Raw genomic sequence first — 209,747 nt, 5'->3', positions numbered from 1 at the left:
TCAGCGCGTCGATGGCGTCGAAGCGGCGGCGGTTCACCACGGGTCCGATATCGTTGCCGGCTTCCATCGCGTTGCCCATTGATCTGGCTTCCATGGCGCCGCATGGCGTCGACGAAGGCGTCGTAGACTTCCGCATGGACGAAGAAGCGGGTTGGGGAGACGCACACCTGGCCCGCGTTGTTCAGCTTGCCCTTGATGCAGGCGATTGCCGCCTTCTCCGGATCCGCGTCCTCGCAGATCACGACGGGAGCGTGGCCGCCCAGCTCCAGGATCGCGGGCTTCATATGCTGCGCGGCCAGCCCTGCCAGGTGTTTGCCCACGGGAGTCGACCCCGTGAACGTGATGCCGCGCACCGTGGGGCTTGCGATCAGATGCGCCGAGATCATCGCCGGATCGCCGAACACGACGTTCAAGACGCCGTCCGGCAGCCCCGCGTCCTGGAACGCCTTTGCCAGCAGCACCGCGCCGGCCGGTGTTTCCTCGGCCGCCTTCAGGATGATCGAGCAACCCGCGGCCAGTGCGCCGCCCACCTTGCGGGCAGGAGAACTCATCGGAAAGTTCCAGGGCGTGAAGGCCGCGATAACGCCTATGGGCTCGCGGATCACCGTATGGCGCATGCCGGGCTCGGCAGGGATGACGCGCCCATAGAGCCGCTTCCCTTCGTTTGCGTCCCACGTCATCAGGTCGCAGCCGCGGAGCACCTCGGCCCGGGCCTGGACGAGAGTCTTGCCCTGTTCGAGCGAAATGGCGTGGGCGATTTCCTCCACGCGTTCGCGGATCAGGGCTATGGCACGCAGCATGATTTCGGCGCGCTGGGCGGGCGGGGTCTTTCTCCAGGCGCGGAGCCCTTGGGCGGCCGCTTCGATGGCGTCGTCGAGATCTTGCGCACGGGCCCTGGGCACCGAGCCGATGACCGTGCCGTCTGAGGGATTGGTGACCGGATCGCCGGCGACTTGGCGCCATTGGCCACCGATAAACATCTGGATTTCTGGGTAAGCGTGCATTCTGGTGTCCAAAATTCTGATTTCGTTCTTCGATGCGGCCGCCGCCGGGCAAGCACCGGCCATCGTCAGCCGCTGGCCGAAGGAAAGAGGGGGCTTGCCGTGCGCGCCCGGGGGCGCGGCGGAGGTCAGGCGTGGGCGGGTTGCGGAGCCTGCGGCAGGCGGTGGAAGTCGCGGCCGAAATACACCAGGCCTTCACGGCCGACGGTGCTGCGGATCGCCTTGATTTCGCAATAGAAGACGGTGTGCGTTCCGACTTCGTTCATGGACATCACTTCGCAGTCCAGGGCGGCGACGCCATCCACGAGCGCCGGCGCGCCGGTTTCCAGGCGATCCCAGGTCGCCGCGGCGAAGCGCGATTCCATGGGCACGCTCCTGGAGGCGAACTGCATGGCGATGTGGCTTTGGTCGCCGGCCAGCACATTCACGCACAGATTGCCGTTCTCGCGGATCACGGCGTTGTTCTTGCTTGCCCTGTTGATGCAGACGAGCAAGGTAGGAGGGTCGTCCGTCACGGAGCAGACCGCGGAAACCGTGCAACCGGCAAGCCCCGCCTTGCCTTCGCTGGTAATGACGTTGACCGCCGCGCCCAGGCCGGACATGGCCTCTCGATAGCTCAATTTATCAATCATGATGGCACCTTCTCGTTTCCCGGCCGGGCATGCAGGCGGTTCGGGCGCTGCATGCGCCGGCGCGGCCACGGCTTATTTCCCGTTGCTGCGATAGCTGGCTGCGGGGTGCGACGCGGGCAGGCGGGCCTGGCCGAAAAGCTTTTCGCGATAGCAACCGTCGTTGTAGGAGGTCTTGTAGACGCCGCGTTCCTGCAGTTGCGGAATCAAGTGCTCGATGACGTCGTCGAAGCACTCGGGAACCACGGTGCGCGATAGGTTGAAGCCGTCGACGTCGGCCTCCTCGCTCCAGCTGATCAGCTGCGAGGCAATCTGGTCGACCGACCCGACCCATGGCGTCTGCCGGCTGCCCAGGACCATCTGTTCCAGCAGCTTGCGGCGCGTCCACTGCGGGCCGCTGGCGCGCGTCATGGCTTCCACGTTCGAGACGATCGCCTGGCTCTTGCCGGTATCGATGGGCTCATCGATGTCGTACTTCGCAAAGTCGATGCCCAGCGACGCCGCGGCGTGGGCGAGGGCGCCTTCGGTGCTGACGTACTTGCGGTATTCGGCGAACTTCTCCTGGGCCTCGGCCTCGGTGCGGCCGAGGATCAGCGTGGCGCCCAGGAAGACCTTGACGTCGTCGGCCTTGCGGCCGAGCTGCACGGCCTGCGCGCGGATGTCGCCGACGATTTCCTTGACGCCTTCCTTTTTCTGGCCGTTCACGAAGACGCATTCCGCGTGCGTGGCTGCGAACTTGCGTCCGCGGGTGGAGGATCCCGCCTGGTACAGCACCGGCGTGCGTTGCGGAGAGGGCGCGCAAAGGTGCATGGCGTCCACTTTGTACTGAGGACCCGAATGATGGATCATCCGCACCTTGGCGGGATCGGCATAGATGCCGCGTTCGCGGTCGGCGAGCACGGCATCGTCGTCCCAGCTGCCTTCCCACAGCTTGTAGACCAGCGACATGTATTCGTCCGCCAGGTCGTAGCGGTCATCGTGGGCGATCTGGCCTTCGATGCCGATCGCGCGGGCGGCGCTGTCGAGATAGCCGGTGACGATGTTCCAGCCGACGCGGCCTCCCGTGAGGTGATCCAGGGTCGACATGCGACGCGCGAACAGGAACGGCTGCTCGTAGGTGAGATTCGAGGTGACGCCGAAGCCCAGGTGCTTCGTCACGGCCGCCATGGCAGGGATGAGCAGGGTCGGGTCGTTAACCGGCACTTGCGCCGCGCTGCGCACGGCTGCGTCCGCGTTGCCGCCGAGCACGTCATAGACGCCGACCACGTCGGCGAAAAAGATCCCGTCAAACAGGCCGGCTTCGAGCCGTTTGGCGTAATCTACCCAGTATTGCAGCTCTCCGTGCCGTGTCGATTGATCCCGAGGATGGGTCCACAGGCCCTGCTGGATGTGGCCGACGCAATTCATGTCGAAGGCGTTGAAGCGAATTTCACGTGACATATCAGTTTCCGAAGCAGTACTTGGTGAGTTTCGGGGTGAGGCCCGAATCGCCGGTCTGGCTGTGTCGTCAAGTATAGTGAACGATTGATCACTATCAAAGACTTCTCATCTAGGTACAAACCCGGGAGTCCGATGTGTGCTAAGAGATCGGCATGGCCGGCGGGCTTGGTGCGGGCCGATACAATGACGAACAGAACCAGCCGCTCTCACTGCCCTTATGAACAGCCCACTTCCTGATCCGTCCATTGCCATCGCCACGCGGCTTCGCATAGAGCGCGAGGCGCGGGGCTGGTCCTTGGGCGACCTTGCCGACAAATCCGGCGTGTCCAAGGCGATGATCAGCAAGATCGAGCGCTGCGAAGCCAGCCCCACCGCGACCATCCTGGGCAAACTGTCCGGCGCATTCGGCCTTCAGCTGTCCATGCTCCTGGCCCTGGCCGAGCGGACTGGCGAACGCCTGAGCAAGGCGGATTCGCAGTCGGTGTGGGTGGACCCGGAAACCGGCTACGAGCGCCGGGTGGTGTCGCCCCGCAACGGGACGATGCTTGAGATGGTGCAAGTGACCCTGCCCGCCGGCGTACGGGTCGAATACCCGGCCAGCGCCTTTGTCTTCCAGCACCAGCAGATCTGGGTTCTCGAGGGAACCCTGACGTTCCACGAAGGGGAGGCCACGCATGTCCTGGAACACGGGGACTGCCTGCAGCTTGGCCTGCCGGCCGCATGCGCATTCCATAACGCGACGGACGCGCCCTGCGTCTACGTGGTGGCGCTGATCCGCCGCTAGGGCCGGCGCAGCGTATCGGGCTCAGCCGTCCACGGGCTGGGCCGGGCCTGCGAGGCGGAGCTGATAAAAGCTCGCGTCCAGCCACCGGCCGAACTTGAAGCCGACTTCCGGCATGGTCCCGACGTGTTTGAAACCGAGCTTCTCGTGCAGCGCGATGCTGCCCGCGTTCGTTGCGTCGATGCAGCCGATGAGGGCGTGAACGCTTGATTCGCGCGCCCGGGCGATAAGGGCGGACAGGAGCGACCTGCCAAGCCCGCAGCCGCGGTAGTCTTTGTGGACGTAGACGCTGTGCTCCACGGTGTACTTATAGGCGGGGAAAGCGCGGAATGTGCCCCAGCTGGCAAAGCCGGCAAGCGTGCCGTCGTCCGTGAAGGCCCCGATCACCGGGAAGCCGCCCGCCGCTTTCGCCTGGAACCAGGCCACCATCGCGGCCGGCTCGCGCTGGCGATAGTCATAGAGCGCCGTCGAGTTCAGGATCGCCTCGTTCAAGATATCGAGGATCGCGGTCGAATGCTGTTCAGCGCGGCAATCGGCAAATTTGAACGTGGGCTGAGGCATGTTCTGTCTGTCTACTATAGAAAACAATCGAATCCTATAAGGGATGCGGATTGTGCGCCATCTTTGAAACGTATGGAAACATAGTCTTGTTACCAACCTTCACGACGTGGTATCTATCCCCGATGTCGGACCGCGCCCGCGGTTGTTCCTAAGCGTTGCCATGAAATTCCTGCACCTCCTGCTTGCCGCAGTACCTCTGTTCGGAGCCAGTTTCAGTCCAAATGCCATGGCCGGGGAAGTGCGAGTCGCCGTCGCGACCTTGCTCGCCGAACCGCTGCGCGCCATCGCCCAAAGCTTTGAAAAGGATACCGGCAACAAGGTGATCCTTACCGTGGGCAACACCAGCGAACTGCTGCGGCAAATCATCGATGGCGCCCGGTACGATCTATTGCTGCCCAATAACACGGCGGCCTTGAAGGAGCTGGAGGACCGCAATCTGGTCGTGGCCGGCACGCGTTTTACCTACGCGACGAATTCGTTGGTGCTGTGGTCTCCGGAGGAGGGTTACGTCGACCCCCAGGGCCAGGTGCTGACCCGCAAGAAATTCGATCGGCTGTCAGTCGTGAGCCCGGCGCTTGTGTATGGCCAGCCGGCGAAGCAGGTGCTCGACAACCTCGGCATCGCCCGCGAGATCTCGGCCAAGCTGGTCGAACGCCACGACATCGCCGAGTCTCGACAGTTCGTTGCTTCCGACGCTCCTGGCCTGGGCATCGTGACCTTGTCGCAGGTATACGCCAATGGCAGGCTCTTGCGGGGATCGGCCTGGCTGATCCCGCAATCGCTCTACGATCCCATCAGGCAGCAGACCGTCATTCTCGATGAAGGGCGGAACAACCCGACGGCGCGGTCGTTCCAGTTCTATCTCAAGGGTTCCAAGGCCGGTTCGATCCTGCTTGGCTATGGCTATAAACACGAAGTGATTGCTGGCGCGCTCTGAAATCCCGCGGTGCGCAACGCACCGGCAAGCGCAGCCCGTTCACGGAAAACCAAGGCCCTTCGGGGCCTGCCGCTGCTTGATTCCTCCCCCATCGGCACGCATCCGCGCATAGCCCATCTCCCCACCTCGCATCCCGGCCATTGCAACGCTGGCCGTCCCGGCTCGCCCTTATCGAAGCTGGAAATATATGCTCTCTTTGCTATTGGTGAACCGTTTCATTGTGTGCTAGAGTTGGAAAAAATCATGGAGACGGCCGTTAATTCGTAGGGAATTCAATGGCAATACGGGGAGGCGCGGTGTTTTTTCATTCACATAATGAATCGGTTCAAACGGCGGAGGGCTTATCCGGCGGAGCGGTGCCGGGGCGCCGCGGATTTCTGGCTGCCATGCTGGGCATGGCGGCCATGGGCCTGTCCGGCGCCGGCCGCGCCGCGGCCTACCCTTCGCGGGCGCTGACGCTGTATGTGCCTTTCGCCGCCGGCGGCATTGCCGACAGCAATGCGCGCCTGGTGGCTGAAAAACTGGCGGCCGCGCTTGGGCAGCCTTTTGTCGTGGACAACCGGCCGGGCGCCGGCGGCAACATCGCCCTTGGCGTGGCTACGCGCGCGGCGCCCGATGGATACAGCCTGATGTTCGGCACCAATGGCACGCACGCCGCGAACCGGTATCTGTACAAGGATTTTCCCTATGACCCGCTACGGGACTTCGTGCCCGTGCATGGTCTGTTCGCCGACTTCAACGTGCTGGTTACCGGCGCGGCGACGCCGTTCGCCACGTTCGATGAGTTCCTGGCCCAGGCCCGCAAGCGGCCGGGCCAGTTGACATATGCCTCGGCCGGCGTGGGCACGGCCCAGCACCTGGTGGCGGAGCTGTTGCAACAGGTGGCTGGCATCCGGTTGCTGCACGTTCCGTACAAAGGCGCCGGCCTGGCGATGAACGACCTGATGGCCGGCACGGTGGACGTGATGTTCGATTACCCCATTACCAGCTTGCCGCTGATCGGCGCAGGGAAGCTGCGCGCGCTCGTGACGACGGGGCCACGGCCCCTGCCGAGCCTGCCGGGAGTTCCCACCATCGCCGAGGCAGGATACGCCGGTGCACAGTCGTCGGTGTGGTCCGGATTGTTCGCGCCGCGTGGAGCCCCGGCCGAGGCGGTGGAGATATTGTCCGAAGCCTGCGGGCGCGTGCTGGCGGACCCGGCCGTGCAGGCGCGGGCCGCCCAGAATGGCACCGAGCTGCTGCGCAAGCTCGACGCGCGGTCATTTCCCGAATTCGTCGCGGCCGAGTCCGGACGCTGGCAGGGCATCGTGCAATCCGCGCACGTGCAATTGTGATGTGATGGCAAGGAACGACGGAAAATGAATCCACGCTGGAAAGTACGGCCCTCGGAATCGAACTGGGGCGACTTCGGGCCGGACGATGAGCTGGGCCGGCTGAACCTGATCACGCCCGAGGCGGTCCTGCGGGGAGTGCGCGAGGTGCGGGAGGGGCGCAGCATCTGCCTCAGCCTGCCGCTGAACCTGCCAGGCGGCAACGTGCTGAATCCGCGCCGCCATCCGCCCGTGCTGGCGCCGACGCGGCGGGACGGGCGGCCTGTCTACAACCTGCCGGTGGATCCCGACGGCCATGCGCATACGGACGTCGTCTGCGATGACTCGGTAATCCTGCACACGCAGTACTCCACTCAGTGGGACAGCTTCGCCCACGTAGGGCACCGGTTCGACGTGGAGGGAAATGGCGAACCCGTGGCGGTGTACTACAACGGCTTTCGCGCCGGCGTCGACGTTGTCGGTCCCGAAGACGGGGCGCCGCCGGGCGCGCATCGCCTGGGTATCCAGACCATGGCGGAAAAAGCCATCCAGTCGCGCGGCGTGCTGCTGGACCTGCATGCGCTGTGCGGCGACGCGCGCCAGTATGTGGGCTATGAGCTGCTGATGCGCGCCGTGGATGCCGCCGGCGGCGATATCCAGTCCGGCGACATGCTGTGCCTGTACACGGGGTTCGCCGACAAGATCGTGGCCATGGGCGGCGCGCCCGACGCGGCGGTGCTCGATGGCAGCTGCGCCGTGCTCGATGGGCGCGATGAGCGCCTGCGGCGTTGGATCGTCGATAGCGGGATTGCCGCGCTCTGCGCCGATAACTACGCGGTCGAAGGCATACCGGGCCGGCCTGCCGCGGAGCCCTGCGCGCGCTTGCCCCTGCATCAGTTGTGCCTGTTCCAGTACGGAATCCCCCTGGGCGAGCTTTGGCACCTGTCCGGGCTGGCGCGTGCCCTGGCCGCGCAGGGGCGCTCGAAATTCCTGTTGACCGCGCCGCCGCTGCGCCTGCCCGGCGCCGTGGGATCTCCCGTCACGCCGGTGGCCACGCTTTGAGCCGCGGCGCTCTTTTTATCAAGAATCCATCATGAGCCAAGTACAGAAATCCGAAGCCGCGGCGTCCTGCCTGGAGGGGCGCCGCATCCTGGTGGTGGGGGCGGGGCGTTCGCCCGGCGCGCGCCAGCCTGCGGCGAATGGCAATGCCGCGTGCCTGGCGTTGGCGCGCGCCGGAGCGCGCGTGGCTTGCGCCGACCGCGATCTCGAAGCCGCGGAGCGCACCGTGGGCGATATCTCCGAGGCCGGCGGGCAGGCGATGGCCTTGCAGGCCGATGTCTCGGACGTGGCGCAGATCGAGGGCATGATCGACCGGGCGGCCGAGGCCCTTGGCGGATTGGACGGCCTGGTCCTGAACGTGGGCGTCAGCCACCGCACGCCGCTGTCTGGACTGACCCCCGAGAACTGGGACGCCGTGCTGAACGTCAATACCCGGGCGCATGTGTTCTGCGCCAAATATGCCTTGCCCAGGATGGCGCCGGGGGGCTCCATCGTATTCGTATCGTCCACCGCATCACGCCGTCCGGGGGGGCGCAACCCCGCCTACGAAACGTCGAAGGCGGCGCTGTCGGCCATATGCCGGGCGGTGGCGCTGGAAGGCCAGCCGGCGGGCATACGGGCCAACACCGTGGTGCTGGGCCTGATCGACACGCCCATGGGCCGGGCGGCCACGCAGGCCAGGCCGGACCGGCTGGCGCAGCCCATGCCTTTCGGACGGCAGGGAACCGCGGAAGAAGTGGCGGCCGCGATCCGGTTCCTGTTGTCCGACGAGGCCAGCTATATCAACGCTGTTGAATTGCCGGTGGACGGGGGCATGTCGGCCGGCATCGTCTTGCGCAAATAGGGCGGCGAGCGCCGCACCGACACATAACAACACAGGAGACAACGATGAACCCTCGCATTTCCTTGCGTCTGGCCATGCTGGGCATGAAGCGCGTGCTGGCGCTGTCCATGGCCGCAACTGCCGTGGCCGCGGCGCCCGGACTGGCGGCCGCCGCCTATCCGGAGCGGCCCATCCGCTACGTGATCCCCTTCCCGCCAGGCGGCTCCACGGACACGACGGGCCGGATCCTGGCGGAAGCCATGTCGAAGATCCTCGGCCAGCCCGTCGTCGTTGAGAACCGCGGTGGAGCGGGCGGCAATATCGGCGCCGCGCACGTGGCGGGTTCGCCGCCCGATGGCTACACCCTGCTGCAGGGAACGATCGGAACGCACGGAATCAATCCGACGCTGTACGAGAATCCGGCTTTCGACGCGCGCAAGGATTTCGAGCCCATTGCGCGCATGACGGCAGGCACGAACGTGCTGGTGGTGAACCCTTCGGTGCCCGCGAAAACAGTGCAGGAACTGATCGCGTGGGCGAAGGCGAATCCCGGCAAGCTGATGATGGGGTCATCCGGCGCGGGCAGCAGCATCCACATGTCGGGCGAACTGTTCCAGGTGCTGACGGGCACCCGCTTCACCCACGTGCCGTATCGCGGCGGCGGCCCGGCCATGAACGACCTGCTGGCCGGGCACATCCAGCTCATGTTCGACAACCTGAACGTTTCGCTGCCGCACATCCAGGCCGGCAAGGTGCGCGCCCTGGGCGTGACCAGCCGCAACCGCGCCTCCGTGCTGCCGGACGTGCCCACGCTGATGGAGGCCGGAGTTCCGGGCTACGAGGTCACCAGCTGGAGCGGCATCTTCGCGCCCGCCGGCACACCGCGGCCTGTCGTGGAAAAGCTCAACGCCGTCATCAATCAGGCGCTGGCAAGCGATTCGGTGCGTGAGCGCTTCGATGAGGCCGGCATCCAGATCGACCTGATGGGCGTTGACCAGTTCAAGGCATTCGTCGACAGCGAGATCGACCGCTGGGGCGACATCGTCAGGAAGTCCGGCGCGAAGGCGCAGTAAATGGCCACGATGATGCGTGCGCTCGTCCTTGGGGCGGACGGAGCTGTGCTGGCCCGGGCGCCGGTGCCGCGGCCGGGGCCGGCGGAAGTCCGGCTGCAGGTGCTGGCCTGCGCCCTCAACCGCGCCGACCTCTACATGGCCGAAGGCCGCCGCCACGGGGACGCCGGAGGGCCGGGCGCCATCTTGGGCCTGGAGTGGGCCGGGGTCGTGGACGCGGTGGGAGCCGAGGTGCCGGGCCATGTCCGCGTCGGACAGCGCGTCATGGGGTCGGGGCGCGGGGCCTTCGCGGACTATGCGGTCGCGGACTGGGGGCGCGTGCTGCCCATGCCGGACGGACTGGAACCCGCGCAGGCCGCCACCTTGCCCATCGCGCTGCAGACCATGCACGACGCGCTGGTGACCCACGGAGGCCTGCGGGCGGGCGCGTCGCTGCTGATCCATGGCGCGTCGAGCGCCGTGGGCCTGATGGCGCTGCGGATCGCGCGCTGTCTGAAGGCGAGCTGGGTGGGAGGCAGTTCGACCAGTGCGGAAAAGCGCCAGCGCCTGGTCGGGCTGGGCATGGACCTGGTCGTCGACCCTTCCGTCTCCGGCTGGTCCGGGCAGGTGCTGGATGCCACGGCCGGCAGGGGAGTGGACCTGGTGGTGGATATGCTGTCGGGGCCGACCATCAATGAAACCCTGGCGGCCACCGCCATCGAAGGGCACATCGTGAACGTGGGCCGGCTGGCGGGCCGGGCGGGCAGTTTCGATTTCGATCTGCATGCCTTGCGGCGGGTGCGCTACAGCGGCGTCACGTTCCGCACCCGCACCCGCGAAGAAGTCAGGCGGATCACCGCGAGCATGCTGCGCGACCTGAGCGGCCCCTTGAAGGATGGGAAGCTGAGCCTGCCGGTGGATCGCGAGTTCACGTTGGAGCAAGGCGCGCAGGCCCTGGCCTATATGCGCGCCAACGGCCACTTCGGCAAGATCATCCTGCGCGTCGCTTGACGGGGCCGCAGGATTGGCGCTCGATCAGCGCGTAGGGAAAAACATTGGCGCGGGGCTCGGGCTGCGCTTCGCCGCTGCGGGCCTGGATGCGTTCCAGCAGCATCGCCGAGGCGCAGTCGGCCACCGATTCCACCGGGGTGCGCAGCACGGTCAACGGGGGCGCGTAGTCCTCGGCGAAGTCGGAATCCCCGATGCCGACCACGGAGATGTCTTGGGGCACCCGCTTGCCCATCGTCGCGATGGCCCGCAACGTGCTGCTCAGGGTTTGCGTGCCTTGCGCAATGATGGCCGTGGGCGCATCGGGCCGGCCCAGCAGGTCGGTGATGGCGTCGTAGGCCGAACTGGTGGGAGAGGGCCCCTGGATCAGCAGGTCGGGAACGGGAAGGTGCGCCGCCTTGAACGCCGCCTTGTAGCCTTCGATGCGCCTGCGCACGGGGCGGCTGCGAGCCTGCCACAGCACGAGAGCGATCCGGGTATGGCCAAGGGAAATCAGATGACGGACCGTATCGGCAATGCCTTTGGCGTGGTCGTACAGGACGGCGTCCGCCTTGACGTCCATGTCGCGGTCGTAGATCACCGCGGGCATGGTCAGGTTCTGCACCGCATCCAGCACGTCGGGATCGCGCTCGTTGCCCGGCGCGATGATCACGCCGTCCATGCCGCGCAGCTGGAAAGTGTTCAGGATGCTGACTTCGCGCTTTGGGTCATTGAGCCCGTTTGCCAGCAGCAGCATGTAGCCGGCGTTGAAGAAGCGGGCCTCGAGCGCCCGGAACGCGCGCGCATAGAGAGGGTTGGTGACGTCGGAGAACATGCAGCCGATGGTCTTGCTGCTGCGCGAACGCAAAGCCTGCGCCGCATGATTGGGGCGATAGCGCAGCGCGGCGATGGCGCGTTCGACTTTGGCGCGAACTTCGGGCGTGACGTTGGCGGCGCCGTTGATCACGCGAGACGCGCTGCCCACCGAGGTGCCAGCCAGGGCCGCGACGTCCCGGATGCTGATTTTTTTCTGCCGCATGTAGATCCCTTTTGCAGCGCGAAAGTATAACCCAGGCCCGTCCGCGAGCGCGCCTGGGGAAGGCCCGCCGTCCCGTCATTTCTTGTTCTGTTGATGAAACGATTCATTTGAGAATATACTCCGCATTCGTTGAGTACATAAACATGATGGTGAAACGATGCAAAAGCCTTTTGCCGAGCCGTCGCACCGCCCTCACACAAGGACAGCAATGACTACACACCGGGCCCATGTCGGAGGCACCATCGGCGACCTGATCATCCAGGCGATCGCGCGCTATCCGGACCGCGTGGCGTTCATCGACGAGCAGTCCCAGCTCAGCTATCGCCAGCTTGGACGGCGCATCGGCCAGGCCATGGCGGCGTTCACGGCGTTGGGGCTCAAGCGCGGCGACGGCGTTGCCCAGCTCTCGGGAAACCGCAGCGACGTATTCGTGGTGATGGCGGCCGCCTACCTGATGGGGCTGCGCTCGGTCACGCTGCACGGCATGGGGGGGCTGGATGACCACGCGTACATCGTCCGCGATGCCGAGGCATGCTTCTTCATCGCGGACGGGGGCTATCGTGAGCGGCTGGATGCGCTGCGCGAGCATTGCCCCGCCGTGCGCCATTGGTATTCGCACGACAGCGGCGTGGCGGGCCAGGCATCCTTTTGGGAGTATGCGCAGGAACAGGAGCCGGCGCCCCTGCGCGTCACGGCCGAGGCCGATGACGTCATCCGCCTTGCCTATACCGGCGGCACCACGGGCAAGCCGAAGGGCGTCATGCTGACCAACCGCTCGATGTGGATGCAGGCGGTGCTTCTGCTGGCCGCGCGCCAGCTGCCGGCGGAATTGCGCCTGCTGTGCCCCACGCCCATCTCGCACGGCGCCGGCGCGATGCTGGTGCCCACGCTGTGGCGCGGCGGAACCATCATCCTGCAGCGGGGATTCGATCCCGAGAAATACATCGTGGCGCTGCAGGCGCACCGGGCTTCCTTCAGCTTCCTGGTGCCCACCATGGTGTACGCGATCCTGGACCATCCACTGTGCCAGAGCGCCGATTTTTCGTCGCTGCGGCTGTTGTCGTACGGCGCGTCGCCGATGGCTCCCGCGCGCATCGAGGAAGCGCTGCGTGTGTTCGGGCCCGTGCTGGTCCAGAGCTACGGCCAGACCGAAAGCCCCAGCAACATCCTGTTCCTGTCCCAGGAAGACCATGCGCGCACCGACGTCAATACGCTGGGCTCGGCGGGCATGCCTTATCCGGGCGTGACGGTGGAACTGCTGGACGACCAGGACCAGCCGGTCGAGCCGGGCGAGATTGGCGAGCTGTGCGTGCGCAGCCCCTTGGTGATGGAGGGCTATTGGAAGCAGCCGGACCTGACGGCGGAAGTGCTGCGCAACGGCTGGCTGCACACCGGCGACATGGCCTATCGCGACCCCCACGGCTATTACTTCCTCGTCGACCGCAAGAAGGACATGATCATTTCGGGCGGCTTCAACGTCTATCCGAAGGAAATCGAGAACGTGCTGGCGGCGCATCCCGCGGTGGCCGCGGCAGCCGTGATCGGCGTGCCCGACGAGAAATGGGGCGAGGCGGTCAAGGCCGTGGTGGTGCTGCGGCCCGGAAGCGCCGTCACCGAAGAGGACCTGAAGGCGGCCGTGCGCAGCGCCAAGGGGCCAGTCAACACGCCGAAGTCGATCGATTTCGTGGACGCGCTGCCCCTGACCACGCTGGGCAAGCCCGATAAGAACCAGTTGCGCGCCCGCTATTGGGGCGACCGCAAGCGCAAGATCAATTAATGGAAATACAGGGGAAGACTATGAGTATGGAAATCCAGGCCGCCGGGCGGTCGCTGGAAGGCCGGGTGGCCATCGTGACGGGCGCGGGTTCGCGCGCCGACGGCATCGGCAACGGTCGGGCCGCCGCCATCCTGCTGGCGCGCGACGGCGCGCGCGTGGCGTTGATCGACGCCGTCGAGGAATGGGCGGAGGTGACGCGGCGCATGATCGAGGACGAAGGCGGCGAGGCCCTGGTCCTGCCCTGCGACGTGAGCGTCGATGCGCAATGCGCCCAGGCTGTGCGCGAGGTCCGGCAGCGCTGGGGCCGGCTCGACATCCTGGTCAATAACGTGGGCGTGGGCGGCCCGGCCGGCAACGCAGTCGATCTGGACCTCGAGGAATGGGACCGGGCCTTGCGAATCAACGTCACGTCGATGGTGCTGATGGCGCGCCATTGCATTCCGGCCATGCGCGAGCAGGGGCGCGGCGCCATCGTGAACGTGGCGTCGGTGGCGGGCCTGATGGGCGGCCATCCCAGCCTGCTCTATCCCACGTCGAAGGGCGCGGTGGTCAACATGACCCGCGCCATGGCCGCGCACCACGGGGAAGAGGGAATACGCGTCAACTGCGTGGCTCCGGGCATGGTCCACACGCCCATGGTGTATGCGCGCGGCATGTCGGACGAAAAGCGGGAGATCCGCCGCAAGCGCTCCCTGCTGCGCACCGAGGGCAATGGCTGGGACGTCGGGCACGCCATCCGCTATCTGGCGAGCGACGAGGCGCGTTGGATGACGGGCGTGGTCCTGCCGGTGGATGCGGGCACCACCGCCGGAAGGCATTCCTATCAATAAGCCCGCAATCGCACCGGAGGAAAGCATGAAGAACTGGAACAAGAAACTGATGGCGGCGGCCGCGGCCGCGTGCGCCTTGCTGATGGGGGCGCAAGCCCGCGCGCAAGACTTCCCCAGCCATAGCCTCACGCTGGTGGTGCCGTTCGCGGCGGCCGGCATATCCGACAACCAGTCGCGCCTGCTGGCGCGCAAGCTGGCCGACATCCTGGGGCAGCCGGTCGTGGTCGAGAACCGGCCCGGCGCCAGCGGCATGATCGGCGCCGAGGCGGTGGCGCACGCCAAGCCGGACGGCTATACGCTGCTGTACGGCACCCACGGCACGCAGGCCGCCAATCTGGCGCTGTTCGACAACGTGCGCATCGATCCGCCCAAGGACCTGCGCGCGGTGCACTCGCTGTTCCGCCAATCGACGGTATTGGTGGCCAACGCCGCCACGCCGTACCGCAGCCTGAGCGACCTGGTGCAGGCGGCCAAGCAACGGCCGGGAGCGGTGAACTACGCCTCTGCCGGCTCGGGCACGCAAACTCACCTGGCGGCGGCCAAGCTGCAATCGGCGGCGGGCATATCCATGACGCACGTGCCCTACAAGGGGGCGGGGCCGGCGCTGTCCGACGTGTTGGCGGGCAATGTGGAGATCATGTTCAGCTACCCCGAATCGGTAAGCCAGCATATTCAGGCGGGCAAGCTGCGCGCGCTGGCAGTGGCGGGCACAAACCGGCTGGACGCCATGCCGACGGTACCCACCATGGCCGAGGCAGGCTATCCGGATGCGGCGCTGGAGGGCTGGTCGGGGGTGTTCGTGCCCGCGGGCACGCCGGACGCCGTGGTCGCCAAGCTGGCCGGCGCGATCGGGCAGATCACCCAGGCGCCGGATGTCGTGGCTGCGATGGCGGCCATCAGCAGTTTCCCCATGGGCTTGTCCGACCAGAAGTTCCAGCGCTTCGTGGAGGAAGAGGTGCCGCGTTGGAAAGCCGTGGTGCGCCAATCGGGCGCGCGCCTGGAATAAGCGGCCCGCCCGAATCTGAAAAGGAAAACATATGTTCAAGAGCGATATCGGCGGCGGCGACGCCGACCACATCAGCATCAGAGGTTATGACCTGGTCGAGGACCTGATCGACAAGCGCGACTTCGTCGATGTCCTGTGCCTGACGGTGCTGGGAAGTTTTCCGGACGCGAACCAGCGCCGCATGATCAATATGTTCCTGGTGACCGCGGCGGACCATGGCCTGACGCCCAGCGCGCTGGCGACCCGCCTGACCCTGCACGGGGCGCCGGAGTCCATGCAGGGCGCGGTGGCGGCCGGCCTGCTGGGCGCGGGCAGCCGCTATCTGGGCGTGGTGGAGTACGCCGCGCGCTTCCTGCAGCAGGCTGCGGCGGATTTCGAGGGTTCCGACGAGGACGCGGCCGCGTTGGCCGCGCATGCCGAAGGCGTGGTGGAGCGCGAGCGCGAGGCGCGCCGGCGCATTCCCGGAATCGGACATCCCATCCACGTCGAGGCCGACCCGCGCTCCAACAAGATACTGGCGGTGGCTGCCGACTGCGGCTACTACGGCAGGCATTGCTGCTATGTGCTGGCCCTGGCCGAGGCTGCAAGCCGCATGTTCGGCAAGCCCGTGCCGCTGAACGCCACCGGCGCCAAGGCGGCGGTGTTGCTCGACATGGGCCTCAGCCCCGAATTCGGCAAGGGCATGACGCTCATCGGCCGGGTGGCCGGGCTGATCGCGCACGTTATCGAAGAGCGCGAGCAGCCGATTTCCCAGGCGCTATGGGACGTCGCAAGCGGGAAGCAGGGCGGCCGCTAGCGGCTGCGCGGGCCGGTTCTGGCATCATGACGGCTTCTGAAAACCTGGAGAGCCCGATGACTGAGCTTCGCCGTGCCCGCATGGTGCCTGAACTGCTGGTAAGCGATCTGTCGCGCAGCCTGGCCTTCTGGATGGATCTGTGCGGCTTCGAGATCGCCTATCGGCGAGAGGACGAGGGTTTCGCCTACCTGGATCTGGACGGCGCGCAATTCATGCTGGAAGAGGTGCGTGGCGGCGAGAACTGGATCACGGCGCCACTTGAGGCGCCGCGGGGCCGGGGCATCAACTTCGAGATCAAAGTGCAGGCCATAGAGCCGTTGCTGGAACGCCTGGCGGCTGCCGGATGGCCGTTGTACCGCGAGCCGCAAGAGCGCTGGTATCGCAGCAATGCGGTCGAGGTCGGCGTGCGCCAATTCCTGGTGCAGGACCCGGACGGATACCTGCTGCGCTTTTCGGCCTGGATCGGCGACCGTCCGGCCTGACGGCCAGCGGCGCGCTGGCAAGCGCCCGCCGGCGGAACCCCGGCTCAGGCCGCGATACTGGAGGCGGGCTCGCCTATCGTGCCGAATTCCACACGGCTTTTCGCATAGAAGAGGTGCAGGCCGGGCTCGTTGCGCAGGCGTTCCATCAGCGCCTCGCATTCCTCCGCGGACACAATCATGGTTACCTCGACGGGCTGGTCGGCCAGGTCGAAGAAATGCGCGGAATGCAGGCGGTGATGGCTGCCCAGCCCTTCCTGGGCGCTGACCAGCGTGGCGCCGCGGATCTGCATCGATTGCGCCAGCGTCAGCAGCCATTGGCATAGCTGCTGATGGCCATGCCGGCGCTCTTGCTGGGTAAAGAAGGTGAGCTGATATCCGTCCATGGACGACTCCCGCGGAGCACGGCGTGCGCGCCGCACAGCGGCAGGCCGGCGCAATCCGGCTCGGCACAAGCGATACACTGGCGGCCAGTGGAAAAACGCCATCTCCAGGCAAATCCAGTGTACGCCCCGAAAATTGGCCGCGCAATCGAACGGAACTGCCTGGATATTCGACGAGGCCTTTGAAATTGAAGACCGGAAATTATCTGTTCGGCATCATCGTTTCCTTCGTGCTGGCGGGCCTGGTGGCGGCTCTCGGCGTGTATGCCGTGACCAGCCCCTATCTGGGCTGGGGGGCGGCGGCCCTGCTGAGCTACGGGCTGCTGTTCGGCGGGCCGCTGGCCATCGTGCTGCTGCTGACATGGGTCGTATACATGGTGCGCGACCGCGGAAGCATGCCCGGGCGGGCTCATGCCTTGCTGCTCCTGCCCACGCTGCTGGCGGCGATGATCGTGCCGGTCAGCGAGTCCGTCCAGCAGAGCCGGCGCGACCGTTTCCGCGAGGCGCACCCGGCGATCACCGAGACGCACGTCAATCTGAGCGGCGGCATGATCCGGTTCGATACACGCGGCGGCTATAGATCGTCGGACGCAGAGAGCTATCTGGAGCCCGGATCGGCCGAAAACCCCCGCTTCGCCAGGTTTACTCGGTATCAGCATGAAATCCCGGAGGGAGGAGGGAAATTCCCCTACGCGGGCGCGCGGCTGAAAGAGGACGTCCGGCTTTACCAGTATCCCGGCCAGGATGGGGCGCCGGGCGCGTCCGTGCCGCTGCGGCGCCTGTCCCAACCGGAAATGGGCAAGCTGGCGGCAGCGCATGCGTATGGCGAGGCCTCGTTGCTGGTGTACCAGTATTTCCATTATGCAGACCACGTCGAGGTGGCGCCGAGCATTGCGCGTTTTGCCGCAACGACCGAGGACGCGATGACGCGGGCCCGCATCCCGGGGCTGGCGATCTTCGGCCTGGAGAACTACACGCCCCAGACGATCTTCAGGGTGGAAATCAACGGTCAGACGCTGGATCTGGGTGAGTACGCCGCACGCAGCCTCGGACCTCGGCCATGCGATCCGTCCGGGGGCGGCAGTCCTGCCTTGCTCGATCTGGATCAGCCCGTGCGCCTGCGCTGGCAGGCTCTGGAAGATCCGGAGGCCTGGCATGAGGCGACGGTGGCCGTGCCCGCTTTCAGCCAGGCGAGCAAGGCCGACCCCGATACCGGCCTGGTGCGCGTGCGCCTGTATCTGCTGCCCGATGGCGAGGTGGCAGCCGAACGCTATAAAGAGATCCGTTCCCGGGATGGGAAACTCGCCGTCCGCGCGACCGGGCTGCCCGCGCAGGCGAAGCCTTACGCGCGGTGCAGCAGCGGCGCCTATGCCCAGTACAACCCGCAGACGGTCACGCTGCTGCCCAACTGAGGCTAGTCCGTGAGCGGATACATCTGGTCCTGCAAGGGCACGGTGGCGTGCCAGCCGAGTTCGCGCTGGATGCGCTCGCGCAGGGCCTCGGAGGCCTCCGGCTCGCCATGGACGATGAAGACCCGGCGCGGCGCCTCGCGAAAGCCGGACAGCCAGCGCATGAGTTCATCGCTGTCGGCGTGCGCCGACAGCATGGGCAATTCGGTGACTTCCGCGTCGATGCTTATCCACTGGCCGTAGATGCGGGTTTCGGCGGCGCCCTTCAGCAGCTTGCGCCCGCGCGTGCCGGCGGCCTGGAAGCCGGAGAAGAGCAGGGTGTTGCGGTGGTCGCCGCCGAAGGCCGCGATGTGATGCAGCACCCGGCCGCCAGTCGCCATGCCGCTGGCGGAGATGATCACCTTGGGGTAGCGGTTGGCCGACAGCGCCTTGGATTCCCCGACATCGCGCACGTAGGTGACGGCCGCGCAGGCGGCTTCGTATTCGCGCGCGGGCAGCTTGTGTTCGCTGGCGTGGCGGTACAGCAGTTCGGTGGCGCTCGCCGCCATCGGGCTGTCGAGGTACACCGGGATATTCCGCAGCCGGCCCGCCTGGCGCAGTTTCCACAATGCGTAGATCAGGGTTTGCGCGCGGCCCACGGCGAAGGCGGGGATCACGACCGTGCCGCCGCGCTGCACGGTGCGGTCGATGATGGCGCCCAGGGCTTCGACGGGATCGGCGGTGTCGTGGCGCCGGTTGCCGTAGGTGGATTCAATGACGATGTAATCGGCTTGAGGAACGGTTTCCGGGTCGTGCATGACCGGATCGCCATAGCGTCCGAGGTCGCCGGAGAAGACCACGCGCATTCCGCCCATGTCGATCTGCGCGGTGGTCGCGCCAAGAATGTGCCCGGCGCGGCGCAGGGTCAGTTTCGCGCCGCCGGGCAAGGCGGCCGGCTGGTGCAGGGGGACGTCCGCAAAGCGCCTCATCGCCCGTTCGGCGTCGACGACGCGGTAGAGCGGCAGCGCCGGCGCATGCTTGGAGAAGCCCTTGCGGTTGGCGAATTCGGCATCCTTCTCCTGCAGATTGGCGCTGTCCAGCAGGATCAGTTCCGCGACGTCGCGGGTGGCGGAGGTGGCATGGATGCTGCCCTTGAATCCGTCTGTCACCAGACGCGGCAAGTAGCCGCAGTGATCCAGATGGGCATGGGTCAGCACGACCGCGTCGATGTCGGCGGGCGAGACGGGCAGACGCTGCCAGTTGAGCTCCCGCAGGTTCTTCAGGCCCTGGAACAGCCCGCAGTCGATCAGCAGGCGGGTGTCTCCGTGGCTTAGCAGGTGCTTGGATCCGGTGACGGTGCCGGCGCCGCCAAGGCAGGTCAGTGAGAGCATGGTTTCCTCGTGAGCGTCAGGGCCGGGAATCGAGCAGATCGGCGGGCTTGCCGTGGCCGTCGATTGCGCCTAGCCGGGGCGGGTCCAGTACGTCCTCGCGGCGCCAGCCCGCCACGGCGGCCGCGGCATCGACCGCGTGCGCCCAGGTGCAGCGGTTGGCGAAGAGCATGCCCGGCACATCCAGCGTGCCGCCCCGGCTGATGTAGCCAAGCGCCCGGGTGCGGGCCGGTCCTCCGTCCAGCCGGCGCAGGATGCCCAGCATGGGTTCGGGGCGGGTATGGCACAGCAGCACGCGTGGCAGCCCCGGCGGGAAGAGCGCGCGCACCTCGGCATCCGGAAGGACGAAACCGGATTCAAGCTCGTCGCGTGCAATGCGCAGGCGGCCGGGCTCGACCACCACGGATACGCAGCATTCGTGTCCGCGAGCGGACAGATGGTCGCGCGCCTTCAGGGCCTCTTCGAGCTGGTAGGCGCCTATGGCGACGAATTGCAGCACGCTGGCCGACGGGTCGCCCGCGACATGCGCCGCGCCGCGTTCCACGAGGGACTCGGCGGCCCGCGCGTCGAAGCGATGCGCGCCATCGCGCTTGGACACGACGATGCAGGCCACCTGGGCGCGGCGCGCGTAGACGGCCCGCAACGCCGCCGCGGCGCTATTGCCGTCCACGGGGAAGAGCACGCGGGAGGTATCGGACATCTCGCCCAGCAGGGCTTCGCCTATAGTGGGATCCTGGTGCGATTGCTCATTCTTGGCGTTCTCCCAGGTATGGGAGGTCACCACCAGGGGGACCGATAGCCATCCCGGCGATTGCCCGAGCTCTTTCTGGCGGCGGGCGAAGATGATTTCCTGGCGCAGCAGGCCCAGCATCTTCACGGCGAAGGCTTCATAGCTGACGATGAGGTTCAGGCCGGCCTTGTTCGCAAGCGCAGCGGCGGCCACGGCCTCTTCGTTCAACGCAGTAATGACGGAGCCGTGCAGGCCCTCCGGCACCTCGGCTTCCGGACGATTGACGCGATGCTTGAGCAGGGCCAGCGTGCCGCCCATCTTGTTGCTGGCCAGTTCGTCCGGGTTGCCGACGCGCACGCGCAGGGTGGGGTTTGCCCGCGCCAGTTCCACGAACCAGCGATCCAGCGCGGCCATGGCGCTGCCCTGGCCGCCGACGGTTTCCCAGGCCGGCGTGGGCAGCGCGGGAGCATCGGGATGGCGGTGCGCCATGGGATGCCGGCTTTCGCGAGGGCGCCCCTGGGCCTCGTGGTTGGCGAGGGCGGCGATGGCGGCATCCAGCTCGGGCCCGGAAACGAAAAGACGGCTCGCGCCTTCGTTGAAAGCGTCCCGCGCCGCGCGGTCGACGCGGGGATTTCCGCCCAGCGGCAGGTTGTGCGCGGCATTGGTTCCCGCGCCCGGAAAGCCGAAACCTTTTTCGGTCTCGGCAATGACGTAGGGCAGCCGGGCCGGGTACTGGAAATCCGCTTCCGCCAGGCGGGCGGCCAGCCGCGATTCGGCCTCGAGGATGGCCCAGGCGATGGCGGCGGGGTCGCGGCCGTCGACGATGAGGGGATCGAAACCGTTGTGCCGCAGGTCTTCGGCCAGCCAATGCGCGCCGCCTTCCTGCAGGATCTGCGTGCGCTGCTCGATGCGCCGGCCGTTGAGGATCATGACCGGAACGGCCTGGCCGCAATCCTCCGCCCGCCACCAGCGCGTAGCCCAGTCGGATCCGCGCTGCTCTTCAAAGGCGCCGTCGCTCAGGAAGGCCACCAGGCCCTCGCTGGGCAGGGGCATATGCACGTATTGCAGGCCGGCAAAGCCCAGATAGCCGCCCTCGGAGACGGCGCCCGCCGTATTGGGTCCGGCATGGCTGCCCAGCGGAACGGCGGGCAGCCCCCGGGCGTCGATGGCGTAGGAGTAGAAATCGTTGATGAGGCGGGCCAGGCCGGCTTCGCTGCGATCGTAGCGTCCGCGCTGCGCCGCGGAGACGTCGCCGGTCAGGGCGTTGACGGCTTCGATGGCGGCCACGCAATGGCCCTGGCCCATAAGCCAGCCGCGGGTCATCCCGCTCAGCGCATTGGCCAGCAGGTAGCCCACGAAGGCGGGCGCCATGTTGAGCGACCCGCCCGTATGGCCCTCAGGATTGGGTTTGAAGTCCTCGGCCGCCAGCGGGGCGCCGGCCGGGTCGATGCGCCGGGCGTAGGTCATGTGCGCCACCACGTTCATGGCGGCGCAGCCCAGCCGGTCCGCGGCGGCCAGCATGGCATAGGCATCGTCCGGGCCAGGGATGCGGCGGGCGGCCGCAAGGCTGTCCACCAGCGAGTCCACGCGGGTGACCGTGTCGGCACGGTGCTGGATGGGGCCATGGCCCGATAGCCAACGATCGCGGAATTTCATCGCGGTGTTCCCATGAAAGAGCGATGCGGATGAGGGGCGACGATGGCTTGATTATGGCGCAACGGGGCGGGCCTGGCGGAGCCGTGCCCCGCCAGAACCTTGATGTAACTCAAAGGTTTGGGCGCCTAGCGTGCCGACCCGCAGAGGCGGGCGCGCGTATCCGCCGGGCAGCGCATCAGCCCAGGTGCTCCACGTTGCCGCAGACGGAAATGCTCTGGCCGCTGATCATTGCGCCCGCGTCCGAGCACAGGAACGCCACCTGGTTGGCCACGTCCTCCGGGCTCGTCATGCGGCGCAGCGACACGCCGGACACGAGTTGCGCACGCATCTCATCGTTGGTGACGCCGGCCGCGGCGGCGCGGGCGGCAATGATGCGCTCGACCCGCTCACCCGCCACCACGCCCGGCAGCACGGAATTGACGCGGATATTGGATGGGCCCAGTTCCATGGCCCAGGTCTGCGTCAGGCCGGCAAGCCCGAACTTGCTGGCGCTGTAGGGCGTGCGCAGCGAGAAGCCCAGGCGGCCCGCCACCGAGGAAATATTGACGATGGAGCCGCCGCCGGCCGCCCGCAGCAGGGGCACGGCGCTCCGGGCGCAAAGGAAGGTGCCGGTCAGATTGACGTCCAGCGTATTGCGCCAGGCGTCCAGCGTGGTGTCTTCCAGCCGGCTGGTGGGGCCGGACACGCCGGCGTTGTTGACCAGCGCGTCGAGCCCGCTCCATTTTTCGGACAGTTGGGCGAACAGGGCCAGAACCTGCTCCTCGGACGACACGTCGGCAACGCTTACGCTCAGTCGGGGATGGATGCCTTGGGCGGCGCGGCAGGCTTCCGCGTCCACGTCGCAGGCGTGCACCTCGGCGCCGGATTCCAGGAACCTGCGCGCGATCGCCAGCCCGATGCCGTTTGCGCCCGCAGTGACGAGGACGCGCTTGCCTTTCAGTGATTCGCTCATATCGGTCCCCGTCATGCGGCGAATTCGGGCCTGGGGCCGTCTGTGCGCGGCAGGCCCATGATTTCCCGGGCTTCCGCGGGGGTGGCGGGTTCCATGTCCAGTTCGCGGATGATGCGCACGATGCGTTCGGTCAGCTGCACGTTGGTGGCCAGCTCGCCATGGCGGTAGTACAGGTTGTCTTCCAGGCCGACGCGGGCATGGCCGCCCAGCAGCAGGGCGCTGATGTTCGCTTCCAGCTGCGAAGGGCCGATGCCGCTGACGCAGAAGACGGCGTTCCTGGGCAGCAGGTCCACCATCATCTGCAAGTGGCGGGGCGAGAACGGCATGGCGTTCTGGAAGTTCCGGTGCACGTTCATTACCAGGTTGATGAAGGGAGGACCGTCGTCCAGGCCTTCGTCGATGAGCGTGGTGGCGTCCTGGATGATGTGCGTGGGGCTGAACACCTCCCACTCGGGCTTGATGCCGCGCGCCTTCATGCCGGCGGCCAGCTCGCGGGCCTTGCTGAGCGGCGTGTTCATCAGGTATTCGCGGTCGCCGAAGGCCAGGTTCAGCGTGGTCGCATCCAGCGTGCACATCTCGGCGCCCGCGTCCATGCCCTTCAGCCGTTCCTCCCACAGGATTTCCCAGGTGCCGGGCGAGGTTTCCTTGACCATGTCTCCGTGCACGCCGCCGCCGGTGGAGTTGTTCAGGACGATGTCGCAGCGGTCCCGGATAAGGCGGTTCATCTCGCGGTAGATCGACGCGTCGCAGGTGGCCTGGTCGTCGGGCCGGCGCGCATGCAGCGCCACCACGCTGGCGCCGGCGTTGTAGCAGCGGTAGACGTCTTCGGCGATCTCCGCGGGCTGGGTGGGAAGATTGGGATTCTGGCTCTTGAAGGCCATGCCCCCGGTCGGGGCGATGGTCACGATCACTTTGCGTTTTGCCATGGGATTCTCTCAGGGGATCGGGCGGGCGAGGCGGCGCGTGCGCGGCTTACTTCCACAGCGCGCAACGGCTTTCCGATTTCTTGGTGAAGGCGTCGTTGCCGTCGATGGTCTGCACGACGTTGAAATAGTCCCAGGGCTCCTTGGACTGCTCGGGCGTCTTGACCTGCAGCAGATACATGTTGTGCACGACGCGCCCGTCGGGCCGCACCACGCCGTCCTTGATGTACATGTCGTTGAGCTTGCCGTCGCGCATGTGGGCGAGGACCCGGTCGGCGTCGTCCGTGCCCGTGGCCTTGACCGCGCGCAGGTACTGCAGCGCGGCCGAGTAGTCGGCCGCCTGCAGGGACGAGGGCATGGCCTGCCGCCGCTTGTGGAACTCGCGGCTCCAGGCGCGGGCGTCGTCCGAGCCGTTCCAGTACCAGCTGTCCGTCAGGTACATGCCCTGCGCGGCCGGCAGCCCCATGGCGTGGATGTCGTTGATGAACATGATCATGCCGGCGAGCTTCATCGTCTGGGTCACGCCGAACTCATTGGCCGCCTTGATCGCGTTGGTGGCGTCGGCGCCCGCGTTCGCCAGGGCCAGGATCTCGGCCTTGCTGGCCTGGGCCTGCAGCAGGAACGAAGAGAAGTCGCTGGAGGACAGGGGATGCTTGACCGCTCCGAGGACCTTGCCGCCGGCCGCCTCCACCACGGTGGTGGTGTCGGCCTGCAGCGCCGTGCCGAAGGCATAGTCGGCCGTCAGGAAGTACCAGGTCTTGCCTCCCGTCTTGACCACCGCCCCGCCGGTGCCGCGCGCCTGCGCGACGGTGTCGTAGGCATAGTTAAGGGTGTAGGGGGTGCACTGTTCGTTCGTCAGCGCAGGCGCCCCGGCGCCGACCACGATAATGGGCTTCTTCTTGTCCGAGGCGACCTTGGACATGGCCAGCGCCGTGCTGGAATTGGTGCCCCCGATCAGCATGTCCAGGCCTTTCTGGTCGAACCATTCCCTGGCCTTGGCCGAGGCGATGTCGGCCTTGTTCTGGTGGTCCGCCACCAGCAGCTCGATCTTCTTGCCGTCGATCGCGCCGCCCATTTCCTCTATCGCCATCTTGATGGCTTCCGCGCCGCCGGGGCCGTCGGGGCCCGAGTACACGCCCGACAGGTCGGTGATAAACCCGATCCGGATGACGTCGTCCGAGATCTGCGCATGGGCCGCGCCAGGCCCCGCGAACATGATGGCGCCACTGGCTGCGGCGGCGGACATCGCGCGCGACATTGACAACATTCCTGTCTCCTCTTATGTTTTTTGGCCCGACGGGCTTCCTTATTCTGTGGCCGGGCCTGTCGCGCGGACAGTCACCATGGTGACAAAGAACCTAAGGGTTTACCTGGGCGTGGCCACACAGCCGGCTATGAGGAAGCTATGCGCACAGCGTCTGCGAACACTGGGGATGGTCCGTTGAGCGCGCGGCGAAAGCAGGCGCAAGGCGCGGTGGACCGGATGCTGGGCGTCGTGCCCTGGTACAACGGCCTGCCGGACGCCGAACGCGAGGAGATCCGCGGCAGGCTGCGCATGGTCTCGCTGGGAACGGGCGAATACCTTTTTCGCGCCGGGGAGCGCTCGCCCGGCTGGTACGGCGTGGTCGACGGGCTGGTGAAATGGTCGTCGCGCGGCGCCGACGGCAAGACGCTGTCGCTGGCGGGCTTCAGCACGGGAAGCTGGTTCGGCGAAGCCACCATGATCCGCGGCGCGCGTTTCGAATATGAAGTGGTCGCCCTGCGCCCGAGCCGGGTGGTGATCCTGCCGCGCGATACCTGCGAACGGCTGTGGAACAACAATATCGAGTTCACCAAGGCGCTCATGGAACATCTGGCGCAAAGAGTGGATTGGCTGATGGCGAGCTACACGGGCAACGTGCTGCTCGACGTGGACACGATGGTGGCGCGCGCCGTCGCGGCGCAGCTCGCGGCGGAATCGCATTCGGGCACCGACGGGCGCCTCAAGATATCGCAGGAGGAAATCGCCAGCCTGTGCGGGGTGTCCCGCCAGCGCTGCAATGCGGCATTGACGCGGCTGGCCCGCGCCGGAGTCCTCCAGACGCGCTACGGGGGGCTGACCATCCTGGACCGCGAAGCGCTGCACCAGCACGCGAAGATGAATTGCAATTCCGGGGGTTGAGGCGCCGCCTCGCAGCCGTGAATGGAGGCCCGTCCTTGGGTGGATAATGCCTGCACCAATGGAACGGGATGAACGGGCGATGGAGAGCGAACTGACGGTGCGGGCGGCGCAGCCGGGCGATCATGAATGGATCATTGCCGCGCATGGGGATGTCTATGCCGCGGAATTCGGCTTCGACGAGCGATTCCGGGATGGCATCGCCGGGAAAATGCATGCCTTTCGCGAATTGCCCGGCCCATTCAACCGCGTCTGGGTCGGCCTGATGGGGGAGCAGCGCGCGGCGTCGATTGCCGTTTCCGACCGGCCTGGCGAGGTTGCATTCCTGAATTTCGTCTTGGTCCTGCCGCAATACCGGGGCAGGGGCGTGGGGCGCGCCATGATGAAGACGGCCCTGGATCATGCGCGCGCGCACGCGCTGAAGGAAGTGCAGCTTGAGACATACAGCTGCCTTGTGGACGCCAGGGCGCTCTATGCGCGCCTCGGGTTCCGCATGACCCGGGCGATACCCGGGAAACAGGCGTTCGGGCAGACGTTCGATCAGGAATTCTGGTCCTTGCGTCTCTAGGCGGAAGGCTCCACCGCCAGCGGGAAGACGGTGTACGTCGTTTTGCCGCGCGCATCGACGGCGACCGTGACAGGCATGTCGCGCACCTCGAATTCATAAATGGCCTCCATGCCCAGGTCGGCAAAGGCCACCACGCGGGCGGACTGGATCGTCTGCGCCACCAGGTATGCCGCGCCGCCCACGGCGCTGAGATAGGCGGCGCCATGCGCCTTGATGGCCTTGATGGCCGAGGATCCGCGTTCCGCCTTTCCTATGGTCACCAGCAGGCCGGTCTCCGCGAGCAGCTGCGGCATGAACTTGTCCATGCGGGTGGCGGTGGTCGGCCCCGCAGGGCCCACCGCTTCGCCCGGCACGGGATCCACCGGCCCCACGTAGTAGAGCGCTCGGCCTCGCAGGGGAACCGGCAAGGGCTCGCCCTGGGCTAGCAGGTCCGCCATGCGTTTGTGCGCGGCGTCCCGCCCCGTCAGCAGCTTGCCCGACAGCAGCAGCGTATCCCCCGCAGCCCAGCCGGACACCTCGGCCTGCGTGAGCGTGTCCAGGTCCACGCGCCTGCCTTCCTGCGCCGGCAGCGCGTCCGGTATTCCTTCCCATATGGCAGGGTCGGGTGGCGGGAACCGCGCGGGCCCCGCTGCGGGCATTTCGAAAGACACGAAACGCGTGGCGGCGCAATTGGGAACGAGCGCCACGGGCAGGAGCGCCGCGTGCGAGGGCGCGGTCGCCACTTTCACGTCGAGCACGGTCGTGGCGCCGCCCAGCCCTTGCGGCCCGATGCCCAGTGCATTGATGCGCTGGAACACCTCGGTCCGCAGCCGTTCCTCCGGCGTGCCAGCGCCCCGGCGCAGCAGGGCGGACATGTCGATTTCGCTGAAAAGGGCGCGCTTGGCCATGGCCACGGCTTGCTCGGGCGTGCCGCCGATGCCCAGGCCGAGCACGCCAGGGGGGCACCAGCCGGCGCCCATGCCCGGCAACTGCGACACCACCCAATCGGCGATGGAGTCGCTGGGGTTGAGCATGGCGTAGCGCGTCTTGACGTCGCCGCCGCCCCCCTTGGCGACGACGGTGAAGGCCAGCTCTTCGCCTTCGACCAGCTCCAGCTGCAGAATGGCGGGCGTATTGTCGCGGGTATTGCGGCGCGCACCCAGCGGATCCTGGATCATGGAGGCGCGCAGCGGGTTCGACTCGCAACCGTAGGCGCGGGCGACGGCGCGGTTGGCCAGCGCCTGCAGGCTGGGCGTGGGCCCGGGGCCGTCATGGCGGATGCGCACGTCCATGCCCATCGTGACGTAGACATGCGCCACGCCCGTATCCTGGCATACGGGCCGGCGGGCTCGCGCGCTGAGCTTGCTGTTGATCAGCAGCTGCAGCAGCGCGTTGCGGGCGGGCGCCTGGGTTTCCACGGCATGGGCCGCCTTCAGCGCCCGCACGAAGTCGGCCGGATGCGTGTGGCTGACCGCCTGCAGCGCGTCGGCGATACTGGTTTCGATGTCCGAGGCTTCGACGACACGCATGATCCAACGCTCCTTATTGCAGCGATATGCCGGCTTGCTTGATCACCTGGGCCCAGCGTTTGCCCTCGTCGGCGGTGAACTGCTGGAAGGCGGCGGGAGCGTATTGGGCGGGCGGCAGCAACTGGATACCCTGCTCGGCCATCTTGCCGGTGAACGCGCTGTCCTTCAGCGCCTTCTGCCAGGCTTGGTACATGGTCTGCACGATCTTGTCCGGTGTTCCTTTCGGCGCATACAAACCGTACCACGTAGAGACCTGGAAGCCGGGGATTGCCTTTTCCGCCATGGTGGGCACGTCGGGATATTGCGCCATGCGGTCGGGCGAGGTCAGCCCCAGCGCCCGGACCTTGCCGCCCCTGGTTTGCGGCAGGGCGGTATTGGTCTGGTCGAACATGGCGTCCACCTGGTTGCCCATCAGGTCGTTCAGCGCGGGGCCCGCGCCCTTGTACGCGATGGGGGTGATGGTGATGCCCGCCTGGCTGGCGAACATGGCGGCCACAAGGTGGGAGGTGGATCCAACGCCCGCGTTGCTGAAATTCAGCTTGCCCGGGTGCTGCTTGCCATAGGCGATCAGTTCCGGCAGCGATTTGTGCGGCGATGATTCGCCCACCAGCAGCACCAGCGGCGTGTCGGGGAAGCGGAACACGGCCTGGAAATCCTTGACCGGATCGTAGGGCAGTCGGGCATAGAGCGACGGCGCCGCCGCCATGTAGCCGATATGCCCCACCAGGAAGGTATAGCCGTCGGGCGCGGACTTGGCCGCCTTGGCCGCGCCGATGGTGCCGCCCGCGCCGCCGACGTTCTCGATCAGGATCGTCTGGTTGAGTTCCTGCGCGACGCGGTTCGCCACATTGCGCGCCATTGCATCCGTCGGGCCGCCGGCCGAGAAGGGCACGATCCAGGTGATCGCCCGGCTGGGGTAGTTGTCCTGCGCTTGCGCGCCCATCGGTAAGGCGAACGCGCCCGCCGCGGCCAATGCCGCTATCCAGTTCTTCATGAGTTGTCTCCGTCCTGTTGCTTTTATGGATCAGGGAAGGGCCGCCGCTCAGGCCGGCCCGGTGTAGGGGCGGGCCCGCATGCGGTCCACCATGTCGGGAGCGGCCCCCAGGTAGTTGGCGGGGGCGCAGAGGCGTTCGATGGCCTCGGGGGCCAGCCGTTCGACGACCCGCGCATCGTCTTTCAGCACGTCGGCCAGCCGCCGCCGGGAGGTGGCGGCGTCGCGGCATGCGTCATACACCACGTCGTGCGCGGTCTGGCGACCGATATGCGGGGCCAGCCCCATCATTACCGCCTCGGCCACGATGAGCCCGCCCGACAGGTCCAGGTTGCTTGCCATGCGCGCGGTGTCCACTTCCAGGCCGCCCAGCATGAACCGCGCCTGGTGCAGGGCGCCCGCGGTCAGCACGAAGGCTTCCGGCACGGCCGTCCATTCGACATGCCATGGCCCGGTGGCGCGCTCGAAGTCCTGCAGCATGGCGTCCAGCGCCAGGCCCGCGTGCTGGCGGACGGTCTTGGATGCGCTCCACATCAGCTCGCACGAAATCGGGTTGCGTTTTTGCGGCATGGTGCTGGACGCCCCGCGGCCCTTCACGAACGGTTCGTAGGCTTCGCCCAGTTCGTTGGTCATCATCAGCATGATGTCCACGGCGATCTTGCCCAGCGATCCTGCCACCAGCGCCAGGAATTGCACGGTTTCCGCCAGGCCGTCGCGGGCCACGTGCCAGGTTACCGGCGTGGCGGCCAGATCCAGCTCCTGCATCAAGGCGGCGTGCACCGCCAGGCCCTCGTCTCCCAGGGATGCCAGGGTGCCGGCCGCGCCGCCGAACTGGCCGGCCAGCACGCGCGGACGCAGCTGCGCCAGCCGTTCGCGATGGCGGCGCACCATCAGCAGCCAGACGGCGGCCTTATAGCCGAAGGTGATGGGCAGGGCGTGCTGCAGATGGGTGCGCCCCGCCATGGGCGTGTCGCGATACCGCAGCGCCAGCGCGTCGAGGATGCCGTCCAGGGCGGCCAGGTCTTCGTCGATGATCGCCAGGGCGTCGCGCACCTGCAGCACGGTCGCGGTATCCATGATGTCTTGCGTGGTGGCGCCCCAGTGCAGGTATTCGCCTTCGGCGCCGCACATCCGCGACAGCTGGTGCACCAGCGGCAGGATGGGATAGCCGACGATCTCGGTTTCCCTGCGCAATTCGTCCATATCGATGGCGGCCGCGTCGGCGCGGGCCTCGATTGCGCCGGCAGCCTCGGGCGGGATGATGCCTAGCCTGCCCTGCACGCGGGCCAGCGCCACTTCGGTTTCCACGTAGCGCCGCACGGTGGCGGCATCGTCGAACACCGCGCGCATCGCGGCGGTGCCGAACATGTCTTTGAACAAGGTGGATTCGAGAACCGAGATCGGCATAAAATGTACGCTCATAAAAAGTTGTACGTACATTTAAGCAGGCGCAAAAGGGGACGTCAACGCCGGGGATTACCCGTAGAAGAGGCCGCCCGGGCGGCAACGGATAGAATGCGGGGTATCGCCAACCACCCCCCTGCCATGTCCATTACGCTGTACACCCGCATCTCGGAAGAGTTGGCGCGACGTATCGCCAGCGAGGAATATCCCGTGGGTACGGTATTGCCCGCCGAGAACGCCTTGGCCGAGGAATTCGACGCGAGCCGCCACACCGTCCGCGCGGCCTTGCGCCAACTGCAGGACCTGGGCCTGATCGCGCGCCGCCGGGGCAGCGGCACGGTGGTGACGGCCGCCCGTCCCAAGGCGGGTTTCAGCCAGTCCTTGCGTTCCCTGGAAGATCTGGTCCAGCTGGCGGCGCGCACGCCGCGCAGCATCCGGCAGATCCAGGAGGTGGTGGTGGACGTGGACCTTGCCGCCCGGCTGGGAGTGGGTCCCGGCACCCGATGGCTGAAGTTCTCGTCCACGCGTGGGGCCGACGGCCAGCCGCCGGTCGTGTGGACGGAGCTATACGTCGACGCGCATTACAAGGGCGTGCGCGCGCTGGTGCGCAAGCATCCCGACCGGCTGGTGTCGGAACTGATCGAAGAACATTACGGCCGGCGCATTGCATCGGTCGAGCAGACCATCTCCGCCTGCGCCTTGCCCGCGGCCGCCGCGCGCGCGCTGGAGGTGGCGCCGGAATCGCCCGGCCTGTACATCCTGCGGCACTACAAGGATCAGGCGGGCCACATCGTCGAAGTGTCGTGCTCGCATCATCCGGCCGGCCGCTACGAGTTTTCGACGACGCTGATCCGCGAGCATTAGCCGTCGTCGTTCGTGCCGCCAGGCCGCTCCCGGCCGAATTCGCCGCGGTAAGATGCTGCATGCCCGCCAAGTCCGGCCTGAAGCGAGCGCTTCCTGCCTGCGGGCCGGCCCAATTTTCTGGAACGTGTCTCCATGACTGATTCAGATGCCTCCTCCGCCGCGCCGCCGTCCAATCGCTACGACAAGATGGAGTGGGCGGGCGCGTTCGGCGACCTGGGAACATTGATTCCGTTCATAGCCGCCTATATCGGCGTGCTGGGCATGGATCCCTTTGGCATTCTGTTCGCGTTCGGCCTGTCCATGCTCGTGTGCGGCCTGTATTACCGGACTCCCATCCCGGTGCAGCCCATGAAGGCCATCGGCGCCGCGGCTTCCATCCAGGCCGTGCAGACCGCCGTGGTCACCCCCGGAGCGGTCCACGTCGCCGCGCTGGCCACGGGGCTGGTGTGGCTGTTGCTGGCGCTCAGCGGCTTCATGCGCCACGTCGCGCGCTGGGTGCCGGCTACCGTGGTCTATGCGATCCTGCTGGGCTTGGGCGTGGGCTTCATGCTGCAAGGCGTGAAGATGATGCATGGCGACCTGCTGGTCGCCGTGGCCGCCGGGGCGATGGCGCTGGCGCTGCTGCGCAGCAGGCGTCTTCCTGCCATGTTCTTCCTCCTGTTGTTCGGCGCGACGCTGGGAATCTGGCGCCAGCCTGCGCTTCTGGCCGAGCTGGCGTCGACGCCGCCGGCCCTGCGCCTGCCAAGCTGGGAATTGGGCGAGCTGGACTGGAACCAGGTCTTCGTGGCCATCGTTTTGCTGGTCCTGCCGCAGATCCCGCTGACGCTGGGCAACGCCATTCTCGCCATCAGCCGGGAAAACAACCGGCTCTTTCCCGAGCGTCCCGTTTCCGAAAGCGGAATCGCCTTCTCCACGGGGCTGATGAACCTGTTCGCGGGCGTGAGCGGAGGGGTGCCGATGTGCCATGGCGCGGGCGGCATGGCCGGCCATGTGGCCTTCGGCGCGCGCACGGGCGGCTCGGTAGTGATCCTGGGCGGCCTGCTGCTCGTTCTGGCGCTGTTCTTCAGCGGCACGGTGGTAACGCTGTTCCAGCTGTTTCCGCCGGCCGTGCTGGGCGTGCTGCTGTTCATCACCGGACTGCAGCTGGCGGCGGGAAACGGCCGTCTGCCCGAAGCAAGGGAAGAGCGCGCGGTGGTGCTGGCCAGCGCGGCGGTCTGCATCTGGAACGTGGCCGCCGGCTTCCTCCTGGGCTGTGCGCTGCACTACGCGACGAGACGCGGCTGGCTGCGCCTGTAGAGGCGATATCCGGGGGCAGCAGCCGCTATACTGGCTGCTATGACCGCAGGGCCGCACGCGCGGCCGGAACTCGTGAGCATGATGATAAATAAAAGCCAAATCACCGGGTTGATCCTGGCCGGCGGGCGAGGTAGCCGCATGGGGGGCGTGGACAAGGGCTTGCAGAATTTCCAGGGCATTCCCCTGGCGATGCACGCTTTGCTGCGCCTGGGGCCGCAGGTCGGGGAAATCATGATCAACGCGAACCGCAACCTGTCCGCGTACGAGTCCCTGGGCGCGCCCGTATGGCCCGATGCCTCTACCGATTTCGCGGGGCCGCTGGCGGGTTTCGCCGCGGGGCTGGAGCGCTGCGAAACCGAGTACCTCGTCACCGTGCCTTGCGATTCGCCGCTGTTTCCGCCGGACATGGTGGAGCGCCTGGCAGCGGCCCTGCAAGAGGCCGGTGCCGACATCGCCATGGTGGCCACGCTCGAGGACGGCGTAACGCGAACCCAGCCTGTGTTTTGCCTGCTCAAGACCGCATTGCTGGGCAGCCTGCTGGCGTTCCTGGATAGCGGGCAGAGAAAGATCGACATCTGGACCGCCAGCCACGCCTGCGTCGAGGTCCTGTTCGAGGATGCGCATGCTTTCGCCGGCGCCAACACCCTAACCGAATTGCAGCAGCTTCAATCATGAGCACCGACCGTCCCGAGACCCTCGCGGCCATCGCATCCTGTGTCGACGGCTATGATCCGAATGCCCTGCCCATCGGCCAGGCGCGGGAGTTCATCGACCGCCTGGTCCCGCGCCTGAACGCCGTCGAGGTCCTGCCCCTGCGGGCGGCGCTGGGCCGCACACTGGCCCGGGACATCATCTCCGACATTGACGTTCCCGCCCACGACAATTCGGCCATGGACGGGTATGCCCTCAGGGGCGAGGACTTGCGCGCCGAGGGAGACACCGTCCTGCACGTCGCGGGCAGCGGGCTGGCGGGTGAAAAATTCGAGGGCGTGGCGGGGCCGGGGCAGTGCGTGCGCATCATGACCGGCGCGGTCATGCCGGCCGGCCTGGATACCGTGGTGCCGCAGGAGTTCGTGCGCCAGGAAAACGGCGCCATCATCATCCCGGCGGGCATGCTGCGCCAGGGCGACAATCGCCGCCTGGCGGGCGAAGACCTGGCGCGCGGGGAGCCGGCCCTGTCGGCCGGCCGCGTGCTGCGGCCCGCAGACATCGGCATGCTGGCCTCGCTGGGCCGGGGCGAGGTTCCCGTGCGGCGCCGCGTGCGCGTGGCGTTCTTTTCCACCGGCAATGAACTGCGTTCCATCGGAGAACCGCTGGACGAGGGCTGTGTGTACGACAGCAATCGCTACACGCTGTGGTGCATGTTGCAGCGCCTGGGCGTGGAGATGCTGGACATGGGCGTGGTGCGAGACGACGAGGCCTCCCTGGAACAGGCCTTTGCGGCGGCGGCCGCCAACGCCGACGTCGTCATCACCTCCGGCGGAGTCAGCGTGGGCGAAGCCGACTACACCAAGAAGGTCATGGCGCGCCTGGGCGACGTGCTGTTCTGGAAGATCGCCATGCGGCCAGGGCGGCCCCTGGCCATCGGGCGCATCGGGCAGGCCATTCTTTTCGGCCTGCCGGGCAATCCCGTGGCCGTCATGGTGACCTTCTACGCGCTGGTGCGCGACGCGCTCCTGGCCATGGGAGGCGCCGAACCGCAAGCGCTGCCGCTCCTGCGCTGTGTGACGCCCAGGCCCATACGCAAGAAGCCCGGCCGCACGGAATACCAGCGCGCGATCGTCACGCGCGCCGCGGATGGCGGCTGGCAGGCGGCCATCACGGGCTCGCAGGGCTCCGGCATCCTGCGCAGCATGAGCCAGGCCAACGGCCTGCTGGTATTGGGGCACGACCAAGGCAATATCGCCGCGGGCGAATATGTCGACGTCCTGCCGTTCGATGGCTTGATCTGAGGCGCCGGATGACCCGAGTGATAGGTTTTGCCGGATGGAGCGGCGCGGGCAAGACGCAGCTGCTGACGCGCCTGATACCGGTGCTGAAGTCCCGGGGCCTGAGCGTGTCGACGCTCAAGCATGCCCATCATGCTTTCGATATCGATCATCCGGGCAAGGATTCCTACCTGCACCGAGAGGCCGGCGCCAGCGAAGTGCTGGTGGCTTCCTCGGCGCGCTGGGCGATCATGCATGAATTGCGCGGCGAGCCCGAGCCCGGGCTGGGCGAATTGCTGGGCCGCATGAGCGTGGTCGACCTGGTGCTCATTGAAGGTTTCAAGCGCAATCCGCACATCAAGATCGAGGTGCACCGCGAAGCCAACGCGAAACCCTGGCTCTATCCGGACGACGCCAGCATAGGCGCCATCGTCAGCGATGTGCCGCCGCCTTCCGGCGGCGGCCTGCCCTGGGTCGGCCTGGACGATTACGAAGCCGTGGCGGACCTGGTCCAGGCGCACGCCTGGCCCCTGGAGCAGGTGCTGGCGTCCATGCCCTGACGGCCGCTCATCGCCGCTACGGATTGGCGTTCGGGAAGAACAGCTGCTGGCCGTTGATCTTGTAGCTGGCGATCGTGTCCTGCCCGGGCTTCGAGGTCACCCAGTCGACGAACTTCTGGGCGGCGGCCGATTTGACGTGCGCGTGCTTGGCGGGGTTGACCACCATCACGCCATACTGGTTGAAGAGCTTCTTGTCGCCCTCGACCAGCACTTTCAGGTCGCCCGGGTTCTTGAAGCTGAGCCACGTGCCCCGATCGGACAGCACATAGGCGTTCATCGACGACGCCATGTTCAGCGCCGGACCCATGCCGCAGCCGCACTCCTTGTAGCCCGATCCCTTGTTGTCGAGGCCCGCCTGCTTCCAGTAGCGCAGCTCCGCCGCGTGTGTGCCGCTCTTGTCTCCGCGGGAGATAAAGGGAGCGTTGGCCGCAGCCAGCTTGTTCAGGGCCGCGACGATGTCGTTGCCCTTCGCGCCCGCCGGGTCCGCGGAAGGGCCGATGAGGACGAAATCGTTGTACATGACCGGATACCGCTTGACCGCATAGCCTTCGGACACGAACTTCTCTTCGGCGGCCTGATCGTGCACGAAGACCACGTCGGCGTCGCCGCGGCGGGCGGTGTCCAGGGCCTGGCCGGTGCCCTGGGCGACGACCTTGATGTCGATGCCGCTGGCGGCCTTGAAGGCGGGCAGCAGATGCGCGAACAGCCCCGACTGCTCGGTGGACGTGGTCGAGGCCATCGTGATGGTCTCGGCCTTGACCGGAGCCATGGCGAACGCCGCGGACAGGCCGGTGAATGCGGCGCCGTACTTGAGGGTGGTGAGCAGATTCATAGGATGCGTTCTCCTTTGAGGAACAGACTCGCGGTTTCGGGCAGCGGGCCATTGAAAAAATCGTGCACGGGCAGATCGGCCAGGATCCGGCCGTGGTCCAGGTAGACGACGCGGTCGGCCAGGCGCTGCACCTGGCCGAGGTTGTGGCTGGCGAAAACCATGGTGGCCGACTGGCCGGCGCTGAAGAACTGCATCAGATTCTCGACTTCGCGCTTGGAATGCGGATCCAGGCTGGCGGTCGGTTCGTCCAGCAGCAGGGCTTCCGGGGACTGGGCCCACGCGCGCGCCAGGGCCAGGCGCTGCTTCTGGCCGCCCGACAGGCTGCGCGCATTGCGTCCGGCCAGTTCACCCATCTCGACCTGCTCCAGGGCCTGGGCGGCGCGCGTGCGCGCCTGGCGCCAGGCCGTGCCGCGCAGCCACAGGCCCAGCGCGACGTTGTTCAGGGCCGAGGTCCGCAACATATACGGATGCTGGAACAGCATGGCCTGGCGATTCGTCGGCAGGCAGCGCGCCCGGCCGGAACTGGGGCGGGCCAGCCCATGAAGGACGCGCAGCAGCGTGCTTTTGCCGCTGCCATTGGCGCCGACCAGCGCCACGCGCTCACCGGCGCCGATGGTAAGCCGCAGGTCGCGCAGGGCATGGACTGCGCCATAACGGACGTGGACGCCGTCCAGTTCGAACAGCGCGCTCATAGCGCCTCCCGCGCCAGGATCGACGCGCCTCCTGCGTCGCGCTGCTCCCGCCAGCGCCGCACCATCGCGCCGAGGATGTTGAGCACCAGCACGACGGTCAGCAGCACGAGGCCCAGGGCCATCGCCATGGGCAGGTCTCCCTTGCTGGTTTCCAGGGCGATCGCGGTAGTCATCACGCGGGTGTAGCCGTCGATATTGCCGCCGACCACCATGACCGCTCCGACTTCGGAGATGGCGCGCCCGAAGGCTGCGATCACGATGGTGACGAGGGCGAAACGTTCGTCCCACAGCAGCAGCAGGCCCCGCATCGAGGCCGGCGCGCCCAGGGAGCGCAATTGTTCGCCATGATCGGCCTCGGCGTCGCCCACTGCCTGGCGCACCAGCGCGGTGACGAAGGGCAGGACGAGAATGGTCTGCGCCAGCACCATCGCCTTGAAGGAGAAAAGCCAGCCCAGGAATCCCAGGGGGCCGGAATGCGACAGCAGCAGGTAGACGATCAGGCCGACCACCACCGAAGGCAGGGCCAGCGAGGTATTGAGCAGGGTCAGGACGGCCGGCTTTCCGCGAAAGGCGGCGACGCTCAGCCAGGCGCCGGCCGCCATGCCCAGCGTACAGGCCAGGATACAGGCAGTGATGCTGACCGCCAGCGAGCGGCCCACGATGGCCAGCAGGACCGGGTCGAGCGAAACGATGAGCCGCAGCGCAGTCTGCACGCTCTCGAGAAGTGTGTTCATGCCTGTTTTCCCCTGTACCCCGGGGCAGGGTATCGCATGCGTTGCCCATGAACCATATGAAGAGGATTGCATAGCTGTAAACCCGGCTTTGCGCTACGCTGCGATGTCATTCGCAGATTTTTTGCCTAGGGTCGCCCCAAGACAAAAACGCCCCCCTGGGGGGCAGCAAACCCGCGCAGCGGGTGCAGCGTGGGGGCACTTTTTAAGGCATACTCGCCGCCGTGCATAGCATTGAACTTACCTATCTGCTGGGCGCCAACGGCGCGCAACCGGCCCTGATCCGCAACGCCCTGATGGACTTGCTGTTTGCGGTGCGCGAGCACGGATCGATCTCGGCCGCGGCCAAGGCGCTGGGCCTGTCGTACCGGCACGTATGGGGCGAACTGAAGCGCTGGGAGCAGACGCTGGGCCGCACCCTCATCGTCTGGGACAAGGGCCAGCCCGCCCGCCTGAACGAGTTCGGCGAAAAACTGCTGTGGGCCGAGCGCCAGGCCCAGGCCCGTCTGGCTCCCCAGATCAGCGCGCTGCGCGCCGAACTGGAGCGCACCTTCGCAGTGGCCTTCGACAATGCCGCGCACGTGGTGCCTCTCTACGCCAGCCACGACGACGCCCTGGCTGCCCTGCAGGAGCATGCCGTCGCTTCGGCCAAGCTGCACCTGGACGTGCGCTACGCGGGCAGCCTGGACGCCATCAGCGCGCTCAACGAAGGTCGCTGCGTGATGGCGGGGTTCCATACCCGCCAGCAGCCGAAGCCCGGATCGCGCAGCGAACGGGCCTACAAGCCCCTGCTGCAGCCAGGGCTGCACAAGATCATCGGTTTCGCCCAGCGCGAGCAAGGGCTGATCGTGCCTCGCGGCAATCCCAGGGGCCTGGGCGGAATCCAGGATCTGCTACAGCCGGGCCTGCGCTACGTGAACCGCTCGCTGGGCACGGGCACGCGGGTGCTGTTCGACGAGCTGCTCGAAGAGGCGGGCATCGATCCCCAGGCCATCGATGGCTATCAGCGCACCGAACCTTCGCACAAGGCCGTGGCGCATGCGGTGGCCTCGGGCGGCGCCGATGCCGGCCTGGGCATCGCCTCGGCGGCGCTGCGAGAGCGGCTGGATTTCGTGCCGCTCGTCAGGGAGAATTATTTCCTGGTGTGCCTGAAATCCACGCTGGACCAGCCGTCGACGCTGGCGTTGATGGAAATCCTGCGCAGCGATACATGGCAGGCGCTGCTTGCCCGCATGCCAGGGTATACCCCGACGAACAGCGGCGAGGTGCTGTCGCTGCGGCGCATGCTGCCGTGGTGGGATTTCGGCGGCAAGCCCAAGCGGCGCTCCGCCGGCGCGAAGCCGGGCAAGGCCTCCCGTAGCTGACGCGCGTAGCTGACGCGCGGGATCAGCCGGCTGCGGGCGGGAAGCGTTCCGCGGCCAATTCGGGCTGCAGCAGCAGGCGTTCCGGGGCGGTGTAGCAAATGAAGCGCTTGTTGATGGCGCGCCCGATCGCGCACAGGCCCAGCTGCTCCGCGATTTCATAGCCCATCTGGGTGATCCCGCTGCGTGAGACCACGATGGGCACGCCCATCTGCGCCGACTTCATGACCATTTCGCTCGTCAGCCGCCCGGTCGTGTAGAACACCTTGTCGGCCCCGTCCTGGCCCTGCGCGCCTTGCAGCCACATCCAGCCCGCGATCGTGTCGATGGCGTTGTGGCGGCCGACATCCTCGACGAACATGAGCATTTCGGCGCCGCGGAACAGCGCGCAGCCATGCACCGATCCGGCCGATTTGTAGGTGGTTTCCTGCACGCGTATGGCGTTGAGCAGGCCGTACAGTTCGTCCTGGCCCAGGCGCGCCTGCGGCGCCAGGCGGATGCCGTCGATTTCGTCCATCAGGTCGCCGAACACGCTGCCCTGGCCGCAGCCGGTCGTGACGACGCGTTTTTTCGTGCGGGCTTCGATGTCGGCGATGCCGTGGCGGGTCTCTACCGCGGCTGCGTTGACTTCCCAATCCACGGTTACGGCGACGACCTCGTCCAGCTCACGCACCAGGCGCTGGTTGCGCAGGTACCCCAGCACCAGCAGTTCGGGCATGGCGCCCAGGGTCATCAGGGTGACGATTTCACGGCGGTCCACATAGATGGTGAGCGGACGCTCGGCCGGGATGAACAGGGACTCACGCTGGCCATGCTCGTTGACGACCTCGACTTCGCGGGTCAACGGGGCGCGGGCGGCGGTCATGCGAGGGAGCGGGTGTGTCATGGGCGGACGCAAGTCGGCGGCGCGGAGCCGGGGGCAATGGGCCAAGTCTAAAACAAAGGCCCGGCGCGCAAGGGCCGGGCCCGATGCTCGCAACGGGATTCAAGGCTTGGGCTTGCCCTCGGCGGCCGGGGTGCTGGTGCTGGGCGGCTGCGTGGCCGTGCCCGCGGGAGAATGGGCGCCGGAGGTCTCGCGCGGCTTTTCCTCGGGTCGGGTATAGGCGAAAGGCCCGGGATCGTGGCAGCCTGCCGTGGCCATCGGCGGACGGGTGGTCTTGCCGGCGGCCTTGGTCTGTTCGTAGTACAAGGCGGCGACGCGATCCTGCGCTTGGCAGAGTTTGTAAGCGTCCACCTTGGCCGACCAGGCGGCCTTGGCTGCGGTCTCGGCTGCGCGAGCCTGGGCTTCGGCGCTGGGAGGGGGAAGCTTGGCATGGGCCACCGGCGCGGCGGCCAGCACGAGGAGTATTGCGGCGATCTTTTTCATGCGGACTCCTTGCGCCGGACCGTCAGGCGCCGGCCGGGCGGGTGGGGCGCGATTTGGCGCCTTTGTCTGGCGTGCGCTGGGCCGGGATCTTGCCGGCCTTGATGTCGTCATACCAGAGCTCGTGGTGTTCGCGCGCCCAGGCTTCGTCGACATAGCCGGTCTTCATCGCCTTGAACGCGCCTTGCATGCCGATGGTGCCCAGGTAGATATGGCCCATGATCATGCAGGTCATGAGGATCACCGATACGGCGTGGACCATGTGGGCGATCTGCATATTGCCGCGTGAATAGTCCAGGCCGGGCGCGACCTTGTCCAGGAACAGCCCCGACAGGACCGCGATCAGCCCCAGGAACATCATCCCGCCCCAAAACATGATTTTTTCGCCGGCATTGAAACGGTGCGACGGCACGTGCGCCGTTCTCAGGAGCCCGCCGCCCTTCTTGAGCCAGATCAGATCGTAGCGGCGCGGGATATTGTCCTTGATGAAGGTCAGCAGCACCACGACGAGAGACACCGCGAACACCGGCCCGACGAAGTTGTGCGTGGTTTTCAGGACCCAGGTCATCCAGCCGTACAGGGCGCTGCCCATGACGGGCAGCAGGAAGAACTTGCCAAAGGCCATCACGATCCCCGAGATCGCCAGGATCACGAAGGCCGTTGCATTGACCCAGTGCGCGGCGCGCTCGAAGTAGGTGAAGCGCTCGATGCGGCGGCCGGTCGGGGCCTCCCGCAGCTTGATCGAGCCCTTGCCCAGGAAGAACAGCAAGATGGCGACGAGGACGATGAGCAGCAGGCCGCCGCCGTACGGGATGATCCAGTGGTTGCGGACCTGGCGCCAGGCTTCGCCGGCGGTCGTGAATTTCGAGCCGGGGTACTGCACGAATCGCTGGATCAGGACGCCGGCCTCGGGCGCCTGGCTGTGCGGCAGGCTGGAATAGCCGGGCTCTCCGGAGTTGACCTTGCGCCACATCGGCGCATTGTTGCCCGGCTGGACCTTGGCGCGTTCGGCATTGGTCTGCTCGGCATAGCCCGGCAATTCATTGGCGTCGGGCTTGACCTCGAAGATGTTGGCGCTCTGGATGCCACCCAGCCCGCCGGCCGCAGGCTGCGAGGGGGCGTTCTGGGCGACTGCCGGCGCTAGGGCCGATGCGCAGATCGCCAGTGCCGCGATGAGTGACCGTATCATGGCAAGCTCCCGATCAATACACTCTCGTGTATTCGTTCTGGCCCCGTTGGGTGCGGGTCTTCATCTCTTGCTGCCAACTGCTTTTGTCGCCGGGCTTCCAGCCTGCGGCCGTGAAATTGCTGCCCGTCCCGTCATAGTAGGGTTTGCCGACGTTGCCCGAGTGCAATTCCTGGGAGGGCTCGCTGCAGGCCGACAGCAGGAGAACGGCGGTGGCCATGAGGGCGAGGCGGGCGTTCATGGCTTGGCCTTCGCGGGTTGGGATTGCTGTTGGCCGGCCGGCGGCTGGCCGGCCTGCTGCGAACCATAGGCAGTGCCCCAGCCCCAGACTTCGGCGCCCTTGCCGCGATGCAGGACTCGGGTGCGGAAGATGTCGGCCACTACGTCTCCGTCGCCGGCGAGCAGGGCCTTGGTCGAGCACATCTCAGCACAGGCCGGCAGCTTGCCTTCGGCCAGGCGGTTGCGCCCGTACTTTTCGAACTCCGCCGCGCTGCCGTGTTCCTCCGGCCCGCCCGCGCAGAACGTGCATTTGTCCATCTTGCCGCGCACTCCGAAATTGCCCTCGGAAGGGAATTGCGGCGCGCCGAAAGGACAGGCGTAGGAACAGTAGCCGCATCCGATACAGGTGTCCTTGTTATGCAGGACCACGCCTTCGTCGGTGCGATAGAAGCAGTTCACGGGGCAGACCGCCATGCAGGGCGCGTCGCTGCAATGCATGCAGGCCACCGAGATGGATTTTTCGCCCGGCACGCCATCGTTGAGCGTGACCACGCGGCGGCGGTTGACCCCCCAGGGAACTTCATGTTCGTTCTTGCAGGCGGTGACGCAGCTATTGCACTCGATACACCGTTCCGCATCACAGACAAATTTCATGCGAGCCATTGCGCTCTCCTTAAGCTCTTTCTATGTTGCAGATGGTGGTCTTGGTTTCCTGCATCATCGTCACGGAGTCGTAGCCGTACGTGGTGCCGGTGTTCACGGCCTCGCCGCGCACGATGGGCGCGGCGCCTTCGGGATAGTGGGCGAGCAGGTCCTGGCCTTGCCAGCGGCCCGAAAAGTGGAAAGGCATGAAGGCGGTGTCGGCGCCCACGCGTTCCGTGACCAGGGCCTGCACATTCAGGCGCGCGCCCGTGGGCGTCACGACCCAGCAGCGATCGCCGTTGCGGATGCCGCGGTCGGCGGCCGCCTTGGGGTTGAGCTCGACGAACATTTCCTGCTGCAGTTCGGCCAGCCACGGGTTGGAGCGCGTTTCCTCGCCACCGCCCTCGTACTCGACCAGCCGGCCCGAGGTGAGGATGAGCGGGAATTTCTCGTACAGCTTTTCGGCAACGTTCTTCTGCTGCAGCGAGGTGTACAGCGTGGGCAGGCGCCAGAACGTTTTCAGGTCGGCCTGGGCCGGGTACTTTTCGACCAGGTCCGGACGCGTGCCGTAGATCGGTTCGCGGTGCTGCGGAATCGCGTCGGGGAAGTTCCAGACCACGGCGCGCGCCTTGGCGTTTCCGAATGGGTAGCATCCGTGTATTTTCATGACCACGCGGATGATGCCGCCGGACGGATCGGTCTTCCAGTTCTTGCCTTCGGCCGCCGCCTTTTCCTCCGCCGTGAGATCGTCCCACCAGCCCAGCTTCTTCAGCAGCACGTGGTCGAACTCGGGATAGCCGGTGGTGAGGTCCGCGCCCTTGGAGTGCGAGCCGTCCTCGGCCAGCAGGTTCACGCCATTGCGTTCAACCCCGAAGTTGGCGCGGAAATTTCCGCCGCCGTCCATGACGTTCAAGCTGGTGTCGTACAGGTTGGCCGTGCCCGGGTGTTTCAGGCTCGGCGTGCCCCAACAGGGCCAGGGAAGGCCGAAGTAGTCGCCCGTCAGGTCGTAGCCGGTTTCGGCATCCTTGCCTCCCTTGGCGCGCAGCGTCTTTACATCGAACATCTGCATGTTGCGCATGTGCGCCTTCAGGCGTTCGGGGCTCTGGCCGGTATAGCCGATGGTCCAGCACGTGGCGTTGATCTCGCGCAGGATGTCCTCGACGACCGGCTCGTCCATGTCCTTGACCTTCTGCATCTTGTAGTTCTTGCAGAGTTCTTTGCCGAAGCCCAGTTTCTCGGCAAGCTGGTACATGATCATGTGGTCGGTGCGGCTTTCCCACAGCGGTTCGATGACTTTTTCGCGCCATTGCAGCGAGCGGTTCGACGCGGTGCAACTGCCGTTGGTCTCGAATTGCGTGGCGGCGGGCAGCAGATAGACCGCCCGGTTGGGGTTGAGGTCCTCCGCCTTGCCGGGCATGGCGGCCATCGCGGCGGTGGCGGACGGATAGGGGTCGACCACCACCAGGAGATCCAGCTTGTCCATGGCGCGCTTCATTTCCAGTCCGCGCGTCTGCGAGTTGGGCGCGTGCCCCCAATAGAACACGGCGCGCAGATTGGTTTCCTGGTCGATGAGGTCGGGGTTTTCGAGCACGCCGTCGATCCAGCGCGACACGGTGATGCCCGGCTTGGTCATCATGGCCGGCGACGCATAGCGGCCCTTGATCCATTCGTAATCGACGCCCCAGATGTGGGCGAAGTGCTTCCAGGAACCTTCGGCCAGGCCGTAATAGCCCGGCAGCGAATCCGGGTTGGGGCCCACGTCGGTGGCGCCTTGCACGTTGTCGTGGCCGCGGAAGATGTTGGCGCCGCCGCCCGACTTGCCGACGTTGCCCAGCGCCAGCTGCACGATACAGGAGGCGCGCACCATGGCGTTGCCGATCGAGTGCTGGGTCTGGCCCATGCACCACACGAGCGTGCCGGGGCGGTTTTCGTGCATCAGCTTGGCCACCTTGAACATGGTCGCTTCGTCGACGCCACAGGCGTCCTCGACCTTGTCGGGTGTCCATTTGGCCAGGATGTCGGCCTTGACCTGGTCCATGCCGTAGACGCGCGCGTCGATGTACGCCTTGTCTTCCCAGCCGTTCTTGAAGACGTGGTACAGCAGGCCGAACAGGAAGGGGATGTCGGTGCCCGAGCGGATGCGCACGTAATGGTCGGCCTTGGCCGCGGTGCGGGTGAAGCGCGGGTCGACCACGATCATCTTGCAGCCGGTTTCCTTGGCGTGCAGCATGTGCAGCATCGATACCGGGTGAGCCTCGGCGGCGTTGGAGCCGATGTACAGCGCCACCTTGGAGTTCTGCATGTCGTTGTACGAATTGGTCATGGCGCCGTAGCCCCATGTATTCGCAACGCCGGCCACCGTGGTCGAGTGGCAGATGCGCGCCTGGTGGTCGCAGTTGTTGCTGCCCCAGAAGCTGACGAACTTGCGCAGCAGATACGATTGCTCGTTGTTGTGCTTGGAGGAGCCGATCCAGTAGACCGAGTCGGGCCCGCTTTCCTTGCGCAATTGCATCAGCTTGGCGGTGATCTCCGCGTAGGCGGTGTCCCAGCTGATGCGCTGATATTTGCCGTTGACCAGCTTCATGGGATACCGCAGGCGGTGCTCGCCGTGCCCGTGCTCGCGCACGGATGCGCCCTTGGCGCAATGCGCGCCCAGGTTGATGGGCGAATCGAACACCGGCTCCTGGCGCACCCAGACGCCGTTCTCGACGACGGCGTCCACCGCGCATCCCACGGAACAGTGCGTACAGACGGTGCGGCGCACTTCGATCTTGGTGTTGCCGATGGCCACCCCGTTCTTGCCTTCGGCTGCTTCCGCCCGCTTGAGCAGCGACAGCTGGGTGGCGGCAAGGCCGGCGCCCACGCCCAGCCCCGAGCGGCGCAGGAAAGAGCGGCGGTCCATGGTGGGCAGCGCTTGCGCCATGCCGCGGCGCAGGCTCTGAACGAATCGCGACTCGGAGGCGCCCGCAGCGGCTCCGCTGGTTTTCTTGGTCAGCAACATGCCGGGCTCCGTATCAAACGAGGGTGGTCTTGTAGTAGCGCTTGACGTGTTCGCTCAGTCGATAGCCGCCGCCCTGCTCGGGCGCGGGCTGCGCATCCGCGGCAGCCGGCTTGGCCTGTACACCGGGGAGAACGACGGCCCCTACGGCAGCGGCGCCTACCGTGGCCGTACCCGCGAAGAATTTGCGGCGCGAACGATTGGTCGGGCTTTGCGACATGGTCGTCTCCTGGTATTTAGCTATGAAATTCTTTGCATAATGTACCCCGTGCCCCTGGGCAGGACAACCGCCTAACGGACGAGTCGCAGGTTGCACCGCACAATAGCGGATGCCGAATTGCAGACGGGAATCAGTTCACTTCGGCCGGTCATCCCAGCATATCGAACCCTTGGGCCTCGACGCTCGCGAATGCCTGGATAAAGGCCGCCGACCGCGCGTAGAAGCGCGCGGCGGGGTGGGCGGCAATGGCCGCGGCCATGTCGTGGACCCAGGGCTGGATGTGCGCGCTGAAGAACTCGCGCTGGCGGGCCAGGTTGGACACGCTGGCATCGTCGCCGGCGATCAGGTAGCGCATGACCTCGCACAGGAAGGCGATGTGGTCCTCGGTTTCGGACACGGAGGGGTCGCGCGCTAACCCCAGCGCCTGCAGGTCGTTGCGCAGTCCGACCAGGGGCTTTTCATTCAGGAAGCCGGTCAGGTAGTGTGAGCCGAACAGATAGACCTCCGGTTTTCCCATACCGCCGAACAGGGCGTCGTACTCGGCGGCGATGGCGGCGTCGTCCAGGGCCCGCGCCTCGCGCATCAGGTCCTGCCACGGGGTTTCGAGGAAACTGCCCGCATCCGGCGCGTGCGGCTCGGCCTGGCGCAGGGCCTCCAGCAGTTCGGGCGGCGGCGGAGCGTAGAACAATTGGGCCAGCAGGCCGTAGATGTCGGCGCGGGCGACTTCCTCGTCGAAATCCGAAGGAGGGGGGATGGCGGCGGACGCGGAAACGGTCATAGTTGCGTGATCTTGGTTTCGTTTTCGGACGAGTACAGTTCGATGACGCGGCAGTCGCCGCACATCTTCAGGCGTTCGAGCGCGGCTCCCTGGAACATGGAGTGGCCCGCCAGTCGGCCGAGCATGGCTTCGACGCCCTTGACCGTGCCAAAAGGCTTGTTGCAGCGCACGCAGTGAAAGGGCTGGGTCTCGTTGACGACGACGGCTTCCTTGCGCTGGGGCGTCAGCAACAGGCGGGGCGCCAGCTTGATCGCCTGCTCTGGGCAGGTGGTGACGCACAGGCCGCATTGCACGCAGTTCTTTTCCAGGAAGCGCAGCTGCGGCGCCTGGGGATTGTCCAGGAGCGCGCTGGACGGACAGGCGCCCACGCAGCTCATGCAAAGCGTGCAGCGTTCGCTATCGACTTCCAGCCCGCCCAGCGCGGCTCCCGTCCCCGGGGCCCCGGCAGGCAGCGGGATGGCCTGCGGCAGCGGGGCCGGAGCATGGGCGATCAGGTGGTCCAGCGCCAGTTCAAGCGTGGTCCGCTTTTCCGGCGCCACGGCATGGCGCGCGTGTTCGGCGGGCGCCTGCGGCTTGCCGCCGGCCAGCGCAAGCAGCGTCCGGTCCAACCCCGCCGCGTCGGATTCGCGGATCAGGTGCAGATGTCGCCCGGCATAACCCAGGCCGTTTAGCACGGTTTGGGCCACGTCCATCTGTGCGGCCAGGCCGTCCAGGTATTGCGGCGCTTCTTCGCCGGTGGCCAGTACGGCGATCTGGCTGGCGCCGTAGGCCACGGCCGAAAGCCAAAGATCAGCGCCCAGGCTTGCGGTATGCCAGAGCGATACCGGTATGACGTTGGCTGGAACGCCATGGGCCACGCCCAGCGAGGCAGCGCGGCCGAGCTGGCCGATGAGGTCCTGGCCTTGGTCCTGGCTGTGCAATAGCACGATGGCGTCCCGGCCGCCCGCTCGCGCGTAGGTCGACAGCAGCGTGCGCAGGCGCACGCCCTGATCGGTCGCGCGGGGATAGCTGTAGCTGATGGCCCCGGTTGGACAGACGGTGGTACAGGCGCCGCAGCCGACGCAGAGGTTGGGATTGACCTTTATCTGCTGGTTGCGGACATCGCTGGAAATCGCTTCGGCGGAGCAGATCTGCACGCAGGCGTCGCAGCCCACGGTGCCATTGCGGCTATGGGCGCAGAGCTTCTGCTTGTAGTCGAAGAACTTGGGTTTTTCGAACTCGCCCACCATGTCGCGCAGCCGCAATAGCACGCCCGCATCGGTGCCGTCCCAGGTGAAATAGCCTTGCGGCGGCGCATGGCGGGTGAATACCGGATGCGTGCCAACGTTCAGCACCAGGTCGAAGGTTTCGGCGTAGGTTTCCGGCGGGCGGTTGAAGTCGATCGCGCCCGCCACCTTACAGGAGGCGACGCAGTCCCGGTGTGATCGGCATCGCTCGGCGTCGACCTGGTAGTCCAGCCCGATCGCGCCTTCGGGACAGGCGGCCAGGCAGGCGTTGCAGCGGGTGCAGAGATCCAGGTCGATGGGATTGTCCTGGGTCCATTGCGCTTCGAAGGCGCCCAGCCAGCCGGTCACGGCCCCCAGCCGGCCGGACAGTATGGGAAACCGCCGGTCCTGGGCGCCGCCGAGTCCGCCGAACCCTTGGGCGAATATCGTGACGTTCAGCACGTCGTCGAGCAGGGCGGCAGCCTGTTCGGCGCGGTCCAGCGGGCCGATGATCAACAGGCGGCCCGCGCTTTTGTACGTGACGGTCGCAACGGGATCCGGATCGGGCAGATGGGCCGCCGCAAGCAGCGCCGCCAGCTTCGGCATGGCCTGGCCGGCGTCGCGGCTCCAGCCGCCGGTCTCGCGGATATTGATGAACTTCACCGGAGCGGCCGCGCCTTCGGTGGCCGCTCCCAGTTCCGCGAACAGGCGCTTTTCCTGCGTACAGGCCACCACGACATCGCTTTCACCGCGTATGGCTTGCTGGAAGGCTCCCGCGTCGAGGCGGCACAGCGTGGAATGCAGGGTCAGGGTTTCGCCCAGCGCCTTGCCCAGCGCGTCGGGCGCGAGAGGCATGGTGCGATTGCAGTCGCAGATGAGTGTGGTCATGGCTTGGTTCTCGCAGGCGGCTCCGGCACGGCGGCGGAAGCGGGGCTGGCGGGGGAATCGGCGGGCGCCGGCAAGGCGGAGGCGGCATCGCCGCCCGGGTCCGCCAAGCCGGCATCATTCGTTTCCGGCTCGTTCCCGCATGCGGGCGCCGGGGACGCTTGCTCTCCATTGGTCAGGGCGGTGGCGCAGCGCGCCTCTTCCTCGAAAAAGCCGAGGACCTTGGCTACGGCCATCTTGCGCAGGGCGGATTCCGGCAGCGGCGCCAACTGCGAATAGTCGTCTATATAAGTGTCCAGCCCGTCCATTACGTTGTAATGCGGGTCTGCAAACAGCTTCTTGAGCGCCGCGTTCTTGACCTCGGGCGTCACGCCGCGGATCACGAAGCGGCTGAAATCGGAGTCGGGCGTGAGTTCGAGGACGTCGTCCATCGTCGGAGGCTCGGGTTCGGCCTGGGGGATGTGCGGTTGCTCGGGCGGCGCAAGCGGCGTTGCGTCGGCCTCGGGCATCTCTCCGGCCTCGGATGGGAGCGCCGGCGCTTCTTCCCGGATCCCACCTTCCCGCGCCTCGATTTTCCTGCGCGACCAGCGGTGCAGGAAGCCTGACCGGCGTTCTTCGTTCATGATTGCTCGCCGCCGAATTTCTTGTGGGTGGTGACGGAGGCCGGGTTGCCGAAGCGGTCCTGCAGCGATTGGAAGCTGGCCGGGCGCCGCCGCCGCTTGGGCTCGGGCACGTAGTAGGTGGCCACGAAGGCCTTGATCCACGCCACGATATCGGGCGGCGCGGGTATCTGTTCCACGGTTTCCTGGGCGTCGAGCCAGCGTCCGGCATCGTGATAGCTCAAGGTGACGATTTCCGGGCGCGCCAGGCATTCCTCCGCCACGGAAGGGCTTTCTTCCATGCGCCACAGCACGAACCAACAGGGGGCGGGGGCCGACGCGTTGAGCAGATAACCTTCCGCGTCGTCCTTGAATAGGCGCACGGTGAAGCCCGGATGCAGCCAGCGCTCCTGGGCGTCGTCCCGATAGAGCAGGCGCGGCGCGGCGCCGAAGCCCGGTTCGTTGATCACGACGTCTTCGAGCACCCACCGCCAATCCTGCCAGCGGCTCATGGGGCCGGTGATGCGCTCTTTGCGCATCAGCACGGCGACTTCCAGCGTAAGGGGGAGGGGCGGGAAGGTTTCCATGAGCGTCTTCCGTCACGCCCGCTTGATGGAGATGGCCGAGAATTTCGAGGAGTAGTCCTTGTCCATGTCCGCCACGGCCACGGCCACCTGGCGCGCCAGGGACTTGTACAGGCCGGCGACCTCGCCATCGGGGTCGAAGACCACCGAAGGCCGCCCGCTGTCGGCCTGGAGGCGGATATCGATGTCCAGCGGCAGCGCGCCCAGATAGTCCAGGCCATAGTCCGCCGCCATTTTCTGGCCGCCGCCCGAGCCGAAAATGTGCTCGACGTGCCCGCACTGGCTACAGACGTGCACCGCCATGTTTTCGACCACGCCCAGGATCGGGACACCGACCTTCTCGAACATCTTCACCCCCTTGCGCGCGTCCAACAGGGCGATGTCCTGCGGCGTGGTGACGACCACGGCGCCGGTGACGGGCACCTTCTGGCTGAGCGTGAGGTGAATGTCGCCGGTGCCCGGGGGCATGTCGATGACCAGGTAATCGAGATTCTTCCAGTTGGTCTTGCGCAAGAGCTGTTCGAGCGCCTGCACGGCCATGGGGCCGCGCCAGATCATGGCTTCATCGGCGTCAACCAGGAAGCCGATGGACATGACCTGCACGCCGTAGTTTTCCAGCGGCTCCATGGTGTCGCCGTCTTCGCTCTGGGGGCGGCCTTCGATGCCCATCATCAGCGCCTGGCTGGGGCCATAGATATCCGCGTCGAGCAGGCCCACTCGGGCGCCTTCGGCGGCGAGGGCGAGCGCCAGGTTGACGGCCGTGGTGCTTTTCCCGACCCCGCCCTTGCCGGAGGCGACGGCGATCACGTTCTTCACGTTGGGCAGGAGCGCGACGCCCCGCTGCACGGCGTGGGCCGTGATGACGCTTTGCAGATTGACGGATACGTTCTGGACGCCGGGGACCGCCTTCGCCGCGCCAATCAGCGCGCGGCGCAAGGCCAGTATCTGGCTTTTGGCGGGATAGCCCAGTTCGACATCGAAGGAAACGTCGCCGTCGGGGCTGATTTCCAGGTTCTTGACCGCACGCGCCGAAACGAAGTCCTTGCGGGTGTTGGGGTCCAGGCAGGCTTGCAGCGCTTTGAGCAGGGTATCGGAGGCAACCATCGGGCTTCTTATGAAGGATGACGACAACAAATAGGTGCACCTTCAGGAGCGTCTTGCCCCTGGATGACCTGGGCAATCCATCTTAGCAGAGGCGGCAGTACGCAGCGACGGGTCTTTCAGCGGCTGGATTTCCCTGCGGGCCGCGCGGCCCGAGTGGAAAGAAAAGCGCGGGCCGCGTGGCGTTTTCCTAGGGGTTTTCCCTCGATGAAAAGAGCCCGCGTTGACGCCGGATATGCGCGGTCGGTGGCTGGCCCGGGGAACTTCCCGATCGGCCCTGTTACTCAGGCAGCATCCAAACACGTTCGCGCCGCGATAGGCGCAATCTCCACGGTTGAGGAATTCCGGATGTCCAGGCAAAACCTGCAAACGCTTCTGCAACGCTTCGGCCAGATGGTCGGCATTTCCGGCATGGCGCTGGACGACGACGGTTATTGCCAGCTTCGGCTGGACGGTAAGTTGGATATCTCCGTCGAGTTCATCGAGGACGGCGAGCAGGCGGTCTTCACCGCGCGCTGCGGGGCCTTCGACGACCATAACCGCGCCCGCGTGCTGCAACAGATCGCGGACGCCAATTTCTATTGGGTCGGCGCCGGCGGCGGCACCTTATCGACCAATTCGCGGGAAGGCATGGTGTACCTGCAGTTCCGCGAACCTACCGCGCAGATGGACCAGGCCCGCCTGGAGAAACTGCTGCAGGCGTTGGTCATGAACGCCGAGCGCTGGGCCGGCCGCCTGGCCGATCCCGCGCCGGAATCCTCCCCCGCGCCGGCGCCCGACACCGCCGCTCCGGGCGGCATGGTCGCCCGTTGGGCTTGAGGAGAGCACCGTGCCCGGCATACAACTGAACACCTTCGCCAACCATGCGCAGGCCGGCGCTGATTCACGTTTGGCGCTGGATGGCGAAGGGGGCCTGCAAACCACCGGAAAGCGCAACGTCGGCAACATCTTCGCCCGGGCGTGGGATTGCATCACGCGCAGCGACGCGCAAGTCGCGGCCAACAAGGCGACGACCAGCAGCTTCGTCAGCGCCTTGCGCGAACAGTACGGCGACGAGATCGCCAACGTCATGTCTCGCGACCTGCAGGCCCACCTGTCCAAGGGCAGGCCGTTGACCGGCTACAGGATCGAGCAGGTGCTGGCCAAGGCCGAGCGGATCGCCAACTGCATCCAGGCGCAGAACCGCCAGTTGCTTGACGAGTGCCTGCCCGAGCTGACCGATTGGGCCTTGCGCGCGATGGGCGACGACACCCATCCCGGCGTATTGAGCCGCGGGCAGGCCGAGCAGGCGCTGCGCCACGCCATCGAAGGTTCCCCAGCATTCCAGCAGCATCCGTTCCAGAACGCGGTGCATTTCGTGATGGACATGTTCGGCGAGGACGGCGTTGGGCAGGCCACACAGGAATTCCTCGCCCACTTCAAGGGCGCCGCCAAGCAGGCGCTGGAACACGAGGTCTCGGCTCGCCTGATGCCGGGCAGCACCGCGTTGCGCGACGCAAGCGGCGACAGCGCGGTCGACCACTGCTTCGACACGCTGCCCGACGAGCCGCGCGGCAAGCTCAAGGAGATCGAAGCCTATCTTGGCGGCATCATCAAGGAGTCGCTGCGTATCGATGAGGATATGTCGCCGTCGAAGGTCGGCAGCTACGTCGGCATGCACGAATACCTGGAGGGCGGCGTCGAATATTTGCAGAGTCTCGATACGAGCGGCATGAACGATATCGAAAAGTCTTATGTCGAGGCCATGCGGGACGACGCCATTCACATGCAGGGGCTGATCAAGGACCGGCTGGGCCTGCAGGGCTTGACGTCCGATCAGATGCGCGCGCTGACCGATGTGAATCGCGAAGCCGGGATGCTGGAACAGGACATCGGCGAAAGCCGGCTGCGGGATGTCGAGCCGATGTGCCGCGACGTCGAGCGGAGCATCGGCGGCTCGCTGGAGATACTGCGCGGCGTGCAGCCCGGCAATGAGGAGGCCCGCATGACGCTGCAATCCGTCATGGATCGCGGCGAGCACGCCATGTCGGTCGCGCATGAGCTGCCCGGCGCCATGACTAAAGGCCTGCTGGGCGCAGACCTGGTCTCTTCCAAGCACGAAGCCCACGACGTCCTGGCGCGCCTGGGCGAGGGCGGCTTCGATGGTCCGGACATCGCTTGGATGCGTGCCCAGGGCCTGAACGTGGGCGATACCGTCATGCGCTTCTCCCCTCAGCAGATACAGCTGCTGAAGACCCAGGGCCTGGGCATCGAACTGGGGCTGCAGTACCTCGACAAGGGCGTGCCCATTCACCAGCGCACGTTGGTGGACGACTACCGCGATGAGCTGATCGTGGGCGAACCCAAGGCCCTGGGCGGCGGCCAGGTCAGCAAGCCGTACGACGTCACCTACGGCCGCGACCGCATGGTCTACAAGGAGCCGCTGATCAATCCCGAGACGGGCGAAGAAAGCGGATATGGGCCGTCGTCCCGGGTGCTGGGCATCGATCCGAAGCATCCGCAGATGACCGTGCGCAACGTCGCTACCCGGGTCGTCGATGAGCTGCTGGGCTTCAATCTCGTGCCCGACACGCGGCTGGGCCTGCTCGACGGAAAGCTGGGCATGGTCATGAGCTATGTCGATGGCATCGCGCCGCGCTATACCGTCGACGTGGACGATACGGAACGGCAGTGGGGGCAGATCAGCGCGGTGCTCGGGGACGAGATTCCCGACGTGCTGCAAGCCCTCAAGGACGGAGATCCGGACGTAATCTCCATGGTCAAGGACCTGATGGCGGCAAACGACAGCCGCTATGAGATGGGCGCTTTCGACGTCTCCGGCAGCGACAAGGGGCAGCGCATCCAGCAGCTGGCCAGCGGCACGCCACAGGAGCGGAAAGAGGCTCAGGCGCTGCTTCGCGGATTGCCGGGCAAGATCGAAGACGGCCGCGTCATACAGGAACTGCGCATCATCGCGGCGCGCCAGCGCGGCGACCGCGAGCTGGACTTCGACGACCCGGTCGTGCGGCGCGGCCTGGTGCAGCTGCAATTGCTGGACGCTCTGACCGCGCAGGGAGACCGGCATCAGGCCAACTACATCGTTACCCAGGATGACAAGGGCGGTTATACCGGTGTCATCGCCATCGACAACGACCAGGCTTTCGGCCCCAGGATCGACAATCCCAACGACCTGCTGCGCCGGACTTCCGGCCAGATGGTCATGGGACCGGACGGCGTGAGGCGCGGCGGCATGCAGGCCTTGAACGGCGTGATGTTGCCCGGCGTGGTCGATCGCGACATGAAGGCTGCTTTTGATCGTATGACTCCGGAGGGGCTGCGCGCCGCCTTGGCAGGCCTGCTGCCGGAGAAGGAAATCGACGTGGCCGTCCTGCGCCTGAACGTCATCAAGAGCCACCTGGAGCAGCTCGATGGCAACGGTATGGTCATCGATTCGAATGAATGGGGCAGCGACAAGGTGACGGCTGTTTTGCAGGACGAGCACAGCAGCTACGTGGCGCGCGACCGGAAGTACATCAATCAGCTGCGGCAGGAAGAAGATCTGGAACGGGAGATCCCCGAGCACCAGGACTCGGTCTGACCTGCGGGACGCCAAGGACACATCATGGACGCTACCAATACGCCATTCGGCGCCGCGGCGCTCGACGCCGCGAGGGCTTTGTACCAGGGCGAGGGGCTGGCGCTGCCGCCCGTGCCGGCTTCGCTGGTTCCGGGCCTGCGCCCGATCGGCGCCAATGCCTACGCCAGCCGCGATCTCGGCTGGACGTTATACGACTTCGGGAATTTCGTTGACGAGTTGCAGTCCGGCAAGACGGTCGAGCCATACGTGGCCTTCGGCCTGTCCGGGCATGGACTGGCCTTGCAGGCTGCCCATTATTACGCCGTCACCGCCCGTTGCGCCGTGCTGTTCCAGATGCGCTGGGGCACGCCGATGAACCGGCCGGAGCAGGACCGCCAGCGCCATGACGCGGTGCTTTCGCTCGGGCAGAAGCTGCTGGCCGCCGCCGACGCGCACGCGGCGTCAGGCAAAATGCCCGCCGGCCAGCGCATGGTGGCGGCGGAAAGCAGCTTCCACGGTTCGCGCTGGGCCTGGTTGCCGGCAGATGAGGCCATTTGGCATCCCAGCCGCGGCGGCGCGGTCATGGATGCCTTGGTCGCGGTGAAGCAACTGGGTTGACCTGGCGGCGGCGCGGCTTGCGGCCGTGCCGCCGGGGCGGTTCAAGCTTCGCATTGCGTCACGGGGGCCGGCCGGCGCGGCAAGGCCCGCAGCGCCAGGGCGCCGGCGGCAGTTGCGGTGGCCAGCGCCGTCACTCCGATCCAGCCCCAGTGGGCCAGCGCCATGCCGCCCAGTGCGCCGCCCGCCGCCATGCCGACGAACACGCCAGTCATGAGCACCGCGTTCAGGCGGCTGCGCGCGGCGGGATCGATGCCGTAGACGATGCTCTGGTGGGCGATCAACGACATCTGGATGCCCAGGTCGAAGCCGACGGCGCTTGCGGCGATCAGCCACAACGCGGCGGATGGCGGCAAGGCGGGCAGCAGCGCCATCGAGGCGAAGGATACGGCCGTAAGAGCGGCGCCCAGGCGGGCGAGCCGCGCGGGGCCGTGGCGGTCGGCCACGCGGCCGACCAGCGGCGCGGCCAGGGCGCCTGCCGCGCCCGCCAGGCCGAAGGCTCCGGCGGCATCCGCGCCCAGGTGGAACGGCGCGTCGTGCAGCATGACGGCAAGGGTGGACCAGAAGGCGCTGAATCCCATGTACAGCAGTCCTTGCGCAATGGCGCTGCGGCGCAGTTCCGAATGCAGGCGCCAGAGGGTGCCCAGCGAGCCGAGCAAGGCCCGGTAGGGCAGCCGGCTGGTCGGCGCGAAGCCGGGCAGATGACGCCACAGCGCCAGCGCCAGCACGAGAATCGCCAGCGCCGCCACCCAGAACATGACGCGCCAGCCGAGGTTCTCCGCGACGAAGCCGCCGACCACGCGCGACAGCAGGATGCCCAGCAACAGGCCGGTCATCACCGTGCCCACGATCGCGCCGCGGCGCTCGGCCGGCGCCAGCGTGGCGGCCGCGGGCACGATGTCTTGCGCCATGGTCGCCGCGACGCCGACCGTGAAACTGGCCGCCAGCATCAGGCTCATGCCCGGGGCGAAGCCGGCCAGCAACAGCCCGGCGGCAAGCACGATGGACTTGGCCAGGATGATGCGCTTGCGATCGTAGCGGTCGCCCAGAGGCGCCAGCAGCAATATGCCGAACGCATAACCAAGTTGGGTCAGGGTGGGAATCCAGCCCAGCGCGCCGGGCGCCGCGCCCAGCTCGGCGCCCAGCACTCCCAGCATGGGCTGGCTGTAGTAGAGGGAGGCCACGGCCAAGCCCGCGCCCACGGCCAGAAGCATGATCAGGCCGCGCTTCAGAGAGGGGTCGGAAGAATTCGGGGTAGACATGATGGAAGTCCGAGGAAGAGTGTGGCGCAGATTGTGTACCTCGATACGGACCGCTGGTAGCCCTGCCAGGGGTAGATCCGTTATACGATAGACGTATGACCAAGCCCCAAATCCCGGCGTTCGGCACCGACCGCATGCTGCTCATCGAGACCTTCGTGCGCATCGTGGAGGCCGGCAGCCTGTCGGCTGCCGCCGCGCAATTGGGAGGCACCCAGCCCACGGTCAGCCGGCGCCTGCAGTTGCTCGAACGCACCCTGGGCGTGCGCCTGCTGCAACGGTCCACCCATGCCATCCGCCTGACCGAGGACGGACAGCGCTGCTACGAACGCGCGAAGGATCTCATCGCCGGCTGGCAGTCCTTTGAGAGCGAGGTGCGCGGCGCGGTCGAAGAGCCGGCGGGCATGCTGCGCGTGGTCGCCCCGCACGCTTTCGGCCAGCATCAGTTCGTGGAGCCGCTTGCGCATTACCTGCGGCTGTATCCCAAGATGCGCGTCGAATGGCTGCTGCATGACCGCATGCCGGACTTCATCGCCGAAAACGTCGATTGCGCCTTGCGGGTGGGGCCCGTCACGGATCCTTCGGTGGTTGCGCTGAAACTGGGCGAGGTGCCGCGCATCGTGGTGGCTGCGCCCAGCCTGCTGCCGTCGGGAGAAGTGCCGCAGCACCCCAGGCAGCTCGCCGGGCTGCCATGGCTGGCGCTGCGCACGTTCTACCGCAACGAGGTCGCCCTCACGAACCTGGATACGGGAGAGGTGGCGCGTTTTGGCATCGAGCCCCGCCTGTCCACCGATGGCCTGCATGCGCTGCGCCGTGCCGCGGCGCTGGGTTTGGGCGTGGGCCTGGGTTCGGCCTGGGCCATGGCCGAGGACATCGCCCACGGACGTCTCGTGCACGCGGCGCCGCGCTGGCATGCCGAGCCGCTGCCGGTGTACCTGGTGTATGCGCCTTCGCGCTATCAGCCGGCGCGGTTGCGCCGCTTCATCGAGATCATGCGCGAGCACCTGCCGGCCGAGCTGCGCAACGTCGAGGCCTGAGGCGGCCGGGCGGCGCGGGGCTTGGGGCCGAGCCTTGCGTTCTTGTATCCGCCTTCGTAAGCTAGCCGCTTCAGTCAGTACTGCATTTCAAGCTGCCTCTTGGGGATTGGGATCATGTATCTGAGTAGCGGGTTGTCCACGGGGCCGCGGCATACCGTCTGGCGTCGGACCAGGAAGGCCTTGCGTGTTCTTGGCCTGGTCGTAGCCGTCTTCCTGGTCACGGCGATCGGAATGCGCCTCTACGACATCCGGCATGGCCCGCCGCTGGCCGTCTGGCATACCTACGTGCCCGAGGAACTGAGCCGCGACGCGTTGGACCACGGCACCTGGCGGGATTACCTGGAGCGCGAAAAAAAGATCTTCGCCGAGGTCCGCAAGCATGTGACCGACAAGCTGGAGCCGGAAGACCGGACCGAAAGCAATCGCTACTTCAGCGGCGCGGTGGTCTATCCCGAGCGTTTTGCCCATGACTGGAACCTTTCGTATGTGCTCGAGCCGGATGCGGAGCCTTTGGGGGTGGCGGTCCTTCTGCATGGCCTGACCGATTCCCCCTACAGCCTCAGGCATATCGCGGCGCATTACCGCGACGCGGGCTATGCGGTGGTGGCGATCCGCCTGCCGGGGCATGGAACGGTGCCCGGCGGCTTGACCGACGCAACCTGGGAAGACTGGTCCGCGGCGACGCGCCTGGCGGTGCGGGAAGCAAGGCGGCGCGTGCCCGCGCCCCGGCCCTTGCATCTCGTGGGTTTTTCCAATGGCGGGGCGCTCGCCCTGATGTACGCCATGGACGCCCTCGATGGGACCGGGCTGGCCCGTCCGGACCGACTGGTCCTGATATCGCCCATGATCGGCATTACGCAGTTCGCGCGGTTCGCGGGCCTGGCGGGCTTGCCGGCGATATTGCCGGCCTTTGCCAAGGCGGCGTGGCTCAGCATCGTGCCGGAATTCAATCCGTTCAAATACAACTCCTTCCCGGTCAACGCGGCGCGCCAATCGTATGAACTGACCCGCGTGCTGCAGGAGAATATCGCCACTCGGCAGCGCGAGGGTACGCTGGAACGGTTGCCGCCCATCCTGACATTCCACTCGGTGTTGGATTTCACGGTCAGCACCCGGGCGCTGATCAATGCGCTCTATGCCCGCCTGCCCGCCAATGGCAGCGACCTGGTGCTGTTCGACCTGAACCGCGCCACGAAGCTCGGGCCGCTGTTCCGGCGCGGCGTGGAATGGTCCCTGAGCGGCACGCTGCCGCGCGAACGGCACAACTATCGCCTGACCATCGTGACCAACGCCTCGTCGACGTCCAGCGACATGGTCGAGCGCATCAGCGAGGCGGGCGACACCCATGTAGTGGACCACGCCATCGGCATCCAGTATCCGCGCGAGATCTATTCGCTGTCGCACGTGGCCTTGCCGTTTCCGAGCAGCGATTCCCTGTATGGCCAGCACCCCGACAACATCGAGGAGTACGGCATCAGCCTCGGCGCGATCTCGATCAGGGGCGAAGTGGGCGCGCTGGTGAGCGGAATGGACTCCCTGGCAAGGCTGACGTCCAATCCGTTCTATCCCTATCTGATCAAACGCATAGACGGCGTCATTTCCCGATGACGCCTACATCCTGTACTGCACCGTCAGAAGATAATTCCGGGGCGCGCCGTAGTAGTTGTGGTCATAGCTGACGGACGTGTAGTACTTCTTGTCCGTCAGGTTGCCCACGTTCAGGGCAAGCGATAGCCGGTCGTCGAAGCGGTAGCCGATGCGCGCGTCCAATACCGTGTAGCCGCCTTGCACCCGGCCGTAATAGGCGAATCCGGAAGACTCGCTCTGCGTGGTGACGCCGGCGCCCACCGAATAGCGGCTCCATTCGCCCGGCAGGCGGTAGTTGGCCCACAGGCGCGCCAGGTGGCGGGGCACGCCCGTGTTGGCGGAAATGTCATAGCCGACCGCGGGAACGTCCTCGCCCTTGTGCTTGGTCTGCGTGTAGGTATAGGACGCGGCGAGTTGCAGGCCGGGCAGCACTTCGCCGCTTACCTCGGCTTCGAAGCCCTGGCTGCGCACCTGCGCCGTCGGACGGTAGCAGGTGCCGCCGCATTGCGCGTTGGCCACCTCCTCCGGGACGCCGCCATCTTCGAACGCCACCTTTTTCTGTTCGGTGCGAAATAGCGCGAATCCTACGTCGACGCGCCCGTCCAGCAGTTCGCCCTTCAAGCCCAGTTCGTAGTTCCTGCCCGTGACGGGGCTGAGGAAGGCGCCGGATGCGTCGCGCTGGCTTTGCGGGCGGAAGATGTCCGCGTAGTTGGCATAGGCCGACCATTGGTCGTTCAACGTGAGGACCGTGCCCAGGAACGGCGTGAACTCGCCCGTTTCCTTGGCCGTGGTTTCCGAATAGCCCCAGATGCCGTCGGAAACGTAGGTTTGCTTGTACCAGGAGAAACGTCCGCCCAGCACGATCGACAGCGGATCGAACAACTGGTAGCGCGCGGTGGCGTACAGGCCCTTTTTGTCGGACCGATAGCCGTCGTCCATCCGGTTGGCGGCGATGATCTGGTCGCTGTTCATGCCCGGCACGGTAACTGGCTGGTCATAGCTTGCGTTCAGGCTTTCGACGTTGCGGGCCCAGCCCCAGGTATCGTTGCTGCGCTGATGCGAGAAGTTCGCGCCCACCGTCAGGTCGAGCTTGCGGCCGAACAGGGTGGCGCCGCCCGTCAGGTGGGCGTCGCCGCCCAGATTCCTGGACTCCATGTCGAAGGCATAGGCGTCGCCGCGGAAAGTGTTGGGCGGCCCCAGCCTGCCTGTGCGCAGCAGGTATTTGATGTCGTTGGCCTCGTCCACCCGCACCAGGGCGGCCTTGAACTTCCAGCCATTGTCGAACCGGTGGAGCAGGTCAGCGTACCAGGTGTCCTGGGTCTTGTAGGCATGGTTCCAGGGGGCGCTCAGGTTGGTGGAGCGGGAGTAATCGGGCATGGAGCCGTCGCCGTAGTTGGGCAGGCCCGACCAGTCGATGACGCCGTACGGCTTTTCTCGGCTGTAGCCTATCCCCAGCGTGGTGGAGGGGCCCAGGTCGATGTCCAGAGCGCCGTAGATCGTCCGGTCGTTGGAGTCCAGGTAGTCGCGGAAGGATCCCGCGGTCTCGTAGTTCACCACGACCCTTCCGCGCACCGTGCCGCTTTCGTTCAACGGCCCTCCCAGGTCGGCCTGTGCGCCGTACTGGTCCCACGACCCCGCCTTGCCGGTCAGCGTCATCTGGAATTCCGGCGTCGGCCGCTTGCGCACCATATTGACGGAACCCGAAGGATCGCCCGCGCCTTCGAACAGCCCTTGCGGGCCGCGCATGATTTCCACGCGGTCGTAGATCGCGGTGTCGGAATTGAAGGCTGAGCCGCGCGCATAGAGCTGGCGCTCCAGCGGCACGCCGTCGAACTGGTAGCTCTGGATGAAGAAGCCCCGTGAATAGAACTGCCCGCCGGGTTCATTGGCCACCATGGAAACGCCCGGCGCGTTGCCCAGGGCCTCTCGGATATCGGTGATGTTCTGGTCGTCCATGCGCTGGCGGGTGATCACCGAGACGGCCTGGGGAATCTCGCGCAGCGATTGATCCCCCTTGGCGATCGTTACGACGTTCGAGGCATAGGAGCCCGATCCTTCCGTGGTGGCGAGATCCCGGCCTTGCACCGTGACGGGCGCCAGCGTGGATATCCCGGCGGCCGGGTGGATGCGGTATTGCCCCCGCGTATCCCGCAAGGCATCCAGGCCCGTTCCCGCCAGGGCGGCGTTGAGCGCGGCTTCCGGGCTGAGCGTTCCGTGCACGCCGGGGCTTAGGCGCCCGTCCACCAGGCCGGGCGGGCTGGCGAGCAGGATCCCGGATTCCGCGGCGTAGCGGGCCAGCACCGAACCCAATGGGCCTGCTGGAATGTCGTAATGGCGGGTCTGGCTGCTTGGCGTAGAGGGGCGGCCGGCGCCCTGGGCCTGTGCGATGGCCGCGGGGGCCCAGGCTGCGGCAGCGAGCAGGCCGCAGGCGCATGCGAGCCGGAAGGATACGCGCGCCGGCAAAGCCGGTTGCCGGGCACGTCCTTCGTGAGCGGGGCCGCGGAAAAGGGACAATGGAATGCGTGCCTGGGCGGGCGGACGGACGGACATGGGGGTTCCTCGGAAGCCGGGTTGTTCAGTGATCGGGTGACCTTTCATCCCGTTCATCGAACGAGCCGCCGAAAATAGGAACCTCGGTCCGAAAAAAACTTCCCCAAGCGTGCCGCGAGCCTACCGGGGCGTGACGCGGACCCACCACGGCATGGGGCGGCCGATGCGTATGGGCAATACCGATTCGAGCATGGCCAGCGCGCGATCCGGATCCGTCATCGGATAGCTGCCGAACACCGGCAGGTCGGCTACCTGGGGCGACACGGTCAGATACCCGCTGCGATAACGCTCCAGCTCACGCAGCACGGCGCCCAAGGGCACGTCTTGCGCGATGTAAAGGCCGCGCGTCGATGCTTCGCTTGCGGGGCTGGCGGGCTCCGCGGGAGATAGGCCCCCGCGGTCCAGGCGAGCCCGCCAGCCTGCCTGGATGATCGTGCTGGTGCCGTCGATGGCATGCGCCTGGACCGCGCCGTCATAGACCGCGATCCGGGTGTCCCCGTCTTCCAGCCTGACGGTAAAGCGCGTGCCCAGCGCGCGCAGCCGGCCTTGCGGCGTATCGACCACGAAAGGACGGCTGGCATCGGCGGCGGTGTCGATCAGGATTTCGCCGGCCACGAGCCGCAGGCGCCGCAGCGCCGGGGTGTAATCTTCGTCGAACGCGCTGGCCGTGCCCAGCCACACGCGCGTGCCGTCGCCGAGCAGGATCTCGCGCACTTCGCCGGTGGCGGTCCGGTGGTCGGCCGCCCAGGCCAGGAGCAGGCCCGGCAGTAGGGAAGGGCGCCAAGCCGCGCCGCCGGCCAGCCCGACGCCGGCGAGGGCGGCAAGCCCCAGTATCAGGCGGCGCCGGCCGGCATCGATGGTTGCCGAGCGGTACGCGCGAACCGTGCCCCGGGGATCGGGCGCCTTCCGGATGGGCTGGAACAGCTGGCCGACGCGATCCACGCGCGCCCATGCGGCGCGATGGGCTTCGGCGCTTTCGTGCCACGCGCGCCAGGCTTCCCGGTCGGCGGATGTGGCCTCGCCCGATTGCAGCAAGGCAAACCATTCTGCCGCCTGTTCAAGCGCGGCGCGCTCGGAGCTGGACGGAGACTGTTGCCGTTCAGAAGGCGCATCGGCGGCGTTCAAAGCGTTTCCAGGCAATGCAGCATCGCCTGCGCGATGTATTTGCGCACCATGCGCGTGCTCACGCCCAACTCGGCCGCGACCTCTTTTTCGCTCATTCCGCTGCCGACCGCCATGACGAAGGCGTGAGCGGCCTTGACGGGCAGGGTGCGCAGCAGGCGGTCTATTTCCTGGAGCGCTTCGAGCACGATCGCCTGGTGCTCCGCCGACGGAGCGCGGGCTTCGGGCTGCGCGGCGAGGGTGTCGAGCCAAGCCTGTTCGATGCGCCGCCGGCGCCACAGGTCGACGCACAGGCCTCCCGCCATCGTCCTCAGGTAGACGCGCGCTTCGGGCAGGCTGCCGAACTTGCGGGGCGTGGCGAGCAGCCTCAGGAATGCATCCTGCGCGAGATCCGCGGCGTCCGCCGCATTGCCGAGCCGCCGTCGCAGCCAGGACTGCAGCCACGGATGGTGATCGCAGTAGAGGGTCTCCACGCTGGGCGGGAAAGCGTAATCCGAAGTGTCCAAGGCCTTGAGCCGCCCATGCCGGCGGGTAATTCAATAAGAACGATAATTATTACCTGTTTGCCAAATTCTGGGCAAACATGAACCCGCCTCATTGGGCGCGAATCGTCCTAGATCGCCGCAGATGCTGACGAAAAACTGAATATGAAGAAGCCGTCCTTCGCTTTGAGTTTCGCCGTCGAAATATTGTAATCTATATAAAACTCATTCTTATTTGCATGTACTGAGGGGTACGGCTTGGCTAATCAACGCAAATTCCCGCAGGGCTCGCGCGCCCGGCGGCTTACGCCTGGACTGGCGCTTTCCCTGGTTCTGCCCGTTTCGGGCGCATGGGCGCAGGATGCGGGGCCGACCACGACCCTGCAGGCGGTCACGGTCACCGGAGGAGCGATCGTGGATGCCGAGCTTCCGCCAGCCTATGCGGGCGGGCAGGTGGCCCAGGGCGCAAGGCTGGGCCTGATGGGCAACCAGGACGTGATGGACACGCCGTTCAACGTCACCAGCTATACCTCCGAGCTCATCGAGAACCAGCAGGCCCGGACGCTCGCCGACGTCATGGCCAATGACCCTTCGGTCCGGTTCACGACTTCCAGCGGACACGTCTACGAGAATTTCCGCATCCGCGGCTTCGACGTCAACCAGAACGATGTGGCGATCAATGGCATGTACGGCCTGGCGCCCATGGGGCACGTGCCAGTGGAGTTCATCGAGCGGGTGGAGGTGCTGAAGGGGCCGAACGCCTTGTTCAGCGGTATGGCTCCCAGCGGCGCGGTCGGCGGCACGGTGAACCTGGTGCCCAAGCGCGCGGGCGATACGCCCAACGCCACGTTCGGCGTCGATTGGCAGTCCGATGGCCAACTCGGCACGACGATCGACGCCGGCCGGCGTTTCGGCGCCGGCAACGAATGGGGCGCGCGCGTCAACGGCGCCTTCAGCGACGGCGCCACCACGCTGGACGGCCAATCCAAGAAGCGTGAGTTCCTCTCCGCAGGCCTGGACTATCGCGGCAGCGCCCTGACGGCCTCGATCGACGCCTATCACAGCCAGGAATCCTTCACCGGCGGAACCCCGGCCATGTTCTGGTTCGGGGGATCCGTCGTGCCGGAGGCGCCCGATCCCCGCGTCAACCAGTTCAGCACGGGCTATGGCAGCGTGCAGAGCAATGCGGTGGTGGGGCGCGCAGAGTACCGTTTCAACGACAACGTATCGGCGTTCGCCGGAGTGGGCCGGCGCGACAGCCACCAGTCGGGCCTCATCAACGGCACCCATGCGCGGCAGATCGACGCGAATGGCAACTTCACGGGATCGATCGTCGGCCAGCGCGCCTATTCCGACAGCACCTCGGCCGAAGGCGGGCTGCGCACGCGCTTCAAGACGGGCAGCGTCGGGCATGAACTCGTCTTGCAGGCCTCCATCCTGGACACGGAGGATGGTTCGGCCACCGGCCCCGCTTCCATGTTCAAGTCCAACATCTACGATCCGATCACGCCCGTCATGCCGGCGGTGCCAAGCTACGCTCCCAAGACGAGCGAGAGCACGCTTTCCAGCCTGGCGCTGGTCGACACCATGTCGTTCTTCGACGATGCGCTGCGGGTGACGGGCGGGCTGCGCAACCAGCGCGTCAAGACCCGGAACTTCGACAAGTCGGGCAACGTGACGTCCCGCTACGACGAGGACGCCGTGACTCCCGCGGTGGCCGTGGTCGTCAAGCCCTGGGGGCCGGACGTTTCCCTGTACGCGAACTATGTGCAGGGCCTGAGCAAGGGAGACAGCGTCACCGATACGTCGGCGGCCAACTTCGGGCAGGTCTTCGCGCCGTACAAGACAGAGCAGAAAGAGCTGGGCGTCAAATGGAACGCCGGCGCCTTCGCCAATACGCTGGCGTTCTTCGAAATCACCAAGCCCACCCTGGTCAGCGATGGCTCTCCCGCCAACCCCACCTATGCGGACGGCGGCGAGAAGCGCGTCCGGGGGATTGAATGGAATACCTTCGGCGAACTCACCCCCGAAGTCCGCGTGCTGGGCGGGGTCACGTATACGCAAGGCACGCAAACCAAGACATCCTTCGGCCGGTACGATGGCAACACGGCGGTCGGCGCTCCTCGCTGGCAGGCGAATCTCGGCCTGGAATGGGACACCCCATGGGTGCCCGGCCTCACGTTCAGCGGCAGGGTGCAGGCGACCTCGAAACAATACGCGAACTCGGCCAACACGCTGGAGATCCCGGGCTGGGGGCAACTGGATCTGGGCGCCCGCTACGCCACCAAGGTGGGCGGCCGCGACGTGGTGCTGCGCCTGAACGTCAACAACGTGTTCGACAAGCACTACTACTCCGGAATCTTCAGCGACACGACTCCGATCGCGACCCTGGGGCCCGCCCGCAGCGTTACCGCGTCCGTCAACATGAGCTTCTGACCGGTGGCCATGCAACTGCTCCACATGTTCGGCCTGGCAGCCATATTCCTGGGCTGCTTCTGCATTTACCGCGCGTCTCCGAACCAGCGCTGGCGTAGCGCGCCCTGGCCGGCCGCGCCCGCCCGCGCCGCCGGCGTCGCCCTGCTGGCGTTCGGCGGCTGGGCTTGCCTGCGCGCCTACTCGGCCGTTGCCGCGGTGTTCGTGTTCTGCACAGCCCTGATGCTGTTCTTCTGCCTGATTCCCTATCTGGGCGCGCTCATCGGGCTGCGGAGGGGCGATTCGCATGAAAGCCGGTAAACCCGCTCCGATCCAGCGCGACTGGGCGTCCAAGACCCTGGCCGGCGCGGTGTTGGGCTTCGCGCTGGCGATGGGAAGCAGCGCGCTGCTCGCGGCATTGACGGACAGCGTGCCGCTGGTCACGCGGTCCCAGCTCGCCATGTGGCTGGTGCCTCCGGTCTGGCTGGGCGTGCTTGGCACCGTCTATTTCTTCGGCAGCGGGCTGCGCGCCTGGGCCTGGCTGGGCGCGGCTTGCGCGGCGCTCTATGGCGGGCTGTTCCTAGCCGGCGTGCTTTGAGGGGGGGCGCCATGAGAGCCGACTACATACGCATCTACAAATCGGTCCACACCTGGACGGGCATCCTGGCCGGCATGGCGCTTTTCATCGCGTTCTATGCCGGCGCCTTGACCGTGTTCAAGGAGCCGCTTGCCCGCTGGGCGTCGCCGCAGTCGACAGCCTCGCACGTGCCGCTGGATGCGGCGCCGGAATTGATCGCGGGAGTCCTGAAGGCCAGGCCCGACGTTGCCAAGGGCTTCAGCATCCACCTGCAGGACACGGAAAACGTGCCCGCGAGAATGGGCTGGGAAGTCCGGGATTCCCAGGCGGACGATCATGACGAATCGTCGGTGCGCCACTATTTCGCCTACCTGGAGGCAGACGGCGGGGTCCGTATGGAGCAGTCTTCCGCCAGCGGCCTGACGTACTTCATAGACGTTCTGCACCGCGTCGTGGGGCTTCCCGTCGACAGCGATCCCAACCGCTGGGTCATGGGCGTCATCGCGACGCTGTACGCCGTTGCGCTGGTGTCCGGGGTCATTGTGCTGCTGCCGTCGCTGGTGAAGGACTTCTTCGCCCTGCGGACCGGCAAGAACCTGAAACGCATGTGGCTGGACGCGCACAATGTCGTGGGCATCGTCTCCCTGCCGTTCCATATCGTCATGGCGCTCAGCTCGGTCGTGTTCGCCTATCACGACGGTATCTATGATCTGCAGGACAAGCTCATGTACGGCGGCAAGCTGGAATCGGTGTTCCAGCGGACCGGGGGCGGCGGGGAGTCCCCCGCGCCCGCCAGGGATCCGGCCGCCATGCTCACACCGCAGGAGCTGGTGGCGCGCGCGAAAGACCTGGCGCCAGGTTTCGAGCCGAGCGCGCTGCAGTACCAGCAGGTCACGGGTCCGCGCGCCATGGTGCGGGTATGGGGCAAGGACGCCGGCGCGGTGTCGCCGAGGGCGCGAGGAGGCTTCGTGGCGATCGACCCGTATACGGGAAAGATCCTGAATACCGATTACCTGCCGGGCAAGCAGACTACGGCCAATCTCTGGGTCAGCAGTTTCTTCGCCCTGCACATGGCTTCCTTTGGCGGCCTGGCGGTGCAATGGCTGTACTTCCTGCTCGGCCTGGCAGGCGCATGGCTGTTCTACAGCGGGAACCTGCTATGGATAGAAACGCGCCGCAAGCGCGCCGACCGCAAGACGGGAGAGGTCCCGGCGCAGCGGCTGGACACGAGGCTGATGGCCTCGGCGACCGTTGGCGTGTGCCTGGGCTGTGTATGCGGGATTTCGTTGATGATGGTCGCGTCCAAATGGCTGAACGGCCGCGTCGGAGACCTGAATGCCTGGCTGCAGGGGCTTTACTACCTCGCCTTCTTTGCCAGCCTGGCCTGGGCGTTCCTGCGGGGCGGAGCCAGGGCAGGCACGCATCTGTTGTGGCTTGCTGCCGTGCTGACTTTCGCGATTCCCCTGACGTCGCTGCTGGGCGGCCTGTTCCCCGCGACGGGAGCGTGGGCGCATACATCGGCGGCGGCGCTGGCCGTCGATGCGACCGCATTTGCCGCCGCCGCGGGGTTCGCCTGGATGGCGAGGGCGGCATCCAGGAGGATCCGGCAGGGAGCCCCGGACAGCGTGTGGGCGCCGGGGCGGGCAGCCCCCTCGGCCCCGGCGGCGGGCTGACGGCGATGCCGTGGCGCGATGCAATGGGGTTTCATGCCGCAGGGCGGATTTCCGGCGCCGCCGCGCTATCCCAGCGCGGCGACCAGCCCGCCGACCTCGGCGATGATGCGGTCGCGTTCAGGCATCGGAATGCCGGTGGTTTCCAGGTAGGCGGACACGACGATGGGCGCGCCGCCTGGCGCCTGTGCGAAGCCGGCGTCATTGGACCCCACCTTTGAGTAGGTGCCGGTCTTCTCTCCGACCTTCCAGTCCGGCGGGAAGCCTGCCCGCAGGCGCTTGCCGCCCGTGGTGTTGGCCAGGAGCCAGGATTGCAGCAGCTGCCGCGACTGCGGCTTGAGGGCCTGGCCGAAAAGCAGGGTGTCCAGGGTGCCGGTCATGGCGCGCGGACTGGTGGTGTCCAGTGGTTCGCCCGCATGCAGGCGGTTCAATTCGGGCTCATAGCGGTCGTGCCGCGTGACGGTGTCGCCCAGGCTTCGGATGAATCGCGTCAAGGCCTGGGGCCCTCCATAGCTCCGGTGCATGAGGTTGGCCGCCGTATTGTCGCTGGTGGTGATGGTGGCTTCGCAGAGTCCGGCCAGCGTCATGCCCTGCGGCCCGACGTGCAGCCGGGTGACGGGCGCGTGTTCCTGCAGGTCCGCCTGGGTGATGGGGATGCGGCGGTCCAGCCGGTCCTCGCCGCGATCCGCCCGCGCCAGGATGTAGGCCGCGGCCAGCGTCTTGAACGAACTCAGCATCAGGAAGCGTTCGTCTGCGCGATAGCCAGCGGTCTGCCCGCTGGCCGTGTCCAGAAGCGCGACTCCCAGTCGGCCGCGGCTGGACGCTTCGAGTTGGGCGAGGGCCTGGTTCAGCGCGGCCAGGCGGGCGGCCGTCCATTGGTATTTCTTATCCGTCCGGGCTCGCGCCAGCGCGGGAATCCAGCAGGCCAGGATGGCGGCCGCCGTGAAGGTTCTTCTCGTAACCAAGGCGTTCTCCTTTGAAAAACGCTTGCATGCTAGGCGCTGGACGGCGCCGGCAACAAACGGGAATAATTGTGGCCGTCCCATAGAAAAACTTATGCCTAGCCATGGATCTCCCCCTGAACGCCTTGCGGGCCTTTCAAGTGTCGGCGCGGCATCTGAGTTTCACGCGGGCCGCGCAGGAGCTCAACCTGACGCAGGCGGCCGTGAGCCAGCACGTCAAGAACCTGGAAGCGAGGCTGGGCGTGGCGCTGTTCCGGAGAGTGCCGCGGGGCCTGGTTCTGACGGACGAGGGCCTGGCCCTGATGCCGGTGCTGTCCGAATCGTTCGACCGGATCGCGACCACCTTGCGAGCCTACCGCGGCAAGGCCCGGCGGCAAGTCCTTTCCGTAGGGGTCGTGGGCACCTTCGCCGTGGGCTGGCTGTTGCCTCGGATGCGCGATTTCCAGGCCCTGAACCCGCACGTGGACCTGCGCGTTTTTTCCAACAACAATCGGGTCGATCTCGCGGCCGAGGGCCTGGACCTGGCGATCCGCTTCGGCGACGGCAATTGGCACGGGATCGATGCGCTGCCGCTGCTGTCCGCGCCCTTGTCGCCGGTATGCGCGCCCGCCGTGGCGCCGCGCTTGCGCGCCCCGCGGGACGTGCTGCGCGAGCCCTTGCTGCGCTCTTACCGGCCGGACGAGTGGCCCGCCTGGTTTGCCGCGGCGGACCTGGATCCGCCCCTGGTGCAGGGATCCATGTTCGACTCATCCCTGGTGCTGGCCGACGCGGCGGCGCAGGGAGCCGGCATCGCCTTGCTGCCCGTGCGCCTGTTCGAGCGCGAGTTCCGGGCGGGGCGGCTGCTGCGCCCGTTCGCGCTCGAAGTGGAGACGGGGAAGTACTGGCTGACCCGTATCGCCAGCCGCCGCCCGAACGCCGCCATGCAGGCCTTCGGCGCCTGGATGCACGGCGTCCTGGCGGCATAGCGCGGGGTTCGGCGGTTCAGCGCCTGGCTACGATCAGGTGGCGGGTGGAGTGGGCGATGAAGGGGATGCCTTGACGCATCCTGCCATCCAGCTCGCGCAGGGGATCCAGATATTTCCGCACGGAGAAGTCCGGCACCCACCATACGCATTTGCGCAGGATCCAGACGACTGCGCCCACGTCGTGGAAGACCATGCGGCAACGCGCCAGGCGCAGGTCCGTGACGTCCAGCCCAGCCGCCCGCGCCGCTGCCGCCTCTTCGCTGGGGTCGCGCTGGACGCGTTCGCGCGGCAGCGGGCCCAGAAAGTGCTCGATCAGCTCGAACGCGGAGGCCGGGCCGACGTGCTGCGCGAAATAGCTGCCGCCGGGCGTGAGGACGCGGTGGATCTCCCGCCAATCGGGGCGCACCGGGTGGCGCGCCGTGACGAGGTCGAAGGAGCCGTCGGCAAAAGGCAACGCGGCGCCCGCCGCCACTTGCACGACGTCCACGCCGCGCGCAGCCAGGCGCGCCTGCGCCTGGCGCGCATTGGGCGGCCAGGCTTCGGTGGCGCACATGCGCGGCGGAAAGCGGGGCGCTTCCGCCAGCACTTCGCCGCCGCCGGTATCCAGGTCCAGCGCCGACCGGGCCCGGGCCAGGCGCTGCGCCAGCAGGCTCGCGTAGCCCCAGGGCGGGCGTTCCTCGGTGGCGCGTCCGTCCAGCCAGCCGAAGCCCCAGCCGGTGACATCGGTGGCCTCGGCTTCCGCGATGAGTTGGTCGAAGGGCTTCATGGCCTTGACGGCATCCGGGTTCGTTGTGCGCATCGCGCCGATGATATCCGACGGGCGCGGGTCCGCGCAGGCGTCACACCCCCAGATACGCCTGCCGCACCTTCGGATCGTTCAATAGCGATGCCGCCGGGCCGCTGTGCACGATGCGGCCGGTCTCCATGACGTAGCCGCGGTCGGCGCCCGACAGCGCAAGGTGGACGTCCTGCTCGACGAGCAGCACCGTGACGCCTTCGTCCCGGATGTCGGCCAGGACGCCCATCAGTTGTTCGACCACGACGGGCGCCAGGCCCAGGCTCATCTCGTCGATCATCATGAGCACGGGCGCGGCCATCAGCGCGCGCGCCATCGCGCACATCTGCTGTTCGCCGCCGGACATGCTGCCGGCCAGCTGCCTGCGCCTTTCCGAAAGCCGTGGAAAGAAGCCGTAGACTTTTTCCAGGTCGCGCGCGACATCGGCCTTGGCGGCGCGCCGGTAGGCGCCCATGAGCAGATTGTCCTGCACCGTCATGCGGTCGAAGAGCTGGCGGCCCTCGGGAACCTGGACCATGCCGGCCGCGAAGGCCTGGTCGGGCGTGGCCTGCGACAGCTGGCGTCCGTGCATCACGATGCTGCCGGTACTGGGCAGCACGCGCGACAGCGCGCGCAGCAGCGTGGTCTTGCCGGCGCCGTTGCTGCCTACCAGCGCCACGATCTCGGCGCGCCGGACTTCCAGCGATACGTCGTGCAGCACCGGCAGTTCCCCATAGCCGGCGCCCAGGCCTTCCACCTTGAGCAGCGGAGCCGCGATCTCGTTCATGCGCGCTGCCTGCCCAGGTAGGCCTGCACGACTTCCGCATTGGCCAGCACGTCGTCCGGAGCGCCGTCGGCGATTTTCTCGCCGTGGTGCAGTACCAGCAGGCGGTCCGACAGGCTCTTGATGGCCTTGATGACGTGTTCGATGACCAGCACGCTGATGCCGGTGGCGCGCACCTTGCGGATTACCTCGATGACTTCGTCGATCTCGACCAGGTTCAGCCCCGCCATGACCTCGTCGCAGAGCAATATCCGCGGCTGCATGGCCAGCGCCTTGGCCAGTTCCAGCCGCTTGCGGCCCGGGCCGCCGAGATCCTCGGCGCGCTGGCCCGCGGCGCGGCCCAGTCCGACGAAGTCCAGGCAGGCGCGGGCCTGTTCGCGCGCTTTCGTCAGGTCGGGCTGGCCGCCGCCGCGGCCGAACAGCGCGCCGACCGCGACATTGTCCAGCACGGACAGGCCGGGGAAGGGGCGCATGATCTGGAAAGTCCGGCCGATGCCCAGCCGGGCTCGGCGGTAGGCGGCCAGATTGCCGATCTGCTTGCCCTGGTAGAGGATTTCGCCATGAGTGGGTTGGAGCGTGCCGCTGATCAGGCTCACCAGCGTGGTCTTGCCGGCGCCGTTGGGGCCGATGAGGCCCAGGATTTCGCCCTCGCCCAGCGTGAAGCTGACCTGGTTCACGGCCACCAGCCCGGCGAAGCGCCGCGTGACGTTGCGGATTTCCAGGATCGCGGTCATAACCTGTGCGCCCGTATGTTTTCGATGAAGTAGCGCCATCCCGACTTCCGGTAGCGGCGCAGCAGATCGGTCAGCCCGCGCGGCATCAGCACGACCGCGGCCACGATCACCGCGCCGAAGAAGAGGCCCGCGGCGCTGGTTATCTCGCTGGACAGCAGTTCGGATATGGCCGACAGCGAAAAGGCGCCCACGACGGGGCCCAGTATGGTGCCCGCGCCGCCGAACACGGCCATGATGATCATCTTGACGTTCAGCCCGATGTCGAAGGCGCTTTCGGGGTCCAGGAAGGTGATCCAATAGGCGTGGATGCCGCCGGCCAGCGCGCTGAACACGCCGGACAGCGCGAACGCCGCCACTTTGTACAGGGTGGTGTTCACTCCCATGACGGCCGCGCCTTCTTCATTCTCTCGGATCGCGATCAGGCCGAAGCCGAATTTGCTGCGCGTCAGCCAGGCGATGGTCAGCGTCGCCAGCACTAGCAGGCCGAGCGACAGCTCGTAGAAGAGCGGATCGTTGTTGAGCGGAGGCAGCACCAGGCCGATGTTCTGGCCGGCCAGTTCGATGTTCGAAACGATGGCCGTCATGACCTGCGCGAGCGCGAGGGTGGCGATGGCGAAGTAATGGCCGCGCAGCCGCAGCACCGGCAGGCCCAGCAGCAAGGCGAAGGCCACGGCCAGCGCTACGCCGAACGCCAGGCCGACCGCGAAGGGAAGTTCCCACTGCACCATGGCGATGGCCACGCCGTAACTGCCCAGCCCATAGAAAACGGAATTGCCGAAGGACGCGTAGCCGGTGTATCCGCCGATGATGTTCCAGCCTTGCGCGAGCACGGCCAGCAGCAGGGTATTGATGCCGAACTGCACCAGCACGTCCGATCCGTACCAGGGCACGCCGGCCAGCGCGGCCACTGCCGCCAGCGTGAGGATGGCGCGTGCGGCCTTCATGCCGCTCTGCCCAGAAGCCCGCTGGGCCGCAGGAACAGCACCAGCACAAGGATGCCGAAGCTGGCGACGTCGGCGAACGTGGGCCCCACATACAGTGTGGTCAGCGATTCGACGATGCCCAGGAACAGGCCGCCCACCATGACGCCCAGGGGATTGTCCAGCCCGCCGATGATGGAAATGGCGAAGCACTTCGCGGTCAGCGTCGCTCCGATGTAGGGATTGATCTGCGAGACGGTCCCGTATAGCCCGCCGGCCGCGCCCGCCAGCGCCAGGCTCAGCCCGAATGTGACCGCATAGAGATGGCGCGGCTCGACGCCGTAGAGGCGCGCGGCCACCAGGTTCTGCGCGGTGGCGCGGATGGCGCGGCCCAGGCGGCTGTGCAGAAGGAACAGCCACATGCCGAAGGTCAACGCCAGCGCCACGCCGAAGGCCGCCAGCCGCGCCATGGGCAGCGTCACCGGGCCGAGGACGTAGCTGTCGCCCGCATAGGGAGGGTTGATGGTACGGAAGTCCGCCGAGAATGCCAGCTGCGCCAAGTAGGTCAGCACGACCTCCAGTCCGAAGGTGATGAGCAGCGTGTTGAACATGGGCGCTCGCACGATGAGATTCAACAGACCGCGCTGCAGCAGGTAGCCCACGGCGAACAGGGCGGCGGCCGTCACGGGCAGGCCCAGGAAGGGATCCACGCCCAGGTCCGTGTACAGGTACCAGGACGCGTACGCGCCCAGCATGATGAACGCGCCGTGAGCGAGGTTGACGATGTTCAGCACGCCCCAGACCAGCGCCAGGCCCTGGGCCATCACGGCATACAGTCCGCCGAGCAGTATGCCGTTGACGAGGATTTGCGCGAACAGGTCCATCGCATGATCCCTGAGCCTCTTGCGGGCCGCCTATCGCGCGTTCCAGGCCGGCATCGGATACTTGGGCTGCGTGATGAAGCCCTTGGCGCCGTAGACCTCCGCCAGCTTGTCGCCCTGCACCTGGATCACCACCTGCGGCAGGTCGATCTGCCCATGGGCGTTGAAGGCGATCGGGCCGTACAGGCTGTCGAAGCGGGTCTTGGCCAGGGCGTCGCGCACCTTCTGCGGATCCATGCTGCCGGCGCTCTCCATGGCCTGCGCCAGAGCTTCGACGTCGGCCACGCCGGAGGCCGCGTGGTAGTCCGGGTCATAGCCGTACTTCGCCTTGTAGGCCCGCGCAAACTGTTCGGCGTCGCCGAACCAGCGGTCTTTCAGCGCTGCCGACGGCAGCCAGGCGGTCATGCCGAAGGCATAGTCCGCATCGGCGCCAAGCGCCTTGCGGAAATCCTCCGAGGGCACGCCGACCGTGAACGAATACATCTTGGGCGCGACGGCGAGGCTCTTGGCCTGGCGCACGAAATTCAGGATCTCCGTCTCGTGTCCGGCCACCAGGACCGCGTCCACCTTCTTGCTTTTTATCTGCGACAGCAGCGAGTTGAAGTCCGTTGCGTTGGTGCTGTAGCGTTCGTCCATCGCGACATGCAGCCCGGCCGCTTTCAGCAGGGGGCGCGTTCCCTGGGCGACCGATACGTCGAACGAATCGTCCGCGTACAGCAGCGCAACGCTGGCCGGCACCGGCTTGAGCGCCTTGAGCATTTCGACCGTGCTGCCGAAGTAATTGCTGGCGGGCGCCAAGGTGCCGAATATGTACTTGAACTTGCGCGAGAAGATCTGGTCCGACGCACCGCCGCCCTGGACCATGGGCACCTTGTACTTCTCCGATACGGCGGAATCGGCCAGCGCGAAGTTGCTGGCGAAGGGGCCCAGCAGCAGATTGACCTTGTCCTGGGTGACGAGCTGCGTGTATTGGCGCACGCTCAGGTTCACGTCCGATTGGTTGTCGTAGATCTTGAGCGCCAGCTTGTGGGCCGCTCCGCCGATCTTCACGCCGCCCGCGGCGTTTATCTGATCCACCGCGATCTGGTAGGCGTCGCGATAGTAGCGTCCGGTGTTGGCGACGGGGCCGGTGAGTTGGATGGAGGCGCCGAGCACGATGTCCGGCGCTTCGGGGGCTGCGACCGCGCCTGCGGAGAGGACGAGGGCCAGCGCGGGCAGCGCATGCAATAGTCTCCGAGACATGATGATGTCTCCTTTTATGGACCTTATGGGTTCCATTCTCGGACTCGCTTGGTTACGTTAACCTGAACCGGAGCTCGCAATCGGCCGCGGCGGATGCGCGCGGGCACGGCGCTTGCTGCAAGCGATCGGTGCCGTTACGTCCCGGAGGAAACATGGACGCGTCCCGTGCCCGAAGAAATGGTTCGCCGCGATCGCCGGGCAAATCCGTCGCGACCTATTTCGATCACTTCGCCGCGGCGGTCACGGCGTGGGCGGGGTCCTCGATCGCGTTTGGCCTTGCGGTCGGCGTGGTGGCGGCATGGGCCCTGACCGGTCCGGTTTCCGGATACTCCGAGAGCTGGCAGCTGGTGATAAACACCGGCACGACCATCGTGACCTTTCTCATGGTGTTCCTCATCCAGCAGAGCCAGAACAAGAACGATCGGGCGCTGCACCTGAAGATCGACGATCTGCTTATCGCGCTGAAGGACGCGGACGAGGATCTGGTCGACGCCGAGCGCCTGGATGAAGACCGGCTGGTCGCGCTTGCGGCGGCATTGACCGCGCACGCCAAGCGCATGGCGAGGGACAAGCGCAGGCGGCTGGCGGACGAGCGGAAAGGGCGGGCGCCGGAAGGGGGCGGACGCGAAGCCATGAAGACGGCGCGGCGGCGCCGCGTTGCGGGCCGCGGGCCTGCGGGAAGGCGCCAGGCGGCAGGGCTCTCCGGTGCGCGATCCGGCCTGAAGCCGAAGGGCCTGGCCTAGGGGGCGAGCGGGCGCCGGCCGTGCCTGCGGCCAGCGCCTTCATGTCACTGCACCGAGGTCGGGGCGGCCGTACGCGAGGCTTGCGTCGGCATGCGTTCCACGGTCAGCGAGCCGGGGGCGCCGACGGCGGGGCGCACTACCGCCGCGTGGTTGGCGTCATTGGCGCCCAGGTTGGGCAGATCCGAGGGGCGCGCGGCCACGGCCGCGAACGCGCTGCCGCCGCTGGACGGCACGCCGTCCAGAGTCAGGCTTGCAGCCCAGGCGCCGCTATGGCGCGAGAGCACTTGGTAGCGTTGCTGTCCGCCAGTGGTGCGCGCGACAACGTACAGCGTGCCGTCGATGATGTTGATCGCGGGCGGCGAAGCGGCTTCTGCGTCCAGCTTCGCGGGTTTGCCGTGTTCGACGAGCCAGAGCTGGCCGCCCGCACGCTCCAGGATGGCGAGCACGACGTTGCCCTGGGCGTCTGCGCCGATGGCCGGGCGTCCGATATAGGGCACGCCGAGGTCGGCGGGGGCGCTCCAATCCATGTCGAGATCGGTGGTGTCGCCGGTCTCCAGCAGCCGGGTCAGATGATTGTTGGCGCGCTGGCGGAAATAGAGCTCGATGCGGTTTTCATGGTCGCGGATCGCGGCCAGGCCGCCCGCGGCAGTCGGCGCCGGCACGGGGCGCCATCCTTGCCATTCGGGACGATGCCCTTTGGCGGCCGGCAATTGGCGCGTATAGAAGAGTTCGCCCTTGGACGTGATCGCGAAGACGACGTAGCGCCCATCGGAGCCACGCGCCGCGGCGGGGCCGCCGGTGGCGCCTTCGAGCAGAGGCAGGTCCTGCCAGGTGCTCCAGCCGCCGTCGATGCCGGAAGGCGCGATCCAGTGAAGCCGGTCGTCGTAGCCCAGCGCCACGGCGGCGGCTTCCCCGCGCGGGGCCACGGCCGGGATCTGCGTCACCCGCACGCCGCCCAGCGCCTGCCAGCCTTGCCAGGTGCCGTCGTGGCGCTGCTTGTTCGCCCACACGCCGCCCAGCGGATCGCGCGCCATCAGGCCGGCGGTGCCGTCGGCGTGGGTGAACGAGACCAGCGGCCCGCTGGTGCGCCCGCCCAGGCTCTGCCAGCGGCGCTGGCCGGAATCCCAGCGGTTGACTGCGGCATTGGTTTCTCCGGCGGCGAACACCACGAGGCCGCCGCGGCCGTCCGGGTACAGCTGCGGCGTCATGTCCTGGCGCGATACGTAGTACGCCCGCTGTACCCAGGCGGCGGCCGGCCCAGCGGGCTCCTTGCAGCCGGTGGGCCCGGCGCAATAGTGATAGTCGTTCCAGGCGTAGTGCTGGAAGATCACCGACTTGCTGGCGATCTCCGTGTCGGTGAGGTTGCTGGCGCGTTCCTGGCTTGGGTAGTCGATGTAGCCCGTCTCGGCGTAGTTGCCCGGGACGCGGACCATGGCTTCGCGCACCAGCCGCGCGCTGGCGATATGGTCCGGATGGCCATGGCCGGCGCAACGCCAGCACAGTTGCGTGTAGGGCACCGCGATCGTGTCGTCCAGGTGGCGCACCGTGGTGGGGGCGTACTGGCGGATCACGTCCGCCAGGGTGCCGATCAGTTGTTCGCGCGTGTAGGACTCGGCGTAGGGGCCCAGCGTTTCGACGCTTTGCCCGGGTTCCGATTCGGTGCGGCTCAGCGGCGTCAGGCTGCCCCAGCCCTTGCCCAGCCAGGGGTCCTTCAGGCGCATGTGCCAGAGCTGGACGCGCGGATTGCCCTGCAGCGTGAAGCGCGCGAAATGGTGTCCTCCGGCGGTGCCGGCATCTTCTTTCCAGACGTCGGGTTCGCGCGCCATGTAGGCATAGGCGGCGCGCACGCCGCGCTCGCGGCCCAGCATGTAGCTTTCGCCTTCGCCCGCGTCGCTGGCGGTCAGGTAGACCACGCGCACGCAGCCGCCCGCCTCGATGTTGGAGGCGATGTCCGGATTCATGAACAGCAGATCGTCATCCAGGTGGGCAACGAACGCCAGATCCTTGATGCCGTGGCATTGCGCGAGCGTGGGAGGGGATGCGAATGCTTGATGGGAGAGCAGGACCGCGAGGGTAGCGAATAGCGCCTGGCCAACGGGGCGCAGCAAGGCCTTCAGAACGTGCATAACAGGGCGCGGCAGAAAAGGCGTCGCGCGGCAGGGAATTAACGAGTCGAAAAGTATAGCGGCGACGGACGCCGGGCTGTTGACGGGATATGGGGCCGGATAGCCGCCCCGCGCGGCGCTAGCCTGCGCTCTCCAGCAGCCAGCCGCGCAGCCGTTCCAGCGAGGCGTCAGCGCGTGCCGGATCCTTGCGCGTGCACAGGCTGAAGGCCGCGCCGCTTTCGACGAAGCCCAGCGGCGCGGCCAGCCGTCCTCGGTGCAGGTCGGCTTCGACCAGCACCGACGGGGCAATGGCGATGCCCAAGCCGGCGGCCGCGGCTTCGAGCATATGGCCCAGGTGGTCGAATTCGCGCCCGGGCTGCCTGGCGGCCAGCGCGAGGCCCTGGCGCGCCGCCCAGTCCTGCCAGGCGTCGGGCCGGGATGTGGTGTGCAGCAGCGGAGCGTCCAGGACGTCGGCCGGCTGCCGGATGCGATCGGCCCAGGCAGGGGCGCAGACGGGGCCGATGGTTTCCGCGAAGAGCGGGGTGACGGCCCATTCGCCCGGCCAGCCGCGGCCGGCCAGGATCAGAGCGTCGACCCGCTGGGTATTCAGCAGGGCCGGGTCTGCCGCCGTTTGCAGCCTGATCCGGATATCCGGATGCAGGGCCTCGAAGCGTTCCAGCCGGGGAATGAGCCAGTTGGACAGGAAGCTGGCAGGCGCCCCTACGGCCAGTTCGGCCGGCTGCGAGCTGCGCTTGAGTTCATCGCAGCGGCGTTCGAGCAGGTCGAACGCTTCCTGGGTGGCGCGTTGCAAGTCCATGCCTGCCGCCGTCACGTGGACGCCGCCCGGGCGGCGTTCGAAGAGCGGACAACCGAGCCATTCTTCCAGTTGCCGGACCTGTTGGCTGACCGCGCTATGGGTAACGCAAAGTTCTTTCGCCGCCAGCGTGAAGCTTGAATGACGGGCCGCGCCGTCGAAGAACCGCAGCGCATTGAGGGAAGGGAGGCGTCTCATGGCGATGATGTTAGCCGTACTTACACTATTGCTAAACAAATCATTGATTCAAATATGTTTTTCATGAAGATAGCATAAGCATGAATCTCGCATTATTGCCACGGAACCAGCGATCCATGCCATCATCCACCCATCCGGCCGTTCCCGACAGCCTCGGCCAATTCGGCCCCTACGGCGGCCGCTACATGCCCGAAACGCTCATTCCCGCGCTGGACGAGCTAGAACGCAGCTTCAGGACGGCGCTGGCTGACGAGGATTTCTGGCAGGCCTACCGCGGGCTGCTGGCCGACTACGTCGGCCGTCCCAGCCCCTTGTTCCTGGCCCGGGGCATCTCGCGGGAACTGGGCGGCGCGCAGGTGTACCTCAAGCGCGAGGACCTGAACCACACAGGCGCCCACAAGATCAACAACTGCTTGGGACAGATCCTGCTCGCGCTCCGCATGGGCAAGCGGCGCATCGTCGCGGAAACGGGCGCCGGGCAGCATGGCGTGGCGACCGCGACGGTCTGCGCCCTGCATGGCCTGGAGTGCGTGGTGTACATGGGGGCGGAAGACATGGCGCGCCAGGCCGTCAACGTGCGGCGGATGCGCATGCTCGGAGCCGAGGTGCGCGCCGTGCATGCCGGGACGGCCACGCTGAAGGATGCGATGAACGAGGCCTTGCGGGATTGGATCGCGCACCCCGCCGACACGTATTACCTGCTGGGCACCGGCGCCGGGCCGCATCCCTATCCCTGGCTTGTGCGGGAGTTCCAGAAAGTGATCGGCGAGGAGACGCGTCGGCAAATCATGGCCAAGACGGGGCGCATGCCGGACGCCATGGTCGCCTGCGTGGGCGGAGGCTCCAATGCGATGGGGTTCTTCTATCCCTTCCTGGAATCGGACGGCGTGCGGCTATACGGCGTCGAGGCGGGGGGCTTGGGCCTGACCAGCGGCGCGCACGCGGCCAGCATCACCGCGGGCCATGCGGGCGTGCTTCACGGCTGCCGCAGCTACTACCTGCAGGACGAGGACGGACAGATCCTGAACGCGCATTCGGTGTCGGCTGGGCTCGATTATCCGGGCGTGGGCCCAGAGCATGCATTGCTGCACGACCGCGGGCGCGTGGCCTACGTGTCCGTGACGGACGCGGATGCCGTGTCCGCCTTTCATTGGCTGACGCGCAAGGAGGGCATCCTGCCCGCGCTGGAAAGCGCCCATGCGCTCGCCTATGTGCGCGAGCTCGCGCCGCGGATGGGGCGCGACGAGATCCTCGTCGTCTGCCTGAGCGGGCGCGGCGACAAGGACCTGGACACGGTTACGCAATTCGGCGAGGTAGCGGCATGACACGGCTGGACCACACTTTATCGGCGCTGCGCCAATCCGGCCGCAGCGGTTTGGTGACCTACTTCGCGGCGGGCGATCCCGATCCCGGTTCCTGCCTGGCGCTGTTGCGCGGCCTGCCGGAGGCGGGCGCCGATGTGATCGAACTGGGCATGCCGTTCAGCGATCCCGTCGCCGACGGTCCCATCCTGCAACGGGCCAACGCCCGCGCGCTGGCGGGCGGCCAGACCTTGAAGCGCACGCTGGCGCTGGCGCGCGACTTCCGGGCGTCGGAGAAGGATACGCCGCTGGTGCTGATGGGATACCTGAACCCCATCCTGCGGCACGGCGCCGGGGCCTTCATGGCGGACGCCGCGGCAGCGGGGGTGGACGGGCTGATCATCATCGATCTGCCCATCGAGCATGCCGGCGAGATCGGCCGGGAAGCGCGCGCGCACGGCATCCACCTCATCCGCATGTCCGCGCCCACTTCCGAGGACGCGCGGCTGGCGCGGCTGCTGTCCGATGCCAGCGGGTTCGTCTATCACATCATGCTGGCCGGCACGACCGGCGCGGCGCTGCCGGACGAGCGCCGCATCGCCCGGGACCTGGACCGGCTGCGCGCGCATACGCGGCTGCCGGTCGCCGCCGGCTTCGGAGTGCGCTCCCCGGAAGCGGCGCGGCTCGTCGGCCGGCACGCGGACCTGGTGGCCGTCGGCTCCCGACTTGCCGAAGTGCTGGCGGAGCGCGGCGTCGCCGGGGCGCTGGACGAGGTGCGCGGGCTGGCGGCTGCCTTGCGCGGATGAGGCGGCGGCGGGCGCCGCTTTAGAAACCGTCCTGAAGTTGGGTGGCGGGCGCGAGGCGGTCAGTCCAGGGCTTCGTATTCCGCCATGGTGCGGTACCAGAGATCGCTCACCTTGGCGGCCAGGCTGCGCGCGGTGGGGAAGGCCTCGGTCAGCAGCATGTCGTGGTTGACGAAGCGTTCGCGCAGCGTATCGATGGTCATGGTGATCAGGATGCGGATCATGCCCGCGTATTCCCGGCGCTGCAGCTTCGTGAACGCGCGGCCGCGGCGCCGCTCGGACACGTGCAGCACTTTCATTGTCCAGTTGGCGTTGCGGTCTTCGCGCAGTTTGGTGATCGCCGCGTTGCGATGCACCGCGGCGTACAGGTTGGCGTTGGCCTCGTAGGCGCGGCAATACCAGTCGTTCGCTTCGAGGATCGCCTCGTAGGTGGACAGGTTGCGCGAGTTGCTGACGCGGGCCGATTCGATGTATTCCAGGAACAGGCTGAGCATCTCGAAGATGCAGTCGTCCACGTCCTTGAAGTGGTTGTAGAAGGTGCCGCGCGACAGGCCGGACTGGTCCAGCACGAATTCCACGGTAGGATTGCGCTGGGGTTCTTCCTGGACGCAGCGGGCGGTGATGGTCAGGAACAGGTAACGGGTGCGCTCGCGCTTGGGCAGCGAGCGGTCCAGGCTCTTGTGGCCGAGCATTTCCTCGAAGCGCAGCGACGTGGGGATGTCGTCCTGCGGATCGATTTCCGCTTTCTGGGCGGCGATGGTCTTGTTCTGTGTCACGCAATGTCCTTTCACGAGGCGCGTGCGCTGCCGGCGCCCCGTGGCTGCCGCCGGCGTCGCCGCTGCCGCATTTTACTGTCCCGTAAACGCGGCCTGCCGCTTTTCGACGAAGTGCGCGACGCCTTCCCGGAAGTCGGCGCTGCGCAGGCTGTCGACCATCTCGTCGTTGGCCAGCCGCACGGCGGCGGCGAGGTCCTGGAACGGCGCTTCCCACAGCTGGCGCTTCATGACCCGCAGCGACCGGGGCGAGACCTCCGTGGCCAGCGTGGCGGCGAGCGCCAGGGCCTGTTCCAGCAAGGCGTCCGCGTCCACGACCCGGTGCACCAGCCCGATGCGCAGCGCCTCGGCCGCGTCGACGCGGCGCGAGCTCATCAGCATGTCGGTGGCGCAGGCGTGGCCGACGATGCGCGGAAGTATCCAGGCGATGCCGTGCTCGGCGACCAGCCCGCGCCGGGCGAAGGCGGTGGTGAAGACGGCCTGCGCGCTGGCGTAGCGGAAATCGCTGTAGAGCGCCATTACCAGGCCCAGTCCGGCGGCCGCGCCGTTGACCGCCGCGATGACGGGTTTGGGGCAGGCGGGGAGGTACGAATAGCGCGTCTGATAATCGGGGCGGCGGTTCATGTCGAAGGGACGCATCCGGGCCGGGTCGCGGATGTCCTCGGGCGGCAGTTCCGCCAGTTCGGCCATGTCCATGCCGGCGCAGAAGGCCCTGCCCGCGCCGGTCAGCACGATGGCGCGCACGGCGGGGTCGACGCCGGCCCGTTCGATGGCGTGGCGCAGCTCGGCTTCGAGCCTGCGGGTCAATGCGTTCATCTGCTGCGGGCGGTTCAGCGTGATGAGCGCGGTCCAGCCGTCGCGCTGGTACTGGAGTTCGGCGTAGTCCATGCGGAATCCTTTCAGGCGTGGGACTGGTGCAGGCCCGGGTAATCGGGCGGAAGCTGGCAGGAGATGGTGTCGGTGAATTCCTCCAGCCCAAGAGGCCCGTTCTCGCGGCCCATGCCGGACTGGCCGAAGCCACCGAAGGGCGCGTCGGGGTTGAAGGGGGCGCCGTTGATCTCTATCTGGCCGGCCCGCAGGCCCAGAGCGGCGCGATACGCCTCTTCCGCGCTCGCGCCCCAGACCGAGGCGGCGAGCCCGTAAGGCGTGCCGTTCGCGATGGCGATCGCCTGGGCGGGCGTGTCATAGGGCAGCAGCACCAGCACGGGGCCGAAGACCTCCTCCTGCGCAATCGCGGCGTCCGGCGCGACCGAGCCCAGCACCGTCGGGGCCGCGAAATAGCCGCGCGCGGGCGGCGGGCACGCTTGCGGGCCGCCGGCGACGATCCGGGCGCCGCCGGCCAGCGCCTGCTCCAGCATGGCCTGGACCCGCTGGCGCTGCGCGGCGCCGGCCAGCGGCCCCAGCCGGGTGGCGGCGTCCGCCGGATCCCCCATGGCGTAAGCGCCGATGTACTGGCCGGCGAGGTCGCACGCTCGGGCGTAATCGGCCGCGGGGACCAGCAGGCGGGTATACGCCGAGCAGGTCTGACCCGAATTGAGGAAGCCGCTCGCCAGCGTGGATTTGACGGCCGTTGCCAGGTCGGCGCCCGGCAGCACGATGGCGGCGGACTTGCCGCCCAGCTCCAGGCTCAGCCGCTTCAACCCGGCGCCCGCCGCCGCGCCGATCTCGCGTCCGGCGCGGGTGGATCCGGTGAAGGACACCATGTCGATGCCGGGATGCCTGACCAGCGCCTGGCCGACGTCCGGGCCGGCGCCGTGGACCAGGTTGAAGACGCCGCCCGGCAGCCGGGCTTCGGCGATCGCCTCGGCTAGCAGGAAGGCGCTGAGCGGCGCGATTTCAGAGGGTTTGAGCACCACGCTGCAGCCGGCCGCCATCGCGGCGGCCACCTTGGCCGTGATCTGGTGCAGCGGATAGTTCCAGGGCGTGATGCAAGCGACCACGCCGGCCGGCACGCGGCGGACCAGCGAGTGGCCCAGGCGAGCGACACGCCCGGCGTCTTCGCACAGCGCCGCGTAGCGGCGCCAGGCCGCGATCGGCGCGGCCACCTGGATGCGCTTGACCAGCTTGGCCGGCATGCCGACCTCGCGCATGATGACGTCGGCCAGCGCGTCGGCGCGCGCTTCCAGCGCATCCGCCACGGCGCGCAGCCGCTCGCCGCGCTGCGCGCCGGGCAGGGCGGACCAGCCGGGCCAGGCGCGGCGGGCGGCGTCGACCGCGCGATCGACGTCCGCCGCGGAACTCGCGCGCAGCGTGGCGAAGGGCGTTTCGGCGTAGCTGTCGACCACTTCGGTCGTCGCGGGTCCGGTGGCGGCCTGCCAGCGGCCGTCTATGTAGGTTTTGGTGTATTCCACGCGGGATTCCTCAATGCAGATAACGGGTGGGATCGAGATGGGCGACGGGCAGGCCGGCGCGCCCTTCCAGCACCAGCCGGGCCGCGGCTTCGCCGATGGCCGGCGCGAACTTGAACCCGTGGCCCGAGAAGCCGCAGGCGACGATCAGCCGGCCGGCGGGGTCCAGCGGGCCGAGCAGGCCTTCGCCGTCCGGCGTGAAGGCATCCATGTAGATGCCGACGCGCACCGGGTCGGGGTAGATGCCGCGCAGGCTTTGCGCGGCGGCGGCGCGCAGCCGGGCCAGCTCGGCCTCTGGCAGGTCGCGGGGCAGGGCGTCGGGATCGTCCACCGCCGGCCATCCGCCGGCGTTGCAGCTGCCCTTCAGGGTGGCGCCGTCGGCGCTGGGGAAGCAGTTGAAATAGCCGTCCGGGAACACCCGCATCATGACCAGGGCGCGGTCCCCGGCGAACGGCGTCATGTCGGGGGCGGCGAACCACGACAGCGCGATGCGGCGCGGGGTCAGCGGCAGCGCGGACAGCGCCGCCAGGCGGTGACCCCAGCCGCCGGGCGCGGCGACGACGTGGGTGTATCGCTCCGGGCCGTGGTCGGTGCGCAGCGTGACGCCGTCAGCATCAGGCTCCAGGGCCCGGACCGCCGCGCCGGCGCGCAGCCGGGCGCCCAGCGATTCGGCCTGCGCCACGGCCGCCAGCACCGTGTGGTCGGCGCGGATCACGCCGCCGTCGGGATCCAGGTACAGGCATTCGTCGGGCGCGACACGGAACTGGGGATAGCGCGCGGCGGCGGCACCGCCGTCCAGGACTTCCAGCGGCAGGCCGAGTGCGCGGGCGGTGGCCAGCGTGGCGCGCATGCTGTCGTGTCCGGGCAGGCCGATGGAGGCCACGCCAGTGCGGGTCAGCAGCTTGCGGCTGGACGCGGCTTCCAGCTCGGCCCACAGCGGCAGGCCGGCGCGGATCAGGGGCACGTGCGCCGCGCCCTCCTTGCAGGCCACGCGGAAGATGCGGGTGTCGCCGCCGGCCGCGCCCCGGTCGTGCGCGGGGGCGTGGCGCTCGAACAGGGTGACCGGCACGCCGCGCCGCGCCAGCCGCCACGCGGCCATCGCGCCCATCACGCCGGCGCCGACCACGGCCACGTTCAGGGAGCTTGCGGGTTGTGCGTTCATGAAAGTCTCCTAGCCTGGGCTCAGGCGAAATGGCAGGCGACACGCTGCGGCGAGCCCGAGCGGGCCACCAGTTCAGGCGCCGATTGCGCGCAGGCCTCGCGCGCCATCCAGCAGCGCGTGCGGAAGCGGCAGCCGCTGGGCGGGTTGATCGGATTGGGCAGTTCGCCGCTCAGGACCCGCGGGCTGCGTTCGCGCTCGCGCCGCGGGTCGGGGCTGTTGGCGCTGTCCACCAGGGCTTGGGTGTAGGGATGCCGCGGCGCGCCCAGCACGTCCCGGGCGGCGCCCAGTTCCACCACGCGGCCCATGTACATCACGGCGATGTCCCGCGCGATGTTGGCCACCACGCTGAGGTCGTGCGACACGAATACGTAGGACACTCCCAGCTCGGCCTGCAGGTCGCGCAGCAGATTGATGACCTGCGCCTGCACCGAGACGTCCAGCGCGGAGACGGGCTCGTCGCAGATCACGACCTTGGTGGGACGGACCAGGGCGCGGGCGATGCCCACGCGCTGCTGCTGCCCGCCGGACAGGGCGTGCGGATAGCGCCGGGCATGGTCGGCGTTGAGCCCGACCTTCTCCAGGATGGCCATGGCGCGGTCCTGGCGTTCGGCGCGCGGCAGCGCGGCGTCGTGGATGTCCAGCGGTTCGCGCACGATCTCGCCTATCGTCAGACGCGGGTTCAGCGCCGTGTACGGAGACTGGAACACCATCTGCACCTCGCGCATCACTTCCCGCCAGCGCGGTCCCTTGAGGCGCGAGATGTCCTGGCCGTCGATGCGCAGCTGACCGCTGGTGGGCGGCAGCAGCCCCACCAGCATGCGCGACAGCGTGGACTTGCCGCAGCCGGATTCGCCGACGATGCCCAGGGTGGCGCCGCGGGCGAGGGTCAGGCTGACGTGGTTCACCGCGTCCAGCAGCAGGGGGGCGGACGGCCAGGGGCGCGGGATGCGGTAGGTCCGTCCCAGGTCCTGCGCCTGCAGGACCGGAACGGCCGCGGGGCCGGGCATTGCCGTTTCAAGCGGGCTGGGCATGGGCAACCTCCTCGGGCGTGAAATGACAGAGCGATTCGCGCCCGTCGCCGAAGCGGATGGCGGGCGGCGACACCTGGGCGCAGCGCGCCACGGCGAGCGGGCAGCGCGGGTGGAAGGCGCAGGCCGGCGGCAGCCGCTGCGGCGAGGGCGGCGCTCCCACGATGGCCTGCAACGGCTCTCCGGTGTGGTCCAGGCGCGGCATGGCGTTGAGCAGCGCGCGGGTGTAGGGATGCGAAGGGGCGTCGAAGACCTCCATGACCGGTCCCATCTCGACGGCGCGGCCGGCATACATCACCAGCATCCGGTCCGCCATCTTGGCCACCACCCCCATGTCGTGGGTCACGATGAGGATGGCCATGCCCAGTTGGTCGCGCAGGCGCAGCAGCAGCTGCAGGATCTGAGCCTTGATGGTGGCGTCCAGCGCGGTGGTGGGCTCGTCGGCGATCAGCAGGTCGGGCTCCAGCGCCAGCGCCATGGCGATCAGCGCGCGCTGGCGCATGCCGCCGGAGAACTGGTGCGGATACTGCCCCGCCCGTTCGGCCGGAGAGGGGATGCCGGTCAGGCCCAGCAGTTCCACCGCGCGCGCCCAGGCCTCGCGCTTGGGCGTGCCCCGGTGGACCATGAGCGTTTCCGCGATCTGGTAGCCCACGGTGGTGCAGGGGTTCAGCGCGGCCAGCGCGTCCTGGCTGATCAGCGCCATGCGCTCGCCGCAGAGGCGGCGCCGGGCGCGGGCGGGCAGGGCCTGGATGTCCTGCCCATCCAGCTCGACGCGGCCGGTCGTGCGGGCCTGCGACTGGAGCAGGCCCATTACCGCCTGGACCAGGGTGGACTTCCCCGAGCCGGACTCGCCGATGACGGCGTAGATCTCGCCGCGTCGCACCTGGAAGGCGATGTCCCGGACCACCCGGACCTCGCCCGCCGCGCCGCGGAAGGCCACGTTCAGCGCCGACACCGACAGGATCGGCGCTGCGGGGCTGGACGGCAGGATCGCGCTGTTCATTTCCGGACCACCTTCACGGTGGCCAGGTCGAAGTTGTCGCCGTCCAGCGCTTCCCACTGGAGTCGCTTCGAGAAGCCGTAGACGGATGCCGCCTGCCACACGGCGGCGATGTAATAGCGGTCGTGCACGAGCTTTTGGGCCTGCTTCCAGAGTTCGGTGCGCTTGGCTTCGTCCATTTCGGCGCTGGCCTGCTCGGCCAGGCGATCGTACTCGGGATCGGCGGTGATGCTGAGCGCTGAGTTGGAATTCAGGAAGGAGTTCATCTTGCTGGCGTCGCCTTCGCCGAAGTCCCAGCCGATGATGTAGAACGGCCCGGCGCTGCGGCTTTGCATCATGCCGATCAGCCGGCCCCACTCCATGACCTGCGGCGAGATCTTGAAGCCGGTGGAGCCCAGCTGGGCGTTGATGGCCTGGTAGATGTCCCGGTCGGCCACGTAGCGCCCGTCGGAGGTATAGGTGTTGAGCGCCACGGTCTTGCCGTCCATCAGCTGCTTGGCCAGCTTGCGGTCGGGGCGGTAGGGCTGGATGCTCTTGTCGACCTGCACCACGTTCGGCGCGAGCGGCGTGGCCAGCACGCGGCCGTACTTGCCCAGCAGGTGCGTGACGACGTTATTGATGTCCAGCGAGGCGACGAAGGCCTGGCGCACGCGGATGTCGTTGAACGGGGGCTTGCGCGAATCCAGCAGCAGGGTCTGTACCAGCCCGTTCATGCTGGCCACGATCTTGGCGTTCTCGGCCTTCTCGATGCGCTCGACGTCGGCGATCGGCACGCGCTGGATGATGTCGACCTCGCCTTGCAGCAGGGCGTTGACCCGCGTCGAGTTTTCGGGAACGAAGGTATAGCGGCCGCGGGCGACCTCGGGCGCCGGCCCCCAGTAGTCCGGGTTGCGTTCCAGCGTCAGGGAAGTGCCCTTGCGCCATTCGGCCAGCCTATAGGGGCCGGTGCCGATGGGCTTGTCGTTGACTTCCTGGTTGCTGTGCGTCTCGAAGTAATGCTTGGGCACGATGAAGACGCGGCCGCTGCCTCCGATGGGCTGCATGCGGCGGCCCAGCAGCGGGTCGGGCGTCTTGGTGCGGATCTGCACGGTGTGCTCGTCCACGACCTTCACCTCCGAGATCGAGGCGATCTGCGAATAGTGCGGCGAGTTCAGCGTGGGCGTCAGCAGGCGGTCCAGCGAATACTTCACGTCCTGAGCCGTCAGCGGCGTTCCGTCATGGAACTTCACGTCGTCGCGCAACTTGAACTCCCACAGCGTGGGCTCCTTCAGTTCGAAGGACTTGGCCAGGTGCGGCTTGAGCTGGCCGGTCTGCCGGTCCAGGACCAGCAGGGTTTCGTAGATCTGGGTCATGATGGCCACGTCCGGCCCATTGGCCGTGCGGCTGGGATCGAGGAGGTCGATGCCGCCGCTGAGCGCGATGCGGACTTCCGCGTCGGGCGCGGCGTGGGCGGCGGCTCCGGTCAGCAGGGCGGCGGCGAGCAGGCCGCCGCGGCACCAGCGCGCGCCGGCGCCGAACGATCGTGTGGCTGCGAATACTGCGGACATCTTCATGGCGAATCCCCTTGGGTTTGGAATGGGATGCTGCGGTAGGAAGAAAGACACTTGCGGCCGGACGCCAGGGCCTGTTAGCACTAAAAGGAGCCTTGCACAGGCCTTAGTCCCGGTTCAGCTTGGGATCGGAGTAATCCCGCAACTGCTCGCCCAGCACATTGATGGACAGGACCAGCAGGAAGATGCAGCCGCCCGGGATGACGGTGAGCCACCAGGCGGTCTGCATGTAATCGCGGCCTTCGCTGAGCATGCGGCCCCAGGTCGGCGTGTCGGTGGGCACGCCCAGGCCGACGAAGCTCAGGCCGCTCTCCATCACGATGGCCGTGCCCAGCGCGAAGGTGGCGAGCACCAGGACGTTGGGCAGCACGTTGGGCAGGATGTGGCGCGCCAGCACGCGCAGGGTGGTGCCGCGCATGACGTGCACCGCCTCGACGTACTCCAGCCCCTTGATCTGCGTGGTGTCCGAGTAGGTGACCCGCGCAAACGGCACCCAGCTTCCGAGGGCGATCACGCCGATGACCAGCGGCACGCTGGGCCTCAGGATGCCGACGATGGTGATCGCCAGCAGGAAGAACGGAAACGACAGCTGGATGTTGGACAGATAGAGCAGCACGTCCGCCAGCCGGCCGCCGCGGTAGCCGGCGCAGACGCCCGCGCAGATGCCGGCCGCGGCCGCGAGGAACACGGCCACGATGGAGACGAAGAGCGCGGGCCGCGCGCCGGTGATCAGCATGGACAGCACGTCGCGCCCCAGCGCTTCGGTGCCCAGCCAGTAGCGGCCCTCCGGCCCGATGGCACCGGGCGGCAGCAGGCGGGCGCCCAGGTCCTGGTAGGTGGGGTCGTGCGGGGCCAGCGCCTCGCCGCCGATCGCGGCCGCCAGCACCAGCAACATGAATATCGCGGCGGCCACGATGATGACCGGCTGCCCGGCCAGCGCGCGCCGCATGCTTTGCAGCGGCCCCATCGTCATTGCGTTCTTCATCATTGCTGCCTCAGTCGGGGGTTGACCATGCGGATCACGATTTCCACCAGCACGGTGATGGACGCGAAGATCACGGCGACGTACGCCACCACGCCCTGGATGATGGGATAGTCGCGCCGCTGGATGGATTCGATGGCGAGCCGGCCGATGCCGGGCCAGGAGAAGACGGTTTCGGTCAGGACGGCGCCGCCGAACAGCGTGCCGATCTCCAGGGCGATCAGCGCCAGCACCGGCACGATGCCGTTGCGCATGACGGTGCGGAAAATCACCCGATGCTCCGGCATGCCCTTGGCGCGCGCCGCGCTGACGTAGCCCGACGGCAGCACTTCCAGCATGGAAGAGCGGGTCAGCCGGGCGACGCTGGGGAAAACGTAGAGCGCCAGCGTGGCGGCTGGCAGCACCAGGTGCTGCCAGCCGCCGATGCCGTAGGTGGGAAACCACCCCAGCCCGACGGCGAAGATCTGGATCATCAGCAGCGCCATCCAGAACGAGGGCACGGACGCGCCGATCACGCTGACCACCTGCACCGAGCGGTCCAGCGGGCCACCGCGCCGGGTGGCCGCCAGCACGCCCAGCGGGATGGCGAGGACCAGCGCCACGACCAGCGAGGCGCCCGCCAACAGCGCCGTATTGGGCAGGCGGCGCATGATGATGGTGGTGACCGCGTCGCCGTCGAAGTACGACCGGCCGAATTCGCCGCGCGCCGCGCCCAGGATGTAGCGGAAGTACTGCGTTGAAACAGGCTGATCCAGCCCCAGCTCTCGTTGCAACGCGGCGCGCTGCTCGGCGGTGGCATCCTGCGGCAGGATCTGGGTGGTGGGGTCTCCGCTCAGGCGCACCATGAAAAAGGTGAGCGTGATCGCCGTGATCACCACGCAGAACCCCAGCAACAGTTGTTTTCCGATGAGGTGGATCATGCCGTCTGCGTCCTAGGAGGCGTTGCCGGTCTTGTAGTAGCTGGTGCGCCAGGCGATGCCGGCGCCCGGGCCATCCTGCATGACGCGCTTCTGGAATTCGCTGCGCGCCGCGTCGTCGATATACGAGAGATAGGCGGCCGCCTCGACCCAGCTATTGATGTGCGGCGTCATGCCCATCGTCTCGTAGGCGCGGTTGATTCCGGTCTTGGTAATGCGCACGGCGGCCGAAGGAAGGCGGCTGAGCGTCTGCGTCAGGCCGTCGATCGCGGCGTCCAGGCCGTCGTCGGGCACCACGGTGCTGACAATGCCCATGCGCAGCGCCTCGGCCGCAGTGAACTGCCGGCCGGTCAACAGGATGTCCTTGGCGATCTTGTGGTTGACCAGCCAGGGCACCATCATGAAGGCCGGACCTGCGCCGAACAGGATTTCCGGTTCGCCCAGGCGACAGCTTTCCGTGGCGATCGTGAAGTCGCAGGGCAGGACAAGTTCAAAGGCTCCGCCCATGCAATAGCCGTGGATGGCGGCGATGACCGGCTTTTTGCAATGCCATACCGCCCAGCGCGCGCGGTTGGCGACTTCGTGCAACGCATGCAGCTTGTCCTCGTGCGTGCGTTCGCCCATTTCCAGCTTCAGATCGAACCCCGAAGAGAACGCGCGGCCGTTGCCGCGCAGTACGACCGCGACGCATGCGGGATCGTTGCTGGCATGGTTGATGCAATCGCCGATGAAGGAATAGATCTCCGGCGTCAGGGCGTTGAGTTTTTCAGGGCGGTTCAGGGTGATGGTCATCACGCCGTCGCGCATTTCCTGCAAGGGCATTTCGATTTTCACGTTCACTCCTTGTTGTGCGCCGCGATCGCGGCGTCGACGGGGATGACCTGCGCATCCACCACCATGACGGGGTTGCATTCGACGCTGGCGATGGCGTCGTCGGAAAGAACTGCGGACTGCAGGCGGTTGAGCAGATCGGCGATGGCATCCGCGGGCACTGCGGGTTCGCCGCGGAAGGCGCCCCAGGCGCGAGCGCTCTTGAGCCGGGACAGCGCGCGTTCCACTCGTTGCGGCGTTGCGGGCAGCAGGCAGACTGCTACGTCGTCGAGCGCTTCGGTCAGCACGCCGCCCAGGCCTATGAGCCCGAGCGTGTCCAGGGATACGTCGCGCCGCACGCCGACGATGAGTTCGCGGCGTCGACCCAGATCGCGGGTCACCATGAAGCCTGCCAGCGCGCCGTTGCCCAATGCCCGTTCGACGTCGCAGGTCATCTGCTCGGCTGCGCGGCGCAGCGAATCGGCGTCGCCCAGACCGGTACGCACCCCGCCCACGTCGCTCTTGTGGGCTACTCCAGGCAGAACAGCCTTGAGCACAATGGGATAGCCCAGTCCGTCTGCCAGCGCGGCCGCCTGCGCGGCGTTGTCTGCCGTCAGCACTTCGGGCGTCTTGACGCCGTGCCGCGCCAGCAGGGCATAGGCGCCGACCTCGGTCGCATAGTGTTCCTTGGCCTGGGCGGCAGGTTCCGCAGGAGCGATGGGAGCGGTACCCGGCGCTTCGATGGGGCGCGCCAGGAATCGCCCGCGCTGGCGCAGGGCGGCGAGGGCGGCGCCCACCGCGGCCACCGAATCGAGGCAGGGCACCCCGGCATCGCGCATGGCGGTGAAGGAAGGATGGGGGCGGTCCGCGTAGGGCGTGTAGAAAACGATGGGCCGGTCGAGCCGCGCCTGTAGCTGCCCGATGAGCGGGGCCGCGGTGACGTAGTCGTACTTGCTGCCTTCGGCGACCTTGCCATCCTTCCATAGGCCATAGAGGCCATAGTTGACCGCCGCGCTGAATCCCGGATCGCGCTGGATCACGAGTTCGGTCAGGGTCGCGAAGAGGCTGGGGTCCTGGGTATAGGCGCCGGTCATGTCCACCGGGTTGCGCTTGGGCGCCCAGGCGGGCAGGCGTTGCGCCAATTCTTCCTGCAAACCGTCCGAGAAGGCGGGAACGCGCAGACCGACCGATTCGACCTCGTCTGTGCACACGGTCGAATGGCCGCCGCCGGAGCCCACGATGGCGACGTCGTCGCCGCGCATGGGCGGACAGCGCATCAGGGCTTCGGCCACGGGCAGCATGAGCTCCATCTGCTGGACTTCGACGATGCCGGCTTCGTCGAAGAGGGCGGCATAGACACGCTCCGACGACGAGAGCGAGGCGGTGTGCGATTCGGCGGCGCGCCGCCCGGCGTCGGTACGGCCGCCCTTGAGCACCACGATGGGCTTGATGCGGCTGACGCGCGCGCAGGTCCGGAAGAAGGCATCCCCGGAGCCAGGACGCAAGCCTTCCAGGTAGACCGTGATGACCTTGGTGGGTTCATGCTGGCCGAGGTAGTCGATGTATTCATGCATCGGAATGTCGGCCTGGTTGCCGAAGCCAACGAAGCAGGAGAAACCGACGTCATGCTTGCGCGCTTGGTCCCACAGCGTGACGCCCACGTTGCCGCTTTGCGAAACCATGGCAATGGGCCCCGCGGGAAGCGGGCTGATTTCTGTGAGGTTCAGGCCCAGGTGCAGGTTGAACAGGCCCATGCAGTTCGGCCCCACGATGCGCATGCCGCTGGCGTTGCAAGCGCGCACCATCTCTTCCTGCAAAGCGGCTCCGGCCGCGCCCATTTCGGCGAAACCCGAAGTGAACACCACGCTGAAGGCTGCGCCGCGAGCGGCAACGGCCTTCAGCACGTCGGGCGTCTGCGCGGGGCCCAGCAGGTTGAACGCAACGTCGATGCCGTCGGGCAGCTGATCGGCGTTGGTATGAATGGGCAGGCCTTCGAGCTCACCGGCCTGCCGGCCCAACAGGGATATCTTGCCCTGGTAGCCGGCGTCCAGCAGGGAACGCAGGAATTTGTAGCCGGCCTTGGAGGTGTCGCGGGATACGCCCAGCAGGGCCACGTGACGGGGTTCGAACAGCCGGTGCAGGGGATGGGTCGACGCCATTTGATGCTTGCTCCCAGGTTGGTTGGACGGAGGCGGGGTCAGGACGCGTCGGCAAATCGCGGCGCGCGTTTTTCCAGGAATGCCGCGATGCCTTCGCGGGCATCGGCGCCGCTGTGCAGCGTGAGGGCCATCTGCGCTTCGTACTGCGAAGCCTTTTCGCTGCCTTCCCACAGGCCCAGGTTCATGCCCACCTTCACCGCGCTTACGACGGCGGGCGAACGCTGGGCGATGGTCTGGGCCAGCTCCATGGCCGCGGCCAGCGCCTGTCCGGGCGGCACCAGGCGCGAGACGAGATCGCAGCGGGCCGCCTCGGCGGCATCCATGGGTTCGGCGGTCAGCATCATGGTCAGGGCGCGGGCCGGCGGGATCAACTGCGGCAGGCGGTACAGCTGGCCGCCTTCGGGCAGGATGCCCAGGCGCGCGCCGGGCGAGCCGAAGACGGCGTTTTCGCTGGCGACGCGCAGGTCGCAGGACAGGGCCAGCATGAATCCCGCAGCCCAGCAATGGCCGTTGACGGCCGCGATGACGGGTTTGCGCATGGTCAGCGGCCGCACGAAGGGGGCCTCGCCGACGGTGCTCTGCGCATGCTGCCCGGAGGCCAGCTCTTTCAAGTCGTGTCCGCTGGAGAACGCCAGTTCGCCCGCGCCGGTTACCACTACGACGCGCACGCTGCTGTCCGTGTCGGCAGCGTCGAACGCCGCCAGCAGGTCTTCCGCCATGGAGCCGCTGAAGGCATTGCGGATCCGCTCGTTCTGGATGGTCAGGAGCCGCACTGCGCCCCGGTTTTCAATGTGAATCTTGCACATCGGTACGACTCCTGCTCGGTGGGGAAAGCCGACCTCGGCGAATGCCTTGCGCGGCTTATGACAGTAAATTCAAAATTAGCCTATCGATTAAAAATGGATTTTATGTATAAAAAAAAGACGAACAATCCGGGAATACCCTTTGGCGGGTGAGGGGGGATAGGCAGGGGGAGGCGGCTGGGGAACCGCCGCGTTGTGGCGAGGTTGTGGGCCCGCGGCGGCGCTAGGCCCGATGGGAAGAATGGGCGGCGTTGCACCGCCTCCCGGCGCGGGCCTGCCCGCGCCTTCCCGCGCGTTCAGGCCGGGCGCTGCCCGCCTGTTTCTTCCATGAGGATGGGGATGGCCAGATTGCAGGAATGGATGCCCATGACGGTCGTGAGCTGGATCGCTTCGAGCAGCTCTTCCCGGGTTGCCCCGGCCTTGAGCGCGTTGCGCATGTGGCGACGCACGCCCGGGCCATAGAGGTGGGTCGTGGCGGCGTTGATGGCGACGAGTATCAATTCCTTGTATTTCTGCGGCAGCGGGCCGTTGCGTTGCGGCACGCTGCGAAAGGCCAGGTAGGCCTCCATGAACTCCGGGTCCAGTTCCCGCAACTGGTCCCACAGCGGATTCCAATCGCCTTTGGCGATATGCGCTTCGCACAAGGGGGTAGGGCGTGTCTTGTCAGGCATGGTGGGGCTCCTGGAATGGGTCAGCCGCCGGCGGCATCGGCAAGAATGAATTCCGCCGCGCGCTCTCCGATCATCATGGCGGGGGCGTTCGTGTTGGAGGAGGCGATGGTGGGCATGACCGAAATGTCCGCCACGCGCAGCCCTTGCAGGCCATGCACCTTCAGCCTTTCGTCCACCACGGATTCGCCGGGCCGCCCCATGCGGCAGGTGCCGACGGTATGCCAGGCGGTCTGGCCCGTCTGCCTGGCGTAGGCGAGCAGGTCTGAATCCGAGACGGCGGCGGCGCCCGGCCGTTCTTCGTTGACGATGACGGGCCGCAAGGCCGCCTGTTCGGCGATGCCGCGGATCAGGCGCAGCATGGCGACGGCGGTCGCCCGGTCATGGGGGTCTTGCAGATAGTTCGGGTTGATGGAGGGCGCGGCCCGGGGATCGGCCGACACGGCATGGATGCTGCCGCGAGAGCGTGGGTACAGCATGAAACCGCCAATCGAAAATCCGGGGAACTTGTCGATGCCGCCCACGCCGTCGCGCGAATACCGGTCCTTGCCGCTGATGTGGTAGATGCGGATCATGACGTCGGGATGCGGCAGCGCGGCGGACGTGCGGGTGATGGCGTGAGCGGTCGACGAGGTGCCCGCCAGCAAGCCTTTGCGGCCGACAAGATACCGCAGCGCAGCCTTCACCTTGTGGAAGGGGCTGCGCATGATGTCGTTGATGGTTTCGGCGATGGACGATCGATAGGTGCACCTCACTTGCAGATGATCGCTCATGTGCTCGCCCACGTCGGGCAGATCGAGCACCACTCCAATGCCCAGCGACCGCAGCCGCGCGGCGTCGCCGATGCCGGACAGTTCCAGCAATTGCGGCGATTGCACGGCGCCCGCGCACAAGACCGTTTCGCGATGGGCGCCGGCCGACCGCGTGGAGCCGTTCCAGTCGTATTCCACGCCGATGCAGCGCGTGCCGTCGAAGCGCAGGCGGCGCACGAAGGCGTGTGTGCGCACGACCAGGTTGGCCCGCTGCCGCGCCGGCCGCAGGTAGCCGACCGCGGCGCTGCAGCGCTTGCCCGCGTGCGCGCTTTGCTCCAGGTAGCGCACGCCCTCGTAGTTGACCGCGTTGTAGTCCTCGGTCGGCGCGATGCCGGCCTGGCGGCAGGCGGCGATATAGGCGTCGGAGATCTTGTCCGGGTCCCGGATGGCGCGATCGGTGATCTGGATCGGCCCCGACCGGCCGCGCAGCGGGTGGCGGGAATAGGGATTGGTCTCGATCCTGCCGAAGTACGGCAGCAAGGTCTGGAAGTCCCAGCCCTTGATGCCGAACGCGCTCTCCCAGCTGTCGTATTCCTGCGGATCGCCCCAGACATAGGCCATGCCGTTGACCGAGCTGGACCCACCCAGCACCTTGCCGCGCGGCCAGTAGATCTGCTGCCCGGCCAGGTTGGGCTGCGGCTCGGTCTTGAACGGCCAGACCACTTTTTCATTGGTCAGCAGCCTGCCCACGCCCAAGGGGATATGGATCCATATGTTGCGGTCTTCGTCGCCTCCTTCCAGAAGCAGCACGCGGTGCTTGCCCGAAGCGCTCAGGCGATTGGCCACTACGCAGCCTGCCGATCCCGCTCCGACCACGATGTAGTCGAACTGTTCTGCTGTCATGATCACTTTGCGCGGTTCTTGAAGGAATCCCTACGGAAGCTGTAGAGGGCGTTGGGGTCGACCTGGATGTCGACGACCGCGGGGCGGCCGCAGCGTATGGCGGCATCCACCGTCCGCGCCAGGTCGGCGGCGCGTTCCACGCGAAAACCTTGCGCTCCCCAGAGCTCCGCGAGCTTGTCGTAGGGCGGATTGGGCACGTCGGCGCCGAGGTAGCGCTGTTCGAAGAAGTCGCGCTGGTAGGCTTTTTCGGCGCCCCAGCACCCGTTGTTCATGACGAGGCACACCGTGTTGATGCCGTTGGCGACGGCCGTGCCGATCTCGCTGCAGGCCATGCCGAAGCCGCCGTCGCCCATCAGGCTGATGACGGTGCGCTCGGGGCGCGCCAGCTTGGCGCCCAGGCCGCAGGCATACGAGAAGCCGACCAGGCCGAAGTCCAGCGGCGTAAACAGCGCGGGGGTTTGCGCGTACCGCATCTGGTCCGTGGCCTGCAGGCAGAGCGTGCCTGCGTCCATGGTGTAGATGGCGTCGTCGGGCGCCACGTCCCGCAGCGTCTTGAACAGATACGCGGGTTGCAGCGGGTCGGCGCCGCTGCCGGCGGCCTCGTCGCGCTGCTGCAGCAGCGCGCGGCGCTGTTCTGCGAATTGCGCCGCCCAGGCCTGGGCCGGCGGATTGGCGGGCAGGCCCTGCAGCGCGTCGACGAGGTCGCGGGCTACGGTGTCCGCATCGCCCAGGATGCCTACATGCACCGGGAAAAAGCGCCCCAGCGCCGTGGGTTCGATTTCCACCTGGATCAGCTTGGCGGCGGGGTTGAGGCTGTCGCGCTGGTAGAACGTGGTGTTGAAGCCGAGCCGGGTGCCCAGCGCCAGGATGACGTCGGCCTGCTTGGCCAGATTAGAGGCCACCAGGTTGCCGCGCGGACCGACCTGGCCGGCATACAGGGGATGCTGGCACGAGATCGCGTCGCCGTGGCCGGGAGACATGGCGATCGGCGCGTTCAGCCGTTCGGCGAGCTCCAGCACGGCGCGTTGGCTGAGGCTGTTCTTGACGCCGCCGCCCGCGATGATCAGCGGCCGCTCCGCCTGCGCCAGCATCTGCGCGGCCTGTTCCAGCAGCGCCCGCGGCGCCGTCACCGCGCCGAACACCTGGGCGCGCTCGAACGCGCCATAGGCCGACGGTTCCAGCGAATCCGCCAGCAGGTCGCGCGGCAGGTTCAGCATGACGGGTCCGCGCCGGGGCGACAGGGCGGTCCTGAATGCTTCACCCATCATTTCGGGGATGCGCGCCGTTTGCGTGAGCGTGTAGGTTTTCTTCGTGATGGGCTTGAACAGCGATTGCTGGTCGACCTCCTGGAACGCGTCCCGGTAGATGTGGGCGGAACTAAGCGAACCGCCCAGCGCCACCACCGGCGAGTAGGCGGCTTGGGCCTGCGCCAGCCCGGTCACCAGGTTGGTCGCGCCGGGCCCGTTCTGCCCGGCCAGGAAGACGCCCGCCTGGCCGGATGCGCGGGCATAGCCGTCGGCCATGTGCACGCCGGTGCGCTCGTCGCGCACGCCGATGAAGCGGATGTCGCGCGCATCGTACAGCGCGTCGAATATCTCCATGCCGGCGGATCCGATCAAGCCGAATACGTGGTCCGTGCCTTGGGCGCCCAGCGCCGCGACGACCGCTTGGCCGCCCGTCATGTTCTTCATGTGATTCTCCTTCGATGAGATGCGGTTACGGGTTGGCTTTCAGGATCTTGTTGAACTTGTCCATCTCGCGCGCGATGTACTCGTCGAAGGCCCCGAGTTGCCGGTTGTCCGGCACCAGGCCCTGGCGCGTCAGCTGCTCCTGGACCGCGGGGTCGCGGCTGACCTGTGCGATGGCGTCGGCCAGCGCCTGTTTCACGGCGGGCGCGGTCCTGGAATTCATCACCACCCCGTACCAGATGCTGTAGTCGAAGTTGCCCAGGCCGATTTCCGCGACCGTCGGCGTATCCGGCAGCAGCGCGGAACGCTTGGGGCTGGTGACGGCAAGCGCCTTCAACTGGCCCGACTGGATAAAGGGCAGGGCCAGGGCGATGGGCGGGAAGGACACGTCGACTCGTCCGGCCGCCACTTCGGCCACGCCTTCCTGCACGCCCTTATAGGGGATGTGTTCCAGATGGACGCGCGCTTCCTGGTTGAAGTAGCGGCCCACCAGGTCGGTCGCGGAATTCACGCCGGCGGAGCCGTAGGTAAAGCGGGCATCCGGCCGCCGCGCCGCCTCGACGAAGTCGCCCAGCTTGTCGTACGGGTTCTTGCGGTTTACGACGATCAGCGTCGGCGAGGAGGCGATCGCGGCGATCCCGGAGAAATCCTTGAGCGTGTCGTACGGCATTTTGTCGTTGACGGCGGGAATGACCACGTACGACGAGGACACGAACAGCATCGTGTTCTTGTCGACCGGTTCGTTCAGCGTGCGCTGGGCGCCCACCAGCCCGCCCGCGCCCGGCTTGTTCTCGACGACGACGGGCTGGCCCAGCAGCGGACTCAGTTTCTCGGCATAGATGCGGGCAATGATGTCGATGAGCGCACCGGGACTGAACGGCACGATGATGCGCAGGGGCGCATCGAACTTGACTGGCGCCGGCGCGGCCAGGGCCTGGGATGAACCTGCAAGGAAGAGCGCGGCGGCGATGCCGGCTTTCAGGCGGCGGTGGAGTGAAAGCATGGTTGTCCCCTTGGTTTGATTGTCATCATTCTAAATGTCGACATTTTTACTTTAATGGATAAGTTGGCGGGGTACAAGGGGTTCAGGTCTTGCCGGTGCGCGAAAGCTCTTCGAGCACGGCGTCGCGATTCTGGACCGCCAGCCGGTAGTGGCAGGCGGCGGCGCGTTCGGGATCGTGCCCGGTGATCGCCTGGATCGTTTCCTCCCAGGCGTGCAGGGAGCGTTCGCGCCGTTCGAGGGTAGCCAGGCTGATGCGGACGTACCGGCCGATCTGCTTGGCGATGTCGCTGGCGTAGCTGGCCAGGATGGCGTTGTCGGCAAGGCTGGCGATGTATTCGACCATCTCGCGGCTGTGCCGGGTGTATTCGGCGGCATCGCCGATGTTGTCGGCCAGCAGCCGCAGGCGGCCCTTCAGGATGTCGGCTTCAGCGGGCGTGCAACGTTCGGCCGCCAGCCGCGACGCGGTCGACACCATGGCGGCGCGCACCGCGTACAGGTCCAGGATTTCCTTGGCGGACAGCAGCGTGACGCAGGCGCCGCGCTGCGGGCGGATGGTGGCCAGGCCGCGGATCTCCAGCAGGCGCAGGGCCTCGCGCACGGTGGCGCGGCTGACGCCATAAGTGGTGGCAAGCTCCGTTTCGCGCAATCGGTCGCCAGGGGCCCACAGGCCGTCGGCGATCTGTTCTGCGATCAGGTCCGCGATCTGCAGGGGCAGGGTCTTGAGAAGATTGGAGTTTTGCAGCGGCTGGGGCATCTTGTGGCGGTAGGGCGTCCGGGGTTCATGCGCCCACGCATTGTAGGGCAGAGCGCGCCGCGTTTAGCGTCTGATGCTTGAATGTCGACATTCAGTGAATGCCGTGGCGCGGAGCTCACCCCCGCGTCGCGCCGGCCGATTGCCGGATGCGGATGACGATGAATTCGGCCGGCTTCAGCGGGGCGAACCCGACCAGCAGGTTGAACACGCCCTGGTCGATTTCGTCACGCGTGGTGGTTTCGTGGTCGCATTTGACGAAATAGGCATCGCGCGGCGAACTGCCCTGGAAAGCGCCCTCGCGGAACAGCGTATCCATGAAGGCGCCGGCGCTCAGCCGGATCTGCGCCCAGAGGGGCTCCTCGTTGGGCTCGAAGGCCGCCCACTGAATGCCGGCGCGGAGCGATTTTTCCAGGAAGAGCGCCAGGCGGCGCACGGGCACGTACTTGTATTCCGACGCGAGGTGGTCCGCGCCACGCAGCGTCCTGGCGCCCCAGCAGACCAGCCCGCGCCCTGGGAACGCGCGCAGGCAGTTCACGCCCAGCGGGTTCAAGCCGCCATTGTCGTTGTCGGTAACGGGGCAGGCCAGGGACAGGACGCCGACCAGGCTGGCCTCGGTGCCGGCGGGCGCAGTCCAGACGCCACGGCTGCCGTCGATGCGGGAGTACAGGCCGGCGATCGTTCCGCAAGGCGGCGCCAGGCGAGGCGCGCCGTTCCTGAGCGGATCGGATAGATGAATCCACGGATAGTAGACCGCGGCATGGCTGGATCGGGGCAGGGTTCCGCTGCGGGCGGCCTGCGCCATCGACGCCGCGTCCGCCGCCCTGGCGGGCGCATCCACGATCAGGAAGGCGCTTCGTTCTTCGCAGTAGGACGCGGCTTCGGCCAGCACGCCGCCGTGGGCGATGGCCGGCAGGCATAGCAGGTCGAAGTCCGCATCCTGCAGCGCCTGCAGGCTTGGCCGCTGCGTGGGGGACTTGGCGTCTTCCAGGCGCAGCACCCAGGCATCGGCGCCGCCATTCATGAAGAACTGGAGCACCGCGTAGCCGAGTTCGGAGTCTCCGGACAGGCCGCCGAAAGCCTGCTCGTAGCCGGAAAAGCCCGAGATCCGGACCGGCTTATCGGTGGGGCCGCGGCGGGCGGCGCCCAGGAACGCTGCGATCGACGTCGAGGCGCGGGCGATGGGGCGGGCGCCGCCCGGCATTTCCTGGACGTAGACCCCGGGGTGGGAAAAGGAGGGGGCCATGAGCTTGCTCCTTATGCGCCTTGGATGCGGCCCTGGTGAGATGAAGTTATAGAGGGTCCCCCCGCAGCCGGCAACCGTTTTTGCGATTGAACCCGTGGCACAGCTAGCGTATAAACCGAAGCGAAGTCATCGCGGCATGCGTGCGGGCGGCGATGGCGCCGCCAGCCTCGCGGGCTGCCGAAATCCTTGAAGGAGCTCTACATGGTGGAAGGCCTGTTCCGGTGGTGGCGTGTGCATTCCTGGCCGGCGGCTTGCCCGGCCCCGGCTGGCGGGCGCATGAGCCGTTTGCGCCTGGCCTGTGCCCTGGCGGGTCTGGCGGCCGGAGCGGGCCTGATGCCGGCCGGCATGGCGCAGGCGCAGGATTCGGCGCAGATGGCGTCCGGCGCATCCTCTGGGCAAGCCGCCGGCTCACCGGCCGACGCGGCGCGCGCACTGCAATGGCCGCGCAGTTTCAACGCGCCCGATGGAACGAAGATCGAGCTGTACCAGCCGCAGATCGACACCTGGACGGCGGACCGCCTCACGGGCCGCATGGCGGTGGCGATCGGCCAGGCCAAGGGAAGTCCGACCTATGGCGTAGCGGATTTTTCGGCCCGGGCCGAGGTGAACAAATCCGCCGGCCTGGTGCATTTGTCGGATATCCGTATCGAGCGCGTGCAGGTGCCGACGGCGCCGCAAGAGGCCTCCCGGCTGCGCAGCCAGCTGGAAGCCCGGCTCCCCGCCGCGGGGATGGTCACGCAGCTCGACGCGCTGCAACTGAGCTACGCGCTTTCCCAGGACAACCCCGCCACCAAGCCGGTGGCGGTGGACAACGCGCCGCCCCGCATCGTCTACCGCACGGTCCCGACCGTGCTCGTGCTGGTCGACGGCGAGCCGGCCTGGGCCGACGTGCCGGACGCATCCGGCTGGCGCCGGGTCGTCAACACGCGCGCGCTGATCCTGGCCAACGGCAATCGCCATTTCCTGCAGGCGGCCGGTCATTGGTACGAAGCGGCGGCCGTCGACGGCCCATGGAAGGCCGTCGAGCAGCCGTCCTCCCAGCTCCTGGCCGCCGCCGACGCGGCGCGCCGCAAGGCGCCGGTGGATCCCTTGCTGCCCCATGACGGCAAGGCGCCGCATCGCGCGCCGGCCGTCGTGGTGTCCACTGTCCCGGCGGAACTGCTGATCACGGTCGGGCAGCCGGAAATGAGGCCCGTCCCCGGGACCTCGCTGCTGACAGTGAGCAATGCCGACCATGCGCTGTTCATGAATCCCGGCGACAACCGCTACTACCTGCTGGTTTCGGGCCGCTGGTTCCGCGGCGCCCAGCTCGACGGCCCCTGGTCGTACGTGCCGGGCAAGAGCCTGCCGCGCGATTTCGCGCGGATCCCGGCGCGGGATCCGCAGGCGGGCGTGCTGGCGTCGGTGCCGGGCACGCCCCAGGCGAAAGAGGCCGTCATCGCCTCCACCATTCCGCAGACGGCGACCGTGTCGCGCGCCACGGCGACGTTGAAGGTCGAGTACGCCGGGGGCTCGCCGACGCTGCGCCCCATCGCGGGCACGCCGCTGTACTACGCCGCCAATTCACAGGTGCCCGTCATCCAGGCGGAGGGCCGCTACTACGCCTTGTCGCACGCGGTCTGGTTCGTGTCGGACTCGGCCTTCGGCCCCTGGCGCGTGGCCGACCACGTGCCGCCGGCCATCTACGGCATTCCCGCCAACTCGCCCCTGCATTACGTGACCTATGTGCAGATCTACGGCTCTACGCCGCAGAGCGTGGTGTTCGGGTACACGCCGGGCTACATGGGCGTCGTGGTGGCGCCGGACGGCACAGTCGTCTACGGCACCGGCTATGCCTACCCGCCAGTGATCGTGCAGGGCACCTGGGTCGGGTATCCGCCCAGCTATGGCTATGACGCGGCCTTCGATACCGCGGCCGGCTTCGCCTTCGGATTCGCCGCGGCGGAAGCCTGGGGCGGCGCGGCTCCGTACTGGGGACCGTATTGCTGCGCGCCATACTGGCGCGGCGTGGACGTGAACCGCGTCGACGTCTATGGAGCCTGGGGCGGATCCGGCGTGGTCACCCACGCGGCCGGCTGGAACGGCTGGACGGGCACCGAATGGCGGGGCGCCCATGCCGAGGGCTACAACCCGCAGACCGGGGCCGCGTTCGAAGGCTCGCGCGGGGCCGCCTACAACGAGTACACCGGCAATGCGGCCGCCGGCCGGCGGGGCGCGTACACCGATCCGGTCACGGGGGCGTCGGGCGCCGGCCGGGCGGGCGTGGTCTCCAATGACGACGGACAATGGGCGGCGGGCCGGCAGGAGGCGCGCACGAATTCCCAGACCGGGCGCACCACGATCTCGTCGGCCACCGCGACGGGCACGGCCGGCGATGGCGTCGACAACGTGAACCGCCGCGGCGCGACCTACAACCGCAACACGGACAGCGGCATGGCCTGGAACAACGGCAACGTCTACGCCGACCACAATGGCAACGTCTACGAGCACAACGACAATGGCTGGCAGCAGCATACGTCCTCGGGCTGGCAGCCGGTGCAGCGCGACACGCAGGCCAGCGGATCGAGCTACCTGAACAGCCAGCGCCAGGCTCGCGACTACTCGAGCCAGCGCGCCGCCGACTTCCAGGGCGGGGGCTGGCAGGACCGCATGGACGGCGGTGGCTGGCGAGACCGGGGCATGGGAGGGGCGGAAGGCGGCGGCTGGCGCGGCCGCGGCGGCTGGGGCGGCGGCTTCGGAGGATTCCGGGGAGGCGGCTTCCGCCGCTGACCATCGGGCCGCCGGTCCCGCGGGGCCGGCCGATTTGCGCCGTCCCCGCGCCGGGCGCTAGACTGGCCGATCCTTCACTTCTCCGGCATTCCGCCATGGCGCTGCATAGCTGGCTCATCTACCTGGTCGCGGTCATCGGCCTCTCGGTGACTCCCGGGCCCAACACGCTGCTCGCGCTTACGCACGGCGCGTTGCACGGCCATCGCAAGGCGCTGTGCACCATCGCCGGCGGCGCCGTCGGCTTCGTTGCGTTGATCGCCTTGTCGATGCTGGGCATCAGCGCGCTGCTCAAGGCCTGGGGACCGGCGCTGACCGTGCTGAAGTGGGCTGGCGGGGCCTATCTGATCTGGCTCGGAATCCAGTTCTGGCGTTCGCCCGGCGTGCAATTGAGCCCGGCGCCCGACATGCCCAGGATGCGCGGCATGCGCATGTTCAGCCAGGGCTTTCTGTCGGCCATTTCCAATCCCAAGGCGCTTCTGTTCTACGGCGCGTTCCTGCCGCAGTTCATCGACCCGGCCCGCGGCCTGCTGACGCAGTTCGCGATCATGGCCGCCACCTTCACGGCCGTCGAATTCCTGGTCGAGTACGTGCTGGCGCGCCTGGCGCATCGCGTGCGTCCCTGGCTCGAACGCGCCGGCCGGCGTTTCAACAAAGTCTGCGGCGGCCTGTTCGCCGCCATGGGAGCGGCCCTGCCGGGGTCGTGATCCGTCTTCGGGCGACGTCCAGCGCCATCATGCGGCCGGCCGCCACCGCCCAGACTCAGGGTCAACGGCGACGCGCACGCCGTCCAGGCGGACCTGCTCTTCGTCCAACCGCCGGGCGCCTGGAAGGTCGATGTCGAAAGCGACGCCCAGCATCCGGGCGACGCTGGCCGTTTCTATCGGCAATTCCCAGGTGAGGAACAGCTGCGAGAAATCCTGCCCGGAAGGGAAATCGCTTTCGTGGAAGCCGTCTCGGCCGCGCGGCACGACGCCGTGGGGCTGCGCTGTATCGAAGATCATGGCGGTGCCGCGGGCCAGCGGGATCCGCTGGCCGCTGCCGGGAAAGAGCACCGCGAGCCCCTTGTCTTCGCTCAGGAAGAGATTGCAGAAGGCGGCGCCGCCGTACTGCGCGGCGTCATGATGGTAGCGGGCGCCGCGGCAAGCCATGAGGGCGATGTCGGCGCCGGCCAGCACCCCGTCTTCCAGCCCCAGCCCGAGCATCCAGGCGTTCATCGCCTGCAGGCAGAGGCCATGGCCGGGCCAGCGCGCCTGCGTCCGGGCGAGGGGCATCTGTTCGACGTCGCCCGGTTCCAGGCATAGCCGCGCCGAGATCTCCCGGTCCCAGTCCGCCAGCACGCGCGCGGGCGGGGCGGGCAGATCCAGCGTGCCGCTCAGCACGGCGCCGCTCACGCCGCGGCTGCGCATGGCGTCGCCGCTCAGGTAGTAGGCGGTCAAGCGGCCGGGCGCGCGATGGATTGGAGTATGTCGGTCCATGCGCGCATGGTACCGCTAGCCCTGCAGCAACGCCGCCGAGCGCTCGGCCTCGACGGCCAGCCGGTAGGCGCGTTTCAGGTAGAGCTGGGCGTCGTGCTCCCACGAGAAGCCTATGCCTCCGTGGACCTGGATGGACAGCTTCACGGCGCGGCGCGCGGCGGCCGTGGCCACGCGCGTGGCCGCGGCCGCCAGTGCCGGATCGAGCGTGGCGCGCGAGCGTAGCAGCGCTTCCACGGCGTAGCGGCTGTTGTCCAGGCCGATCCAGGCATCGACCAGCGGGTGCTTCACGGCCTGGAACTGCCCGATGGCGCGTCCGAACTGCTCGCGCTCCTTGGCATAGGCGATAGCCAGGTCCAGGGCCGCGCCCGCCGCGCCGGTCAACTGCGCAAGCAGGAAAGCCTGGTGGTTCTGCAGCGCGGGCAGGACCTGTCCATCCGGCAGTTCCGCTTCCGCCTGCGCCGGGCCGCGCAGGCGGGCCAGCGCCGTGGTCGGATCCAGGCCCTGCACCGGCTCCAGCATCGCGGGATCCAGGCGCGCCAGGCGCCAGCCGCCGTCCATCCGGCTCAGGCGCAGGTACTGGGCGGACGGGCCGTAGTCGTCGATCCATCCATCTTCATCGCCGGCGCGGTCGCAGCGGATGCTGGCCGGATGCGCGGCCAGGTCGAGCACGACCGGCGAGAGGGCGGGTTCCTGTTCCAGCAGCACTTGGGCGAGAAAGGCGGAGGGGCCATAGGGCAGGGTGAGCAGCGCGCGCCCGGTCCATTCGCCCATGAGGAGCGTGCCGGGGCCATATTCGGCCTGGAAGGCTTCCGCTCCGGCTTCCAGCCAGCCGCCTTCGGCCAGCTCCTTCCACAAAGCGAGCTGGGCGGCGTCGTGCGCGGGCAGCGCGCGGCGCGCGTGGGCGGCGGAATGCCGCTCTTCCAGCAGGCGGCCGAAGGTCGAGGACAGCAAGGTCCTGATTTCGCTATGCATGTTGTTTTCTGTCCTTGGGCAGGCCGAGCAGGCGTTCGCCCACGATGTTGCGTTGGATCTCCGACGTGCCGGCCACGATGGTCTCGGCCCTGGACCACAGGAATTCGCGCAGTACGCCGGCGGGGGCGGCGTACGGGGCGCCGGCCTGGGGCCCCAGGATGGCCGTCTCGCCCAGGAGCTCCATGCGTTGTTCCCAGACCTGCTGGCGGGTTTCGCTCCACATCAGCTTGAGCATGGCGCCGTCGATGCCGGGGGTGTCTCCCGAGGCTACCTGTCGCAGCACGCGGTCCACGCGCCAGCGGATGACCCGGCAGGCGTCCGCCAGGTCCTGCACGCGGCGCGCGTGCACGGCGCGTTCGTCCGCCGCCAAGGGCGCCTGCGCGAGCGCGGCCTGCAGCCCGGCGAGCTCGTCCTCAAGCTGGACGACCCGGGGCATGAAGTAGATGCCGCGCTCGTACTCGGCCGCCGCCATCGCGATGCGCCAGCCTTCGCCGGGTTCGCCCAGGATGCGGCCTTCGGGCACCGCCACCGCCTCGAACAGCACTTCGTTGTAGTCCGCTTCGCCCGTCATCTGGCGGATCGGTTCGACGCGCACGCCGTCGGCGCGCATGTCGATGAGCATGAAGCTCAGGCCGCGGTGGGCCTGGCTGCCCGGCTCGGTGCGGACCAGCGCGAAGCACCATTTGGCCAGGTGAGCCTGGGTGGTCCAGATCTTGCGGCCGTCGACAAGCCAGCCGGCGGCATCGGCGCGGGCCCGGGTGCGGACGGAAGACAGGTCGGAACCGGTCTGGGGTTCGGAGTAGCCCTGGCACCATATCTCGCTGCCATCCCGGATTCCCGGGAGGAAAAGAGCCTTTTGTTCGGCGCTGCCGAAGCGCAGCAAGGTGGGGGCGAGGATAGCGTGCGCGATGCTGTTGATGGGCTGAGGCGCATGCAGGCGCGCGCAGAGCTCGTGGAAGGCGATCAGCATGGCCGTGGGCAGTTCGCGGCCGCCGTATTCGCGGGGCCAGGTCAGGGCGATCAGATCGGCCTCGCAGAGCATGCGGTTCCAGGCCTGGCGGCACTCCGGCGTGTGCGACGCGGTGTCCGGGTACCGGGCGCGCAGCCGCGCGAGGGCCGCCCGCAGCCAGACGTCGGCGTCTTCGAGGAAGTTTTCGGTGCGTATCATGGAGATGGCGGAATCAGGAATGGCTAAGGTGCAGGATGCGGGGTTCGCCTTCGAAGCGCAGCGGCGCATCGATCCAGCGGCCCAGCTCCGAGGGCGGCAGGCCTTCGACCAGCGCGACGGGCACGAATGCTCCGTTACGCACGTCGAAGATGCCGATGTCGGCGTAGACGCGACTGACCACGCCGGCGCCCGTGAGCGGCAGCGTGCAGCGGCCGCACAGGCGTGGGCGGCCCTCGCGGGTGAGCGCTTCCATCATGACCCAGACGCTGCGCGCGCCCACGGCCAGGTCCATGGCGCCGCCCACCGAGGGCATGGGATCGTCCGCGCCCAGCGACCAGTTCGCCAGGTCGCCGTGGCAGGACACCTCGAAGGCGCCCAGCACGGTGATGTCGATATGGCCGCCGCGCATGATGGAAAAGGAATAGACGTGGTCGAAGATGGCCGCGCCCTCGGTCAGCGCGATGGACTGCTTGCTGGCGTTGATGAGGTCGCCGTCGGCGGTTTCGTGGGCTTGTAGCAGGCGCATGCCCAGGATGCCGTTTTCGCTGTGCAGCTGGACCCCGCGTTCCGGGTCCAGGCGGTCGGTGACCAGGGTGGGCATGCCTATGCCCAGGTTGACCACGGCGCCGGCCGGCAGGTCGCCGGCGACCAGGGCGGCCAGATGGACGCGTGTCAGTCGCTTCATTGCTGGCCTCCCAATAGCCGGTGCACGAACAGGCTGGGCGTGACGATGACGTCGGGATCCAGCGCGCCGCAAGGCAGGATCTCGTCGACTTCCACGATGGTGGTCCGCGCCGCCGTGCACATGACCGGTCCGAAATTGCGCTGGGCGTGCCGGTACACCAGGTTGCCCAGGCGATCGGCGCGGTGCGCGCGCACGAACGCGAAGTCCGCGCGCAATGGTTCTTCGAGCACGTAGCCGCGGCCTCCGAAGACGCGTGTTTCCTTGCCTTGGGCCAGGGGCGTGCCGTAGCCCGTGGGCGAAAAGAACGGACCCATGCCCGCGCCGCCGGCGCGGATGCGCTCGACCAGCGTGCCTTGCGGCATTACTTCCACGGTCAGGCTGCCGGCCCGCACCCGGTCCCGGATGACGTCATTGCCCGGCATGCGGGGATAGGAGCACACGATGCGGCTGACGCGGCCGGCGGCGACCAGCGCCAGAAAGCTCGTTTCGCCGGCGCCGGCGTTGTTGTTGATCAGGGTCAGGTCGCGCACGCCGGGCTTGGCGAGCAGGGCGGCCAGCAGGCGAGCGGGAATGCCGGAGCCGCCGAAACCGCCCACGAAGATGGCGGCGCCCGATTCCACGTCGCGCAGGGCGTCCTGCGCGTCGATGCATGTCTTGTTTTTCATTGTTCTTCCTCGGTTGCCCATGCCGCGCGCCCCTGGGCGCACAGGGTGCCGTCCTGGTGGCAGGCCAGCGCCAGCTCCCCGGGGAGGCGCCACAACGAGACCGCGACGGCCTGGCCGGGATAGACGGGCGCCAGGAAGCGCAGGTCCAGCTCGCCCAGCCGCCGTCCAGGCTGCTGCCGCAGGCCGGGTTCGAGCGCGCGGTTCACCATGCCCAGCAGGGCCGCGCCATGCAGAATGGGCCGCGCATAGCCGGCCTGCCGCGCGCTGGCCGGATCCACGTGCAAGGGATTGCGGTCGGCGTTCAGACGGTAAAGCGCGGCCTGGTTGCGGCTGGTGGGCAGGACGACGACCTCGTCCGGGGGCGCAGCGGGCAGGGCGGGGATGGCCGCGGGCAGGCTATCGCTCAGGGCGGCGTCGCCGCCGGAGTAGCCTCCATCGCCGCGGCAGATGTTCAACTGTTCGATGATGGCAAGGTCCTGCCCCGTGGCGGCGTCGCTCAGGGTGCGCCGCGTCACGACGAAGGCGCCTGGGCGCTTGTCGGCGATATGGCTGACCTCCATGCGGCAGGACACTTCGCCTCGCGTGGGCAGGGGCAGGACGAAACGCATGCGCTGCTCGCCGTGCACGACCCGGCGCCAATCCAGGCCATGGCGCGGATCGCGCATCCAGAAGCCGGGATAGGCCAGCACCGCGGCCATGGCGGGCAGGGCGCGCAGGCCCTGCTCGTAGATGAAGCGTGTTTCCTCGCCCACGGTCTCGTCTTCCGCCAGGCCGGCGCCCACGCCCAGGGCATAGAGAATGCAGTCATCCTCGCCGTAGGTTTGGCGCTCGGCCTCGAATACGTGGGACTTCAAGCGGTGATAGTCCAGCGCCATGGTCGCCTCAGACCGGATCCCAGGCGAACACCTGAGCCGAGGTATCCAGCGGCATGAAGGAGGCGCGCAGCGCGGCCATGCCGTGCTCGGCGATGCTTTGCGCGGTCCAGCCTTCCGAGCGGTGCACCGAGCGCACCGGGCGCGATTGGCTCATGAGGAAGATCTCGTTCAGGCGGATGGCGAATACCTGTCCCGTTACCTCGGCCGAGGAGTCGGAAGCCAGATAGCAGATGAGCGGCGCGATCGTCTCGGGCCCCATGCGGCGGATCTTCTCGACGTGGCGCGCCTGCTCTTCGGTCTTGGCGGGAATGGTTTCCGTCATGCGGCTCCAGGCCAGGGGCGCGATGCAATTCGAGCGCACGTTGAACGCAGCCATGTCCAGCGCCATCGCCTTGGACAACCCCACGATGCCCAATTTGGCGGCGCAGTAGTTGGCCTGGCCGCGGTTGCCGATGACGGCCGAATTGGACGTCATGTTGATCAGGCTGCCGCCGCCCTGTTCGCGGAAATGCCGGGCCGCGGCATGGCTGAGGTTGAAGCAGCCGTACAGGTGCACCTTGACCACGGCGTCGAAGTCCTCTGGCGTGAGGCGGTGGAACATCTTGTCGCGCACGATGCCGGCATTGTTCACCACCGCATCCACGCGGCCATAGGTGTCGGCCGCCGCTTCCACGATGCGTTGCGCGCTGGCGTATTCGGCCACGGAATCGCCGTTGGCGATGGCCTCGCCGCCCGCGGCGCGGATTTCCTCGACGACCTGCGCGGCTGTGCTCTGCGAGGCGCTCGTGCCGTCGAGCGAGACGTTCAGGTCATTGACGACCACGCGGGCGCCCTGCGCCGCCAGGGCCAGCGCGGCGGCGCGGCCGATTCCGTTGGCCGCGCCAGTGACGACGACCACTTTTCCTTCCAGCATTCCGAATCTCCTTCAGTCCATCCAATTGGTCAGCACGGTCGTGGCCTGGGCGCTCAGCACCCCCCCGTTGCCATGCACAAGCGCCGTGCGCGCCTGCTTCACCTGCCGTTCCCCGCACTCGCCGCGCAGCTGGCGCACCGCCTCCACCAGCCCGAACATGCTGTACATGCCGGGATGCACGCAGGACAGTCCTCCGCCGTTGGTGTTCACCGGCAGTTCGCCGCCGGGAGCGATGCGTCCGCCCGACACGAAGGCGCCGCCTTCACCCTTGCCGCAGAACCCCATGTCTTCCAGGAACAGGATCGGGTTGATGGTGAAGGCGTCGTATAGCTGCACCAGGTCGATGTCGGCCAGCTGCACGCCGGCCCGCTTGCGGGCCTCGTCGGCGCTCTGGCCCGCGACGGTGCGGGTCAGGTCGGCCATGCAGGAGATCTGGCGATGCGAATGCGCCATGGCCGTGCCCAGCACATAGACGGGGCGGCTCACCTCCGCGCTCGCGGCGGCGGTCACGACGATGGCGCCGGCGCCATCCGTCACGAGGCAGCAGTCGCGAGCGGTCAGCGGCGACGAGATGACGCGCGCCGACAGCACGTCGTCGATCGACAGCGGATCGCGCTTGTAGGCTTCCGGGTTCAGCCGCGCCCAGGCTCGCGCTGCCACGGCCACCTCCGCCAGCTGTTCGCGGGTGGTGCCGTACTCATGCATGTGGCGGCGCGTCGCCAGTGCGTAGCTGGTCGGCGGATTGAAGGGCTGGAACGGCTCTTCGTACGGAAACGGATCCAGCTTGGCGCGCGCGCCCGAGGTGGCCGACACGCCGTTGCCGCCGCGCGGCGTGGCGCCGTAGGAGATCACGATGTTGCGGCACAGGCCGGCCTGTATGGCCGCCGCGGCCATCAGCAGATGCCCGACGAAGGACGCGCCGCCGATCTGGAGGCTGTCCATGAAGCGGGGGAACACGCCCAGGTATTCGGCCAGCTTGTTCAGCCACATCGAGGAGGACAGGCTGGCGCTCATCAGGCCATCGATGTCCTCCATGCGTAGCCCCGCGTCCCGCACCGCCGCATGCACCGCCAGCGAAGAGACCTCCAGGTCGTTCAGGCCGCCGGCGTCTCCGATGCCGGCCGTGGCGCAGCCCGTGATGGCGATGGCGCCGCGCAGGTTTCTGTTCCAGTCCGTCATGGCGCCTCCTGCTCGAACACGACGCGCGCGCGCTGCGGATCGGGGCGTGCCGTCAGCCGCATGCCGATGCATGGCTCGCCGGGCCCGACCAGCGTGGACATCATGCGGAAGCCTTCGTCCATGTCGGCCAGGATGACGTTGCGTGCGGGCGCCTGGGGCGTGGCGGGGATTTCCGAATAGGAATAGAGCGTGGCGCCGGCGCGCATGGGGCGCCAGGCGTATTCCGGCGAACGGCAATTCGTGCAGTGCGTGCGCGGAAAGAAAAAGGCGTGCCCGCAGCTGCGGCAGACCTGGACCTCCAGGCGCCCGGCGCGCAGCGCCTCGGCGAAATAGGCTTCCGGCGACGGAGAGCCGTGACGGGCTTCATTCATCCTTGACCCCAGCCTGCGTGATGACGGCTTGCCACTTGTCCATCTCGTCGTTGACGAACTTCCGGTACTGGGGAACGTCCATGTCGCCAGGCTCGGAGCCGGTCGAGCGGATGTACTCCTGAGTGGCCGGCGCCATCACCGCCTTGCGGATTTCGGCGTTCAGGGTCTGGACGATGTCGGCGGGCGTGCCGGCCGGCGCGTAGGCGCCCACCCAGGTGTTCAGGTCGAAGCCCTTGTAGCCCAGTTCATTCAGCGTAGGAACGTCGGGGTAGCGGGATTGGCGCTGCGCGGAGGCGATGGCCAGCGGAATGATCTTTCCCGATTGCAGATAGGCGTTGGCGGTTACCGATTCGGCCATGCCGAACGGAACCTGGCCCGATACCAGGTCCGTCATGGCCGGACCGGCGCCTCGGTAGGACACGTGCATCAGCGGCAGGCCGCTCTGGGACCGCAACAGCTCGCCGACGATGTGAGGCGCGCCGCCGGCGCCGGCCGTGCCATAGGGAACGGAAGGCTGCTTCTGGGCGTAGGCCTTGAAATCCGCGAAGGTCTTGATGCCCTGGTTGGCGTTGACCAGCAGGAAGTTCGGGCTGACCGCCAGCAGGGCGATGGGTTCGAAGTCCTTGCGCGCGTCATAGGGCAGCTTCTTCAGGACCGGATTGATCACGTGGCTGGTGGCGCCGACCAGCACGGTGTAGCCGTCGGGTTTCTGGCGCGATACGTATTCGGTGGCGATCTGGCCCGTGGCGCCCGGCTTGTTCTCCACCACGAAGGGCTTGCCGAGGCGGGTCTGCAGGTCGGCGGCGATGCGGCGGGTCAGGATGTCGGTCATGCCGCCGGGGGCATAGGCCACGACCAGGGTCACGGGCTTGGCGGGATAGGCGTCGGCGGCGGCGATGGCGGGAACGGCGGCGAGCAGCGTCAGGAGCTGCGTCAGGCGGGACTTCAGTTTCATGTCGGGGGTCTCCTCGTCCTGCGGGCATGTCTGCCCTGCTTGGTTATGGCGTCGAGGGACCGTTCCGTGGCGCGTGGCGGACCGCTGGCGTGGCGGGCCTCGACGCGTCAATGATGGGAGCGGCTCATCATTCAAACAATTGATTAATTGTCATGAAGGCATTCAAGAAGGAAATCAATCGCCGGAGGGCGCCGGTTGGCGCAGCCCATGCAGATGCGCCTCGAAGGCTGTGAGGAAGGCGGTGGCCGCGCGCGGCAGCAGGTGGCCGTTGCGGCGCAGGATCGACAATTCGTGCAGGGCTTGCGGCGGGTCGTCGATGGACAGGGCATGCAGGCCCATTTCCTCGCAGACGCTGCGCACATAGCCGGGCATGACCGTGATGCCCATGCCGCCGCGGATCATCGCGAAGGCGGTGGTCAGGCTGCCGGTCTGCGCCACGCTGCGCACCGTCAGTCCCTTTTCCTGCAGGATCTGGTCCATCTTGCGGCGCACGGTATAGGTGCCGCGCAGCAGGATGTGCGGGTAGCGGGCCAGATCACGCCAGCGCGCGCGCCCTCTGGCGGCCAGCGGATGGCCGGCGGGCACCACGGCATACATGGGGCCGCGGTAGGCGACGCGGCAGTCCAGCCGGGGGTCCTGGCTCTCGACCGCCACGAGCCCCAGGTCGGCCTTGCCATGCAGCACGTGTTCGGTCACCTCATCGCCGGTGAGTTCGTGCAGGTCGAAGACGATGTTGGGATGCAGGCCATGGAAGCGCGCCACCACCGGCGCCACGAGCGTGTGCATCATGATGGGCGAGGCGGCGATGGAGACTTCGCCGCGCTCCAGGCCCGCGAGGCTGCTCAGGCTGCGCTCGGCCGCGCGCAGCGAACCAAAGGCTTCCTGCGCATAGGCATACAGTTCCGCGGTGCCTTCCAGCAGCTCCACGCCCCGGGCGGAACGCTCGAATAGCGCCAGCCCGACGGATTTTTCCAGTTCCGAGCACAGTTTGCTGACGGTGGATTGCGTCAGGTTCAGCGCCTCCGCGGCGCGGGTGAAGTTCTTCAGCTCGTAAACGGCGCAGAAAGCCCGAAGCTGGCGCAGCGTGATGCCCATGGTACGACTCCGGCAAGAGGCGGCTATCGTACCCAAGCCAACGATGCTTTCGTTATTTATTCTTTTTTGGACTCATTCTATGAAAATTACTCGTTTGTTGTGATCAAACGAGGCCCGTAGCATCGGTGGCATCACCCTAGCTGGAGCTTCCATGACCGCGTCTATTCCTACCTTTGCCCACGCCCTCGTGACCCGCGACGAACGGGGCGTCTATACGCTGCAGATCCACGACGCCAAGAGCCTGAACATCCTGGCCTCGCCCGTGACCCTCAGCCTGATCGAGGCCGCGCGCTGGATCGCGGCCCAGGCCGATGCCCGGGCCGTCGTCATCCGCGGCACGGGCGACAAGGCCTTCGTGGGCGGCGCCAATATCTATGAAATGGCCGAGCTGGAACCGCAGGGCGCCCGTGAATTCATCACGCGGCTGCGCGATCTCTGCGACGCAGTCGCCGCGATTCCGGTTCCCACCATCGCTCGCATCCCGGGCTTCTGCCTGGGCGCCGGCATGGAGCTGGCGGCCGCGTGCGACATCCGCCTGGGCTCGACCGATGCGGTCTTTGGCATGCCCGAGGTGCGGGTGGGCATTCCGTCGGTGATCCATGCCGTGCTGCTGCCGGCCATCATCGGCCCCGGCCCCACCAACTGGCTGCTCCTGACCGGCGAGACGGTGAATGCGGCGCAGGCTTCGCAGTGGGGCTTCCTGGAGTTCTTGAGCGAACCGGGCGAACTGGACGCGCTGGTCGAGCGCACGGTGGCGCCCATCGCCGAAAGCGGCCCGATCGCCGTGCGCTCGCAGAAGGCCCTGCTGCGCTACTGGAGCGAGTCCACGGTGGAAGCCGGGCTGGATCGCAGCGTGGTCGCGTTCGGCGAGGCGTTCACCACCGATGAGCCGCGCCGCTACATGGCGCCCTTCGTCAACCGCAAGAAGCGCCAGGAGGCTAAATAATGGCCGGCCCGCTCGCGGGCGTGCGCGTCATCGACATGACCTCGGTGGCCATGGGCCCCTACGCCACGCAGATCCTGGCCGACATGGGCGCCGAGGTCATCAAGGTGGAAGCGCCCGAAGGGGACGTGTTCCGCACGTCGGCGCCGGCCGCGCACGCGGGCATGGGGCCGGCATACCTCAACCTCAACCGCAATAAATACAGCGTGACGCTGGACGCCAAGGCGCCGGCCGACCGCGAGCGCCTGCTGCAGCTGATCGACGGCGCGGACGTGTTCGTCTCGAACGTCCGCGCCGCGGCGCTCGCCAGGCTGGGGCTGGACGCGGTTTCGCTGTGCGCGCGCAACGCCCGTCTGATTTATTGCTCGGCGGTCGGTTTCGGCCAGGACGGCCCTTATGCGGCGCGTCCGGCGTTCGACGACATCATCCAGGCGATGAGCGGGCTGGCCGACCTGCAGGGCCGCAACAGCGGGGCGCCCGCCTACGTGAACACCATCCTCGCCGACAAGGTGGCGGGCCTGACGCTGGCCTACGCGATTCCCATGGCGCTGTACGAGCGCGAGCGCTCGGGCCTGGGGCAGGCCATCGAGGTCCCCATGTTCGAAACGCTGGTGTCGTTCACGCTCGTCGAGCACATGAGCGGCCACAGCTTCGTTCCGCCGATGGGCCCCATGGGCTACAGCCGCGTGCTGTCGCCGCAGCGGCGGCCCTACCGCACGCGCGATGGCTACCTGGCCCTGCTGCCGTACACCGATGCGCAATGGCGGCGCTTCTTCGCGCTGGCGGAGCGTGCCGACCTGGCGGCGGACGCCCGCTACGTCGATGCGGCGGCGCGCGCGCGCCATTTCGACGAGCTCTACCAGGACCTGGCGGACATCGTCGCCTTGCGCGGCACGGACGAGTGGCTGGCGCTGCTGGCGGAGGCGGACATCCCCCATTCGCCGGTGAACACGCCGGAAGCCCTGTTCGACGACCCCCACCTGCGGGCCACCGGTTTCTTCCAGCAGGTGGAGCACCCCACCGAGGGGCCCTTGATGGCCGCGGGCGTTCCAGTGCGCTTTTCGCGCACGCCAGGTGAAATCAGGCGCCTGGCGCCGCGCCAGGACGCCGATCGCGATATGCTCCCGGGTGGGCGCTGAGGCTGGCATGGCCGGAGAGCGCCAGGCGGCGACTTCGACCATGAACATCACTCTCAAGCAATTGCGCGTTTTCTGCGCGCTCTACGAACTGCGCAGTTTTACGGCGGCCGCGCGCGCGGCCTTCGTGACCCAATCGGCGGTCAGCAAGCTGTGCGCCGAGCTGGAGGCCGAGGTCGGCCAGCCGCTGTTCGAGCGTTCCACGCGCAGCGTAACGCCATGCGACGGCGCCGCCGATTTCTATGCCTACGCGCAGGAAATCCTGGGCACAGTGCGCGCCGCCGAGCGCAGCATGTCGGGCTTGCGCACCCTGGAGCGCGGCACCGTGGGCGTGGCCACGTCTCCTCTCATGATGGTCGGCCTGCTGGGCGAAGTGGTGGCGGACTACCACCGCGCCCATCCCAGCGTGAAGCTGGACCTCTTCGAATTGTCCACGGACGACACCTTCGAGCACGTGCGCAACGGGCGCGCGGACTTCGGCATCGTTTCGGTCGAGACTCCGTCGGACGAACTGGCCACGCGCGTCATCTACCGCGACACGATGTATGCCGTGTGCGCGCCGAGGCATGCCCTGACGCGCAAGCGCTCGGTGTCGTGGGCGGACGTCGCGGCCCACGACCACATCATGCTGCGCAACGTGTACAGCGTGCGGCGCGGCCTGGACCGGGTGGCGGCCGACCTGAACCTGGAGTTCCGCTACCGCATCGAGGCCGGCATGCTGACTTCGGCGTTGAAGCTCGTGAGCGCCGGGCTGGGCATTACCGTCGTGCCCGGCTACGCCTGCGACCTGGCGCGGCAGCTCGGCCTGCGCATCCTGGAGATCGACGGCGCCCGCAGGCACGGACACGAACTCTGGCTGATCCAGCGCCGCAATGCGCGCCTGTCGCTGGCGGCGTCGGCTTTCCTGCAGGCCACCGAGGAATATCTGCGCCAGCGCCAGGCGGAAGGTAATTAATCCCGGTTTGGAATAAGTCTATGAAAATTAGTCCCTTGTTGGGATAAGCGGGGCGCAAGCATCATACGGCTTGAGTTGAAGAGGCCGACCCGCGGCCCCTGACAGGAGACAAGCATGACACTATCGTTCGGCGCGCGCCGCCGCCTGCTGGCCGCCGGCAGCCTCACCGCCCTGACCGCGCTCGCGGGCGCGTTGCCTTTCGGCGCGGCCCAGGCGCAAGCGGCCTATCCCGACAAGCCCATCACCATCGTGGTGCCGTTCTCGCCGGGCAGCGCCACCGACACCAGCGCGCGCATCATCGCCGAGAAGCTCGGCCCCCGCCTGAACGTGCCCGTCGTGATCGAAAACAAGCCCGGCGCGTCCGGCACGATCGGTTCGTCGTTCACCGCGCGCGCCCAGCCCGACGGCTACACGCTTATTCTCACCAGCAGCTCGACGCACTCGGCCACTCCGGCACTGTTTCGCAAGCTCCCGTTCGATCCCACGGGCGATTTCATCCACGTGATCCGGATCGCCACCATTCCGATGATGCTGGTGGTGCGCGACGATGCGCCGTACAAGTCGCTGCAGGAACTGGTCAAGGCGACGCAGGCCAAGCCGCTGAACTACGCCTACGGCTCGCCCACCAGCCAGATCGCCGGCGCTACATTCAACACGGTGGCCGGCGCGGCCGCCAACGGCGTGCCGTACAAGAGCCAGCCCCCGGCCGTGACTGACCTGCTGGGCGGCCACGTCGATTACCTGTTCGCCGATCTGTCCGTCGTAACGTCCTTCATGCAGGCTGGAAAGCTGCGCGGGCTGGCGTACACGGGCCATGAGCGCGCCAAGGAATTCCCGGCCGTGCCGACGCTGGCCGAACTGGGCTACAAGAATTTCGACCTGGTCGTCTGGGTCGGCGTGGCCGCGCCCGCCAAGACGCCCGACGCCGTCGTGCAGAAGCTGAACCAGGAAGTGGCCGCCATCCTGCGCGAGCCCGACGTCCTGCAGCGTTTCGAATCCCTGGGCATGCAGGTCTCGCCCAACACCGTCGAGGAGCATCAGGCTTTCGCGCAGGCGCAGCGTAAGGTCTGGACGCAGCGCGCGGTCGACGCGAAGATCGAACCGCAGTAAGCAGGAAGCGCCTTGCGGCGCATGCGGGGCGGCCCAGGCCGCCCCGTTTTCATTGGGGGGTCAGAAAATCTCGAACAGCCCCGCCGCGCCCATGCCGCCGCCCACGCACATGGTGACGACGGCGAACCTGGCGCCGCGGCGCCTGCCTTCCAGGAGCACGTGTCCGGTGAGGCGCGCGCCGGTCACGCCGAAGGGGTGGCCCAGCGAGATCGATCCGCCATTCACGTTCAGCCGTTCCATCGGAATGCCAAGGCGGCGCTGGCAATAGAGCGCCTGGGACGCGAACGCCTCGTTCAGTTCCCACAGGCCGATGTCCTCGACCTTCAGTCCATGGCGTTCGAGCAGGCGGGGCACGGCGTACACGGGGCCTATCCCCATCTCGTCCGGCGCGCAGCCGGCCACGGCCAGGCCGCGGAAGGCTCCCAGCGGTTCGAGGTTGGCGCGCTCGGCGTCTCGGGCCTCCATCAGGACGCAGGCCGAGGCGCCGTCGGCCAGCTGCGAGGCATTGCCAGCGGTCACGTAGCGGTCCGGGCCCATGACGGGAACCAGTCCGGCCAGGCCTTCCGCGGTGGTGGAGGGGCGATTGCAGTTGTCGGCGCTGACGGTCACTTCTTCGCGGCGGATGGCGCCCGTCGCCTTGTCGGTGACTTCCATGGTCGCGCGCACGGAGATGATCTCGTCCGCATAGCGGCCCTCGCGCTGCGCCGCGGCGGTGAGCTGCTGGCTGCGCAAGGCGAAGGCGTCCTGGTCTTCGCGGCTGATGCCGTAGCGCTGCGCCACGATGTCGGCGGTGGCGATCATGGGCAGGTAGAGTTGGGGGATCTGGTCCTGGAGCCAGCTGTCGATGCCGCTGACGCCGTCGTCGCGGGTGCGCAGCAAGGAGCAGCTTTCCACGCCGCCGGCCACGACCGGGCCGGACTGCCCCATGACCACGCGCGCCGCCGCGTCCGCCACGGCCTGCAGGCCGGAGGCGCAGAAGCGGTTGACGGTCGCGCCCGCCACGCTTTGCGGCAGGCCGGCGCGCAGCGCCGCCTGGCGGGCCACGTTGCGCCCGGTGGTGCCTTCGGGGTAGCCGCAGCCCAGGACCACGTCTTCGATGCTCTGCGGATCCACGCCCGCGCGTTCGACGGCGGCCTGGATGGCGTAGGAAGCCAGGGTCGGCCCCTGGGTGATGTTGAACTCGCCGCGTTTGGACTTGGTGAGCGGGGTGCGCGCGGTGGCGACGATGACGGCTTCTCGCATGATGCAGCGATTCCTTTATTGGGGTTGATTCAGTTTGCCGAAGGCCGCGCCTTCGCGCGCCAGGCGCCGCAGCAGCGCCGACGGCGCCCAGAACGCGGCGTCTTCCTTGGCGTACGACTCAAGATCGGCCACGATGGCCGGCAGGCCGACGTCGTCCGCATACTTCATCGGGCCGCCACGCCAGCGGGGAAAGCCGTAGCCGTTGACCAACGCGGTGTCGATGTCCGCCGGCCGCAGCGCGATGCCGTCTTCCAGCACCTTGGAGGCCTCGTTGACCAGGGCGGCCATGTAGCGCCGCACGATGTCCTCGTCGCTGAACGCGCGCGCTTCGATGCCGCGCGCCGCGCGCTCTTCGTCGATCAACGCCAGCACCTCCGGATCGTGCTGGCCGCGCTGTCCGCGCTCGGGGTAGCGGTAATAGCCCCGCCCGGTCTTCTGGCCGAACCAGCCGCGCTCGCACAGCCGATCGGCCACGCGCACGTAGCGGGCCTCGGGCGGGCGCGTGGCCGCCTTGCGCTTGCGGGTCGCCCAGCCGATGTCGCCGCCCGTGAGGTCGGCGGTGCGGAACGGACCCATGGCGTAGCCGAAGCGCTCCAGCGCCTGGTCGATCTGATAGGGCGAGGCGCCGTCCTCCATCATGTAATTGGCGGCCTCGCGGTAGACGTAGAGAATGCGGTTGCCGATGAATCCGTCGCACACGCCGGCGCGCACCGGCACCTTGCCCAGCCGCCGCGCCAGCGCGAAGCTCGTGGCCACCACGTCGTCGGACACCTGCTCGGGCACCACGATCTCCAGCAGTTTCATGACATTGGCGGGCGAGAAGAAGTGCAGCCCGATCACGTCCTGCGGGCGGGAAATGCGCCGCGCCAGCTCGTTGATGTCCAGATAGGAAGTATTGGTCGCCAGGATGGCGCCGGGCCGGCAGACCCGGTCCAGCTCGGCGTAGACCTGGCTCTTCACGTCCATGTCCTCGAACACCGCCTCGACGATGAGGTCGGCGTCGGCCAGCGCCGCATAGTCCGTCGCCGCGCTCAGCCGGGCCAGGCGCCGCGCCCGCGCCTCCGCGCTGAGCTTGCCCTTGTCCTGCTGCCGCTGGTAGACGCCGCCGATCCGGTCCTGGCCGGCCTGCAGCGAGGCGGCATCGCGTTCGATCAGGACTACGTCCAGGCCCGCGTCCAGCATCGCCACGGCGATGCCGGCGCCCATGGTGCCGCCGCCCACGACGCCAACCTTCTGGACCGGGCGCGGCCGAGCCTGGCCGGCCGGCGACTTTCCGGCCAGCTTCTCGGCGAAGAAAGCATGCGCCAGGCCCCGGTGCTCGGGGCTGGCCACGCATTGCAGAAAGGCCTGGCGCTCGAACTGCAGGCCCGCTTCCAGCGGTTGTTCCAGCGCTGCCTGGATGCAGTCCAGCAGCAGGCGCTGGGCGGGCAGGGCATGGGGTTTCGCGGCCAGGCGCTCGCGTTGCGCCGCGATGGCCGCCAGCCCGGCTTGTTTGCCGGCCTCGCCGTCCGTCCCGGGCCGGGAGGGGCGCGCGCCGTCGAGCATCGCCCGGGCTCGGCGCACCGCGGCGTCCAGCAAGGCGGCCTTGTCGCAGACCTCGTCCAGCAGGCCCAGCGCCTGCGCGGCGTTGCCGTCGACATCGCGGCCTTCCAGCATCAGGGGCAGGGCGGCCGCGGCGCCGATCAGGCGGGGCAGTCGCTGCGTGCCGCCGCCGCCGGGCAGCAGCCCAAGCTTGACTTCGGGCAGGCCCAGCCTGGCGTCGGCGGCGCCGATGCGGGCGTGCGCCGCCAGCGCCAGTTCCAGGCCGCCGCCCAGGGCTACGCCCTGCAGGGCCGCCACCACGGGCTTGGCGCTGGCCTCGATGAGCTGGGCGACGTCGCCAGCCCAGGGGGGCTGGCGGGGCTGGCCGAACTCGCGGATGTCGGCGCCGGCGCTGAAGTTGCCGCCCGCGCCGTGCAGCACGATGGCCTGCACCGAGGCATCCTGGGCTGCGGCCTGCAGGGCCTCGTACAGTTGCTGGCGCAGCGCGTGGTCCAGCGTATTGAGGGGCGGGTGGTTCAAGCCCAGCAGCAGGACGCCGTCCTGTTGCGTGGCGAGGATGCGGGAGGGTTCAGGCGTAGGCATGGCGGGATCAGGATCGTGGAGGGGCGGAATTCAGGCGCCGGCGGGCGCGGCGAGGCTTTCGGACAGCAGGGCGAGGTGGTCGTCCTGCGAGCCGAAGGCCGCGTCGCAGCACAGCAGCTTGCGGTAGTAGTGGCCGATGGGATATTCGTAGGCCATGCCCATGCCGCCATGCAGCTGGATGGCCTGGCCGCCGACGTGGCGCGCGCTCCGGCCCACCGTGAGCTTGGCGAGGCTGAGGTCGCGGCGCGCCTCGGCGTCGCCGCCGGCCGCCTCGTCGGCGCGCAGGGCGGCCAGCAAGGTCATGGAGCGCGCGCGTTCCGCTGCGATCAGCATGTCCACATAGCGGTGCTGCAGCACTTGCAGCGCGGCCAGGGGCCTGCCGAACTGACTGCGTTCGTGGAGATAGTCGCGGCAGATTTCCAGCGCCCGCTCCATGGCGCCCAGGGCGATGGCGCAGGTGGCCGCCAGTCCGCGGTACACGGCCCGCAGCAGCAGGGTTTCGGCCTCGGGGCCACGGGCAAGGCAGGTGGCGGGCGTGTCCTGGAAGACCAGGTCGGCGCTGTGGGTGCCGTCCGCCAACGGCGCGCCGCTGCGGATCAGGCCCTGGGCGGCGCCGTCGACCAGCAGCAATGCCAGGCCGTCCTCGCCGCGCGCCGCGACCACGAGCCAATCCGCCTGCGCGCCGTTGTCCACCAGCAGCTTGCGGCCGGACAGGCGCCAGGCCGCGCCCTGGCGCTCGGCGCGGGTCTCGATCCGCAGCGGCGCGAAGCCGCGGTCGCTTTCGGTCCAGGCCAGCGCCAGGCTGGCCTGGCCGGAAACCGCGTCCTGCAGCGCCTGCGCGGCCGGGGAGCCATCGGCGGCCCCGGCAAGAAGCGGGGCGGCGAGTATGGCGCTGGCCAGCAATGGCTCGGCGCAGAGCGCCGCGCCGGCGCCTTCCATCAGCAGCATCGTTTCCTGCGGTCCCAGGCCCAGGCCGCCGTCGTCCTGCGGCACGGTCAGGCCCAGCCAGCCCAGGCCGGCCATGGCCTGCCAGGCTTCGGAGGCGGAGCCCGGGGGCTGGCCCAGCCGCTCGAGATGGCGGTCGAATCCATACGCGCTCGAGAAATAATCGAACACGCTCTCGCGGATCATCTCTTGTTCTTCGGAGAGGTTCAGGTTCATGGCGTGTCCTTTATTTCTGGAAGCGGCTCTTCGCGATCACGGTCTTCTGGATTTCGGAGCTGCCTCCGTAGATCGTGGCCACGCGGTTGAACAGGTGGTCGCCGAGCAGGCCGTGGGCCGTGGAGTCGCCGATCGGCGATTGCGTATAGCGGCCGCTGTAGACCATGCCGTAGCGGCCCGCGAGGTCGAGCAGCAGTTCGGTCAGGGCCTGGCAGATTTCAGAGCCTTCGATCTTCAGCATCGAGGAATCCGCGATGTCGAAGCCGGCTCCGGGACGGTAGGCCGACAGGGCGCGCAGCTCGGTCAGTTCGAGCGCGCGCAGGCGGGCCTCGATGTCGCACAGGCGCTGGCGGTAGAGCGGGTTGTCGATCGGGCGGCTGCCGTCGGCCAGCGGATGCGAGGCCAGGCGTTGAGCGCGCGCCAGTTGCATGCGCGAGCGGCCCACGCGGGCGATCATGGCGCGCTCGTGGCCGAGCAAGAACTTGGCGTAGGTCCAGCCTTCGCCTTCCTTGCCCACCAGCCCCGACTTGGGGACGCGGACGTCGTTGAAGAACACTTCGCAGATGCTGGCGCCTTCGTCGATGGTGCGCACCGGGCGGACCTCGATGCCGGGGCTCTTCATATCGAGCAGCAGGAAGGAGATGCCTTGCTGCGGCTTGCCCGTGTCTTCGGTGCGCGCCAGGCAGAACATCATGTCCGCAAAGCGGCCGTGCGTCGTCCAGGCCTTCTGGCCGTTGAGCAGATAGTGATCGCCGCAGTCCACGGCGCGCGTGCGCAGCGAGGCGAGGTCGGAGCCTGCGTTCGGTTCGGAGAAACCCTGGCACCACCAGGTGTCGGAATTCAGGATGGCGGGCAGGTACTGGGCCTTCTGCTCCTCCGATCCAAAGGTGTAGATCACCGGACCCACCATGGAAATGCCGAAGGGGATGGTCTCGGGCGCGCATTGCAATGCCAGCTCGTGAAGGAATACGCGTTGCTTGCTCAGGCTCCAGCCCGTTCCGCCGTATTGGACCGGCCAGGCCGGCGCGATCCAGCCCTGGCGATGCAGGTGCTTCTGCCAGTCCACGTACTCCTGCTTATCCAGCTTTTCGCCGTACAGGACCTTGCGGCGTACGGCCTCGGGCAGATGGGCCTGCGCGAACTCGCGGACTTCGAGGCGGAATTCCCGTTCTTCGGGCGTGATGTCTATATCCATGGTGATGATCGCTCTGTGGATGCCTTCAGATCGGCTGGATGGATGGAGGCGCCTTGATGTGGATGGGCACATCCGGCAGGAATTCGGCGGCGACGTCGTTGACCGTGCGCGGAATGTCGCGCAGGCGAGCGGCGACGTCCTGCCGGGTGCCGGCGACGGCCAGGGCCAGCAGGCCGGCGCGGTCGCCGGCGCCGGGGTCGCTGACCAGCGCGAAGGAAAAGGACGCGCGATTGGCGCTCTGGAGGCGGTGCGAATAGACGAACCCTGCCTGGCGCGCCTTGTCGACGATGGAGAGGACCTGCCGCAGCGACGAAACCGGCGATTTGTGCTCGGCGCGCGCCAGGCAGACGCTGGCGATGGAGCAGACTTCGTCGTCCGGCAGCTGCGCCAGCAGCGCGTACCCCATGCCGGTGTCGATCAGCGGCCGCACGACCCCGATCGGCACCTGGGTCTTGCGGTCCTTGGCGCCGTAGAGCACGTGGGCGTACTGGACGTAGCGGCCGCTGCGCTGGCCCAGGATGACGCTCAGGCCCAGGCGTTCGCCCAGCGCGCGCATGGCCAGGCGTAGGTTGCTGCGGGGCAGGGCCAGGTCGTGCACCCAGCCGCCCAGCAGGTTCAGCCGCAGGCTGGGCATGTAGGTGCCGTCGTCGGGGTTGTGGCACAGGTAGCCCATGCGCATCAGCGTCTGGACCAGCATCCAGGTGCTGGACTGGGGGTAGCCGCTGGCGCGGACGATCTCCGCCAGGCTGACGGGGCGGCCCAGCTGTTCCAGCAGTTCGATCAGTTCGAGCACGCGCTGGGCCGACTTGACCGAACGAGGGCCCAGGTCGCGCGTGCTGTCCTTGACCGAAGCGTCGGGAAGTTCCAGCCGTCGGGAGGATCGGGACATGATGGGCCCCCGTGTCAGTCGGTGCGGATGTTGGCCTTGTTCGCCAGGTCGGCCCAACGCTGCAGGTCGGTTTGGAAGAACGTCGCGAAGGTCTTGGGATCGCTGCCCACGGGATCCAGGTTCATGCCGACGAGCTTGGACCGGACGTCCGGCGCCTTGACCGCCTGGGCGATCTGCGCCGCCATGTCCTGGACGATGGCGTCGGGAGTGCCCTTGGCGGCGAACAGCCCGAACCACGCGCCCAGGTTGAAGCCCTGGTAGCCGAGCTCCGCCATGGTCGGGATCTGCGGCAGCGTCGCCATGCGTTTGTCGCCCGTCACGGCCAGCACGCGGACGCGGTCCGAGTTCAGGTGGGGCAGCGCCGAGCCGATGTCAGGGAATGCGAAGGAGACCACGCCGGCCAGCAGGTCCGACATCATGGGCGCGGCGCCCTTGTACGGCACGTGCTGGGCGTTCGTTTTCGTTTCCTGCAGGAACTGCGCGCCCAGGAAGTGGCCGGTGGAGCCGTTGCCGTAGGAGCCGTAGCTGTACTTCTGGGGTGACGCCCGCAACGCTTCCACCAGCGCCTTGACCGAGTCCACGTCGACGCTGCCGCGGTTGACCACGAGGACGTTCGACGAGCGGGCGACCAGCGAGACGGGGATGAAGTCGCGGTCCACCTGGTAGGGCAGTTTGATCGTGGAAGTGGCGGGCAGTTGGGACATGGTGGTGAATCCCAGCATGAAGGTATAGCCGTCGGCTGGCGCCCCGAGCACGGCGTTGCCGGCGATGACGCCCGAGCCGCCCGCGCGGTTCTCGACCACGATGGGCTGCTTGAGGGCGCCGCCGATATGCTGGGCCAGCAGGCGGGCGACCGTGTCGGCCCCGCCGCCCGCGGCGCTGGGCACGATGAAGCGGATGGGCCGGGCGGGCCAGGCGTCGGCCGCGTGGACGGGCAGGCTGCACGCCGCGGCCAGCGCGGCCGCCGCCGCGAGAAAACGCCTTCTGGCTGTCGATTTCATGTTTGTCTCCTGTTGTTGGGTATTTTCTGGTGTTGTGTCGACTTCAGATTCCGCGCGCCATGTCGACCATGGCCTTGCGCAGGATTTTTCCGTTGTCCGCCGCGGGCAGGCGGGCCAGCAGGACGATCTTCTGCGGCCGCTTGTAGGGCGCCAGCCGCTCGCGCGCGAAGCTTTGCAGCGCCTCCGCCTGCACGCTGCGGCCTTCCTCGGCCTCGACGAACGCGACGATCTGTTCGTCGCCGTCCTTGGGCACGCCGACCACGCAGGACTGGCGCACTCCGGCATATGCGTTCAGCGCCGCCTCGACTTCGCTGGGATAGACGTTGAAACCGGAACGGATGATGAGATCCTTGATGCGGCCCATGACGAAGAGCGCGCCGTCGGGCTCCTCGCGCAGCAGATCCCCGGTGCGCAGCCAGCCGTCCTCGCCGAGGGCCAGCGCCGTTTGTTCCGGGGCCTTGTAGTAGCCCTTCATGACGTTGGGGCCGCGAACCTGCAGTTCGCCCACTTCGCCGGGCGCGACGGCCTGTGAGTTTTCGTCGACGATGCGCGCCTGCATGCCGGGGATCAGGTAGCCTACGCTCAGGTCCGTGCGGCGCTGGCGGTAGGGCACCATGCTGATGGTCGGCGAGGCTTCGGTCAGCCCGTATCCATTGTTTATCGGCTCGCCGAATATTGCTTCGATGCGGGCCTTGAGCGAGGGATCCAGAGGCGCTCCGCCGCAATGCAGCAGGCGGATCTTCGGCGCGGCGATGGCCGTTCCCTGTTCATGGGCCTGCAGCAGGCGCACGTACATGGCGGGCACCCCATGCAGCATCGTCACGCCTTCTGCGAGGGCGGCGACGGCGTGTGCAACGTCGAAGCGACTGGCCAGCCGCAGCGTGGCGCCGGCCCCCAGGGCGGCGAGCGCCACCGTGCTCAATCCGTATACGTGGGAGATGGGCAGCGCGGAATAGACATGGTCGGAGGGGCCGGTGCCGCGGGCATGGCGCGCAACCGCCGAAGAATGGCCCAGGTTGGCGTGAGTGAGCATCACGCCCTTGGGCACGCCCGTGGTGCCGCTGGTGTAGATCATCACCGCGACCTGCTCGCGCGCATCCGCTTGCACGGGCTCGGCCTGGGCGGCCGAGTCGGCCTCGGTGCAGGAAAGAGTCAGCCCCGCGACCTGGAATTCGCTTGCGCCATGGCGCAAGCCGTGGGCCCGGGCGTCGCCGGACAGGCCGCTGGTGGCCAGCAGGAGCCTGGGCCCGCAATGGGTCTTGATGGCGTCGACTTCGACGCCGGTCATGCGGGCGTTGACGACGACGGCCCAGGCGTCCAGCCGGCTGCAGGCCAGCACGGCGGCCAGCTGCGCGCAGCCGCTTTCCCCGACGATGAGCAGGCGGTCGCCGGCGCGCAAGCCGCGGTCCGCCAGGCGGCCGGCCAGCGCAAGAACGGCGGCATCGAGCTGCGCGTAGGTCCAGGCGCCCTCATCGGAAATCAGGGCCTGATGATCGGCCAGGCCGGGCAGGTGCCGGCTGACCAGTTGATGGATACGGAAATCGGTATCGGGAAGATCGACGGACATGGAAGCGGCAAGGTGTCTGCGGGGGACTGCGATTGAGCCGAATCATAGGAATGATGATGGGGCATTTCCATCACATATGTGAATTCTCTGCCCGATGGCGCTCCGGAGCGGCCGGCCGGCGGACGCCGGGCGCGCCGGTTTCGGGCAAAGCGAATAAAGTGCTTGGCGAGGCCTGCGGCGAGGTTGCCGCAGGCGTATTCCACATACAAGGAGACGGCATGGATACGACAGGCAACACGGGAGGCAGCGTGCGCGAGCGCGTCGGCGAAACGGAATGGCAGGTCCGCAAGGACCTGGCGGCGTTGTACCGCCTGGTGGCGCTGTTCGGCTGGGACGACCTGATCTTCACCCACATCACGGCCAAGGTGCCCGGCACCGAACACTTCCTGATCAATCCCTACGGCATGATGTTCGACGAGATCACGGCGTCCAGCCTGGTCAAGATCGACCTGGACGGCCGCAAGGTCATGGAGTCCGAGTACGACATCAACCCCGCGGGCTTCACGATCCACAGCTGTATCCATGCGGCCCGCAAGGATGCGATGTGCGTGTTGCACACGCACTCGATCAATGGCGTGGCGGTATCGGCGCAGAAAGAGGGGCTGCTACCCCTGTCGCAGTTCGCGTTCATCGTGCTGCGCTCGCTGGGCTATCACGATTACGAAGGCCTGGCGCTCAATCCCGAGGAGCAGCCGCGCCTGGTGCGCGACCTGGGCAGCAACAGCTACCTCATCCTGCGCAATCATGGCCTGCTGACGGTGGGGCAGAGCATGGCCGAGGCGTTCCAGGCCATGCATCGCCTGGAGGCGGCCTGCATGGTGCAGGTGCGGGCCCAGGCGGGCGGGGAGCTGACCTATATCCCGCCCGACATCCTGAAGAACGCGACGGTCGAATCGCAGGCCGACCGCGCGCACAAGGCCATGCTGGCCTGGCCGGGGCTGCTGCGCCGGCTGGACCGCCGCAACCCCGGCTACGCGGAGTAGGCGGGCGCGGGCCCCGCGCGGGGCCCACGAAGTCGAATCAGTACTTGCCCATGTAATCGCGCTTGCCGATTTCCAGGCCGTTGTGGCGCAGGATGTCGTAGGCGGTGGTCACGTGGAAGAAGAACTGCGGCAGGCCATAGTGCAGCAGGTAGGCGCTGCCGCTCAGCTTCTTTTCCTTGGGCGTGCCGGGACGCAGCACGATTTCCAGGGTTTCGCTCTGTTCGAACTGTTCGGGGCTGAACGAGGCCAGGTGTTCCAGCGTCTTGGCGATCAGGGCCTGCAGGCCGGCGAAGCTGGCCTCGCTGTCCGGCCACGACGGAACTTCCGCGCCGGCCAGGCGCGAGGCGATGCCGCGGGCGAAGTCCGACGCGATCTGCACCTGTCGCGACAGGGGGAACATGTCGGGAAACAGGCGGGCGCCCAGATACGCCTGCGGATCGATGTTCTTTTCCGCGGCGTGGGTTTCCGCCTTCTTCAGCACGTCGGACAAGGCCGACAGCATTTGCGTCAGGACGGGAACGGAGGCGCTGTGCATGAAACTGCTCATTTCGTGTCTCGCTTGAAAAGGGCGCCGGCGCGGGAGGCGCCGGCAGGCCCTCGAAGACTACCAGTTGCCGGCTCCGGTATCCTTAATGCCCCTCCGATCTTGCATCATCATGACATCATGATGTTATGATGGTTCATGCAAAAAAACGTTGAACATTCTCCTCTCTACGTCAGGGTGGAAACGGCGCTGGCCGCAGAAATCGCCGTCGGCATCCTGCCGTCCGGCAGCCGCTTGCCCACGGAAGACCAGCTGATCGAGCGCTTCGCCGTCAGCCGCACCACGGTGCGCAAGGCGGTGGAAAACCTGGTTGCGCGCGGCCTGGTGGAAATCCGGCGCGGCAAGGGCACCTTCGTCACGGAACCCAAGCTGACCCAGGCGTTGACGTCGTTGAGCGGATTCGTCGAAGACATGACCGCGCTCGGCCGCCAGGCCACGGCGCGTCTGCTGGACAAGCGGCCGGTGCCCGCCACGGAAGACGTGGCGCGCCAGCTGGAAGTGGCGCGGGGCGCGATGGTCTACCGCATCGAGCGTGTGCGGCTGGCGGACGGCACGGCCATGTCGTTCGATGAAACCTACCTGCCGCTGGACATCGGCGAGAAGGTCGCCAGCAATGACCTGGAGGCCGAGCCTATCTTCGACCTGCTGGAGCTGCGCTACGAGCTGCCGCTGATCGAAGCCCAGTACCAGCTCGAAGCCGTGACGGCGGACGAGCGCGTGGCGCAAGCCCTGGGCGTCGAGGCGGGCAGCCCGATCTTCCTCATCGAGCGCACGTCCTACAGCGAGGGGCAGCGCCCCGTCGACTACGAAAAGCTGTACTACCGCGGTGACCTGATCCGGTTCACCACCCGCCTGTCCCGGCTGCCGCGCAAGCGGGACTGAGCCAGTGGCCATGGCGGCATCCACAATCCTCTGGCTCTTCGCCGCAGCCTTCGGGGCCAGCGCGCTGGGCGGCGTGCTGGGAATGGCCAGCGGCATTTTCATCGTGCCGATCCTGACGCTGCTGTTCGGCGTGGACATCCACGTTGCGATCGGCGCCAGCATCATCTCGGTGATCGCCTGTTCCTGCGGCAGCGCGGGGCCGTTCCTGAAGGGGCGCCTGACCAACGTCCGGCTGGCCATCGTCCTCGAAACCGCCACCACGCTGGGCGCGCTGACCGGCGTGTTCCTCATCGGCATCGTGTCCACCGAATTCCTCTACGGCCTGTTCGCCGCCATTCTTGCCCTGTCGGCGCAGCAGATGCTGGCGCGCCGCCGCGAGGCGGCCCACGCCGGCACGCCGGACGCCGCGAGCTGGGCCACGGCGCTGCGCCTGCATTCGAGCTTCCCCGACCGCGCCCTGGGCAGGGAAGTCCACTACCAGGTGGGCCGCGTGCCGCTGGGTCTGTCGCTGATGTACGGCGCGGGCCTGATCTCGGCGCTGCTGGGCATCGGTTCTGGCGTGCTCAAGATTCCCGCGATGGACGCCGCCCTGCGGCTGCCCATCAAAGTGTCCTCGGCCACGTCGAACTTCATGATCGGCGTTACGGCCGCGGCCAGCGCGGGCGCGTATTTCGTGCGGGGCGACATCGATATCGGCATCGCGGGCCCGGTCGCGCTGGGCTCGGTCGCCGGCGCGTTGCTCGGGGCCCGTCTGTTGCTGGGCTTGCCCGCCGACAAACTGCGCATCTTCTTCGTCGTCGTCCTGGCGCTGCTTGCGGTGCAAATGCTGCTCAGCGCGCTGGGCGTGTCGATCCCGGGAGGCCCGGCGTGAGCGCGGCCCCCGACAGACAGGCCAGGCGTGACCGCGGCATCGCGGCGCTGCTCTGGTATGGAACCTGGGCCGCATCGGCCTGCATCGCCATCGGCATGGCGCTGGGCCTGGTGGCGCCATCCGGCGGCGGAGAGGGCATGGGCCTGTACGGCTACCGGTTCGTGCAGGCGGGGGTGGCCCTTTTCATCCTGCTGCCGGTTGCGCGCGTGGCGCTGATGCTGGCCATCTTCCTGCGCGAACGCGACTACGCCTATACGGCGATTTCCGCGCTTGTGCTGCTGATCATCGCGGCCGGCGTCATGTCCGGCCTGCACTGAACCGGGCGCGCGGCCGGATTTTTTATAATCCGCTTGCGCCTCGATGGCGCGCCGCCTCATATCCCAGGATCCGTTCATGCTTTCCATTACCAGTCAGGATGTCTACGTACCCACCAGCCAGGGCCGCCTGTTCGCGCGGCGCTGGGACCCCGCAGGCGCGGATGCGGCGGGCGCGCCCATTGTGCTGTTGCACGACTCGCTGGGCTGCGTGGAACTGTGGCGCGATTTTCCGGAGCTGCTGGCGCGCGAAACCGGGCGCAGCGTGATCGCGTACGACCGCCTGGGCTTTGGCCGTTCCGACCCGAACGCCGCCACCTTCGAAACCGGTTTCGTCGAAGCCGAGGCACGCGGCGGCTTCCGCCAGCTGCGGGAAGCGTTGGGCATCGGGCCGTTCGTCGCCTTCGGCCACAGCGTGGGCGGAGGCATGGGGATATGCTGCGCGGGCGTGTACGAGGAAGACTGCCAGGCCCTGATCACCGAATCCGCGCAGGCGTTTGCCGAAGACCGCACGCTGCAGGGCATCAGCGCCGCGAAGCGGAATTTCGACGAGCCGGGCCAGCTGGATCGCCTGAAGAAGTACCACGGCGAGAAGGCCGCCTGGGTGCTGGGAGCCTGGGTCGACACCTGGCTGTCGCCCAGCTTCGCCGACTGGAATCTCGATGGGCCCCTGAGCCTGGTGCGTTGCCCGGTGCTGGCTCTGCACGGCGATGATGACGAGTACGGTTCGCCGCTGCATCCCGAGCGCATCGCGCGGCTGACCGGTGGACGCGCCGTGCTGCTGGAGAACTGCGGCCACGTCCCGCACCGCGAGCAGGGCCGCATCGTGCTGGACGTGGTGGGCCAATGGCTGAAGGCCGTGCGCTGAGCGGGGCTTCCGCCTGGGCGGAAGTTCACACTGCCATGATCCGCGCTTAGAATCGGACTGGCCTTTTTCTTCCGCGCCTCGCGCCCGTTTCCAAGGTTTCAGATCCGATGTCCGATACTCAGCCCCTGTCCCAAGCCGTACACAATTCGACCACGCGCCACGCGATCTTCCTGGTCGCCACCCTCAACGCGGGCCCCGCTGCCGCCGAGACGGTGCGGGGCTGGTGCGAAGACGTCGCCAACCTCGTGCGCACGGTGAGCTCGCGCGCGCCCGAGCAAAACCTGTCCTGTGTCTGCGCGTTCAGTTCCAACGCATGGGACACGCTCTTCGGATCGCCGCGCCCGGCGGCGCTGCATCCCTTCCGTGAATTCGGCTCGGGCGAGCGCGTCGCCGTCGCGACGCCGGGCGACATCCTGCTGCACATCCGCGCGGATTCGATGGATTTCTGTTTCGAGCTCGCCACGCTGCTGTGCAACGGCCTGGGCGACGCCGTGACTGTCGTGGACGAAGTCCACGGCTTCCGCTACTTCGACCGGCGAGCCATCATCGGCTTCGTCGACGGAACCGAGAATCCGGAAGGGCGCGAAGCGGTCGATTTCACCGTCATCGGCGACGAGGATGCCGAGTTCGCCGGCGGCAGCTATGTGCTGGTGCAGAAGTACCTGCACGACATGACGGCCTGGAATTCGCTCAGCGTGGAAAGCCAGGAAGGCATCATCGGCCGCCACAAGTTCTCCAACGTGGAGCTCGACGACGACATCAAGCCCTCGTCCTCCCACAGCGCGCTGACCACCCTCGAGGAAAACGGGCAGGAAGTGAAGATCCTGCGCGACAACATGCCCTTCGGCCGGCCGGGCTCGGGGGAATTCGGCACCTATTTCATCGGCTACGCGCGTTCGCCCGCGCCCATCGAGCAGATGCTGGAAAACATGTTCGTCGGGCGGCCTGCAGGCAACTACGACCGCCTGCTCGACTACAGCCGCGCGGTCACGGGCGGGCTGTTCTTCGTGCCTTCGGCCGAACTGCTGGAATCGCTCGCTGAGAGGACTCCGGCCGCGGGCGAGGCCGCCGTCGCGCCGGCGGCCGCAGGGTCCGCCGCCTAGCTGTCGAGTTTCTCTTCTGCCTGCGCCCATCACGGCGGGGCACTGCATTTCTTCATACCTGCGGCGGGCGGCGTGGGCGGACCTGGTTCCGCTTGCCACGCCCGGCCCGGGCCCCCTGATTTCCACTAGCAAATAGGGACATGTTTCAGCCCAAAAGCTGACGATAATATTAAAACGCATGAGAATCATTTGCATTAAACTTCCCGTCGATTTGAAACGTCGTCAAGGGGAAAGTCACAAATGCAAAGACATCGGAACGCCAGCCGTCAACTTTTCGCGCTTCGGCGCACCTCCTTCCTGGTGCTCATGGCGCTGGCCTGCGGAGCGGCCACCGCTCAGGAAGGCAATGTCGCCACTCTGCCCACGGTGCAGGTGCTGGGAGACTCGGATCCGACGACCACGGAAGGCACCGGCTCATACACGCCACGCGCCACCGCCGCCAGCACCGGCATGCCGCTGACGCTGCGGGAAACGCCGCAGTCCGTCACGGTGGTCACGCGCCAGCGCATGGAAGACGAGAACATGCTTTCCCTCGTCGACGTGATGGCCAGCACGCCCGGCATATCCGTGCAGAACTACGATAGCGAGCGTTATTCCTTCAATTCCCGAGGGTTCAGCGTCAGCAACTACATGTATGACGGGATCCCCACGAGTTTCGACACCGGCTACGCCGCGGGGGAGTCCGCGCTGGATCCCATCATCTACGACCGCGTCGAAGTCGTGCGCGGCGCCACGGGCCTGATGTCCGGCACCGGCAATCCCTCGGCCTCCATCAACCTGGTGCGCAAGCACGCCACCAGCCGCGAGTTCACGGCCGACATGAGCGTCAGCGCGGGCAATTGGGATACCTACCGCGGGACGCTGGACCTGTCCACGCCGCTGAGCGCCAACGGCAATGTGCGCGGCCGGATCGTGTCGGCCTACCAGGACAACCATTCCTATCTGGACGGCTACCAGAACAAGAAGAAGATCTTCTACGGCGTGGTGGATGCCGATATCACTTCGAACACCACGCTGAGCGTGGGTTTCAACTACCAGGACAACGATCCCAAGCGCAGCAACTGGGGCGGTTTCCCGCTGTGGTACGCGGACGGCAGCCGCACCGACTGGGTCCGGTCGCTGAACACGGGCGCGGACTGGTCCTCATGGGGCAGCACCACCCAGGGCGCGTTCGCCAGCCTGGAGCACCGCTTCGACAATGGCTGGACCGTGCATGCCGTGGGCTCGCATTCCAAGAACGAAATGGACGCGAAGCTGCTGTACCTGTATGGCTGGCCCGATCGCGAAACCGGCCTGGGCATGGGCGCGTCGCCCGCGTGGTACCTGGGCGACCGCAAGCAGAACAGCGTGGACCTCAAGGCCTCGGGCCCGTTCACGTTGTTCGGCCGCCGCCACGAGGCCGTGGTGGGCGCGAGCTTCAACCGCCAGTACGCCGACTTCGATTACCGCTCAGCCCTGTCCGTGGCGCCGGTGGGCAATTTCCTGGATTGGGACGGCTCGTATCCGGAACCGGACTGGAGCGACTCTTCCACGACCGCGACTCGCTACACCACCAAGCAGACCGGCTGGTACGGCGCGCTGCGCCTGAACCTCGCGGATCCGTTGAAGCTCATCGTGGGCGGCCGCTACAGCACCTGGAAGACGGATTCCGTGGGCTTCGGCGGGGGCGACCACACGTCCTTCGACAAGAGCGAGTTCATTCCGTATGCCGGCCTGCTCTACGACATCAACGAGAACTACACGGCCTATGTCAGCTATACCGGGATCTTCAACCCGCAAAGCTACCAGGACCGCAACGGCAACTGGCTCGACCCGCTGGAAGGCAAGTCGTACGAGGCGGGCATCAAGGGCGAATTCCTGGACGGCAAGCTGAATGCCAGCGCCGCCGTGTTCCAGATAGAGCAGGACAACGTGGCCCAGGTCGACCCGGGCTACATGGTGCCGGGCTCCGTCAACCAGGCCTACACCGCGGCGCAGGGCACCCGCAGCCGGGGCTTCGACCTGGAAGTCTCGGGCGAAGTGATGCCGGGCTGGAATCTCGCCGCCGGCTGGTCGCACTGGACCGCCCGGGACGGCGACGGCAACGCCATCCAGACCGACCAGCCGCGCAGCCTGGTGCGCCTGTTCACCACCTACCAACTGCCGGGCGGCTGGAACCGCCTGACCGTGGGCGGCGGCGTGAACTGGCAGAGCCATGTTTACACCATCGCCAGCGGCCCCAACGGCGACGAGCGGGTGGGGCAGGGCAGCTATGCCATCACCAACCTGATGGCCCGCTACCGCTTCAACCGCAACCTGAGCGCGCAGCTCAACGTCAATAATCTGTTCGATCGCAAGTACTACAGCCAGATCGGCTTCTATAGCCAGGGCGCCTGGGGCGCGGGCCGCAGCGCGATGCTGACGATGCGCTACCAGTACTGACGGTCGGCGGCGGCAGGAGCGGGGCGCGTCGAGGCCGCCGGGCCTAGCGCCCTTGTTCCTGCTCCAGCGTCGCCTTCATCCGCAGCATGGTTTCCTGGCTGACCGTAATGACACCGGAGGCGGGCTGGTCGATGTCGAGGATGAAGGTCAGGACCAGGGCGATCAGCGTGGCGAACAATCCTGTGGAAATGATCCGCCTGCGTTTTTGCAGGCCGGTTCCATAGGCGATGAACGCCATGGCCCCGGAAGTGACGATGAACAGCAGGTAGAACACGGGCTCCGGCACGTGGTTCTCCAGCGCGACCCGGCGCTTTTCGTTGACCTGCGCCATCTCGTTGATGGCCTGGATGAACATGACGGCGGAGATCGACGGCGGCGATTCCAGGACGCTGGCCGCCGTGGAGCGGATCTGGCGCTCGATGCGCCGCGAGGTGGCGCCGGCCGTGGCCAGGCGGGCGCTGTCGTTGTCCGCGTCGTGGAAATCCAGCGCCGTCGTGGCGTACTCCAGCAGCAGGGCCGCGATCGGATCGCGGGCGGCGGGAGGAAGCAGCTGGGAGCGCCAGTAGGCGTTGCCTATGGCGTTGGCTTCTTCCAGCACCAGGTTCTTGCGGGCCTCGAAACGCGTGACCGACATCGCGAAGGTAAAGCCCAGCAGCAGCGCCAGCAGGCCGAGCAAGGCGGTCTGCAGCCCGCCTATGTGGGCCTTGGCCGTTTCGTCGGAAGCCTTGCGCTGCTTGCGGCCCAGGCGGAAGCAGAGCTCGATGATCGCCAGGAAGACGACGACGCAGATGAAAAATATATAGGTCTCGTCGATTTCCCGCAGCACGTTGGTTTCCCGGAGTCGGTCGGGCATCAAGCGTATGCCGATTCGAGCGGGGCGGGCAAGGGCCGTTTACCCGCAGTCCTCCAGGCGCCAGAAAGGAATCTTGGAGTAAGGTGTTGCCTTCCTTGTACGCCATCCCGCACGGAGCAGAACTTGAAATACCGCAAACTCGGCCGCACCGACCTGGACGTCAGCCTGATCGGGCTGGGCACCATGACCTGGGGCGAGCAGAACACCGAAGCCCAGGCCCACCAGCAACTGGATTACGCCCTGGAGCGCGGCGTCAACCTGATCGACGCCGCCGAGATGTACCCGGTGCCTCCGAAGCCTGAGACCCAGGGCCTGACCGAGACCTATATCGGCACCTGGCTGGCGCGGAGCAAGCGCCGCCACGACGTCGTGCTGGCCAGCAAGGCGGCGGGCCCGGTGCGCGACGCCAAGCGCCCCGGCCACATCCGCGACGGCAAGACCTTCCTGGACCGCAAGAACCTGACCGCGGCCCTGGACGCCAGCCTGAAGCGCCTGCAGACGGACTACCTGGATCTCTACCAGCTGCACTGGCCCGACCGCAGCACCGCCACGTTCGGAAAACTGTCCTATCCCTGGGTGAAGGACGAATACACCGTGCCGATCGAGGAAACGCTGGAAGTGCTGCAGGACTTCGTGCGCGCCGGCAAGGTGCGCCACGTCGGCGTGTCGAACGAAACCCCCTGGGGCGTGGGCCAGTTCCTGCGCCATGCGGAAACCAAAGGCCTGCCGCGCATCGCGTCGATCCAGAACCCGTACAACCTGCTGAACCGCGTCTTCGAGATCGGCCTGTCGGAGTTCACCCATCATGAAGACGTCGGCCTGTTAGCGTATTCCCCGCTGGCGATGGGCATGCTCTGCGGCAAATACCTGGACGGCGCGCGTCCCGCCGGCGCCCGTTTGACGCTCTACACGCGGTTCACCCGTTACAGCAACGAACGAGCCGAAGCCGCCACGCGCGAGTACGTGCAACTGGCGCGCGAGCACGGGCTTGCGCCGACCCATCTGGCCCTGGCCTGGGTCAATCAGCGCCCGTTCGTGACCAGCAACCTGATCGGCGCCACCACGCTGGAGCAACTGAAGGAAAACATCGACAGCGTGGACGTGACGCTGTCGGCAGAGGTGCTGGAGGCCGTCGACCGGATCCACGCCCGCCTGCCGAACCCGGCCCCTTGAGGGGCAATTGTCTGACACCCGTACGAGACGGCCCCTCCGCTAAAGCCGGCCCCTCCGCTAAAGCCGGCCTTCCCGGGTGTCTGACACCGTAGCGTTGTGTGCCGCCCCAGGTGTCAGGCGCCCGGCGGCGCCGGTGCAAAACCACTGATGGTCTCATACGGGTGTCAGGCACTTCTCATGGCCGTCTCGTAGGGGTGTCGGACGCTTGCGGCGCCAAACACCGCCGCAGTCACACTTTTTTTCACTGGCGCTGTCGAATTGGCGTCGTGGCGTTCGTCGTTCTGCAGGAGCGAGAATGTTCCGACAACCACCCAAGGAGACGGATATGCGATTCATGGTGCTAGTGAAAGCGACGGCGGACAGCGAAGCGGGCCTCATGCCCAGCGAACAGCTGCTGGCCGATATGGGCCGGTTCAATGAAGAACTGGTGAAGGCGGGCGTAATGCTGGCGGGCGAGGGCCTGCACCCCAGTTCGAAAGGCGTCCGCGTGCGTTTTTCGGGCAAGGATAGGCGCGTGATCGACGGGCCGTTCGCGGAGACCAAGGAATTGGTCGCCGGCTTCTGGCTCTGGCAGTGCGCATCGCTGGAGGAAGCGATTTCCTGGGTGAAGCGCTGCCCCAACCCCATGCCGGGCGATTCCGACATCGAGATCCGCCAGGTCTACGAGGCCGAGGACTTCGGCGAGGCCTTCACCCCGGAACTGCGTGAACAGGAAGAAAGGTTGCGCGATCAGCTGCAGAACAAGCCGGCGTCTTGACGCGGCGGACCACGGGCCCGGGCGGGGCAGGGAGTTCGCGATTGATAATATAATTGCGAATCAGTCCTATTTATTAGAATATTCTTTCCCTCCCGCTCTGGAGAATTCAACGTGGTCCGTTCCGCTTCCACCCGGAAGTGCCGTGCGCGCAAGCAAGCACGGTTCACCATTGCGCCTTGCGCGCTAGTCCTGACGCTGGGCATCGCCCATTCCGCCGGCGCGCACGCCCAGTCCGCCCTGCCGCCGTCCGACGCCGCCCAGGACCCGCAGGGCGTGGCGCAGCTTCCCGCCGTCACCGTGAACGCGACGGCGCTGGACGATACGCTCGAGCACCTTTCGGCGCCGGTAAATGCCGGCGCGCTGGGCGACCGCAGCCAGCTGGAGACGCCGTTCTCCACCACGGTCGTGACGGCGGCGGACATCGAGGAGCGGCAGGTCAACAAGCTGGGCGACGTGTTTGCCCTGGACGCCTCCGTGACGGACAACAGCGCGTCATATGGCGCATGGGCAAGCTATCTCAGCGTGCGCGGCCTGCCGCTGGACTGGCAGAACTCCTACCGCATCGACGGCAAGCCATTCCTGAGCTATGTCACGACCCTCCCCTACGAGCACTTCGAGCAGATCGACCTGCTCAAGGGCGCGTCGGGCTTCATGTACGGCTTCGGGTCCCCCGGGGGGCTGATCAATTACGTCACCAAGAAGCCCACCGACGAGCCTGTGCGCACCATCGAGCTGGGCTACGTGTCCAAGGGGCTGCTGCGCGAACACGTGGATCTGGGCGGCCGCGTGGGCGAGAGCGGCCGCTTCGGCTACCGCCTGAACGCCACGCACGACGAAGGCAATACCTACAACGGCGGTTCTCTCTACCAGGATTCGGTGTCGCTGGCGCTGGACGCGCGCCTGACCGACAGGCTGACCTGGGACTTTCAGTCCATCTACCAGGACCGCAAGGCGATCCGCCAAGAACCCACCATCTACGCAGGCGCGATGGAAGGCTCCGAGCTGCCGTCGCCGGTGCGCAACGACAACGGCCGGATGGTGGGCGAGGGCCCGTATGCGGACAACAAGTTTCGCTTCTATTCGACCGGGCTGAAGTACCGCCTTTCCGACAACTGGACGGTGCGCACCGACTATAGCTACAGCTCCACGCGCACCCGGCGCAACGAGTCGGTGCTGTTCCTGCAGAACCAGGCGGGCGACTACGACGACTACCGCTCGGACTACGGCGAAGCCTATGCCTACAACCAGTGGCAGGGCATGGTGGAGGGCCGGTTCGCCACCGGCCCCCTCAAGCACCAGGTGGTGGCGGGCGCCTCGTGGCAGAAGCAGAAGAACGACTACAGTTCCAACGGCGTCTATCAGCTGCAGGGCACCGGCAATCTGCGTTCCCAGAACACCAACACCTACTACAGCGAAGGCAGCCTGGATCTGTACCGCGCCGCCGAGATCACGCAGAAGGCGCTGTTCGCCAGCGACACGATAGACCTGACCGGCGGCTGGTCCGTGCTGGGCGGCGTGCGCTATACCGACTACGAGCAGGTCGGTTTCGACGCGACGGGCGCGCGCTCCTCGACCTACGACAAGAACGGGGTGCTCACGCCGACGCTGGCGCTGATGTACAACATCACGCCGCAGACGATGGCCTACGCGAGCTACATCGAATCGCTGGAACCCGGCTCGTCGGTCGGCAACACCTACGCGAACTTCGGCGAATTGCTCGATCCGCTCAAAAGCAAACAGTACGAGCTCGGCATCAAGACCAGCCAGGGCGACTGGGCGGCGACCGCGGCGCTGTTCCGGATCGAGAAGAAAGCGGAATACGCCAACGCTGCCAACGAGCTGGTGCAGGACGGGAAATCCATCTACCAGGGCCTGGAGCTGGGAGCCTCCACCCGCATCGGCACGAATTGGAACGTGGGCGGCAGCGTGATGTTCCTGGACACCGAATACAAAAAAGGGGCCGACTTCACGGGCAACCGCGTCGCCGGGGCGCCCAAGTTCACGGCCGCGGCGCAGGTCGCCTATGCGGTGCCGCAACTGCCCGGCCTGAAGCTGCGGGCCGACGTGAAATACACGGGCAGCGCCATGCTGGGGGCGTCCAATAAGGTCCAGGTGGACGATTACGCCATCGTCAATATCGGCGCCACCTACGACACGTGGATCTACGGCTACGAGACCACTTTCCGCGCCGGCATCAACAACCTGGCGGACAAGCGCTATTGGCTGTACCAGTCCTCGGATTACGTGAAGGCGGGCGACCCGCGCACCTACAGCCTGAGCGCCAGCCTCAAGTTCTAGGCGCCGCCAGGTCCCACACCCGCTCGGGCGTGAAGTCCTGCTGCTCGCCCTTCTTGGCGTAGCCCAGCGGGTTGGCCAGCACGCGGCAGCCGTTCTTTACGTAGTCCTGCGGGCAATGCAGGTGGCCGTGCAGCCAGTAGTCGGCCAAGGGCAGCAGGCGGTCCAGCGCGTTGCAGAATCCCACCGTGCCCGGCGTTACTCCGTAGCGGGGATCCGCGCTGGCCAGGGTCGGGGCGAAGTGGGTGATCGCCACCGTGGGGCCGTCGAACGGCACATGCAGGGCGGCTTCCAGCCATTGCTGGCAGGCCAGCCCCTGTTCCCGCATCTGCTCTGCCATGAAGGGCGCGCCATGGCGGCGCATCTCCGCTTTTTCCAGGTAGAAGTCCGCCGCGCGAAAGGCCTTGGCGCGCTTTTTCAGCACCTCGCCCAGGGTGTCGCCGTCGGCCGCCAGCGCGTCGAAATCCGTCCAGAGCGTGGTGCCGACGAGGCGCATGCCGTGGATGACGAGCGTTTCGCGTTCCAGCCAGTGGATGTCCAGGTCGTGGCAAAGCCCGCGCAGTCGGTCATGAGTTTCGTCGAAATCCACATTGTCGTATTCGTGGTTGCCCGGCACGTAAACCACCGGGGTGGGCCAGCCGTTGCGCGGCGAGTAGCTGCCCAGGCCGAAGTCCGCGCGTTCCAGGCGGGATCCCCGCCGGTACGAACCGATATCCCCCGCCAGCACCAGCAGATCGGCGCCGGGCGCGGGCCGCGCGAGGAAGTCGGGGTCGGTTTCCAGGTGCAGGTCGGAGAGCAGTTGGATTTTCATACCCTCAATCTTAGGCGACGGCGGCTGCGGCTGCGGCCGCCGGCCTTTCCATGAGACACTTTCCCCGATCGACCGGGACGATGCAGGCGCGGGCGCCCGGACCGCAAAGACCACAGGAGGAACCCTCATGCGTATCTTGATTACGGCGGCAGCCGTCCTGGCGCTGGCGGCAGGCGCGCAGGCCCAGCCGCAGCCGCAACCGCGGCCGATCGATTGCGCCAAGGCGGCCACGCAGACGGACATGAGCATGTGCGCGGACCAGGCGTACCGCAAGTCCGATGCCGATCTGAACGCCGCCTACAAGGAAGTGAATGCGCGCCTGAAGGACGACAAGACCGCGGCCACCCAATTCCATGCCGCGCAGCGGGCGTGGCTGTTCTTCCGCGACGCGGAGTGCGCGTTCTCGGCCGGCGGCACGTCGGGCGGCAGCGCCTATCCGATGGCGTTGAGCACCTGCCTGGACAAGCTGACGCAGGCGCGCACGAAGGAATTGCGGGCGTACCTGAAGTGCGAGGAAGGCGACCTGACATGCCCGGTGCCGGGCAAGCCGTAGCCGCGATTCGTAAAGGCAAGGGCATGGGCAACGACGATTCCGGACTGGTCATGGATGGCGCCGGCGTGGCGCGCTGCTTCTGGCAGCCCTCCATGCCCGACTATCACGACCACGAATGGGGGCGTCCGGTGGCGGACGACCGCAGGCTGTACGAGAAAATCTGCCTGGAGGGGTTTCAGGCGGGAATGGCGTGGATCACGATCCTGCGCAAGCGCGAAGCCTTCCGCGCCGCCTTCGATGATTTCGATTTCGAGCGGGTCGCGCGCTATACCGACCGCGACGTGGAACGCCTGATGGGCGACGCCGGCATTGTGCGCAACCGCAGCAAGATCCTGTCCGCCATCAACAACGCGCGGTGCGCGCGGGCCCTTGCCGAGGAAACGGGTTCCCTGTCGGGCTGGCTATGGAAGCACGAGCCGCCGCCGCAAGACCGGCCGAAGACGGTGGACCTGTGCTACTGGAACAACAATCCGACGTCGGCTGCGTCGGCCGCCTTGTCGCGCGCCTTGAAGAAGCGCGGCTGGACCTTCGTGGGGCCCACGACCATGTATGCGTTCATGCAGGCGGTGGGCATGGTCAACGACCACCTGAGCGGCTGCGCCTGCCGCCAGGAAGTCGAGCAGGCGCGGGGCAGCTTCAGGCGGCCGGCCTAGGCGGCCGGCACGGCGGGAAAAACAGCGCTTGAGTTGGTTGCGAACCGCAAGTATATTGGTTGCGAATCGCAACTTTCGAGGCGCGCCATGGATCTGATCGACATTCCCTCACAATCTCGCGACAAGACCATCCAGGACCTGCGGGAGTTTTCCCGCAAACTGGTGCGCGAGCTGGGTTTCATGCGCACGTCCCTTGCCGGCAGCGACCTGGCGCCGTCGGCGGTGCACGCCATCATCGAGATCGGCTTGCAGCCGGGCATCCAGGCCCGCGACCTGGCGGCCATCCTGAGGCTGGACAAATCCAACACCAGCCGCCAGGTGGCAAAGCTGGAATCGGCCGGGCTGCTGACCCGGGAAGCCGACGCCGGCGATGCGCGTTCGTCGCGCCTCTACCTGAGCGGCGCCGGCCGCGAATTGCGGGAGCGGATCGACCAATTCGCCACGGACCAGGTCTCGCGCGCGCTCAGGCGGCTGGCTCCGGCAGACCAGGAATCGCTGATCCGCTTCCTGTCGCTCTATGCCGATGCCTTGTCGAAGGAGAATCCCAACACGGCCCAGGCCGCGGAGGCAGGCGGCATCGGCCAAGGGATCCAGGAAGGTTATGTGCCGGGGTGCATCGGCGATGTAGCCAGCCTGCATGCGCGGTATCACGCGCAGGCCTCGGGCTTCGGCGTGTACTTCGAGCGCAAGGTGGCGACCGAGCTGGCCGAGTTCGCCGAGGGCCTGCCCGCGGCGGGCAAGAACCTGTGGCTGTACCTGGACGGCGGCAGGGCGCTGGCCTCCATCGTCGTCGACGGCGATCTGGCCGCCCGCCAGGCGCACCTGCGCTGGTTCATCGTGGACGAGTCGCTGCGGGGAATGGGCGTGGGCCGCGCGCTGCTGGAGCGGGCCCTGGCGTTCGCCGACGCGCACTACGACGAGACCTATCTCTGGACTTTCAAGGGGCTGGACGCGGCCAGGCACTTGTACGAAGCGGCCGGCTTCGGCCTGGCCGAAGCCTCGGAAGGCCGCCAGTGGGGCCGCGTGGTGACCGAACAGCGGTTCGTGCGGCGCAATCCGGAAGCCGGGCCGCGCTGAGGCCGGAAAGCTGGCTTCGTCAGGCCGCGGTTTCGGCCTGCAGGCGGCCCAGGATGAAGCCGTCGACCGCGCTGGTGCGGCCGCGCCACAGCGTGGGCTGCCCGGCGATGGGCGTGCCGTCCGCGGTGAAGAACAGGGCGTCGGCCAGATGAATGTAGTTCGGCAGGGGATCGGCGGGCTGCGGCAAGCGGAAGACGTCGCCCAGCTCGGCCAGGGAAGCATGCACCGCCGAGCGGGTGGCCCCGTCCAGCGCGCCGAGCGAGTCCGTGAAGCTGGCGGCGAAGCTGTCGAAGTACTCCGCGCCCGACACGATCGAGCCCGACACCAGCATGCCGCCCATCTGCAGGGTGACGCCGATGCTCTCGATCTGGCTGCCGTTGTTGACCAGGTTGACCAGGAATTGCAGGAAGGCGTCGGCGTCGGGCGCGCCGCCGGCGGCCGGGTTGGCGTTGGGAACGTTGCTCATGGAGGGATTTCTGGGATTGTTCGGGTAGCAGCCAAGATACTCGAATTGCCGGCGAAATACGCTGGATGAAATAGGCCGAAAAACAGCCAGATTCGGCCCTTATCCCCCTGCTTCGGAAGCCGGCGTTCTTTCCAGGCTGCGCGCCAGCCTTTCGGCCGCCAGCCGCAGGCGATCGCGCAGCGCCGCGGGCGCGAGGACCTCGAATTCCACATCCAGCGCCATCAACCAATACACCAGCGCGTCCAGCGAATGCACCGGGCATTGCAGCAGGCACCGCGCCGCGTCCAGCGGTTCGACCCGGCCCGCGCCCGGCGGAATCCGCGCAGCCATGACGGCGCGCGGCGCGTGCAGGATCACGCGCGCGGGTTCGGGGTGGGGCGCCATGTTCACCGCGCGCGACACGTAGGCGCGCAGGTCGCCGCCCTCGGGCGGTGGCCGCGGCGCGAAATGCGCGCCGATTTCCGGGGCGCCCGCGATGCGGTCGATGCGGAAGGTGCGCCAGTCGTCGCGCGCCGGGTCCCAGGCCACCAGGTACCAGCGATACCCGGTATGCGCCAATCCCTGCGGTTCGACCAGCCGGGTGCTGGCCTGGCCCTTGCCGTCCGCGTAGTCGAAGCCGACCCGCATTTGGTCGCGGCAGGCGGCGGCAAGCGTGGCCAGCAGCGTGGCGTCGACGGCGGCGCCTTCGCGCGGCACCGGCACGATGGCCGAACGCAGGGCGTCCACCCGGCGCCGCAGGCGTTGCGGCATGGCCTGTTCCAGCTTCACCAGCGCCCGCAGCGCGGTTTCCTCGATGCCGCCGATCGTGCCCGTGGCCGCCGTGCGCAGCGTAAGCGCCACGGCCAGGGCTTCGTCATCGTCCAGCAGCAGGGGCGGCAGGGCGTGCCCGGCCCGAAAGGCGTAGCCGCCGGCCACGCCGCTGCTGGCCTGAATGGGGTAGCCCAGCTCGCGCAGTTTGTCGATGTCGCGCCGCAGCGTGCGGGGGTGGATGGCCAGCGTCGCGGCGAGTTCGGTTCCGGCCCAATGGCGGCGGGTCTGCAGCAGCGACAACAGGCGCAGGAGACGGTTGCTGGAAGTAAGCATCGGGGAACGATAACGCGTATCGAGGGCGGAATCTGTCCACAATGAATTCTACAGTGGCTTCCGTCGTCGGCGGCACGGGCCGCGACGCCTATCCCTTGATCGAATTGGAGATTTGCCCATGTCTATCGTCTTTTATTGGCACCCCATGTCCAGCGCGACCCCGGTGGCCTGCGCGCTTGCCGAACTGGCCGTGCCGCACGAGCGCGTCAAGGTGGATATCACGGCGGGGGAGCAGCGCCGCCCGGCGTTCCTGGCGCTGAACCCGAATGGCAAGGTCCCCACGCTGGCGGTGGATGGCGCTCCCATGTTCGAAACCCTGGCAATACAGCTGTGGCTCGGAGAACGCTACGGCGTGGAGCGCGGCCTGTGGCCCGCCGCCGGCACGCCCGAACGCCTGCTGGCGATGTCGTGGTGCGCCTGGTCCTACGTCAGCTATGGCGCGGCGGTAATGCGCCTGTATCTGGCCACGCAGGGCGAGGACGCGCCCGGCGGCGCCGAGGCGGAGCGCGTCCTGCGTGACGTGGATGCCTTGCTGGAGGTGCTGGACGGCCACCTGTCGCGCCAGCCCTGGGTGCTGGGCGCGGCCTATTCGCTGGCCGATCTGGTGGTCGGTTCGGTGATCGGCTATAGCGCCTATCTGGGGGCAAGGGTGGCCTCGCATCCGCATGTGCAGGCCTGGCTGGGCCGGGTCCAGGCCAGGCCCGCCATGCAGATCGACGCCTAGCAACGTTCCTACCAGCCCCAGCAGGCGCCGGCCGCGGGCTTGCCGCAGCTGCGATAGTTCACCGCGAACCACAGCTTCCCGGCGCCGCGCGGGCTGCCGTCGGCCTTGACGTCGTGGCGCGGCAATTCCTCCAGCGTGTCGCGGGCCTTCTTGGTGGGCGTGCCGCTGGCGGCGTTGGGTTCCAGCGCGATGCGGCCCAGGCTGGCGGCGTCGCGGTCGCTGTAGACGATGTCGCCATCGGCCAGCGCTCCCATTTTCAACGAGGCGTCGCGCACCGCCGCGGCATAGCTGTCGTTCGCGCCGGCGGGCAGCAGGTCTTTGCCCAGCGTGCTGGGGGCGAGGATCTGCGCGGTGGTGGCGGGCGCGGCCGTCAGGTACTGGTCCAGGCTGGGCAATTGGCCGGCCGCGGCCTGCCGGCGGAGCCAGTCGCCCCACAGGAATTCGGCGAATTCCGGCAGGTCGCCGTTGCTGTAGGCGATGTCGCGGGTGAAGTACACCAGCGAGCGGTAGCGGTCTTCCTGCATGCCGCCGGGCTCATCGGCGCTGGCCAGCCCCAGCCGGGCGGGCAACTGGTCCACGGTGATGGGCAGGTTCTGGCCGTCGCGCAGCCAGGTGCGCCGTTCGTCGACCATGCGCTGCCAGAACTCGGCCGCGCTCGCCAGGCTGCTGTAGTTGGCGTCCACCTTGACCCAGACCGGAAGCCTGGGCCCGCCATCGAAGATCTCGCGCAGCGATGAGAAGGTGTGGTGGCCGTCGGTCAGGTAGAGATTGCCGTCCCACCCCACCACCACGGTCTTGAGGTTGGCGGCATGCGTGCCGGGCGCGTCCTTGCAGGTGAACGAATCGGGCTGATCCAGGCGCGCGGCGCGCGCCTGGGCGATGCTCTGGAACTCCTGCGCGCGCTCGGTCCCGCCCATGTCTTCGCAGTAGTCGTCGAACTTCTTGCCGACGGTGCGGTTCAGGTAGTCCAGTTGCAGCACCGGGTCGGCTGCCCAGGTGGGGCGGTCGAAATCGCCTTGCCAGCGGCCCAGCTTGTAGTAGATCTGGTCATAGCCGATGGCGGCCTGGGTGGGGCGCAGCTCTTCGATGCGGACGCGGATGACGTCGCCGGGCTGGGCTTGCAGGTAGGCGGTGTTGCGGGGCGGGGTCTCGGCAGCGGGGGGCGTTTCCGTGGCCGGAGGCGGCATGACCTCCGCGGGCGGGGCGCTGGCCTGGTCGTCATCGTCGTCTCCGCCGCCGTTGCAGGCCGCCAGGGCCAGGGGTAGGAGGGCCGCGGCCAGCACGCGCAAAAGGGCGTGGGGGCGGGCGCCGGGGAGGGAGAATCGCGAAGGCGGAGGGGTCGAGGTCATGGGCCGTTTCCGGATCGATGTTTCAAAAGGTAGCCGATGATGGCCCATATGTGTTTCGTGCAGATTGCACCAGCGCGGATTCCGGCGGAAGGCCGGGGTAACGTGCAAGAATGCCCGGAAGTCCGCCATGCCCGCAGTGCGGATGGCGTCTATCCCTGGAACTCTTGGAGACCAGCCATGCCAGTCGAAGACTCCCGTTTGATCGATGACGCCTTGATGCGCGAGGCCGTGGCCCTGGCGCGGGACAACATGCGTGATGGCGGCCGCCCGTTCGGCGCGGTGCTTGCGTTCGAGGGACGTGTGGTGGCGCGCGGCGTGAATGAAATCCTGGCTTCGCACGATCCCACCGCCCATGCCGAGCTCCAGGCCATCCGGCATGCCAGCCGCGCGTTGGGACGTCCGCGCCTGGACGGCTGCGTGGTGTATGCCAGCGGGCATCCCTGCCCGATGTGCATGGCGGCCATGCACATGTGCGGAATCTCGCGCGCCTTCTACGCCTATTCCAACGAGGACGGCGAACCCTATGGCCTGTCGACGGCCGCCGTCTATGCGCAGATGGCGTTGCCGCCGGAAGGGCAATCCCTGCCGCTGCGCGCGCTGCGGCCCGACGGGGAGGACGGGCTGTACGCCGAATGGAAAGCCGCGGCCCGGCCATGACCGGGCCGGCGGGCGGCGTTCAGCCTTGCCCGCGGCGCTGGGCGCGGTGAACGGCCATCAGGATGGCGGTGACCGCGAGCCAGGCCAGCGACAGGGGCAGCGGCGAGCCGAAGGGCAGCCAGGACGTGGCGGCGAGCCCCAGGCCCAGCAGGCTGTAGTAGGCCACGCCGAACAGCGCGCCGGCGCGCCCCAGGCTGTGGCCATAGTGCTTCAGCGCGGGCCCCAGCAGGTTCGGGATGGCAAGCCCGTAACCCGCGAAGAGGGGCAGCGCGGCCAGGGCCCACAGCGGGCCCGGCGTGGGATCGAGCAGGATGGCGGCGGCCTGGGCCGCGACGCCCAGCAGGACGCAGCGCAGCCCATATGCCACGCGCCGCGCCGGCCCGGCGCTGACAGGCAGGCGCGCATTGAACAAGGCGCCCAGGCTGCCCGCCAAGGCAACCGCCAGCCCGATCCAGCCGAAGCCCAGCCCCGGCAGCGGCCCGGTCAGGAAGGGGCCGGCCGAATAGAAAGAGAACACCAGCAGGTTCAGGCCCGCGACGAGCACGGCCGCGCAACGCAGCGTCCGGTCGCCCAGCATTTGCCGGGCCAAGGCGGGCAGCGCGACGCGTTTGGCGGCCTCGCCGCGGGTTTCCCGCAGCCGCGCCGCGCCGGCCAGCAGCGCCAGCCAGATGGCAAGCGCGATCGTCGCGAGCACGCCCTGGTAGCCCAGGCGGTCCGAAACCAACTGCCCGGCCAGCGGCCCGACGGCGGGCGACCAGGCCAGCACGGCGCCCAGCGTCACGAAGTAGCGCGTCAGCGGCTCGCCTTGCAGGCGGTCGCGCAGCAGCGTCTGCGTGGTGACCGAGCACGTGGCCAGCCCCAGCGCCTGTATGAACCGGCCCAGCAGCAGCGCGTCGAAGCGGGGAGCGAACAGCGCGCATAGGGTGCCGGCCATGCCGACCGCAAGCCCGCCCAGCAGCGCGGGTCGGCGGCCCCAGGCGTCCGCCAGGTGCCCCCACAACAGCACGCCCGCCGCGAAGCCCAGGAAGAAAACGCCCATGACGGCCTGGGCGGCGCCAGTGTCCAGCCGCCAGTGGAGGGCGAGGTCCGGCAGGGCGGGGGCGAGTATGGTTTCGGCGATCTGAGGCAGCGCCAGCAGCGCGATGATCAGGCTGCGGGGAGGCAGGCCGTCGCGCAGGTGGAGAACGGGAGGCATCATGGACCTGGAGCAAAAGGGCACTAGCGTATCCAGGCCGGAACCAGCAGAATTGCGATATTGAGTCAAAAAACATCGCATACCTGACATGCCGCGTTATTTGCCAGACGCCGTCGCCGATCCGGATACGGCGGCCTGTCCCGTGGTGGGCCTGGCCATCGATACCCGGGCGCACTCCTCCGATTGGCATGCGCACAGACGGGCGCAATTGCTCTACCAGGCGGAGGGCGGCGTCACGCTGTATCTGCCCGACCGCGTCGGCCAGCTGGCGCCGTTGCAGGCCGCGTGGCTGCCCGCCGGCTGCGCGCACCGCACCGCCATGCACGGCAGTTTTTCCTACCGCAGCCTGTACTTCGACGTGGAGGCTTATCGGGGGTTGCCCGCCGAGCCGATGATCCTGGACGTGAATCCCTTGTTGCGCGAACTGATCCTGCGCGTCACCGAATGGCCGGCGGACGCGGCGCTGGACACGGGCCGGTCGCGCATCGTAGCCACGCTGCTGGACGAACTGGCCGCCGCGCCGGCGGCGCCGCTGCACCTGCCCATGCCGCGCGACCGGCGGCTGGCGCCCATCGCGCGGGAGCTGCTGGATAACCCGGCATGCCCCCTGTCCATAGAGGATTGGGCGGGCCGCGTGGGCGCCAGCGCCCGCACGCTGGCGCGATTGTTCCTGGCCGAAACCGGGCTGCCGTTCGGCCGTTGGCGCACCCAATGCCGTCTGCTGGCCGCGCGCGCCCGGCTTGCCGAAGGCGAGTCCGTCACGGCCGTGGCGCATGCGATGGGGTACGCCAGCGACAGCGCCTTCATTGCGATGTACCGGCGCACCTACGGCGAATCGCCGGGGCGAAAAAAAGCGCCGGCACGATCCTGATGCCGGCGCCCGGTACCGCGGCGGATGCTTAGAACGTGTGGCGCACGCCGACGCCGGCGGCCGTGCTCTTCAGGCCGTCGATGAAGGCGTAGTCCTTGCCGTACGAGCCATAGGCGTACAGGTTGGTGCGCTTGGAGATGTCGTAGGTGTAGCCCACGCTCCAGACGTTCATGTTGGCGTCGCCGCCGGTGAGCTTGTCGTTGTTCGGCGAGACGTGCTGCCACGACGCAAACAGGCTGCTAGCGCCGCCGACGGGCAGGGTGGCGCCCAGCATGTAGGAGTTGGCCTTGAAGCCGTCCACGAAGCGGTTGGTGCCGAATTCATCGCTGAACGGCGTGCCGGCGGGCAGGTCCTGGCCGACGAACCAGCCGTCGGTGGTGCGGCCGTAGGCGGCCGCGAGCTTGACGACTTCCAGGTCGTACGACACGCCCAGCGCGTATTGGCGCGGCGTGGCGTCGTGGTCGATGGCTCCCCGGTTCGAGCCGTTGAGCTGGTCGTACGTCAGCGCGATGTTCAGCGGGCCCTGCACATAGCGCAGGCCTGCAGTGATGCCGCGGGTGTTGTCCGCGGTGCGGAAGCCGGTCTGGTCCGCGGTGGTGTCGTCCGCGTTGAAGGAGTAGCCCACGCCCAGCTCGAAGCCGTTCACCGAGGGCGTGCGGTACATCACCATGTTGTCCCAGCGCATGGTGTTGGCGGCGCTGAAGCCCAGGCCCAGGTTGGATTGCGTGTAGCTGGTGTAGAAGGGATCGATGTCGGCGAGGTAGTTCGAGCCGACGGTGGCCTGCCGCCCGAACTCGAGCGAGCCCCAGGCGTCGTTGGCCAGCCCGATGGTGGCCTGGCGTCCGAACAGGCGGCCGGACTGCCCGCGCTGGCCGTTGCCGGAATCGAAGCCGCTTTCCAGCTTGAACACGGCGCGCAAGCCATCGCCCAGATCTTCGGATCCGCGCAGGCCCCAGCGGGAGCCGGCCTGGATGCCGTTGATCATGCCGATTTTGCTACCGTCGTATCCATCGCCCTTGATCTTGTTGTAGCCGATGCCGGTGTCGATGACACCATAGAGAGTTACCGACGATTCTGCCTGAGCGGCGCCTGCAAAAGTAGTGAACATTGCGGCTGCGAGCAGCGTCTTTTTCATCCGTGGGGACTCCTGTCTGAGGGTTGAAAAAACAAAGGGAACACCACGCAGCGCATAGCGCCCGATAGTGTTCCCGGCCCACATTGTAGGACACCGGCCTGCGCCGGCCGGTTCAGCCCTTGCGGCGCGACCGCTTTTCCTCGCGAGCGAAGATGAATGCGCCGGCCAGCACCATGGCCGCCAGCGCATACCAGGTGATGGCGTACACCAGGTGATTGTTGGGGAAGGCCAGCACCGTCAGGCCGCCGATGGGCGCCTTGCGGGCGTCGCGCTCGGCGCCGGCGGCGTCCGCATCGATGAAGTACGGGGCCACGTCCGTCAGGCCGCGCGCGGCGGCGATCGCGGGCAGGTCGCGCGAGTACCAGAGGTTGGCCGCGGGATCGTTGTTGCGCAGGAAGCCGTTGCCCGGCTCGCCCATGCGCAGCAGGCCCGTGACGCTGGCCTGCGCCGGCGGCTGCGATCCGTCCGCCTGGCCCTGGCCCTTGCGCCATTCCGGCAGCACGAAGCCGCGGTTGACCAGCACGGTGCCGCCACCGGCCAGCTGCAAGGGGGTCATGACCCAGTAGCCGCTGCCCAGTTCGGTGGCCGCCTGCACCAGCGTCTGGCGGTCGTATTGGAAGACGCCGGTGGCCGACACGCGGCGGTACTCGGCGTTGCCGGACGTCAGCCCGGCCCATTCGGCGCGGCCCGGAGCCGGGGTGGCGGGCGCGTGGGCGCGCTGTTCGACCTGGGCGATCAAGGCGCGCTTCCAGGCCAGGCGGTGCACCTGCCAGGTGCCCAGCGCGCAAAGGCCCGCGAAAATGGCGGCCGCAACCACCCCCAGGATGACCAGGGTGGTTGCGCTGCGGGGATTGCGGGGGGTGTCGCCGGAAGAAGATTCTTTTACTGCGGGCATCAGGGCATTTTGCGCATGTCGTGGGTCGACATGGGCATCATATTGGAGTTCAAGTGATACATGATCCAGATGGATCCGCTGAGCGTGATCACGACCAGCACCAGCGTGAATATTAACGCCAACATGTTCCACCCGCTTTCGGACTTGGTGTCCATGTGCAGGAAGTAGACGATATGGACAATGATCTGCACGACGGCGAACGCCAGGATCACCAGCGCGGTGGTGCGCGAATCCTCGAAGACCCGGTCCATGACCAGCCAGAACGGGATGGCGGTCAGGATGGCAGCCAGCACGAAGCCGGTCATGTAGCTCTTGAAGGTGCCGTGGGCGGCGCCGTCGTCGTCGTCATGATGCCCATCGTGGCCGCCCGGATGGGCCAGATGATCCGTATGCGCGGTCATGGCAGGACTCCCATGAGATAGACAAAGGTGAACACACCCACCCAGATCAGGTCCAGGAAGTGCCAGAACATGGACAGGCACATCAGGCGGCGGCGGTTTTCGGGGATCAGGCCGTGCATCTGCACCTGGATCATCATCGTCACCAGCCACACGATGCCGAAGGTGACGTGCAGCCCGTGCGTGCCCACCAGCGTGAAGAAGGAAGACAGGAAGGCGCTGCGCTGGGGGCCCGCGCCCTGGTGGATCAGGTGCGCGAATTCATAGAGTTCCAGCGACAGGAAGCCCAGGCCGAACAGGCCGGTCACGGCCAGCCAGAGCTGTGTGCCGCCGATGCGGTTGCGCCGCATCTCCAGCATGGCGAAGCCGTAGGTGATGGACGACAGCAGCAGCAGCGCCGTATTCACCGCCACCAGCGGCAGGTCGAAAAGATCGGCGCCGGAAGGGCCCGCCGCGTAGTTGCGGCCCAGCACGCCGTAGGTGGCGAACAGGCAGGCGAAGATGAGGCAATCGCTCATCAGGTAGACCCAGAAGCCCAGCAGGGTGCCGTTCTTGGGATGATGTTCGCCCGGAACGTGGAACACGGGCTCCGAAGGCGGCGTGGCGCCGCCAGGCAGGGTGGGGGCGAGGGTATCAGACATTTTTCGCTAGCAACCGGGTACGGGCGTCTTCCGCGCGCACGACCTCGTCGGCCGGCACGTAGTAGTCGCGCTTGTAGTTGAAGGTATGAACGATGGATACCAGGATCAGCGCCGCGAACGACAGCACGACCAGCGGCCACATGTGCCAGATCAGCGCGAAGCCCATCACCACGCTGATGCCCGCCAGCACGATGCCCGCCCAGGTGTTCTTGGGCATGTGGATGGGAATGAAGCCCTGCTGCGGCCGCTGGTAGCCGTGCTGCTTCATCTGCCACCAGGCGTCCAGATCGTGCACGCGCGGCGTGAAGGCGAAGTTGTAGTTGGGCGGCGGCGAGGACGTGGACCATTCCAGCGTGCGGCCATCCCAGGGATCGCCGGTGTCGTCGCGCAGGGATTCGCGGCGGCGATAGCTCACCACCAGCTGAATGAGGAAGCAGGCGATGCCGCAGGCGATCAGCAGCGCGCCGAAGGCCGCCACCTGGAACCAGATCTGCAGGGACATGTCCTCGAAGTGGTTGACGCGGCGGGTCACGCCCATCAGCCCCAGCACGTACAGCGGCATGAAGGCCACGTAGAAGCCCACCAGCCAGAACCAGAACGAGCACTTGCCCCAGAAGGGATCGAGCTTATAGCCGAAGGCCTTGGGAAACCAGTACGTGATGCCGGCCATCAGGCCGAACAGCACGCCGCCGATGATCACGTTGTGGAAGTGCGCGATCAGGAACAGGCTGTTGTGCAGGGCGAAGTCGGCGGGCGGCACGGCCAGCAGCACGCCCGTCATGCCGCCGATCACGAAGGTCACCATGAAGCCTATGGTCCACAGCATGGGGACTTCGAAGCGGATGCGGCCCCGGTACATCGTGAACAGCCAGTTGAATATCTTGGCGCCCGTCGGGATCGAGATGATCATGGTGGTGATCCCGAAGAACGAGTTCACGCTGGCCCCCGAGCCCATGGTGAAGAAGTGGTGCAGCCACACCAGGTACGACAGCACCGTGATCACGACCGTGGCATACACCATGGAGGCGTAGCCGAACAGGCGCTTGCGGCAGAAGGTGGAGACCACCTCCGAGAAAATGCCGAAGGCGGGAAGGATCAGGATATAGACCTCGGGATGGCCCCAGATCCAGATCAGGTTCACGTACATCATGGCGTTGCCGCCGAAGTCCGCGGTGAAGAAGTTGGTGCCCACGTAGCGGTCCATGGACAGCAGCGCCAGCACCGCCGTCAGGACGGGGAAGGCCGCCACGATCAGCACGTTGGTGCACAGCGCCGTCCAGGTGAAGATGGGCATGCGCATCATGCTCATGCCGGGCGCGCGCATCTTGACGATGGTGACGAGCAGGTTGACGCCGGACAGCAGCGTTCCCACCCCCGCTATCTGCAACGCCCATATGTAGTAGTCCACCCCCACGTCCGGACTCTGCGCGATGCCCGACAAGGGTGGATAGGCCAGCCAGCCGGTGCGCGCGAACTCGCCCACGAACAGCGACATCATGACCAGTATCACGCCGCCCGTGGTCATCCAGAAGCTGAAATTGTTCAGGAACGGGAAAGCCACGTCGCGCGCCCCGATCTGCAGGGGCACGATGTAGTTCATCAGGCCCGTGACCAGCGGCATGGCCACGAAGAAGATCATGATCACGCCGTGCGCGGTGAAGATCTGGTCATAGTGGTGGGGCGGCAGATAGCCCGCCGAGTCGCCGAACGCCACCGCCTGCTGCGCGCGCATCATGATGGCGTCGGCGAAGCCGCGCAGCAGCATCACGATCCCCAGGATGACGTACATGATGCCGATCTTCTTGTGGTCGATGCTGGTGAACCATTCGTGCCACAGGTAGCCCCACTTGCGGTAGTACGTGATCGCGCCCAGCACCGCGATGCCGACGACCGCCACCACGAGGAAGGTGACGAGCAGGATCGGCTCGTGGTAAGGAATGGCTTCCCAGGTCAATCGACCGAAGATCAGCTTGGTGAGGTCTGGTTGATCAGGCATCTCGATTCCACCATAAAGACCAGGATTTCATGAAGTCCGCGCCGCACCCGGACCGCGTCCGCCCGCTACAGCACCAGCCCCTGCGTGGCCGTGCACATCGCGCCCACATACTTGCGGGGCGGCGTGCCGTCCAGCCCCAGGCGCTGCCGGGTTTCCGGGTCCAGCGTCGTGACGTTGAGCGCGCCCGGGATGCCCATGCCGCCCTGCGCGTCGATGGCCATGGCGTCGCGCATGCACATGCGGTTGGGCTCCACGCAGCGGTTCACGATCGCCTCGAACAGGCCGGGCGCGACGGAGGCGTAGCGTTGGACGGGATTGCGTTCGCTGGGCTGCTCCAGTTGCAGATAGGTTTCGCGGCTGAGCGAGCCGCCTGCGGCGCGCGCGTCGGCCACCCATTTGTCGAAGCCCTGCTGGTCCACGCCGTGGAACTTGAAGCGCATACCGGAGAAGCCGGAGCCGCTGTAGTTGGCGGACAGGCCCTCGTATTCGCCGGGATGGTTGATGACGGCATGCAGCGTCGTCTGCATGCCGGGCATCGCGTAGATCTGCCCCGCCAGCGCAGGAACGAAGAAGGAATTCATCACGGTCGACGACGTGATCTTGAACTGGATCGGGCGATCGACGGGGGCGGCCATTTCATTCACCGTCGCGATGCCCTGCTCGGGATAGACGAAGAGCCATTTCCAGTCGAGCGCCACGACTTCGACCACCAGGGGCTTGGTGTCCGGCGGCACTTCGCGGCCCTCGGACAGGCGCGCCAGCGGGCGGTAGGGATCGAGCTGATGGGTGCTGACCCAGGTCAGGGCGCCCAGCGCGATGATGATGAGGAGCGGCGCGGCCCAGATGAGGAGCTCCAGCATTGTGGAGTGGTTCCATTCCGGATCGTAGCGGGCGGTCTTGTTGCTGGCCCGGTAGCGCCAGGCGAACAGCAGGGTGAGGATGATGACCGGGACGATGATGAGCAGCATCAAGCCGGTCGAGATGAGGATCAGGTTCCGCTGCTGCACGGCCACGTCGCCCGAGGGCGAGAGCAGCACCGCATTGCATCCAGCGAGCAATGGCAGGGCGGTAAGCAGGATCAATCCGCGGAGCCTTGGGAAGGACGGCATGACCACACCCCGAAACGTAACCGTGGGAAGTAAACGCAACACTACGCTGGAAGCCGCGAAAAATCTAGGGTAAAAAGAACAAAAGTATGCGGGGCAAGGCATGCGGGCCGAGGCTGCATCCCAGGAATGGGGCGGCTTCGCGCAAGATGGAACCCCGCGTGCAGGTGTGTTGCAGGATCGTAGACAAGGCGTATTTCGAACCTCCTTCAGCGAGCAATCACATGGCGACCACCACGCAATATCCGGGCCACGCTCCTTCTTTTCCGCAGCCCCCCGCAACAAGCGGCGGAGGCAGCCACGCCAAGGTGGCTCCGGGCGAAATCGCGGTGGGCGTGGTGGTTGGCAGGGCCTCCGAGTACTTCGATTTCTTCGTCTTCGGCATTGCCTGCGTGCTGGTGTTTCCGCAGGTCTTCTTCCCTTTCGAAGCGCCGCTCGAAGGCACGCTCTGGTCCTTCGTCATCTTCTCGTTCGCCTTCATCATGCGGCCCATCGGCACCGCGCTGTCGATGGCCGTGCAACGGCGTTGGGGGCGCGCAACGAAACTGACCATTGCCTTGTTCCTGCTGGGAACGGCCACGGTCGGCATGGCGTTCCTGCCCAGCTACAACGCCATCGGCGCGCACGCCATCGTCCTGCTGTCGGCGTTCCGCTGCCTGCAGGGGCTGGCGCTGGGCGGGTCCTGGGACGGCCTGCCCTCGCTGCTCGCGCTGAACGCGCCACCCAATCGCCGCGGCTGGTACGCGATGCTGGGCCAGCTGGGCGCGCCGGTGGGCTTCATGGTGGCCAGCGCGCTGTTCCTGTTCCTGCACGTCACGCTCACCCAGGCCGACTTCCTTGAGTGGGGTTGGCGCTATCCATTCTTCGTGGCCTTCGCCATCAACGTGGTGGCGTTGTTCGCGCGGCTGCGCCTGGTCGTCACCGAGGAATACACGCAGTTGCTCGAAGAGGGCGAACTCGAGCCCATCAGCACGACCCAGATGGTGCGCGAACAAGGCTACAACCTGTTCATCGGTGCGTTCGCGGCGCTGGCCAGCTATGCCTTGTTCCACCTGGTCACGGTATTCCCGCTGTCGTGGATCGCAGTCAGCGCCACGCAGATGATTCCGGACGTGCTGGTCGTGCAGATCGTCGGCGCGGCGCTGGGCATCCTGGGCACCATCGCTTCGGGATGGTTGGCCGACCGCATCGGACGGCGCACCACGCTGGGCCTGCTCGCGGTGCTGATCGGCGTGTTCGCGCTGTTCACGCCCTGGCTGCTGGGCGGCGGGCCGAAGGCCCAGGACGCATTCATCCTGGTGGGCTTCGTGCTGCTGGGTCTCTCGTACGGCCAGGCCTCGGGCACCGTCACCGCCAATTTCACGCGGCGCTTCCGCTACACCGGCGCGGCGCTGACCTCCGATATGGCGTGGCTGATCGGCGCGGCGTTCGCGCCGCTGGTGGCGCTAGGCCTGTCCGCGCGCTTCGGCCTGGTGGCGGTCAGCGTCTACCTGCTGTCCGGCGCCGCCTGCACGCTGATCGCATTGCGCATCAACAAGGTCCTGGAAACGCGGGACTGAAAAAAGAACGGGCCGCTTGGCCCGTTCTGCGCTGCTTCGTCCGTGGCCGGCTAGCGTACCGGCCAGCCATACATCAGGCCGCCGTCGCGCCATTGCGCGTTCAACGCGCGCGGCAGTTTCATCGGGCTGCTCATGCCCAGGTTGCGCTCATAGCTTTCGCCGTAGTTTCCTACCTGCTTGACGATGTTGTAGGCCCACCGGTCGTCCACGCCCATGTTGCGCCCCATGCCCGGCGTGACGCCCAGGATGCGCTGCACGTTCGGGTTGTTCGCCTTCAGCTGGGCGTCGACGTTCGCCGATGAAATGCCGAACTCCTCGGCCTCCAGCATGGCGTAGAACGACCATCTCACGACGTTGATCCAGTTGTCGTCGCCCTGGCGCACCATAGGGCCGAGCGGGCTCTTGGAGATGTTTTCCTGGAGGATCTCGTAGCTGTCCGGATCCTCAAGCGTCATGCGGGTGGCGGCCAGCTGCGACTTGTCGGAGGTGAAGGCGTCGCAGCGTCCTGCCGAGAAGGCTCGCACGATTTCATCGTACTTCTCGATGACGACGGGTTTGAAGCGCAGCGAGCGGGAGCGGAACCAGTCGGCCAGGTCGAGCTCGGTCACGGTGCCCGGCTGCACGCAGATCGTGGCGCCGTCCAGCTCCTTCAGCGCCTTGATGCCCAGCTTGCGCGAAACCATCACCCCCTGGCTGTCGTAGAAGTTGACCGCCACGCTCAGCAGGCCCAGCGTGGTGTCGCGCGCCATCGTGGGCGTGACGTTGCGCGTCAGCACGTCCACTTCGCCGGACTGCAGGGCGGTGAAGCGCGCCTGCGTGGTGAGCGGCGTCAGGCGGAACTTCGTCGCGTCGTTGAACACGGCCGCCGCGATCGCGCGGCACATGTCCACGTCCAGCCCGTGCCAGACGCCCTTGCTGTCGGGGGCGGAAAAGCCCTGGATGCCGGTCGATACGCCGCATTGCAGGTATCCCCGTTTCTTGACGGCGTCGAGGGTGGGGCCGGCGAGGGCCTGGCTGGATACGGCGGCCAGCGCCAGGGCGCAGATGGCTAGTTTGCGGTGAGGCATGTCGTTCTCCTGCCGGGGCAGGCCCGGCGCCGGATGGATGGGGCGGGAAAAGCTTCAGGCGGCGCGGGCCGCTGGCTTGGATACCTTCTTCAGGCTTTCGGTCAGCGCCTGGTCCAGGATCGAGATGGCGCGGTCGATTTCCTCGTTGCTGACCGTCAGCGGGGGTGCGATCCGCCAGACCGAGCCGCGTTCCGGACGACGGCGGATGTTCATGGAAAGACCCAGCTCGAAGCAGCGTTGCGTAGTCAAGGCGCCCAGCTCGTGGAAGGGCTGGCGCGTGCCGCGGTCCTGCACCAGTTCCACGCCCAGCAGCAGGCCCAGGCCGCGCACGTCGCCGATGGCTTCGTGGCGCTGCTGCAATTCGAGCAGGCCGCGGCGCAGGTAATCGCCCTGCGTGCGGGCGCGTTCGATCAGGCGCTCGCGCTGGATGGTTTCGAGCACGGCCAGGCCCACCGTGGCCGGCAGCGGATCCGACACATGGCTGGTGTAGAAGGTGAAGCCCTTCTCGTGCACGTCCTGCTCGATGGCCGGCGTGGTGATGGCCGCCGCCAGCGGCAGGCCGCCGCCCAGCGTCTTGGACACGCTCATGATGTCGGGCGTGACGCCGAAGTACTCCGACCCGCTGCGGTAGCCGATGCGGCCGAACGCGGTTTGCGCCTCGTCGAAGATCAGCAGCATGCCGCGGGCGTCGGCGGCCTGCCTCAGCGCCTGCATGTAGGATTTGGGAGGAACGAGCACGCCGCCCGCGCTGATGACCGGTTCGACGATGATGGCCGCGGGCCTGCCGGCCGAAGCCATGTCGAACATCTTCAGGCCTATCTCCAGGCAGGCCAGCGCGGACTGCTCGGCGTCCATGCCCGCGATGTAGGGGCGGTAAGCGTTGGGCTCCGGCATCACGAACACCCCCGCGGGAGGAACGCCGTAGCCCTTGCGGTCGCTGGCGTAGGAAACCGAGCCGGCGCCGCTGGTGACGCCATGCCAGGATCCGCCGATGGCCAGGATCTCGAAACCGTTCTTGTGCATCTTGGCCATGCGCAGGGCGATTTCGTTGCTCTCCGACCCGGTGTTGACGAAGATGGACTTCGTCAGCCCGGCCGGCATCCAGTCGCGGGCGACCGTGGCGGCCAGCTGGGCCACGGTTTCCGGAATCATGCCGCTGAAGAAATGGAAGGCGGTTTCGCCCGCGCGGTGCACGGCGGCGACGATGGCGGGATGATTGTGGCCGATGGTCGCGCACATCTGGCCCGAGGTGAAGTCCAGGATCTCCCGCCCGGTGTCGTCGCGCACCACCGCGCCGCGGGCGGAGGTGAACAGGTTGGGGAAGGTATCGCCGCCGTAACGGACGAGATACTCGCGGGCGGCGTCGCGCAGGGTTTTTTCCATGTTTACACTCCGTGGCGTGTGGGCTCCAATGCGGAACCGACGGAGGCAGTGTCCGGCAGGGCGCGCGGACCGTCCAATGCGAAGTAAGCATGCGCGGCGATGCGTGGCGCGCATGGCCGATGCGCAATACGCAACAGGCAAGGAGGCCCATGGATACCCGATGGCTGCAGGACTTCATCACGCTTTCGGAGGTGCGCAATTTCACGCGCGCGGCCGAGGCGCGCAATCTGTCCCAGGCTGCATTCAGCCGGCGCATCCAGAGCCTGGAGAACTGGGTGGGCGCGCGCCTGATCGACCGCTCCGCGTTTCCCACGCAGCTCACCGAAGCGGGCGAGCGTTTCCGCGACGCCGCGATAGAACTGGTCAACCAGCTTGCCGAGGCGCGCGCCGGCATCGCGGGAGTGCCCGCCCAGAACCAGCTGCGGCTGGCGACGTCTTATGCGCTGGCCACCACGCACCTGCCCAGGTGGTGGCGCACCTGGAGCGAGGGCCGGATGCTCAGTTGCAGCCTGCAGACAGGCAATGTGCACGACACCGTATCGGCATTCACCTCGGGCGCGGCGGATTTCCTTATTTGTTTCCACCAGCTGGCCCAGCCGCTGCCGCTCGATCCTTCCCGCTACGACAGCCTGACGCTGGGCACGGAGCTGATACGGCCTTACGCCGCGCGCGCGCTGATCGAGCGCACCGGGCTGGACTTGCCGGGCACGGCGTCCAGCCCGGTGCCTCTGCTGATGTATTCGGCCAATGTGTACTTCGCCCGCCTGATCGATGCCTCGATAGAGGCGGCGGCGGAGCCGCTGCACGGCGTGCGCGTGTTCGAGGCCGAAATGTCGGACGTGCTGGGCGACATGGCCGCGCAGGAGCTGGGCGTCGCCTGGCTGGCGGACAGCGCGCTGCAGCGGCTGGCGGCGGCCGACCTGGCGCCCTTGGCCAACCGCGGGTGGGACATCGAGGTGTCGGTCCTTGCGTTCAAGGACCGGGCCGACTCGCGCGCGTCGGTGGAAGCGTTGTGGGAGCGGATGCGGGCGACCGCTCAGCCCGCGTAGCCTTCCAGTACGTTCGCCACGTTGATGCCCACGTCCGCCACGGCGTAGCCGCCTTCCATGGTGAACACGGCGGGCAGGCCCAGGCCGGCCAGCATGCGGCCGACCTGCAGGTAGTCAACGCTCTTGAGCTTGAACTTGGAGATGGGGTCGCCTTCATAGGTGTCCACGCCCAGCGCCACCACGACCGCGTCCGCCTTGAAGTCGCGGACGGCGGCCAGGCCTTGCTCCAGCGCCGCTGTCCAGTCGGCGAAGCCGCTGCCTGCGGGCAGCGGCAGGTTCAGGTTGCAGCCCGCTCCCTCGCCCTGGCCGCGCTCGTCGGCATAGCCCAGGTAGAAGGGATATTCCGTGGTGGGGTCTCCGTGCACCGAAACGGTAAGCACGTCGCCGCGTTCGTAGAAGATGCTTTGGGTGCCGTTGCCGTGGTGGTAGTCGACGTCCACGATCGCGACGCGCTCGGCGCCGGCTTCGCGCAGCGCCTGCGCGGCCAGCGCGGCGTTGTTCAGGAAGCAATAGCCGCCGAAGAAATCCGGGCCCGCGTGGTGGCCGGGCGGACGCGTCAGCGCCATGGCGGCCCGCGCGCCGCCAGGAGCCGAGACCGCCCGCGCGGCGTCGATGGCGCAGGCGGCGCCGGCAAGCGCCGCTTCCCAGGTGCCGGCGGTTAGCGGACAACCGCTATCGAACGAGAACAGGCCGACCCGCGCCGCGAAATTGCTGGGCTCGACATCGTGGCGGAAGCCGCGCACCGGCCAGATCGAGGGCAGCACGTCCAGTTCGGCATTGGCCGGATCCAGGGCGATCCATTCCTGCCAGGCGCCGGCAAGGAAATCCACGTAGCGCGGCGTGTGCACGCGCTTGACGAGGGCCAGGTCCGCGGCGGCCGGCGCGCGCAGTTCGCCGATACCGCGCTCGCGCAGCGCGTCCAGCACGTATGCCAGGCGCGCCGGCGTTTCATGGCAGGGCACCAGCCTGCCGCGGAACATTTCCTGCCGGCCGGCATGTTTCTCGTGGACGGGATTGTGGAAGATCAGCACGGCGTACGTGTCCTTGACGGTAACGGTTAAAGGCGGGGTCGCCACTTTACTACTGGCGGGCGGCTATTTCTTCGTTGCGGCCCGGCACGCGCCGGCCTTCGGGCCGGGGAGGCGCAGCTGCCTGACCGACTCGCCGCTGCGCCGGGACCACGAAGTTGCCCGCGCCGTGCCATCCGGACACACGGCGTAGTCCTCGAAACCGTAGTCGGTCGCGGCGTAGCGGCACGCCACGGCGAACGCCGGCCGGTTCCCATCGAAAACCGGGTTGACGAAGCCATGGCAGGGGCTGGAGGCGCTGTCGGGGTGCAGCAGTTCGCGGAAAGCGCGGTCTTGCGGGCGGTACAGGAAAATGCGCGACATGGCCAGCGTGCCGCCGCCGCTCTGGCCCACGACGAAATCCCGGTAGCCATCGTGGTCCACGTCCACGTCCTGGAACTGGTCGGCTTCCTCGTCGCCGCCGAACCGCGCGATTTCGCGTTCCGGGCCGTCGCCCACGCGCACGAGCAGGCGTTGTTCATCCTGCAGCCCGGTCACGGTCACCACCGCGGGCAGGCCGGGGGCGATGGAATAGGGATAGTCGCGCGCGCAGGCCGTCTGGCCAAGCGCCGCCAGTACCGCTCCAAGCAGTATTCCTTTCACGTGTGGTCCTTTGCGACGGAAGGCGTGCGGAGCATTATGCCGCAGCGGATCGCGGGTTTACGAGAGGGGGCCGCGGGCGGCTGCCGAGGCGATTCTGGGTAGAATTCCAGGATAGGCTAGGGCCCGCGCCATGAACTTTCCGTTTCCCATCCGCCAAGAATGCCCGCCGGGCGCCTGCGTGTGCGACCGCGAGCGGCTGCTGGCCGATCCCGTCGCGGACATCCGCGTCTTGCGGCTGACCAAGGAAGAGGAGAGGCGACTGGTAGACCGGCTGGAGAATCTGGCCAGCCTGGATGACCTGCGGGCCATGCAGGGGCGCATGCAGGCGCAGCTGGGCATTGTCGTCAGGATCACGCCCAGCGAAAACGAGGTGCGCACGTCGCGCGGCATCTCCATCCAGCTCGACGATCAACCGGGGCTGTGCCGCAAGACGCGCGCGGCCATACCGGCCGCCATCCGCCGCAGTTTCGACTCCCGCCCCGAAATCGTCTATGCCCTGCTGAACGAGCGCGACCTGCTGCACGGCACCTGACGGTGTTTCAGGGGCGCTTGCCGCCGGCGGGCGCGCAGGGCAAGAGGGGCACGACGTCGGCTGGCGCGCGGCCGGCTTCGGGCCGGGTCGCATCCAGCTTCTTGCCCGGGCGGACGGGATAGACCAGCAATACCGCGCCGCCGGCTTCCAGCTTGGGGCCGGATTTCGAGCCGTAGGCCACCGTCCAGCCGCGCACGGCCAGCGGCGCCAGCGTGTAGGGCAGGGCCGAGCCGGGGGAGACGTGGGCCACCTTGCCGGCATAGAGGTCTTCCTGCCGGGTTTCGGCGCCCTGGACGGAAACGTAGGTCGCGATGCTGACCAGCGCAACGGAATCGCCGTGGCGGCCCAGCACGGCGGTCTTGTACTTGCCTGCGGGGATGTCGGTGAGCGTGGCTTCGAGCTTGCCGGCAGCCTGGCCGCCCGCGTCCAGGCGGACGCCGGCGATGTCGGCGCGGGCCAGCGGCCCCGTTCCGGTATTGCGCACGCGCACGCTGTATTCACCGGAGGTGCCCGTCACCGTGCAGACCTCGACGCCATAGGCGGGCGAGGCCTGGGCGTTCGCCATGGCGGCGGCGCACAGGGCCGCCAGGAGGAGGGGCAGGGAACGGACAACGGACACGGCGGGCTCCTTTGAGGGCAGCGCGCCGGGTTGCCGCGTTGCCTGCCCTATTACACCACTTGGCGTCCGGACGTCTCGGCCTGCTCGCGCTTGCCCGCCAGCCAGTGGAGGATCAGGGCCAACACGAGCAGGCCGGCGATGATGAAGCCCCAGAAGATCCAGCCCACCACCGCGATCAGCGTGCCCAGGCTGCCCGCCATCGGCAGCACCTGGTTCAGCCCTTGCGCGGCCCAGACCAGGCCGGATTGCAGGGACTGCAGCCAGGCGGGATCGACCCAGGCCGCCGCCCAGTCGGGTGGAACCCATTGGGACGTGTCTAGCGCGGCGCCCGGCACCTGCGCGGAGGCGACCGAGGCCAGCACCCAGTCGGTCAATTGCAGCGTCAGCGCCACCAGACCGGTCCAGAGTGCGGCAAGCACGGCGAAAGCGAGCCAGATGATTTTTTTCATTGCGGTGGTACTCCGATATTTCAAGGGAAGGCCACGATAAAGCGGATTCTATTTCTGAAAAACCAGAATGGTTGTGACAAACATTAAGAAAAAACCGAAGTTTTCGCGTGGCTGAGCACGGCCTGCACCAGCGGATGATGCTGCCCGCGCCGGTTGCGGATCGCATGAATTTCCTCGTGCACGTCGTCGCAGCGGGCCAGGGGCCGCAATCCTCCCAGCAGGCCGATGTCGCCGCCGCCCAGCCTGCTCAGCGGAAATACGCCTAGCCCGCGGGCGGCAAATACCGACATGAGCGCGCTGTCTTCGAATTCGCCGACCACGTTGGGATGCACTCCTTGCTCGCCGAACCAGCGGTCCAGCGTCTGGCGCAACACCGAATGCCCGGTCGGCAGCAGCACCGGCAGGCGTTCCAGGCAGCGGGGGAAGTCGCGCGCGTCCGCCTTGCGTACCCACTTGGCCGGGCCGTACCAATCCACCGGGGACGAAACCAGGCGGTCGCTGGTGAGCCGCAGATTGGGGTTGGCGGGCGCGCCCTGGCCGGCCAGCACGAGGTCCAGGTGGTGCTGAGCGAGTTCGCCCAGCAGTTCCTGGATTTCGCCTTCGTGGCAGGTCAGGCGCAGGTCCGGCGTGTGCAGCACGGGGCCGAGCAGGGCGTGCACGGCCAGTTTCGAAATGCCGTCGGGCAGCCCCACCGCCAGGCGCATGACGGGCTTGGTGGCGGCCGCGCGCACCTCCTGGGGCAGCGCGTGGCCGATCTGGAAGATCTCTTCGGCGCGGGCGAAGGCGGCTTCCCCGGCGTCGGTCAGCGCCACGCCCCGGCCGGCCGGCTTGAGCAACTGGTGGCCAAGGTTCTTCTCCAGTTCGCGGACTTGGGCGCTGATGGTCTGGATGGCCATGTCCAGCCTTTCGGCGGCGCGCGAAAAGCCGCCTTCCTTGGCGACCATCCAGAAGTAATAGAGGTGTCGGTAGTTCAGCATGGCGCGGCTCACTTCGGTTTTTTCGAACCTTAACTCAAATTCAGGCTGATTTTTACATTGGCGCCGGATCCGGATCATGAGGCCCTTCGAACATGAGCGGGACATTATGGAAACCTTACTGACCTTTATGGCCGCCGATTTTCTCGGCACCCCCACCTGGAGCTGGCTGCTCTTCCTGGGCATCGTCGTGACCTTGCTGGCCTTCGACCTGGGCGTGCTGCACAAGGACGACCGCGAGATCGGCGTGCGCGAAAGCCTGCTGCTTTCCGCCGGCTACATCACTGCCGCGCTGCTTTTCGGCGCCTGGGTGTGGTGGCAGATGGGCGCGGCCAGCGGCATGGCGTACTACACCGGCTTCATGATCGAGAAGTCGCTGTCGATGGACAACGTCTTCGTCATCGCGCTGATCTTCAGCTTCTTCGCGATTCCGCGCCAGTACCAGCATCGCGTGCTGTTCTGGGGCATTCTCGGCGTGATCGTGCTGCGCGCCATCATGATCGGCCTGGGCGCCGCGCTGGTCAGCAATTTCGGTTGGCTGCTGTATGTATTCGGGGCCTTCCTGGTGTTTACCGGTATCAAGATGTGGATGATCGCGGACCAGACGCCCGACATCGCCTCCAATCCCATCCTCAAGTTCCTTAAGCGCCACATGCGGGTGACGGACGGCTTGCGCGGCAATGCGTTCTGGGTGCGCGAGGAGGATCCTGCCACGTCCAAGCCGGTGCGCTGGGCCACGCCGCTGCTGCTGGCGCTGGTGCTGATCGAATTCGTGGACCTGCTGTTCGCGGTGGACTCGGTGCCGGCGATCTTCGCGATCACGACCGATCCGTTCATCGTCTACACGAGCAACATCTTCGCCATCCTGGGCCTGCGCGCGCTGTACTTCGCGCTGGCGGCGATGATCCACCGCTTCCATTACCTCAAGTATGCACTGGCCCTCGTGCTCGTCTTCATCGGAACCAAGATATTCCTGGTGGGCTTCATCGGCAAGGTGCCGGCCGCAGTATCGCTCTCGGTGACCTTCGGCCTGATCGCCGGCGGCGTGCTGTTCTCCCTGTGGAAAACCCGCTCGGAACGCTCCAAGCCCGAGCTGGCGGCCGAGTGAAGCGGGAATGAAGCCCGAGCCGCCATATCTTCCGGATATGGCGGGCTCTTCGAATTCGAATTTGTCGCGTGGGTGCCGCAGGCGTAGAGTGCTGACGAACCCATACGCAAGGAATCGCCATGACCAGCTGGTCCGCCAAACAGTATTCCGCATTCGAGAACGAGCGCACCCGTCCGGTGCGGGACCTGGTCGCCGCATTGCCGAACCAGGACGCGAGGCGCGCGGTGGACCTGGGCTGCGGGCCGGGCAATTCCACCGAGGTGCTGGCGGCGCGTTATCCGGACGCCGAACTGACCGGCATGGACAATTCCGAGGACATGATCCAGGCGGCCACGAAGCGCCTGCCGGGGCTGAGGTTCGAGCTGGCCGACATCGCCGCCTGGGACCCACCGCAGTCCTATGACGTGATCCTGGCGAACGCTTCCTTGCAATGGGTGCCGGACCACGAAACGCTGTATCCCCGCCTGGTCGGCAAGCTGTCGCCCGGGGGCAGCCTTGCGGTGCAGACACCGGACAACCTTGAAGAGCCCGCGCATCGCCTGGCGCGCCAGGTAGCCGGCGAGGCCCCTTGGGCGGCCAGCATCGGCGGCTTCAAGCATCCGCCGCGCCACAGCGCAGCCTGGTACTACGAATTGCTCAAGCCGCATTGCGGCCGGCTGGACGTGTGGCGCACCACCTACCACCACCCGCTGGCCGGGGCCGCAGCCGTGGTGGAATGGTTCAAGGGCACGGCCCTGCGGCCGTATCTGGACCGGCTGGACGCCGAGGGGCAGGCGGGGTTCCTGGCCCGTTACCAGTCCTTGATCGAAGAAGCCTACCCGGCGCTGGCCGATGGCACCGTGCTGTTGCCATTCCCAAGGTTGTTCATTGTCGCGGGGGCGCGGGAGGGGTGAGGGTATGGGTATCGCAAGATACAAGTGTCTGACACCCCATGAAATGCCGGCTCAGGCGAAGACGGTGCTGAAGGGTGTCTGACACTGGCTGCCTCTCGCGCAAGCCGGCAATTACGGCGCGGCGTCCTTTTTTTCCGCGAAATAGCGCGCGGGCGTCTTGCCCAGCGTCTTGCGGAACATGGTGATGAAGGCGCTGACGGACTCATAGCCCAGGTCTTCGGCCGTGCGCTGGACCGACACGCCGGCCGACAGGCGCTGCAAGGCCTGGATGAGATGCATCTGCTGGCGCCAGCGGCCGAAGCTCATGCCCAGCTCCTGGCGCACCAGCCGCGCCAGCGTGCGTTCGCTCATCGCCACGCGCTTGCCCCATTGCGCCACGGTGCTGCGGTCGGCGGGGTCGGCGCGCAGCGCATCGGCGATCTCGCGCAGCCTCGGGTGGTTCGACATAGGCAGGTGCAGGTGTTCGGTGGGCATGCGCGCCAACTGGTCGACCAGCACCTCGGCCAGCTTCCGGCTGGAGGCGGCGGCCGCTTCCTCGGGAGGCAGGTCCGCCAGGTGCACGACCAATTCCCGCAGCAGCGGAGTGATGGCCAGCGTGCAGCATTGCCCGGGCAGGCCCGGGGCATCGGGCGGCACGAACAGGAAGCACACGCGCCCGTTCGCGGTGACGCGGTTGCTGTGCGGAACGCCGCCGGGGATCCAGACGCCGCACTGGGGCGGCACCATCCAGAGCCCCTGCGGCACCGAGCAAGTCACGCCGCCATGCAGCGCCAGCACCAACTGGCCCATGCGGTGCCGGTGCAGCGGGGATTCCTGGTCGTTCTCGGCCGCATGCACGCGAGTGGCGAAGGTCCACTGGGATTCGACGTCCAGGTCGAAGAAAGGGGCGGATTCTTCCAGGGAATGCATGAGTAGGTGGATTGGCCGGATTTAGGGATAGTCTGTCATTGTCTCGAAATTCGGTAAAGAGGCTTTTACTTAAGCTAGGGCTTGTCCACTCTTACAAGGAGCCCGATGGGCTCCACGCGCATGACCTCTCTTTCTGCTTCCTCCAAGCGTCCCGCCAGCAAGCCCTTGCTGCTGATCGCGGGCATTCTCTGCATTGCGACCGCCCTGCGCGCGCCGGTCACGGGCGTGCCGCCGCTGATCGGCATGATCCGCGAACAGCTCGGGCTGAATTCCACCGCGGCCGGCATGCTGATCACCCTGCCATTGCTGGCTTTCGCGGTGGTGTCGCTGTTCGCGGCGGGCCTGGCGCGCCGCCATGGCCTGGAGCGCACCCTGTTCGCGGCTTTGCTGCTGATCGCGGGCGGCATCGTGGTGCGCACGCTGGGATCGGCCTGGAGCCTGTACCTGGGCACGGCGGTCATCGGCTCGGGCATCGCGATCGGCAACGTGCTGCTGCCCAGCCTCTTGAAGCGCGATTTCCCGCAGCGCGTGGCGGGCCTGACCTCGGCCTACGTGCTGACCATGAGCCTGGCGGCGGGCCTGGCCTCGGCCATCGCCATTCCGCTGGCGGGGTTGTCGGACGCGACCTGGCGCTTCTCGACGGGCTGCCTGCTGCTGATACCCATCGCCGGCGTCCTGTTGTGGCTGCCGCAGCTTGCCAACCATACGGCGCCCGCCGCTTCCACCGCGCATGCGCCGCATGGCGGCCGCTTGTGGCGCTCGCCCCTGGCCTGGCAGGTGACGCTATTCCTGGGCATCAATTCCTTCGTGTTCTACGTAGGCGTGAGCTGGCTGCCGGCCATCCTGCGCGAAGCCGGCTATACGGCCGAGCGGGCCGGCACCCTGCACGGCCTGCTGCAACTCATGTCCGCCGGCCCGGCCTTGTTCCTGGCGCCGGTGGTCAGGCGCATGAAGGACCAGCGCGCCGCCGCGTTCTGCTCGGCCGCGGCCTCGTTCGTCGCAATGCTGGGCCTGATCGCCGCGCCCGGCTGGGCTACTTTGTGGATTGTGTTGCTGGGCCTGGGGACGGGCGGGGGCATCATCCTCGGCCTTGCGTTCGTGGGGCTGCGCGCCAGCCATGCGCAGCAGGCGGCGGCGCTGTCGGGCATGGCGCAATGCGTGGGCTATCTGTTTGCCGCCACGGGGCCGGCGCTGATGGGCGCGTTGCATGACGCGCTGGGCGGATGGGACGTGGCGCTGGGCGTATGCGCGGCGCTGTGCGTGGCGATGGCGGCGGCCGGCCTTTACGCGGGCCGGGCCATCCAGATCGGGCAGTACCGTGCCCATGCGCCCGCCGAGGCGGCCCAGGCGCCGCGCTGAGGCCCGCGCGGCAAGCCTTTACTCCGGCCGCGGCGGCTCCTTCCACAGCCGCACCAGCGTGTCGGGCGCGTCGGTTTCCGGGACGTCGAAGCTGATGTCGGATATTTCGTCGCTCTTGTACACCACTTCGACGTGAAAATAGCGCTGGTCGCCGCCGGCGCCGGTGTTGCGCGCAACGGCGACGGGCGCGGCGCGCTGCAGCGCGTCGCAGACTTTCTGGCGCACGTCGGGCGCGCAGGCGGCGAGATCGATGCTGCGCGGCTGCGCAAGCGCCGGCAGATAGGCCAGGCCGCCTTCGCGGGTCAGGCGCACCAGCAGGGCGAGATCGAGGGGCGGCAGTTGGATCATGTCCGGACTCCGACGGTTTGCCACGCTTTCGCGATGGCGCCGCGCAGGGCGGCGCCCTGGCGCTGCGCGGCCTCCAGCGTCAGCGCCGCGAACTGCGCGAAATCGGCATCGTGGCGCAGCCGCTTGTCGCACAGGGCGTCGTACCAGACGCGGCCGGCGACAGCCCACGCCGGGCCTTCCAATGCGGTGGCCGCCAGATAGAAGGCGCGGTTGGGAATGCCGGAATTGATGTGCACGCCGCCGTTGTCGTCGGACGTGTCCACGTAGCTGTCCATGTGGGCGGGCTGCGGGTCTTTGCCCAGGACGGGGTCGTCATAGGCGCTGCCCGGCTCCGCCATGGAGCGTAGCGCGCGGGCGCGCACCTTGGGCGTGAACAGCCCCACGCCTATCAGCCAATCGGCCTGCCGGGCATCCTGCCCGAGGACGTATTGCTTGACCAGCGAGCCGAAGACATCGCACAGGGATTCGTTCAGCGCGCCGGACTGTCCCTGGTACAGGAGCGCGGCCTCGGCATCGATGACGCCATGCGTGAGTTCGTGGCCGATGACGTCGGGCGCCACGGTGAAGCGGTTGAATATTTCACCGTCGCCATCGCCGAACACCATCTGCGCGCCATTCCAGAAGGCGTTGTCGTAGTCTTCGCCATAGTGCACGGTGCCGATCAGCGGCAGCCCCTGGCCATCGATGGAGTGCCGCTTGTAGATGTCCCAGAACAGCTTGTAGGTCGCGCCCAGGTGTTCATAGGCCTCGTCCACCGCCGCGTCGCCGCTGGCCGGGCGGCCTTCGGCGCGAACCAGCTTGCCCGGCAGCGTGGTGGTGTTGCCGGCATCGTGCACCGCCCGCTGCGGCGTGCCGGCGGGGCTGGCATTCTTGGAGGGTACCGGTTTCACGCGGGGCGGCTGCACCGCCATTTCGCGCAACCCGCGCTGCTGCTGGTCGATGATCTGCGTTTTTACCGCGGGCATGCTGACCCGGGCGTCGGCGTGTTGCGCCAGGCGGTCCAGCATGTAGGGGGGGATCACACCGATCAGGGGCGCGGACTCGGAAGGACGTGGCATGCGCGATCTCCGTCGTGGGCGCCGGGCCGGGGCCGCGGCGCGTTGGGGCCGTATCCACGGTAGCAGATGGGCCGGCCGGGCGGACGTAACAGGTTGCGGCCTGATGCTAGGAACTTTACCGGCGCGCGGGCCCCGCGAGCGCGGCGGAACGGGCCAGGCCCTTGCGGCGCAACAATCGTCACAATTCGAAGCCTTGCGGACTCGCGCTAGAATCCCCTGCTTCTTTTCCGGGGGGGACGCACGATGAGGTATTTCCTGATCTTGGTGGGAGCGGCCGTGGTCGCTTACTTGCTGGCGCGGGGCATCGCCGCCGTGCTCTCGGATCGTAAACGCTCAAAATCAGAAAGGGATTACAAGTGAAGCCGACGGATATGCAGGTGGTCAAATCGATAAGCGCGGTGAAACCGCGCAGCATCAAGGTCGCGCTCATCGCGGCGGTACTGTTCGTGCTGATTCTCTTCCTGGCCTTTGGCTCGTGGTTCCAGGTGGACCAGGGCGAGCGCGGCGTCGTGCTGCGCAACGGCAAGCTGGTGCGCGTGTCCGAACCCGGCCTGGACTTCAAGACCCCGTTCATCGACAGCGTGATGATGGTGTCCGTGCGCGACCATACGTTCGTGTTCGAAAAGCTGGAGGCGTACAGCTATGACCAGCAGCCCGCGTCGCTGCGGGTATCCGTGACCTATCGCGTTCCGCCCGAGCACGTGGCCGAGCTGTATTCGGAGTACGGCACGATCAGCAACCTGCAGATGCGCGTGCTGGAGCGCAAGACGCCGGATTCGGTGAAGAATGTGTTTGGCCAGTACACCGCGGTGCGCGCCATCCAGGAACGCCAGAAGCTGGGCCTGGACGTCAACGAATCCGTGCGCAAGACGATGGAAGGCGCGCCCGTGCAGGTGGTGGGCGTGCAGATCGAGGAGGTCGGTTTCTCGCAGGCCTACGAACACTCCATCGAGCAGCGCATGCTGGCCCAGGTGCAGATCGAGACCACCCGCCAGCAAAAGGAAACGGCGACGATCAACGCCGAGATCCAGGTGGTCAAGGCCAAGGCGGAAGCCGATGCGCGCCGCCAGCAATTCACGGCCGAGGCCGATGGCATCCGCATGCGGGGCGAGGCCGAGGCGGCCGCGATCCGCGCCAAGGCGGAGGCCCTGGCCGCCAACACCAACCTGGTGAGCCTGAACGCGGTGGAAAAATGGGATGGCGTGCTGCCGGCGACGCAGGTCCCGGGCGCTGCCTTGCCCTTCATCGGCATCAAGTAAATCAGGCGCGCCGGCCCGCTCCGCCGGCGCCGGGACCTCCAGGGGCGGCGCTCGCCGTTCCGTACGATTTTCGCCACATTCCGCCACGGGGTTCTCCCGTGGCCGTCCCCTCCTAGGGGATATCCCTCTGTCAAGAATTGCAAAGCAGGCGCATCTTGGCATCACAAGCAAGCGCGGCCAACGATACGATCGCCGGTAGATCCCGAAGGATCCGCGCGCTTGCGCATAAGCTTCAGCAAGAAGGAGACGTGGATGTCTCAAATGGAATGGACGCCCGGCGATACCCCGCCGGACCGTCACGGGTATTACGAAACGCGATTCGACACCGGGCGCACCGCGATCACGCTCTACAGCGTGCTGGGTTGGATGCCGCTGAAGGCGACGGGCAACATGGTGAGCTGGCGCGCCTTGTCGCCGGCGGCCGAAAGGCAGGAGGCCGAGCGGCACCTGGAGGAACTCAGGGCCGCCCAGTGCCACGTGCCCATGGATTACTAGCCGTTCCAGGCGGGGAAGGGCATGGGATAGAATACGAATGGTTCCTATTTGAATTCTATCCAGGCTTGCCCTTGCCCACGCCCGATTCCCTTAGCGCCAACACCGTCACGAAGCTCTATCGTGACCACCACGGCTGGCTGTCGGGCTGGCTGCGCAGGAAGCTGGGCAATTCCTTCGACGCCGCGGACCTGGCGCACGACACGTTCGTGCGCCTGATGGCCGGACGGCGCCAGCAAGGGCCGGGCGCCGAGCCCCGCGCACTGCTGACCCACATCGCGAAGGGGCTGGTCGTGGATCACTGGCGCCGCCGCGCGCTCGAGGATGCCTACCTGGCGGCCGTTGCGCGGTTGCCGGCGCCGGAGGTGCCGTCGCCGGAAGTGCGGGCGCTCATCCTGGAAACCCTGCAAGCCATCGACGCCGCCTTGCGGACCTTGCCTGCCAAGACGCGCGAAATTTTCCTGATGTCCCAGTTCGACGGCATGGCCTATGAGGCCATCGCCAAGCGCTTGAACGTGTCGTTGTCCACCGTCAAGCGCCATATGCAGGCCGCGCTGACCGCGTGCCTGATCGCCTACCAGGCCGACGCATGAGCGCCGCCATCGATCCCGCCATCCTGAAGGAGGCGGCTGGCTGGCTGGTGCGCCTGCAATCGGAGAACCTGTCCGCGTCGGACCGCGCGGCGCTGGATCGCTGGCGCGAGCGCAGCGCCGAGCATGCTGCCGCCTGGGCGCGGGCGGAAGACATGCTGCGCGGATTCGGGCAGATGCCGCCGCGGATCGCCGGCGATGCTCTGCGGCGGCTGGATCGTCCGGGGCGCCGGCAGGCCCTGCGCGCGCTGGGCGGCTTGATGGTCCTGGCGCCGGCGGCCTGGTGGGGCGCGCGTGAACTGCCGTGGCGGGCCTGGAGCGCGGATGCACGCACGGCTACGGGCGAGCAGCGCCGCATGGAGCTGGCCGACGGCACGCAGCTGGTGCTGAACACCGCGAGCGCCGTGGACATCGACTATACGTCCCGGCAGCGCCTGCTGTGGCTGCGGGCGGGCGAGATCCTGCTGACAACCGGCAAGGACCCCGCGCCGGTCGCGCGGCCCTTCATCGTGCGCACCCGGCAAGGCGCGGTACGGGCGCTGGGCACGCGCTTCATGGTGCGCGACGAGGGAGACGCGGTGCGCGTCGCGGTCTTCGAAGGCGCGGTCGAGATCCAGCCCGTGTCGGCGGGGGCCGCGCCCTTACGGGTGCCGGCAGGCAGCCAGGCGGTCTTCAACGGGCGAGAGGCCGGGCTCCCGGCTCCGGTCGACGATTCAGCGGCGTCCTGGGAGCGGGGCATGCTCGCGGCCCGGAATTGGACGCTGGCCGAACTGGTGGGCGAACTGGGCCGCTATCGCCGCGGCGTGCTGCGATGCGATCCGGCGGTGGCCGGGCTGCGCGTGTCGGGCGCGTTCCCGTTGAACGACATCGATGCCAGCCTGCGGCTGCTGGAAAAAACCCTGCCGGTGACGGTGAGCCGGATCACTCCTTACTGGACGACGGTGGCGCCTCGCACCGGCGTTACAAATTAATCGCACACCGCCTGACACTTTTTTCCGCTTCGTCCGGTGTACCGGGTGAATCGCCGCGACCCGCGCGCCACCCATACCCCTACGAAGGATCGTTTCATGGTTTCCCGAATTTTCCGTTCGCCGCGCCCGTCTCGCGGAAATGCCGTCCTGCCGCACATGCGCGCGACGGTCCGGGCCGCCGGACTGGGCCTGGCGCTGCTGGCCGCCGCCGGCGCGCCAGCAGCGGCCACGGCAGCGGATGCCATCAACGTCACGGCGCGCAAGTCCTATGCCATCGCGGCGGGGCCCTTGGGCGACGTGCTCGCCCAGTTCGCCGCGGCCTCGGGCGTGCCGCTGTCGTTCGATCCGGCGATGCTGTCGGGACGTCGCAGCGACGGACTTAACGGCGCGTATACCGTGCAGGAAGGTTTCTCCCGGCTGCTTTCGGGCTCGGGCTATGCCTTGTCGGCGCAGGGCAATGGCGCCTACACCTTGCGCCAGTTGCCCTCCGGGCCGGGAGAGTCGGCGACGGTGCTGCCGGCGGTGACCGTCGCGGGCGCGGACGTGGCGGCCAATGCGCTGCCGCCCGACTACCCGGGCGGCCAGGTGGCTCGCGGCGGACGCCTGGGCCTGCTGGGCAACCGCGATGTGATGGACGCGCCGTTCAACGTCACGAACTACACCTCCGACCTGTTGGCGAACCGCCAGGCGGTGACGCTGGCGGATGCGCTGAACGTCGAACCCTCCGTGCGCTTTACCGGCCAGATCGGCGGCGTCACCGATTCGTTCTACATCCGCGGCTTTCCCATCGGCGAGGGCAATCTCGGCGAGATCGCCTTCGATGGCGTGTACGGGGTGGCGCCGAACTATCACGTCTTCACCGATTACATCGAGCGGGTCGAGGTGCTGAAGGGGCCGGCCGCGCTGCTCTACGGCATGTCGCCCAACAGCGGCGTGGGCGGGGTGATCAACATGGTGCCCAAGCGGGCGTTGCCGGAGGACTTGACCCGGGTGTCCGCCGACTACGTGGCGGACACGCAGTTCGGCGCCCGAGCCGACATCAGCCGCCGCTTCGGCACGGATGGCGAATGGGGCGTGCGGGTCAACGGTATGCATCGCCAGGGCGACACGCCGCTGGACAATCTGTATTCCCGCACCGATATCGGGGCCCTGTCGCTGGATTATCAGGGCGAACGCCTGCGAGCCTCGCTGGACCTGTTGACGCAGAATGAAAAGATCGACGCGCCGACGAGGCCTTTCCTCGTGGCCGCCGGCATCGACGTGCCCCATGCCGCGGACGGCCGGCGCAACGCCACGCAGCCGTGGGGCTGGTGGAAGTCCGACGGCCAATCGGCGCTGCTGCGGGTGGAGTACGACATCAGCGATAACTTGACGGTGTTCGCCGACGCGGGAGGTTCGGATACCAGCGTGGCGCGCCTGTCGGACCAGACGCCCACGATCGTCAACGAAGCCGGCGATACGATCGTCACGCCGAACAACTTCCGCTTCCAGGTGGATCGCAGCACGTACAACGCGGGCGTGCGCGCCAGGCTGGATACGGGGCCGGTAAGCCATGCCATCAGCTTCATGGGCAGCCTGTACAGCGACCGGAACTCGCAGGCCAGCGTGACGGGGACGCCGCTGACGTCCAACATCTACCATCCGATCGCACGGCCGGAACAGTACATCCCCGCGCCAGCCAGCGTGCCCAAGGTGTCGTCGTCCGATCTTTCCGGCTTTGCGCTGGCCGATACGCTCAGCATCCTGGACGAGCGCGCGCAACTGAGCCTGGGCGTGCGGCAGCAGCGCATCGAGTCGCGCAATTTCAATGCCGCGACGGGCGCGCGGACGCTCAGCTATGACGAGAGCGCGACCACCCCGCTGGCCGGCCTTGTCATCAAGCCCTGGAGCCATGTGTCGTTCTACGCCAACTACATCGAAGGCTTGAGCAAGGGCGACGTGGCGCCCGCCACCGCCTCGAACGCGGGCCAGGTATTCAAACCCTACAAGGCCAGGCAGAAGGAAGTAGGCGTGAAGCTGGACCTGGACAGCGCGATGCTGACGCTGAGCGCTTTCGAGATCACCAAGCCCAGCGGCCAGCTGACCAATGGGGTATATGGGGTGGACAGCGAACAGCGCAATCGCGGGCTGGAGTTCAATGTGGCGGGCGAACCCTTCAAGGGGCTGCGGCTGCTGGGCGGGGTGACCTACCTGGACGCGGAACTGACGCGGGCCGGCAATCATGCCAACGTGGGCAACCGGCCCGTCGGCGTGCCCAAACTGTCGGTCAACCTCGGCGCGGAATGGGATACCCCATGGGTGGCCGGCCTGACGCTCACCGGCGGCATGATCCACACCGGCAGCGAATACATCAACCAGGCCAATACGCAGTCCGTGCCGTCATGGACCACGTTCGACCTTGGGGCGCGTTACGCGACCAAGGTCTACGGCAAGGATGTGACGCTGCGGGCCAACGTGGTCAATGTGTTCAACCGGGCGTACTGGTCCGGCGTGGCTTCGTACGGCACGATCTCGCAAGGCGTGCCGCGCACGGTGATGCTGTCGGCGTCCATGGACTTCTGACGCCGGGCTGTCAGGCCTGGCTGTCTGCGAAGACCATGCACACCGGACTGCCGATCCGCAGGACGTAGCCGTCCGCGGACAAGGCGCCGTCCCGTGGATCGACGCGGAAGCGAACGACCGTGTCGCTGTCCTCGTTCAGGGCGAACAGGAAGCGGCCATCGGGAGACAGCGTGAAAAAGCGCGGCGTCTTGCCGCCGGTCGGCGCGTGCTGGCGCAGCGTCAGCCTGCCGTTGGCGGAGTCCACCGCGAATACGGCGATGCTGTCGTCGCCCCGATTGGACGCATACAGGCAGCGGCCTTGCGCGTCCATCATGATGCCGGCCGCCCGGCTGTTGCCGGTGCAGGTGTCGGGCAGCGTGGGCAACACCTGGAAAGGCCGCAGCGCGTCGGCTTCCAGTACATACGCGGTCACGGTGTTGTCCAGTTCATTGACGACGTAGAGCCATTCGCCGGCGGGGTGGAAGGCGGCATGGCGCGGGCCGGCGCCTTCGCGCGCGACCGCCGCGCAGGCTGGCGCGGCGCCGATGCCATGCTCGTCCAGCGCGAAGAGGAACACCCGGTCCAGCCCTTTGTCCGGCACCACGACGTACCGGCCGGACGGGTCGACCAGGTTGTAGTGCGGCTTGGCGAAAGGCTGTTCCTTGCGGTGCGGTCCGGGTTCGCCGTCCAGTTGCGCCGTTTGCGACACGGGGCCGAGGGCGCCATCGGCGGCCACGGGCAGCACGGCCAGCGTGCCGGTCAGGTGGTTCGACACGATCAGGCTGCGGCCCGAAGGGGCCAGCGCCAAGTGCACGGGATTGCGCCCCTCGCAGTCCTGCGTGTGCCAGGGGGCGAGCGATCCGTCGCGGGTGTCGCGGCGCAGCGCGCTGACTTCGCGGCTGTCTCCGTGCACGGTATAGAGCACCGGCAAGGAGGGGTGGGGCAGGAGATAGGAGGGGTTGAGCAAGCCGCCCACCACCTGCGTCAGGGTAAGCGTGCCGGTGTCGGGCGCGTAATCGAAAACGCTAATGCCGTCGCCGCGGGCATTGCGTTCGCGCGTGGTGCGGGAACCGATGTAAACGTGCATGGCGCGAGTTTCTCCGGATGATCGGGATGGAATCGGCCCGGCGCGCGGCGCCCGGCCTATGTCAGGATGCCGCGGATGCGGGCCAGGTTGTCCAGGGTGCTGCGCAGATGGCCGGCAAGCGCCGCGGCGGCTTCTTCGTTGCGTTCGCGCTCGAGCAGGTCCAGGATGGCCAGATGCTGGTCGCAGTGCTGCTTGTAGCGGCTGCGGTCCTGCATGGAGCGGTAGGAAAGCAGGCGGCGCACGCGGTTCACGCGCTTGATCGTGTCGATGAAGAAAGGGTTGCCCGATGCCTCCACCAGGGATTCATGGAAGCGCACGCCGCGCTCATGCAGCTGGTCGGCCGTGTCGGTGGCTATGCCGCCGTCCAGCAGGTGTTTCTCCGCGGCGCGGCAGCGCGCCAGCACATTCCTGTCGATGCGGAACGTGGGTTCGAGCAGCGCCGCCGGCTCCAGCGCGAGACGCAGGCGATAGGACTGCAGCAGGCTGTCCGGGGTCGTCATCATGGACGAGAATTCCCAGCCGTAGCCGGGCCGGCGATCCGCCCAGCCCTCCTGCGAAATGCGCGCCAGCAGGGCCTGCGTCTGCGCATTGGTCAGCGCATAGCGCGCGCGCAGCTGCGCCTCGCTGCATTGCATGGGTAGCTCGCCGCGCAGCAGGTCGTCGGCCAGCTTGAAATAGCTATGCGTGACGATGTCGTCCACGGACGGCGGCGCCAGCCCGGCATGCGCATCCGCCAGCGCGTCGAAATCCTGGCTCAGGAAGTAGCCGCGGTTGGGCTTGCGGGTCACGACGCCGTGCTGTTCGAGAATGCCCAGCGCGTCATTGACCGGAGAGCGCGATAGCCGCAGCCGGTCCGCGAGCTTCTGCGCCGTGAGGTGCGCGCCTTCGGGCAGGCGCTCTTCCTTGATCAGCTCCAGGATCTTGTTGACGGTATTGGTTTGCGCGCTCATGGATGGGATGGGGCCGGATTGATCGTGTCCGAAAGAATAGCGGGAATGACGCCGCCCATCCGCAACAATCGGACTTCCAACCCGGTTTCGACGGCCGCGACGGCGGTCAGCGCCTCGGACTCGCCGGTGGCGCGCAGGATGCGCACGGAGATGGGCGCGCGCGGGGCCATCGCCGCGGCCGCGGCGTCGATCTCGATCCGGTCGTCCGGTTGTATCCGCAAGGTCGCGGGCGTCGCGCCCTCGGGCAGGCGCAAGGGCAGGATGCCCATGCCGATCAGGTTGGAGCGGTGGATGCGTTCGAAGCTGACCGCCAGCACCGCGCGTATGCCCAGCAGGCGCTGGCCTTTGGCGGCCCAGTCGCGCGAGGAGCCGGTGCCGAAGCGTTCGCCGGCCACCAGCACCACCGCCTGCCTTTCCCGCGCATAGCGGGCCGCGACTTCCCAGATAGGTTCCACTCTGCCGCTGGGCGCATGCCGGGTATGGCCCACGGGCGCCGCGGGGCAGAGCAGGTTGGCCAGGCTCTTGCTGTAGAACGCCGCCCGCATCATGACCTGCCAGTTGCCGCGGCGCGACGCGAAGACGTTCAGGTCGTCGCGCTTGTCGCCGCGCTCGACGAGAAAGTCAGCGATCAGGCTGTCCGGCGGGATGGCGCTGGCGGGCGACAGGTGGTCCGTCGTCACGTCGTCGCCCAGCACCAGCAGCGGACGGGCCGTGTACCGGCCCAGCTGGCCGGCCTCTTCAAGCGAGGCGAAGGGCGGACGCCGCAGCGCGGTGGATGCGGGATCCCAGGGGAAAAGGGCCGTGGCAGGCGATTGCAGCGACTGCCAGGCGGGATTGGCGCTGGCGATAGCGAAGGCGCCGCGGTAGTCCTCGGGCTGCTGGCCGGCGGCCAGCGCCGCGTCGATCTCGGCCTCGTCGGGCCAGAGGTCCTTCAGATGGACGGCGCGGCCGTCGGGCGCGGTCTGCACGGGCTCCCGCCCGAGATCGCGCTCGGCGTCGCCGGCCAGCGCAAAGGCGATGACCAGCGGCGGCGACATGAGAAAACCCAGGTCCAGGTCGGGGTGGATGCGGCCCGTGAAATTGCGATTGCCGGACAGCACCGCGACGGGATGTACCGCGCCGGCCGCCATGGCCTCGCGCACTACTGCGGGCAGGGGGCCCGAGTTGCCGATGCAGGTGGTGCATCCGTAGCCCACGATGTCGAAGCCCACGGCGGCCAGGTCGTCGAGCAGGCCGGCGCGCGCCAGGTACCGCGCTGCGGCGGGGGAGCCCGGGCCGAGCGAGGTCTTGACCCACGCAGGCACGCGCAGCCCGGCCAGCCGGGCCTTGCGCGCCACCAGGCCCGCGGCCGTCAGCAGGCGCGGGTCCGAGGTATTGGTGCAGCTGGTGATGGCGGCTATCGCGATGGCGTGGCGGGGCAGGCCGGCCGCCGCCGTCCGGGGAGCGAAGCCCAGGCCTTGCAGGATGGCCTTCGTGTCGGTGTAGGGGTGCAGGTCCTGCGGCCGTTTCGGTCCGGCCACGTGCATGCCGACGCGGGCCAGCGCGATGTCGATCACGCGGGTATAGCGCGGCTCGGCGCCGGGGTCGAACGCGATGCCGGCGCGCTCGGCGTAGGCCTGCACCAACGCGGCGTGCGAGGCCGGCCTGCCCGTCTGGAGCAGGTAGGCCCGTGTTTCGCCGTCGATGGGGAAGTAGCCGGTCGTGGCGCCGTACTCGGGCGCCATATTGGCCACCACGCAGCGCGCGCCGGCCGATAGCGTGCCGACGCCGGGCCCGAAGAACTCCACGAACTCGCCGGACACGCCGATGGCGCGCAGGCGTTGGGTTACGGTCAGCGCGAGGTCGGTCGGGGTGACGCCAGGCGCCAGCGCGCCGGTCAGGCGTACGCCGATGACGTCGGGAATGCGCAGCAGGGTCGGCATGCCGAACATCACCGTCTGCGCCTCCAGCCCGCCCACTCCCCAGCCCAGCACGCCGATCCCGTTGACCATGGGAGTGTGGCTGTCCGTGCCGATCATCATGTCGGGGTGCAGCGCGACGCCGTCGGCGCCGTCCTCCCGGCAGACCACGGTGGCCAGCTGTTCCAGGTTGATGGTGTGCATGATGCCGGTGCCCGGGGGGTGGATGCGCACGTTGGACAGGGCCTTGGACGCCCAGCGCAGGAAGCGGTAGCGCTCCGCGTTGCGGCGCAGTTCCAGGTCCAGGTTCAGCGCAGCCGCGTCCGCCTGCGCATAGGCCTCCACCGCCAGCGAATGGTCCACCGACACGTCCACGGGCAGCACCGGGTTCAGGACGCCGGGGTCGGCTCCGGCCTCGGCCAGGGCATCGCGCATCGCCGCGATGTCGACTAGCGCGGGAGTGCTGGTGGTGTCGTGCATCAGCACCCGCCCGGGCTGGAAGGCGATCTCGGCTTCGCTCGTGCCGTGCTCCAGCCAGCCGAACAGCGCCGCCACCGCGGTGTCCCGCTCCGCGCCCCGCATGTTGCGCAGCGCATTCTCCAGCAGCAGCCGCAGCACGATCGGCAGGCGGTAGTAGGCCTCGCCGTACATGGCCGGCAGGTCCAGATAGAGGTATCGCGCGCCGTCCAGCGTGAAGCTGGCATGGCGCGCTGCGGCATTGGTGTTTTCCATAGCTGCCATTTTTGCATATTGCATCTATAAAATGCAATTAAGTAAAAACCCGGCCGCCATCCGAACCGGCCCCACTGGAGACAGACCATGCATGCAATCCGTATCCTGGCCGCCGCGGCGGCCTTGGCTTTCGCCTCGGCGACCCCGCTGCACGCGGCCGAACCGGCCGGCGGCCGGCCCGTAACCTTGATCGTGCCTTTTGCCGCCGGCGGCGGAGTCGACGGGATGGGCAGGCTGCTGGCCGAGCGGCTGCGCAGCGAAATGCCCCAGGGCGTCGTGGTCGAGAACAAGCCGGGCGCCAGCGGCATGCTGGGAGCGCAGGCGGTGGTGCGCTCCGCTCCGGACGGCACGACCCTGTTGCTGGGCTCGGCGGGCGAGACCGCGATCAATCCGCTGGTCTTCAAGAGCAAGATGCAGTACCAGCCGGGCAAGGACCTCGCGCCGATCGCGCTGATCGCGCGCGTGCCCAACGTGCTGGTCGCCAATCCCAAGCTGCCGGTCGCAAGCGTGGAGCAGCTGGTCGCATACGGCCGCGCCAATCCGGACCGGCTGACCTACGCGACCAGCGGCGTGGGCAATCCGCAGCACCTGAACGGCGAACTCCTGCAGTCCCTGGCCGGTATCAAGATGGTGCACGTGCCGTACAAAGGCGCTTCCGCGCAACTCGTGGACGTGGCCGCCGGCAGCGTGGACCTGACGTTCGTCAGCCTGGCCGGCGCCTTGCCTTTCATCAAGAGCGGCAAGGTCAAGCCCTTGGCCGTCACGTCGGCCAAGCGGGCCTCGTTCGCGCCCGACATCCCAGCCGTGGCGGAGTACGCGCCGCTCAAGGACTACGCGCTGGAAAACTGGTTCGGCGTGTTCGTCCCGGCAGCGACGCCGGCGGACGTGCAGCAGAAGCTGGCAGCCGCGATCGGCCGCGCCCTGAAGGACGAAAAGCTGGTGGCCAGCCTGCGCGACCTCGGCGGAGAGGTGCAGCCGATGAGCCAGCAGGAGTTCCGCGATTTCATCAAGGCGCAGACCGCGGTGTTCGCCAAGGTCGTGGCCGATGGCCACATCACGGCGGAAAACTGAGCGCCGTCCGTGCCGGGGGAAAGGTTCCAGGGGCTTGAAGTATGCTTACCCGCTTCACCGATCTTCCCCTGGCTTGCCGCAATGACTGATTTTCCCTTTGACGCCGTGCTGTTCGACTGCGATGGCGTCCTGGTCGATTCCGAACCCATCACCAGCCGCGTGCTGACGCAGATGCTCAACGAGCTGGGCTGGGACATCGCGCACGAAGAAACGATGCGCATCTTTACCGGAAAGGCCGTCAAGGATGAATTGCCGCTGATCGAAGCCCGCACCGGCGCTACGCTGGGCCAGGATTGGTTCGCCCAGTTCCGCCAGCGGCGCAACGATGCGCTGGACCGCGATCTGCTGGAAATCCCCGGCGCGCCGGATGCGGTGCGCGCCTTGCACGGGGCGCTGGGCGGGCGCATCGCCGTGGCCTCGGGCGCCGACCGGCGCAAGGTGGAATTGCAGCTGGCCAAGGTCGGCATCGCCGATTGTTTTGACGGGCGTGTCTTCAGCGGCCACGAAATGCCGCGCAGCAAGCCCTATCCGGACGTGTACCTGGCGGCCGCCGAGGCGCTGGGCGTGGATCCGCGGCGCTGCGCCATCGTGGAGGACACGGTGACCGGCGCGACCGCGGGGGTGGCCGCGGGTGCCACGGTGTTCGGCTACAGCCCCGACGCCAACGGCCACAGCGGCGCCGAAGCCTTGCGCGGCGTGGGCGTGGCCCATGTGTTCACCGACATGAGGCAGCTGCCGGCCGTGTTGGCCGGATGGCGGGGAACGGGCGCGACAGGCGTCTGATACCCGATGCCGCGCCCGTAGGGAGGAAGCCGGCCTTCCCCGGGGGATTGAGATTGCGAGCGATGGGTTGTGTCAGACACCCGGGCGGCGCCGGGGCAAGATGAAGCCCATCTCGTACGGGTGTCAGACACTGTCCCGGGCGGCGCCGGGGCAAGATGAAGCGCATCTCGTACGGGTGTCAGACACTGTGCCGGGCGGCCGTTCACCGGCCATGGTTTGTGTACTGCTCGCCGCCGTCCAGGTCGATCACCGTTCCGCTCAGGTAGCCCGCGCGCGGCGAGGCGCCGAAAACAATCATGTCGGCCACTTCCTCGGGCTCCATCAGGCGGCTGAAGGGCAGGTCCGACAGTGTTTCCTGCCAGCGGTCCTCATCGCCCCAGCGCGCCTGCGCGCGTTGCCGCGCAAGCGTCAGCACGCGGTCGGTGCGGGTGCGCGAGGGATTGACGCCGAAGACGCGCACGCCGTGGCGCGGCGCTTCGCCTCCCAGGGCGCGGGTGAAGGCAATGAGCGAGGCGTTGGCCGCCGCGCCACAGATGTAGTCCGCGCGCGGCGCGGATCCCGCCATGCCGATGATGTTCGCGATCACGCCCGCGCCGGCCTCGCGCATGCGCGGGTAGTAATGGCGCGCCAGGGCGATGTACCCATGCACCTTCAGCTCCCAGCCGGCGCGCCAGCGTTCATCCTGCACCTGATCGAGCGCGCCGCCCGGCACCGCGCCGGCATTGTTCACCAGGATGTCGATGTCGCCCGCCTCCTTGCTTAGGCGTTCCGCCGCGCCGGGCTGCGCCAGGTCCAGCGTATGCACCCGGGCCTGCTTGCCGGTCTGTGCGCTGATGGCCTGTGCGGCGGCATGCAGGGCCGCGTCGTCGCGGGCCACCAGGACGGGTTCGGCGCCTTCGCGGGCGAAGGCAACGGCACAGGCCAGGCCGATGCCCTTGGATGCGCCCGTAATGAGCACGCGTTTACCGCCAAGCTGCAAATCCATGAAACCCTCCGGTCGGTTGACTCCCGCGGCAATGCGGGACACCAGGAGGTTGTAAACCAGTTGCCCCCGGTATGCCAGCGCAAACACGGCATGGCGGATCGCACGCGCGCCCTGCTATGCTGCTTTCATCATGTCCTCCCGGGAGGCGGCGATGTCGGAAGTCTGGCTGGAAATCTGGTCCACCGTGCAGAGCGAATTTGCCGACATCCCCGATGCGGGGGAGGCGACGCGCATCGTGCTGCGCCTGGGCATGGCTGTGATGCTGGGCGGCCTGCTTGGCTACGAGCGCGAGCGCAGCGGCAAGGCGGCGGGCCTGCGCACCCATATGCTGGTGGCCCTGGGGGCCGCGATTTTCGTGCTGGTTCCCCTGCAGGGCGGCATGGAGGTCGGCGACCTGAGCCGGGTGCTGCAAGGCGTGATCGCGGGCATCGGCTTCCTGGGCGCGGGCGCCATCATCAAGCTCGGAGAAGAGCGCGAGATCCACGGGCTGACGACCTCGGCCAGCATCTGGATGACGGCCGCCATCGGCGTGGCCGCGGGCATGGGGCGCGAAGCCACCGCAGTCGTCAGCACCCTGATGGCCTTGTTCGTGCTGGCCGTATTGCGGCGCGTCGAGGCGCGCATTGCATCCAAGGAGCAGAACCGGGTCATCTCGCCCGGTTCCAAGTAGCCCATCGCGGGCTCAGCTGCCGCCCGAGACTTCGATGAACGAGCCGCTGGTGTAGCCGGCTTCGTCGGAGAACAGCCACATCACCGCGCCCGCGACTTCTTCCACGGTGCCGCCGCGGCGCAGCGGGATCGCGCCTTTCAGGCGGTCCACGCGGCCCGGTTCTCCGCCGCTGGCGTGCATGTCGGTGTAGATGGTGCCGGGCCGCACGCCATTCACGCGTATGCCTTCCGGCGCCACTTCCTTGGACAGGCCGATGGTCATCGTGTCCATCGCGCCCTTGGAGGCGGCGTAGTCCACGTATTCGTTCGGCGAGCCTAGGCGGGCGGCGGCGGAGGATACGTTGACGATGGCGCCGCCCTGGCCGCCATGGCGGGTGGACATCCGCAGCACGGCTTCGCGGGCGCACAGGAAGGCGCCCACGACATTGGTGGACAGGATCCGCTGCAGGCGGTCGGCGCTCATGCCGTCCACGCGCATCTGCTTCTCCAGGATCCCCGCATTGTTCACCAGGGCGTCGATGCGTCCCAGCTCTTCGTCCAGCGTGCGGAACATGCGCACCACCTGCGCTTCTTGCGAGACGTCGGCCTGCAGGGCGACGGCGCGGCCGCCATTGCCGCGGATCTCTTCCACAACCGCTTGGGCCGCGTCCGGCCGCGCGTGGTAGTTGACGCCCACCGCGTAGCCGCGCCGGGCGGCAAGCCTGGCGATGGCGGCCCCGATGCCGCGGCTGCCGCCGGTGACGAGCATGACTTTGGACATGGTTTTCTCCTGGTCGTATTCCAAGGTGGCGAAAGATCGGGCGGGCGGCTTCCGGTCTACTGCTTCATCTGGACCAGCATGAATTCGTTGCCGTACAGATCGATGAAGTGGGCGTAGACTGCGGCGGCCTCATGGACGGGTTCCTTGGTAAAGCGCACGCCGCGGGCGGCGAAGCGGGCGTGGTCGCGCACGACGTCGTCGGTATAGAACACGCCTACCGGCTGGCCGCCGGTCTGGTCGCCGACGCGGTCGCGCTGCGCCTGGGTCGACGCCTGCAGCAGCCATACGCCCATTGACGGCTGCTCCGGCAGCCGCAGGTGCACATAGCGTTGCTGGCCCACGGGCAGATCCGCGTAGACCTCCATCTCCAGTTTGTCGCGGTAGAAGGCGATGGCGGTGTCGTAATCGTTCACGAGCAGGACGAGACGGCCCAGCGAATGCATGTCAGGATTCTCTTTGAGGGTTGAGCGTGCGGCTATGCTAACCCGGACGGCCGCGCCTTTCCGTCAATCGGCCTCCCGCAGTAGGCGCAGCCCCACCAGGGGGTAGCGGGTTTCCTGGGTATTCCAGTTGCGGAACGAGGCGCGGGTATAGAGCGCCCAGGTGTGCCACGAGCCGCCCCGCCGCACTCGCACATTGCCGCTCGCCGGGCCTTGCGGGTCATCCGTGGGCGAACGCGCGTAGTAGTCCTCGCCGTACCAGTCCGACACCCACTCCCACGCATTGCCATGCATGTCGTACAGGCCGAAGGCGTTGGGCGCATAGCTGGCGACGGGGGCGGTGAAGGCGTGGCCGTCCCCGCGGGCCGATGCAAACGCCGCCCATTTGGGCCAGAACGGCCCGGCCTGCGCATCGAAGCCGTTGCCGATGTCGGGGATGGGGGCGGGATCGTCGCCGTTCTGGTAGCGGGTGCGCGCGCCGGCGCGGCAGGCGTATTCCCATTCGGCCTCGGTGGGCAGGCGGTAGACCTTGCCCTCCCGCAAGGTCAGCCAGCGGGCCAGGGCGGAGGCGTCGTTCCAGCTGATGTTCACGACAGGATGGTCCTCGCCCTGCGCGAAGCCGGGATCGCGCCAGGAGTAGCGGCGGTCGCGCCCCTCGAAAGCGTCGCCGCGTTCGGACTTGTCGGGGTCGTATTGCGGGTTATAGCCATAGCCTCCCGTGCCGTCGGCCTCGGATTCGGGCACGTAGCCGGACGCCTCGACGAAGCGGCGGAACTGTCCCACGGTGACTTCCGTGCGCTCCAGATAGAAGGGGCGCGTGATGCGCACCGTGTGGACGGGCGCTTCGTCGGACAGCTGGGCGTAGCGTTCCGGCGGATACAGGGGATAGGCGCGCGCCAGGGACTCCGGCGTTTCGTCGCTGCCCATCTGGAAGGTGCCGGCGGGTATGCGCAGGAAAACCATGCCCAGCGAGTTCTCGATCAGGGGCGGGGAAGCCTCGGCGCACCAGGCGGGGGCCGCGATCAGGGTACAGAGCAAGGCCAGGGCGGATCTTGTGCGCATGGGGCTCCGGGGCGCGGAAAAGAGAGGTGCGCAATCGTAGAGCCGCCCGGGCCGGCCGGCCAGACGCGGAGAACCCTCATACCCGCAGGGAGGTTCAGCCCGCCTTGCGGATGGTGAAATTGATGCGCCGGCTGCCAAGCCTGGGATGAGGCAGATCCTTCATGGGCAGGACGCCGTGATAGCGCAGCCGGTCCACGCCGCCCCAGACGACCACGTCGCCATGGAACAGCGGCGTGCGCGAGGCCTTGTCGCCGCGCGCGTCGCCGCCGAAGAGGAACACAGCGGGCATGCCCAGCGACACGGACACGATGGGCGCGCCGTAGTCGCGTTCGTTCCTGTCCTGGTGCAGCGACAGCCGGGATCGCGGCTCGTACCGGTTCACCAGGCAGGCGTCCGGCGCGAAATCCGGAAAGCCGGCTTCCGCCGCCGCGGCCTGCGCCAGCTGGACGAAGGCGGCGGGCATGTCGGGCCAGGGCTGGCCTGTCATGGGATCCTCGCGGGTATAGCGGTAGCCGCGGGCGTCGCTCGTCCAGCCCAGGCGGCCGCAATTGGTGAGCGCCACCGACATGGTGTAGCCGCCGGGCGTTTCCATGTGCCGGAAGGGCGCCACCTCCGTGACGGCGTCCACGCCGGACAGCAGCGCGTTGACCTGGGGCAGGGCATAGCCGCGCAGCACCACGGACTGCGGGCCGAGCTCCACCCGCCCGCTGTGCCCAGGGGCGTCGTCGCCGAAAAGATCCAGGTTCGAAGCCATGTCCGGACGCCTACAGCAGCGGCTCCAGCGGCAGCAGCGACACGAACCACACCGACAGGCGCTGCCACAGCGTGGTGCCGGGTTCGGTGTCGTGGCGGATGGTCTGCCCGCCGCGCTGTTCCAGCCAGTAGAGTTCGCCCTTGTCGTCCAGGCAGACGCGGTAGGCGGCGGAAGGCAGATCGCGGTCGAAGGACTCGGCAATGCGACGGGCCAGCGTGGGGCTGTCGATGACGAACCCCAGTTCGGTGTTGAGCTTGGCCGAGCGCGGATCGAAGTTGAACGAACCCACGAAGATCCGCCGGCCGTCGACGGCGAAGGTCTTGGCGTGCAGGCTGGAGCCGGAACTGCCGAAGGGGCCCATGCTCTTGTTGCGCTCGACCCCGGTGGACATGCGTTTCATCTCGAACAGCTCCACCCCGCTGGCCAGAAGGGCCTTGCGGCGCTTCGCGTAGCCGGAATGCACCACCGTCACGTCGGTCGCTTCCAGCGCGTTGGTCAGCACCTTGACCTTGACGCCGCCCCGCGCCATCTGCGCGAACGCCTGGGTGCCGCTCGCCGTGGGCACGAAATAGGGCGACACCAGTTCCAGGTCCGAGGTGGGCGCGCCGATGATTTCTTGCAGCTGATGGGGCAGCATGGCCTCGGGCGGCGCGGTGCCCAGGGTCTTGCGCGGATCGTCGCTCACCATGCGGGTGTCGGCCCATTCCAGCGCCAGCTCGCCTTGCAGCAATTGCTTGATGAAGGGCAGCTTGCGCATGGCTTCGGCATAGGCGGCGGCTTCCGGGGAGCGTTCGACCTGCGTGGCGGCCTGCTCCAGTTCGTCCAGCCTGCCCGGCGCGGGCTTTTTCAGCAGGCGGTCCACGGGGTAGGCGGACTCGCTGGCCCAATACCTGTCGAAATCCACGGAAACGTCATTGACCGCGGCGCCGATCGCCAACACGTCCAGGTCGGTGAAGAGCACGCCGCTGGCGGCCCCGAAGTATTCGTCGCCCACATTGCGGCCGCCGACGATGGTGGCCTGGTTGTCGGCGGTGAAGGACTTGTTGTGCATGCGCCGGTTCAGGCGGCTGAAGTCGGTCACGTAGCCCAGCGGCTTGGGCCAGCGCAGCACGAAGGGGTTGTAGAGCCGTACCTCGATGTTCGGGTGCGCGTCGAGCGCGGACAGTTCGTCGTCCAGCCCGGAGGTGCCGTTGTCGTCGAGCAGCAGCCGCACGCGCACGCCGCGGTCGGCCGCCTCGTGCAGGGCTTCCAGCAGCATGGTGCCCGTCATGTCGTTGTGCCAGATGTAGTACTGCACGTCCAGGCTGCGCTCCGCGGCGCGCGCCAGCATCATGCGCGCAGCAAAGGCGTCGTACGCATCGGGCAGCGGATGGATGCCGGACTTTCCGGGATGCGCGGCCGCCAAGGGCGCGATTGCCCGGCCCAGCGGGGTTTCTTGCGATTCCTCGGGCGTCAGGGCGCGGGATTCGCTGCGTTTGCCCAGGGAGGGCAAGCCGCAGCCGCTCAGGAAACTCAAGGTCAGGACGGTCATGATGAGAGGTTTGGCCAAGTGCATGGCCCCTATTGTGCCGAAATCCCGAGAGGGGCCGCGGCCGCTGCTTGACGAATTTCCTGATATGAGAGAAATTCTCTTATATGGAAAATTCTCAATTTTCGGATTCGGCGCTGGACCGGCGCATCGCCGACAGGCTCAAAGCGCTGCGCCAGGAGCGCGGCTGGTCGCTGGACGAGCTTGCCGGCCGCGCCGGCGTCAGCCGCGCCACCTTGTCCCGGCTGGAGAACGCCGAGGTCAGCGCAACGGCCGGCGCGCTCGGCAAGCTGTGCGCCGCCTACGGCCTGACCATGTCGCGGCTGATGCTCATGGTCGAGGACGAATTCGCGCCGCTGGTGCCGCAGCAGGCGCAGGCCGTATGGGTGGACGACAGCGCCGGCTTTCGCCGCCGCTCGGTTTCGCCGCCGGCTCGGCAGTTGGCGGGCGAGGTGCTGGCCTGCGAACTCGCGGCCGGCGCGCGCATTTCGTACGAGCGCTCGCCTCGGCCGGGCCTGGAACACCACCTCTTGATGCTGGAAGGCGAGCTGGCCATGACCGTCGACGGCCAGGCCTACCGCCTGGCTCCCGGCGACTGCCTGCGCTACCAGCTCTTCGGCGCCAGCGAATTCTCCACCCCGCCGCACAGCGGGGCCCGATACCTGCTCTTCATAGTGTGAGCCCGCCATGTCCCAACCGAGTTATGAAGTGACCCTCCTGTCGGCCGATGGCGCCGGCGCCATGTTGGCGGACCTGGCCGGCCTGCTGCATGCCTGCGTGCAGGACGGCGCCAGCGTCAGCTTCGTCCTGCCCTATGAGCCGGCGGATGCGCAGGCCTTCTGGCGCGACAAGGTGTTGCCGGCCGTCGGGGGCGGCATGCTGATGCTGTGGGTGGTCCGCCAGGATGGGCGGATCGCCGGGTCGGTGCAGCTGGATTGCGATACGCCGCCCAACCAGCCGCATCGCGCCGAGGTGCGCAAGCTGCTGGTGCACCCGGCTTTCCGCCGCCGCGGCATCGCGCGCGCGCTGCTTAGAGAGGCCGAGGCCATGGCGGCGCGCCAGGGGCGCAGCCTGATTACGCTGGACACGCGCACCGGAGACAGCGCGGAGCCGCTATATGCGTCGATGGGCTACCGGACCGTCGGCGTGATCCCGGGGTTCAGCCGCGACCCGCGCGATGCGGGCAAGCTGGACGGGACCACGATCATGTACAAGCAGCTGTGACCGGCGCCAGGGCCGCGTTCAGATATGCGCTGCGGCGCGCCGTAGCAGCAGGCAGAAAAAGTCGGCGGCGGGCGTTAGGGGAAAACCCGTGCGCTGCACGATGCAGACGGGCGGGGCAGGCAAGGGCTCCTTCACTTTGACCTCCTGGAATGTCTCTTTCAGGAGCGGCGCGCGCAGCCACTGAACCGGCAGCATCATCAGCAGGTCGGAACTCGACAGCGCCGTCAGGAACGTCAGTGCCGATTGGGCCCGCATCACCAGCTTGGGCGCGGGCAGGCCATGCTTGGAGAACAGGGGGCCCAGTTCCTCTTCGGCCTTGTGGGTGATCGATGTCGTGATCCATTCCGCATCGACCAGATCTCGCAGCGAAGTCGCATGTGCCAGCGGATGGCCCTTGCGTCCCAGGATCACGCGGGTATTGTCGAACAGCTTTTCCACCTGCAGTTCGCCGGGCACGTCCATCGGCACCGGGCCGACATAGACATCCGCCGTCCCGTCCAGCAGCGAGGCCTCGACCAGCGGATACACGGCGTCGATGATTTCCAGGCGCACTTCGGGGTAGCGCCTGCGGAACTCCCGCAGCACCTCGGGCAGCAGGCCCAGGTGAGGCGCCGTCGACATGCTCAGCGTCACGCGGCCGTGGGTGGCGCCACGCAATTGTTCGATTTCGTCCTTGGCCCGCTGGAGTTCGTTGCCGACGGCAGTGGCCCGGCGCAGGAAAACCTCTCCCATGGGCGTGAGTCGTACGCCTTTGGCGTGCCGCTCGAAGAGCGTGACACCCAGTTCCTTTTCCAGTTCGTGGATGCTGCGCGATACCGCCGGCTGCGGCAATCCCAAATGTCGCGCCGCCGCCCTCACGCCATTGCGCTCCGCCACGGCGACGAAATCTCGCAAGGTATTGAGTTTCATGAATTGAAGTGAATCATTTTTGATATCAGTCAAACAATATTGCCATCTTTCTGGATCAGAAGCCAAATCCTACGATAGCGCCCAAGCCTGGACATGGAGGAAGGGGAAGGTGGACCGAAAGAAATCGCCGCAGGTATTGATCGTGGGCGCGGGGCCGGCCGGCCTGTCGAGCGCCATCGAACTTGGGCACAGGGGAGTTTCCTGCCTGTTGGTGGAGCGCAATGACCGGGTCGGATATGCCCCGCGGGCCAAGACTACCAATGTCCGCACCCGCGAGCACCTGCGGCGCTGGGGCATCGCGGACCGCCTGCGGGCGGCCTCGCCGCTGGGCGCGGACTACCCCTCGAACGTGGTGTTCTGCACCCGCCTGTCTGGCATCGAGCTGGCTCGGCACGAGAATGCCATGTACTGTGCGCCGGGGCGCAATCCGCTCTATTCCGAACACGCCCAGTGGATTCCCCAATACACCGTTGAAAGCGTGCTTAAGGAGCACGCGGAGTCGCTGCCGGGCGTGGAGATCCGCTTCCGCACCGAGCTGCTTGGCTTCGAGCAGGACGGCGGGCAAGTCCGGGTCCGCCTCAGGAACCTGGAGAACGGCCAGGAGGCCGAGTTGCTGGCCGACTACCTCATCGGCGCCGACGGCGCGCGCAGCCTGGTGCGGGACCTGATCGGCACGAGCATGGAGGGGCAGTACGGCCTCTCGCACAACTACAACATCGTGTTCCGCGCTCCGGGGTTGGCCCAGTCCCACGGGCATGGCCCCGCCATCATGTACTGGCAGATCAACCGCGAGGCCTCCAGCCTCATCGGCCCGATGGACCGGGGCGACGCCTGGTTCTTCATGCCGATGCACGTCGATCCGGACCAACGCGCCAGCGACATCGACGCCCGGGCGCTGATCGCCCAGTCCACCGGCATCGATCTACCCTACGAAATCCTGAGCAGCGACCAATGGGTCGCCAGCAAGCTGCTGGGCAACCGCTATCGGAAGGACAGGGTGTTTCTCGTCGGCGACGCCTGCCACCTGCACCCGCCGTTCGGCGGCTACGGCATGAACATGGGCGTGGCTGATAGCGTCGATCTGGGCTGGAAGCTGGCGGCTACCTTGCAGGGATGGGGCGGCCCGGAGCTGCTCGACAGTTACGAAACCGAACGCCGGCCTGTCCACCAATGGGTGCTCGACGAGGCGGTCGCCAACCATTCTTCCCTGGGTAGCGGCTCGCTGGTGAACGACGTCGAGGCCGCCGGCGCGGCCGGGGAGCAGGCCCGCCGTGAAATCGGCGCGCGGATTCAGGCGGTCAAGATGCGCGAGTTCGCCACGCTGGGCGTCGTGCTGGGATACCGCTACGACGATTCGCCGGTGATCGTGCCCGACGGCAGCCCGGCGCCTGCCAGCGACTTCATCAACTACGTACCCTCTTCGCGTCCAGGGGCGCTGGCGCCGCACGCCTGGCTGCACGACGGCAGCTCCCTGTATGACAGCTTCGGTCCGGGCTTTACCTTGCTGGCGTCGGCTTCAGCGCCCGCCGGTGAAGTCGAGGCCGCCATTGCCGACGCCCGGGCTTGCGGGCTGCCCTTGACAGTCATCCGGCCGCGCGAGGGCGGCGTCGCCAGCCTGTACCCCACCCGCCTGACGCTCATCCGCCCGGACCAGCACGTCGCCTGGCGCGGCGACGCCTGGCCAGGCCCTTCCCTGATCCGACAGGTCACCGGCGGGCTCGCCCGCTGAACCAGGAGACCGCCGCCATGTCAGCTCCGCTTTCTCGGCACGAGGCCGCCGCCGGCGTGCACTCGGTCCACCGATTCGTTTTCTCCGTTCCGGATCTGGACGAGGCCCGGCGTTTCTACCTGGCCTTCGGTCTTGACGTGCGCCAGGAGGGCGAACGCCTTGACCTGTACGCCGCGGGCCATCGGCACCGCTGGGCGTCCATTCACACACGTGAGGCCGGTAAACGGTTGGAATACCTGAGCCTGGGCATTTACGAACAGGACGTGCCGGCCATGCGCGAGCGCATCGCTCGTCTGGGCATCGCCGCGGATCCTCACCCCTTGTCGGATGGCCAGGGGCTGTGGCTGCGCAATCCCGACGGCACGGCGCTGCAGCTGCTGGCCAGCCCCAAAGTATCGCCCGACGAGCAATCCCGGCCCACGCCCGAGCCGCGGCGCCAGCCGGGACAGGGCGCGGCTCCTTGCCGCAGCCAAGCCCGGCAGGTGCGTCCGCGGCGCCTGTCTCACGTGCTGTTCTTCAGCCCCGACGTGCTGCGCATGGTGCGCTTTTGCGAAGAGGTCCTGGGGATGCGCCTGTCGGACCGGTCTGGCGACGTCGTGGCCTTTCTGCACGGCGTGCACGGTTCCGACCATCATCTCGTAGCTTTCGCCAAATCCTCCCACGCCGGCCTGCACCACTCCAGCTGGGACGTGGGAAGTATCGACGAGGTCGGCCGCGGCAGCGAACAGATGCGCATGGCGGGCTACCCCGACGGCTGGGGCGTGGGCCGCCATGTGCTGGGCTCGAACTATTTCTACTACGCGCAAGACCCCTGGGGCAGCTACGCCGAGTATTCGTTCGACATCGACTTCGTTCCCGCCGACATCCAATGGCGCTCGGCCGATCATCCGCCAGAGGATTCCCTGTATGTCTGGGGGCCGTCGGTGCCGCCTGAATTCTTCATCAATTACGAGCAGGCCGAGGCCTGAAGGAGACCATCTTGAGACTGATCGCATTTACCCGCAAGAACGGCGGCTGCGCGCTGGGCGCCCGCATCGACGACAAGAACCTCGTCGACCTGACCGCAGCTGGCCTGCCGGACACCCTGGATGAATTGCTGCGGCAGGGCGAGGCCGGCATGCGGGCCGCGCGCGACGCCGCAAAGCAGGCCCGCCACGTGATGGCGCTGGACGGCATCCGCCATCTGCCTCCGGTGCGGCATCCGGCCAAGGCATTCGCCATCGGGCTCAACTATGTGGATCATGCGGCGGAAAGCAACTTCGAGCCGCCGAAGCACCCGGTGGTGTTCCAGCGCTATCCCTCGTCCTGGGTCGCCCATGATGAGCCGCTGGCGCGGCCCCGCGTCTCGGCGCAATTCGACTACGAGGCCGAGCTCGTGGCGGTGATCGGCAAGGGCGGCCGCTACATTCCGAAGGAAAGCGCGCTGGAGCACGTGGCGGGCTACAGCCTGTTCAACGATGGCTCCGTCCGGGACTACCAGTTGCGTACCAACCAATGGACCCTGGGCAAGAACTTCGACGCCAGCGGGTCCTTCGGTCCCGAGTTCGTGACCGCAGATGAACTGCCCGCCGGCGCCAAGGGCCTGCGCATCCAGTGCCGCTTGAACGGCGAGCTCATGCAGGACGCGAACACCAAGGACATGATTTTCGACGTTGCCACGCTGGTATCGGTTTGTTCCGAGGCCATGGCGCTGCAGCCTGGCGACATCATCATCACCGGCACGCCGTCGGGCGTTGGCCTGGCGCGCAATCCGCAGGTCTGGATGAAGCCGGGCGACGTCTGCGAAGTGGAAGTCGACGGCATCGGCGTTTTGCGCAACCGCGTGATCGACGAACGATAAGCGGGGCCTGCATACAAAAACATTCGAGGGCAAGGAGACAACAAAATGGTTCAAAACCAACAATTGGAGGAGGCGGGGCAAGCGGTTGCCCTCTTCCGCAGACGAGTGCTGCCCATGCTGTTTGCGGGCTATGTGCTCAACTTCCTGGATCGCACCAACATCAGCTACGCACAGCTGCAGATGGGCGCCGATCTGGGCATATCCCTGGCCGCGTACGGCTTCGGCGCGGGCCTGTTCTTTTTCGGCTACGCGGGCGTCTGCGTGCCAGCGAACCTCGCGCTGCAGCGCTTCGGCGTGCGCCGTTGGCTAGCCTTCATCTTCCTGAGCTGGGGCATCATTTCCTGCCTGATGGCCACCATGCATGGGGAGAAGTCGTTCTACGTACTGCGCTTCCTGCTGGGGGTGGCCGAAGGCGGCTTCATTCCGGCCATCAACTTCTATATCGCGTCGTGGATCCCGCCGCGCTTCCGCAGCCGGATCAACGCCATCTTCATCATGGCCATTCCCCTGGCCTCGATCTTCGGCGGCCCGCTCGCGGGGGCGCTGTTGCGCATCGAGTTCGGCATGCCGGGCTGGCGCTGGCTGTTCCTGCTGGAAGGCCTGCCCACCGTGTTCGTCGGCCTGTTGGTGCTGCGCTACCTGCCCGCTACGCCGAACGACGCCGGCTGGCTGAACGAGCGCCAGCGCGCGGCCCTACAGGCCGTCATGCGCAGCGAAGCGGGCGAACGGCCCGCTGACAAGGCTTCGTGGACCGAGGGATTTCGGGTGTTCCGCCAGCCCATGCTCTGGGGGCTGCTGATGGTGCTGCTCGCCGCCTACGCCGCGACCTTCGCGCTGGCCTACTTCCTGCCCACCATTTTGAAGAACCAGTATCACATCACGCCGCTGGAAATCGGCACGGCCCTGATGATTCCCAACATCGTGGCCCTGGCGTTCAGCTACCTGATCGGCCGCAGCAGCGAGCGCATGCACGACATTCGCTGGCATCTGGCGGGCATCTGCCTGATCGGCAGCCTCGGCTTCTTCCTGCTGCACGGCGCCGCAGTGTCCTCGCTGGCAGCCTTCCTGGCCGTGGTTTCGGTCATCACGGGTTACACCATTGCTTACTACGGTCCGCTGAACGCATCGATCCAGAACTACATTGGGGCCAATGCCGGCCCGCTGGCTCTGGTCACGACGATCGGTTCGCTGGGAGGATTCTTCGGCCCGACGCTGACCGGCTGGGTCATGCAGGCCACGGGCGGGGAGTGGGAGCTGGCCGCCCAGGTCTTCGCCGCGGCGACGCTGCTCAGTGCGGCGCTGGCTGTCCTCTGCGTGCGCAACCGGCGCCCGGCGTCCGCTTGAGCGGACGTCCAACGAAACCATGAAAAAGGAGCAACCATGAACCAATTGTCCAGGACGGCCGTCGTGACCGGCGGCGCCAGCGGCATCGGCGAAGAGTGCGCGCGACAGTTGCGCGCCGACGGCTGGAACGTCGTCGTGTGGGACCGCAGCGCGGGCCAGGGCGGCGACGTGGCCGTCGATATCACCGACTATGCGGCCGTGGCTGCCGCGGCCGGCCAACTCGACGGCGTCGACCTGCTGGTCAACGCGGCCGGCATTGCGGGCGACCGCGGGCCGACCGCCGAGAAGAAGCCCGCGGAATGGGATGCCGTGTTGGCGGTGAACCTGAGCGGCACGTTCTACTGCATGCACGCCCTCTACCCGCAGCTCAAAGCCCGCCGCGGCGTGGTGGTGAACATCGCCTCGGTCGCCGGCATGGTGATGGCCAAGGGACGCGCGCATTACGCAGTGTCCAAGGCCGGCGTGGCGACGCTGACCCGCTCGATGGCGCTGGAGTGGGCCGACGACGGCATCCGTGTCATCGCCGTCGCGCCGGGCTACGTCAGGACGCCGATGATCCAGCGCTCCATCGAGGCCGGCGAGCTCGACGAGCAGGCGTTGGCCGCCATGCACCCGATGAACCGCATGGCCAGCACCGAGGAGATCGCCGGTGCGATCATCGCGCTGTCCAAGCCGCCATTTCTGTTCATGACCGGGGCGGTGGTGAATATCGACGGCGGCTACACCCTGGGCAAATAGAGGGTGGCCGCCTCTTCCTCCTGCGTCGATGGGCTACCGGACCGGCGGCAGCGCCCATCAGGCCAGCGGCTTGATGCCGACGCTGTAGGGAGGGGCGTTGCCGCGCGCGGCGGCCTTGATCTTCAGCATCGAGCCGCCGGGCGTGAATTCGAAATCCTGGTAGGGCACTTCGAACCATTGGTGGAAGCTGGTGCGCGAGAACTCCGGCACCCAGACCTTGGCCCGCTTGGGGTCGCAGTGGAATTCCACAAGCGTGCGGTCGATGCCGAGGGGGCGGGTATTGCCGATGCGGTAGCTGACCTTCAGCTCGGCGCGTTCGGTCGCGCCGGGGCTCCAGGCCAGGCCGATGGATTCCATGAAGTGTTCGATCGCCTCAATGCCGCGATACATAGCTGACTCCGAATGCAGGCGGGCGCGCAGCGTCCGCCGAAAAACCCCCTGCCAACGCGGCGGCGGGAAACAGACGGATTATCCGTCATTCCCGCCGCGGCTGCCCGGCCGCGAGGCAGCCGCGGCCGGCGGGCTCAAGCGCTGGCCGGCCCGCAGAACTTCAGGATGGCGTCCGCTACGGTATGCGGCGCTTCGCGCTGGGGAAAATGGCCTACGCGGTCCAGCACCCGCCGCTCATAGCCGCCGCTGAACCAGGCTTGCTTGCCTTCGGATGTGGCCGGCTGGTTGCAGGTGTCGGCGCCGCCGTGCAGCACGAGGGTGGGCACCGTCAGCACCGGCGCGGGCAAGAGGCGGGCCGCGTCTTCGGCGTATGCCGGGTCGCCGTCGGCCAGGCCCCAGCGATGGCGGTAGGAATGCAGCACCACTTCCGCCCAGTCGGGATTGTCGAAGGCGCGCGCCGCCTCCTCGAATTGCGCCTCCTCGTACCAGCCGGCGGGCGACCAGGTGTCCCACATGTAGCGGGTGAACGCGCGGCGGTCGTCCCGCAGCGCGTCGGCGCCCCGCGGGGTCGCCATGAACCAGTGATACCAGTAATTGCGCGCCTGGGGCAACGGCAGGGCCTGGCGCGGGTCGTTGGTGCCATAGCCGACGGACAGCAGCGCAAGATGCGACGCCACGCCGGGTTGCAGGCCACAGGCGTTGGCCGCGGCGCGCGCGCCCCAATCGTGGCCCACCAGCAAGGGGCGATGCAGGGAGAGGGCGGCGACGAAGTCGAGCAGGTCCCGACCCAGCGCGGCGAGTTCGCCGCTGCGCGGAGTGTGGGCGTGGCGAAAGCGCGTGGCTCCGAAGCCGCGCAGGGCGGGACATAGCACCCGGTAGCCGTCCAGCGCCAGGCGTTCGGCCACGGCGCGCCAGGACTCCGGGCTGTCGGGCCAGCCATGCGCGAGCACTGCGGTGCGCAGTCCTTCGGGGTTCCATTCCAGGCAGGCGATCTCCAGCAAGGGTGTCTGGACGAGAAAGCGGCGGGGCGATGTCATGCGGATTCCTTCAGGGTCGGATGCCGTCAGGATAGTCTTGCCAAATTTCATGATTCATGAAGAATAAACTATTATTATCATTGAATCGTTAATAGATGGGCGGCACATATGGATGCTTCGAATGACCCCGCGGGCGCCGTCCTGGACCTGACGCTGCTGCGCACCTTCCTGGAGGTTATCGACTGCGGCGGATTCGCGCTGGCCGCGGACAGGCTGGCCCTGACACCCTCGGCCGTCAGCGGGCACATCAAGCGGCTGGAGTCCGCGGCGGGCGCCACGCTGCTCGACCGCACGACGCGCAGCTTCGAACTGACCTCCGCTGGCGAGACGCTCTACACCTATGCGCGCAATATCGTCGAGCTGGAAAGAGAGGCGCGCGCCCGGCTGAGCGGCGCTCGGCTCAAGGGCCGGCTTCGTGTCGGCTCGTCCGAGGACTTCGCCGGCGCCTGGCTGGCCGAGGTGCTGCAGGCGTTTCACCGGACGCATCCCGCAGCGTCCATCGAATTGAAGGTGGGCATCACCGCGGATCTGCTGCGGCACCAGGCGCGCGGCAAGCTGGACGTGGTGTTCGGCAAGCAATGCGCCCGCGTGCCGGACGATGGCGAACTGCTCTGGGAAGAAGAGCTGGTGTGGGCATGGGGCGATGACAAGCCGTGGCGGCAAGTGCCGCAAGTGCCGCTGGCGGTATTTCCCGAACCCTGCGTCTACCGTGAAGCGGCGATCGCGGCGCTCGCGCAGGCGGGGCGCGCATGGCGGCCCGTGTTCGAGAGCGCCAGCATGGCGGGTTGCCTGGCGGCCGCGCAGGCGGGCTTTGCCGTCGCTCCGGTGGCGCGCAGCCAATTGCGCGACGGCTTGCGGGCCTTGTCCGCGCACGACGGAATGCCCGGGCTGCCGCCAGCGCGCTTCTACGCCTACGCGCGTTCCGCCGAGCCCGCCGCACAGGCGCTGGTGGCGGCGGTCCGGCAGACCGGCCAGCGGCGGCGCTTCGCGCGCTGACAAGGCCGGGCTGCTCTCCGCGGCTTGCATCCGCTCAATCGCCGCCATTGAGTAAAGCAAATGGACGCGCCGCGTCATGGCCCGCACCATGGCGGCTAGGTCCTCTATAAGACCGGCGGCATCCGCGCCGGTCCGGACGCAATACTCAAGGAGTCGTCATGGCGAATTTAATACTTGCATTGGTCAGCGCGGAACTTTCCCTTTTCGGTGTCGCGGCGCCCGTCGAGCCGGCCGCCGAACCCGCCGCGGCGGATGCGGGAACCGCGCCGCGCTTCGATAGCGAGCACTACCGCAGCGCGCTGGGCTGAACGCGCCGGATCGCATCGGCGCAGGAATAGGCAGATTTCACGCAAGAACGAGCCTGTACGCGCCGGCTCGCGATTCTTACCATCCCTACACGGAATCGGGGATCTCCGCGCGCTTGCCGGATGCCCCGTTTCGACAGACATGCGGGCATGTGGCCGGCATGGCAAGCAAGGGAAGGGAATCGCATGAATACCGAGAAAATCTGGTTGGTGACGGGCGCGTCGGCGGGACTGGGCCTGATCCTGGTGAAGATGCTGCTGGACCAGGGGCACAAGGTGGCCGCGACGTCCCGCGATGGCGATGCGCTGCTCGACGCCGTGGGCGCCAAGCTGGAAGGCAGTTTCCTGCCGCTGACGGTGGACCTGGCTGACGAGCGCAACGTCCGGCGCGCAGTGGATGCCACCGTCGCCGCGTTCGGCGGATTGGACGTGGTCGTCAATAACGCGGGTTACGGCCTGCAGGGCGCGCTGGACAGCTTGTCGGACGCCGACCTGCGCGGCAATTTCGACGTCAATGTGTTCGGGGTGCTGAACGTGATCCGCGCCGTGCTTCCCCGCATGCGGGAACAGCGCGGCGGGCATGTGTTCAACATATCGTCGATCCTCGGCTTCGACGGCGGCTGCGAGGGCTGGGGCGCCTACAGCGCCACGAAGTTCGCCGTCAGCGGTCTGACCGAGGCGTTGGCGGCGGAGGCCGCGCCCCACGGCGTCCGCGTGTCGCTCGTGTATCCGGGCCGGATGCGCGAGGCTCGCGGCGCGCATGGCCGCCAGCCGGGCGGCGACCCCGCCAAGATGGCGCAGGCGCTGATCAATTCGGCCCAGGCGCAGTACGCGCCCCTGCATCTGTTCCTGGGCCGCGACGCCTTCGACCAGGCGCGCGCCAAGATCCAGTCGGTGCAGCAGGAACTGGCGCGTTGGCGGGAGATGTCCGTGTCCATCGGTTTCGCGGACGAAAGAAGGCTGGCCGCCTGAGGGCGCCGGGCGCGCCGGGGCGAGCTAGGCGCCGAGGCCGCGCGCGGCCTGGTACGCGCCCAGGAGCGCCAGGCTGATCATGAAGCACAGCTTGAAGGTCCGCGCGGAAAGCCTGGCCCGCAGCCACTGGCCCAGGGCCATGCCGGCCAGCGCGGGCAGCAGCATCAGGAGGGAGGCCCCCGCCGCCGCGGGCGTGTAGCCGCCATTGAGCCAAAGCCCCACGGCCAGCGCCACGGTGGACACCGTGAATGAAATCCCCATGGCCTGTATAAGGCTGTCCTTGTCCAGGTCCAGCGCCTGGAGATAGGGCACGGCCGGAATCACGAACACGCCGGTGGCCGCGGTAATCACGCCGGTGACGGCGCCGACCGTGGCGCCCAGCCAGCCTTCGTGGCGGCCGGGCGCCTTGAGCGGCGATCCGAACAGGCCCCAGGCGGCATAGGCCACCAGCGCCAGCCCCAGGCAGACGCCGGCCCATTGGCCGGAAGGCGCGCCCAGCCACAGCGCCCCGGAGATGGTGCCGGCGCAGATTCCCGCCTGCATGCCGGCAATGCGGCGCAGGACCGCCGGCAGCGCGGGCCAGGGGCGTGTCTGCCACAGATTGGTGACGAGGGAAGGCACGATGAGCAAGGCGGCGGCCTGTGCCGGCGCCATCAGCAACGCCAGCATGGCCATGGAAATGGTGGGCAGCCCCAGCCCCACCACGCCCTTCACCACGCCGGCGAGGATGAACACGGATGCGGTGGCGGCGAGCAGTGCGGGGGTGCCGCCGGGCAGCAGGTCGAAGGGATTCATGAGGCCTCGCACGAGGAGGTCAATGCGTCGCCGCGGGGGCGGCCGAACAAGGCGTACGCGATGTCGGCGACGCCGGCGGCCTCCTGGCGCGCGGCGCGCAGCAGCCATAGGCGGCCTTCGCACAGATCGGCGGGCACGGCGGAGCCATAGAGCGCCGGGCCGCCGATGAGCGCCATGCCCAGCATGCGCTGGGCCGGCGCGTGGCCGCCGAGGGCCGCGGCGCGCAGCCATTGCGCCATGCCGGCATAGTCGCCCAGGGTCTGGGCCTCCAGCGCCAGCGAATACTGCTGCGCGGGAGTGATCGCGGGGCCGAGGCCGCCATCGGCTTCGGCCGCGCCTGAGGCGTGCAGCGCCAGGGCAAGCAGGGCGATCCAGGGCCATCGGGCCGCGGCGCGCTGAATCTTCCAGGTTTTCATGTATTTCCCCGAGCAATGGATGGACAGGCCTTCATTGTCATCCCCGCCAGCCGGGCTGCGAATCGGGATCTCGCGTAGCTGGCCTATGGCAGGGCCTGAGTCTTGCATGCTACGCTTTTTGCATGCGATTCGACCTCACCGACCTGCGGCTCTTTCTCAACGTACAGGAAACGGGCTCCATTACGGCCGGGGCCCGGCGTTCCCACATGACGCTGGCTTCGGCCAGCGAGCGCGTCCGCGGCATGGAGGACACACTGGGTGTGCCCTTGCTGCTGCGCGGCCCGCGCGGCGTCGAACCCACGCCGGCGGGCCGCACCCTGGGGCATCACGCGCGGGTGGGGCTGGCGCAGATGGACCGCATGCGGGGGGAACTGGACCACTACGGCCAGGGGCTGAAGGGCCATGTGCGGGTGCTTTGCAACACGGCCGCGCTGAGCGAATACCTGCCGCCGGTCCTGGGCGCGTTCCTCAAGGACCATCCCCGCGTATCCGTCGATCTCGAAGAGCGGCTGAGCCACGAGATCGCCGATGCGCTGCGCGCCGGGGCCTGCGATATCGGTGTGCTGGCGGACTCCGCCGACCTGCACGGCCTGCGCACGGTCACGTTCCGGCACGATCCCCTGACGCTCATCGTGCCGGCGGATCACCCCCTGGCCGGGAGCCAGGAGGTCGGTCTGGCCGACGTGGCGGACCAGGAATTCGTAGGGCTGGTGGAAGGCAGCGCCTTGCAGGAGCATATCGCCCACCATGCGCGGCGCGGCGGCAAGGCGCTGTCGTACCGCGTGAGGCTGCGCAGTTTCGATGCGGTGTGCAGGATGGTGGGGCAGGGCGTGGGCATCGCCATCGTTCCGCGGGTGGCAGCGGTGCGCTGCGGGCGCGCGGCCGGCGTGCGACGGGTGGCGCTGGCCGACGGCTGGGCGTCGCGCGACCTGGTGCTGTGCGTGCGCGAAACCCTGCCCGCCTACGCGGCCGAACTCGTGGAGTACGCCCTGCGCGACGCGCCCGTGTCCAAGGGGACGGGGCGCGCACCCTAGACGCGGACGCCGCGCGGCGGTAGCGTTGAGTCCTTGCAGGTCCCCGCTCCTTTTTTCCCGCGCCTGTCATGCCAGACGACACGTCCCCCGCTGCCGCCCCGTTCAATGCCCCGGATCCGCTGGTCTGCAACGGCGCGGCGCTGCGCAAGGCGACCCGGCGGGTGTCGCAGCTGTATGACTCGGTGCTGGCGCCCTGCGGCCTGAAGGTATCCCAGCATTCCATCCTTATGCATATCGCGCGGGCAGGCTCGCCTTCGATGACGGACCTGGCGCGGGCCATGGTGCTGGACCGCTCCGCGCTTGCCCACAATCTCAAACCGCTGGAGCGCGATGGCTATGTGCGGACCTCGCGCGATCCGCTGGACGGCCGCAGCCGCCGCGTGGCGCTGACCGAGACGGGATGGGCCAAGCTGGCGGAATCCCGGCGCCTCTGGAAAGAGGCGCAGCGCCGCTTCGAGTCAGCCTATGGCGCCGAGCGGGCGGCCGCGCTGCGGCGCGCGCTGGGCGAGATTTTCTCCGAGGAATTCGCGCTGGCCTTCAGCCGCGGCTAGGGCCTGTGCAAGGCTCGATTCAGTGTGAACAGGCCCTGGCCCGGGCCGATCCCTGGATCGCAACGGCGGCCAGCACGCAGGCCATGCCGGCCAGCTGCTGCGCCGCCAGAGGCTCGCCGAGCAGGCCGGCGGCAAGAGCCACCGCGGATACCGGGGCCAGGGCCGTGAAGAGCGCGGCCTCCGCGCCCTTGACGCGGGCCGAGCCCGCATACCAGAGCAGGAATCCGCCCACCGTGGGCACCAGCGCGTAGTAGACCGTGGCCGCCAGGGCGGGGACGGAAAAGGACAGCGTCCATGGCGTTTCCGCGATGCTGGCCAGCGCCGAGAAGGCAAGGCCGAAAGCCGCCATGAGGGTCGACAGCGCCAGCGGCGCGACCGGCACGCGCAGCCGTTTGTTCAGCAGGATGAACAGGCCCTCGCACAGCACCGCGCCCAGGATCAGCGCATTGCCCGCGAGCGAGGACCCGCCCGCCGTGCCGGCGGAATGGCGCGTCATGAGCCAGACGCCGAAACCGGCCGCGGCGATGGCGGCCAGCGTCGCCTTGCCCGGACGTTCGCCCAGCAGCAGGATGGCGATTCCGGCCGATACCAGGGGCAGGGTACCCAGGATGATGCCGCCATCGACGGCCGAGGCGCGTTGCAGTCCGGCGATCAGGAGCGCGGTGTAGCCCACGCTGCCGGCAATCGCCTGCGCCGCGAGCAGCAGCCAGTCGTGCCCGCCCAGCCGCGGCAGCCGCGCGCCGCTCAGCGCCATCAGCAAGCCGAAGCAAGGCAGGGCGACGGCGAACCGCAAGGCGGTCGCGGTGAAGGGCGGCAGGCCCGTTCCGATGATCTTGCTGGCGACCACCGTGCTGCCTACCAGCACCATGGCGGCTGCCAGGCAGCAATAGCCCCGTATCCGGCTGTTCATGATTCCGTCCGCGCCCTGTCAGCGAAAAAGCGCAGCGTAGGCGGCGGGCGGGCGCCCCGTCTTGAATGAAATTGCGGGATCAGCGCGCGGCCAGCGCGTAGCGTCCGGGGGAGACGCCATAGGCGCGCACGAAAAGCCGGGTCATGTGGCTTTGGTCGGAGAAGCCGCCGGCCGCCGCGGCGTCGGCCAGGGACGTCCCCTGGCGGATCAGGTTGCGCGCCAGCAGCAGCCGGCGTTGTGTCTGGTAGGCGTGCGGCGTGAGCCCTGTGGCGCGCGCGAACGCCCTCAGCACCTGGTAGCGGCTCAGGCCGCTGGCCGCGGCCAGGTCGGCCAGGGACAGGGCCGCGGCCGGGTCGTCGTCGATCAGGCCGCGGGCATGGCGGATTGCGTCGGGGACCGCGCGCGTTTCCCGGCCCCGGGCTGCCGCGGACGGCAGGCCCGCCTGCGCAAGAATGCGCAGCAGCAGGGCATCGCAGGCCAGGGGCGCGGCGCCGGCCGTTGCCTGCGCGTAAAGGGCCAGCACGTCGCGGGCCAGCGCGGGGCGGTCCTGGGCGGGGTGTTCGAATTCATAGCCGCGTCCGTCGGCGCGCAGATCGTCGGCGGCCTGAGCGACCACGCCCGGGTCCAGGTACAGCATCTGCCAGGCGCGCACGCCATCGCCTATCGGGGCGCCATCATGGACTTCGCCCGGGTTCACTGTGATGACGTGCCCGGGGCCGGCCTCGACCTGGCCGCGGCCGCTATGGGATACCTGGGCGCCCCGGCGCATGACGCCGATGCCGAATTGCTCATGCGTGTGCCGCGCGAAGGCGAGGCGGCTGTGCGCGGCCACGGCCTGCACGCCGGCGAGCGCGCTGCGGTGCATGACGAACTGGCCTGGGTTCATGAGGGAAGGGGGGCGTATGGGCTTGCGGCCAGTATCGCCCGCGGCGCCCGCCCCGATCAAGCTATTGCAGCCCGTTCCAGCGCGCGACCGAAGGCTCGGCCGCTGCCCATTTCCATTGGCCGCCAGGCTGCCGGCAGATCAGGCTGGCGTAGGCGGGCGCCGGGGCGTCGTCCTGTTCGACGGTGAACAGCACTTCGCGGCAACGGGTCAGCGGCGTATCGATGTCGCGCACCACCTGGATGCCGCCACGCTCGTTGCCCACGGGCAGCGAGTGGCGGATCTCCCATTGCCGGACCTGGCCGATGGGCAATTCGCCGGCCGCGTTGGCCATGACGTTCTGCTGGTCGTTCTTCCACTCGCGCAGCACGTATTTCACGGTGGCGTCCACCGCCGCCTGCACTGTGACGCCGATGGCGTAGCCTGCCACCGGGTTGGCGGTGGCGGCGCCGCTGACGGTGCCCACGACGGCGCCCGTCGCGCCTCCGATGGTGGAGCTTTGGCATCCGGCCAGTCCCAGGCTGGCGGCCGCCGCCAGCAGGCATGCCGCGCGCATCACTGCAGGGATCCCCAGCGCGCGGTGGCCGGCTCCGCGCTGGCCCAGCGCCATTGGCCGCCGTCCCGGCATACGGTGGTGACGTAGAACTCGCGGACCGGCGGGGCATCAGCCTTGTCGGCGGGGGTGTCGATGGAGAAGACCACTTCCTTGCATTCCAGTCCCACGCCGCCGATCAGGCGGCTGACGGTAACCTGGCCCTGCGCGTCGCTTTCGATGGGAAGCTGGTGTTTGACCTGCCAGTTGGCGACTTTCCCCACTGCCAGCGGGCCCGCGGCCATGGCGATCGCATCCTGCTCCTCGCCGCGGGTCTTGCGCTGCGCGTAGGCCAGCGCGGCCTTCGCGCCGGCCTGCACGCCCAGGCCGATGCCGGTGGCCACCGTGGCGTTGTCCGTGACCTGGTTGGCGATGGCGGTGCCGGCGATGCCGGCCGCGGCGCCCGTGCCCTCGCTCAGCATGGAATTGCATCCGGACAGCGCCGCCAGCACGGCCAGGCCGGTAAGGACTGCCGCGCCGCGGCGGGCGGCGATAGGCGGAAATGTGAACGACAAGCTGCGTGCCCTCCTGCGTGATGCTTGGCGCGGCAAGTATAGGAGGGCGGGCGGCCGCGCTGGTAGCGCTTTTGCATTTCTTGGCAATTTGCCGCCGGGCGCCTACGCCGGAGGACGAATTCCTTTCGTGTAGGACTCGCGCAGCGCCGCCGCGAATTGGGCGTCCACGTTGCGGCGCAGTCCGTCGGAGCGGGTGAACAGCGAGATCGGCGGCAAGGTCCAGTCGAACGAATACGGCACGATGGCCGCGCCGGCGATGCGCACCAGTTCGTCGGCGATGTCGGCCGGCAGGATGGTGACCGCGCGGTCGCTCGCCACAATCATCTCGCCGATCAGCTTGGATGAGTCGCTCTGCACCGATGGCGGTGGCGGCGTCAGGCCCGCGCGCAGGAAAATGTCGGCCACCTGCTCGCGGATCGGGCTGCCCGGCGTGCCCAGGATCCAGTCCAGGTCGGCCAGCCGGTTCCATTCCAGGCGCGACCGGCCAAGGCGCGCGGCGAGGCGGCGGCTGGCGATCAGCCGCGGCGGCTGGCGGTAAAGCACCTCGAAGGCGATGTTCGTCATGTCCACGGAAGGGGTCGCCCAGCCCACGACCATGTCCAGAGTGTGGTCGCGCAGCTGGCGCAGCAGGGCGGGGCCCTGGCCTTCGTGGATGGTGGCGGTGACCGGGCGGCCTGCTGGCCGCGTGCGGCTGATGGCGGACGACAGCATCTGCCCCGAGACGAATGGAATGACGCCGATGTGCAGGTGGGCGGCATGGCCGGCCGCCACCGCCTCCATTTCCTGGACCAGGTGCCCCAGGTCGTGGACCAGGGCGCGGGCCCTGGTCAGCACCACCGCGCCCAGCGGGGTGGGCGTCATGCCCCTTACCGAACGCTCGAAGAGCGGCACGCCGAACATGTTTTCCAGTTCCGCCAGCGCGTTAGTGACGGCGGGCTGGCTGGTGGCCATGTGTTCGGCCACCCGGGTCAGGGATCCGTGCTGCTCGATCTGCAGCAGCAGCATCAGGTGGCGCATCTTCAGCCGCGATGTGAGTTTCCGGATGACGGAGTCCGGATCAAAGGCGGTCATAGACAATATATAAGGTAAAGGTAATGGAACAATATTAAATCCGAATGATCTTCTTATGTCTTGGGGCCTAGAATTTTCCGACATCGAGACTAGGAGGCATCGCCCCATGAATAACCTGTCGGACCGCCAGGCGGCATTGGACTATCACGAATTCCCCACCCCGGGAAAAATCTCCGTCATGGCGTCCAAGCCGCTGGTCAGCCAGCGCGACCTGGCGCTGGCGTACTCGCCGGGCGTGGCGGCGGCCTGTGAAGAGATCGTGGCCGATCCGACCAATGTGTTCCGCTACACCGGGCGGGGCAACCTGGTGGGGGTAATCACCAACGGCACGGCGGTGCTGGGCCTGGGCAACATCGGCGCGCTGGCCTCCAAGCCGGTGATGGAAGGCAAGGCGGTGCTGTTCAAGAAGTTCGCCGGCCTGGACGTCTTCGACATCGAAATCAACGAAACCGACCCGGACAAGCTGGTGGAGATCATCGCGGGGCTGGAGGCCACCTTCGGGGGCATCAACCTGGAGGACATCAAGGCGCCGGAATGCTTTATCGTCGAGCGCAAGCTGCGCGACCGCATGAAGATCCCGGTCTTCCACGATGACCAGCACGGCACGGCCATTACGGTGTCGGCGGCGTTCATCAATGGCCTGAAGGTGGTGGGCAAGGACATCAAGAAGGTCAAGGTGGTGACTTCGGGCGCCGGCGCGGCCGCGCTGGCCTGCCTGGACCTGATGGTGGACCTGGGGCTGCCGCTGGAGAACGTCTGGGTCACCGACATCGAAGGCGTGGTCTACGAGGGCCGCACGGCGCTGATGGATCCGGACAAGGCGCGCTTTGCGCAGAAGACGGATGCGCGCAAGCTGGCCGAGGTGATCCAGGACGCCGACGTATTCCTGGGCCTGTCGGCCGGGGGCGTGCTCAAGCCGGAGATGGTTGCGGCGATGGGCCCGCGCCCGCTGATCCTGGCGCTGGCCAACCCCACGCCGGAGATCCTGCCGGAGGTGGCGCACGAGGTGCGCGACGACGTGGTGATGGCCACGGGCCGTTCGGACTATCCGAACCAGGTCAACAACGTGCTGTGCTTTCCGTACATTTTCCGCGGCGCGCTGGACGTGGGGGCCACGACGATCACCCGCGAGATGGAGAAGGCGGCGGTCTATGCGATTGCCGAGCTGGCCGAGGAAGAGCAGAACGAAGTGGTGGCGGCGGCCTATGGCACGTACGACATTTCCTTCGGCCCGGACTACCTGATTCCCAAGCCGTTCGACCCGCGCCTGATCGTGCGCATTGCGCCGGCGGTGGCCAAGGCGGCGATGGAAGGCGGGGTGGCGACGCGTCCGCTGGCGGACCTGGAAGCCTACGAAGAGCAGCTGCAGCAGTTCGTGTACCACTCGGGCGCGTTCATGAAGCCGCTGTTCTCGGCGGCCAAGCGCATCGTGCGCGAGGGCGGCAAGGCCCGCATCGTGTTCGCGGAAGGCGAGGATGAGCGCGTGCTGCGCGCCGTGCAGGTGGTGGTCGACGAAGGCCTGGCCCGTCCCATCCTGGTGGGCCGCCCGTCTGTGCTGCTGGCGCGCATCGAGAAGCTGGGCCTGCGGCTGCGA

The 209,747-nt window shown here is 67.5% G+C and carries 203 protein-coding genes; 83 read left to right on the top strand and 120 right to left on the bottom strand.

The window, feature by feature from the left end:
- The 3 genes from JL37_RS30905 to JL37_RS19250 form a co-directional block, all read right to left on the bottom strand.
- Positions 1-980: aldehyde dehydrogenase family protein (locus JL37_RS30905; RefSeq protein WP_231570386.1), on the bottom strand; the 980-nt coding region annotated here is incomplete at its 3' end.
- A 149-nt stretch (positions 981-1,129) separates the two neighbouring features.
- On the bottom strand, positions 1,130-1,633 hold the full coding sequence (locus tag JL37_RS19255) for a flavin reductase (protein WP_043546161.1): 504 nt from the start codon (positions 1,631-1,633) through the stop codon (positions 1,130-1,132).
- Positions 1,634-1,705: 72 nt separating this feature from the next.
- Positions 1,706-3,070, bottom strand: coding sequence for an LLM class flavin-dependent oxidoreductase (locus JL37_RS19250; protein WP_043546160.1), 1,365 nt, complete (start codon positions 3,068-3,070; stop codon positions 1,706-1,708).
- 217 nt (positions 3,071-3,287) lie between these two features.
- On the opposite strand from JL37_RS19250, the gene JL37_RS19245 reads away from it, so the two are divergent.
- Positions 3,288-3,854 (top strand): XRE family transcriptional regulator, encoded by a 567-nt coding sequence (locus JL37_RS19245; protein WP_043546159.1) that lies wholly within the window; start codon positions 3,288-3,290, stop codon positions 3,852-3,854.
- A 21-nt stretch (positions 3,855-3,875) separates the two neighbouring features.
- Here JL37_RS19245 and JL37_RS19240 read toward each other — a convergent pair whose 3' ends face one another.
- Entirely contained in the window at positions 3,876-4,412 is a 537-nt protein-coding gene (locus JL37_RS19240) for a GNAT family N-acetyltransferase (protein ID WP_043546158.1), read from the bottom strand.
- 160 nt (positions 4,413-4,572) lie between these two features.
- On the opposite strand from JL37_RS19240, the gene modA reads away from it, so the two are divergent.
- From modA to JL37_RS19210, 6 genes are all read left to right on the top strand, one after another.
- Complete coding sequence (gene modA / locus JL37_RS19235) at positions 4,573-5,349, top strand: molybdate ABC transporter substrate-binding protein (protein ID WP_043546157.1); 777 nt, start codon at positions 4,573-4,575, stop codon at positions 5,347-5,349.
- A gap of 386 nt (positions 5,350-5,735) precedes the next feature.
- Positions 5,736-6,683 (top strand): tripartite tricarboxylate transporter substrate binding protein, encoded by a 948-nt coding sequence (locus JL37_RS19230; protein WP_052097384.1) that lies wholly within the window; start codon positions 5,736-5,738, stop codon positions 6,681-6,683.
- A 24-nt stretch (positions 6,684-6,707) separates the two neighbouring features.
- Positions 6,708-7,721, top strand: coding sequence for a cyclase family protein (locus JL37_RS19225; protein ID WP_043546156.1), 1,014 nt, complete (start codon positions 6,708-6,710; stop codon positions 7,719-7,721).
- A 31-nt stretch (positions 7,722-7,752) separates the two neighbouring features.
- On the top strand, positions 7,753-8,562 hold the full coding sequence (locus tag JL37_RS19220) for an SDR family NAD(P)-dependent oxidoreductase (protein WP_043546155.1): 810 nt from the start codon (positions 7,753-7,755) through the stop codon (positions 8,560-8,562).
- A 44-nt stretch (positions 8,563-8,606) separates the two neighbouring features.
- Positions 8,607-9,614, top strand: coding sequence for a tripartite tricarboxylate transporter substrate binding protein (locus tag JL37_RS19215; protein ID WP_231570385.1), 1,008 nt, complete (start codon positions 8,607-8,609; stop codon positions 9,612-9,614).
- Entirely contained in the window at positions 9,615-10,601 is a 987-nt protein-coding gene (locus tag JL37_RS19210) for a zinc-binding dehydrogenase (RefSeq protein ID WP_197064633.1), read from the top strand. It begins immediately after the preceding gene.
- On the opposite strand, the gene JL37_RS19205 is transcribed toward JL37_RS19210, so the two are convergent.
- Complete coding sequence (locus tag JL37_RS19205; protein ID WP_043546154.1) at positions 10,582-11,616, bottom strand: substrate-binding domain-containing protein; 1,035 nt, start codon at positions 11,614-11,616, stop codon at positions 10,582-10,584. The genes JL37_RS19210 and JL37_RS19205 overlap by 20 nt on opposite strands.
- A gap of 208 nt (positions 11,617-11,824) precedes the next feature.
- Here JL37_RS19205 and JL37_RS19200 point away from each other — a divergent pair, with 208 nt between their 5' ends.
- From JL37_RS19200 to JL37_RS19180, 5 genes are read left to right on the top strand one after another with little or no spacing between them, the layout of a single operon-like run.
- Positions 11,825-13,393: an AMP-binding protein gene (locus tag JL37_RS19200; protein ID WP_043546153.1), complete on the top strand. Its 1,569-nt coding sequence runs from the start codon at positions 11,825-11,827 to the stop codon at positions 13,391-13,393.
- Between the two features lie 20 nt (positions 13,394-13,413).
- Positions 13,414-14,223: an SDR family NAD(P)-dependent oxidoreductase gene (locus tag JL37_RS19195; RefSeq protein WP_043546152.1), complete on the top strand. Its 810-nt coding sequence runs from the start codon at positions 13,414-13,416 to the stop codon at positions 14,221-14,223.
- Between the two features lie 25 nt (positions 14,224-14,248).
- Positions 14,249-15,229: a tripartite tricarboxylate transporter substrate binding protein gene (locus JL37_RS19190; protein ID WP_043546151.1), complete on the top strand. Its 981-nt coding sequence runs from the start codon at positions 14,249-14,251 to the stop codon at positions 15,227-15,229.
- A gap of 31 nt (positions 15,230-15,260) precedes the next feature.
- Complete coding sequence (locus tag JL37_RS19185; protein WP_043546150.1) at positions 15,261-16,025, top strand: citryl-CoA lyase; 765 nt, start codon at positions 15,261-15,263, stop codon at positions 16,023-16,025.
- 56 nt (positions 16,026-16,081) lie between these two features.
- Positions 16,082-16,507, top strand: a complete 426-nt coding sequence (locus tag JL37_RS19180) for a VOC family protein (protein WP_043546149.1) — start codon at positions 16,082-16,084, stop codon at positions 16,505-16,507.
- A gap of 44 nt (positions 16,508-16,551) precedes the next feature.
- Here the strand turns inward: JL37_RS19180 and JL37_RS19175 are convergent, their stop codons facing one another.
- Positions 16,552-16,890, bottom strand: coding sequence for a DUF190 domain-containing protein (locus JL37_RS19175; protein ID WP_043546148.1), 339 nt, complete (start codon positions 16,888-16,890; stop codon positions 16,552-16,554).
- 179 nt (positions 16,891-17,069) lie between these two features.
- On the opposite strand from JL37_RS19175, the gene JL37_RS19170 reads away from it, so the two are divergent.
- Complete coding sequence (locus JL37_RS19170; protein WP_231570384.1) at positions 17,070-18,299, top strand: hypothetical protein; 1,230 nt, start codon at positions 17,070-17,072, stop codon at positions 18,297-18,299.
- A gap of 2 nt (positions 18,300-18,301) precedes the next feature.
- On the opposite strand, the gene JL37_RS19165 is transcribed toward JL37_RS19170, so the two are convergent.
- From JL37_RS19165 to JL37_RS19145, 5 genes are all read right to left on the bottom strand, one after another.
- A complete protein-coding gene (locus JL37_RS19165; protein ID WP_043546147.1) occupies positions 18,302-19,666 on the bottom strand; it encodes an MBL fold metallo-hydrolase RNA specificity domain-containing protein in 1,365 nt (454 codons plus the stop codon).
- Positions 19,667-19,682: 16 nt separating this feature from the next.
- On the bottom strand, positions 19,683-22,049 hold the full coding sequence (locus JL37_RS19160) for a xylulose 5-phosphate 3-epimerase (protein ID WP_043546146.1): 2,367 nt from the start codon (positions 22,047-22,049) through the stop codon (positions 19,683-19,685).
- A 175-nt stretch (positions 22,050-22,224) separates the two neighbouring features.
- A complete protein-coding gene (locus JL37_RS19155) occupies positions 22,225-23,001 on the bottom strand; it encodes an SDR family oxidoreductase (RefSeq protein ID WP_043546145.1) in 777 nt (258 codons plus the stop codon).
- A gap of 11 nt (positions 23,002-23,012) precedes the next feature.
- Positions 23,013-23,927, bottom strand: a complete 915-nt coding sequence (locus tag JL37_RS19150) for a 3-keto-5-aminohexanoate cleavage protein (RefSeq protein ID WP_043546144.1) — start codon at positions 23,925-23,927, stop codon at positions 23,013-23,015.
- Positions 23,928-23,973: 46 nt separating this feature from the next.
- Complete coding sequence (locus tag JL37_RS19145; protein ID WP_043546143.1) at positions 23,974-25,182, bottom strand: ABC transporter substrate-binding protein; 1,209 nt, start codon at positions 25,180-25,182, stop codon at positions 23,974-23,976.
- Between the two features lie 183 nt (positions 25,183-25,365).
- Here JL37_RS19145 and JL37_RS19140 point away from each other — a divergent pair, with 183 nt between their 5' ends.
- On the top strand, positions 25,366-26,085 hold the full coding sequence (locus tag JL37_RS19140; RefSeq protein WP_043546142.1) for a Crp/Fnr family transcriptional regulator: 720 nt from the start codon (positions 25,366-25,368) through the stop codon (positions 26,083-26,085).
- Between the two features lie 97 nt (positions 26,086-26,182).
- Entirely contained in the window at positions 26,183-26,650 is a 468-nt protein-coding gene (locus tag JL37_RS19135) for a GNAT family N-acetyltransferase (protein WP_231570383.1), read from the top strand.
- On the opposite strand, the gene JL37_RS19130 is transcribed toward JL37_RS19135, so the two are convergent.
- The 3 genes from JL37_RS19130 to JL37_RS19120 are packed head-to-tail and all read right to left on the bottom strand — an operon-like array spanning position 26,647 to position 30,556.
- A complete protein-coding gene (locus JL37_RS19130; RefSeq protein ID WP_043546141.1) occupies positions 26,647-28,158 on the bottom strand; it encodes a fumarate hydratase in 1,512 nt (503 codons plus the stop codon). The two genes, JL37_RS19135 and JL37_RS19130, sit on opposite strands and share 4 nt — an antisense overlap.
- A 13-nt stretch (positions 28,159-28,171) precedes the next feature.
- Positions 28,172-29,152: a tripartite tricarboxylate transporter substrate binding protein gene (locus JL37_RS19125; protein ID WP_043546140.1), complete on the bottom strand. Its 981-nt coding sequence runs from the start codon at positions 29,150-29,152 to the stop codon at positions 28,172-28,174.
- Between the two features lie 48 nt (positions 29,153-29,200).
- Complete coding sequence (locus JL37_RS19120) at positions 29,201-30,556, bottom strand: adenylosuccinate lyase family protein (RefSeq protein WP_043546139.1); 1,356 nt, start codon at positions 30,554-30,556, stop codon at positions 29,201-29,203.
- 138 nt (positions 30,557-30,694) lie between these two features.
- Between JL37_RS19120 and JL37_RS19115 the strand changes: the two genes are divergently transcribed.
- From JL37_RS19115 to mobB, 5 genes are all read left to right on the top strand, one after another.
- Entirely contained in the window at positions 30,695-31,417 is a 723-nt protein-coding gene (locus JL37_RS19115; RefSeq protein ID WP_043546138.1) for a GntR family transcriptional regulator, read from the top strand.
- 132 nt (positions 31,418-31,549) lie between these two features.
- Positions 31,550-32,713 carry a putative sulfate/molybdate transporter gene (locus JL37_RS19110; protein WP_043546137.1) on the top strand — a complete coding sequence of 388 codons (1,164 nt, stop codon included), beginning with the start codon at positions 31,550-31,552 and terminating at the stop codon, positions 32,711-32,713.
- Between the two features lie 81 nt (positions 32,714-32,794).
- Positions 32,795-33,388, top strand: a complete 594-nt coding sequence (gene mobA, locus JL37_RS19105; protein WP_043547038.1) for a molybdenum cofactor guanylyltransferase MobA — start codon at positions 32,795-32,797, stop codon at positions 33,386-33,388.
- Positions 33,385-34,665 (top strand): gephyrin-like molybdotransferase Glp, encoded by a 1,281-nt coding sequence (gene glp, locus JL37_RS19100; RefSeq protein ID WP_043546136.1) that lies wholly within the window; start codon positions 33,385-33,387, stop codon positions 34,663-34,665. Before mobA ends, glp begins: the two co-directional genes overlap by 4 nt.
- Before the next feature lie 8 nt (positions 34,666-34,673).
- The gene (mobB, locus tag JL37_RS19095; RefSeq protein WP_043546135.1) at positions 34,674-35,201 is read left to right on the top strand and encodes a molybdopterin-guanine dinucleotide biosynthesis protein B; all 528 of its coding nucleotides are present in this window, start codon (positions 34,674-34,676) and stop codon (positions 35,199-35,201) included.
- 16 nt (positions 35,202-35,217) lie between these two features.
- On the opposite strand, the gene JL37_RS19090 is transcribed toward mobB, so the two are convergent.
- The 3 genes from JL37_RS19090 to JL37_RS19080 are packed head-to-tail and all read right to left on the bottom strand — an operon-like array spanning position 35,218 to position 37,459.
- Complete coding sequence (locus JL37_RS19090; RefSeq protein WP_369798621.1) at positions 35,218-35,970, bottom strand: extracellular solute-binding protein; 753 nt, start codon at positions 35,968-35,970, stop codon at positions 35,218-35,220.
- 59 nt (positions 35,971-36,029) lie between these two features.
- Complete coding sequence (locus JL37_RS19085) at positions 36,030-36,725, bottom strand: phosphate ABC transporter ATP-binding protein (RefSeq protein ID WP_043546133.1); 696 nt, start codon at positions 36,723-36,725, stop codon at positions 36,030-36,032.
- The gene (locus JL37_RS19080; protein ID WP_043546132.1) at positions 36,722-37,459 is read right to left on the bottom strand and encodes an ABC transporter permease; all 738 of its coding nucleotides are present in this window, start codon (positions 37,457-37,459) and stop codon (positions 36,722-36,724) included. Before JL37_RS19080 ends, JL37_RS19085 begins: the two co-directional genes overlap by 4 nt.
- 221 nt (positions 37,460-37,680) lie before the next feature.
- Between JL37_RS19080 and JL37_RS19075 the strand changes: the two genes are divergently transcribed.
- Positions 37,681-38,820, top strand: a complete 1,140-nt coding sequence (locus JL37_RS19075) for a substrate-binding domain-containing protein (protein WP_052097380.1) — start codon at positions 37,681-37,683, stop codon at positions 38,818-38,820.
- A 22-nt stretch (positions 38,821-38,842) separates the two neighbouring features.
- Here JL37_RS19075 and JL37_RS19070 read toward each other — a convergent pair whose 3' ends face one another.
- The 12 genes from JL37_RS19070 to apbC all read right to left on the bottom strand — a co-directional run bounded on the left by JL37_RS19070 (position 38,843) and on the right by apbC (position 50,600).
- Positions 38,843-39,703 carry a formate dehydrogenase accessory sulfurtransferase FdhD gene (locus JL37_RS19070; RefSeq protein WP_043546131.1) on the bottom strand — a complete coding sequence of 287 codons (861 nt, stop codon included), beginning with the start codon at positions 39,701-39,703 and terminating at the stop codon, positions 38,843-38,845.
- 99 nt (positions 39,704-39,802) lie between these two features.
- Positions 39,803-40,183: a hypothetical protein gene (locus JL37_RS19065; protein WP_043546130.1), complete on the bottom strand. Its 381-nt coding sequence runs from the start codon at positions 40,181-40,183 to the stop codon at positions 39,803-39,805.
- 22 nt (positions 40,184-40,205) lie between these two features.
- The gene (locus JL37_RS19060) at positions 40,206-41,369 is read right to left on the bottom strand and encodes a formate dehydrogenase subunit gamma (RefSeq protein WP_043546129.1); all 1,164 of its coding nucleotides are present in this window, start codon (positions 41,367-41,369) and stop codon (positions 40,206-40,208) included.
- A gap of 13 nt (positions 41,370-41,382) precedes the next feature.
- Positions 41,383-41,607, bottom strand: a complete 225-nt coding sequence (locus JL37_RS19055; protein ID WP_043546128.1) for a hypothetical protein — start codon at positions 41,605-41,607, stop codon at positions 41,383-41,385.
- Positions 41,604-42,248: a formate dehydrogenase FDH3 subunit beta gene (gene fdh3B, locus JL37_RS19050; protein WP_043546127.1), complete on the bottom strand. Its 645-nt coding sequence runs from the start codon at positions 42,246-42,248 to the stop codon at positions 41,604-41,606. Before fdh3B ends, JL37_RS19055 begins: the two co-directional genes overlap by 4 nt.
- A gap of 10 nt (positions 42,249-42,258) precedes the next feature.
- Entirely contained in the window at positions 42,259-45,228 is a 2,970-nt protein-coding gene (locus tag JL37_RS19045; protein WP_043546126.1) for a formate dehydrogenase subunit alpha, read from the bottom strand.
- A gap of 13 nt (positions 45,229-45,241) precedes the next feature.
- Positions 45,242-45,445 (bottom strand): hypothetical protein, encoded by a 204-nt coding sequence (locus JL37_RS19040; RefSeq protein ID WP_043546125.1) that lies wholly within the window; start codon positions 45,443-45,445, stop codon positions 45,242-45,244.
- Positions 45,446-45,593: 148 nt separating this feature from the next.
- Entirely contained in the window at positions 45,594-46,223 is a 630-nt protein-coding gene (locus tag JL37_RS19035) for a molecular chaperone (protein ID WP_043546124.1), read from the bottom strand.
- Positions 46,220-48,316 carry a 4Fe-4S binding protein gene (locus JL37_RS19030; protein ID WP_156124367.1) on the bottom strand — a complete coding sequence of 699 codons (2,097 nt, stop codon included), beginning with the start codon at positions 48,314-48,316 and terminating at the stop codon, positions 46,220-46,222. Before JL37_RS19030 ends, JL37_RS19035 begins: the two co-directional genes overlap by 4 nt.
- A complete protein-coding gene (locus JL37_RS19025) occupies positions 48,313-48,936 on the bottom strand; it encodes a DUF3306 domain-containing protein (protein ID WP_043546123.1) in 624 nt (207 codons plus the stop codon). Before JL37_RS19025 ends, JL37_RS19030 begins: the two co-directional genes overlap by 4 nt.
- On the bottom strand, positions 48,933-49,499 hold the full coding sequence (locus JL37_RS19020; protein WP_043546122.1) for a DUF3305 domain-containing protein: 567 nt from the start codon (positions 49,497-49,499) through the stop codon (positions 48,933-48,935). Before JL37_RS19020 ends, JL37_RS19025 begins: the two co-directional genes overlap by 4 nt.
- Positions 49,500-49,511: 12 nt before the next feature.
- A complete protein-coding gene (gene apbC / locus JL37_RS19015; RefSeq protein ID WP_043546121.1) occupies positions 49,512-50,600 on the bottom strand; it encodes an iron-sulfur cluster carrier protein ApbC in 1,089 nt (362 codons plus the stop codon).
- Between the two features lie 345 nt (positions 50,601-50,945).
- Here apbC and JL37_RS30740 point away from each other — a divergent pair, with 345 nt between their 5' ends.
- From JL37_RS30740 to JL37_RS19000, 3 genes are read left to right on the top strand one after another with little or no spacing between them, the layout of a single operon-like run.
- Complete coding sequence (locus tag JL37_RS30740) at positions 50,946-51,416, top strand: type III secretion system chaperone (RefSeq protein ID WP_043546120.1); 471 nt, start codon at positions 50,946-50,948, stop codon at positions 51,414-51,416.
- A gap of 10 nt (positions 51,417-51,426) precedes the next feature.
- Positions 51,427-54,174 carry a hypothetical protein gene (locus JL37_RS19005; protein WP_043546119.1) on the top strand — a complete coding sequence of 916 codons (2,748 nt, stop codon included), beginning with the start codon at positions 51,427-51,429 and terminating at the stop codon, positions 54,172-54,174.
- Positions 54,175-54,198: 24 nt separating this feature from the next.
- Positions 54,199-54,771, top strand: coding sequence for a hypothetical protein (locus JL37_RS19000; RefSeq protein WP_043546118.1), 573 nt, complete (start codon positions 54,199-54,201; stop codon positions 54,769-54,771).
- A 41-nt stretch (positions 54,772-54,812) separates the two neighbouring features.
- Here the strand turns inward: JL37_RS19000 and JL37_RS18995 are convergent, their stop codons facing one another.
- Positions 54,813-56,030 carry an MFS transporter gene (locus JL37_RS18995; RefSeq protein WP_043546117.1) on the bottom strand — a complete coding sequence of 406 codons (1,218 nt, stop codon included), beginning with the start codon at positions 56,028-56,030 and terminating at the stop codon, positions 54,813-54,815.
- A gap of 95 nt (positions 56,031-56,125) precedes the next feature.
- Here JL37_RS18995 and JL37_RS18990 point away from each other — a divergent pair, with 95 nt between their 5' ends.
- Together JL37_RS18990 and JL37_RS18985 are read left to right on the top strand one after the other, a co-directional pair.
- Positions 56,126-57,064: a LysR family transcriptional regulator gene (locus JL37_RS18990; RefSeq protein WP_043546116.1), complete on the top strand. Its 939-nt coding sequence runs from the start codon at positions 56,126-56,128 to the stop codon at positions 57,062-57,064.
- A 180-nt stretch (positions 57,065-57,244) separates the two neighbouring features.
- The gene (locus JL37_RS18985; RefSeq protein ID WP_043546115.1) at positions 57,245-58,672 is read left to right on the top strand and encodes a carboxylesterase; all 1,428 of its coding nucleotides are present in this window, start codon (positions 57,245-57,247) and stop codon (positions 58,670-58,672) included.
- Positions 58,673-58,675: 3 nt separating this feature from the next.
- On the opposite strand, the gene JL37_RS30100 is transcribed toward JL37_RS18985, so the two are convergent.
- The 3 genes from JL37_RS30100 to JL37_RS18970 all read right to left on the bottom strand — a co-directional run bounded on the left by JL37_RS30100 (position 58,676) and on the right by JL37_RS18970 (position 62,829).
- The gene (locus tag JL37_RS30100; RefSeq protein WP_197064632.1) at positions 58,676-61,201 is read right to left on the bottom strand and encodes a TonB-dependent siderophore receptor; all 2,526 of its coding nucleotides are present in this window, start codon (positions 61,199-61,201) and stop codon (positions 58,676-58,678) included.
- A gap of 120 nt (positions 61,202-61,321) precedes the next feature.
- Complete coding sequence (locus tag JL37_RS18975; RefSeq protein ID WP_052097376.1) at positions 61,322-62,326, bottom strand: FecR domain-containing protein; 1,005 nt, start codon at positions 62,324-62,326, stop codon at positions 61,322-61,324.
- On the bottom strand, positions 62,323-62,829 hold the full coding sequence (locus JL37_RS18970; RefSeq protein ID WP_043546114.1) for a sigma-70 family RNA polymerase sigma factor: 507 nt from the start codon (positions 62,827-62,829) through the stop codon (positions 62,323-62,325). Before JL37_RS18970 ends, JL37_RS18975 begins: the two co-directional genes overlap by 4 nt.
- A gap of 234 nt (positions 62,830-63,063) precedes the next feature.
- Between JL37_RS18970 and JL37_RS18965 the strand changes: the two genes are divergently transcribed.
- Genes JL37_RS18965 through JL37_RS18950 form a run of 4 tightly spaced genes read left to right on the top strand, consistent with a single transcriptional unit; the run spans position 63,064 to position 67,467 of the window.
- A complete protein-coding gene (locus JL37_RS18965) occupies positions 63,064-65,241 on the top strand; it encodes a TonB-dependent siderophore receptor (protein ID WP_231570382.1) in 2,178 nt (725 codons plus the stop codon).
- Positions 65,242-65,250: 9 nt separating this feature from the next.
- On the top strand, positions 65,251-65,538 hold the full coding sequence (locus tag JL37_RS18960; protein WP_043546113.1) for a hypothetical protein: 288 nt from the start codon (positions 65,251-65,253) through the stop codon (positions 65,536-65,538).
- Positions 65,525-65,815 carry a hypothetical protein gene (locus JL37_RS18955; protein ID WP_043546112.1) on the top strand — a complete coding sequence of 97 codons (291 nt, stop codon included), beginning with the start codon at positions 65,525-65,527 and terminating at the stop codon, positions 65,813-65,815. Before JL37_RS18960 ends, JL37_RS18955 begins: the two co-directional genes overlap by 14 nt.
- Positions 65,816-65,826: 11 nt before the next feature.
- On the top strand, positions 65,827-67,467 hold the full coding sequence (locus tag JL37_RS18950; protein WP_043546111.1) for a PepSY domain-containing protein: 1,641 nt from the start codon (positions 65,827-65,829) through the stop codon (positions 67,465-67,467).
- A 65-nt stretch (positions 67,468-67,532) separates the two neighbouring features.
- Here JL37_RS18950 and bla read toward each other — a convergent pair whose 3' ends face one another.
- On the bottom strand, positions 67,533-68,429 hold the full coding sequence (gene bla, locus JL37_RS18945) for a class A beta-lactamase (protein ID WP_043546110.1): 897 nt from the start codon (positions 68,427-68,429) through the stop codon (positions 67,533-67,535).
- 101 nt (positions 68,430-68,530) lie between these two features.
- Here bla and axcR point away from each other — a divergent pair, with 101 nt between their 5' ends.
- Positions 68,531-69,391 (top strand): putative beta-lactamase transcriptional repressor AxcR, encoded by an 861-nt coding sequence (gene axcR, locus JL37_RS18940; RefSeq protein WP_043546109.1) that lies wholly within the window; start codon positions 68,531-68,533, stop codon positions 69,389-69,391.
- A 16-nt stretch (positions 69,392-69,407) separates the two neighbouring features.
- Here the strand turns inward: axcR and JL37_RS18935 are convergent, their stop codons facing one another.
- The 6 genes from JL37_RS18935 to JL37_RS18910 are packed head-to-tail and all read right to left on the bottom strand — an operon-like array spanning position 69,408 to position 74,727.
- Entirely contained in the window at positions 69,408-70,190 is a 783-nt protein-coding gene (locus JL37_RS18935; protein ID WP_231570381.1) for a class I SAM-dependent methyltransferase, read from the bottom strand.
- A gap of 40 nt (positions 70,191-70,230) precedes the next feature.
- On the bottom strand, positions 70,231-70,953 hold the full coding sequence (locus JL37_RS18930; RefSeq protein ID WP_043546108.1) for an ABC transporter ATP-binding protein: 723 nt from the start codon (positions 70,951-70,953) through the stop codon (positions 70,231-70,233).
- A complete protein-coding gene (locus tag JL37_RS18925; RefSeq protein ID WP_043546107.1) occupies positions 70,950-71,684 on the bottom strand; it encodes an ABC transporter ATP-binding protein in 735 nt (244 codons plus the stop codon). The genes JL37_RS18930 and JL37_RS18925 overlap by 4 nt, the downstream gene beginning before the upstream one ends.
- Complete coding sequence (locus JL37_RS18920; protein WP_043546106.1) at positions 71,681-72,628, bottom strand: branched-chain amino acid ABC transporter permease; 948 nt, start codon at positions 72,626-72,628, stop codon at positions 71,681-71,683. Before JL37_RS18920 ends, JL37_RS18925 begins: the two co-directional genes overlap by 4 nt.
- The gene (locus JL37_RS18915) at positions 72,625-73,488 is read right to left on the bottom strand and encodes a branched-chain amino acid ABC transporter permease (RefSeq protein ID WP_043546105.1); all 864 of its coding nucleotides are present in this window, start codon (positions 73,486-73,488) and stop codon (positions 72,625-72,627) included. Before JL37_RS18915 ends, JL37_RS18920 begins: the two co-directional genes overlap by 4 nt.
- Positions 73,489-73,518: 30 nt before the next feature.
- Positions 73,519-74,727: an amino acid ABC transporter substrate-binding protein gene (locus JL37_RS18910; RefSeq protein ID WP_043546104.1), complete on the bottom strand. Its 1,209-nt coding sequence runs from the start codon at positions 74,725-74,727 to the stop codon at positions 73,519-73,521.
- Positions 74,728-74,879: 152 nt separating this feature from the next.
- Between JL37_RS18910 and JL37_RS30095 the strand changes: the two genes are divergently transcribed.
- A complete protein-coding gene (locus JL37_RS30095) occupies positions 74,880-75,470 on the top strand; it encodes a low affinity iron permease family protein (protein ID WP_081955117.1) in 591 nt (196 codons plus the stop codon).
- Between the two features lie 44 nt (positions 75,471-75,514).
- Here JL37_RS30095 and JL37_RS18900 read toward each other — a convergent pair whose 3' ends face one another.
- Together JL37_RS18900 and JL37_RS18895 are read right to left on the bottom strand one after the other, a co-directional pair.
- Positions 75,515-77,596 (bottom strand): PIG-L family deacetylase, encoded by a 2,082-nt coding sequence (locus JL37_RS18900; protein WP_043546103.1) that lies wholly within the window; start codon positions 77,594-77,596, stop codon positions 75,515-75,517.
- A gap of 118 nt (positions 77,597-77,714) precedes the next feature.
- On the bottom strand, positions 77,715-78,587 hold the full coding sequence (locus JL37_RS18895; RefSeq protein WP_043546102.1) for a LysR substrate-binding domain-containing protein: 873 nt from the start codon (positions 78,585-78,587) through the stop codon (positions 77,715-77,717).
- A 116-nt stretch (positions 78,588-78,703) separates the two neighbouring features.
- Between JL37_RS18895 and trpB the strand changes: the two genes are divergently transcribed.
- Both trpB and trpA read left to right on the top strand, forming a co-directional pair.
- Positions 78,704-79,912: a tryptophan synthase subunit beta gene (gene trpB, locus JL37_RS18890; protein WP_043546101.1), complete on the top strand. Its 1,209-nt coding sequence runs from the start codon at positions 78,704-78,706 to the stop codon at positions 79,910-79,912.
- Entirely contained in the window at positions 79,909-80,694 is a 786-nt protein-coding gene (trpA, locus tag JL37_RS18885) for a tryptophan synthase subunit alpha (RefSeq protein WP_043546100.1), read from the top strand. Before trpB ends, trpA begins: the two co-directional genes overlap by 4 nt.
- Before the next feature lie 59 nt (positions 80,695-80,753).
- On the opposite strand, the gene JL37_RS18880 is transcribed toward trpA, so the two are convergent.
- The 18 genes from JL37_RS18880 to JL37_RS18795 all read right to left on the bottom strand — a co-directional run bounded on the left by JL37_RS18880 (position 80,754) and on the right by JL37_RS18795 (position 101,234).
- Complete coding sequence (locus JL37_RS18880; protein WP_043546099.1) at positions 80,754-81,467, bottom strand: TetR/AcrR family transcriptional regulator; 714 nt, start codon at positions 81,465-81,467, stop codon at positions 80,754-80,756.
- A 72-nt stretch (positions 81,468-81,539) separates the two neighbouring features.
- The gene (locus JL37_RS18875; RefSeq protein ID WP_043546098.1) at positions 81,540-82,352 is read right to left on the bottom strand and encodes an enoyl-CoA hydratase; all 813 of its coding nucleotides are present in this window, start codon (positions 82,350-82,352) and stop codon (positions 81,540-81,542) included.
- Between the two features lie 11 nt (positions 82,353-82,363).
- On the bottom strand, positions 82,364-83,815 hold the full coding sequence (locus JL37_RS18870; protein ID WP_043546097.1) for an aldehyde dehydrogenase family protein: 1,452 nt from the start codon (positions 83,813-83,815) through the stop codon (positions 82,364-82,366).
- A gap of 10 nt (positions 83,816-83,825) precedes the next feature.
- Complete coding sequence (gene solA, locus JL37_RS18865) at positions 83,826-84,974, bottom strand: N-methyl-L-tryptophan oxidase (protein WP_043546096.1); 1,149 nt, start codon at positions 84,972-84,974, stop codon at positions 83,826-83,828.
- A gap of 20 nt (positions 84,975-84,994) precedes the next feature.
- Entirely contained in the window at positions 84,995-86,005 is a 1,011-nt protein-coding gene (locus tag JL37_RS18860; protein ID WP_052097372.1) for an ABC transporter ATP-binding protein, read from the bottom strand.
- Positions 85,989-87,005 carry an ABC transporter ATP-binding protein gene (locus JL37_RS18855; protein WP_043546094.1) on the bottom strand — a complete coding sequence of 339 codons (1,017 nt, stop codon included), beginning with the start codon at positions 87,003-87,005 and terminating at the stop codon, positions 85,989-85,991. Before JL37_RS18855 ends, JL37_RS18860 begins: the two co-directional genes overlap by 17 nt.
- A complete protein-coding gene (locus JL37_RS18850) occupies positions 87,002-88,555 on the bottom strand; it encodes an ABC transporter substrate-binding protein (protein ID WP_052097370.1) in 1,554 nt (517 codons plus the stop codon). The genes JL37_RS18855 and JL37_RS18850 overlap by 4 nt, the downstream gene beginning before the upstream one ends.
- Positions 88,556-88,658: 103 nt before the next feature.
- A complete protein-coding gene (locus JL37_RS18845) occupies positions 88,659-89,540 on the bottom strand; it encodes an ABC transporter permease (RefSeq protein WP_052097369.1) in 882 nt (293 codons plus the stop codon).
- Positions 89,537-90,454 (bottom strand): ABC transporter permease, encoded by a 918-nt coding sequence (locus JL37_RS18840; protein ID WP_043546093.1) that lies wholly within the window; start codon positions 90,452-90,454, stop codon positions 89,537-89,539. The genes JL37_RS18845 and JL37_RS18840 overlap by 4 nt, the downstream gene beginning before the upstream one ends.
- Positions 90,455-90,466: 12 nt before the next feature.
- On the bottom strand, positions 90,467-91,285 hold the full coding sequence (locus JL37_RS18835) for an enoyl-CoA hydratase/isomerase family protein (RefSeq protein WP_081955116.1): 819 nt from the start codon (positions 91,283-91,285) through the stop codon (positions 90,467-90,469).
- Positions 91,286-91,287: 2 nt separating this feature from the next.
- Positions 91,288-93,420, bottom strand: a complete 2,133-nt coding sequence (locus JL37_RS18830; protein WP_043546092.1) for an acetate--CoA ligase family protein — start codon at positions 93,418-93,420, stop codon at positions 91,288-91,290.
- Positions 93,421-93,458: 38 nt separating this feature from the next.
- On the bottom strand, positions 93,459-94,226 hold the full coding sequence (locus JL37_RS18825; RefSeq protein ID WP_043546091.1) for an enoyl-CoA hydratase/isomerase family protein: 768 nt from the start codon (positions 94,224-94,226) through the stop codon (positions 93,459-93,461).
- A gap of 293 nt (positions 94,227-94,519) precedes the next feature.
- Positions 94,520-94,894, bottom strand: coding sequence for a carboxymuconolactone decarboxylase family protein (locus tag JL37_RS18820; protein ID WP_052097367.1), 375 nt, complete (start codon positions 94,892-94,894; stop codon positions 94,520-94,522).
- A gap of 20 nt (positions 94,895-94,914) precedes the next feature.
- Positions 94,915-96,546, bottom strand: a complete 1,632-nt coding sequence (locus JL37_RS18815; RefSeq protein ID WP_043546089.1) for a GMC family oxidoreductase — start codon at positions 96,544-96,546, stop codon at positions 94,915-94,917.
- Positions 96,547-96,548: 2 nt separating this feature from the next.
- Positions 96,549-98,237, bottom strand: a complete 1,689-nt coding sequence (locus tag JL37_RS18810; protein ID WP_043546088.1) for a thiamine pyrophosphate-binding protein — start codon at positions 98,235-98,237, stop codon at positions 96,549-96,551.
- A 25-nt stretch (positions 98,238-98,262) separates the two neighbouring features.
- Positions 98,263-99,237 (bottom strand): tripartite tricarboxylate transporter substrate-binding protein, encoded by a 975-nt coding sequence (locus JL37_RS18805; RefSeq protein WP_043546087.1) that lies wholly within the window; start codon positions 99,235-99,237, stop codon positions 98,263-98,265.
- A gap of 82 nt (positions 99,238-99,319) precedes the next feature.
- Positions 99,320-99,991, bottom strand: coding sequence for a GntR family transcriptional regulator (locus JL37_RS29770; protein WP_052097365.1), 672 nt, complete (start codon positions 99,989-99,991; stop codon positions 99,320-99,322).
- Between the two features lie 115 nt (positions 99,992-100,106).
- Positions 100,107-101,234, bottom strand: coding sequence for a phage tail sheath subtilisin-like domain-containing protein (locus tag JL37_RS18795; protein ID WP_043546086.1), 1,128 nt, complete (start codon positions 101,232-101,234; stop codon positions 100,107-100,109).
- 276 nt (positions 101,235-101,510) lie between these two features.
- On the opposite strand from JL37_RS18795, the gene JL37_RS18790 reads away from it, so the two are divergent.
- Both JL37_RS18790 and JL37_RS18785 read left to right on the top strand, forming a co-directional pair.
- Entirely contained in the window at positions 101,511-104,003 is a 2,493-nt protein-coding gene (locus JL37_RS18790) for a carbohydrate-binding family V/XII (RefSeq protein WP_231570380.1), read from the top strand.
- 95 nt (positions 104,004-104,098) lie between these two features.
- Positions 104,099-104,707: a LysE family translocator gene (locus JL37_RS18785; protein WP_043546085.1), complete on the top strand. Its 609-nt coding sequence runs from the start codon at positions 104,099-104,101 to the stop codon at positions 104,705-104,707.
- A 27-nt stretch (positions 104,708-104,734) separates the two neighbouring features.
- Here JL37_RS18785 and JL37_RS18780 read toward each other — a convergent pair whose 3' ends face one another.
- The 11 genes from JL37_RS18780 to JL37_RS18730 all read right to left on the bottom strand — a co-directional run bounded on the left by JL37_RS18780 (position 104,735) and on the right by JL37_RS18730 (position 114,356).
- On the bottom strand, positions 104,735-105,478 hold the full coding sequence (locus JL37_RS18780; protein ID WP_043546084.1) for a hypothetical protein: 744 nt from the start codon (positions 105,476-105,478) through the stop codon (positions 104,735-104,737).
- A gap of 15 nt (positions 105,479-105,493) precedes the next feature.
- Entirely contained in the window at positions 105,494-106,450 is a 957-nt protein-coding gene (locus JL37_RS18775; protein ID WP_043546083.1) for an acyl-CoA dehydrogenase family protein, read from the bottom strand.
- Entirely contained in the window at positions 106,443-107,618 is a 1,176-nt protein-coding gene (locus JL37_RS18770) for an acyl-CoA dehydrogenase family protein (protein ID WP_043546082.1), read from the bottom strand. The genes JL37_RS18775 and JL37_RS18770 overlap by 8 nt, the downstream gene beginning before the upstream one ends.
- Before the next feature lie 13 nt (positions 107,619-107,631).
- Entirely contained in the window at positions 107,632-108,303 is a 672-nt protein-coding gene (locus JL37_RS18765) for a CoA-transferase (RefSeq protein WP_043546081.1), read from the bottom strand.
- On the bottom strand, positions 108,300-108,968 hold the full coding sequence (locus JL37_RS18760) for a 3-oxoacid CoA-transferase subunit A (protein ID WP_043546080.1): 669 nt from the start codon (positions 108,966-108,968) through the stop codon (positions 108,300-108,302). Before JL37_RS18760 ends, JL37_RS18765 begins: the two co-directional genes overlap by 4 nt.
- A complete protein-coding gene (locus tag JL37_RS18755) occupies positions 108,965-109,843 on the bottom strand; it encodes a MaoC/PaaZ C-terminal domain-containing protein (protein ID WP_043546079.1) in 879 nt (292 codons plus the stop codon). Before JL37_RS18755 ends, JL37_RS18760 begins: the two co-directional genes overlap by 4 nt.
- A gap of 7 nt (positions 109,844-109,850) precedes the next feature.
- A complete protein-coding gene (locus JL37_RS18750) occupies positions 109,851-110,756 on the bottom strand; it encodes an SDR family oxidoreductase (RefSeq protein ID WP_043546078.1) in 906 nt (301 codons plus the stop codon).
- A gap of 12 nt (positions 110,757-110,768) precedes the next feature.
- Positions 110,769-111,935: an acetyl-CoA acetyltransferase gene (locus JL37_RS18745; protein ID WP_043546077.1), complete on the bottom strand. Its 1,167-nt coding sequence runs from the start codon at positions 111,933-111,935 to the stop codon at positions 110,769-110,771.
- Entirely contained in the window at positions 111,932-112,306 is a 375-nt protein-coding gene (locus tag JL37_RS18740) for a Zn-ribbon domain-containing OB-fold protein (protein ID WP_052097363.1), read from the bottom strand. The genes JL37_RS18745 and JL37_RS18740 overlap by 4 nt, the downstream gene beginning before the upstream one ends.
- Positions 112,299-113,261: a tripartite tricarboxylate transporter substrate binding protein gene (locus JL37_RS18735; protein ID WP_043546076.1), complete on the bottom strand. Its 963-nt coding sequence runs from the start codon at positions 113,259-113,261 to the stop codon at positions 112,299-112,301. The genes JL37_RS18740 and JL37_RS18735 overlap by 8 nt, the downstream gene beginning before the upstream one ends.
- 174 nt (positions 113,262-113,435) lie before the next feature.
- Positions 113,436-114,356, bottom strand: coding sequence for a LysR family transcriptional regulator (locus tag JL37_RS18730; protein WP_043546075.1), 921 nt, complete (start codon positions 114,354-114,356; stop codon positions 113,436-113,438).
- A gap of 151 nt (positions 114,357-114,507) precedes the next feature.
- On the opposite strand from JL37_RS18730, the gene JL37_RS18725 reads away from it, so the two are divergent.
- The 4 genes from JL37_RS18725 to JL37_RS18710 all read left to right on the top strand — a co-directional run bounded on the left by JL37_RS18725 (position 114,508) and on the right by JL37_RS18710 (position 118,500).
- Positions 114,508-115,302 carry an enoyl-CoA hydratase gene (locus tag JL37_RS18725; RefSeq protein WP_043546074.1) on the top strand — a complete coding sequence of 265 codons (795 nt, stop codon included), beginning with the start codon at positions 114,508-114,510 and terminating at the stop codon, positions 115,300-115,302.
- Positions 115,302-116,438 (top strand): CaiB/BaiF CoA-transferase family protein, encoded by a 1,137-nt coding sequence (locus JL37_RS18720; protein ID WP_043546073.1) that lies wholly within the window; start codon positions 115,302-115,304, stop codon positions 116,436-116,438. The genes JL37_RS18725 and JL37_RS18720 overlap by 1 nt, the downstream gene beginning before the upstream one ends.
- A 40-nt stretch (positions 116,439-116,478) precedes the next feature.
- Positions 116,479-117,390 carry a LysR family transcriptional regulator gene (locus JL37_RS18715; protein ID WP_043547015.1) on the top strand — a complete coding sequence of 304 codons (912 nt, stop codon included), beginning with the start codon at positions 116,479-116,481 and terminating at the stop codon, positions 117,388-117,390.
- A 114-nt stretch (positions 117,391-117,504) separates the two neighbouring features.
- The gene (locus JL37_RS18710) at positions 117,505-118,500 is read left to right on the top strand and encodes a tripartite tricarboxylate transporter substrate binding protein (RefSeq protein WP_052097362.1); all 996 of its coding nucleotides are present in this window, start codon (positions 117,505-117,507) and stop codon (positions 118,498-118,500) included.
- 60 nt (positions 118,501-118,560) lie between these two features.
- On the opposite strand, the gene JL37_RS18705 is transcribed toward JL37_RS18710, so the two are convergent.
- Genes JL37_RS18705 through JL37_RS18675 form a run of 7 tightly spaced genes read right to left on the bottom strand, consistent with a single transcriptional unit; the run spans position 118,561 to position 127,679 of the window.
- Positions 118,561-119,742 carry an acetyl-CoA C-acyltransferase gene (locus JL37_RS18705; protein WP_043546072.1) on the bottom strand — a complete coding sequence of 394 codons (1,182 nt, stop codon included), beginning with the start codon at positions 119,740-119,742 and terminating at the stop codon, positions 118,561-118,563.
- Between the two features lie 15 nt (positions 119,743-119,757).
- Positions 119,758-121,866, bottom strand: coding sequence for a 3-hydroxyacyl-CoA dehydrogenase NAD-binding domain-containing protein (locus tag JL37_RS18700; RefSeq protein WP_043546071.1), 2,109 nt, complete (start codon positions 121,864-121,866; stop codon positions 119,758-119,760).
- A gap of 30 nt (positions 121,867-121,896) precedes the next feature.
- The gene (locus JL37_RS18695; protein ID WP_043546070.1) at positions 121,897-123,027 is read right to left on the bottom strand and encodes an acyl-CoA dehydrogenase family protein; all 1,131 of its coding nucleotides are present in this window, start codon (positions 123,025-123,027) and stop codon (positions 121,897-121,899) included.
- 10 nt (positions 123,028-123,037) lie between these two features.
- The gene (locus tag JL37_RS18690; RefSeq protein ID WP_043546069.1) at positions 123,038-124,222 is read right to left on the bottom strand and encodes an acyl-CoA dehydrogenase family protein; all 1,185 of its coding nucleotides are present in this window, start codon (positions 124,220-124,222) and stop codon (positions 123,038-123,040) included.
- A gap of 25 nt (positions 124,223-124,247) precedes the next feature.
- Positions 124,248-125,111 (bottom strand): IclR family transcriptional regulator, encoded by an 864-nt coding sequence (locus JL37_RS18685; RefSeq protein WP_043546068.1) that lies wholly within the window; start codon positions 125,109-125,111, stop codon positions 124,248-124,250.
- 14 nt (positions 125,112-125,125) lie between these two features.
- Positions 125,126-126,112, bottom strand: coding sequence for a tripartite tricarboxylate transporter substrate binding protein (locus tag JL37_RS18680; RefSeq protein ID WP_043546067.1), 987 nt, complete (start codon positions 126,110-126,112; stop codon positions 125,126-125,128).
- Between the two features lie 43 nt (positions 126,113-126,155).
- On the bottom strand, positions 126,156-127,679 hold the full coding sequence (locus JL37_RS18675; RefSeq protein ID WP_052097360.1) for a class I adenylate-forming enzyme family protein: 1,524 nt from the start codon (positions 127,677-127,679) through the stop codon (positions 126,156-126,158).
- A gap of 218 nt (positions 127,680-127,897) precedes the next feature.
- On the opposite strand from JL37_RS18675, the gene JL37_RS18670 reads away from it, so the two are divergent.
- The gene (locus tag JL37_RS18670; protein WP_043546065.1) at positions 127,898-128,662 is read left to right on the top strand and encodes a class II aldolase/adducin family protein; all 765 of its coding nucleotides are present in this window, start codon (positions 127,898-127,900) and stop codon (positions 128,660-128,662) included.
- Positions 128,663-128,699: 37 nt separating this feature from the next.
- On the opposite strand, the gene JL37_RS18665 is transcribed toward JL37_RS18670, so the two are convergent.
- On the bottom strand, positions 128,700-129,209 hold the full coding sequence (locus JL37_RS18665; RefSeq protein ID WP_043546064.1) for a DUF1993 family protein: 510 nt from the start codon (positions 129,207-129,209) through the stop codon (positions 128,700-128,702).
- A 135-nt stretch (positions 129,210-129,344) separates the two neighbouring features.
- Here JL37_RS18665 and JL37_RS18660 point away from each other — a divergent pair, with 135 nt between their 5' ends.
- The 6 genes from JL37_RS18660 to fhuE all read left to right on the top strand — a co-directional run bounded on the left by JL37_RS18660 (position 129,345) and on the right by fhuE (position 135,665).
- A complete protein-coding gene (locus JL37_RS18660) occupies positions 129,345-130,088 on the top strand; it encodes a GntR family transcriptional regulator (RefSeq protein WP_043546063.1) in 744 nt (247 codons plus the stop codon).
- 10 nt (positions 130,089-130,098) lie between these two features.
- A complete protein-coding gene (locus JL37_RS18655) occupies positions 130,099-130,959 on the top strand; it encodes a sulfite exporter TauE/SafE family protein (protein WP_043546062.1) in 861 nt (286 codons plus the stop codon).
- On the top strand, positions 130,956-131,276 hold the full coding sequence (locus JL37_RS18650) for a DUF1634 domain-containing protein (protein ID WP_043546061.1): 321 nt from the start codon (positions 130,956-130,958) through the stop codon (positions 131,274-131,276). Before JL37_RS18655 ends, JL37_RS18650 begins: the two co-directional genes overlap by 4 nt.
- A gap of 76 nt (positions 131,277-131,352) precedes the next feature.
- Positions 131,353-132,141 (top strand): alpha/beta fold hydrolase, encoded by a 789-nt coding sequence (locus tag JL37_RS18645; RefSeq protein ID WP_043547011.1) that lies wholly within the window; start codon positions 131,353-131,355, stop codon positions 132,139-132,141.
- Between the two features lie 107 nt (positions 132,142-132,248).
- Positions 132,249-133,244, top strand: a complete 996-nt coding sequence (locus tag JL37_RS18640) for a Dyp-type peroxidase (RefSeq protein ID WP_043546060.1) — start codon at positions 132,249-132,251, stop codon at positions 133,242-133,244.
- 240 nt (positions 133,245-133,484) lie between these two features.
- Complete coding sequence (gene fhuE / locus JL37_RS18635) at positions 133,485-135,665, top strand: ferric-rhodotorulic acid/ferric-coprogen receptor FhuE (protein ID WP_043546059.1); 2,181 nt, start codon at positions 133,485-133,487, stop codon at positions 135,663-135,665.
- A 43-nt stretch (positions 135,666-135,708) separates the two neighbouring features.
- On the opposite strand, the gene JL37_RS18630 is transcribed toward fhuE, so the two are convergent.
- Positions 135,709-136,518 carry a hypothetical protein gene (locus tag JL37_RS18630; RefSeq protein ID WP_231570379.1) on the bottom strand — a complete coding sequence of 270 codons (810 nt, stop codon included), beginning with the start codon at positions 136,516-136,518 and terminating at the stop codon, positions 135,709-135,711.
- Between the two features lie 123 nt (positions 136,519-136,641).
- Between JL37_RS18630 and JL37_RS18625 the strand changes: the two genes are divergently transcribed.
- From JL37_RS18625 to JL37_RS18615, 3 genes are all read left to right on the top strand, one after another.
- Positions 136,642-137,691 carry an NADP(H)-dependent aldo-keto reductase gene (locus tag JL37_RS18625; protein WP_043546058.1) on the top strand — a complete coding sequence of 350 codons (1,050 nt, stop codon included), beginning with the start codon at positions 136,642-136,644 and terminating at the stop codon, positions 137,689-137,691.
- A gap of 325 nt (positions 137,692-138,016) precedes the next feature.
- Complete coding sequence (locus JL37_RS18620) at positions 138,017-138,448, top strand: YciI family protein (protein ID WP_043546057.1); 432 nt, start codon at positions 138,017-138,019, stop codon at positions 138,446-138,448.
- Between the two features lie 168 nt (positions 138,449-138,616).
- On the top strand, positions 138,617-140,746 hold the full coding sequence (locus tag JL37_RS18615; protein ID WP_043547008.1) for a TonB-dependent siderophore receptor: 2,130 nt from the start codon (positions 138,617-138,619) through the stop codon (positions 140,744-140,746).
- Here JL37_RS18615 and JL37_RS18610 read toward each other — a convergent pair.
- Complete coding sequence (locus JL37_RS18610; protein ID WP_043546056.1) at positions 140,736-141,554, bottom strand: metallophosphoesterase; 819 nt, start codon at positions 141,552-141,554, stop codon at positions 140,736-140,738. The two genes, JL37_RS18615 and JL37_RS18610, sit on opposite strands and share 11 nt — an antisense overlap.
- A gap of 127 nt (positions 141,555-141,681) precedes the next feature.
- Here JL37_RS18610 and JL37_RS18605 point away from each other — a divergent pair, with 127 nt between their 5' ends.
- The 3 genes from JL37_RS18605 (at position 141,682) to JL37_RS18595 (ending at position 143,837) form a co-directional block, all read left to right on the top strand.
- Positions 141,682-142,107 carry a lysozyme inhibitor LprI family protein gene (locus tag JL37_RS18605; RefSeq protein WP_043546055.1) on the top strand — a complete coding sequence of 142 codons (426 nt, stop codon included), beginning with the start codon at positions 141,682-141,684 and terminating at the stop codon, positions 142,105-142,107.
- 23 nt (positions 142,108-142,130) lie between these two features.
- Positions 142,131-142,760 carry a DNA-3-methyladenine glycosylase I gene (locus JL37_RS18600; protein WP_043546054.1) on the top strand — a complete coding sequence of 210 codons (630 nt, stop codon included), beginning with the start codon at positions 142,131-142,133 and terminating at the stop codon, positions 142,758-142,760.
- A gap of 87 nt (positions 142,761-142,847) precedes the next feature.
- Positions 142,848-143,837, top strand: a complete 990-nt coding sequence (locus tag JL37_RS18595) for a helix-turn-helix domain-containing GNAT family N-acetyltransferase (protein WP_043546053.1) — start codon at positions 142,848-142,850, stop codon at positions 143,835-143,837.
- A 19-nt stretch (positions 143,838-143,856) separates the two neighbouring features.
- Here JL37_RS18595 and JL37_RS30735 read toward each other — a convergent pair whose 3' ends face one another.
- Both JL37_RS30735 and JL37_RS18585 read right to left on the bottom strand, forming a co-directional pair.
- Positions 143,857-144,303, bottom strand: coding sequence for a gas vesicle protein (locus tag JL37_RS30735; protein WP_197064631.1), 447 nt, complete (start codon positions 144,301-144,303; stop codon positions 143,857-143,859).
- A gap of 99 nt (positions 144,304-144,402) precedes the next feature.
- Positions 144,403-145,386, bottom strand: a complete 984-nt coding sequence (locus JL37_RS18585) for a YafY family protein (RefSeq protein WP_043546052.1) — start codon at positions 145,384-145,386, stop codon at positions 144,403-144,405.
- A gap of 118 nt (positions 145,387-145,504) precedes the next feature.
- Here JL37_RS18585 and JL37_RS18580 point away from each other — a divergent pair, with 118 nt between their 5' ends.
- Positions 145,505-146,110, top strand: a complete 606-nt coding sequence (locus tag JL37_RS18580) for a glutathione S-transferase family protein (RefSeq protein ID WP_043546051.1) — start codon at positions 145,505-145,507, stop codon at positions 146,108-146,110.
- Positions 146,111-146,118: 8 nt separating this feature from the next.
- On the opposite strand, the gene JL37_RS18575 is transcribed toward JL37_RS18580, so the two are convergent.
- Complete coding sequence (locus JL37_RS18575) at positions 146,119-147,459, bottom strand: ParB/Srx family N-terminal domain-containing protein (protein ID WP_043546050.1); 1,341 nt, start codon at positions 147,457-147,459, stop codon at positions 146,119-146,121.
- Between the two features lie 177 nt (positions 147,460-147,636).
- Between JL37_RS18575 and JL37_RS18570 the strand changes: the two genes are divergently transcribed.
- Positions 147,637-148,116, top strand: a complete 480-nt coding sequence (locus JL37_RS18570; protein WP_197064630.1) for a nucleoside deaminase — start codon at positions 147,637-147,639, stop codon at positions 148,114-148,116.
- A gap of 19 nt (positions 148,117-148,135) precedes the next feature.
- Here JL37_RS18570 and JL37_RS18565 read toward each other — a convergent pair whose 3' ends face one another.
- Complete coding sequence (locus tag JL37_RS18565; RefSeq protein WP_231570378.1) at positions 148,136-149,314, bottom strand: multidrug effflux MFS transporter; 1,179 nt, start codon at positions 149,312-149,314, stop codon at positions 148,136-148,138.
- 85 nt (positions 149,315-149,399) lie between these two features.
- On the opposite strand from JL37_RS18565, the gene JL37_RS18560 reads away from it, so the two are divergent.
- Positions 149,400-150,182: a helix-turn-helix transcriptional regulator gene (locus JL37_RS18560; protein ID WP_043546049.1), complete on the top strand. Its 783-nt coding sequence runs from the start codon at positions 149,400-149,402 to the stop codon at positions 150,180-150,182.
- Between the two features lie 28 nt (positions 150,183-150,210).
- Here JL37_RS18560 and JL37_RS18555 read toward each other — a convergent pair whose 3' ends face one another.
- From JL37_RS18555 to cyoA, 6 genes are all read right to left on the bottom strand, one after another.
- Positions 150,211-151,317 carry a porin gene (locus JL37_RS18555; protein ID WP_043546048.1) on the bottom strand — a complete coding sequence of 369 codons (1,107 nt, stop codon included), beginning with the start codon at positions 151,315-151,317 and terminating at the stop codon, positions 150,211-150,213.
- A gap of 112 nt (positions 151,318-151,429) precedes the next feature.
- Positions 151,430-152,212 (bottom strand): SURF1 family protein, encoded by a 783-nt coding sequence (locus JL37_RS18550; RefSeq protein ID WP_043546047.1) that lies wholly within the window; start codon positions 152,210-152,212, stop codon positions 151,430-151,432.
- Positions 152,212-152,613 (bottom strand): cytochrome o ubiquinol oxidase subunit IV, encoded by a 402-nt coding sequence (cyoD, locus tag JL37_RS18545; RefSeq protein ID WP_043546046.1) that lies wholly within the window; start codon positions 152,611-152,613, stop codon positions 152,212-152,214. The genes JL37_RS18550 and cyoD overlap by 1 nt, the downstream gene beginning before the upstream one ends.
- Positions 152,610-153,251, bottom strand: a complete 642-nt coding sequence (cyoC, locus tag JL37_RS18540; RefSeq protein ID WP_043546045.1) for a cytochrome o ubiquinol oxidase subunit III — start codon at positions 153,249-153,251, stop codon at positions 152,610-152,612. Before cyoC ends, cyoD begins: the two co-directional genes overlap by 4 nt.
- Positions 153,244-155,247, bottom strand: coding sequence for a cytochrome o ubiquinol oxidase subunit I (cyoB, locus tag JL37_RS18535; RefSeq protein WP_043546044.1), 2,004 nt, complete (start codon positions 155,245-155,247; stop codon positions 153,244-153,246). The genes cyoC and cyoB overlap by 8 nt, the downstream gene beginning before the upstream one ends.
- 65 nt (positions 155,248-155,312) lie before the next feature.
- On the bottom strand, positions 155,313-156,356 hold the full coding sequence (gene cyoA, locus JL37_RS18530) for a ubiquinol oxidase subunit II (protein ID WP_043546043.1): 1,044 nt from the start codon (positions 156,354-156,356) through the stop codon (positions 155,313-155,315).
- A gap of 221 nt (positions 156,357-156,577) precedes the next feature.
- Here cyoA and JL37_RS18525 point away from each other — a divergent pair, with 221 nt between their 5' ends.
- Complete coding sequence (locus JL37_RS18525; protein WP_043547001.1) at positions 156,578-157,912, top strand: MFS transporter; 1,335 nt, start codon at positions 156,578-156,580, stop codon at positions 157,910-157,912.
- A gap of 50 nt (positions 157,913-157,962) precedes the next feature.
- Here the strand turns inward: JL37_RS18525 and JL37_RS18520 are convergent, their stop codons facing one another.
- Both JL37_RS18520 and JL37_RS18515 read right to left on the bottom strand, forming a co-directional pair.
- Positions 157,963-158,979, bottom strand: coding sequence for an amino acid ABC transporter substrate-binding protein (locus JL37_RS18520; protein ID WP_043546042.1), 1,017 nt, complete (start codon positions 158,977-158,979; stop codon positions 157,963-157,965).
- A 54-nt stretch (positions 158,980-159,033) separates the two neighbouring features.
- Positions 159,034-160,362 (bottom strand): aspartate aminotransferase family protein, encoded by a 1,329-nt coding sequence (locus tag JL37_RS18515; RefSeq protein WP_043546041.1) that lies wholly within the window; start codon positions 160,360-160,362, stop codon positions 159,034-159,036.
- A gap of 149 nt (positions 160,363-160,511) precedes the next feature.
- Between JL37_RS18515 and JL37_RS18510 the strand changes: the two genes are divergently transcribed.
- Positions 160,512-161,411 (top strand): LysR family transcriptional regulator, encoded by a 900-nt coding sequence (locus JL37_RS18510; protein ID WP_043546040.1) that lies wholly within the window; start codon positions 160,512-160,514, stop codon positions 161,409-161,411.
- Here the strand turns inward: JL37_RS18510 and JL37_RS18505 are convergent.
- Positions 161,399-162,442, bottom strand: coding sequence for a histone deacetylase family protein (locus tag JL37_RS18505; protein WP_043546039.1), 1,044 nt, complete (start codon positions 162,440-162,442; stop codon positions 161,399-161,401). The genes JL37_RS18510 and JL37_RS18505 overlap by 13 nt on opposite strands.
- 63 nt (positions 162,443-162,505) lie before the next feature.
- On the bottom strand, positions 162,506-163,081 hold the full coding sequence (locus tag JL37_RS18500) for a hypothetical protein (protein ID WP_052097357.1): 576 nt from the start codon (positions 163,079-163,081) through the stop codon (positions 162,506-162,508).
- A 130-nt stretch (positions 163,082-163,211) separates the two neighbouring features.
- Here JL37_RS18500 and JL37_RS18495 point away from each other — a divergent pair, with 130 nt between their 5' ends.
- Positions 163,212-163,613, top strand: a complete 402-nt coding sequence (locus tag JL37_RS18495; protein ID WP_043546038.1) for a hypothetical protein — start codon at positions 163,212-163,214, stop codon at positions 163,611-163,613.
- Between the two features lie 7 nt (positions 163,614-163,620).
- Here the strand turns inward: JL37_RS18495 and JL37_RS18490 are convergent, their stop codons facing one another.
- The 3 genes from JL37_RS18490 to JL37_RS18480 form a co-directional block, all read right to left on the bottom strand.
- Positions 163,621-164,232 carry a hypothetical protein gene (locus tag JL37_RS18490; RefSeq protein WP_081955114.1) on the bottom strand — a complete coding sequence of 204 codons (612 nt, stop codon included), beginning with the start codon at positions 164,230-164,232 and terminating at the stop codon, positions 163,621-163,623.
- A 50-nt stretch (positions 164,233-164,282) separates the two neighbouring features.
- The gene (locus tag JL37_RS18485; RefSeq protein WP_043546037.1) at positions 164,283-164,681 is read right to left on the bottom strand and encodes a hypothetical protein; all 399 of its coding nucleotides are present in this window, start codon (positions 164,679-164,681) and stop codon (positions 164,283-164,285) included.
- A gap of 83 nt (positions 164,682-164,764) precedes the next feature.
- Positions 164,765-165,658, bottom strand: coding sequence for a LysR family transcriptional regulator (locus JL37_RS18480; RefSeq protein WP_043546036.1), 894 nt, complete (start codon positions 165,656-165,658; stop codon positions 164,765-164,767).
- A 106-nt stretch (positions 165,659-165,764) separates the two neighbouring features.
- Here JL37_RS18480 and JL37_RS18475 point away from each other — a divergent pair, with 106 nt between their 5' ends.
- Both JL37_RS18475 and tam read left to right on the top strand, forming a co-directional pair.
- Positions 165,765-166,763, top strand: coding sequence for a TerC family protein (locus JL37_RS18475; protein WP_043546035.1), 999 nt, complete (start codon positions 165,765-165,767; stop codon positions 166,761-166,763).
- A 119-nt stretch (positions 166,764-166,882) separates the two neighbouring features.
- Positions 166,883-167,656 (top strand): trans-aconitate 2-methyltransferase, encoded by a 774-nt coding sequence (gene tam / locus JL37_RS18470; RefSeq protein WP_043546034.1) that lies wholly within the window; start codon positions 166,883-166,885, stop codon positions 167,654-167,656.
- A gap of 111 nt (positions 167,657-167,767) precedes the next feature.
- On the opposite strand, the gene JL37_RS18465 is transcribed toward tam, so the two are convergent.
- The gene (locus JL37_RS18465) at positions 167,768-168,565 is read right to left on the bottom strand and encodes a helix-turn-helix domain-containing protein (RefSeq protein ID WP_043546033.1); all 798 of its coding nucleotides are present in this window, start codon (positions 168,563-168,565) and stop codon (positions 167,768-167,770) included.
- 120 nt (positions 168,566-168,685) lie between these two features.
- Between JL37_RS18465 and JL37_RS18460 the strand changes: the two genes are divergently transcribed.
- On the top strand, positions 168,686-169,924 hold the full coding sequence (locus JL37_RS18460) for an MFS transporter (RefSeq protein ID WP_043546997.1): 1,239 nt from the start codon (positions 168,686-168,688) through the stop codon (positions 169,922-169,924).
- Positions 169,925-169,942: 18 nt separating this feature from the next.
- Here JL37_RS18460 and JL37_RS18455 read toward each other — a convergent pair whose 3' ends face one another.
- Both JL37_RS18455 and JL37_RS18450 read right to left on the bottom strand, forming a co-directional pair.
- Positions 169,943-170,272: a protealysin inhibitor emfourin gene (locus JL37_RS18455; protein WP_043546032.1), complete on the bottom strand. Its 330-nt coding sequence runs from the start codon at positions 170,270-170,272 to the stop codon at positions 169,943-169,945.
- On the bottom strand, positions 170,269-171,330 hold the full coding sequence (locus JL37_RS18450; protein ID WP_043546031.1) for a M4 family metallopeptidase: 1,062 nt from the start codon (positions 171,328-171,330) through the stop codon (positions 170,269-170,271). Before JL37_RS18450 ends, JL37_RS18455 begins: the two co-directional genes overlap by 4 nt.
- A 398-nt stretch (positions 171,331-171,728) precedes the next feature.
- Here JL37_RS18450 and JL37_RS18445 point away from each other — a divergent pair, with 398 nt between their 5' ends.
- From JL37_RS18445 to JL37_RS18425, 5 genes are all read left to right on the top strand, one after another.
- The gene (locus JL37_RS18445; RefSeq protein WP_156124363.1) at positions 171,729-172,589 is read left to right on the top strand and encodes a prohibitin family protein; all 861 of its coding nucleotides are present in this window, start codon (positions 171,729-171,731) and stop codon (positions 172,587-172,589) included.
- 252 nt (positions 172,590-172,841) lie between these two features.
- A complete protein-coding gene (locus tag JL37_RS18440) occupies positions 172,842-173,084 on the top strand; it encodes a hypothetical protein (protein WP_043546029.1) in 243 nt (80 codons plus the stop codon).
- 71 nt (positions 173,085-173,155) lie between these two features.
- A complete protein-coding gene (locus JL37_RS18435; protein WP_043546028.1) occupies positions 173,156-173,674 on the top strand; it encodes a sigma-70 family RNA polymerase sigma factor in 519 nt (172 codons plus the stop codon).
- Complete coding sequence (locus tag JL37_RS18430; protein WP_043546027.1) at positions 173,671-174,642, top strand: FecR domain-containing protein; 972 nt, start codon at positions 173,671-173,673, stop codon at positions 174,640-174,642. The genes JL37_RS18435 and JL37_RS18430 overlap by 4 nt, the downstream gene beginning before the upstream one ends.
- 96 nt (positions 174,643-174,738) lie before the next feature.
- Entirely contained in the window at positions 174,739-177,204 is a 2,466-nt protein-coding gene (locus JL37_RS18425) for a TonB-dependent receptor (RefSeq protein ID WP_052097355.1), read from the top strand.
- 10 nt (positions 177,205-177,214) lie between these two features.
- Here the strand turns inward: JL37_RS18425 and JL37_RS18420 are convergent, their stop codons facing one another.
- The 3 genes from JL37_RS18420 to acnA are packed head-to-tail and all read right to left on the bottom strand — an operon-like array spanning position 177,215 to position 181,850.
- Positions 177,215-178,270 (bottom strand): lactonase family protein, encoded by a 1,056-nt coding sequence (locus JL37_RS18420; RefSeq protein ID WP_043546026.1) that lies wholly within the window; start codon positions 178,268-178,270, stop codon positions 177,215-177,217.
- Positions 178,271-178,326: 56 nt separating this feature from the next.
- Positions 178,327-179,220, bottom strand: coding sequence for a GntR family transcriptional regulator (locus tag JL37_RS18415; RefSeq protein ID WP_043546025.1), 894 nt, complete (start codon positions 179,218-179,220; stop codon positions 178,327-178,329).
- On the bottom strand, positions 179,217-181,850 hold the full coding sequence (acnA, locus tag JL37_RS18410) for an aconitate hydratase AcnA (protein ID WP_043546024.1): 2,634 nt from the start codon (positions 181,848-181,850) through the stop codon (positions 179,217-179,219). The genes JL37_RS18415 and acnA overlap by 4 nt, the downstream gene beginning before the upstream one ends.
- A gap of 87 nt (positions 181,851-181,937) precedes the next feature.
- Here acnA and JL37_RS18405 point away from each other — a divergent pair, with 87 nt between their 5' ends.
- Positions 181,938-182,921, top strand: coding sequence for a tripartite tricarboxylate transporter substrate binding protein (locus tag JL37_RS18405; protein ID WP_043546023.1), 984 nt, complete (start codon positions 181,938-181,940; stop codon positions 182,919-182,921).
- A gap of 81 nt (positions 182,922-183,002) precedes the next feature.
- Complete coding sequence (locus tag JL37_RS18400) at positions 183,003-183,704, top strand: HAD family phosphatase (RefSeq protein WP_043546022.1); 702 nt, start codon at positions 183,003-183,005, stop codon at positions 183,702-183,704.
- 202 nt (positions 183,705-183,906) lie between these two features.
- Here JL37_RS18400 and JL37_RS18395 read toward each other — a convergent pair whose 3' ends face one another.
- The gene (locus JL37_RS18395; protein WP_043546021.1) at positions 183,907-184,689 is read right to left on the bottom strand and encodes an SDR family oxidoreductase; all 783 of its coding nucleotides are present in this window, start codon (positions 184,687-184,689) and stop codon (positions 183,907-183,909) included.
- Between the two features lie 151 nt (positions 184,690-184,840).
- On the opposite strand from JL37_RS18395, the gene JL37_RS18390 reads away from it, so the two are divergent.
- Positions 184,841-185,359, top strand: a complete 519-nt coding sequence (locus JL37_RS18390) for an MgtC/SapB family protein (RefSeq protein ID WP_043546020.1) — start codon at positions 184,841-184,843, stop codon at positions 185,357-185,359.
- A 12-nt stretch (positions 185,360-185,371) separates the two neighbouring features.
- On the opposite strand, the gene JL37_RS18385 is transcribed toward JL37_RS18390, so the two are convergent.
- From JL37_RS18385 to JL37_RS18365, 5 genes are all read right to left on the bottom strand, one after another.
- Positions 185,372-186,118: an SDR family oxidoreductase gene (locus JL37_RS18385; protein WP_043546019.1), complete on the bottom strand. Its 747-nt coding sequence runs from the start codon at positions 186,116-186,118 to the stop codon at positions 185,372-185,374.
- A 56-nt stretch (positions 186,119-186,174) separates the two neighbouring features.
- Positions 186,175-186,561 (bottom strand): VOC family protein, encoded by a 387-nt coding sequence (locus JL37_RS18380; protein WP_043546018.1) that lies wholly within the window; start codon positions 186,559-186,561, stop codon positions 186,175-186,177.
- A 63-nt stretch (positions 186,562-186,624) separates the two neighbouring features.
- Entirely contained in the window at positions 186,625-187,620 is a 996-nt protein-coding gene (locus JL37_RS18375) for a formylglycine-generating enzyme family protein (RefSeq protein WP_043546017.1), read from the bottom strand.
- 94 nt (positions 187,621-187,714) lie between these two features.
- Positions 187,715-188,374, bottom strand: a complete 660-nt coding sequence (alkB, locus tag JL37_RS18370; protein ID WP_043546016.1) for a DNA oxidative demethylase AlkB — start codon at positions 188,372-188,374, stop codon at positions 187,715-187,717.
- Positions 188,375-188,384: 10 nt separating this feature from the next.
- Positions 188,385-189,929: a phospholipase D family protein gene (locus tag JL37_RS18365; RefSeq protein WP_156124339.1), complete on the bottom strand. Its 1,545-nt coding sequence runs from the start codon at positions 189,927-189,929 to the stop codon at positions 188,385-188,387.
- 80 nt (positions 189,930-190,009) lie between these two features.
- Between JL37_RS18365 and JL37_RS18360 the strand changes: the two genes are divergently transcribed.
- Both JL37_RS18360 and JL37_RS18355 read left to right on the top strand, forming a co-directional pair.
- Positions 190,010-190,582, top strand: a complete 573-nt coding sequence (locus JL37_RS18360; protein WP_043546015.1) for a helix-turn-helix domain-containing protein — start codon at positions 190,010-190,012, stop codon at positions 190,580-190,582.
- A gap of 7 nt (positions 190,583-190,589) precedes the next feature.
- The gene (locus JL37_RS18355; protein ID WP_043546014.1) at positions 190,590-191,126 is read left to right on the top strand and encodes a GNAT family N-acetyltransferase; all 537 of its coding nucleotides are present in this window, start codon (positions 190,590-190,592) and stop codon (positions 191,124-191,126) included.
- Between the two features lie 18 nt (positions 191,127-191,144).
- Here the strand turns inward: JL37_RS18355 and JL37_RS18350 are convergent, their stop codons facing one another.
- Positions 191,145-192,035: a LysR substrate-binding domain-containing protein gene (locus JL37_RS18350; RefSeq protein ID WP_043546013.1), complete on the bottom strand. Its 891-nt coding sequence runs from the start codon at positions 192,033-192,035 to the stop codon at positions 191,145-191,147.
- A 109-nt stretch (positions 192,036-192,144) separates the two neighbouring features.
- Between JL37_RS18350 and JL37_RS18345 the strand changes: the two genes are divergently transcribed.
- From JL37_RS18345 to JL37_RS18325, 5 genes are read left to right on the top strand one after another with little or no spacing between them, the layout of a single operon-like run.
- Positions 192,145-193,764, top strand: a complete 1,620-nt coding sequence (locus JL37_RS18345; protein ID WP_043546012.1) for an FAD-dependent monooxygenase — start codon at positions 192,145-192,147, stop codon at positions 193,762-193,764.
- A gap of 17 nt (positions 193,765-193,781) precedes the next feature.
- Complete coding sequence (locus JL37_RS18340; protein ID WP_043546011.1) at positions 193,782-194,732, top strand: VOC family protein; 951 nt, start codon at positions 193,782-193,784, stop codon at positions 194,730-194,732.
- A gap of 11 nt (positions 194,733-194,743) precedes the next feature.
- Positions 194,744-195,604: a fumarylacetoacetate hydrolase family protein gene (locus JL37_RS18335; protein ID WP_043546010.1), complete on the top strand. Its 861-nt coding sequence runs from the start codon at positions 194,744-194,746 to the stop codon at positions 195,602-195,604.
- A 45-nt stretch (positions 195,605-195,649) separates the two neighbouring features.
- Positions 195,650-196,948: an MFS transporter gene (locus tag JL37_RS18330; RefSeq protein WP_081955113.1), complete on the top strand. Its 1,299-nt coding sequence runs from the start codon at positions 195,650-195,652 to the stop codon at positions 196,946-196,948.
- Between the two features lie 36 nt (positions 196,949-196,984).
- Positions 196,985-197,686, top strand: coding sequence for an SDR family NAD(P)-dependent oxidoreductase (locus tag JL37_RS18325; protein ID WP_043546009.1), 702 nt, complete (start codon positions 196,985-196,987; stop codon positions 197,684-197,686).
- Positions 197,687-197,743: 57 nt separating this feature from the next.
- Here JL37_RS18325 and JL37_RS18320 read toward each other — a convergent pair whose 3' ends face one another.
- A complete protein-coding gene (locus JL37_RS18320; protein WP_043546008.1) occupies positions 197,744-198,076 on the bottom strand; it encodes a hypothetical protein in 333 nt (110 codons plus the stop codon).
- Between the two features lie 134 nt (positions 198,077-198,210).
- Positions 198,211-199,113, bottom strand: a complete 903-nt coding sequence (locus JL37_RS18315) for an alpha/beta fold hydrolase (protein WP_043546007.1) — start codon at positions 199,111-199,113, stop codon at positions 198,211-198,213.
- Positions 199,114-199,221: 108 nt separating this feature from the next.
- On the opposite strand from JL37_RS18315, the gene JL37_RS18310 reads away from it, so the two are divergent.
- The 3 genes from JL37_RS18310 to JL37_RS18305 all read left to right on the top strand — a co-directional run bounded on the left by JL37_RS18310 (position 199,222) and on the right by JL37_RS18305 (position 201,386).
- Positions 199,222-200,109, top strand: a complete 888-nt coding sequence (locus JL37_RS18310; RefSeq protein ID WP_052097351.1) for a LysR family transcriptional regulator — start codon at positions 199,222-199,224, stop codon at positions 200,107-200,109.
- 158 nt (positions 200,110-200,267) lie between these two features.
- Positions 200,268-200,417: a hypothetical protein gene (locus JL37_RS30730; RefSeq protein ID WP_197064629.1), complete on the top strand. Its 150-nt coding sequence runs from the start codon at positions 200,268-200,270 to the stop codon at positions 200,415-200,417.
- Between the two features lie 183 nt (positions 200,418-200,600).
- The gene (locus JL37_RS18305) at positions 200,601-201,386 is read left to right on the top strand and encodes an SDR family NAD(P)-dependent oxidoreductase (protein ID WP_043546005.1); all 786 of its coding nucleotides are present in this window, start codon (positions 200,601-200,603) and stop codon (positions 201,384-201,386) included.
- Between the two features lie 24 nt (positions 201,387-201,410).
- On the opposite strand, the gene JL37_RS18300 is transcribed toward JL37_RS18305, so the two are convergent.
- The gene (locus JL37_RS18300; protein WP_043546004.1) at positions 201,411-202,181 is read right to left on the bottom strand and encodes a sulfite exporter TauE/SafE family protein; all 771 of its coding nucleotides are present in this window, start codon (positions 202,179-202,181) and stop codon (positions 201,411-201,413) included.
- Positions 202,178-202,597 (bottom strand): hypothetical protein, encoded by a 420-nt coding sequence (locus tag JL37_RS18295; protein ID WP_081955112.1) that lies wholly within the window; start codon positions 202,595-202,597, stop codon positions 202,178-202,180. The genes JL37_RS18300 and JL37_RS18295 overlap by 4 nt, the downstream gene beginning before the upstream one ends.
- A gap of 122 nt (positions 202,598-202,719) precedes the next feature.
- On the opposite strand from JL37_RS18295, the gene JL37_RS18290 reads away from it, so the two are divergent.
- A complete protein-coding gene (locus tag JL37_RS18290; protein ID WP_043546003.1) occupies positions 202,720-203,631 on the top strand; it encodes a LysR substrate-binding domain-containing protein in 912 nt (303 codons plus the stop codon).
- Between the two features lie 68 nt (positions 203,632-203,699).
- Positions 203,700-204,182, top strand: coding sequence for a MarR family winged helix-turn-helix transcriptional regulator (locus JL37_RS18285; RefSeq protein ID WP_043546002.1), 483 nt, complete (start codon positions 203,700-203,702; stop codon positions 204,180-204,182).
- 19 nt (positions 204,183-204,201) lie between these two features.
- On the opposite strand, the gene JL37_RS18280 is transcribed toward JL37_RS18285, so the two are convergent.
- The 5 genes from JL37_RS18280 to JL37_RS18260 form a co-directional block, all read right to left on the bottom strand.
- Positions 204,202-205,092, bottom strand: a complete 891-nt coding sequence (locus tag JL37_RS18280) for a DMT family transporter (protein WP_043546001.1) — start codon at positions 205,090-205,092, stop codon at positions 204,202-204,204.
- Between the two features lie 79 nt (positions 205,093-205,171).
- Positions 205,172-205,978 carry an AraC family transcriptional regulator gene (locus JL37_RS18275; RefSeq protein ID WP_043546990.1) on the bottom strand — a complete coding sequence of 269 codons (807 nt, stop codon included), beginning with the start codon at positions 205,976-205,978 and terminating at the stop codon, positions 205,172-205,174.
- A 61-nt stretch (positions 205,979-206,039) separates the two neighbouring features.
- Complete coding sequence (locus JL37_RS18270; protein ID WP_043546989.1) at positions 206,040-206,531, bottom strand: hypothetical protein; 492 nt, start codon at positions 206,529-206,531, stop codon at positions 206,040-206,042.
- Complete coding sequence (locus JL37_RS18265) at positions 206,531-207,082, bottom strand: hypothetical protein (RefSeq protein WP_081955111.1); 552 nt, start codon at positions 207,080-207,082, stop codon at positions 206,531-206,533. Before JL37_RS18265 ends, JL37_RS18270 begins: the two co-directional genes overlap by 1 nt.
- A 102-nt stretch (positions 207,083-207,184) precedes the next feature.
- Positions 207,185-208,153, bottom strand: coding sequence for a LysR substrate-binding domain-containing protein (locus JL37_RS18260; protein ID WP_043546000.1), 969 nt, complete (start codon positions 208,151-208,153; stop codon positions 207,185-207,187).
- A 106-nt stretch (positions 208,154-208,259) separates the two neighbouring features.
- On the opposite strand from JL37_RS18260, the gene JL37_RS18255 reads away from it, so the two are divergent.
- Positions 208,260-209,747, top strand: a 1,488-nt coding sequence (locus JL37_RS18255; RefSeq protein WP_043546986.1) for a phosphate acyltransferase, incomplete at its 3' end; no start/stop codon positions are given.

It is taken from the genome of Achromobacter sp. RTa, assembly GCF_000757485.1.
Taxonomy (GTDB): Bacteria; Pseudomonadota; Gammaproteobacteria; order Burkholderiales; family Burkholderiaceae_B; genus Achromobacter.
The sequence above is the reverse complement of the archived record's forward strand: the minus strand, read 5'-3'. Positions and strand labels throughout refer to the sequence as shown.

Bases quoted from the DNA above. Each gene is read 5' to 3' on its own strand.
- JL37_RS30100 (WP_197064632.1), bottom strand. From the start codon at position 61,201: ATGTCCGTCCGTCCGCCCGCCCAGGCACGCATTCCATTGTCCCTTTTC.
- JL37_RS18555 (WP_043546048.1), bottom strand. From the start codon at position 151,317: ATGAAAAAGACGCTGCTCGCAGCCGCAATGTTCACTACTTTTGCAGGC.
- JL37_RS18460 (WP_043546997.1), top strand. From the start codon at position 168,686: ATGACCTCTCTTTCTGCTTCCTCCAAGCGTCCCGCCAGCAAGCCCTTG.
- JL37_RS18810 (WP_043546088.1), bottom strand. From the start codon at position 98,237: ATGAAGAACATGACGGGCGGCCAAGCGGTCGTCGCGGCGCTGGGCGCC.
- JL37_RS18420 (WP_043546026.1), bottom strand. From the start codon at position 178,270: ATGCACGTTTACATCGGTTCCCGCACCACGCGCGAACGCAATGCCCGC.
- JL37_RS18280 (WP_043546001.1), bottom strand. From the start codon at position 205,092: ATGAACAGCCGGATACGGGGCTATTGCTGCCTGGCAGCCGCCATGGTG.
- JL37_RS18310 (WP_052097351.1), top strand. From the start codon at position 199,222: ATGGATGCTTCGAATGACCCCGCGGGCGCCGTCCTGGACCTGACGCTG.
- axcR (WP_043546109.1), top strand. From the start codon at position 68,531: ATGGATCTCCCCCTGAACGCCTTGCGGGCCTTTCAAGTGTCGGCGCGG.
- JL37_RS18670 (WP_043546065.1), top strand. From the start codon at position 127,898: ATGGATACGACAGGCAACACGGGAGGCAGCGTGCGCGAGCGCGTCGGC.
- JL37_RS18855 (WP_043546094.1), bottom strand. From the start codon at position 87,005: ATGAACAGCGCGATCCTGCCGTCCAGCCCCGCAGCGCCGATCCTGTCG.
- JL37_RS19215 (WP_231570385.1), top strand. From the start codon at position 8,607: ATGAACCCTCGCATTTCCTTGCGTCTGGCCATGCTGGGCATGAAGCGC.
- JL37_RS18340 (WP_043546011.1), top strand. From the start codon at position 193,782: ATGTCAGCTCCGCTTTCTCGGCACGAGGCCGCCGCCGGCGTGCACTCG.
- JL37_RS18270 (WP_043546989.1), bottom strand. From the start codon at position 206,531: ATGCGCGCGGCATGCCTGCTGGCGGCGGCCGCCAGCCTGGGACTGGCC.
- JL37_RS18785 (WP_043546085.1), top strand. From the start codon at position 104,099: ATGGCGCTGCATAGCTGGCTCATCTACCTGGTCGCGGTCATCGGCCTC.
- JL37_RS18365 (WP_156124339.1), bottom strand. From the start codon at position 189,929: ATGCACTTGGCCAAACCTCTCATCATGACCGTCCTGACCTTGAGTTTC.
- JL37_RS18720 (WP_043546073.1), top strand. From the start codon at position 115,302: ATGGCCGGCCCGCTCGCGGGCGTGCGCGTCATCGACATGACCTCGGTG.
- JL37_RS18305 (WP_043546005.1), top strand. From the start codon at position 200,601: ATGAATACCGAGAAAATCTGGTTGGTGACGGGCGCGTCGGCGGGACTG.
- JL37_RS19080 (WP_043546132.1), bottom strand. From the start codon at position 37,459: ATGAACACACTTCTCGAGAGCGTGCAGACTGCGCTGCGGCTCATCGTT.
- tam (WP_043546034.1), top strand. From the start codon at position 166,883: ATGACCAGCTGGTCCGCCAAACAGTATTCCGCATTCGAGAACGAGCGC.
- JL37_RS18485 (WP_043546037.1), bottom strand. From the start codon at position 164,681: ATGAAAAAAATCATCTGGCTCGCTTTCGCCGTGCTTGCCGCACTCTGG.
- JL37_RS19220 (WP_043546155.1), top strand. From the start codon at position 7,753: ATGAGCCAAGTACAGAAATCCGAAGCCGCGGCGTCCTGCCTGGAGGGG.
- JL37_RS29770 (WP_052097365.1), bottom strand. From the start codon at position 99,991: ATGCCCCAGCCGCTGCAAAACTCCAATCTTCTCAAGACCCTGCCCCTG.
- JL37_RS18995 (WP_043546117.1), bottom strand. From the start codon at position 56,030: ATGTCTACCCCGAATTCTTCCGACCCCTCTCTGAAGCGCGGCCTGATC.
- JL37_RS18935 (WP_231570381.1), bottom strand. From the start codon at position 70,190: ATGCGCACAACGAACCCGGATGCCGTCAAGGCCATGAAGCCCTTCGAC.
- JL37_RS18570 (WP_197064630.1), top strand. From the start codon at position 147,637: ATGCCAGTCGAAGACTCCCGTTTGATCGATGACGCCTTGATGCGCGAG.
- solA (WP_043546096.1), bottom strand. From the start codon at position 84,974: ATGAACGCACAACCCGCAAGCTCCCTGAACGTGGCCGTGGTCGGCGCC.
- JL37_RS18405 (WP_043546023.1), top strand. From the start codon at position 181,938: ATGCATGCAATCCGTATCCTGGCCGCCGCGGCGGCCTTGGCTTTCGCC.
- acnA (WP_043546024.1), bottom strand. From the start codon at position 181,850: ATGGAAAACACCAATGCCGCAGCGCGCCATGCCAGCTTCACGCTGGAC.
- JL37_RS18655 (WP_043546062.1), top strand. From the start codon at position 130,099: ATGGCGGCATCCACAATCCTCTGGCTCTTCGCCGCAGCCTTCGGGGCC.
- JL37_RS18605 (WP_043546055.1), top strand. From the start codon at position 141,682: ATGCGTATCTTGATTACGGCGGCAGCCGTCCTGGCGCTGGCGGCAGGC.
- JL37_RS18630 (WP_231570379.1), bottom strand. From the start codon at position 136,518: ATGCCCGACCGACTCCGGGAAACCAACGTGCTGCGGGAAATCGACGAG.
- JL37_RS18745 (WP_043546077.1), bottom strand. From the start codon at position 111,935: ATGACGGACTGGAACAGAAACCTGCGCGGCGCCATCGCCATCACGGGC.
- JL37_RS18330 (WP_081955113.1), top strand. From the start codon at position 195,650: ATGGTTCAAAACCAACAATTGGAGGAGGCGGGGCAAGCGGTTGCCCTC.
- JL37_RS18610 (WP_043546056.1), bottom strand. From the start codon at position 141,554: ATGAAAATCCAACTGCTCTCCGACCTGCACCTGGAAACCGACCCCGAC.
- JL37_RS19185 (WP_043546150.1), top strand. From the start codon at position 15,261: ATGTTCAAGAGCGATATCGGCGGCGGCGACGCCGACCACATCAGCATC.
- JL37_RS19160 (WP_043546146.1), bottom strand. From the start codon at position 22,049: ATGAAATTCCGCGATCGTTGGCTATCGGGCCATGGCCCCATCCAGCAC.
- JL37_RS18260 (WP_043546000.1), bottom strand. From the start codon at position 208,153: ATGACCGCCTTTGATCCGGACTCCGTCATCCGGAAACTCACATCGCGG.
- JL37_RS19245 (WP_043546159.1), top strand. From the start codon at position 3,288: ATGAACAGCCCACTTCCTGATCCGTCCATTGCCATCGCCACGCGGCTT.
- JL37_RS19250 (WP_043546160.1), bottom strand. From the start codon at position 3,070: ATGTCACGTGAAATTCGCTTCAACGCCTTCGACATGAATTGCGTCGGC.
- JL37_RS18775 (WP_043546083.1), bottom strand. From the start codon at position 106,450: ATGCATAGCGAAATCAGGACCTTGCTGTCCTCGACCTTCGGCCGCCTG.
- JL37_RS19065 (WP_043546130.1), bottom strand. From the start codon at position 40,183: ATGAAAAAGATCGCCGCAATACTCCTCGTGCTGGCCGCCGCGCCGGTG.
- JL37_RS18960 (WP_043546113.1), top strand. From the start codon at position 65,251: ATGCAACTGCTCCACATGTTCGGCCTGGCAGCCATATTCCTGGGCTGC.
- JL37_RS19230 (WP_052097384.1), top strand. From the start codon at position 5,736: ATGCTGGGCATGGCGGCCATGGGCCTGTCCGGCGCCGGCCGCGCCGCG.
- JL37_RS18285 (WP_043546002.1), top strand. From the start codon at position 203,700: ATGCCAGACGACACGTCCCCCGCTGCCGCCCCGTTCAATGCCCCGGAT.
- JL37_RS18600 (WP_043546054.1), top strand. From the start codon at position 142,131: ATGGGCAACGACGATTCCGGACTGGTCATGGATGGCGCCGGCGTGGCG.
- JL37_RS18640 (WP_043546060.1), top strand. From the start codon at position 132,249: ATGTCCGATACTCAGCCCCTGTCCCAAGCCGTACACAATTCGACCACG.
- JL37_RS19180 (WP_043546149.1), top strand. From the start codon at position 16,082: ATGACTGAGCTTCGCCGTGCCCGCATGGTGCCTGAACTGCTGGTAAGC.
- JL37_RS19150 (WP_043546144.1), bottom strand. From the start codon at position 23,927: ATGGCAAAACGCAAAGTGATCGTGACCATCGCCCCGACCGGGGGCATG.
- JL37_RS18950 (WP_043546111.1), top strand. From the start codon at position 65,827: ATGAGAGCCGACTACATACGCATCTACAAATCGGTCCACACCTGGACG.
- cyoC (WP_043546045.1), bottom strand. From the start codon at position 153,251: ATGTCTGATACCCTCGCCCCCACCCTGCCTGGCGGCGCCACGCCGCCT.
- glp (WP_043546136.1), top strand. From the start codon at position 33,385: ATGAGCACCGACCGTCCCGAGACCCTCGCGGCCATCGCATCCTGTGTC.
- mobB (WP_043546135.1), top strand. From the start codon at position 34,674: ATGACCCGAGTGATAGGTTTTGCCGGATGGAGCGGCGCGGGCAAGACG.
- JL37_RS19225 (WP_043546156.1), top strand. From the start codon at position 6,708: ATGAATCCACGCTGGAAAGTACGGCCCTCGGAATCGAACTGGGGCGAC.
- fhuE (WP_043546059.1), top strand. From the start codon at position 133,485: ATGCAAAGACATCGGAACGCCAGCCGTCAACTTTTCGCGCTTCGGCGC.
- JL37_RS18290 (WP_043546003.1), top strand. From the start codon at position 202,720: ATGCGATTCGACCTCACCGACCTGCGGCTCTTTCTCAACGTACAGGAA.
- JL37_RS18320 (WP_043546008.1), bottom strand. From the start codon at position 198,076: ATGTATCGCGGCATTGAGGCGATCGAACACTTCATGGAATCCATCGGC.
- JL37_RS18515 (WP_043546041.1), bottom strand. From the start codon at position 160,362: ATGGAAAAAACCCTGCGCGACGCCGCCCGCGAGTATCTCGTCCGTTAC.
- JL37_RS18925 (WP_043546107.1), bottom strand. From the start codon at position 71,684: ATGACCGCGATCCTGGAAATCCGCAACGTCACGCGGCGCTTCGCCGGG.
- JL37_RS19060 (WP_043546129.1), bottom strand. From the start codon at position 41,369: ATGATACGGTCACTCATCGCGGCACTGGCGATCTGCGCATCGGCCCTA.
- JL37_RS18680 (WP_043546067.1), bottom strand. From the start codon at position 126,112: ATGAAATCGACAGCCAGAAGGCGTTTTCTCGCGGCGGCGGCCGCGCTG.
- fdh3B (WP_043546127.1), bottom strand. From the start codon at position 42,248: ATGGCTCGCATGAAATTTGTCTGTGATGCGGAACGGTGTATCGAGTGC.
- JL37_RS18325 (WP_043546009.1), top strand. From the start codon at position 196,985: ATGAACCAATTGTCCAGGACGGCCGTCGTGACCGGCGGCGCCAGCGGC.
- JL37_RS19090 (WP_369798621.1), bottom strand. From the start codon at position 35,970: ATGGCTCCGGTCAAGGCCGAGACCATCACGATGGCCTCGACCACGTCC.
- JL37_RS18595 (WP_043546053.1), top strand. From the start codon at position 142,848: ATGGATCTGATCGACATTCCCTCACAATCTCGCGACAAGACCATCCAG.
- JL37_RS18895 (WP_043546102.1), bottom strand. From the start codon at position 78,587: ATGAGACGCCTCCCTTCCCTCAATGCGCTGCGGTTCTTCGACGGCGCG.
- cyoA (WP_043546043.1), bottom strand. From the start codon at position 156,356: ATGCCGTCCTTCCCAAGGCTCCGCGGATTGATCCTGCTTACCGCCCTG.
- JL37_RS18915 (WP_043546105.1), bottom strand. From the start codon at position 73,488: ATGGACCTGTTCGCGCAAATCCTCGTCAACGGCATACTGCTCGGCGGA.
- JL37_RS18850 (WP_052097370.1), bottom strand. From the start codon at position 88,555: ATGAAGATGTCCGCAGTATTCGCAGCCACACGATCGTTCGGCGCCGGC.
- JL37_RS19000 (WP_043546118.1), top strand. From the start codon at position 54,199: ATGGACGCTACCAATACGCCATTCGGCGCCGCGGCGCTCGACGCCGCG.
- JL37_RS18725 (WP_043546074.1), top strand. From the start codon at position 114,508: ATGACCGCGTCTATTCCTACCTTTGCCCACGCCCTCGTGACCCGCGAC.
- JL37_RS18585 (WP_043546052.1), bottom strand. From the start codon at position 145,386: ATGCTTACTTCCAGCAACCGTCTCCTGCGCCTGTTGTCGCTGCTGCAG.
- JL37_RS30730 (WP_197064629.1), top strand. From the start codon at position 200,268: ATGGCGAATTTAATACTTGCATTGGTCAGCGCGGAACTTTCCCTTTTC.
- trpA (WP_043546100.1), top strand. From the start codon at position 79,909: ATGACACGGCTGGACCACACTTTATCGGCGCTGCGCCAATCCGGCCGC.
- JL37_RS18475 (WP_043546035.1), top strand. From the start codon at position 165,765: ATGGAAACCTTACTGACCTTTATGGCCGCCGATTTTCTCGGCACCCCC.
- mobA (WP_043547038.1), top strand. From the start codon at position 32,795: ATGATAAATAAAAGCCAAATCACCGGGTTGATCCTGGCCGGCGGGCGA.
- JL37_RS19115 (WP_043546138.1), top strand. From the start codon at position 30,695: ATGTCCATTACGCTGTACACCCGCATCTCGGAAGAGTTGGCGCGACGT.
- JL37_RS18525 (WP_043547001.1), top strand. From the start codon at position 156,578: ATGGCGACCACCACGCAATATCCGGGCCACGCTCCTTCTTTTCCGCAG.
- JL37_RS18990 (WP_043546116.1), top strand. From the start codon at position 56,126: ATGACCAAGCCCCAAATCCCGGCGTTCGGCACCGACCGCATGCTGCTC.
- JL37_RS18750 (WP_043546078.1), bottom strand. From the start codon at position 110,756: ATGCTGGAAGGAAAAGTGGTCGTCGTCACTGGCGCGGCCAACGGAATC.
- JL37_RS18360 (WP_043546015.1), top strand. From the start codon at position 190,010: ATGGAAAATTCTCAATTTTCGGATTCGGCGCTGGACCGGCGCATCGCC.
- JL37_RS30095 (WP_081955117.1), top strand. From the start codon at position 74,880: ATGGACGCGTCCCGTGCCCGAAGAAATGGTTCGCCGCGATCGCCGGGC.
- JL37_RS18550 (WP_043546047.1), bottom strand. From the start codon at position 152,212: ATGCCCGCAGTAAAAGAATCTTCTTCCGGCGACACCCCCCGCAATCCC.
- JL37_RS18690 (WP_043546069.1), bottom strand. From the start codon at position 124,222: ATGGATATAGACATCACGCCCGAAGAACGGGAATTCCGCCTCGAAGTC.
- JL37_RS19120 (WP_043546139.1), bottom strand. From the start codon at position 30,556: ATGCCGATCTCGGTTCTCGAATCCACCTTGTTCAAAGACATGTTCGGC.
- JL37_RS18825 (WP_043546091.1), bottom strand. From the start codon at position 94,226: ATGTGCAAGATTCACATTGAAAACCGGGGCGCAGTGCGGCTCCTGACC.
- JL37_RS18440 (WP_043546029.1), top strand. From the start codon at position 172,842: ATGTCTCAAATGGAATGGACGCCCGGCGATACCCCGCCGGACCGTCAC.
- modA (WP_043546157.1), top strand. From the start codon at position 4,573: ATGAAATTCCTGCACCTCCTGCTTGCCGCAGTACCTCTGTTCGGAGCC.
- JL37_RS18780 (WP_043546084.1), bottom strand. From the start codon at position 105,478: ATGGACCGACATACTCCAATCCATCGCGCGCCCGGCCGCTTGACCGCC.
- JL37_RS18465 (WP_043546033.1), bottom strand. From the start codon at position 168,565: ATGCATTCCCTGGAAGAATCCGCCCCTTTCTTCGACCTGGACGTCGAA.
- JL37_RS18770 (WP_043546082.1), bottom strand. From the start codon at position 107,618: ATGATACGCACCGAAAACTTCCTCGAAGACGCCGACGTCTGGCTGCGG.
- JL37_RS18920 (WP_043546106.1), bottom strand. From the start codon at position 72,628: ATGAAGGCCGCACGCGCCATCCTCACGCTGGCGGCAGTGGCCGCGCTG.
- JL37_RS18805 (WP_043546087.1), bottom strand. From the start codon at position 99,237: ATGCTTTCACTCCACCGCCGCCTGAAAGCCGGCATCGCCGCCGCGCTC.
- JL37_RS18830 (WP_043546092.1), bottom strand. From the start codon at position 93,420: ATGGCGTCGACCCATCCCCTGCACCGGCTGTTCGAACCCCGTCACGTG.
- JL37_RS18820 (WP_052097367.1), bottom strand. From the start codon at position 94,894: ATGCCTGACAAGACACGCCCTACCCCCTTGTGCGAAGCGCATATCGCC.
- JL37_RS18665 (WP_043546064.1), bottom strand. From the start codon at position 129,209: ATGAGCAGTTTCATGCACAGCGCCTCCGTTCCCGTCCTGACGCAAATG.
- JL37_RS30735 (WP_197064631.1), bottom strand. From the start codon at position 144,303: ATGAGCAACGTTCCCAACGCCAACCCGGCCGCCGGCGGCGCGCCCGAC.
- JL37_RS18430 (WP_043546027.1), top strand. From the start codon at position 173,671: ATGAGCGCCGCCATCGATCCCGCCATCCTGAAGGAGGCGGCTGGCTGG.
- JL37_RS18730 (WP_043546075.1), bottom strand. From the start codon at position 114,356: ATGGGCATCACGCTGCGCCAGCTTCGGGCTTTCTGCGCCGTTTACGAG.
- cyoD (WP_043546046.1), bottom strand. From the start codon at position 152,613: ATGACCGCGCATACGGATCATCTGGCCCATCCGGGCGGCCACGATGGG.
- JL37_RS19025 (WP_043546123.1), bottom strand. From the start codon at position 48,936: ATGAACGAAGAACGCCGGTCAGGCTTCCTGCACCGCTGGTCGCGCAGG.
- JL37_RS18400 (WP_043546022.1), top strand. From the start codon at position 183,003: ATGACTGATTTTCCCTTTGACGCCGTGCTGTTCGACTGCGATGGCGTC.
- JL37_RS18845 (WP_052097369.1), bottom strand. From the start codon at position 89,540: ATGATGAAGAACGCAATGACGATGGGGCCGCTGCAAAGCATGCGGCGC.
- JL37_RS18860 (WP_052097372.1), bottom strand. From the start codon at position 86,005: ATGCCCAGCCCGCTTGAAACGGCAATGCCCGGCCCCGCGGCCGTTCCG.
- trpB (WP_043546101.1), top strand. From the start codon at position 78,704: ATGCCATCATCCACCCATCCGGCCGTTCCCGACAGCCTCGGCCAATTC.
- JL37_RS18295 (WP_081955112.1), bottom strand. From the start codon at position 202,597: ATGAAAACCTGGAAGATTCAGCGCGCCGCGGCCCGATGGCCCTGGATC.
- JL37_RS18455 (WP_043546032.1), bottom strand. From the start codon at position 170,272: ATGATCCAACTGCCGCCCCTCGATCTCGCCCTGCTGGTGCGCCTGACC.
- JL37_RS18620 (WP_043546057.1), top strand. From the start codon at position 138,017: ATGCGATTCATGGTGCTAGTGAAAGCGACGGCGGACAGCGAAGCGGGC.
- JL37_RS18955 (WP_043546112.1), top strand. From the start codon at position 65,525: ATGAAAGCCGGTAAACCCGCTCCGATCCAGCGCGACTGGGCGTCCAAG.
- JL37_RS19175 (WP_043546148.1), bottom strand. From the start codon at position 16,890: ATGGACGGATATCAGCTCACCTTCTTTACCCAGCAAGAGCGCCGGCAT.
- JL37_RS19165 (WP_043546147.1), bottom strand. From the start codon at position 19,666: ATGCTCTCACTGACCTGCCTTGGCGGCGCCGGCACCGTCACCGGATCC.
- JL37_RS18390 (WP_043546020.1), top strand. From the start codon at position 184,841: ATGTCGGAAGTCTGGCTGGAAATCTGGTCCACCGTGCAGAGCGAATTT.
- JL37_RS18510 (WP_043546040.1), top strand. From the start codon at position 160,512: ATGGATACCCGATGGCTGCAGGACTTCATCACGCTTTCGGAGGTGCGC.
- JL37_RS19195 (WP_043546152.1), top strand. From the start codon at position 13,414: ATGAGTATGGAAATCCAGGCCGCCGGGCGGTCGCTGGAAGGCCGGGTG.
- JL37_RS18355 (WP_043546014.1), top strand. From the start codon at position 190,590: ATGTCCCAACCGAGTTATGAAGTGACCCTCCTGTCGGCCGATGGCGCC.
- JL37_RS18705 (WP_043546072.1), bottom strand. From the start codon at position 119,742: ATGCGAGAAGCCGTCATCGTCGCCACCGCGCGCACCCCGCTCACCAAG.
- JL37_RS19205 (WP_043546154.1), bottom strand. From the start codon at position 11,616: ATGCGGCAGAAAAAAATCAGCATCCGGGACGTCGCGGCCCTGGCTGGC.
- JL37_RS18790 (WP_231570380.1), top strand. From the start codon at position 101,511: ATGAGCCGTTTGCGCCTGGCCTGTGCCCTGGCGGGTCTGGCGGCCGGA.
- JL37_RS18580 (WP_043546051.1), top strand. From the start codon at position 145,505: ATGTCTATCGTCTTTTATTGGCACCCCATGTCCAGCGCGACCCCGGTG.
- JL37_RS18425 (WP_052097355.1), top strand. From the start codon at position 174,739: ATGGTTTCCCGAATTTTCCGTTCGCCGCGCCCGTCTCGCGGAAATGCC.
- JL37_RS19055 (WP_043546128.1), bottom strand. From the start codon at position 41,607: ATGAACGCCCGCCTCGCCCTCATGGCCACCGCCGTTCTCCTGCTGTCG.
- JL37_RS18930 (WP_043546108.1), bottom strand. From the start codon at position 70,953: ATGAACGAGATCGCGGCTCCGCTGCTCAAGGTGGAAGGCCTGGGCGCC.
- JL37_RS19255 (WP_043546161.1), bottom strand. From the start codon at position 1,633: ATGATTGATAAATTGAGCTATCGAGAGGCCATGTCCGGCCTGGGCGCG.
- JL37_RS18660 (WP_043546063.1), top strand. From the start codon at position 129,345: ATGCAAAAAAACGTTGAACATTCTCCTCTCTACGTCAGGGTGGAAACG.
- JL37_RS19030 (WP_156124367.1), bottom strand. From the start codon at position 48,316: ATGACCACACTCATCTGCGACTGCAATCGCACCATGCCTCTCGCGCCC.
- JL37_RS18350 (WP_043546013.1), bottom strand. From the start codon at position 192,035: ATGAAACTCAATACCTTGCGAGATTTCGTCGCCGTGGCGGAGCGCAAT.
- JL37_RS19085 (WP_043546133.1), bottom strand. From the start codon at position 36,725: ATGAGCGCGCTGTTCGAACTGGACGGCGTCCACGTCCGTTATGGCGCA.
- JL37_RS18380 (WP_043546018.1), bottom strand. From the start codon at position 186,561: ATGCATTCGCTGGGCCGTCTCGTCCTGCTCGTGAACGATTACGACACC.
- JL37_RS18395 (WP_043546021.1), bottom strand. From the start codon at position 184,689: ATGGATTTGCAGCTTGGCGGTAAACGCGTGCTCATTACGGGCGCATCC.
- JL37_RS19145 (WP_043546143.1), bottom strand. From the start codon at position 25,182: ATGTCGCGCGCGATGTCCGCCGCCGCAGCCAGTGGCGCCATCATGTTC.
- JL37_RS18755 (WP_043546079.1), bottom strand. From the start codon at position 109,843: ATGGCGCTGGACTATCACCGCTTGAAGTCCCACGTATTCGAGGCCGAG.
- JL37_RS18520 (WP_043546042.1), bottom strand. From the start codon at position 158,979: ATGCCTCACCGCAAACTAGCCATCTGCGCCCTGGCGCTGGCCGCCGTA.
- JL37_RS19240 (WP_043546158.1), bottom strand. From the start codon at position 4,412: ATGCCTCAGCCCACGTTCAAATTTGCCGATTGCCGCGCTGAACAGCAT.
- JL37_RS18910 (WP_043546104.1), bottom strand. From the start codon at position 74,727: ATGTCTCGGAGACTATTGCATGCGCTGCCCGCGCTGGCCCTCGTCCTC.
- JL37_RS18795 (WP_043546086.1), bottom strand. From the start codon at position 101,234: ATGGCCCCCTCCTTTTCCCACCCCGGGGTCTACGTCCAGGAAATGCCG.
- JL37_RS18740 (WP_052097363.1), bottom strand. From the start codon at position 112,306: ATGAATGAAGCCCGTCACGGCTCTCCGTCGCCGGAAGCCTATTTCGCC.
- JL37_RS19155 (WP_043546145.1), bottom strand. From the start codon at position 23,001: ATGAGCGAATCACTGAAAGGCAAGCGCGTCCTCGTCACTGCGGGCGCA.
- JL37_RS18275 (WP_043546990.1), bottom strand. From the start codon at position 205,978: ATGAACCCAGGCCAGTTCGTCATGCACCGCAGCGCGCTCGCCGGCGTG.
- JL37_RS18560 (WP_043546049.1), top strand. From the start codon at position 149,400: ATGCCGCGTTATTTGCCAGACGCCGTCGCCGATCCGGATACGGCGGCC.
- JL37_RS19210 (WP_197064633.1), top strand. From the start codon at position 9,615: ATGGCCACGATGATGCGTGCGCTCGTCCTTGGGGCGGACGGAGCTGTG.
- JL37_RS18840 (WP_043546093.1), bottom strand. From the start codon at position 90,454: ATGATCCACCTCATCGGAAAACAACTGTTGCTGGGGTTCTGCGTGGTG.
- JL37_RS18575 (WP_043546050.1), bottom strand. From the start codon at position 147,459: ATGACCTCGACCCCTCCGCCTTCGCGATTCTCCCTCCCCGGCGCCCGC.
- JL37_RS18415 (WP_043546025.1), bottom strand. From the start codon at position 179,220: ATGAGCGCGCAAACCAATACCGTCAACAAGATCCTGGAGCTGATCAAG.
- JL37_RS19190 (WP_043546151.1), top strand. From the start codon at position 14,249: ATGAAGAACTGGAACAAGAAACTGATGGCGGCGGCCGCGGCCGCGTGC.
- JL37_RS19035 (WP_043546124.1), bottom strand. From the start codon at position 46,223: ATGACCGTTTCCGCGTCCGCCGCCATCCCCCCTCCTTCGGATTTCGAC.
- apbC (WP_043546121.1), bottom strand. From the start codon at position 50,600: ATGGTTGCCTCCGATACCCTGCTCAAAGCGCTGCAAGCCTGCCTGGAC.
- JL37_RS18675 (WP_052097360.1), bottom strand. From the start codon at position 127,679: ATGTCCGTCGATCTTCCCGATACCGATTTCCGTATCCATCAACTGGTC.
- JL37_RS19130 (WP_043546141.1), bottom strand. From the start codon at position 28,158: ATGCGTGTCGTCGAAGCCTCGGACATCGAAACCAGTATCGCCGACGCG.
- JL37_RS18375 (WP_043546017.1), bottom strand. From the start codon at position 187,620: ATGCGCACAAGATCCGCCCTGGCCTTGCTCTGTACCCTGATCGCGGCC.
- JL37_RS18765 (WP_043546081.1), bottom strand. From the start codon at position 108,303: ATGAAGCGACTGACACGCGTCCATCTGGCCGCCCTGGTCGCCGGCGAC.
- JL37_RS18315 (WP_043546007.1), bottom strand. From the start codon at position 199,113: ATGACATCGCCCCGCCGCTTTCTCGTCCAGACACCCTTGCTGGAGATC.
- JL37_RS19200 (WP_043546153.1), top strand. From the start codon at position 11,825: ATGACTACACACCGGGCCCATGTCGGAGGCACCATCGGCGACCTGATC.
- JL37_RS18710 (WP_052097362.1), top strand. From the start codon at position 117,505: ATGACACTATCGTTCGGCGCGCGCCGCCGCCTGCTGGCCGCCGGCAGC.
- JL37_RS18495 (WP_043546038.1), top strand. From the start codon at position 163,212: ATGAACTTTCCGTTTCCCATCCGCCAAGAATGCCCGCCGGGCGCCTGC.
- JL37_RS18450 (WP_043546031.1), bottom strand. From the start codon at position 171,330: ATGCCACGTCCTTCCGAGTCCGCGCCCCTGATCGGTGTGATCCCCCCC.
- JL37_RS18735 (WP_043546076.1), bottom strand. From the start codon at position 113,261: ATGAAACTGAAGTCCCGCCTGACGCAGCTCCTGACGCTGCTCGCCGCC.
- JL37_RS19070 (WP_043546131.1), bottom strand. From the start codon at position 39,703: ATGACACACCCGCTCCCTCGCATGACCGCCGCCCGCGCCCCGTTGACC.
- JL37_RS18695 (WP_043546070.1), bottom strand. From the start codon at position 123,027: ATGAACCTGAACCTCTCCGAAGAACAAGAGATGATCCGCGAGAGCGTG.
- JL37_RS19045 (WP_043546126.1), bottom strand. From the start codon at position 45,228: ATGTTGCTGACCAAGAAAACCAGCGGAGCCGCTGCGGGCGCCTCCGAG.
- alkB (WP_043546016.1), bottom strand. From the start codon at position 188,374: ATGGCTTCGAACCTGGATCTTTTCGGCGACGACGCCCCTGGGCACAGC.
- JL37_RS18875 (WP_043546098.1), bottom strand. From the start codon at position 82,352: ATGGACTACGCCGAACTCCAGTACCAGCGCGACGGCTGGACCGCGCTC.
- JL37_RS18815 (WP_043546089.1), bottom strand. From the start codon at position 96,546: ATGACAGCAGAACAGTTCGACTACATCGTGGTCGGAGCGGGATCGGCA.
- JL37_RS18760 (WP_043546080.1), bottom strand. From the start codon at position 108,968: ATGAAAAACAAGACATGCATCGACGCGCAGGACGCCCTGCGCGACGTG.
- JL37_RS18385 (WP_043546019.1), bottom strand. From the start codon at position 186,118: ATGTCCAAAGTCATGCTCGTCACCGGCGGCAGCCGCGGCATCGGGGCC.
- JL37_RS18900 (WP_043546103.1), bottom strand. From the start codon at position 77,596: ATGCACGTTCTGAAGGCCTTGCTGCGCCCCGTTGGCCAGGCGCTATTC.
- JL37_RS18565 (WP_231570378.1), bottom strand. From the start codon at position 149,314: ATGATGCCTCCCGTTCTCCACCTGCGCGACGGCCTGCCTCCCCGCAGC.
- JL37_RS19125 (WP_043546140.1), bottom strand. From the start codon at position 29,152: ATGAAGAACTGGATAGCGGCATTGGCCGCGGCGGGCGCGTTCGCCTTA.
- JL37_RS19020 (WP_043546122.1), bottom strand. From the start codon at position 49,499: ATGGAAACCTTCCCGCCCCTCCCCCTTACGCTGGAAGTCGCCGTGCTG.
- JL37_RS18685 (WP_043546068.1), bottom strand. From the start codon at position 125,111: ATGTCCCGATCCTCCCGACGGCTGGAACTTCCCGACGCTTCGGTCAAG.
- JL37_RS18700 (WP_043546071.1), bottom strand. From the start codon at position 121,866: ATGCCTACGCCTGAACCCTCCCGCATCCTCGCCACGCAACAGGACGGC.
- JL37_RS18645 (WP_043547011.1), top strand. From the start codon at position 131,353: ATGCTTTCCATTACCAGTCAGGATGTCTACGTACCCACCAGCCAGGGC.
- JL37_RS19040 (WP_043546125.1), bottom strand. From the start codon at position 45,445: ATGTCGCAAAGCCCGACCAATCGTTCGCGCCGCAAATTCTTCGCGGGT.
- JL37_RS18300 (WP_043546004.1), bottom strand. From the start codon at position 202,181: ATGAATCCCTTCGACCTGCTGCCCGGCGGCACCCCCGCACTGCTCGCC.
- JL37_RS19110 (WP_043546137.1), top strand. From the start codon at position 31,550: ATGACTGATTCAGATGCCTCCTCCGCCGCGCCGCCGTCCAATCGCTAC.
- JL37_RS30740 (WP_043546120.1), top strand. From the start codon at position 50,946: ATGTCCAGGCAAAACCTGCAAACGCTTCTGCAACGCTTCGGCCAGATG.
- cyoB (WP_043546044.1), bottom strand. From the start codon at position 155,247: ATGCCTGATCAACCAGACCTCACCAAGCTGATCTTCGGTCGATTGACC.
- JL37_RS18715 (WP_043547015.1), top strand. From the start codon at position 116,479: ATGAACATCACTCTCAAGCAATTGCGCGTTTTCTGCGCGCTCTACGAA.
- JL37_RS18480 (WP_043546036.1), bottom strand. From the start codon at position 165,658: ATGCTGAACTACCGACACCTCTATTACTTCTGGATGGTCGCCAAGGAA.